Annotated in this window: 232 protein-coding genes, 1 tRNA gene and 3 pseudogenes (1 of these 236 cut by a window edge); 96 read left to right on the forward strand and 140 right to left on the reverse strand. The window is 55.7% G+C overall.

Annotated features, from left to right (window positions below; genetic code table 11):
- Positions 1-81 precede the first annotated feature (81 nt).
- The 6 genes from pta to Q1B21_RS07110 all read left to right on the forward strand — a co-directional run bounded on the left by pta (position 82) and on the right by Q1B21_RS07110 (position 7,086).
- Positions 82-1,104 carry a phosphate acetyltransferase gene (gene pta / locus Q1B21_RS07085; protein ID WP_299887603.1) on the forward strand — a complete coding sequence of 341 codons (1,023 nt, stop codon included), beginning with the start codon at positions 82-84 and terminating at the stop codon, positions 1,102-1,104.
- Between the two features lie 73 nt (positions 1,105-1,177).
- Positions 1,178-3,991, forward strand: a complete 2,814-nt coding sequence (locus Q1B21_RS07090; protein ID WP_299887605.1) for a molybdopterin oxidoreductase family protein — start codon at positions 1,178-1,180, stop codon at positions 3,989-3,991.
- Positions 3,988-4,752 (forward strand): 4Fe-4S dicluster domain-containing protein, encoded by a 765-nt coding sequence (locus Q1B21_RS07095; RefSeq protein ID WP_299082139.1) that lies wholly within the window; start codon positions 3,988-3,990, stop codon positions 4,750-4,752. Before Q1B21_RS07090 ends, Q1B21_RS07095 begins: the two co-directional genes overlap by 4 nt.
- The gene (locus tag Q1B21_RS07100; RefSeq protein ID WP_299887609.1) at positions 4,752-5,639 is read left to right on the forward strand and encodes a DmsC/YnfH family molybdoenzyme membrane anchor subunit; all 888 of its coding nucleotides are present in this window, start codon (positions 4,752-4,754) and stop codon (positions 5,637-5,639) included. The genes Q1B21_RS07095 and Q1B21_RS07100 overlap by 1 nt, the downstream gene beginning before the upstream one ends.
- 107 nt (positions 5,640-5,746) lie before the next feature.
- The gene (locus tag Q1B21_RS07105; RefSeq protein ID WP_299887611.1) at positions 5,747-6,208 is read left to right on the forward strand and encodes a carboxymuconolactone decarboxylase family protein; all 462 of its coding nucleotides are present in this window, start codon (positions 5,747-5,749) and stop codon (positions 6,206-6,208) included.
- On the forward strand, positions 6,205-7,086 hold the full coding sequence (locus Q1B21_RS07110; protein WP_299887613.1) for a sigma-70 family RNA polymerase sigma factor: 882 nt from the start codon (positions 6,205-6,207) through the stop codon (positions 7,084-7,086). The genes Q1B21_RS07105 and Q1B21_RS07110 overlap by 4 nt, the downstream gene beginning before the upstream one ends.
- Positions 7,087-7,123: 37 nt before the next feature.
- Here Q1B21_RS07110 and dapA read toward each other — a convergent pair whose 3' ends face one another.
- Positions 7,124-7,996 (reverse strand): 4-hydroxy-tetrahydrodipicolinate synthase, encoded by an 873-nt coding sequence (gene dapA / locus Q1B21_RS07115; RefSeq protein WP_299887616.1) that lies wholly within the window; start codon positions 7,994-7,996, stop codon positions 7,124-7,126.
- A gap of 133 nt (positions 7,997-8,129) precedes the next feature.
- Here dapA and Q1B21_RS07120 point away from each other — a divergent pair, with 133 nt between their 5' ends.
- Positions 8,130-10,103 (forward strand): lytic transglycosylase domain-containing protein, encoded by a 1,974-nt coding sequence (locus tag Q1B21_RS07120; RefSeq protein WP_299887619.1) that lies wholly within the window; start codon positions 8,130-8,132, stop codon positions 10,101-10,103.
- On the opposite strand, the gene Q1B21_RS07125 is transcribed toward Q1B21_RS07120, so the two are convergent.
- Positions 10,077-10,946: a DMT family transporter gene (locus Q1B21_RS07125; protein ID WP_298937298.1), complete on the reverse strand. Its 870-nt coding sequence runs from the start codon at positions 10,944-10,946 to the stop codon at positions 10,077-10,079. The genes Q1B21_RS07120 and Q1B21_RS07125 overlap by 27 nt on opposite strands.
- Positions 10,943-11,608 carry a tRNA (5-methylaminomethyl-2-thiouridine)(34)-methyltransferase MnmD gene (gene mnmD, locus Q1B21_RS07130; protein ID WP_299887621.1) on the reverse strand — a complete coding sequence of 222 codons (666 nt, stop codon included), beginning with the start codon at positions 11,606-11,608 and terminating at the stop codon, positions 10,943-10,945. Before mnmD ends, Q1B21_RS07125 begins: the two co-directional genes overlap by 4 nt.
- Positions 11,609-11,663: 55 nt before the next feature.
- Between mnmD and Q1B21_RS07135 the strand changes: the two genes are divergently transcribed.
- Positions 11,664-12,698 (forward strand): FAD-binding oxidoreductase, encoded by a 1,035-nt coding sequence (locus tag Q1B21_RS07135; protein WP_299888505.1) that lies wholly within the window; start codon positions 11,664-11,666, stop codon positions 12,696-12,698.
- A 20-nt stretch (positions 12,699-12,718) separates the two neighbouring features.
- On the opposite strand, the gene Q1B21_RS07140 is transcribed toward Q1B21_RS07135, so the two are convergent.
- The 4 genes from Q1B21_RS07140 to Q1B21_RS07155 all read right to left on the reverse strand — a co-directional run bounded on the left by Q1B21_RS07140 (position 12,719) and on the right by Q1B21_RS07155 (position 15,704).
- Entirely contained in the window at positions 12,719-13,519 is an 801-nt protein-coding gene (locus Q1B21_RS07140) for a MaoC family dehydratase N-terminal domain-containing protein (RefSeq protein WP_299887624.1), read from the reverse strand.
- A 15-nt stretch (positions 13,520-13,534) separates the two neighbouring features.
- Positions 13,535-14,077: an NADPH-dependent FMN reductase gene (locus tag Q1B21_RS07145; protein WP_299887626.1), complete on the reverse strand. Its 543-nt coding sequence runs from the start codon at positions 14,075-14,077 to the stop codon at positions 13,535-13,537.
- A 134-nt stretch (positions 14,078-14,211) separates the two neighbouring features.
- A complete protein-coding gene (locus Q1B21_RS07150; protein WP_298937303.1) occupies positions 14,212-14,883 on the reverse strand; it encodes an OmpA family protein in 672 nt (223 codons plus the stop codon).
- A 128-nt stretch (positions 14,884-15,011) separates the two neighbouring features.
- Positions 15,012-15,704, reverse strand: coding sequence for a YafY family protein (locus Q1B21_RS07155; RefSeq protein ID WP_299887629.1), 693 nt, complete (start codon positions 15,702-15,704; stop codon positions 15,012-15,014).
- A gap of 104 nt (positions 15,705-15,808) precedes the next feature.
- Between Q1B21_RS07155 and Q1B21_RS07160 the strand changes: the two genes are divergently transcribed.
- Positions 15,809-16,000, forward strand: coding sequence for a hypothetical protein (locus Q1B21_RS07160; protein ID WP_299887632.1), 192 nt, complete (start codon positions 15,809-15,811; stop codon positions 15,998-16,000).
- Between the two features lie 2 nt (positions 16,001-16,002).
- On the opposite strand, the gene Q1B21_RS07165 is transcribed toward Q1B21_RS07160, so the two are convergent.
- Positions 16,003-16,650, reverse strand: coding sequence for an RluA family pseudouridine synthase (locus tag Q1B21_RS07165; RefSeq protein ID WP_299887635.1), 648 nt, complete (start codon positions 16,648-16,650; stop codon positions 16,003-16,005).
- A gap of 97 nt (positions 16,651-16,747) precedes the next feature.
- On the opposite strand from Q1B21_RS07165, the gene Q1B21_RS07170 reads away from it, so the two are divergent.
- Positions 16,748-17,158: a nuclear transport factor 2 family protein gene (locus Q1B21_RS07170; RefSeq protein WP_299887638.1), complete on the forward strand. Its 411-nt coding sequence runs from the start codon at positions 16,748-16,750 to the stop codon at positions 17,156-17,158.
- Between the two features lie 2 nt (positions 17,159-17,160).
- On the forward strand, positions 17,161-17,871 hold the full coding sequence (locus Q1B21_RS07175) for an SGNH/GDSL hydrolase family protein (RefSeq protein ID WP_299887641.1): 711 nt from the start codon (positions 17,161-17,163) through the stop codon (positions 17,869-17,871).
- Here Q1B21_RS07175 and rarD read toward each other — a convergent pair.
- From rarD to Q1B21_RS07225, 10 genes are all read right to left on the reverse strand, one after another.
- The gene (rarD, locus tag Q1B21_RS07180; protein WP_298937309.1) at positions 17,862-18,767 is read right to left on the reverse strand and encodes an EamA family transporter RarD; all 906 of its coding nucleotides are present in this window, start codon (positions 18,765-18,767) and stop codon (positions 17,862-17,864) included. The genes Q1B21_RS07175 and rarD overlap by 10 nt on opposite strands.
- 169 nt (positions 18,768-18,936) lie before the next feature.
- Complete coding sequence (locus Q1B21_RS07185) at positions 18,937-21,390, reverse strand: FAD-dependent oxidoreductase (protein ID WP_299887644.1); 2,454 nt, start codon at positions 21,388-21,390, stop codon at positions 18,937-18,939.
- 89 nt (positions 21,391-21,479) lie between these two features.
- On the reverse strand, positions 21,480-22,463 hold the full coding sequence (locus tag Q1B21_RS07190) for a GlxA family transcriptional regulator (protein WP_299887646.1): 984 nt from the start codon (positions 22,461-22,463) through the stop codon (positions 21,480-21,482).
- Positions 22,464-22,472: 9 nt separating this feature from the next.
- Complete coding sequence (locus tag Q1B21_RS07195) at positions 22,473-23,366, reverse strand: homocysteine S-methyltransferase family protein (protein ID WP_299887648.1); 894 nt, start codon at positions 23,364-23,366, stop codon at positions 22,473-22,475.
- An 11-nt stretch (positions 23,367-23,377) separates the two neighbouring features.
- The gene (locus Q1B21_RS07200) at positions 23,378-24,430 is read right to left on the reverse strand and encodes an alcohol dehydrogenase family protein (RefSeq protein ID WP_299888509.1); all 1,053 of its coding nucleotides are present in this window, start codon (positions 24,428-24,430) and stop codon (positions 23,378-23,380) included.
- A gap of 3 nt (positions 24,431-24,433) precedes the next feature.
- Positions 24,434-24,910, reverse strand: coding sequence for a cupin domain-containing protein (locus Q1B21_RS07205; protein ID WP_299887651.1), 477 nt, complete (start codon positions 24,908-24,910; stop codon positions 24,434-24,436).
- 18 nt (positions 24,911-24,928) lie between these two features.
- On the reverse strand, positions 24,929-27,385 hold the full coding sequence (locus tag Q1B21_RS07210; RefSeq protein ID WP_299887654.1) for an FAD-dependent oxidoreductase: 2,457 nt from the start codon (positions 27,383-27,385) through the stop codon (positions 24,929-24,931).
- A gap of 15 nt (positions 27,386-27,400) precedes the next feature.
- Complete coding sequence (locus Q1B21_RS07215) at positions 27,401-27,781, reverse strand: GFA family protein (protein WP_299887656.1); 381 nt, start codon at positions 27,779-27,781, stop codon at positions 27,401-27,403.
- Between the two features lie 4 nt (positions 27,782-27,785).
- Positions 27,786-28,409: a LysE family transporter gene (locus tag Q1B21_RS07220; RefSeq protein ID WP_299887659.1), complete on the reverse strand. Its 624-nt coding sequence runs from the start codon at positions 28,407-28,409 to the stop codon at positions 27,786-27,788.
- Positions 28,409-28,978, reverse strand: coding sequence for a helix-turn-helix domain-containing protein (locus tag Q1B21_RS07225; protein WP_299082101.1), 570 nt, complete (start codon positions 28,976-28,978; stop codon positions 28,409-28,411). The genes Q1B21_RS07220 and Q1B21_RS07225 overlap by 1 nt, the downstream gene beginning before the upstream one ends.
- Positions 28,979-29,109: 131 nt before the next feature.
- Between Q1B21_RS07225 and Q1B21_RS07230 the strand changes: the two genes are divergently transcribed.
- Positions 29,110-29,376, forward strand: coding sequence for a DUF1294 domain-containing protein (locus Q1B21_RS07230; protein WP_299887662.1), 267 nt, complete (start codon positions 29,110-29,112; stop codon positions 29,374-29,376).
- A gap of 29 nt (positions 29,377-29,405) precedes the next feature.
- On the opposite strand, the gene Q1B21_RS07235 is transcribed toward Q1B21_RS07230, so the two are convergent.
- From Q1B21_RS07235 to Q1B21_RS07245, 3 genes are all read right to left on the reverse strand, one after another.
- Positions 29,406-29,870 carry an NUDIX domain-containing protein gene (locus Q1B21_RS07235; protein ID WP_299887665.1) on the reverse strand — a complete coding sequence of 155 codons (465 nt, stop codon included), beginning with the start codon at positions 29,868-29,870 and terminating at the stop codon, positions 29,406-29,408.
- A 29-nt stretch (positions 29,871-29,899) separates the two neighbouring features.
- Positions 29,900-30,355: a GAF domain-containing protein gene (locus Q1B21_RS07240; protein ID WP_299082097.1), complete on the reverse strand. Its 456-nt coding sequence runs from the start codon at positions 30,353-30,355 to the stop codon at positions 29,900-29,902.
- Positions 30,356-30,447: 92 nt separating this feature from the next.
- Positions 30,448-31,620, reverse strand: a complete 1,173-nt coding sequence (locus tag Q1B21_RS07245) for an acetyl-CoA C-acyltransferase (RefSeq protein WP_299887668.1) — start codon at positions 31,618-31,620, stop codon at positions 30,448-30,450.
- A gap of 100 nt (positions 31,621-31,720) precedes the next feature.
- Here Q1B21_RS07245 and Q1B21_RS07250 point away from each other — a divergent pair, with 100 nt between their 5' ends.
- From Q1B21_RS07250 to ggt, 3 genes are all read left to right on the forward strand, one after another.
- Positions 31,721-32,059: an STAS domain-containing protein gene (locus Q1B21_RS07250; protein ID WP_299887671.1), complete on the forward strand. Its 339-nt coding sequence runs from the start codon at positions 31,721-31,723 to the stop codon at positions 32,057-32,059.
- Positions 32,060-32,081: 22 nt separating this feature from the next.
- A complete protein-coding gene (locus tag Q1B21_RS07255) occupies positions 32,082-32,531 on the forward strand; it encodes an ATP-binding protein (protein ID WP_299887674.1) in 450 nt (149 codons plus the stop codon).
- Positions 32,532-32,745: 214 nt separating this feature from the next.
- A complete protein-coding gene (gene ggt, locus Q1B21_RS07260) occupies positions 32,746-34,323 on the forward strand; it encodes a gamma-glutamyltransferase (protein WP_299887676.1) in 1,578 nt (525 codons plus the stop codon).
- 35 nt (positions 34,324-34,358) lie between these two features.
- Here the strand turns inward: ggt and hspQ are convergent, their stop codons facing one another.
- The gene (hspQ, locus tag Q1B21_RS07265) at positions 34,359-34,685 is read right to left on the reverse strand and encodes a heat shock protein HspQ (protein ID WP_298937326.1); all 327 of its coding nucleotides are present in this window, start codon (positions 34,683-34,685) and stop codon (positions 34,359-34,361) included.
- Positions 34,686-35,013: 328 nt separating this feature from the next.
- Between hspQ and Q1B21_RS07270 the strand changes: the two genes are divergently transcribed.
- Positions 35,014-35,595: a lytic transglycosylase gene (locus Q1B21_RS07270; protein WP_298937327.1), complete on the forward strand. Its 582-nt coding sequence runs from the start codon at positions 35,014-35,016 to the stop codon at positions 35,593-35,595.
- Positions 35,596-35,610: 15 nt separating this feature from the next.
- Here the strand turns inward: Q1B21_RS07270 and Q1B21_RS07275 are convergent, their stop codons facing one another.
- From Q1B21_RS07275 to Q1B21_RS07290, 4 genes are all read right to left on the reverse strand, one after another.
- Entirely contained in the window at positions 35,611-36,207 is a 597-nt protein-coding gene (locus Q1B21_RS07275) for an outer membrane lipoprotein carrier protein LolA (RefSeq protein ID WP_299887680.1), read from the reverse strand.
- Between the two features lie 39 nt (positions 36,208-36,246).
- Positions 36,247-39,186, reverse strand: a complete 2,940-nt coding sequence (locus Q1B21_RS07280; RefSeq protein ID WP_299887683.1) for a DNA translocase FtsK — start codon at positions 39,184-39,186, stop codon at positions 36,247-36,249.
- Positions 39,187-39,200: 14 nt separating this feature from the next.
- A complete protein-coding gene (locus tag Q1B21_RS07285; protein WP_299887685.1) occupies positions 39,201-40,382 on the reverse strand; it encodes an aminotransferase class I/II-fold pyridoxal phosphate-dependent enzyme in 1,182 nt (393 codons plus the stop codon).
- 108 nt (positions 40,383-40,490) lie between these two features.
- Complete coding sequence (locus tag Q1B21_RS07290) at positions 40,491-41,819, reverse strand: amidase (RefSeq protein WP_299887688.1); 1,329 nt, start codon at positions 41,817-41,819, stop codon at positions 40,491-40,493.
- A gap of 50 nt (positions 41,820-41,869) precedes the next feature.
- Here Q1B21_RS07290 and Q1B21_RS07295 point away from each other — a divergent pair, with 50 nt between their 5' ends.
- Positions 41,870-43,132: an FAD-dependent monooxygenase gene (locus tag Q1B21_RS07295; RefSeq protein ID WP_299887691.1), complete on the forward strand. Its 1,263-nt coding sequence runs from the start codon at positions 41,870-41,872 to the stop codon at positions 43,130-43,132.
- Here Q1B21_RS07295 and Q1B21_RS07300 read toward each other — a convergent pair.
- The 6 genes from Q1B21_RS07300 to Q1B21_RS07325 form a co-directional block, all read right to left on the reverse strand.
- Positions 43,129-43,314: a Trm112 family protein gene (locus Q1B21_RS07300; RefSeq protein ID WP_298937333.1), complete on the reverse strand. Its 186-nt coding sequence runs from the start codon at positions 43,312-43,314 to the stop codon at positions 43,129-43,131. The genes Q1B21_RS07295 and Q1B21_RS07300 overlap by 4 nt on opposite strands.
- Positions 43,311-43,952 (reverse strand): LON peptidase substrate-binding domain-containing protein, encoded by a 642-nt coding sequence (locus Q1B21_RS07305; protein ID WP_299887694.1) that lies wholly within the window; start codon positions 43,950-43,952, stop codon positions 43,311-43,313. Before Q1B21_RS07305 ends, Q1B21_RS07300 begins: the two co-directional genes overlap by 4 nt.
- Positions 43,953-43,979: 27 nt before the next feature.
- The gene (gene trxA / locus Q1B21_RS07310; RefSeq protein ID WP_299887697.1) at positions 43,980-44,897 is read right to left on the reverse strand and encodes a thioredoxin; all 918 of its coding nucleotides are present in this window, start codon (positions 44,895-44,897) and stop codon (positions 43,980-43,982) included.
- Positions 44,898-44,983: 86 nt separating this feature from the next.
- Positions 44,984-45,772 (reverse strand): exodeoxyribonuclease III, encoded by a 789-nt coding sequence (locus tag Q1B21_RS07315; protein WP_299887700.1) that lies wholly within the window; start codon positions 45,770-45,772, stop codon positions 44,984-44,986.
- A gap of 72 nt (positions 45,773-45,844) precedes the next feature.
- Positions 45,845-46,252 carry a GFA family protein gene (locus Q1B21_RS07320; protein ID WP_366525396.1) on the reverse strand — a complete coding sequence of 136 codons (408 nt, stop codon included), beginning with the start codon at positions 46,250-46,252 and terminating at the stop codon, positions 45,845-45,847.
- Between the two features lie 224 nt (positions 46,253-46,476).
- The gene (locus Q1B21_RS07325) at positions 46,477-47,163 is read right to left on the reverse strand and encodes a response regulator transcription factor (RefSeq protein WP_120634046.1); all 687 of its coding nucleotides are present in this window, start codon (positions 47,161-47,163) and stop codon (positions 46,477-46,479) included.
- A gap of 162 nt (positions 47,164-47,325) precedes the next feature.
- Between Q1B21_RS07325 and ribA the strand changes: the two genes are divergently transcribed.
- Positions 47,326-48,420, forward strand: coding sequence for a GTP cyclohydrolase II (gene ribA, locus Q1B21_RS07330; RefSeq protein WP_299082071.1), 1,095 nt, complete (start codon positions 47,326-47,328; stop codon positions 48,418-48,420).
- The gene (locus Q1B21_RS07335; protein WP_299082069.1) at positions 48,417-48,917 is read left to right on the forward strand and encodes a L,D-transpeptidase family protein; all 501 of its coding nucleotides are present in this window, start codon (positions 48,417-48,419) and stop codon (positions 48,915-48,917) included. The genes ribA and Q1B21_RS07335 overlap by 4 nt, the downstream gene beginning before the upstream one ends.
- Here Q1B21_RS07335 and Q1B21_RS07340 read toward each other — a convergent pair.
- Positions 48,901-49,560, reverse strand: coding sequence for a YggS family pyridoxal phosphate-dependent enzyme (locus tag Q1B21_RS07340; protein WP_299082067.1), 660 nt, complete (start codon positions 49,558-49,560; stop codon positions 48,901-48,903). The two genes, Q1B21_RS07335 and Q1B21_RS07340, sit on opposite strands and share 17 nt — an antisense overlap.
- Before the next feature lie 102 nt (positions 49,561-49,662).
- Entirely contained in the window at positions 49,663-50,604 is a 942-nt protein-coding gene (locus tag Q1B21_RS07345; protein WP_298937341.1) for a porin, read from the reverse strand.
- Between the two features lie 284 nt (positions 50,605-50,888).
- On the opposite strand from Q1B21_RS07345, the gene Q1B21_RS07350 reads away from it, so the two are divergent.
- From Q1B21_RS07350 to Q1B21_RS07370, 5 genes are all read left to right on the forward strand, one after another.
- A complete protein-coding gene (locus tag Q1B21_RS07350) occupies positions 50,889-51,371 on the forward strand; it encodes a DUF3576 domain-containing protein (protein ID WP_299887709.1) in 483 nt (160 codons plus the stop codon).
- 72 nt (positions 51,372-51,443) lie between these two features.
- Positions 51,444-53,978, forward strand: a complete 2,535-nt coding sequence (leuS, locus tag Q1B21_RS07355; RefSeq protein WP_299887712.1) for a leucine--tRNA ligase — start codon at positions 51,444-51,446, stop codon at positions 53,976-53,978.
- Positions 53,965-54,456, forward strand: coding sequence for an LPS assembly lipoprotein LptE (lptE, locus tag Q1B21_RS07360; protein ID WP_298937344.1), 492 nt, complete (start codon positions 53,965-53,967; stop codon positions 54,454-54,456). Before leuS ends, lptE begins: the two co-directional genes overlap by 14 nt.
- Positions 54,453-55,481 (forward strand): DNA polymerase III subunit delta, encoded by a 1,029-nt coding sequence (holA, locus tag Q1B21_RS07365; RefSeq protein WP_299887716.1) that lies wholly within the window; start codon positions 54,453-54,455, stop codon positions 55,479-55,481. The genes lptE and holA overlap by 4 nt, the downstream gene beginning before the upstream one ends.
- A gap of 71 nt (positions 55,482-55,552) precedes the next feature.
- Entirely contained in the window at positions 55,553-56,149 is a 597-nt protein-coding gene (locus Q1B21_RS07370) for a glutathione S-transferase family protein (RefSeq protein ID WP_299887720.1), read from the forward strand.
- On the opposite strand, the gene Q1B21_RS07375 is transcribed toward Q1B21_RS07370, so the two are convergent.
- Positions 56,146-57,336, reverse strand: a complete 1,191-nt coding sequence (locus Q1B21_RS07375) for a TIGR03862 family flavoprotein (protein WP_299887723.1) — start codon at positions 57,334-57,336, stop codon at positions 56,146-56,148. The two genes, Q1B21_RS07370 and Q1B21_RS07375, sit on opposite strands and share 4 nt — an antisense overlap.
- A 48-nt stretch (positions 57,337-57,384) precedes the next feature.
- Between Q1B21_RS07375 and Q1B21_RS07380 the strand changes: the two genes are divergently transcribed.
- Positions 57,385-57,681: an HNH endonuclease gene (locus tag Q1B21_RS07380; RefSeq protein ID WP_299887726.1), complete on the forward strand. Its 297-nt coding sequence runs from the start codon at positions 57,385-57,387 to the stop codon at positions 57,679-57,681.
- On the opposite strand, the gene Q1B21_RS07385 is transcribed toward Q1B21_RS07380, so the two are convergent.
- The 3 genes from Q1B21_RS07385 to Q1B21_RS07395 are packed head-to-tail and all read right to left on the reverse strand — an operon-like array spanning position 57,682 to position 59,764.
- The gene (locus Q1B21_RS07385; protein WP_299887729.1) at positions 57,682-58,419 is read right to left on the reverse strand and encodes a VOC family protein; all 738 of its coding nucleotides are present in this window, start codon (positions 58,417-58,419) and stop codon (positions 57,682-57,684) included.
- Positions 58,416-59,024, reverse strand: a complete 609-nt coding sequence (locus Q1B21_RS07390; protein WP_299887732.1) for an enoyl-CoA hydratase/isomerase family protein — start codon at positions 59,022-59,024, stop codon at positions 58,416-58,418. Before Q1B21_RS07390 ends, Q1B21_RS07385 begins: the two co-directional genes overlap by 4 nt.
- Positions 59,021-59,764, reverse strand: coding sequence for an SDR family oxidoreductase (locus Q1B21_RS07395; protein WP_299887736.1), 744 nt, complete (start codon positions 59,762-59,764; stop codon positions 59,021-59,023). The genes Q1B21_RS07390 and Q1B21_RS07395 overlap by 4 nt, the downstream gene beginning before the upstream one ends.
- Positions 59,765-59,904: 140 nt before the next feature.
- Here Q1B21_RS07395 and Q1B21_RS07400 point away from each other — a divergent pair, with 140 nt between their 5' ends.
- The 5 genes from Q1B21_RS07400 (at position 59,905) to lpxK (ending at position 66,067) form a co-directional block, all read left to right on the forward strand.
- Positions 59,905-61,428, forward strand: coding sequence for a DUF2125 domain-containing protein (locus tag Q1B21_RS07400; RefSeq protein WP_299887739.1), 1,524 nt, complete (start codon positions 59,905-59,907; stop codon positions 61,426-61,428).
- Positions 61,429-61,716: 288 nt separating this feature from the next.
- Positions 61,717-63,063 carry a TldD/PmbA family protein gene (locus Q1B21_RS07405; protein ID WP_299887741.1) on the forward strand — a complete coding sequence of 449 codons (1,347 nt, stop codon included), beginning with the start codon at positions 61,717-61,719 and terminating at the stop codon, positions 63,061-63,063.
- A complete protein-coding gene (locus Q1B21_RS07410) occupies positions 63,050-63,850 on the forward strand; it encodes a 3'(2'),5'-bisphosphate nucleotidase CysQ (RefSeq protein WP_299887743.1) in 801 nt (266 codons plus the stop codon). The genes Q1B21_RS07405 and Q1B21_RS07410 overlap by 14 nt, the downstream gene beginning before the upstream one ends.
- Positions 63,847-65,082, forward strand: a complete 1,236-nt coding sequence (locus Q1B21_RS07415) for a glycosyltransferase N-terminal domain-containing protein (protein ID WP_299887746.1) — start codon at positions 63,847-63,849, stop codon at positions 65,080-65,082. The genes Q1B21_RS07410 and Q1B21_RS07415 overlap by 4 nt, the downstream gene beginning before the upstream one ends.
- Positions 65,069-66,067, forward strand: a complete 999-nt coding sequence (lpxK, locus tag Q1B21_RS07420) for a tetraacyldisaccharide 4'-kinase (RefSeq protein ID WP_299887749.1) — start codon at positions 65,069-65,071, stop codon at positions 66,065-66,067. The genes Q1B21_RS07415 and lpxK overlap by 14 nt, the downstream gene beginning before the upstream one ends.
- 39 nt (positions 66,068-66,106) lie before the next feature.
- Here lpxK and Q1B21_RS07425 read toward each other — a convergent pair whose 3' ends face one another.
- On the reverse strand, positions 66,107-66,769 hold the full coding sequence (locus Q1B21_RS07425; RefSeq protein ID WP_299887752.1) for a DsbA family protein: 663 nt from the start codon (positions 66,767-66,769) through the stop codon (positions 66,107-66,109).
- Positions 66,770-66,782: 13 nt separating this feature from the next.
- Positions 66,783-67,289, reverse strand: coding sequence for a DUF721 domain-containing protein (locus tag Q1B21_RS07430; RefSeq protein WP_299887755.1), 507 nt, complete (start codon positions 67,287-67,289; stop codon positions 66,783-66,785).
- An 81-nt stretch (positions 67,290-67,370) separates the two neighbouring features.
- On the opposite strand from Q1B21_RS07430, the gene mutY reads away from it, so the two are divergent.
- Both mutY and Q1B21_RS07440 read left to right on the forward strand, forming a co-directional pair.
- Positions 67,371-68,426 carry an A/G-specific adenine glycosylase gene (mutY, locus tag Q1B21_RS07435; RefSeq protein WP_299887758.1) on the forward strand — a complete coding sequence of 352 codons (1,056 nt, stop codon included), beginning with the start codon at positions 67,371-67,373 and terminating at the stop codon, positions 68,424-68,426.
- Positions 68,427-68,486: 60 nt separating this feature from the next.
- Complete coding sequence (locus Q1B21_RS07440) at positions 68,487-69,623, forward strand: alkane 1-monooxygenase (RefSeq protein ID WP_299887761.1); 1,137 nt, start codon at positions 68,487-68,489, stop codon at positions 69,621-69,623.
- An 86-nt stretch (positions 69,624-69,709) separates the two neighbouring features.
- Here Q1B21_RS07440 and Q1B21_RS07445 read toward each other — a convergent pair whose 3' ends face one another.
- The 4 genes from Q1B21_RS07445 to Q1B21_RS07460 form a co-directional block, all read right to left on the reverse strand.
- Positions 69,710-71,092: an adenylate/guanylate cyclase domain-containing protein gene (locus Q1B21_RS07445; protein WP_299887764.1), complete on the reverse strand. Its 1,383-nt coding sequence runs from the start codon at positions 71,090-71,092 to the stop codon at positions 69,710-69,712.
- A gap of 138 nt (positions 71,093-71,230) precedes the next feature.
- Entirely contained in the window at positions 71,231-72,334 is a 1,104-nt protein-coding gene (locus Q1B21_RS07450) for a site-specific DNA-methyltransferase (RefSeq protein ID WP_299887766.1), read from the reverse strand.
- 105 nt (positions 72,335-72,439) lie between these two features.
- Positions 72,440-73,057 (reverse strand): ribonuclease HII, encoded by a 618-nt coding sequence (locus tag Q1B21_RS07455; RefSeq protein WP_299887769.1) that lies wholly within the window; start codon positions 73,055-73,057, stop codon positions 72,440-72,442.
- Positions 73,058-73,165: 108 nt separating this feature from the next.
- Entirely contained in the window at positions 73,166-73,627 is a 462-nt protein-coding gene (locus Q1B21_RS07460) for a hypothetical protein (RefSeq protein WP_299887772.1), read from the reverse strand.
- A 175-nt stretch (positions 73,628-73,802) separates the two neighbouring features.
- On the opposite strand from Q1B21_RS07460, the gene Q1B21_RS07465 reads away from it, so the two are divergent.
- The 3 genes from Q1B21_RS07465 to Q1B21_RS07475 all read left to right on the forward strand — a co-directional run bounded on the left by Q1B21_RS07465 (position 73,803) and on the right by Q1B21_RS07475 (position 76,442).
- Positions 73,803-74,090: a hypothetical protein gene (locus Q1B21_RS07465; protein ID WP_298937365.1), complete on the forward strand. Its 288-nt coding sequence runs from the start codon at positions 73,803-73,805 to the stop codon at positions 74,088-74,090.
- Complete coding sequence (locus tag Q1B21_RS07470; RefSeq protein WP_299887776.1) at positions 74,062-74,763, forward strand: hypothetical protein; 702 nt, start codon at positions 74,062-74,064, stop codon at positions 74,761-74,763. The genes Q1B21_RS07465 and Q1B21_RS07470 overlap by 29 nt, the downstream gene beginning before the upstream one ends.
- A 104-nt stretch (positions 74,764-74,867) precedes the next feature.
- A complete protein-coding gene (locus tag Q1B21_RS07475) occupies positions 74,868-76,442 on the forward strand; it encodes a DUF427 domain-containing protein (RefSeq protein ID WP_299081999.1) in 1,575 nt (524 codons plus the stop codon).
- Positions 76,443-76,546: 104 nt separating this feature from the next.
- Here Q1B21_RS07475 and Q1B21_RS07480 read toward each other — a convergent pair whose 3' ends face one another.
- The 6 genes from Q1B21_RS07480 to Q1B21_RS07505 all read right to left on the reverse strand — a co-directional run bounded on the left by Q1B21_RS07480 (position 76,547) and on the right by Q1B21_RS07505 (position 80,274).
- Positions 76,547-77,344: a DUF1217 domain-containing protein gene (locus Q1B21_RS07480; RefSeq protein WP_299887780.1), complete on the reverse strand. Its 798-nt coding sequence runs from the start codon at positions 77,342-77,344 to the stop codon at positions 76,547-76,549.
- A complete protein-coding gene (gene flbT / locus Q1B21_RS07485; RefSeq protein ID WP_299887783.1) occupies positions 77,341-77,742 on the reverse strand; it encodes a flagellar biosynthesis repressor FlbT in 402 nt (133 codons plus the stop codon). The genes Q1B21_RS07480 and flbT overlap by 4 nt, the downstream gene beginning before the upstream one ends.
- The gene (gene flaF, locus Q1B21_RS07490) at positions 77,742-78,116 is read right to left on the reverse strand and encodes a flagellar biosynthesis regulator FlaF (RefSeq protein ID WP_299887786.1); all 375 of its coding nucleotides are present in this window, start codon (positions 78,114-78,116) and stop codon (positions 77,742-77,744) included. Before flaF ends, flbT begins: the two co-directional genes overlap by 1 nt.
- A gap of 77 nt (positions 78,117-78,193) precedes the next feature.
- Positions 78,194-79,441: a flagellin gene (locus Q1B21_RS07495; protein WP_298937371.1), complete on the reverse strand. Its 1,248-nt coding sequence runs from the start codon at positions 79,439-79,441 to the stop codon at positions 78,194-78,196.
- Between the two features lie 208 nt (positions 79,442-79,649).
- Positions 79,650-80,009, reverse strand: a complete 360-nt coding sequence (locus Q1B21_RS07500; protein ID WP_299887789.1) for a flagellar biosynthesis protein FlgN — start codon at positions 80,007-80,009, stop codon at positions 79,650-79,652.
- Positions 79,999-80,274 (reverse strand): rod-binding protein, encoded by a 276-nt coding sequence (locus Q1B21_RS07505; protein ID WP_299887792.1) that lies wholly within the window; start codon positions 80,272-80,274, stop codon positions 79,999-80,001. Before Q1B21_RS07505 ends, Q1B21_RS07500 begins: the two co-directional genes overlap by 11 nt.
- A gap of 111 nt (positions 80,275-80,385) precedes the next feature.
- Here Q1B21_RS07505 and Q1B21_RS07510 point away from each other — a divergent pair, with 111 nt between their 5' ends.
- Genes Q1B21_RS07510 through Q1B21_RS07520 form a run of 3 tightly spaced genes read left to right on the forward strand, consistent with a single transcriptional unit; the run spans position 80,386 to position 83,209 of the window.
- Positions 80,386-81,621 (forward strand): flagellar hook-length control protein FliK, encoded by a 1,236-nt coding sequence (locus Q1B21_RS07510; protein ID WP_299887795.1) that lies wholly within the window; start codon positions 80,386-80,388, stop codon positions 81,619-81,621.
- A 3-nt stretch (positions 81,622-81,624) separates the two neighbouring features.
- Positions 81,625-82,287 (forward strand): flagellar hook capping FlgD N-terminal domain-containing protein, encoded by a 663-nt coding sequence (locus tag Q1B21_RS07515; RefSeq protein WP_299887798.1) that lies wholly within the window; start codon positions 81,625-81,627, stop codon positions 82,285-82,287.
- Positions 82,288-82,345: 58 nt separating this feature from the next.
- The gene (locus tag Q1B21_RS07520; RefSeq protein ID WP_299887801.1) at positions 82,346-83,209 is read left to right on the forward strand and encodes a phosphotransferase family protein; all 864 of its coding nucleotides are present in this window, start codon (positions 82,346-82,348) and stop codon (positions 83,207-83,209) included.
- Positions 83,210-83,221: 12 nt separating this feature from the next.
- Here the strand turns inward: Q1B21_RS07520 and Q1B21_RS07525 are convergent, their stop codons facing one another.
- The 5 genes from Q1B21_RS07525 to Q1B21_RS07545 form a co-directional block, all read right to left on the reverse strand.
- Entirely contained in the window at positions 83,222-84,523 is a 1,302-nt protein-coding gene (locus tag Q1B21_RS07525; protein WP_299887804.1) for an FAD-binding oxidoreductase, read from the reverse strand.
- Complete coding sequence (locus Q1B21_RS07530; protein WP_298937378.1) at positions 84,520-85,338, reverse strand: ABC transporter permease; 819 nt, start codon at positions 85,336-85,338, stop codon at positions 84,520-84,522. Before Q1B21_RS07530 ends, Q1B21_RS07525 begins: the two co-directional genes overlap by 4 nt.
- The gene (locus tag Q1B21_RS07535; protein ID WP_298937379.1) at positions 85,335-86,225 is read right to left on the reverse strand and encodes an ABC transporter permease subunit; all 891 of its coding nucleotides are present in this window, start codon (positions 86,223-86,225) and stop codon (positions 85,335-85,337) included. The genes Q1B21_RS07530 and Q1B21_RS07535 overlap by 4 nt, the downstream gene beginning before the upstream one ends.
- Positions 86,225-87,352 (reverse strand): ABC transporter ATP-binding protein, encoded by a 1,128-nt coding sequence (locus tag Q1B21_RS07540; protein ID WP_299887810.1) that lies wholly within the window; start codon positions 87,350-87,352, stop codon positions 86,225-86,227. Before Q1B21_RS07540 ends, Q1B21_RS07535 begins: the two co-directional genes overlap by 1 nt.
- Before the next feature lie 75 nt (positions 87,353-87,427).
- The gene (locus Q1B21_RS07545) at positions 87,428-88,513 is read right to left on the reverse strand and encodes a polyamine ABC transporter substrate-binding protein (RefSeq protein WP_298937381.1); all 1,086 of its coding nucleotides are present in this window, start codon (positions 88,511-88,513) and stop codon (positions 87,428-87,430) included.
- A gap of 140 nt (positions 88,514-88,653) precedes the next feature.
- On the opposite strand from Q1B21_RS07545, the gene Q1B21_RS07550 reads away from it, so the two are divergent.
- Positions 88,654-89,337: a GntR family transcriptional regulator gene (locus Q1B21_RS07550; RefSeq protein ID WP_299887815.1), complete on the forward strand. Its 684-nt coding sequence runs from the start codon at positions 88,654-88,656 to the stop codon at positions 89,335-89,337.
- 75 nt (positions 89,338-89,412) lie between these two features.
- Complete coding sequence (locus Q1B21_RS07555) at positions 89,413-90,810, forward strand: aspartate aminotransferase family protein (RefSeq protein ID WP_299887818.1); 1,398 nt, start codon at positions 89,413-89,415, stop codon at positions 90,808-90,810.
- Positions 90,811-90,868: 58 nt separating this feature from the next.
- Here Q1B21_RS07555 and Q1B21_RS07560 read toward each other — a convergent pair whose 3' ends face one another.
- On the reverse strand, positions 90,869-92,185 hold the full coding sequence (locus Q1B21_RS07560) for a lytic murein transglycosylase (RefSeq protein ID WP_299887821.1): 1,317 nt from the start codon (positions 92,183-92,185) through the stop codon (positions 90,869-90,871).
- Between the two features lie 64 nt (positions 92,186-92,249).
- The gene (locus tag Q1B21_RS07565) at positions 92,250-92,963 is read right to left on the reverse strand and encodes a YafY family protein (RefSeq protein WP_299887823.1); all 714 of its coding nucleotides are present in this window, start codon (positions 92,961-92,963) and stop codon (positions 92,250-92,252) included.
- An 83-nt stretch (positions 92,964-93,046) separates the two neighbouring features.
- Here Q1B21_RS07565 and Q1B21_RS07570 point away from each other — a divergent pair, with 83 nt between their 5' ends.
- Entirely contained in the window at positions 93,047-93,745 is a 699-nt protein-coding gene (locus Q1B21_RS07570; protein ID WP_299887826.1) for a glutathione S-transferase family protein, read from the forward strand.
- Entirely contained in the window at positions 93,742-94,128 is a 387-nt protein-coding gene (locus tag Q1B21_RS07575) for a DUF1801 domain-containing protein (RefSeq protein ID WP_299887830.1), read from the forward strand. The genes Q1B21_RS07570 and Q1B21_RS07575 overlap by 4 nt, the downstream gene beginning before the upstream one ends.
- On the opposite strand, the gene rnr is transcribed toward Q1B21_RS07575, so the two are convergent.
- The 3 genes from rnr to dapE are packed head-to-tail and all read right to left on the reverse strand — an operon-like array spanning position 94,119 to position 98,153.
- Positions 94,119-96,377, reverse strand: coding sequence for a ribonuclease R (rnr, locus tag Q1B21_RS07580; RefSeq protein WP_299887833.1), 2,259 nt, complete (start codon positions 96,375-96,377; stop codon positions 94,119-94,121). The two genes, Q1B21_RS07575 and rnr, sit on opposite strands and share 10 nt — an antisense overlap.
- Before the next feature lie 57 nt (positions 96,378-96,434).
- Positions 96,435-97,010 carry a TIGR04282 family arsenosugar biosynthesis glycosyltransferase gene (locus tag Q1B21_RS07585; protein WP_299081945.1) on the reverse strand — a complete coding sequence of 192 codons (576 nt, stop codon included), beginning with the start codon at positions 97,008-97,010 and terminating at the stop codon, positions 96,435-96,437.
- Positions 97,011-97,013: 3 nt separating this feature from the next.
- A complete protein-coding gene (dapE, locus tag Q1B21_RS07590; RefSeq protein WP_299887837.1) occupies positions 97,014-98,153 on the reverse strand; it encodes a succinyl-diaminopimelate desuccinylase in 1,140 nt (379 codons plus the stop codon).
- A 208-nt stretch (positions 98,154-98,361) separates the two neighbouring features.
- Here dapE and Q1B21_RS07595 point away from each other — a divergent pair, with 208 nt between their 5' ends.
- Positions 98,362-99,420: a transporter substrate-binding domain-containing protein gene (locus Q1B21_RS07595; RefSeq protein WP_298937391.1), complete on the forward strand. Its 1,059-nt coding sequence runs from the start codon at positions 98,362-98,364 to the stop codon at positions 99,418-99,420.
- Here Q1B21_RS07595 and Q1B21_RS07600 read toward each other — a convergent pair.
- The gene (locus tag Q1B21_RS07600; protein WP_299887839.1) at positions 99,417-99,761 is read right to left on the reverse strand and encodes a hypothetical protein; all 345 of its coding nucleotides are present in this window, start codon (positions 99,759-99,761) and stop codon (positions 99,417-99,419) included. The genes Q1B21_RS07595 and Q1B21_RS07600 overlap by 4 nt on opposite strands.
- Before the next feature lie 499 nt (positions 99,762-100,260).
- Positions 100,261-100,383, reverse strand: coding sequence for a hypothetical protein (locus Q1B21_RS07605; RefSeq protein WP_299887842.1), 123 nt, complete (start codon positions 100,381-100,383; stop codon positions 100,261-100,263).
- Positions 100,384-100,464: 81 nt separating this feature from the next.
- On the opposite strand from Q1B21_RS07605, the gene Q1B21_RS07610 reads away from it, so the two are divergent.
- Complete coding sequence (locus tag Q1B21_RS07610) at positions 100,465-101,010, forward strand: Crp/Fnr family transcriptional regulator (RefSeq protein ID WP_299887845.1); 546 nt, start codon at positions 100,465-100,467, stop codon at positions 101,008-101,010.
- A gap of 379 nt (positions 101,011-101,389) precedes the next feature.
- On the opposite strand, the gene Q1B21_RS07615 is transcribed toward Q1B21_RS07610, so the two are convergent.
- Positions 101,390-102,412: a LacI family DNA-binding transcriptional regulator gene (locus tag Q1B21_RS07615; RefSeq protein ID WP_299887848.1), complete on the reverse strand. Its 1,023-nt coding sequence runs from the start codon at positions 102,410-102,412 to the stop codon at positions 101,390-101,392.
- A 98-nt stretch (positions 102,413-102,510) separates the two neighbouring features.
- Between Q1B21_RS07615 and Q1B21_RS07620 the strand changes: the two genes are divergently transcribed.
- Genes Q1B21_RS07620 through Q1B21_RS07645 form a run of 6 tightly spaced genes read left to right on the forward strand, consistent with a single transcriptional unit; the run spans position 102,511 to position 108,671 of the window.
- A complete protein-coding gene (locus Q1B21_RS07620; RefSeq protein WP_299887851.1) occupies positions 102,511-104,022 on the forward strand; it encodes a tripartite tricarboxylate transporter permease in 1,512 nt (503 codons plus the stop codon).
- Positions 104,019-104,489, forward strand: coding sequence for a tripartite tricarboxylate transporter TctB family protein (locus Q1B21_RS07625; RefSeq protein ID WP_299887854.1), 471 nt, complete (start codon positions 104,019-104,021; stop codon positions 104,487-104,489). The genes Q1B21_RS07620 and Q1B21_RS07625 overlap by 4 nt, the downstream gene beginning before the upstream one ends.
- Positions 104,490-104,539: 50 nt before the next feature.
- On the forward strand, positions 104,540-105,502 hold the full coding sequence (locus tag Q1B21_RS07630; protein WP_298938450.1) for a tripartite tricarboxylate transporter substrate binding protein: 963 nt from the start codon (positions 104,540-104,542) through the stop codon (positions 105,500-105,502).
- Positions 105,503-105,562: 60 nt separating this feature from the next.
- Positions 105,563-106,966: an aldehyde dehydrogenase family protein gene (locus Q1B21_RS07635; RefSeq protein ID WP_299887858.1), complete on the forward strand. Its 1,404-nt coding sequence runs from the start codon at positions 105,563-105,565 to the stop codon at positions 106,964-106,966.
- Positions 106,963-108,474, forward strand: a complete 1,512-nt coding sequence (locus Q1B21_RS07640) for an AMP-binding protein (RefSeq protein ID WP_299887869.1) — start codon at positions 106,963-106,965, stop codon at positions 108,472-108,474. Before Q1B21_RS07635 ends, Q1B21_RS07640 begins: the two co-directional genes overlap by 4 nt.
- A gap of 59 nt (positions 108,475-108,533) precedes the next feature.
- On the forward strand, positions 108,534-108,671 hold the full coding sequence (locus tag Q1B21_RS07645; protein WP_299887871.1) for a hypothetical protein: 138 nt from the start codon (positions 108,534-108,536) through the stop codon (positions 108,669-108,671).
- Between the two features lie 103 nt (positions 108,672-108,774).
- On the opposite strand, the gene Q1B21_RS07650 is transcribed toward Q1B21_RS07645, so the two are convergent.
- The 9 genes from Q1B21_RS07650 to Q1B21_RS07690 all read right to left on the reverse strand — a co-directional run bounded on the left by Q1B21_RS07650 (position 108,775) and on the right by Q1B21_RS07690 (position 116,691).
- Positions 108,775-110,088, reverse strand: a complete 1,314-nt coding sequence (locus tag Q1B21_RS07650) for a TRAP transporter large permease (RefSeq protein ID WP_299887873.1) — start codon at positions 110,086-110,088, stop codon at positions 108,775-108,777.
- Positions 110,085-110,594 (reverse strand): TRAP transporter small permease, encoded by a 510-nt coding sequence (locus Q1B21_RS07655; RefSeq protein WP_299887875.1) that lies wholly within the window; start codon positions 110,592-110,594, stop codon positions 110,085-110,087. The genes Q1B21_RS07650 and Q1B21_RS07655 overlap by 4 nt, the downstream gene beginning before the upstream one ends.
- Before the next feature lie 58 nt (positions 110,595-110,652).
- Complete coding sequence (locus Q1B21_RS07660; RefSeq protein WP_299887877.1) at positions 110,653-111,666, reverse strand: TRAP transporter substrate-binding protein; 1,014 nt, start codon at positions 111,664-111,666, stop codon at positions 110,653-110,655.
- Positions 111,667-111,721: 55 nt separating this feature from the next.
- Positions 111,722-112,528 carry a DNA-binding transcriptional regulator gene (locus Q1B21_RS07665; protein WP_299887879.1) on the reverse strand — a complete coding sequence of 269 codons (807 nt, stop codon included), beginning with the start codon at positions 112,526-112,528 and terminating at the stop codon, positions 111,722-111,724.
- A 32-nt stretch (positions 112,529-112,560) separates the two neighbouring features.
- A complete protein-coding gene (locus Q1B21_RS07670; RefSeq protein ID WP_299887881.1) occupies positions 112,561-113,541 on the reverse strand; it encodes a fumarylacetoacetate hydrolase family protein in 981 nt (326 codons plus the stop codon).
- Positions 113,522-115,009 (reverse strand): bifunctional 3-(3-hydroxy-phenyl)propionate/3-hydroxycinnamic acid hydroxylase, encoded by a 1,488-nt coding sequence (locus Q1B21_RS07675; RefSeq protein WP_299887883.1) that lies wholly within the window; start codon positions 115,007-115,009, stop codon positions 113,522-113,524. Before Q1B21_RS07675 ends, Q1B21_RS07670 begins: the two co-directional genes overlap by 20 nt.
- A gap of 3 nt (positions 115,010-115,012) precedes the next feature.
- A complete protein-coding gene (locus Q1B21_RS07680) occupies positions 115,013-115,981 on the reverse strand; it encodes a VOC family protein (RefSeq protein WP_299887885.1) in 969 nt (322 codons plus the stop codon).
- A 419-nt stretch (positions 115,982-116,400) separates the two neighbouring features.
- Positions 116,401-116,526, reverse strand: a complete 126-nt coding sequence (gene ykgO / locus Q1B21_RS07685; RefSeq protein ID WP_005648635.1) for a type B 50S ribosomal protein L36 — start codon at positions 116,524-116,526, stop codon at positions 116,401-116,403.
- A gap of 90 nt (positions 116,527-116,616) precedes the next feature.
- A tRNA-Val gene (locus Q1B21_RS07690) sits at positions 116,617-116,691 on the reverse strand.
- Between the two features lie 148 nt (positions 116,692-116,839).
- Between Q1B21_RS07690 and Q1B21_RS07695 the strand changes: the two genes are divergently transcribed.
- The gene (locus Q1B21_RS07695; protein WP_299887887.1) at positions 116,840-117,700 is read left to right on the forward strand and encodes an N-formylglutamate amidohydrolase; all 861 of its coding nucleotides are present in this window, start codon (positions 116,840-116,842) and stop codon (positions 117,698-117,700) included.
- Positions 117,701-117,702: 2 nt separating this feature from the next.
- Here Q1B21_RS07695 and Q1B21_RS07700 read toward each other — a convergent pair whose 3' ends face one another.
- On the reverse strand, positions 117,703-118,956 hold the full coding sequence (locus Q1B21_RS07700; RefSeq protein ID WP_299887889.1) for a DNA polymerase IV: 1,254 nt from the start codon (positions 118,954-118,956) through the stop codon (positions 117,703-117,705).
- 343 nt (positions 118,957-119,299) lie between these two features.
- Positions 119,300-120,004, reverse strand: coding sequence for an orotidine-5'-phosphate decarboxylase (gene pyrF / locus Q1B21_RS07705; RefSeq protein WP_299887892.1), 705 nt, complete (start codon positions 120,002-120,004; stop codon positions 119,300-119,302).
- Positions 120,005-120,145: 141 nt separating this feature from the next.
- On the opposite strand from pyrF, the gene Q1B21_RS07710 reads away from it, so the two are divergent.
- Both Q1B21_RS07710 and clpB read left to right on the forward strand, forming a co-directional pair.
- The gene (locus Q1B21_RS07710) at positions 120,146-120,463 is read left to right on the forward strand and encodes a hypothetical protein (protein WP_299887894.1); all 318 of its coding nucleotides are present in this window, start codon (positions 120,146-120,148) and stop codon (positions 120,461-120,463) included.
- 128 nt (positions 120,464-120,591) lie between these two features.
- The gene (gene clpB, locus Q1B21_RS07715) at positions 120,592-123,210 is read left to right on the forward strand and encodes an ATP-dependent chaperone ClpB (RefSeq protein WP_299887897.1); all 2,619 of its coding nucleotides are present in this window, start codon (positions 120,592-120,594) and stop codon (positions 123,208-123,210) included.
- Positions 123,211-123,417: 207 nt separating this feature from the next.
- Here clpB and Q1B21_RS07720 read toward each other — a convergent pair whose 3' ends face one another.
- The 8 genes from Q1B21_RS07720 to Q1B21_RS07755 are packed head-to-tail and all read right to left on the reverse strand — an operon-like array spanning position 123,418 to position 133,487.
- The gene (locus tag Q1B21_RS07720; RefSeq protein ID WP_299888511.1) at positions 123,418-124,713 is read right to left on the reverse strand and encodes an aminotransferase; all 1,296 of its coding nucleotides are present in this window, start codon (positions 124,711-124,713) and stop codon (positions 123,418-123,420) included.
- A 52-nt stretch (positions 124,714-124,765) separates the two neighbouring features.
- Positions 124,766-126,328 carry a trimethylamine methyltransferase family protein gene (locus Q1B21_RS07725; protein WP_298937977.1) on the reverse strand — a complete coding sequence of 521 codons (1,563 nt, stop codon included), beginning with the start codon at positions 126,326-126,328 and terminating at the stop codon, positions 124,766-124,768.
- Complete coding sequence (locus Q1B21_RS07730) at positions 126,321-127,553, reverse strand: aromatic ring-hydroxylating dioxygenase subunit alpha (protein ID WP_299887901.1); 1,233 nt, start codon at positions 127,551-127,553, stop codon at positions 126,321-126,323. Before Q1B21_RS07730 ends, Q1B21_RS07725 begins: the two co-directional genes overlap by 8 nt.
- Positions 127,553-129,613 (reverse strand): FAD-dependent oxidoreductase, encoded by a 2,061-nt coding sequence (locus tag Q1B21_RS07735; protein ID WP_299887904.1) that lies wholly within the window; start codon positions 129,611-129,613, stop codon positions 127,553-127,555. Before Q1B21_RS07735 ends, Q1B21_RS07730 begins: the two co-directional genes overlap by 1 nt.
- Positions 129,614-129,669: 56 nt before the next feature.
- Positions 129,670-130,731 carry an extracellular solute-binding protein gene (locus Q1B21_RS07740; protein ID WP_299887907.1) on the reverse strand — a complete coding sequence of 354 codons (1,062 nt, stop codon included), beginning with the start codon at positions 130,729-130,731 and terminating at the stop codon, positions 129,670-129,672.
- A 22-nt stretch (positions 130,732-130,753) separates the two neighbouring features.
- Positions 130,754-131,848, reverse strand: coding sequence for an ABC transporter ATP-binding protein (locus Q1B21_RS07745; protein ID WP_299887909.1), 1,095 nt, complete (start codon positions 131,846-131,848; stop codon positions 130,754-130,756).
- Positions 131,848-132,633 (reverse strand): ABC transporter permease, encoded by a 786-nt coding sequence (locus tag Q1B21_RS07750; protein ID WP_299081892.1) that lies wholly within the window; start codon positions 132,631-132,633, stop codon positions 131,848-131,850. Before Q1B21_RS07750 ends, Q1B21_RS07745 begins: the two co-directional genes overlap by 1 nt.
- The gene (locus Q1B21_RS07755) at positions 132,630-133,487 is read right to left on the reverse strand and encodes an ABC transporter permease (protein WP_299887911.1); all 858 of its coding nucleotides are present in this window, start codon (positions 133,485-133,487) and stop codon (positions 132,630-132,632) included. The genes Q1B21_RS07750 and Q1B21_RS07755 overlap by 4 nt, the downstream gene beginning before the upstream one ends.
- 122 nt (positions 133,488-133,609) lie before the next feature.
- Between Q1B21_RS07755 and Q1B21_RS07760 the strand changes: the two genes are divergently transcribed.
- Positions 133,610-134,263, forward strand: coding sequence for a TetR family transcriptional regulator C-terminal domain-containing protein (locus tag Q1B21_RS07760; protein ID WP_299887914.1), 654 nt, complete (start codon positions 133,610-133,612; stop codon positions 134,261-134,263).
- 651 nt (positions 134,264-134,914) lie between these two features.
- Here the strand turns inward: Q1B21_RS07760 and arcC are convergent.
- The 5 genes from arcC to Q1B21_RS07785 form a co-directional block, all read right to left on the reverse strand.
- The gene (arcC, locus tag Q1B21_RS07765; RefSeq protein WP_299887917.1) at positions 134,915-135,826 is read right to left on the reverse strand and encodes a carbamate kinase; all 912 of its coding nucleotides are present in this window, start codon (positions 135,824-135,826) and stop codon (positions 134,915-134,917) included.
- Between the two features lies 1 nt (position 135,827).
- Entirely contained in the window at positions 135,828-136,829 is a 1,002-nt protein-coding gene (gene argF / locus Q1B21_RS07770) for an ornithine carbamoyltransferase (protein WP_299887920.1), read from the reverse strand.
- A gap of 20 nt (positions 136,830-136,849) precedes the next feature.
- Entirely contained in the window at positions 136,850-138,079 is a 1,230-nt protein-coding gene (locus Q1B21_RS07775) for an arginine deiminase (RefSeq protein ID WP_299887923.1), read from the reverse strand.
- Positions 138,080-138,102: 23 nt separating this feature from the next.
- Positions 138,103-139,554: a YfcC family protein gene (locus Q1B21_RS07780; RefSeq protein ID WP_299887926.1), complete on the reverse strand. Its 1,452-nt coding sequence runs from the start codon at positions 139,552-139,554 to the stop codon at positions 138,103-138,105.
- A 424-nt stretch (positions 139,555-139,978) separates the two neighbouring features.
- A complete protein-coding gene (locus tag Q1B21_RS07785) occupies positions 139,979-142,711 on the reverse strand; it encodes a cation-transporting P-type ATPase (RefSeq protein ID WP_299887928.1) in 2,733 nt (910 codons plus the stop codon).
- 413 nt (positions 142,712-143,124) lie between these two features.
- Here Q1B21_RS07785 and Q1B21_RS07790 point away from each other — a divergent pair, with 413 nt between their 5' ends.
- The gene (locus Q1B21_RS07790) at positions 143,125-144,918 is read left to right on the forward strand and encodes an alpha/beta fold hydrolase (RefSeq protein WP_299887931.1); all 1,794 of its coding nucleotides are present in this window, start codon (positions 143,125-143,127) and stop codon (positions 144,916-144,918) included.
- Between the two features lie 30 nt (positions 144,919-144,948).
- Here Q1B21_RS07790 and Q1B21_RS07795 read toward each other — a convergent pair whose 3' ends face one another.
- The 10 genes from Q1B21_RS07795 to Q1B21_RS07840 all read right to left on the reverse strand — a co-directional run bounded on the left by Q1B21_RS07795 (position 144,949) and on the right by Q1B21_RS07840 (position 155,692).
- Positions 144,949-145,377 carry a phasin family protein gene (locus tag Q1B21_RS07795; protein WP_299887934.1) on the reverse strand — a complete coding sequence of 143 codons (429 nt, stop codon included), beginning with the start codon at positions 145,375-145,377 and terminating at the stop codon, positions 144,949-144,951.
- Between the two features lie 130 nt (positions 145,378-145,507).
- Positions 145,508-146,632 (reverse strand): ABC transporter permease, encoded by a 1,125-nt coding sequence (locus Q1B21_RS07800; RefSeq protein ID WP_299887937.1) that lies wholly within the window; start codon positions 146,630-146,632, stop codon positions 145,508-145,510.
- Complete coding sequence (gene rbbA, locus Q1B21_RS07805) at positions 146,633-149,326, reverse strand: ribosome-associated ATPase/putative transporter RbbA (RefSeq protein ID WP_299887940.1); 2,694 nt, start codon at positions 149,324-149,326, stop codon at positions 146,633-146,635.
- Positions 149,323-150,318, reverse strand: a complete 996-nt coding sequence (locus Q1B21_RS07810) for an HlyD family efflux transporter periplasmic adaptor subunit (RefSeq protein ID WP_299887943.1) — start codon at positions 150,316-150,318, stop codon at positions 149,323-149,325. Before Q1B21_RS07810 ends, rbbA begins: the two co-directional genes overlap by 4 nt.
- Before the next feature lie 578 nt (positions 150,319-150,896).
- Positions 150,897-151,703, reverse strand: coding sequence for an energy transducer TonB (locus Q1B21_RS07815; RefSeq protein WP_299887946.1), 807 nt, complete (start codon positions 151,701-151,703; stop codon positions 150,897-150,899).
- A 17-nt stretch (positions 151,704-151,720) separates the two neighbouring features.
- A complete protein-coding gene (locus Q1B21_RS07820) occupies positions 151,721-152,113 on the reverse strand; it encodes a biopolymer transporter ExbD (RefSeq protein WP_298937959.1) in 393 nt (130 codons plus the stop codon).
- Complete coding sequence (locus Q1B21_RS07825) at positions 152,113-152,484, reverse strand: biopolymer transporter ExbD (protein ID WP_299887950.1); 372 nt, start codon at positions 152,482-152,484, stop codon at positions 152,113-152,115. Before Q1B21_RS07825 ends, Q1B21_RS07820 begins: the two co-directional genes overlap by 1 nt.
- Positions 152,474-153,142, reverse strand: coding sequence for a MotA/TolQ/ExbB proton channel family protein (locus Q1B21_RS07830; protein ID WP_299887953.1), 669 nt, complete (start codon positions 153,140-153,142; stop codon positions 152,474-152,476). The genes Q1B21_RS07825 and Q1B21_RS07830 overlap by 11 nt, the downstream gene beginning before the upstream one ends.
- A gap of 4 nt (positions 153,143-153,146) precedes the next feature.
- The gene (locus tag Q1B21_RS07835) at positions 153,147-153,593 is read right to left on the reverse strand and encodes a hypothetical protein (RefSeq protein WP_299887956.1); all 447 of its coding nucleotides are present in this window, start codon (positions 153,591-153,593) and stop codon (positions 153,147-153,149) included.
- 20 nt (positions 153,594-153,613) lie between these two features.
- The gene (locus Q1B21_RS07840; protein ID WP_299887959.1) at positions 153,614-155,692 is read right to left on the reverse strand and encodes a TonB-dependent receptor; all 2,079 of its coding nucleotides are present in this window, start codon (positions 155,690-155,692) and stop codon (positions 153,614-153,616) included.
- 240 nt (positions 155,693-155,932) lie between these two features.
- Between Q1B21_RS07840 and Q1B21_RS07845 the strand changes: the two genes are divergently transcribed.
- The 5 genes from Q1B21_RS07845 to Q1B21_RS07865 all read left to right on the forward strand — a co-directional run bounded on the left by Q1B21_RS07845 (position 155,933) and on the right by Q1B21_RS07865 (position 160,561).
- Positions 155,933-156,988, forward strand: a complete 1,056-nt coding sequence (locus Q1B21_RS07845; protein WP_299887962.1) for a ChuX/HutX family heme-like substrate-binding protein — start codon at positions 155,933-155,935, stop codon at positions 156,986-156,988.
- The gene (locus tag Q1B21_RS07850; RefSeq protein WP_299887965.1) at positions 156,985-157,851 is read left to right on the forward strand and encodes a hemin ABC transporter substrate-binding protein; all 867 of its coding nucleotides are present in this window, start codon (positions 156,985-156,987) and stop codon (positions 157,849-157,851) included. Before Q1B21_RS07845 ends, Q1B21_RS07850 begins: the two co-directional genes overlap by 4 nt.
- Positions 157,848-158,924, forward strand: a complete 1,077-nt coding sequence (locus Q1B21_RS07855) for an iron ABC transporter permease (protein ID WP_299887968.1) — start codon at positions 157,848-157,850, stop codon at positions 158,922-158,924. The genes Q1B21_RS07850 and Q1B21_RS07855 overlap by 4 nt, the downstream gene beginning before the upstream one ends.
- A gap of 3 nt (positions 158,925-158,927) precedes the next feature.
- Positions 158,928-159,716 (forward strand): heme ABC transporter ATP-binding protein, encoded by a 789-nt coding sequence (locus tag Q1B21_RS07860; RefSeq protein WP_299887971.1) that lies wholly within the window; start codon positions 158,928-158,930, stop codon positions 159,714-159,716.
- Positions 159,717-159,811: 95 nt separating this feature from the next.
- On the forward strand, positions 159,812-160,561 hold the full coding sequence (locus Q1B21_RS07865; protein WP_299887974.1) for an exonuclease domain-containing protein: 750 nt from the start codon (positions 159,812-159,814) through the stop codon (positions 160,559-160,561).
- A gap of 178 nt (positions 160,562-160,739) precedes the next feature.
- Here the strand turns inward: Q1B21_RS07865 and Q1B21_RS07870 are convergent, their stop codons facing one another.
- The 5 genes from Q1B21_RS07870 to Q1B21_RS07890 all read right to left on the reverse strand — a co-directional run bounded on the left by Q1B21_RS07870 (position 160,740) and on the right by Q1B21_RS07890 (position 164,842).
- Positions 160,740-161,348 (reverse strand): dihydrofolate reductase family protein, encoded by a 609-nt coding sequence (locus tag Q1B21_RS07870; protein WP_299887977.1) that lies wholly within the window; start codon positions 161,346-161,348, stop codon positions 160,740-160,742.
- A gap of 12 nt (positions 161,349-161,360) precedes the next feature.
- The gene (locus Q1B21_RS07875) at positions 161,361-161,852 is read right to left on the reverse strand and encodes an SRPBCC domain-containing protein (protein ID WP_299887980.1); all 492 of its coding nucleotides are present in this window, start codon (positions 161,850-161,852) and stop codon (positions 161,361-161,363) included.
- Entirely contained in the window at positions 161,845-162,183 is a 339-nt protein-coding gene (locus Q1B21_RS07880; protein WP_298937948.1) for a helix-turn-helix transcriptional regulator, read from the reverse strand. Before Q1B21_RS07880 ends, Q1B21_RS07875 begins: the two co-directional genes overlap by 8 nt.
- A 477-nt stretch (positions 162,184-162,660) precedes the next feature.
- Complete coding sequence (locus Q1B21_RS07885) at positions 162,661-163,740, reverse strand: alpha/beta fold hydrolase (RefSeq protein ID WP_299887984.1); 1,080 nt, start codon at positions 163,738-163,740, stop codon at positions 162,661-162,663.
- Positions 163,741-164,014: 274 nt separating this feature from the next.
- Positions 164,015-164,842, reverse strand: a complete 828-nt coding sequence (locus tag Q1B21_RS07890; protein ID WP_299887987.1) for a LysR family transcriptional regulator — start codon at positions 164,840-164,842, stop codon at positions 164,015-164,017.
- Between the two features lie 66 nt (positions 164,843-164,908).
- On the opposite strand from Q1B21_RS07890, the gene Q1B21_RS07895 reads away from it, so the two are divergent.
- The 3 genes from Q1B21_RS07895 to Q1B21_RS07905 all read left to right on the forward strand — a co-directional run bounded on the left by Q1B21_RS07895 (position 164,909) and on the right by Q1B21_RS07905 (position 167,184).
- The gene (locus Q1B21_RS07895; RefSeq protein ID WP_299887990.1) at positions 164,909-166,105 is read left to right on the forward strand and encodes an MFS transporter; all 1,197 of its coding nucleotides are present in this window, start codon (positions 164,909-164,911) and stop codon (positions 166,103-166,105) included.
- Positions 166,087-166,470, forward strand: a complete 384-nt coding sequence (locus tag Q1B21_RS07900) for a RidA family protein (RefSeq protein ID WP_299887992.1) — start codon at positions 166,087-166,089, stop codon at positions 166,468-166,470. The genes Q1B21_RS07895 and Q1B21_RS07900 overlap by 19 nt, the downstream gene beginning before the upstream one ends.
- Positions 166,471-166,686: 216 nt before the next feature.
- Positions 166,687-167,184 carry a GNAT family N-acetyltransferase gene (locus Q1B21_RS07905; RefSeq protein ID WP_299887995.1) on the forward strand — a complete coding sequence of 166 codons (498 nt, stop codon included), beginning with the start codon at positions 166,687-166,689 and terminating at the stop codon, positions 167,182-167,184.
- Between the two features lie 287 nt (positions 167,185-167,471).
- Here Q1B21_RS07905 and Q1B21_RS07910 read toward each other — a convergent pair whose 3' ends face one another.
- Entirely contained in the window at positions 167,472-168,374 is a 903-nt protein-coding gene (locus Q1B21_RS07910) for a LysR family transcriptional regulator (protein ID WP_299887998.1), read from the reverse strand.
- Positions 168,375-168,473: 99 nt separating this feature from the next.
- On the opposite strand from Q1B21_RS07910, the gene Q1B21_RS07915 reads away from it, so the two are divergent.
- From Q1B21_RS07915 to Q1B21_RS07930, 4 genes are all read left to right on the forward strand, one after another.
- Positions 168,474-168,860 carry a DUF4440 domain-containing protein gene (locus Q1B21_RS07915; protein WP_299888001.1) on the forward strand — a complete coding sequence of 129 codons (387 nt, stop codon included), beginning with the start codon at positions 168,474-168,476 and terminating at the stop codon, positions 168,858-168,860.
- A gap of 64 nt (positions 168,861-168,924) precedes the next feature.
- On the forward strand, positions 168,925-169,083 hold the full coding sequence (locus Q1B21_RS07920) for a hypothetical protein (protein ID WP_299888003.1): 159 nt from the start codon (positions 168,925-168,927) through the stop codon (positions 169,081-169,083).
- Positions 169,053-169,259, forward strand: a complete 207-nt coding sequence (locus Q1B21_RS07925; RefSeq protein ID WP_299888007.1) for a hypothetical protein — start codon at positions 169,053-169,055, stop codon at positions 169,257-169,259. The genes Q1B21_RS07920 and Q1B21_RS07925 overlap by 31 nt, the downstream gene beginning before the upstream one ends.
- A complete protein-coding gene (locus tag Q1B21_RS07930; protein ID WP_299888010.1) occupies positions 169,256-169,678 on the forward strand; it encodes a nuclear transport factor 2 family protein in 423 nt (140 codons plus the stop codon). Before Q1B21_RS07925 ends, Q1B21_RS07930 begins: the two co-directional genes overlap by 4 nt.
- 423 nt (positions 169,679-170,101) lie before the next feature.
- Here Q1B21_RS07930 and Q1B21_RS22360 read toward each other — a convergent pair whose 3' ends face one another.
- Positions 170,102-170,398 (reverse strand): class I SAM-dependent methyltransferase, encoded by a 297-nt coding sequence (locus Q1B21_RS22360; RefSeq protein ID WP_366525397.1) that lies wholly within the window; start codon positions 170,396-170,398, stop codon positions 170,102-170,104.
- 257 nt (positions 170,399-170,655) lie between these two features.
- Positions 170,656-171,063: a RidA family protein gene (locus Q1B21_RS07935; protein ID WP_299888012.1), complete on the reverse strand. Its 408-nt coding sequence runs from the start codon at positions 171,061-171,063 to the stop codon at positions 170,656-170,658.
- Positions 171,064-171,179: 116 nt separating this feature from the next.
- Between Q1B21_RS07935 and Q1B21_RS07940 the strand changes: the two genes are divergently transcribed.
- Both Q1B21_RS07940 and Q1B21_RS07945 read left to right on the forward strand, forming a co-directional pair.
- Positions 171,180-172,073 carry a LysR family transcriptional regulator gene (locus Q1B21_RS07940; protein ID WP_299888014.1) on the forward strand — a complete coding sequence of 298 codons (894 nt, stop codon included), beginning with the start codon at positions 171,180-171,182 and terminating at the stop codon, positions 172,071-172,073.
- A 209-nt stretch (positions 172,074-172,282) separates the two neighbouring features.
- Positions 172,283-172,459: pseudogene (locus tag Q1B21_RS07945) on the forward strand (BCCT family transporter); the annotation flags it as partial.
- A gap of 60 nt (positions 172,460-172,519) precedes the next feature.
- Here the strand turns inward: Q1B21_RS07945 and Q1B21_RS07950 are convergent.
- Genes Q1B21_RS07950 through Q1B21_RS07960 form a run of 3 tightly spaced genes read right to left on the reverse strand, consistent with a single transcriptional unit; the run spans position 172,520 to position 175,310 of the window.
- Positions 172,520-173,197 (reverse strand): GntR family transcriptional regulator, encoded by a 678-nt coding sequence (locus Q1B21_RS07950; protein ID WP_299888017.1) that lies wholly within the window; start codon positions 173,195-173,197, stop codon positions 172,520-172,522.
- Positions 173,194-174,225, reverse strand: coding sequence for a Gfo/Idh/MocA family oxidoreductase (locus Q1B21_RS07955; RefSeq protein ID WP_299888022.1), 1,032 nt, complete (start codon positions 174,223-174,225; stop codon positions 173,194-173,196). The genes Q1B21_RS07950 and Q1B21_RS07955 overlap by 4 nt, the downstream gene beginning before the upstream one ends.
- A complete protein-coding gene (locus Q1B21_RS07960) occupies positions 174,222-175,310 on the reverse strand; it encodes an isocitrate/isopropylmalate family dehydrogenase (protein ID WP_299888025.1) in 1,089 nt (362 codons plus the stop codon). Before Q1B21_RS07960 ends, Q1B21_RS07955 begins: the two co-directional genes overlap by 4 nt.
- A gap of 136 nt (positions 175,311-175,446) precedes the next feature.
- Here Q1B21_RS07960 and Q1B21_RS07965 point away from each other — a divergent pair, with 136 nt between their 5' ends.
- Genes Q1B21_RS07965 through otnC form a run of 7 tightly spaced genes read left to right on the forward strand, consistent with a single transcriptional unit; the run spans position 175,447 to position 181,719 of the window.
- Complete coding sequence (locus Q1B21_RS07965) at positions 175,447-176,454, forward strand: tripartite tricarboxylate transporter substrate binding protein (RefSeq protein ID WP_299888028.1); 1,008 nt, start codon at positions 175,447-175,449, stop codon at positions 176,452-176,454.
- 57 nt (positions 176,455-176,511) lie between these two features.
- Positions 176,512-177,261: a hypothetical protein gene (locus Q1B21_RS07970; protein WP_299888031.1), complete on the forward strand. Its 750-nt coding sequence runs from the start codon at positions 176,512-176,514 to the stop codon at positions 177,259-177,261.
- Between the two features lie 4 nt (positions 177,262-177,265).
- A complete protein-coding gene (locus Q1B21_RS07975; protein ID WP_299888034.1) occupies positions 177,266-178,777 on the forward strand; it encodes a tripartite tricarboxylate transporter permease in 1,512 nt (503 codons plus the stop codon).
- Positions 178,777-179,064 (forward strand): putative quinol monooxygenase, encoded by a 288-nt coding sequence (locus tag Q1B21_RS07980; RefSeq protein ID WP_299888039.1) that lies wholly within the window; start codon positions 178,777-178,779, stop codon positions 179,062-179,064. Before Q1B21_RS07975 ends, Q1B21_RS07980 begins: the two co-directional genes overlap by 1 nt.
- Positions 179,061-179,858: an N-acyl homoserine lactonase family protein gene (locus Q1B21_RS07985; RefSeq protein ID WP_299888042.1), complete on the forward strand. Its 798-nt coding sequence runs from the start codon at positions 179,061-179,063 to the stop codon at positions 179,856-179,858. The genes Q1B21_RS07980 and Q1B21_RS07985 overlap by 4 nt, the downstream gene beginning before the upstream one ends.
- Positions 179,855-181,084: a 3-oxo-tetronate kinase gene (otnK, locus tag Q1B21_RS07990; protein WP_299888045.1), complete on the forward strand. Its 1,230-nt coding sequence runs from the start codon at positions 179,855-179,857 to the stop codon at positions 181,082-181,084. Before Q1B21_RS07985 ends, otnK begins: the two co-directional genes overlap by 4 nt.
- Positions 181,081-181,719, forward strand: coding sequence for a 3-oxo-tetronate 4-phosphate decarboxylase (gene otnC, locus Q1B21_RS07995; RefSeq protein WP_299888048.1), 639 nt, complete (start codon positions 181,081-181,083; stop codon positions 181,717-181,719). Before otnK ends, otnC begins: the two co-directional genes overlap by 4 nt.
- A 319-nt stretch (positions 181,720-182,038) precedes the next feature.
- Here otnC and Q1B21_RS08000 read toward each other — a convergent pair whose 3' ends face one another.
- The 3 genes from Q1B21_RS08000 to Q1B21_RS08010 all read right to left on the reverse strand — a co-directional run bounded on the left by Q1B21_RS08000 (position 182,039) and on the right by Q1B21_RS08010 (position 184,685).
- On the reverse strand, positions 182,039-182,551 hold the full coding sequence (locus Q1B21_RS08000) for a DUF6653 family protein (RefSeq protein WP_299888051.1): 513 nt from the start codon (positions 182,549-182,551) through the stop codon (positions 182,039-182,041).
- 72 nt (positions 182,552-182,623) lie between these two features.
- Positions 182,624-183,262, reverse strand: coding sequence for a bifunctional 2-polyprenyl-6-hydroxyphenol methylase/3-demethylubiquinol 3-O-methyltransferase UbiG (locus Q1B21_RS08005; protein WP_299888054.1), 639 nt, complete (start codon positions 183,260-183,262; stop codon positions 182,624-182,626).
- Entirely contained in the window at positions 183,249-184,685 is a 1,437-nt protein-coding gene (locus tag Q1B21_RS08010) for an MFS transporter (RefSeq protein WP_299888057.1), read from the reverse strand. The genes Q1B21_RS08005 and Q1B21_RS08010 overlap by 14 nt, the downstream gene beginning before the upstream one ends.
- Positions 184,686-184,820: 135 nt before the next feature.
- Between Q1B21_RS08010 and Q1B21_RS08015 the strand changes: the two genes are divergently transcribed.
- Positions 184,821-185,279 (forward strand): Rrf2 family transcriptional regulator, encoded by a 459-nt coding sequence (locus Q1B21_RS08015; RefSeq protein WP_299888060.1) that lies wholly within the window; start codon positions 184,821-184,823, stop codon positions 185,277-185,279.
- A gap of 12 nt (positions 185,280-185,291) precedes the next feature.
- On the opposite strand, the gene Q1B21_RS08020 is transcribed toward Q1B21_RS08015, so the two are convergent.
- Entirely contained in the window at positions 185,292-186,188 is an 897-nt protein-coding gene (locus Q1B21_RS08020; RefSeq protein WP_299888063.1) for a LysR family transcriptional regulator, read from the reverse strand.
- Positions 186,189-186,281: 93 nt separating this feature from the next.
- On the opposite strand from Q1B21_RS08020, the gene Q1B21_RS08025 reads away from it, so the two are divergent.
- Entirely contained in the window at positions 186,282-187,019 is a 738-nt protein-coding gene (locus Q1B21_RS08025) for an SDR family oxidoreductase (protein ID WP_299888066.1), read from the forward strand.
- A gap of 24 nt (positions 187,020-187,043) precedes the next feature.
- A complete protein-coding gene (locus Q1B21_RS08030; RefSeq protein WP_298936375.1) occupies positions 187,044-187,256 on the forward strand; it encodes a 4-oxalocrotonate tautomerase family protein in 213 nt (70 codons plus the stop codon).
- Positions 187,257-187,321: 65 nt separating this feature from the next.
- Here Q1B21_RS08030 and Q1B21_RS08035 read toward each other — a convergent pair whose 3' ends face one another.
- On the reverse strand, positions 187,322-188,227 hold the full coding sequence (locus tag Q1B21_RS08035; protein ID WP_299888069.1) for an AraC family transcriptional regulator: 906 nt from the start codon (positions 188,225-188,227) through the stop codon (positions 187,322-187,324).
- A 95-nt stretch (positions 188,228-188,322) separates the two neighbouring features.
- Between Q1B21_RS08035 and Q1B21_RS08040 the strand changes: the two genes are divergently transcribed.
- Positions 188,323-189,072 (forward strand): SDR family oxidoreductase, encoded by a 750-nt coding sequence (locus tag Q1B21_RS08040; protein WP_298936377.1) that lies wholly within the window; start codon positions 188,323-188,325, stop codon positions 189,070-189,072.
- Between the two features lie 62 nt (positions 189,073-189,134).
- On the opposite strand, the gene Q1B21_RS08045 is transcribed toward Q1B21_RS08040, so the two are convergent.
- A complete protein-coding gene (locus tag Q1B21_RS08045) occupies positions 189,135-189,524 on the reverse strand; it encodes a DUF983 domain-containing protein (RefSeq protein ID WP_299888073.1) in 390 nt (129 codons plus the stop codon).
- A 169-nt stretch (positions 189,525-189,693) separates the two neighbouring features.
- Between Q1B21_RS08045 and Q1B21_RS08050 the strand changes: the two genes are divergently transcribed.
- The 4 genes from Q1B21_RS08050 (at position 189,694) to Q1B21_RS08065 (ending at position 192,543) form a co-directional block, all read left to right on the forward strand.
- A complete protein-coding gene (locus tag Q1B21_RS08050; protein WP_299888077.1) occupies positions 189,694-191,064 on the forward strand; it encodes a PLP-dependent aminotransferase family protein in 1,371 nt (456 codons plus the stop codon).
- A gap of 83 nt (positions 191,065-191,147) precedes the next feature.
- Complete coding sequence (locus Q1B21_RS08055) at positions 191,148-191,354, forward strand: ParD-like family protein (RefSeq protein WP_299888080.1); 207 nt, start codon at positions 191,148-191,150, stop codon at positions 191,352-191,354.
- Position 191,355: 1 nt separating this feature from the next.
- Positions 191,356-192,135 carry a type I methionyl aminopeptidase gene (gene map / locus Q1B21_RS08060; RefSeq protein ID WP_299888083.1) on the forward strand — a complete coding sequence of 260 codons (780 nt, stop codon included), beginning with the start codon at positions 191,356-191,358 and terminating at the stop codon, positions 192,133-192,135.
- Between the two features lie 18 nt (positions 192,136-192,153).
- Positions 192,154-192,543 (forward strand): SgcJ/EcaC family oxidoreductase, encoded by a 390-nt coding sequence (locus tag Q1B21_RS08065; protein WP_299888085.1) that lies wholly within the window; start codon positions 192,154-192,156, stop codon positions 192,541-192,543.
- 16 nt (positions 192,544-192,559) lie between these two features.
- Here Q1B21_RS08065 and Q1B21_RS08070 read toward each other — a convergent pair whose 3' ends face one another.
- The gene (locus tag Q1B21_RS08070; protein WP_299888088.1) at positions 192,560-193,177 is read right to left on the reverse strand and encodes a TetR/AcrR family transcriptional regulator; all 618 of its coding nucleotides are present in this window, start codon (positions 193,175-193,177) and stop codon (positions 192,560-192,562) included.
- Between the two features lie 106 nt (positions 193,178-193,283).
- On the opposite strand from Q1B21_RS08070, the gene Q1B21_RS08075 reads away from it, so the two are divergent.
- From Q1B21_RS08075 to Q1B21_RS08090, 4 genes are all read left to right on the forward strand, one after another.
- Positions 193,284-193,745 (forward strand): DMT family transporter, encoded by a 462-nt coding sequence (locus Q1B21_RS08075; RefSeq protein ID WP_299888091.1) that lies wholly within the window; start codon positions 193,284-193,286, stop codon positions 193,743-193,745.
- 63 nt (positions 193,746-193,808) lie between these two features.
- Entirely contained in the window at positions 193,809-194,264 is a 456-nt protein-coding gene (locus tag Q1B21_RS08080; protein ID WP_299888094.1) for a nuclear transport factor 2 family protein, read from the forward strand.
- Complete coding sequence (locus tag Q1B21_RS08085) at positions 194,257-195,096, forward strand: ergot alkaloid biosynthesis protein (protein WP_299888097.1); 840 nt, start codon at positions 194,257-194,259, stop codon at positions 195,094-195,096. The genes Q1B21_RS08080 and Q1B21_RS08085 overlap by 8 nt, the downstream gene beginning before the upstream one ends.
- A gap of 93 nt (positions 195,097-195,189) precedes the next feature.
- Positions 195,190-195,492: a hypothetical protein gene (locus Q1B21_RS08090; protein ID WP_299888100.1), complete on the forward strand. Its 303-nt coding sequence runs from the start codon at positions 195,190-195,192 to the stop codon at positions 195,490-195,492.
- A 420-nt stretch (positions 195,493-195,912) separates the two neighbouring features.
- Here the strand turns inward: Q1B21_RS08090 and Q1B21_RS08095 are convergent, their stop codons facing one another.
- From Q1B21_RS08095 to Q1B21_RS08115, 5 genes are all read right to left on the reverse strand, one after another.
- On the reverse strand, positions 195,913-196,971 hold the full coding sequence (locus tag Q1B21_RS08095; RefSeq protein ID WP_299888103.1) for a ferredoxin--NADP reductase: 1,059 nt from the start codon (positions 196,969-196,971) through the stop codon (positions 195,913-195,915).
- 7 nt (positions 196,972-196,978) lie between these two features.
- Entirely contained in the window at positions 196,979-197,464 is a 486-nt protein-coding gene (locus tag Q1B21_RS08100; protein ID WP_299888106.1) for a hypothetical protein, read from the reverse strand.
- Between the two features lie 83 nt (positions 197,465-197,547).
- Complete coding sequence (locus tag Q1B21_RS08105) at positions 197,548-198,711, reverse strand: aromatic ring-hydroxylating dioxygenase subunit alpha (protein ID WP_299888109.1); 1,164 nt, start codon at positions 198,709-198,711, stop codon at positions 197,548-197,550.
- A gap of 9 nt (positions 198,712-198,720) precedes the next feature.
- Entirely contained in the window at positions 198,721-198,984 is a 264-nt protein-coding gene (locus Q1B21_RS08110; protein ID WP_299888112.1) for a hypothetical protein, read from the reverse strand.
- A complete protein-coding gene (locus Q1B21_RS08115) occupies positions 198,981-199,571 on the reverse strand; it encodes a TetR/AcrR family transcriptional regulator (RefSeq protein ID WP_299888115.1) in 591 nt (196 codons plus the stop codon). The genes Q1B21_RS08110 and Q1B21_RS08115 overlap by 4 nt, the downstream gene beginning before the upstream one ends.
- A gap of 55 nt (positions 199,572-199,626) precedes the next feature.
- Between Q1B21_RS08115 and Q1B21_RS08120 the strand changes: the two genes are divergently transcribed.
- The 3 genes from Q1B21_RS08120 to Q1B21_RS08130 all read left to right on the forward strand — a co-directional run bounded on the left by Q1B21_RS08120 (position 199,627) and on the right by Q1B21_RS08130 (position 202,133).
- On the forward strand, positions 199,627-199,959 hold the full coding sequence (locus Q1B21_RS08120) for a hypothetical protein (protein WP_299888118.1): 333 nt from the start codon (positions 199,627-199,629) through the stop codon (positions 199,957-199,959).
- 1,269 nt (positions 199,960-201,228) lie between these two features.
- Positions 201,229-201,450 (forward strand): MbcA/ParS/Xre antitoxin family protein, encoded by a 222-nt coding sequence (locus Q1B21_RS08125; protein ID WP_299888121.1) that lies wholly within the window; start codon positions 201,229-201,231, stop codon positions 201,448-201,450.
- 119 nt (positions 201,451-201,569) lie between these two features.
- On the forward strand, positions 201,570-202,133 hold the full coding sequence (locus Q1B21_RS08130) for an RES family NAD+ phosphorylase (RefSeq protein ID WP_299888124.1): 564 nt from the start codon (positions 201,570-201,572) through the stop codon (positions 202,131-202,133).
- A 159-nt stretch (positions 202,134-202,292) separates the two neighbouring features.
- On the opposite strand, the gene Q1B21_RS08135 is transcribed toward Q1B21_RS08130, so the two are convergent.
- A complete protein-coding gene (locus Q1B21_RS08135) occupies positions 202,293-203,006 on the reverse strand; it encodes a YafY family protein (RefSeq protein WP_299888127.1) in 714 nt (237 codons plus the stop codon).
- A gap of 87 nt (positions 203,007-203,093) precedes the next feature.
- Here Q1B21_RS08135 and Q1B21_RS08140 point away from each other — a divergent pair, with 87 nt between their 5' ends.
- Positions 203,094-203,489, forward strand: a complete 396-nt coding sequence (locus Q1B21_RS08140) for a RidA family protein (RefSeq protein WP_299888130.1) — start codon at positions 203,094-203,096, stop codon at positions 203,487-203,489.
- A gap of 206 nt (positions 203,490-203,695) precedes the next feature.
- On the opposite strand, the gene Q1B21_RS08145 is transcribed toward Q1B21_RS08140, so the two are convergent.
- The 8 genes from Q1B21_RS08145 to Q1B21_RS08180 form a co-directional block, all read right to left on the reverse strand.
- A complete protein-coding gene (locus tag Q1B21_RS08145; protein WP_299888133.1) occupies positions 203,696-204,028 on the reverse strand; it encodes an ectoine synthase in 333 nt (110 codons plus the stop codon).
- Between the two features lie 465 nt (positions 204,029-204,493).
- Positions 204,494-204,892, reverse strand: a complete 399-nt coding sequence (locus Q1B21_RS08150) for a RidA family protein (protein WP_299888136.1) — start codon at positions 204,890-204,892, stop codon at positions 204,494-204,496.
- A gap of 18 nt (positions 204,893-204,910) precedes the next feature.
- Positions 204,911-205,798, reverse strand: a complete 888-nt coding sequence (locus Q1B21_RS08155; RefSeq protein ID WP_299888139.1) for a sugar kinase — start codon at positions 205,796-205,798, stop codon at positions 204,911-204,913.
- Positions 205,799-205,854: 56 nt separating this feature from the next.
- Entirely contained in the window at positions 205,855-206,910 is a 1,056-nt protein-coding gene (locus Q1B21_RS08160) for a D-TA family PLP-dependent enzyme (protein ID WP_299888142.1), read from the reverse strand.
- The gene (locus tag Q1B21_RS08165) at positions 206,907-208,373 is read right to left on the reverse strand and encodes a M81 family metallopeptidase (RefSeq protein WP_299888145.1); all 1,467 of its coding nucleotides are present in this window, start codon (positions 208,371-208,373) and stop codon (positions 206,907-206,909) included. Before Q1B21_RS08165 ends, Q1B21_RS08160 begins: the two co-directional genes overlap by 4 nt.
- A gap of 88 nt (positions 208,374-208,461) precedes the next feature.
- Entirely contained in the window at positions 208,462-209,502 is a 1,041-nt protein-coding gene (locus Q1B21_RS08170; RefSeq protein WP_299888147.1) for a DctP family TRAP transporter solute-binding subunit, read from the reverse strand.
- A 36-nt stretch (positions 209,503-209,538) separates the two neighbouring features.
- Positions 209,539-210,822 carry a TRAP transporter large permease gene (locus Q1B21_RS08175; RefSeq protein WP_299888150.1) on the reverse strand — a complete coding sequence of 428 codons (1,284 nt, stop codon included), beginning with the start codon at positions 210,820-210,822 and terminating at the stop codon, positions 209,539-209,541.
- Positions 210,819-211,337: a TRAP transporter small permease gene (locus tag Q1B21_RS08180; protein WP_299888153.1), complete on the reverse strand. Its 519-nt coding sequence runs from the start codon at positions 211,335-211,337 to the stop codon at positions 210,819-210,821. The genes Q1B21_RS08175 and Q1B21_RS08180 overlap by 4 nt, the downstream gene beginning before the upstream one ends.
- A 263-nt stretch (positions 211,338-211,600) precedes the next feature.
- Here Q1B21_RS08180 and Q1B21_RS08185 point away from each other — a divergent pair, with 263 nt between their 5' ends.
- A complete protein-coding gene (locus tag Q1B21_RS08185; protein ID WP_299888156.1) occupies positions 211,601-212,464 on the forward strand; it encodes a MurR/RpiR family transcriptional regulator in 864 nt (287 codons plus the stop codon).
- Between the two features lie 30 nt (positions 212,465-212,494).
- Here the strand turns inward: Q1B21_RS08185 and Q1B21_RS08190 are convergent, their stop codons facing one another.
- Complete coding sequence (locus tag Q1B21_RS08190) at positions 212,495-212,854, reverse strand: CHAP domain-containing protein (protein WP_366525398.1); 360 nt, start codon at positions 212,852-212,854, stop codon at positions 212,495-212,497.
- A 452-nt stretch (positions 212,855-213,306) separates the two neighbouring features.
- On the opposite strand from Q1B21_RS08190, the gene Q1B21_RS08195 reads away from it, so the two are divergent.
- Entirely contained in the window at positions 213,307-214,407 is a 1,101-nt protein-coding gene (locus tag Q1B21_RS08195) for a twin-arginine translocation pathway signal protein (protein WP_299888162.1), read from the forward strand.
- Positions 214,397-214,846, forward strand: coding sequence for a MarR family transcriptional regulator (locus tag Q1B21_RS08200; RefSeq protein ID WP_299888165.1), 450 nt, complete (start codon positions 214,397-214,399; stop codon positions 214,844-214,846). Before Q1B21_RS08195 ends, Q1B21_RS08200 begins: the two co-directional genes overlap by 11 nt.
- Before the next feature lie 321 nt (positions 214,847-215,167).
- Here Q1B21_RS08200 and Q1B21_RS08205 read toward each other — a convergent pair whose 3' ends face one another.
- The 8 genes and pseudogenes from Q1B21_RS08205 to Q1B21_RS08245 all read right to left on the reverse strand — a co-directional run bounded on the left by Q1B21_RS08205 (position 215,168) and on the right by Q1B21_RS08245 (position 219,505).
- On the reverse strand, positions 215,168-215,338 hold the full coding sequence (locus Q1B21_RS08205; RefSeq protein ID WP_299888168.1) for a hypothetical protein: 171 nt from the start codon (positions 215,336-215,338) through the stop codon (positions 215,168-215,170).
- Between the two features lie 264 nt (positions 215,339-215,602).
- On the reverse strand, positions 215,603-216,103 hold the full coding sequence (locus Q1B21_RS08210) for a CIA30 family protein (RefSeq protein ID WP_299888171.1): 501 nt from the start codon (positions 216,101-216,103) through the stop codon (positions 215,603-215,605).
- A 65-nt stretch (positions 216,104-216,168) separates the two neighbouring features.
- Positions 216,169-216,621 (reverse strand): TspO/MBR family protein, encoded by a 453-nt coding sequence (locus tag Q1B21_RS08215; RefSeq protein ID WP_299888174.1) that lies wholly within the window; start codon positions 216,619-216,621, stop codon positions 216,169-216,171.
- 13 nt (positions 216,622-216,634) lie between these two features.
- The gene (locus Q1B21_RS08220; protein WP_299888177.1) at positions 216,635-217,138 is read right to left on the reverse strand and encodes an aggregation factor core; all 504 of its coding nucleotides are present in this window, start codon (positions 217,136-217,138) and stop codon (positions 216,635-216,637) included.
- Between the two features lie 136 nt (positions 217,139-217,274).
- Positions 217,275-217,658, reverse strand: coding sequence for a nuclear transport factor 2 family protein (locus Q1B21_RS08225; RefSeq protein WP_299888180.1), 384 nt, complete (start codon positions 217,656-217,658; stop codon positions 217,275-217,277).
- Positions 217,659-217,794: 136 nt separating this feature from the next.
- Positions 217,795-218,175: a VOC family protein gene (locus tag Q1B21_RS08230; protein ID WP_299888183.1), complete on the reverse strand. Its 381-nt coding sequence runs from the start codon at positions 218,173-218,175 to the stop codon at positions 217,795-217,797.
- Positions 218,176-219,188: pseudogene (locus Q1B21_RS08235) on the reverse strand (zinc-binding alcohol dehydrogenase family protein).
- A gap of 26 nt (positions 219,189-219,214) precedes the next feature.
- Positions 219,215-219,505 (reverse strand): putative quinol monooxygenase, encoded by a 291-nt coding sequence (locus tag Q1B21_RS08245; RefSeq protein WP_299888189.1) that lies wholly within the window; start codon positions 219,503-219,505, stop codon positions 219,215-219,217.
- Positions 219,506-219,609: 104 nt separating this feature from the next.
- On the opposite strand from Q1B21_RS08245, the gene Q1B21_RS08250 reads away from it, so the two are divergent.
- The gene (locus tag Q1B21_RS08250; RefSeq protein ID WP_299888192.1) at positions 219,610-220,497 is read left to right on the forward strand and encodes a LysR family transcriptional regulator; all 888 of its coding nucleotides are present in this window, start codon (positions 219,610-219,612) and stop codon (positions 220,495-220,497) included.
- A gap of 210 nt (positions 220,498-220,707) precedes the next feature.
- On the opposite strand, the gene Q1B21_RS08255 is transcribed toward Q1B21_RS08250, so the two are convergent.
- Both Q1B21_RS08255 and Q1B21_RS08260 read right to left on the reverse strand, forming a co-directional pair.
- Positions 220,708-221,613 carry a haloalkane dehalogenase gene (locus Q1B21_RS08255; RefSeq protein ID WP_299888195.1) on the reverse strand — a complete coding sequence of 302 codons (906 nt, stop codon included), beginning with the start codon at positions 221,611-221,613 and terminating at the stop codon, positions 220,708-220,710.
- 254 nt (positions 221,614-221,867) lie between these two features.
- Positions 221,868-222,883: pseudogene (locus tag Q1B21_RS08260) on the reverse strand (SLC13 family permease) (it continues 873 nt past the right edge of the window).

The raw sequence follows: 222,883 nt of genomic DNA on the forward strand, positions 1-222,883 counted from the left end.
GCCGCGACGCCATGAAAAAACCCGTCGCAGTCGCAGGCGTCAACGCAAACGACATGACACCTCAAATACAAGCGTAGGCGCGTGAAACCTCTGCGTACAATTCTCGGAACTGAAACCGGTTCCGACAAGATCATCGCCCTTGCTGAGGGCGATGATCCACGCGTTGTTGAAGGTGCTCTGAAGGCGCGCGCTGAAGACATTGCCCAGATTATCCTTGTTGGAGATCGGGCAAAGGTCATTGCTTTGCTAGAAGAACAGGGCGGGACGGATGTCGATGGAATAGACATTCATGATCCCAACGATTCTCCGCATTGGGGGGCATTTGCGGTGTCTCTTTATGAGTTGCGCAAACACAAAGGCATGACGCCTGAACAAGCGCAGCAACAAGTCCGCAATCGTCTGAACTATGCCGCGATGTTGGTGCATGAAGGTTTCGCAGACGGAACGGTTGGCGGAGCGGTTGAAACAACATCAGCCACTGTCCGGGCCGCGCTTCAAATCATTGGCAAAGCGCCTGACGCCGCGATGGTCTCCAGCTTTTTCCTGATGCTCTATTGCCGCGACCATCATACCGTTCGGGGCGCGCATATCTTTGCCGATTGCGGCCTCGTCGTGGATCCGAATGAACAGGAACTGGCAGAGATCGCGCAAGCATCAGCCAAGTCTTATCAGACCTTGACCCACGAAACGCCCAGGGTTGCGATGCTGTCGTTTTCGACCAGAGGCAGTGCAAATCACCCCAAGGCCTCAAAGGTCATCGAGGCAACACAGATTGCGAAATCTGCAAATCCCGACCTTTTGATTGATGGTGAATTGCAGTTCGACGCCGCCTTCGTTCCAGAAGTGGCGGCGAAAAAGGCAAAGGATTCTCCACTGCGCGGAGAAGCAAATGTCTTTATCTTCCCAAACCTCGATGCGGGCAATCTAGGCTACAAAATCGCCCAACGGATCGGTGGTGCCGAAGCAATCGGACCAATCCTGCAGGGTCTGGCAAAACCCGCAAACGACCTGTCGCGTGGATGCTCGGCCGAGGATGTATTGCATATGATTGCCGTGACTGCCGTGCAGGCACATCACTCAAAAGCACAGGACGCATCCGATTAAAGCCAGCTAGCAATAAAGGTTTTGTTCTGACCGAAATACTGGAAGGATCGAACCAACAGCCAAAGGGACGTACATGAACCAGCCAGTTATCGACACATCGCCGAAGGTTTCGGACGAGGTCCGAAAAACCACCTGTTACATGTGCGCCTGTCGATGCGGCATCAACGTACATATGAAAGACGGCAAGGTTGCCTATATCGAAGGCAACCGCGACCACCCGGTCAACAAGGGCGTCTTGTGTGCCAAGGGCAGCGCCGGGATCATGCAAGTCAACGCGCCTTCGCGCCTGCGCAAACCATTGCGCCGGGTCGGGCCACGCGGATCGGGTGAATTTCGCGAGATCGAATGGGACGAAGCGATCAGCACTGCGGTAGGCTGGTTGAACGAGCTGCACGAGACTGCACCGCAAAAACTGGCGTTTTTCACCGGGCGGGATCAGAGCCAAAGCTTCACTTCGTTCTGGGCGCAGAACTTCGGAACGCCAAACTACGCGGCGCATGGCGGGTTCTGTTCCGTCAACATGGCTGCCGGCGGCATCTACACGATGGGCGGCGCGTTCTGGGAGTTCGGTCAACCCGACTGGGACCATACAAAGCTGTTCATGCTGTTTGGCGTGGCAGAGGACCATGACAGCAATCCGATCAAAATGGGCATCGGCAAGATCAAGGCGCGTGGCGCGCGGGTGATCGGGGTCAACCCGATACGGTCCGGGTATAATGCTGTGGCCGATGACTGGGTCGGCATCACGCCCGGCACCGATGGCTTGTTCATCCTGTCCCTGATCCATGTGCTGATGAAGGCAGGCAAGATCGATCTGGACTATCTCGGCCGCTACACCAACGCGCCGATTCTTGTGAATGCTGCGGACGGCCCGGAAAAAGGTCTGTTTCTGCGCGATAACGACGGCAAGCCACTAGTGATTGACCGCAACACCGGCAAACCCACTGCATTTGACAAACCCGGTGTTCGCCCGGATTTGTCAGCTACTTACGAAAAAGATGGTGTTACCCATCGTCCCGTCTTTCACCTAATGGCGGACAAGTACCTCTCGGATGAACACGCGCCCGAGGCCGTGGCCGAACGGTGCGGTATCCCAGCCAAACGCATTCGCGCGATTGCCGCTGAAATCGCCCGTGTGGCCTTTGACGAGGCCATTGAGCTGGATCAGGAGTGGACTGATTTCCGCGGTGAAACCCACGCAAAAATGATCGGTCGCCCTGTCAGCTTTCATGCGATGCGCGGAATTTCAGCCCACGCCAATGGATTTCAGACCTGTCGCGCGCTGCATGTGCTTCAAATCTTGTTGGGAACGGTCGAGGTTCCGGGCGGCTTCCGCTTCAAACCGCCCTATCCCAAACCAGTTGAGGCGCACCCGACACCTCATGGTGATCGCCGCCCTGGGCGCCCGCTGAATGGCCCGCATCTGGGCTTCCCACGTGGCCCCGACGATCTGTTGCTGGATGATGACGGACAGCCGCTGCGCATCGACAAGGCCTTTACCTGGGAAAACCCGATGTCGGCCCATGGGTTGATGCACATGGTGATTTCCAACGCCGCGGCAGGCGATCCGTACAAGATCGATACGCTGTTCATGTACATGGCCAACATGTCCTGGAATTCCTCGATGAACACCAAGGGCGTGATGGAGATGCTGACCGCCCGCAACGAAGACGGCAGATACGTCATACCAAACATCATCTATTCAGATGCGTATTCGTCAGAAATGGTGGCCTATGCCGACCTGATCCTGCCTGACACGACGTATCTTGAACGACACGATTGTATTTCGCTACTGGATCGTCCGATCTGCGAGGCCGACGCAGCTGCCGACGCCATCCGTTGGCCGGTGATCGAACCCGATCGTGACGTGCGAGGATTCCAATCCGTGCTGATTGAACTGGCCAACCGCATGAGTCTGCCCGGCTTTACCAATGAGGACGGTAGTCCAAAATGGAAAGACTACGCAGACTATATCGTTAATCACGAACGTCGACCGGGTATCGGACCACTGGCCGGGTTCCGTGGCCCGGACGGTGACAAAGAAGGCCGTGGCGAAGTCAATGCCGACCAGTTGAACCGCTATATCGAGAATGGCGGTTTCTATGTCGCGCATATTCCGGAAGGGGCTGACTATTACAAACCCTGGAACACGGCCTATCAGGACTGGGCCGTGGGTATGGGCATCTATGACAGCCCGCAGCCCTACCTGTTTCAGCTTTATTCCGAACCCATGCGCAAGTTCCAGCTGGCCGCCGAGGGCCATGGCGACCGGCAACCGCCGGATCACCTGCGTCAGCGTATCCAAGACACGATGGATCCGCTACCTATCTGGTACGAAACAGACCAGCAGGGCAACGAAGGTTACAGTATCAACGCGCTGACCCAACGCCCCATGGCGATGTATCACAGTTGGGGCACACAGAATGCCTGGCTGCGGCAGTTGCACGGGCGCAACCCGCTTTACGTACCAACGAAACTCATGCGGGAACACGGGCTGCAGGATGGCGATTGGGCCAAAGTCAGCTCTCCGCACGGAGAGATCACTGTTCCGGTCATGGAAATGGCGGCGCTGAATGACAATACGGTCTGGACGTGGAACGCCATCGGTAAGCGCAAGGGTGCTTGGGCGCTGCAAGACGACGCGCCCGAGGCGACCAAAGGGTTCCTGCTGAACCATCTGATCCACGAGTTGATGCCGCCCAAAGGCGACGGGATGCGGTGGGCCAATTCGGATCCGATCACCGGTCAGGCCGCGTGGTTCGACCTAAAGGTCAAGATCGAGAAATCAGAACCCCCGGGCGATGCTGAAAGCCAACCAGAGTTTGATCCAATTAAATCACCGGTGGGAACCGGCCCCAAAGACCTTGCGTGGAAGGTAGGCAAATGACCCAACTCCCCCAATCCACGGACCGCAAGATGGGTTTGGTCATCGACCTTGATACCTGTGTGGGCTGCCATGCCTGCGTTATCTCATGCAAAGGCTGGAACACCGAAAACTATGGCGCGCCTTTGTCCGATCAGGACGCCTATGGCGCTGACCCCTCGGGTACCTTCCTGAACCGAGTGCATTCTTATGAAGTCCAGCCAGCCGAGGGCCACGCCCAATTGGTTCACTTCCCCAAATCCTGCCTGCATTGCGAAGATGCGCCCTGCGTTACTGTTTGCCCCACCGGGGCCAGTTATAAACGTGTCGAGGATGGCATCGTTCTGGTCAATGAAAGCGACTGCATCGGGTGTGGCCTGTGTGCCTGGTCCTGCCCCTACGGAGCCCGCGAACTGGATATGGCCGAGGGTGTGATGAAGAAATGCACGCTTTGCGTCGATCGCATCTACAACGAAAACCTGCCCGAAGTGGACCGGGTTCCATCCTGTGTTCGCACCTGCCCGGCAGGCGCACGCCATTTTGGCGATCTGGGCGATCCCGACAGCGATGTCAGCAAACTGGTCGCGGAACGTGAAGGCATGGATCTGATGCCAGAGATGGGCACGAAGCCGGTCAACAAATACCTGCCGCCGCGCCCCAAAGACACTGTTGAAGATCAGATCGATATTCTGGCACCACTGCTGGCCCCTGTTGCGGAAGAACCAAAGGGCTTCATGGGATGGCTCGACAAAGCCCTCGATAAAGTCCCCGGGGGAGCGAACTGATGCACCCGGCACCTTCTGTCATCATCTTCACCACCTTCTCTGGTCTGGGCTTCGGGCTACTGTATTTCCTTGGGTTCGGTGTCCCGGACGTCTCAGGCGTCACGGCATTTGTGTTCTTCGCGATCGCCTTTGGTCTGGCTGTCGGCGGCCTGCTGGCGTCGACCTTTCACCTCGGCCATCCCGAACGGGCGTGGAAAGCGTTCAGCCAATGGAAATCAAGCTGGCTAAGCCGCGAGGGTATCTGCGCCGTGGCCGCCCTGCTGGTCATGGGGCTCTATGCCATTGGCGTGATATTCCTAGGACAGCGCTGGGTTTTTCTCGGACTTCTCGGCTCGATCCTCAGCCTCGCAACGGTCTTTACGACCTCGATGATCTATGCCCAGCTCAAAACCATCCCGCGCTGGAACATGTGGGCGACACCCGCCATGTTCATCACCTTCAGCATCGCGGGCGGGTCCTTGCTGGCGGGTGCAGAAAGCCTTGCGCCCAAGCTGATGGCTGTGGCCGGGGTCGTGCAACTGATCTATTGGGCGATGGGGGACAAAGCGTTTCAGCGGGCGGGCACCGACCTGGGTTCGGCAACGGGTCTTGGTGATCGCGGCTCTGTCCGCGCCTTTGAACCGCCCCATACCGGCACAAACTACCTTCTGCGCGAATTCGTTCATATCGTCGGGCGCAAACACGCCCAAAAACTGCGCATCATATCGTTCGCTCTCGCCTTTGTTCTGCCCATCCTGCTGATCATCGCTCCGGTAGACGGCATCGTGATCAAACACCTTTTCGCACTGTTTGCCGTCCTCTCTCACATCGCTGGAGTCGTCGTCTCCAGGTGGCTTTTCTTTGCACAAGCCGAACATGTTGTCGGGCTGTATTACGGAAAACGGTGATAATTTTGAAAAGAGCCTCAAAACAGAGGCTCTTTTTTTTCAATTATGTCACAAATCTAGTCGCTGGCCCGTCCTGTTTCTGTTCAACTCATAAACAGGAGATTTCAATGTCCGCACGCATCAATCATTTTTCCGTTGCGCCAACCTTGATGCAGCCCATGCTCGACATGGAGGAGCGTCTCAGAGCATCGGGGTTGGAACACAGTTTGATCGAACTTGTGAAGCTTCGTGTGTCACAGATCAACGGCTGCGCCTATTGCATCCACATGCACACCCATGACGCCCGCGCAAATGGCGAGAGCGAGGACCGGCTGCACTTGCTGAACGCGTGGCACGAATCGTCGTTATATTCCGGACGCGAACGCGCCGCGCTATCTTGGGCTGAAAGCCTTACCAGGATTGAATCCAGCCGAGCTGCCGAAGCGACGTATCAGACAATGGCGGCACAGTTTTCCGAGGAGGATCAAGTGGCGCTGACATTGGTTATCACAACCATCAACGCCTGGAACCGCATCGCAATTGGCTTCGCGATACCACACCCCACGTCCAGCAAGGCATCAGCGGCGTGACCCGCAACGAAGAAGTCCCCGTCGATAAGGTTTTCGTCGTTCTGCAGCCGCGCTTGTTCGCGGTTGCATATCGCATGCTCGGAACTGTCAGCGATGCTGAGGATATCGTGCAGGATGCCTATCTGCGCTGGCGGCGTGTCGATCCCGAAACTGTGCGTGACACGACGGGGTACCTTATCCGTATCGTTACGCGGCTCTGTCTCGACCACTTGCGCGCGTCAAAGGCTGTTCGCGAAACTTATCCCGGTGAATGGCTGCCAGAACCTCTGGTAACCGAGGATCCAACAGAACGGCTGGATCGGGACGTGTCGATCGCACTGTTGATGGCGCTGGAAAGGCTGTCCCCGCTGGAACGCGCGGCTTTTCTTCTGCATGACGTCTTCGACCAATCCTATGACGAACTGGCCGAAACGCTAAAGCGCAGCCAAAGCTCATGCCGGCAATTGGTCAGCCGTGCAAGAAAACATGTCGACCAGGCCAAACCGCGAACCAAGATCGCACGCGAACATGGTGAAAACCTTGCCACCGCTTTCTTCAGAGCAGCCAAAAGCGGGGATACCAACGGTCTGGCAGAAGTGCTGGCGCAGGATGTCCAATTACATTCCGACGGTGGCGGCAAGGTTATCGCGACGCTGAATCCGATCTATGGACAAGATAAGGTCATTCGATTTTTTGCCGGGCTGGCGCGGAAGCCATCTGCTCAACAAAGGGTCGACTGGGTCACGTGTAGACTGAACGGGCAACCTTCGATCATTAGTCGCGACCCGAAAGGCTTCGTACAGGCGATTTCCCTCAACGTCGAAGCAGACCAGATCACAGCTATCTATATGGTGCGCAACCCCGACAAGACCCGGCACCTTGAAGCACTTCTGACCTAACAGGGCCTGCACGACGCACAGGCCCAGAGGTTTGACGTTAAAGTAACCCTGCGTGCGTCATCGCCGCGTCGATGGCGACCTTGGTGCTGTCTTCCAGCGTGGTCAGTGGCGAGCGCACCTCTTCGCTACAACGCCCAAGCTTGCTCAGCGCGTATTTTGCGCCCACAAGCCCGGGTTCGATAAAGATCGCCTCGTGCAGCGGCATCAGTCGGTCCTGATACTTCAATGCGGTCGCATAATCGCCGGCCAGTGTTGCCTGCTGGAACTCTGCGCAAAGTTTTGGTGCGACGTTTGCCGTGACCGAGATGCACCCAACCCCACCATGGGCATTGAAGCCAAGCGCCGTCGCGTCTTCGCCAGACAACTGACAAAAATTGGGACCACACGTCGCGCGTTGCTGGCTGACACGGGCCAGATCACCGGTCGCGTCTTTGACGCCGATGATGCGCGGCAGCTTAGCCAGCTCACCCATCGTCTCAGGCGACATATCGATGATAGAACGGCCGGGAATATTGTAGATGATAATCGGAATGTCCGCGCATTCGTGCAGGGTCGTGAAATGCGCCAACAACCCGCGCTGGGTCGGCTTGTTGTAATATGGCGTCACGACCAAAGCCGCAGCGGCACCAACAGTCTTGGCGAACTGGACAAACCTGGTGGCTTCGACCGTGTTGTTTGATCCTGCCCCGGCGATGACCGGAACGCGTCCAGCGGCGGCTTTGACAACCTCTTCGACCACCGTCTCATGCTCTTCATGGCTAAGCGTTGGGCTTTCCCCAGTGGTGCCGACAGGAACCAGCCCAGTGGAGCCTTCCTGGATTTGCCACTCAACCAAGTGTTTGAGCGTATCCAAGTCCAACTCGCCGTTGCGGAACGGGGTGACGAGAGCTGGCATCGAGCCTTTGAACATGAAACGCTCCTTCGGGTGCAGTTTGCAATTTTCGCACTCCGGTCCATCACGATTTTAGCTTTGTGAGTTGATCCCGGCGGCGCAAGGTTTATCCTCACAGGCTCTATCCTCGGTTGGTTGGGAAATGCAAGGGATGACACGCGTTATAGCCCTGTTGATAGCAGGGATTATGTTTTTGGCGCTGCAGCCGGTCTCGGCACTGGCGAATACGGCAGGAGACTTGCGGGCCGGTCTGCATGAAATGCGCAAAGGCGACTGGAACGAAGCGCTACGGGTTTCGGGGGCACGTGGATCTGTGTCGCGAGACATCATCGTTTGGCACTGGTTGCGCGAAGGATTCGGCAGCTCGGGCGATGTTCTCGTGTTTCTCGAGCGCCGCCCGGATTGGCCGGGCCTCGCCTGGCTGCGCCGCGAAAGCGAGCCATCATTTACAGGCGCAGATCCCAATCGGGCGCTTAAGTTCTATGCCGAGGTTCCGCCGCAAACTGCAGAAGGCGCGTTGAACTATGCCGTCGCGTTGATGGCCAAGGGTCGGCAAGGTGACGCCGAGGCAGATATCGTGACCGCATGGCGCACGATGCCCATGGGTTCTGGGCTGCAAAAAGACTATCTGGAGAATTTCGGCAAGCTGCTCAAGCCCCATCATGCGGCGCGGCTGGACCGACTGCTGTGGGACGGCCATCTTATCAGCGCCGACCGGATGCTACCCCTGGTCAGCGATGATGATCGCAAGCTGGCCGAGGCGCGTATCGCCCTGCAAAAACGCCAGCCGGGTGTGGATGGCAAGGTCGCGGCGGTTCCAAAATCTCTGACCGGGTCCGCAGGCCTTGCGTTTGACCGGTTTGTATGGCGCGACCGCAAAGAACTTGACGACAGCGCAATTGACCTGATGCTGGCCCGTTCCACTGACCCAGACGCATTGGGCGAGCCGGACAAATGGGCGGAAGGGCGGCGCAGGCTGGCCCGCCTTGAAATGCGCAACGGTGACCCGTCGCGCGCGTACAGAATTGCCGCAAACCACCACATGACCCCCGAGATGGGGTATGGCTATGCCGACCTTGAATGGCTGTCCGGATTTCTCGCACTGCGTAAGCTCAACGATCCTGCAACGGCCGCCCGGCATTTCCAGAATTTCACGGGCGCGGTGAAGTCACCTATCTCAAAAGGTCGTGGTGGGTACTGGCTGGGACGCGCCTATGCTGCGTCAGGGGATGCCGAGAAAGCGTATGACGCTTACGCCAAGGGCGCTGACTATCAGACCTCTTTCTATGGTTTACTGGCTGCCGAGCAAATAGGGCGACCCTTTGATGCCGAATTGGCCACACCCCGCCGTGCGCCACATTGGAAGCAAGCTGGTTTTGCCGATTCCAGCGTTCTGGAGGCCGGGTTGTTGCTGCTGAAAGCTGGCGAGGACAATTTGGCGGAACGCTTTCTGACTCATCTGGTTGAAGACCTGGACTCCGTAGAAGCTGCCCAATTGGGCGATTTGGTCATAGAACTAAAAGAGCCGCATCTTGCGGTCATGATTGCCAAGCGCGCCGCAACAACCGGAACTGTTTTGCCTGCCGCCTACTACCCCGTGCACCCGGTTGCTGACATGGGGCTACCAATGGCGAAGGAAATGACCTTGGCCATCGCCCGCCGTGAAAGCGAATTTGATCCGGTTGTGGTCAGTGGTGCGGGTGCGCGCGGTTTGATGCAGGTGATGCCCGCGACTGCGAAGCTGGTCGCGCGGGAACTCGGGATCCTCAGCGGACATCAGACCGGTCGGTTGACGTCGGACTGGCAATATAACGCAAAGCTAGGGGCCAACTACCTGTCCGGGCTGGCCGCTGATTTCAACGGCAATATCGTGATGATGTCCGCTGGCTATAATGCCGGACCCAGGCGACCAATATCCTGGATGGCCCGCTACGGAGACCCGCGCGCCGGCGACATAGACATGGTCGACTGGATTGAGACCATCCCGTTCAGCGAAACCCGCAACTATGTGATGCGCGTGGCGGAAAGCCTGCCGGTGTACCGCGCACGTCTGGGCCAGCCGGCGCTGCCAGTTCCCTTCTCGCAGGAATTGGTTGGCTCAACTCTGGCGGCGTTCGCGCCATAACGTGAACAGCCCTGCGGCAACGACAATCGATGCACCTGTGACAACCTCGGGGCGCAACGCTTCGCCAAAGATGGTGATTCCAAGAATTGCGCCCCAGACCAGGTGGAAATAGGCGAAAGGCTGCACGGCGCTGGCCTCGGCCATCTCATAGCATTTGATCAGTAGCCAGTGTCCCAACACGCCGCTGACGCAAAGCACCGCCATCCAGATCCAATCGCCTCTGGCCATGGGTTCCCAGAACCACATGCCGACCAATGTCATCGCCACTGCGCCCGCAACACCAGTCCAGAAGAAACTGGTGGCGGTGCTGTCCTGACGTGCCGCATATCGGGTCAAAAGCCCGTAGAGCGCAAACATCAGCGCTGAAATCAACGGGACAATGGCCCACGGGTTAAAGACGCCGACGCCAGGCTGCAAAATGATCAGAACACCCACGCATCCAACGCCGATGGCGGCCCAGCGCCGCCACCCAACTTTTTCGCCTAACACCGGGCCACTCAACGCAGCAATCAAAAGGGGGTAGCAGATAAAAACGGCCATGGAGTCGATCAGACCCAGGATCGTGAAACTGAACACGGCCACGCAGATCTCGGCCGCCAACAGAACGCCGCGAAACACCTGAAGACCCAGCTGGTTGGTTTGGGTTGCTGCCTTCAATCCACCGGGTGCCCGAGCCGCCAGCGCAATGACAAACGCCGCGAAGAACCAATAGCGGATCATCACGACCATATATGTGTTGTAGGTCCCGGCCAGATGGCGCGAGATGCCATCCTGCAAGGCAAACACAATCGTCGCAGCAATCATCAGCGCGATGCCTGCACGGGCATTGTTTTGCTGTGTCATAGTTTGACAGCCCGCGTCATATGCCGCTTGTGGCCAAAGCCGGATGTTCGCGTGACCTGAAAACCGGCCTCTTGCAAACCTCGCCGTACAAAACCTGCGGCGGTGTAGGTAGCCGCTGTACCTCCTGGTGCGGTGTGTTGGGCGACGTCCTGCATCAACTCTGCGCCCCACAACTCCGGGTTTTTCGCCGGGGAAAACCCGTCAAGAAACCACGCATCTGCCATCCCGGTCCAAGCGGGCAATGTCGCTCGCGCATCCCCTTGGATCACTTCAAGCTGCAGGGTTTCAAGCTGGCACTTGTGACCATCCCAATGCGTTAGGAACCGATCGCTCCATGGCTGCAATTCAGGGAACCCAGCCAAAGCGCGCCGCATGTCTGCGGACGCCATGGGAAAGGCTTCGAAACTGCTAAAGTACAGCGGGCTGGTTTGCCCCGATCTCTCCCACTCGGACCAAACGGTCAACATGTTCAGACCGGTGCCAAAACCAAGTTCTGCAATGTGAAACCCAGGGGCGAAACGCACGGGCAGATCATTGCCCGCCAGAAATACATGGCGGGTTTCTTCCAAGCCGTTGTGCAGTGAGTAGTACGGGTCATCAAAACGATCCGAGACCGGAATCTGATCATCCGTCCACGTCAGCTGGGCGCGCTGGTCTGCCATTCGGGAATCCTGTAGCTAAGCGGCGCGACACTGAACAAGGATAAGGGAATTGGCAATGGTCGATGTGACGGTGCGCGGCGCAGGGATTTTTGGCTTGTCCATCGCATGGACCTGCGCCCGACGTGGTGCGAAGGTTCAGGTTGTCGACCCCTTTGGCCCAGGCGCCGGGTCAAGCGGAGGTCTGGTCGGCGCCTTGGCCCCGCATGTGCCCGAAAACTGGAACGCCAAGAAGGCTTTTCAGTTCCAAAGCCTGATCATGGCCGAACCGTTCTGGACCCAGGTTGAATCAACTGGTGGAGTATCAGCTGGTTATGGTCGCCTGGGGCGCATCCAGCCCATCCCTGATCAACATACCCTGAACTTGGCCCGCCAACGCCAGATATCAGCTGAGGAGCTGTGGCAAGGTCGTGCAGAATGGCGCGTTATCGAAATAGCACAAGCCGGTTCATGGTGCCCACCCAGCCCAACAGGCTATGTTATCCACGATACTCTGACAGCGCGCATACATCCCCGCCGTGCCTGTGCAGCGCTGGTTGCCGCCTTGTCCGTGATGGGCGTGGGGATCCTGACCAAGGCCCCTGACCAAGGCCGCGTTGTGCATGCAACCGGGCTTGCCGGGCTACAAGAACTGAACGAGGCCTTTGGCAAGACCGTCGGCAACGGCGTCAAGGGCCAAGCGGCGCTGCTGCGGTTTGATGCAGGTGTAGCGCCGCAACTCTTTGCCGATACGGTCCACATGGTGCCGCATGCGGACGGAACACTGGCCATCGGATCCACGTCCGAGCGGGACTATGACGACCCAACCAGTACCGATAGCGCTTTGGACGACGTGATTGAGCGCGCCACGCGCGCCGTTCCTGTCCTGCACGGCGCCGAGGTGATTGAGCGTTGGGCCGGAGTTCGCCCCCGCAGCAAAAGCCGGGCACCGATGCTGGGGGCCCATCCCTTGCATCAGGGACAATTCATCGCCAACGGGGGGTTCAAGATCGGTTTTGGCATGGCCCCCAAAGTGGCCGATGTCATGGCTGATCTAATTCTTGAAGACCGCGACACCATTCCCAAAGATTTCCGGCCCGACGCGTCTTTGTGATAGCCAAAGACCGACCCCGCCTAGCCGGGGGCAGTCAAAGCAACCGCCTGCATACAGGACCGCCCGTCTGACCCACGCACCCAAAGATCCGGCCCATTGCGGCACAGCGTGGCAGTTTCGAAATGCATCAAGGGTGATGACGCACGGAAGGAAAACTTGGTCAGGTTACCCATCAGCTCTTCGGCAAACATCATTAACAGTTGCGCTAGTAAAGGGCCATGCACGACCAGCCCTGCATAGCCTTCAACATCCCTCGCATAGTCCAGATCATAATGGATGCGGTGACCGTTGAACGTCAAAGCCGAATACCGAAACAGCAGAGTTGAATCGAACCCAACCTCGCGTTGGTCCGTCTCATCTGTTCGGGCCGCAGGTGCCAGCGGCTCAACCGCTGTTGCCGAGGGGTCTTCGCGATACACGAGGTCCTGCCGTTCGGTCAGGCAATGCGTACCCTCTTGCCAAATCTCATGCCGCAAAGTCACAAAACCAAGCGGCCCGGACCGCCCGATCTTAGAAGTTTTCGAGTCTAGCACCGATCTGCGTTCTGCCTCGACACCTGCCCGTATGGGCGCATGAAACTCCAGACGCCCACCGGCCCACATCCGGCGCGGCAGTCCCATATCGGGAATCGGACCAAGACCGACCTTAGGGTGCCCATCGCGCCCCAGTTCGGCAGGTGAGCACGGCGTCCAGAAGTACATCTGGTGAAAAAACGGCGGCAGATACGATCCGTCAACAATTGTCGGCACCCGGCCCAGCGCCACCTGAAAAGCGGCGGCGCGGGCGGGATCCATTCTGTCAAACTGGATATCGTCGATCATGCTAACAGCGTTGACTTAAATGCCAATCTCGGCGCGTAGCTTCTGCATTAGCGTGTGCAGCATTTTCTCATACCGCTCGGATGTCAGTTTTCCCTGTTCGTCAAACTCGTTCGAGCTGTTGGCCAGATGAATTTCCGGCCCCTGAAGGATGCGCGGTTGGAACGGCACCATATACGCGCGAAGAATCATTTGCGCCCGTTCCCCACCAGCGCGACCTGCCGCAGCAGACATCACCGCAACCGGTTTGTTTGCCCACGGATTGCCTTGTGTTCGACTCACCCAATCCAGCGCATTTTTCAGAACGCCAGAAGGGCCCTTGTTATATTCAGGGGTCGAAACGATAATCGCATCCGCCTGCGCGATCTGGTCCGAAAGTGTTTGGACCCCGGTTGGTATGCCTTCGCCTTCCTCCAGGTCGCCATCGTAAAGGGGCAGGTTCAAATCTGCTTCGACAAAACTGGCAGGATCGAACAATCGGGCTGCTTCGCGCAGAAGTTTGCGGTTGGTGGCGCTTTGGCGCAGCGACCCGGAAAGGCCCAGAAGGATCGGTTCGGACATCAAGGAAAACTCCGTTTCGTTGTTTTCCAATAGTTAGACCGAGTTCACCCGGTTCCAAACCCCGTTTTGCGCACAATTGTTGCGCAACGCCAGGGCCGCCCTCAGGCGACCCTGTTTAGGACTTTTGTCAAGGATCAGGCGTTGCCGCTGGGAATGACGATGATCTCGACCCGACGGTTCTGTGCCTTGCCCTGAGGTGTCAGGTTCGACGCCACCGGATTGTTTTCGCCCTGTCCGATGGTGCGAATGCGATTGTAGCTGACACCGTTGGCTTGCAGGATATCGGCCACGGCATTCGCCCGACGCACTGACAGACCCTGATTATAGCTCGCATCCCCATCACTGTCGGTATGACCGATGATCTGCACGTTGGAATTCGGGTAATTTACGAGGTTCTGACCCACTTTCACCAGATCGGACCGCAGCGCCGGGCGCACGGTCGAGCTGTCGGTGTCAAAGGTGATGTCATTCGGCACAGTGACAATCAGACGGTCGCCTGCGTTCACGATAGTGATGCCGTCATTGGCCAGTTGCTGGCGCAGTTCCGCCGCCTGACGATCCAGCTGATTGCCGATCACGCCACCGCCCGCGGCACCAATGGCACCACCTGCGACCGCCCCCAGAAGCGGATCCGAGTCGTTTGCGATAGCGCCTACACCTGCACCGATCAAACCGCCAATCAGAGCACCCTGCTTGGCGTTCTGGTTCGGGTCGTTTTGGACATTCAACGTGCCTGGATCGGTACACGCACCTAGCGCAAGCGCTGAACACAGCCCTACGGACACAACAAACTTGGAAATCGTCATAGTTTCACCTTCTGCTCTGGCACCCACTGTAAGGGCTTGCCTCATTTGGTGCAGTATAGCACGGCGCGTATGCGCAGCCTCAAGCTACAAAACGGTGATATCGGCAAATACTCGCCAAATGCGCGTTTTCACACGGTTTCGGCAGTGCTGTCCCAAAGGTCCTGCTCCTGCCACAGATCCCGCAACGCTTCACCTTGTCCACAAAAACTCTCGTCAGCGCTTTCGCTGACCCAGATGCGGTCTGTACGGAAATGACGAAACCCATTGCGCAGCTCGCACCATCCAGCCAGCATTGTGCACTCGATGTGGTAGATCAGCGCGACCGGTCGAACGACACGGGTTGTGCGCTCGCCCTCCGCACTCACATAGGTAATCCGCAGTTTCTGTTCGGCCCGGATAGCCTCACGATAATTGGCAATCGGCACACAGCCTTTCGCGGGGTCATCGGTAGGTGTGCCCCACGGCGCGACTTGCAACCAGTCTCTGGGGGCGTGTAGCGCATCGATCTTCCTGCAAATGCGCCGGGCTGCCTGCTGCAGCTGGCTGTCGCCGGTACGCGCCAGCATGGACAGACCGACCCAAAGTGCCTCGACCTCTTCAGAGTCGAAATTCAGCGGTGGCAGATCATAGCCGCGCCGCATCAGATATCCGACACCCGCCTCGCCTTCGATAGGTGTCCGCTGGGCCTGTAATTCCGCGATGTCCCGATAGACCGTGCGTACCGAAACCTCTAGTTTTTCCGCCAACATTTCGGCCGTTACCGGTGCACCAGCCGCGCGAAGAATCTGGATGATTTCAAACAATCGGGTCGAGCGGCGCATGTCTTACTCCTTGCGATCTGCTGACACACTAGCACACCCCCCTGACAGGGATGTGTCAGGAGTGATGCGCGAGACTTTCTAAGAGCTGAAGAAAGGATCGAAAGATGTCTTACTACGACAACCACGTCATGATGAGCTTGAAACTTGGCCGCTGGTCTCAGGAGCATTCGCTGCGCGCGTATGAGATTGAACGCGAGTTTATGGCAGCCCGTCAGAAAAAATCGGTTAAGCCCAAAATACGCATTAAGCGGTTTTCATTGGGCAACCTGAAATCCCTTTGGGGCAGCACGGCCTGACCTCAGAACGCGGGCGCGGCCCTGAATTTCATAGACACCCCACCTTCCGGGTGTTTCAGGCGCAATTCCTCGGAATGCAGCATCAAGCGCGGGAAATCACGGGCCGCACCTTCGGCATAGAACGGGTCGCCCAGAATCGGGTGCCCCGATGCCAGCATATGAACCCGCAACTGATGCGACCTGCCCGTCTTGGGAAACAAACGGATGCGAGTGGTGTCGGCTTCGTGCTTAACAACGCGCCAATCCGTGACCGCCGGTTTTCCGGTTTCGTGACAAACCATCTGACGCGGACGGTTGGGCCAATCCACGATCAACGGCAGGTCCACCGTGCCGACCTTGGGCTCAACAATCCCCCAGACACGCGCGACATAGGTCTTCCGGGTCTGGCGCTTTTCAAACTGCAGGCCCAGATGCCGTTGCGCATGTGGCGTTTGGGCGAAAACCATCACGCCGGATGTATCCCGATCCAACCTGTGCACCAGCAATGCCTGGGGAAACGATGCCTGAACCCGTGCCAGCAGACAATCCGCCAGATGCTCTCCGCGCCCTGGCACTGACAACAAGCCCGGCGGTTTGTTCACTACGATCAACTGCGCATCTTCGTGCAACACGTCCAGCGGCGTTTGAGGGGGGCTATAGGTCTCGCTCATGGGCGCCTGCCTATCGCAGCCCGCCACCTCTCGCAACGTCGTCCTTGCCTGTCGGCTGACCTTCGGCAACTCTCGTTCCAGCGACAAAGGAGAGGCCATGCACCCGACCATCGAACGACTGCAAGAGGTTGTTGCCAAAGGCGACGAATCGCTGATTTCAGAGCTTCTGGCCGAAGATGTCCGGTTCATGCCGCCAACATATTACAGCACTTGGACAGGCCGCGCACCAGTCGCGGCCGTGTTGGGCCATGTTGGACAGGTCTTCTCGGACTTCAGCTATCGCCGTATTATGGGTCAGGGGAAAGACTGGGCACTGGAGTTTCAGTGCAAGGTCGGCGATCTGGATGCCGTTGGTGCAGACCTGATCACGTTGAACGACGACGGCCTTGTGCAGACCTTTGAGGTTGTCATGCGACCCTACAAAACCATCGGTGCATTGCGCGAAGCGATGATGGCGCGTGTGATGACCGATGTCCGGTTTCTGGAATTCAAAAACGCCCTGAGCTGATCATGCCCGCTCGAATTGATACCGATCAGATTCTGCGCTGGCCACTATTGCCCGTGCTTGCCGCGCAAGGCCTGTCCGTGCGGCGCAAGGCACAGTTGCTGCCAGAACCAAAAGGCCCAAGGGAAGGGCGCGCAGGTCGTGGACCTCGCCTGCGTTTGTTGATCGCAGGCGACAGTTCGGCAGCTGGGGTTGGCGCGGGGACGCAGGCGCAGGCCCTGTCGGGGCATTTGGTGGGAAAACTCGCCAAACACCATTCAGTCGAATGGCGCCTCGAGGCCACGACGGGCCATACGACCGAGGACGCGATCAACCGCCTGCAATCACTTCAGGGCCGGTTCGATGTCGTGGTGACTGCGCTTGGCGTGAACGATGTAACCCGCGCCGTGACACGCAAGCAGTTTGTCGAACGGCAAACCCGGCTTGTAGATGTCCTGACAGGTACCTTCGGCGCACGTCGGGTTGTCGTGACAGCCGTACCGCAGATGGGTCGGTTCCCCGCCTTACCGCAGCCGTTGGCTTGGGTTCTCGGGCGTCAGGCTGCGCGGTTGGATCACGGGCTGCGGCAGGTCGCCGACGCCTGCCCCCAAGTTCGGCACCTGACGCTGGACCTGCCGGATGACCCGGCACTGGCGGCTCCCGACGGGTATCACCCTAGTCCAAAAACGTATGCGCTCTGGGCTGAAGAGGCGGCGCGCCTACTGCTTCAGGTCTGAGCTCGGGCTTGCCGGATCATCGGGATTGAGTAGACCACGAGGGCCGACCAGATTAACGGGAATGCAATCATGCGACCCCGGTCAATTTGTTCGCCGAAAACAGCGACTGCTGTAACAAAAATCATGGTCGGGGCGATGTATTGAAGAATGCCCATTGTGGACAGGCGCACTAGCTTTGCCCCATTAGCATAAACCAACAACGGAACCGCGGTCACGATACCGGCACCTGCCAGTAGCATCGTGTCTGTCGCAACCGATCCGAAATGGCCAGTGCCTTGCGCGCCTAACCATGTCACATAAGCCAATGCCGGGATCAGAAGGATCAAAACTTCCAACAAAAAACCCTGATTGGGACCAATGGGAAGCGAGCGTTTGAAAAACGCATAGAACCCCCAGCTAAACATCAGACCAAGCGCGGCCCAGGGCAACCGCCCGGCCTCAAGCACCAGCACCAGAACGCCAAGCGCCGCTAAGCCAACTGCCACCAATTGTGTGCGATTTAGTGGCTCGCGCAGCAGGATCGCACCCAGCGCGATGCTGAACAGCGGGTTGATATAGTATCCTAGTGCTGCGTCCAGCGCGTGCCCTGACGTGATTGCCCAGACATAAATCGCCCAATTCACAGATATCAACATTGCCGTCAAAGCGGCCATGCCGAGCATGCCCGGGTTCCTGATAGCAGCTTTGATATCCCGTGTACGGCCAAGGGCGACCAACAGCAATCCTGCGATAGGAACCGACCAGATGATGCGATGGGCCACGACCTCAACCGGTCCGATATGTTCCATCGCTTTCATATAGATTGGCAGAAAACCCCACAGCACATAAGCGGTTACAGCCAAGACCAAGCCCTTTGGCGTGTCCTCGTTCTGAGGCTGTTTCGGCAAGTTGGCCATTGTGGGTCTCCGGTTGATACCAAAGACCTTTACGGCAGATCAGCGCCTGTTGGGAACTGTGAAATCCGTGAAGTCGGACATCAAGAAATGTGATGGGTCCTTGGCAGACTAGCGCATCCAGAGGAATCGAGGCGCATACACGCCTCGACCAGTTCGTCATTGCGTTTTGTTAGACCTTCACGCGTTCTGATTTCGGATCATACATCGGCTTCAGCGACGCTTCGGCTTTGACCTTTACGCCGCAGACATCGATCTCGTAGGTCGACGCCAACACATCAGCAGGTTTCTCACCTGCGCAAGGCACATAGCCAAGGCCAATCGCGCCACCCAGAGTATGGCCGTAGTTGCCCGAGCTGAGATAACCCACATATTCGCCATCCCGCACAATGGGTTCGTTATGGAACAACAGCGGCTCGGCGTCGGTCAGCTTGAACTGCACCAAACGGTTCTTGGGCCCGCTTTCCTTGCGCGCAATCACGGCCTCACGCCCGATGAAGTCACTGCCCTTATCGACTTTGACTGCAAAACCAAGCCCGGCATCGACCACGTGATCCTCGCACGTAATGTCATGGCCAAAATGGCGGAAGCCCTTTTCGATCCTGCAACTGTCCATCATATGCATCCCGCACAGCTTCAGCCCCAAGTCCTGGCCTGCCTCGTGAAGCGTTTCAAAAACATGACCTGCCATGTCGGAAGACACGTAGATTTCCCAACCAAGCTCGCCCACATAGGTAACGCGATGCACGCGGGCCAAACCCATGCCGATCTCGATCTCTTGTGCTGTGCCAAAGGGGTTTGTGATATTCGAGAAATCAGCGGGCGAGACTGTTTCCAATAACGCCCGCGCATTGGGGCCCATAACAGCCAGAACGCCTTCGCCTGCCGTTACGTCAGTGATAACGACGTTGAAGCCTCCGGCGTGGCGCATCATCCAAGTCTGGTCGGCCAATCGGGTCGCCGCTGGAGTGACGACTAAGTAACACGTTTCAGTCAGACGGGTCACGGTCACATCTGCCTCAATCCCTCCTAATCGATTGAGGAATTGGGTGTAGACGATCTTGCCGTTGGCCACCGAGTAATCGCCGCCGCCAATGTAGTTCATGAACGCCTCGGCATCCGGTCCTTCGACGCGAATTTTGCCGAACGAAGACATGTCATACATGCCCACGTTTTCACGCACCGCACGATGCTCTGCAGCCGAATTCTCGAACCAGTTCTGGCGCTTCCAGCTGTATTCATACGCGCGCTCCTGGCCCTCATTGGCGAACCAGTTTGCCCGTTCCCAACCCGCTAGCTCGCCCATTACGGCGCCCTGTTCCATCAACTGGTGATGGAATGGGGTCCGACGTACACCGCGCGCGGTGGCTTTTTGGCGATACGGATAGTGATCGGCATACAATAGACCCAGCGTTTCCTTCGAGCGTTCGAATAGATACTGCTTGTTGCCCTGGAACGGCTGCATTCGACTGACGTCTACATCGCCCAGATCGAAAGGCTTCTCACCGGAATCCATCCACTCAGCCAATGCCATTCCTGCGCCACCAGCAGATTGGATACCAATAGAATTGAAACCAGCTGCAACCCATACATTGTCCATCTCGGGTGCCAGCCCCAAATGATACGCATCGTCCGGCGTAAAGGATTCCGGCCCGTTGAAGAAGGTGTGAATACCCGCCTCGGCCAACATCGGCATCCGGTTACACGCCGCTTCGAGGATCGGCTCGAAGTGGTCAAAATCTTCGGGCAACTGATCGAACTCGAAACTGTCGGGAATGCCTTTCATCGCCCAGGGCTTGGCATTGGGTTCAAACGCACCCAGCAGGATTTTTCCCGCGTCTTCCTTGTAGTAAGCACATTCATCCGGCACGCGCAGCACCGGCAGCTGCGTCAGCCCATCGATCCCTTCGGTCACGATGTAAAAGTGCTCGCACGCATGGAGCGGCACGTTCACCCCGGCCATGCGACCCACTTCGTGGCCCCACATTCCGGCGCAGTTGACGACCATATCACATTCAATGTGGCCCGACGCGCTGCCATCATCCGCGACCCAATCTACACCCGTGACATTGCGACCATCTTTGACGATGTCGGTGACCTTCACACGTTCTTTGACAATCCCACCCCGCTGCCGCGCGCCCTTGGCCAAGGCCAGCGCGATATTGGCTGGATCCCCCTGCCCGTCGAGCGGCAGGTAAACCGCGCCTTTCACGTCTTCCAGATTCAAGTGCGGATACAACTCGCCAACACGCGCGTTGGAAATTTCTTCGACCTCGACACCAAAAGCCCGGGCCATCGCGGCCTGACGATAGATTTCTTCCTTGCGCTCTTCGGTCAGGGCAACGGTGATCGATCCGCACCGTTTGAACCCGGTGGCCACGCCCGTTTCTTCCTCTAGCGCGCCATAGAGTTCCTGACTGTATTTCGCCAGTTTGGTCATGTTCGCAGTCGCCCGCAGCTGGGCGATCAAACCTGCAGCGTGCCAGGTTGTGCCGCTGGTCAGCTGCTTGCGTTCCAGCAGCACAACATCGTTCCAACCTTTTTTGGTCAAGTGGTAGGCGACAGAGCATCCGATAACGCCGCCACCGATGATGACCACGCGGGCCTTGTTAGGAAGATCAACCATTCTGACGACTCCACTTTGTCAGGTTTCATCCTGAATGACATGAAAGATCGACAGGAAACCCACCAAAAACGTCAGCGCGTCGGCAAAAATCACCTTTGAGACGCTTGTCGTTTTTCCCGCCGCATCACAAACGGCGTGATGCCAAAAACGCTTTTGTAGACTGACGAGAACCCGTTGGTGAAACCGCAAGCCAACCCAATTTCCCGCACGCTCATCGTTGTGTTCAACAGTAGGTTATTGGCTTTGGCCAATCGCATTTCTCGGTAGAAGCTATTCGGGGTCGTGCCGAAGAAGGATTTGAATTTGCGTTCCAGCGATCGGTTCGACAGGTGCAAATCCTTAACGATCTGGTGAATTGGCATCGGATCTTCGATATTCGCCTGCATCAGCTTTATACACTGATCAAGCTTTGCATCCCCGGTAGCGGTTGTTTTTGCGCCAGAAAACGGCTGCATGGATGAGAAATCGCGGATGTTCTCATGCAGCATGATATCGGCTACCGTCATCTTCGCAGGTCCCGAGATATGCCGACCTATTACGGCCAAGGCGATGTCCGCCGTCGCGCCCATCCCTGCGCAGGTCACGACGCCACCCTGTTCAGTAGCAATCGAGAGCTTTGCCTCGAATCCTGCCCCACGTTCGCGAAGAAAAAAGGCATTTTCCCAATGGGTTGCCAGATCGGCAGTGCCTTGTTCGTCAATGTAACGGCTCGCGGCTTCGGCCAGCAAAAAAACCTGGGCACCACGATAGGTGTAGTCTGAAACGATCCGCCCCAGTGACAGATCTGGCTGATCGGGGTCCGAGTTGCCGATAACAAACAGATAATCAGCCTTTGGCTGCGATGGCACGCATTCAGTTGAAACCGTGGCATCGCTGCTGCTGGCCACCGAACCGCCCCGCAGGGACCGGTACGCGTATCTGAACGGGGGCGCAGCGCAGACCCGGTTTGCCAGACGCAATACATCCACCAGTGACGCCACTTCCAGCAACACAAAACCCGGTGCGACCAGAATGTCGAAGCTCCAGGTTTCCTGAGTTTGCTCGGAACCATTGGGGGATGTTTTGGCTGCCATGTGCCTTCCTCAGACGATCCGATGCCCGGCTAATCGAAGCTTTTTGGACAAAACCTCGATATGATCAGGACCAATCTCGCAACACCCGCCGACAATGGTCGCGCCTTGAGCGATCCATGCCATGACATGTTCTGCGTATGCGTCCGGGTCAAGGTCCTGTCGCTGATCCAAACTGTCGACAGTTGGCGCATCTTCCAGGAACCCTGAGGAGATATGCGTGAACCCATTGGCATAAGCACCAAACGGCAGTCCCATCCCCGCAAGGATCTGCAAGGCAGCCGGAACGGCCTCGGGCCGCGAGCAATTGATCAGCACAGCATCCGGCCGATATCGTTCAACAAGCGGCGCGATGTCGCCAAGCGACTCACCGGAACGCAAACGTGTGCCATCCTCATCCATGACCGACAGCGCCAACCAAACTGGTTTTGCGGACGTTGCAGTGCCTCGCATTGCACCTTCGGCTTCAAGCACTGAAGAAACTGTTTCAATTAGAAACAGATCGACGCCACCCTCCATCAACCCAACCAATTCGGCGAATTTTTCGGCGGCGTCCACGGGATCGGGATTCAAGTCTGGGCGATATGACGCCAGCAAAGGCCCAAGAGCACCGGCAATGCGGGCATGTGTATCCGGGCGGGCTGCCCGAGCCTGCGACACGGCGGTTTCGACCAACACTTCCAGCTGATCCTCCAGCCCTTCACGCACCAGTCTCGAGCGGTGGATCGCATAGGTATTGGCTGTCGCAATTGTTGCGCCACGACGGAAGTATTCGGCATGGACGGCCTGGACCAACTCGGGATGGTCCATCATGACTTTGGTCGACCACAAAGGCGTCGGGCTGTCGCCGCTGCACTTGACCAGTTCTTGCCCAACCGAGCCATCCAAAAGAGTAATATCTGCCATCTTACGACTCCTCAGGGGATTAGAACCATCTTTCCCGGCAACGTTTTGGATAGGAAATCCTCTTGCGCCTTGGCAATGTCCTTCAGGGGGTAGGTGCGTGAAATCAATGGCTTGATCCGCCCTTCGTTCATCAACTCAACCAAGCGACCAAAAACCTCAGGCGACTGATGAGTGCAGCCGTGAATGGTGATGTCGCGCAGATAGATATCGCGCAGATCGGCCTCGACGATCGGACCGCCAATGGCGCCGGAGACGGCATAATGACCGCCCGGCTTCAGTGCGAGGATCAGGCCGGACCAAGCGGCACCACCAACCACATCTATCACGGCATCGAACATGTCCTTTGGGATGGAAGCGTCGCGTTCGAAAGTCGAAACAGCACCTTGTGATTTGACCGCATCTGCTTTGGCCGCACCGGTCACACCGCAGACGGACGCACCGCGCAAAGCCGCCAGTTGTACCGCCGCCAAGCCAACACCTCCCGACGCGCCAGTGATCAAGACCTTGTGCCCGGCGGTGACGCCAGCCCGTGTCAACAGGTTCTCGGCCGTCCCGAATGCGCAGGGAATTGCAGCGATTTCCACGTCCGTCAGGGGCGACGCGGACACATCGTAAAGGTCATCTGCCTCAACCAGACAGTATTGCGCGAACGCCCCGTCGATTTCTGAACCCAGTGCGATAAATCCATGCGGGTTACCGGGCCTTGGGCGTGGCAGGTTGATTGGGCACGTCACGCGCTGCCCATGTTCGAATGAACTACCTGTTCCAACGGCCTCGACGATACCGCACAGATCACCGCCCTGAACACGCGGGAACTGCAGGGCCCCGCCCCAACCGCCTGCTTCGACCTCTTGATCGACCGCATCCGTGGCGCCAGTCACATCCGACGAATACCAGCCCACCCGCGTATTGATATCTGTATTGTTGACCCCGGCAGCAGCCACCCGGACAAGCACCTGACCCGGCCCGGGCTGGGGAATGGGTATGTCGTCACGCCATTCCAACGCCTCTGGACCACCATGGCGTGTGAGGTAGACACCGGACATCGTTGCAGGAGATGCCATCATTCAGCTCTCGTCATCGGGGTGAGGCGGGATTGGTCCCATTGGCACGATATCGTAACGGGCATTCAACTCAGCCATCTTTGCCTCATCGGCGAAATCGGTTTCGCTCATCTTTGCCAGTTCCGCTAGAAAACCGTCAAACCCCGATGGTTGAAAGATCATCAGCATCTTAGCAGGCGCATTCCCGATCACGCGGCAAGCATGGGCTACCCCCGGCGGGACATGCATCGTGGTTCCTTTGCCACATCGGTGCCAATCCCCGTTAACGTAGAAGTCCACTTCACCTTCAAGGAAATAGAATGTCTCGGCATGGGTGTCGTGGCGATGAAGGCCAAGCGCAAAGCTGGCCTTCAGATTGTCTTCCATAAGCGTATAGGCACCATCCGTGTCCTTCCCGGACACTTTGACAAAGGTATGATCGTTTTCCCAGTCATAGTTGGGGCCCTCACCGGGTCCCAAAATGGCGTATCGTTTGCTCATGGCGGCCTCCTTGAGAGTTTAAGCGCGCAACCGCTCATTCTCGGGATCCCAAAGCGGTTGATCCTGCTCTACCACGGCGCGGCATTTCTGACCGTAGATTTCGATCTCAAGCTCGGTGCCCGGATTTGCCAGATCAGCCTTGATCATGCCCAGCGCGATCGATTTGCCAACGCGGTACCCCCAAGCGCCCGAAGTCGTCTCGCCGACGATCTCTCCGTTTTGCCAAATGCAGGACATGTAAGGCGCATCGCTATCGCCTGCATCAACGGTCATCGTGACAAATGCCTTTTTCACGCCTTGCTGCTTTTCGTTCAGGATCGCGGCCTTGCCCGGGAAGTCCTGTGGCTTGTTCAGCTTGACGAACCGCTCCAGCCCACCTTCCAGCAATGTGTAGTCGGTTGACAAGTCGCCCTTCCAGGTGCGGTAGCCTTTTTCGATACGCAGGCTGTTCAGAGCATACATGCCAAAGGGTTTGGCACCGACGTCCAAAATCGCATCATAGATCGCAGGCATATCCGCATTTTCGGCATGAACCTCCCAGCCCAGCTCGCCAGCGTAGGACACGCGCAACAAGGCGACCCAACCGCCCTTGATTTCGCTTTCCTGAAAACTGAGCCAAGGCAACGACAGATCTGCATCACATACTTTGCTCAGAACGTCCCGAGATGCGGGTCCCGTGACGATGAGCGTGCTCATTCGGGTTGTCCAATCGTCAAGCGCAAAGGCAGCGTCGGCGGGTATGTGGCGCTCCAGCCACTCGCGGTCGTGCCACTGCGCCGTCGCCGCCGTGACCAATATAAAGAGGTCCTCTGCCTCCCGCGTGACAGACATTTCAGTCACGATCCGACCGCGTTCATCCGAGAAATACACCAGCCCAACGCGGCCAATCTTGGGTAGCGCCCCTGTGACCATGCCACGAAGCCACTCATCCGCCCCAGGTCCTTGAATTTTGAATCGCGAAAAGCCTGGCAGATCCAATACACCGCAATGGTCGCGCACAGCCTCGCATTCCTGTTTGATCCGCTGCTCCCACGGACCAGAACGACCCCAGGTATGGGTCGCCTCAAGCGAGGTGTCATCGCCGGGTTGCGCGAACCAATTGGCGCGTTCCCAGCCATTATAGGCGCCCATGACACCGCCTTGGTCTTTGACCTTGACATGTATCGGCGACAGCTTTTTGTCGCGGGCGGCAGGCCATTCATGGTGGGGGAAATGCATGGCGTATTCATTGCCGTAAACTTCCATGCCTTTCCGATTGCAATAGTCCTGATCGGTGTAGTCGGTATATCGGCGCGGATCGACGGCCCACATATCCCATTCGGTGCTGCCATCGACGATCCATTCGGCCAGCACTTTGCCAGCACCACCGCCCTGCGCAATCCCGAAGGTAAAGGTGTGTGCCTCGAACGCATTCTTGACGCCCGGCATTGGGCCGATCAGTGGCAGACCATCTGGCGCATAGGGGATCGGTCCATTGATCACGCGGCCAACACCCGAGGTTGCCATCAGCGGCACACGCTCCATCGCGTCCGTCATGATATCCTCGATCCGATCCAGATCGTCATTCCACAGTTGGAACGAGAAATCTTCGGGCATCGGGTCATCCTCGGTCATCCAATGGCCCTTACAGTTGGGTTCATAGGGGCCAAGATTGAAGCCGTTCTTTTCCTGCCGCAGGTAGTAAGAGATATCTACGTCACGCAGTAGCGGTAGTTTCTTGCCGCCGTTCTCTTTTGACCATGTTTCGACTTCAGGCACTTCGTCGGTCAAAAGATACTGGTGGCTCATCACCATGGCCGGAACGGTGCGACCACCAAAGGCTTTGAACCATTCACCCACACGCTGAGCATAGTAACCGGCGGCGTTCACAACATAATCGCAGTCGATGTCGCCCTTATCCGTATGGACGGTCCAGGTTCCATCACCACGCTGCGTCACGCCAGTTGCGGGTGTGAAGCGCAGGATCTTTTGCCCAAGATCACGCGCACCCTTAGCCAGAGCTTGGGTCAGCTGCGCAGGATCGATATCACCATCGGTTGGGTCATATAGGACGCCTTCAAGGTCATGCGTTTCAAGAAATGGATACCGTTCCTTCGCTTCTTCCGGGGTCCACATCTCCATCGGGATACCCTGGTACCGACCCATCGACATGGCATGTTCGAATTCCTGCATCCGCTCCTTGCTGTGCGCCAATCGGATCGACCCCGAAACGTGGTAGTTCATTGGGTAGTCGACCTCATCGGCAAGGCGCGAATACAGCTCGGTCGAGTAGCGCTGCATATTCATGATCGCCCATGAATTCGAGAAGGTCGGTACATTGCCTGCAGCGTGCCATGTCGAGCCAGCAGTCAGTTCGTTCTTTTCCAGTAGAACACAATCGGTCCAGCCTTTTTTTGCCAGATGGTAGAGCGAGGACGTCCCCACTACACCACCACCGATGATGACCACGCGGGCTTTCGTCGGAAAATCACTCATGCGTTTAGTTCCCTATCACTGTGCCTCTTGAGGCAGGTCGTCTTTGATGTCGTAGTAATCGCCCTTGTCGGCCACAAAGATATGCCGGGCGAGCTTCAGGTCGGTGGGCTCATCCAACGCGCCCATAGCAATTGAAATCGTGTCTTCGTCATTGTGCTGCCAGAACAGGAACGATCCGCAGGCCCTGCAGAATCCACGGCGCGCAATGTCCGAGGCACGGAACCAACTCAGCGTTTCATCCGACGAAAAGCTGAGATTGTCCTCATGGGTACTGGTCGAGGCCCAGACATGGCCTGATTGGTTGCGGCACTGGCTGCAATGACACGCGGATGGTGCAGAAAGCGCACCATCGATCACAAACGCAACCGAACCGCATAGGCATGAGCCTGAATGCATGTGACTATCCCTTCGCAATAGGCGCGGTGCTGGTTCCCAGCAACACACCGTAGATGATGAAGCAGCCCGCCATCACCCGACGAACCCAAGTATTGAAAACCGCTCCTAAAGCCGCTTTTCCCATCACGGCGCCCAATACGGTGAACCCTGTGTAGCTGAACATTGTGATCACCAGCGCGGTCGGCATGATCATCACCATCTGCTCCCAGATCGGCACGTCTGGCTGCACGAACTGGGAAAAGGCCGCCAGATATCCGGCAACGCTTTTGGGGTTGATCGTCGCTACCGCCAATGCGTGCAGATAGACCTGCCGCGCAGGGCGTTCCGAAGCAGGCGCAGGTTTTGTTGCATTCATCCAGCCTCGAAGACCGAGCCAGATAAGAAATCCGGCTCCGACAAGTTTTGCAATGAAGAATCCAGTTGGTGAGGCAGCGATAAGGGCTGTCACGCCCAGCGCCGAAAGGATCAAGAATGCACTGGCCTGTGTCAGGATCGCCAGTACACCCAGCATCGCTTTGGAAAGCGGCAAGCTCATTCCGTTTGATATACAGTTGACCGCATTCGGCCCCGGTGTGGTGACGAACACCAGCCAGAACAGCGCGAATATGGTCCAGGCATCAAAGCTCATCAGTACACCGGCGGAGCGATGACCCAGATGGCCACAGCAGGAGAGAAGAATGGGTTCGACCATTGGTAGGGTTCGTGTCGGATCCGAAAGCTGTCACCGGGCCCAACCGTGAATTTGCGATCCCCAATTTTCAGATCCAGATTGCCCGAGATCATGTATCCCACTTCTTGCGTGGGCCGATTTGCAGGGGTCTGCATGCGCGAGTTCGGCTCAAATGTGGAATACACCATCTCAAAGTCATCGGTCAGATCGGGTGAGAGCAATTCTTCGATCAAACCTTCCTCATTTGACCCCATTGGCCGACGTGAACCTGCCCGGACGATGTATCCTTGCTCATCTGCTGGCGCGGCCGAATGTGCAAACAGCATCGACATTGGCACACCCAGACATTCTGCGATCAACCTCAGGTCTGAGATCGAAGGTTCAGACATATCACGCTCAACCTGGCTGAGCCAACCGACAGACCGATCCAATCGTGCGGCAATTTCGATCAGGGTCAACCCACGCGCCTTGCGCAGGGCGCGTAAATCCGCTCCGAGTGTGGCGCTGGGTAAGGCCTGGCTGTTCACTAAATGCTCCGAATCTTGTGAAATTTTCTTTCCGTTTTTCACGATGAAGCAAAACTGTGAAATTTCAAAGTATTTTTTCATTTGCAGCGTGTCACCCAGATGTCTAATCGTCTGGCATGTGGATTTCGGTAATGTACCTTTGGATGATCAACGTCCTGACCTTGCTAACTTTTGGTTGGGACAAGGCACGCGCAAAACGACGCAGGCGCAGGGTTCCTGAGCGTAAATTGCTCTGGCTGGCTGCGCTTGGTGGCAGCCCCGCAGCCTTCCTCGGTCGCTGGATATTCCAGCACAAGACACGCAAGCGCGGATTCACGATGTGGTTGCTAGGGATCGTTCTGGCGCAGTCGGCGGCTGTTTACCTGGTGATTTCAGGAAACCTTTTCGGGCTGGATTGACACGTAGAAACTACCCCTTTGAAAGGCGGTTACCCAAATTCTATCCGCAAATGATGACTTGGCTTTCTCAGAACAAACTCATCCCGTATCCAACGAAGAACCCGCCTTTGACCGCCGAAGGCAACCATTTCAACAGCAACGTCAAAGCTGACCCAAACATAGTCACTGTGCTCAAAGTTCAGTTCCACGTCAGCTTCGTTGTCGATGTAAGCAACAAATACTGGGGACATCGTTATGGCATCGCGATGTGGCTCGTAAAACTGTTCGCAAATGTCAGCAGAGTACAGCGAAACCGCTTCTAAACCCGTTTCTTCCCGCAGTTCACGCAGCGCAGCCTGCCAAGCGGTTTCGTTTTCTTCAATCGAACCGGCGATCTGGCACCATTCTCCTTCAAGCGACTGGGTGCGCTTCAACAGCAAGACTTCGACATTGTCACGACCTTCACGAATGGCGACCAATGAGACAATGAATGCTCTGATAGGAACTTCGGGCACATCGATATCCGCTTGCTTGAGCTGCGTTGTCAGTATCGCGAGAATACACTGGTTAGGATTTCACCAAGTTTCTCTGCGTCTTTCTCATCAAACGCATCCGGCTGGTCACTATCGATATCAAACACCGCGATAACCTCGCCAGCCGCGTTCCGGACCGGTAGAACCAGTTCGGATCGGGTCGAGGATGCACAGGCAATGTGACCGGGAAAGGCATCGACGTCGGCGACAAGCTGCACTTCACCCGTACGCGCGGCAGCGCCGCACACACCCCGATCAAAAGGGATCACAAGGCAACCATGGCCGCCCTGATAAGGTCCAATTTTCAACAACCCAGGCGCGGTGACGCGATAAAACCCGGTCCAATCGAACCGTGCATCAGAATGGTGCACTTCACAGGCAACAGTTGCCATCAGGGCGATTTCGTCAGTTTCACCCTCGGTCAGGGCAGCAATGGTTTTGGCAAGCGCGCCATAGTCGATCATCATGTGTGTACCCGTTTCGCTGAGGGGTCAGGACGCCGCCCGGTTCCCGAACCGCTTGGTCAATTCCCCCGAATTATTGCGAAACAGGGAAAGGGTCAAACGCGTTCAATGGCGATGGCTGTACCTTCCCCACCACCAATACAAATCGCGGCGACGCCCCGCTTGAGGTTGCGTTTTTCCAGCGCATTCAAAAGCGTCACCATGATCCGGGCACCGGACGCACCGATAGGATGCCCCAATGCGCAGGCGCCACCGTTCACGTTGACCTTGTCGCGTGTCAGACCCACTTCATGCATGAAGGCCATGGGAACCACGGCAAAGGCCTCGTTGACTTCCCACAGATCGACATCCTCTTTCGCCCAACCGATGCGCTCCAACAGCTTTTGCGCCGCCGGAACCGGAGCGGTGGTGAACAGACCCGGGGCCTGCGCATGGCTTGCATGGCCTAGGATCCGGGCGCGAACGTTCAGACCCTGAGCCTCAGCTGCGTCAGCAGAGGCGAGGACGAGCGCCGCAGCCCCGTCAGAGATGGAAGAGGAATTGGCAGCTGTGACGGTTCCGTCTTTCCGGAAGGCCGGTTTAAGGGTCGGTATTTTCTCAGGCCGCGCGGATTTGGGCTGCTCATCAACATCCTGCGTTAGTTCACCTTTTCGAGTTCGCACGACAAAGGGCGTGATTTCACCCTCGAACGCACCACTGTCCTGTGCCGTCAACGCGTTTGACAGCGATTGCAGGGCGTACTCGTCCTGTGCTTCGCGCGTGAACTGATAGGCTTCTGCGCAGTCCTCGGCAAAAGTGCCCATCAGGCGACCCTTGTCGTAGGCATCCTCCAACCCGTCGAGAAACATGTGGTCAACCACCTGACCATGGCCAATACGTGCCCCGCCACGCATCTTCGGCAGCAGGTACGGCGCGTTTGTCATGCTCTCCATCCCGCCTGCGATCATCGTGTTCGCATGACCCAGCGCGATCTGATCAAAGGCAATCATCGCCGCCTTCATCCCTGACCCGCACATTTTGTTGAGCGTGGTGGCCGGGACCTCTTCGCCCAGACCTGCCGCAAATCCTGCTTGACGAGCGGGCGCCTGACCCTGCCCCGCCGGAAGGACGCACCCCATCAACATCTCATCAACTGTCCGGACACCTGCCTGCTGCAGGGCAGCAAGCGCAGCACTGCCGCCCAGCTCAGCCGCAGTGACACTATCAAAGACACCCTGAAACCCACCCATCGGTGTACGCGCGGCCCCTGCAATCACGACTTCTTTCATCCCGGTATTCCTTCTGTTGTCGGCCCTTGAATACCGAATGGTAAGAATTGCCGTCTAGCGTATTTATACGACGCAATTTCAGTTTGGAGGGCAGTCGATCATGGGGCTGACCAGCACAATCACTGGCGCAACACAAGTTATCACGGTTCATTCCGACCGGATCGACGCCGCAATGGCCATACAGTTCAAAGAAGATATGCGCCGCGAAACCGATTCGGGTACAGATCGAGTTGTTCTCGATCTTGCGGGTGTGGAATTTATCGATTCCAGTGGCCTCGGCGCGATTGTCGCATCGATGAAGCAGCTGGGAGGCAATCGAAAACTGGATTTGGCGGGACCTCAACCTGTCGTCGAAAAGGTGTTCAGATTGACGCGCATGGACACAGTTTTTCGGCTGTTCCCGACCTTGGACGACGCATTGTCAGCCACTGCTGACTAACCTCTAGCAGGAGTGGACCGGCGTGAATCCAATTTCTAACGAGACCTGTCTGGAGTTGAGCTTTCCCGCAACGGAAGCTGAGGCCAGTGCCGGGATTGAACAGCTTAGCATCGGTTTGTCCAATCAAGGCTTACCTGTGCAGAAAGCGGATGATGTGAAAATCGCACTGGCTGAAGCCATCAACAATGTCGTCGAACATGCTTATGCTGGCATCGCGCCGGCGAAAGTACAGGTCACTTGTCGACTGGATCAGAATCGACTGGATATTCTGATCTCGGACACGGGCAACCCTCTGCCAGGATTGCACCCCCCTGACGGAATACCAGCCTCGGTCGATACGACGCCGCAGGATCTGCCGGAAGGCGGGTTTGGGTGGTACCTCATATATGAATTAACGAGTGATATCAGCTACGAGCGTCGCAGGGGATGCAATCGACTATCCTTGCGGTTTGATTTTACGGGGCACAGTTAGTTTAGCGAGGATAGTCACAATAAGGCCATTTTCGAACCATTGTAGCGCCCCAAACAACGTTCATAACTCATCCTGTAGCTCAGATAGCTTCCCTCGGCGTCACGAATCACAGCCCCCACCCAGTGAACGGCGCCGAGGAACTTCTCCCTTGAAATAGCTGGACAAAACGAGACCGCGATATACCTTCGCCACGTCAATGCGAAGGGGATGCGCCATGCGTGATTTGCACAAACCAGGTCGGTCAGAGGTTTTGGCAACCGAAGGGATGTGCGCCACATCGCACCCGCTGGCTGCAAAGGTGGCGATCGATGTTCTCGCCCAAGGCGGCAATGCGATGGATGCTGCGATTGCCGGTGCCGTTCTGCTTGGAGTTTGTGAACCGCAAATGACAGGATTGGGCGGTGATTGCTTTGTTCTGTTCAATCGAGCGGGCGAAAACGAAATACGCGCCCTGAACGGTTCGGGCCGCGCGCCTAAGAGCGCTTTGGCGCAACACTTGCGGGACAAGGGTTTTGCCTCCGTTCCATTGAACAGTCCTGACGCCGTTACCATCCCCGGGGCCGTGGACGCGTTTTGTCACCTTGCCCAGACCGAGGGGCGCTTGGGTCTGGAAGCCCTTTTGCAACCGGCGATTCACTATGCGGAACGGGGCGTTCCAGTCGCACCCAGAGTGGCTTTTGATTGGCAGATCGGTGCAGCGACGCTGCAAGGCGCAGCCAGAGAACGCTATTTGATCAACGGAAAGGCACCAGAAACCGGTCAGGTTTTTCGAGCACCGGGTCAAGCAGAAGTTCTACGCCAGATCGCCCGCAATGGGCGCGACGCCTTCTATTCGGGCGAAATCGCTCAAGACATGATCGCAGCATTGGCTTCAATGGGCGGCGTTCATACCGACGAGGATTTTATGAATACCAGATGCACGGTCACGGACCCCATAAGCGGAGACTACGGTGGCATCGAACTTGTCGAGCATCCGCCCAACGGACAAGGCGCCACGGCCATTCTGTTGCTGAACATTCTCAAGCATTTCGATCTGCAAAACATGGATCCTTTTGGGGCAGAGCGGGTGCATGTCGAGGCGGAGGCCACGAAACTTGCGTATGACGCACGCAATCGTCTCATCGCCGATCCGGATCACACCGATATGTCGGAGCGGTTCTTGAACCGTGAGATAGCAGAGCAGCTTGCCGCCCTAATCGATCCAAAACGCGCGATGTCAGCACCGGCGCCGCTGACCGAGACGATCCATAAGGACACGGTTTATATTACTGTCGTAGACCGTGACCGAATGGCCGTGTCGTTGATCTATTCCATATTTCACAGTTTTGGTTCAGGCATTGCATCCGAAAAATACGGAATTCTTCTGCAGAACCGAGGGGCTGGATTTACCTTGCAGCCGGGTCATCCCAATGAATTTGGTGGCGGGAAACGTCCCATGCATACGATTATCCCGGGGATGCTTCGCCAAAACGGCCGGGTGATGATGCCATTTGGAGTTATGGGCGGAGCCTATCAACCAACCGGTCACGCGCGTTTCCTGTCCAACCTTACTGATTTCGGCCTTGGCCTGCAGGAGAGCATTGATGCCCCTCGCGCTTTTGCTGACGGATCCGTCCTAAAGCTGGAACGCGGTCATACAGATAAAATCTCGAAACAATTGTCTGAAATGGGGCACAATATTCAAGAACCAGAAACACCATTGGGTGGCGCACAGTCAATACGAATCCACGAGGATGGAGTTCTCGAAGGAGCAAGTGATCCGCGCAAAGACGGCTGCGCCATCGGGTATTGACGGAAACCGCATCGAGACGTGCGGGTCAGACTTACTCAGTTAAGGTGGAAGTGCAACGGATATCCACCGTCTTCAAAAGGCCCGAACATGTTGGGAATATCGGGATGCTCAACGGGCTCACCCGACTGGTCAGCGATCAAATTTTGTTCTGAAACATAAGCTACATAGAAGGATTGGTCGTTCTCGGCCAGCAGGTGGTAGAATGGCTGATCTTTGATCGGACGGCTGTCTTCCGGGATTGCCTCATACCATTCCTCAGTGTTTGAAAACTCAGGATCCACGTCAAAAACCACCCCTCGGAAGGGATGTTTTTTGTGGCGAACCACCTGACCCAGGCGGTACTTGGCTTGTGTCTTCAGCATTATTCTGCCCCCAAAGCAGTTACTACCCCGTTCCGGGTATAAAATCCAATCATTGATCTGCAATTCAGGGAAACAGTCTGTGAACCTCTGACTGACAGTGTGCAAGGACATGGGGTTCGTTTTTTCAACTGCAAGGACAGGTTTTACTACGGTGACGTTAGGTTTCGTCGTCGATTAGCTGGCTGTCGCCCGATTTGCGACGCAGGAAATGACGTGTGCTTGCATGTCCACGCCTGACGGATCGGCCGTTTTGGCCATCGCTTCATGACGAATGTGATTCCCTCAGACTACAATCTGCGCTAGAATAAAGAAAAAAGGCACGAGGCACATGAGCAGAATTCTTATCGTACTCTTCGGGGTGCTGCTTTTGGCATCCTGCGGGGGTGGTTCGCAACGACCGCCCAGCAAGCTGAACGATGCATGCAGCATTGCGCGCGAACGTCCGGATTTCATCAAGGCGTTCAAAAGCACCGAACGGAAATGGGGCGTGCCTGTTCACGTCCAGATGGCGACAATCTACCAGGAAAGCCGATACCGCCACGACGCGCGCACGCCGCATCGTTACGTATTAGGCGTGATCCCGATGGGTCGGCAAAGTAGCGCCTATGGCTTCAGTCAGGCTCTGGATGGAACTTGGGATGAATATCAGCGCGAAACCGGAAAGCGCCGCGCCAAGCGGGATCGCATCCGCGATGCATCTGACTTTATCGGTTGGTACATGAACAAATCATACGAGCGCAACGGCATTCACCCCGCCGACACACGCAATCAGTATCTAGCCTATCACGAAGGTCACACTGGTTTTGCGCGCGGAAGCTATAACAATAAGTCCTGGCTGCTGAACGTCGCCAGCGATGTGGATTCACGCGCACAGTTGTATCAGTCACAACTGGCCGGTTGCAGATACTAAGACTGGCTTGGCGGGTCAGCGATTGTCTGACCCGCGCCTTTCCTTGCTGGAAAACAAATCCTGATCCAGGCGACCGCCGTCCGCCAGACGTCCAAGCAATACCGTGGTCTGGCTGCCTGCGTTATCATGGATCACCCATTTGCGAAGCTCAACCGGATCACCTGTGAACATAAGTTCAATACGACCGGAATCTGGGTTTTTGGGATCCTGAGCTGTCACGACTGTGGCCGTACCATCGAAGCTATGGCCCACGACCATATTCGCCTGACTAAGGTTCACGTTCCGCGCCAAAACCAAGGATAGTGGGGTGCGCTTCAGGGGATACTGCTCGGGCGGTTGGTTCGACTTAGGATCGAATATCTTGACGCTGCCAGACCGGGCCACAACAACCGCACTGTTGGGCGGGTCGTATTCAAACCGCATTTTGCCCGGTCGCTCCAGCCACAGCTTCCCTGTGCTCAGCGACCCGTCATCATTGACCTGAGTGAATGTTGTATGAACCGTTTTCAAACCGTTCAGGTAAGTTGATATCTGCGACAGCGGAAGCTTATCCGCGGCCCAGGCCGCCGGGGCAGCCAGTGTTAAAGCAAGGGCAAAAGCAATCTGTTTCATGACACTCAGATATGCGCTTTGACCTTGTTATTAAATATCCTATTGCTCGGGGATCAGGATTTCGCGTTTACCGACATGATTTGCCGATGAAACAACGCCTTCGTCCTCCATTTGCTCAACAAGCCGCGCAGCTTTGTTGTAACCAATGGCAAGTTTCCGCTGAATGTATGAGGTTGAGCATTTGCGATCCTTGATCACAATCGCCACCGCCTGATCGTACAAAGCGTCCTCACCATTGGTATTACCGCCGGTGTTCAAGCCCAAAACAGCATCGATATTGTCGGCTTTGTCTTCGGCCGGACCATCCAAAACGGTGTTCACATAGTCCGGCGGGCCGTACTGTTTCAGGTGGTTGACGATTTCTTCGACCTCTTCGTCCGAGACAAATGGGCCGTGACAACGGGTGATTTTGGCACCGCCCGCCATATAGAGCATGTCGCCCTGACCCAGCAGTTGTTCAGCGCCCATTTCACCCAGAATGGTACGGCTGTCGACTTTCGATGTTACCTGGAACGAAATACGGGTCGGGAAATTTGCCTTGATCGTACCGGTAATCACGTCGACTGAAGGCCGCTGCGTGGCCATGATCAGGTGGATACCCGAGGCCCGTGCCATCTGTGCCAGACGCTGAATACAGGCCTCAATCTCTTTACCTGCAACCATCATCAGGTCGGCCATTTCATCGACAATGACAACGATATAGGGCATCGACTCTGGTGCGAATTCTTCCGTCTCGAACATCGGCTCGCCGGTTTCATCGTCAAACCCGGTCTGAACCGTACGGCTGAACATTTCGCCCTTGGCCAGCGCATCCTTCACCCGGCCATTGTAGCCGGCGATATTGCGGACACCCATTTTGGACATCTTGCGATAGCGATCTTCCATCTCGCCGACGACCCATTTCAGGGCGACAACTGCCTTTTTCGGGTCGGTTACAACGGGCGACAGCAAGTGCGGAATGCCATCATAAACCGACAATTCCAACATCTTGGGGTCGATCATGATCAGGCGGCACTCATCCGGAGTCAGCTTATACAGCAGCGACAGGATCATCGTGTTAATTGCCACCGACTTACCGGAACCGGTGGTTCCGGCAATCAGAAGGTGAGGCATCTTGGCCAGATTAGCTACAACAGACTCGCCGCCGATATCCTTCCCCAATGCCAGCGGCAGGGCCTGATTGCCGTCGCCAAAATCTCGGCTGGACAGAATTTCCCGCAACACCACCATCTCGCGGTTCTCGTTCGGCAATTCGATGCCAATGACCGAGCGACCCGGCAGGGTCGAAACCCGTGCCGATAGCGCTGACATCGACCGCGCGATATCGTCGGCCAGACCGATCACACGGCTGGCTTTCAAGCCTGGTGCGGGCTCCAATTCGTACATGGTAACAACCGGGCCGGGACGGACGCTGACGATCTCGCCTTTGACGCCATAGTCATCCAGCACGTTTTCAAGCATCCGTGCATTTTCCTCCAAGGCCTCATCGCTCAGATGATGGCGCTGAATGGCGGACGGGTTTGACAACAAGCCAAGCGGTGGCAATTCGAAATCCGAGTGCTTTTCTTCGAATGACAATGTCGGTTGCGCCTCGGCCTGCGCACGACGCGACGGTGAAGGTGCACGGCGAACCGGTTGTGCCACAACGGGCTTCCGCGGCTCTGCGACTGGAATTTTCATCGCAGGACGTGATTGCATCGCCTGATCGGCCGCATCTTCAAACACGGCTTCGTCCTCAATTTCTGGCTGGGGCTGATACTCATTCATGTAGTCGTCGGCATCAGCCAGGTGCGGTGCATATGCGTCGGCAACCGGGTCTTGCCAGTCGACTGCCCCGGCACCTGTCATCGGCGGTTCCGGCGGCAACCCCGTCGAAGTCAGTGGCGGCTCGGGTGGCAATCCATCGTTCTGCGAAGCATTCAAGATCAGAGGGTCGGGTCCGCGCCCCCTGCCCTTGGTGAGCGGCAGATTCGGATCGGGCTCTGGTGTTACTTCTCCGCTGGCGACTTTGCGATTGCGCACAGCCGCCGAGATTTTGGACTGAATGCGGTCCTCTCCGGGCATGTCATCATAGCCCATGACAGGATCCGGGTCGATCAACTCGAGTTCTGGCATTGGGTCCGGGCGGCGGATCAGTGATGGCATTCTGGCCAGTAGACCCGTCTTAGCAACGGGTTCCGGATCGAACAATTCCGGCTCATCAAAGATTGGATCGGCGTAGGCCAACTCGTCCTCGTAAACAGCCTCGGCCGCTTCCACGCGAGCCGCTTTGCGATGGTCCCACTGCGCGCGACGTTCGCGCGCTGCCCGTGCCGTCGCTGATGCCCCGCGACCCAACAGGGTCATCAACATGTCGTAGGCCATCACGAGACCCAACAGAAACGCGCGGAACCCCCGCTGCACATCGGTTCTGATGAAGCCCAGCACAAAGATACCCAATGCGATCATCCCAACGGCCATAACCAGGGACATCAGTTTGACCAGAAAATGAGAGGCGATCGGCAGCAGGGTCAGCAAGGCGCCCATTGCAGTATCGCCAAACAGGCCTCCTAACCCATAGCTATGGGTCGCGCGCCACTCGGCACCGGGTAGCAGCGTTGCGGCGTACACAGAGACAACGGCAATCCAGATCGGGGCAAAGATCAAGCGGGCTACGGCCCGCTCTTCACCGAAATGCCCGGCAAACCGCACACCCCAGCCAATCAGCACCAACGCAATGCCCCAGCTTCCCCAACCAACGATCATGAACAGCGGCGCTACGATCGAGGCGCCGATCCGCCCCATCCAGTTCTGCACTGGTGCGTCTGTTGATACCATCCAGTTCGGGTCGTCCGGCGTATAGGACCAGATCATTGCAGCGGCGGCAAAGCCCAAAAGGATCAGGGCTATCCCGATCAGCTCCTTGCTGCGCCGTTCAATGGCGGCTTGGGTCGTGCTGTCCAACAATGGATCGCGGTTGCGCGCGTTGTAAGATGCCATTATGCCCTCGTACCTCACAAATAGATGCAGTCGCGGAGCTGGGTCAGCCCGTGCTGCATCTCTGTTCTTGGGGCCACCATGGCGACCCTGATAAACTGCTCGCCCGGGTTCTGTCCCGGATCACCTTGAGAAAGATATGCGCCCGGCAAAACCCGAACTCCGGTTTCCTGCCAAACCTTAAGCGCTGTTTCCTCGCCATTCTCGACGGGCAACCACAGGAAAAACCCGGCTTCAGCGGGCATGTAGCCCTGAACGCCGGCGAAAACCGCATCCGCAATGGCGTATTTTTCCTGATAGAGCGCACGGTTTTCAGCAACATGGGCCTCGTCTGCCCAAACCCGGGCAGCGGCAGCTTGAAGCGGTGCGGGCAACGGGGCACCTGAGTAGGCGCGCAGCTGTTTGACGCGCTTGATCGTTTCTGGCCCGCCTGCAATCAGACCCGACCGCAAACCAGCTAAATTCGACCGTTTCGACAGTGAATTGAACAGCGTGACCCGCTCGGGATCAGCGCCAAGCTCTTGTGCAACAGTCAGAACGCCAACTGGTGCCTCGTCGCGGTAAATCTCGGAATAGCACTCATCGGCGAAGATGCGGAAATCGTATGCCTCGGCCAGCCGGATTAATTCGGCCCAATATTCGCGCGATGCGACCGCCCCCTGCGGGTTCGCGGGCGAGCAGATATAGGCCACGGCGGTGCGGTTCAGCACGTCCTCGGGCAAGCCTGCATAATCCGGCAGATGTCCCGTGGCTGCGGTGGCAGATACGAAATACGGCTCCGCTCCGACCGAGATCGAGGCGACCATGTAGACCTGATAAAATGGGTTCGGGCACAGGACGACCGGTTTTTGGCCCTTCTTTTGTTCGGGGCACAGGGCCATCGCGGCATTATATAACCCTTCGCGCGTGCCGTTCAGAGCCATCACATTGGTGTCCGGATCCATCGCCACGCCATAGCGCCGTTTGATCCAGTCAGTGATGGCAGCGCGCAGTTCGGGTGATCCTTCATTCGGCGGATATCCCTGGAATCCACCGGCGTTTTCCATGATCATATCCGTCACCCAGGCCGGAAAATCGTGCTTGGGCTCGCCGATGGTCATGTGAATTACGTCGCCACCCGGCTGATGGTGATCCAACAGGGCGCGCAGGCGCGGGAATGCATATGCCGGTAGGTTCGAGAACCGCTCGGGGAAATTCATAAGTACTGCCTCAATACCGGGATCATTTTCGCCCCGTTTTTTGTCAGATTACAGATCACGTACCCCTTCGTCCAGACAAAGAGGTGCCGAATCAGGGGATTGTGGCATTCAGGTCAGTGCGGATTCGACCGCTGAACCGACACGCAATAGGGCCTCTTCAGACCCTGGATAGCCCAACATCATAAGGCCGCATCCCGGTGTTTCAGTGGGCAAAGTCAGCGCGGCCAGGCCCATCAGATTGCCGATCCGGGTGTTCCGCAGGGCCAGGAGGTTCTCGGTCACGTAATACTCATGATCGCTCATCAAACGGTCCAGATTGGGCGGCAGTATTGGCGCAGTCGGGGCCAACACGGCGTCGAAACTGGCCGTTGCCGCATCCCATGCGGTGCGGCAAGCCTTTAATTTCGACCACGCGGACACATAATCCGGACCGGAATACGTCTTGCCCATACGGAACCGTTCTAGAATTTCGGGATACATCGCCTCAGGGTTCGCTTCGATCACGTCACGCCAAAGGCCATAGGCTTCGGTGGTGTAAAGAACACCGGACAGGCCCATCGCCTCGTTCAATTCCGGAACGTCCAAAGGAACGATTTCAGCACCCGCTTCCTGTAGTCTTTGCAGCGCATCACCATAAGCTTTGCGCGGCATATCACGCAGGTCATCCTTGGCTACATTCTGCAAGTCGGCAAACCGCCGCCCTTTCAGTGTCGCCCCGCGTAGATCCGCGGGCGTTCCGCCTTCCAGAAGCGCCAGCACATGTGCTGCATCTTCGACAGATCGCGCCAAGGGCCCTACGGTGTCGAAGCGCAGGCAGAGCGGTACTGTGCCTTCCAGACTGACCCGCCCAGCGGTGGTTTTCAAACCCACCAAATTGTTCCAGGCAGCCGGGATGCGCACGGACCCGCCCGTGTCCGACCCAATGCCACATGCCGCCAAACCCCAAGCAACAGACGCCGCTGCGCCAGAGGATGATCCACCTGAAACCGCGTCTTCATCGTCAATACAGGGCGGCGTGCCGGTGATCGGGTTCAAACCAAGACCCGAAAAGGCCAATTCGCTCATATGTGTCTTGCCCAGGCAAACGGTTCCCATGGCTGTGGCGTTGCGTAGAACCACTGCGTCTGCGTCGGGTACGCGGCCTTTCAGCAAGGCTGATCCTGCCTCGGTTGCTGTACCAGCGGTATCGAACAAATCCTTCCAACTGATCGGAACCCCATCCAACAGGCAACGTCGCAAGCTCAGACCCGCTCTCTCTTTGGCGGCGGCAGCCTCGGCCCGTGCTCTGTCATGGGTCACGCGTGCATAGATCCGGTCGCGGTGCGGATGGGCGTCAATGGCGGACAGGTAGGTTTCGGTCAACTCAACCGGATCAATTTGGCCCATGCCGATTCCACGACCCAGATCACACGCCGTCATGGTCAACCAATCCTGCATTTTATCCCTCCGATTTCTGGCTTTTAGGGACGGTAGCGACAGGACCGCACATGGACAATCCCGAAAGGGCGCGCATATTGCAGGGCATGACAAAGGCTTCGGATATCCTGATCGTCGGCGGTGGCCTGAATGGCCCGGCGCTGGCGCTGGCGTTGGCGCAAACCGGGCATTCGGTTACAGTTATAGACACGCTGCCAGAGACGCTGCGCATGAAGGCCACGTTTGATGGGCGCGCCTATGCCTTGGCGTTGGCGTCTCAGCGTCTTCTGGATGCGATCGAGGTTTGGGATCGGGTCGCGGAGCATGCGCAGCCAATGCTGGAAATCAAGGTGACGGACGGCCACGCAGGCGCTGGCCCGTCGCCGTTCTTTATGCATTTCGACCATGCCGAGATCGAAGAAGGTCCGATGGGATACATGGTCGAAGACCGCCACCTTCGCCGCGCCTTTTTGGACGCGATGACGCAAGAGCAGCGGATCACCCAACTCAGCGGCAAGACAGTTGTTTCACAAAAGACCGACATGGCAGGCGTAACACTGGCACTTGACGACGGATCCACCGTTTCGGGTCAGTTGGTCGTCGGATGTGATGGTCGCCGCAGCGGTACAGCGGCGCGTGCCGGTATTAAGCGCAGCGGTTGGGACTATGGCCAAACGGCCCTGGTTTGCGCCATCGAACATGATCTGCCGCATCATGGCGTCGCCCATCAGTTTTTTATGCCCCCAGGCCCGTTAGCGATCCTGCCTCTAACCGGCAACCGCAGCTCGATTGTCTGGAGCGAACATACGGAAACCGCGCAGCGCATCAACGCCATGTCTGAGACGGATTATCTTCAGGTCCTGCGCCCCCGTTTCGGAGATTTCCTCGGTGACATACGGCTAAAGGGCGACCGATTCACCTACCCGCTGAACCTGACCATCGCCAATTCCTTCATATCGGACCATTTGGCTTTGGTCGGGGACGCCGCCCACGGCATGCACCCGATTGCCGGGCAAGGCCTGAACGCAGGCCTGCGCGATGTAGGCGCATTGGCCGAGGTTCTGACTTTGGCTGGGCGTCGAGGGGAAGACATCGCATCGACACTGGTTTTGGAGCGGTATCAAGAGTGGCGCCGGTTTGACACCGCCGCTTTGGCCATGGCGACGGATGTGTTCAACAGGATGTTTTCAAACGACAACCCTATCCTGCGGATGGGCCGCGATATCGGCATGGGCCTGGTCGGCTCGCTGCCCGGGTTGCGCCGTAGCTTTGTGCGCGAGGCCGCCGGGCTGACCGGAGACTTGCCGAAACTGCTGCAGGGCCGCGCGATTTAGTCCAGTTCGCGGGCCTCGTCCACCAACATCACTGGTATTCCATTGCGGATCGGAAACGCCAAACCCGCAGCTTTCGACACCAGCTCCTGTCGGTCAGCGTCGTAATGCAGGGTCGTTTGGGTTTTTGGGCAAATCAGCGCCTCAAGCATGTGGCGGTCAAATGCGTGTTCGGATGCGTTCATTGCAGTGTTTCCTCATTTGAACCGCCACGAAGGGCGAACTCGATCAATGTCACCAGTGTTTCGCGCCGGGTGCGCAAACAGGGCGCCTCAAGCAAAGCCTGTTTTTCTTCGGGATCGAAATCCAGAAGCATCGAAAGCGAATTCACCAGTAACTCGTCATCGGCATCTTTCATGGAATCCCAATCAGTTGACAAATCCCGTGATGAGAAGAACCGCTCGAGTAAGGTTAAGAACCGTGTACGATTAAACTCGTCATCCTTTTCGGTTTTACCCAAGTCGCGATCAAACCCACCCCATGCGACAGCACACCGCCGATAAGGTGTGAATGCGTCCAGTTCCGAAGTGATCCGAAACCGCGAAACCCCGGTGAGCGTGATCAGATACCTACCATCCTCAGTCTCGGAAAACTGTGTCACTCGCCCGGCACATCCGATCTGATGCAATTTCTTTTCGTCACTCGGGGACGGGTTCGGCTGCACCATGCCAATCAGACGTTCCTTGGTCTTCAAAGCATCATCCAGCATTTGCAGGTAGCGCGGTTCAAATATGTGCAAAGGCAAGCGTGACCGGGGCAACAGCAACGCCCCGGGCAGTGGAAAAACGGATATCGTATCCGGCAGGTCGGCGGGATGCATCATGTATCCGAGTGTAGCTCTGAACCGGAATTAGGCAAATATCATCGAGCTGAGTTTGCGGCGTCCGTTCAGAACAATCGGATCATTTGGCTTCAACGCATCAAAGATCGTGAACAGCTGCGACTTGGCTGCACTTTCATTCCATTCGCGATCCCGGCGGAAAAGCTCCAGGAGTTGCGCCACGGCCTCTTCCACATCGCCGTTGGCATGCAGTGCCTGCGCCAGATCGAATCGCGCCTGATGATTGTCCGGTTCAGCGTCCACCAGCGCTGTCAGATCGGCCACCGGACCTGCGTCAGCGGCCTGTTTGGCCAGCTCAAGCTGCGCATGGGCTGCTTCGATTTCAGGCGACGTAGAGATCTCGGCGGGTGCGCCATTCAAGATCGCTTCTGCCTGCTCAAGATCACCAGATGCAATGTGAGAACGCACAAGACCACCATAAGCCGCGGCATGGTTGGGGTCTTCGCCCAGGATAGCGGCAAAAGTCTGAGCTGCATCAACAGCGGCACCTTCAGTCAGCATTTCCTCGGCTGCTGCCACCGCGTCTTCCAATTGTCCACCGGGGCTTTCCCCACCTGCGGCTTCGATAACACGATCCACAAATGCCTTGATTTCAGATCCCGGCACGGCACCCTGAAATCCATCAACAGGCTGACCCTTGAAAAAGGCATACACGGTTGGGACCGACTGGATGCGCAATTGCGACGCGATTGCCTGAGCTTCGTCGACATTGATCTTGACCATTTTCACCGCGCCTTTGGCAGCGGTTACGGCTTCTTCCAAAAGTGGGCCGAGCGTTTTGCAAGGGCCACACCAAGGCGCCCAGAAATCAACGATAACAGGAATGTCCTGTGAGGTTTCAACAACGTCGGCCATGAACGTGGCCTCGGTTCCATCTTTGATCAGATCACTGGTATCAGAGCCGGCTGCGGTGTTCAGAAGGTCCATGGCAATCACTCTTTCGTTCAAATTTGCGCCCTATATGCAACCACTGAGCGCGGAAACCAAGGGGGGAGTTTTCAGGCCGTATCCGATCAAATGTCAAAGGTCGCAAAAACCGGAGCGTGATCACTTGGCTTTTCCCAGCCACGCGCGTCGCGCAGAACCCTGCTGGAATGGCCCGCGTTCGAAATATCGGGTGTCGCCCAGACGTGATCCAGCCGCCGCCCCTTGTCGGCTGCATCCCAATCTCGCGCGCGGTAGGACCACCAGCTATACAGCTGCCCTTCGGGGATATCCTGACGGGTGATATCGATCCAACCGCCTGCGTCTTGGGTTTCAGCGAGTTGCTCGACCTCGATGGGTGTGTGCGACACGACCTTGAGCAGTTGCTTGTGGGACCAGACGTCATCCTCACGCGGGGCGATATTCAGATCCCCGACCAGAATTGATTTCTCTGGCTTGTCCACGTGAAACCAGTCCCGCATTTCAGTCAGATAGTCGAGTTTTTGACCGAATTTCTCATTCACCTCGCGATCGGGCACATCCCCACCTGCAGGAACATAGAAATTATGGATCGTCACTCCGTTCTCCAAACGACCGGCGATATGTCGGGCATGACCCAGACCAGCAAAGTCCTTGTCGCCAACATCCTCAATGGGTAAGCGAGACAGAATAGCGACGCCGTTATAGCCCTTTTGACCCCGCGCAATCATATGGTTGTAGCCAAGCGCCGAAAACGCCTCGGTTGGGATCTTTTCCACTGGCGATTTACATTCCTGCAGACACAGAACATCCGGTGCTTCTTCCTCTAAGAGCTTCAGCACGATCGGCTCACGCAGACGGACCGAGTTGATGTTCCAGGTGGCAAGGGTAAAGGGCATGGGGCAGGCTTCCTCTGTCGCGGTTGGCGCAACCTATCGCGGTGTAGGTGCAGGTGCTATCGGAAAAAACGTCTAGGACGGATACCCATCAGATTGCGGTGCATCATCGCAAATCTCATACCAATCAGGTTTCTCCGAGACAAACTCGTGAAACTGGACCTTTGAAGTCAACGTCGTGTCCAGCGCGTTCGCTGCGATTGGGAAACTGTCTTCATCCGACAGAATCTCGCCAAGAGATGTTCCGCAGTCTTTGCAGAAACATCTGCCGTATTTGTAAGGAGCATTTGGCCGGTACAACGCCACCTTGTCCCTACCCTGCAGCCATATCAGATCTTCCTTTTTCACAAACACAATCGTGCTGGCCCCGGCTTTACGGCATCGGGAACAATGACACGTGCCCATTACGGAGGGTTCGCGTTTCAGTTGAAACCTGACCGTTCCGCAACAACAACTACCCTGAATCACCAAGAATGCCTCCATCCAGAAAATTCTAACGGAACATTACAAGAACATCTGATGCGGAGCAATGTTGGAATTGCCCGCAATCCTGCTGATAACAAGCAATAACAGAACAAAAAAAGGCCGGGCCAAAGGCCCGGCAGTCCAACAGGGAGGTGCATGTCATTACCCGGACATACACGGGTCGGGAGTAATCTAATTATGACCACAGAGTATCACTTTGATCCAAATCAATCTACAGGCGATCAAGATACTAGGCGATATCCGCCCGATTCTGTGACCAAAAGGCGCGCATTTGACGGATCAGGCTCGATTTTCTGACGCAGCCGGTAGATGTGAGTTTCCAACGTGTGCGTAGTCACTCCAGCGTTGTAACCCCAGACCTCGTGCAGCAGCACGTCGCGGGCCACCACACCATCAGTTGAACGATAGAGGAACTTGAGAATATTGGTTTCTTTCTCGGTCAGACGAATTTTGCGGTCATCTTCAGTGATTAACATTTTCATCGCAGGCTTGAACGTATAGGGGCCAAGAACAAAAACAGCGTCTTCGGACTGTTCATGCTGCCGAAGCTGCGCGCGAATACGGGCCAGCAGAACCGGAAACTTGAATGGCTTCGAAACGTAGTCATTGGCACCGGCATCCAGACCCAGGATCGTATCGGCATCGCTGTCATGGCCCGTCAGCATCAGAATCGGACTTTTGACACCTTGTTTACGCATCAGGCGACACAGCTCGCGGCCGTCCGTGTCCGGCAGACCAACATCCAGAATCACCAGGTCGTAGATCGCTTCGCGCGCACGCTCCATTGCGGACTGACCGTCATGCGCTTCAAACACATCGAAATCCTCGGTCATCACCAGTTGTTCGCTGAGTGCTTCGCGCAGGTCTTCATCGTCATCCACCAGCAGGATTTTCTTGAGTTGAGCCATTTCCCGGTCCTCCAAAGCCTTTTCCATCACTTGCGCGTGGAATATGCAATCAACAAGCTTTGCTGCAACGGGCTCACGCCCTCGTGTCCAAGGCAGCGGAAATGTTTCACATTTTGCCCCGAAAGCGCTAGGACAAGGGCTGAACGTTACAGGGTAACATAGATGAGTCTGATCCCAGATATCACCGAACTGCTTGCACGAGCCCGCGCAGATCTGCGCATGGGCGTACCCGTAGTACTGACGGACGACAGCGGGTTCGGCGTGCTTGCTGCCTCGGCAGAAACACTCAGCCCGCAACGCCTGGCCGATCTTCGTAGGCTTGGCGGCGAACCGGTGGTCACAATCACTGGACGACGAGCGGAAACGCTCAAGGCACGGGCCTATGATGGTGATCTGGCGCGGGTTTTGATTCCAGAAGATGCAGATCTCGGCTGGGTTCAGGCCGTTTCCGATCCGTCGGACGATCTAAGTTCCCCTATGAAAGGACCGCTGATGACCAAGCGGCAGGGCAACGCACACTTGCACCGTATTGCTATTGCGTTGGCAAAGTCTGCGCGTCTTCTGCCCGCAGCGATCGTGGTTCAGGTCGAGGACGGCAAAACATTCGCCGCAGACCACGGTCTGACATGCATTGATCACACCCGCGCTGCCCCTCATCTGGCGGGCCGCAGCGCGCTGCACGAGGTTGTCGCCGCGCGCCTGCCGATGGAAGTATCAGAAGCCGGACGTTTGCATGTTTTCCGCCCCGAAGATGGGGGGGAAGAGCATTATGCAGTTGAGATCGGGCGTCCGGACCGGGACAAGCCTGTGTTGGCGCGATTGCACTCGGCCTGTTTTACCGGCGACCTCATGGGCAGCCTGAAATGTGATTGCGGCCCGCAGCTGCGAGGCGCGCTGGCCCAAATGGGATCAGAAGGCGCAGGCGTCCTGCTCTATCTGAATCAAGAGGGGCGAGGCATTGGTCTGGCAAACAAGATGCGCGCTTATTTTCTGCAAGATCAGGGGTTTGACACTGTCGAAGCCAACCACCGCTTAGGCTTTGAAGATGATGAACGGGACTTTCGCCTCGGCTCAGACATTCTGAAATCGTTGGGGTTCAACTCGGTCCGTTTGCTGACAAACAACCCCGCCAAGATTGCAATGATGGAGCGTACCGGCATCGCCGTGACCGAACGTGTTCCGTTGAAAGTCGGCGAAACCGCCCACAACCGTGCGTATCTGGCAACCAAGGCGGCGAAGTCCGGGCATCTGCTGTGACACCCGATGATCTGGTGCTGACACCGAATGGTGTTCGGTTTCGTGGTCAGCTTTTCCCCTGTTCAATCGGCAGGGGCGGATTGAGCAATTTCAAACGTGAGGGCGATGGGGCTACCCCAACAGGCGTCCACCGTGTCACGGGCATGTTGTATCGGGCCGACCGCATCGCAGCACCGAACTACTGGGCGCGCGCCATCGGACCTCGGGATCTTTGGTCTGACGATGTGTCCGACAAAGATTACAATCACTTAGTCTTGGCGCCATACGCGTACAGCCACGAAAAACTGCGCCGCGCGGACCCGCTTTATGATCTGGTGTTTATTACCGACTGGAACTGGCCAAACGCAGTGGCGGGTCGAGGTTCGGCAATCTTTGTGCACCAATGGCGCCGACCTGGCTTTCCTACCGAAGGATGCGTGGCTTTTCGACGTGAGCATCTGCACTGGATTGCCCGTCATATCGTACCGGGCACACGATTGATTATCCCTGCGGTTTGACCCGCTCGCCAAAGATGGCGGACCCCACACGCACATGGGTCGCCCCCAACGCGATGGCCTGTTCGAAATCGCTACTCATGCCCATGGACAGACCTTTCAGCCCGTTGCGTGCAGCGATCTTAGCCAATAATGCAAAATGCAGCGACGGTTCTTCATCAATCGGAGGGATGCACATCAATCCGCGAACCGGCAGGTCCAGTTCGTTGCATTCCGCTACAAACCCATCCGCATCTGCAGGAAGAATTCCCGCCTTTTGGTCTTCTTCTCCGGTGTTCACCTGAATGAACAAATCAGGACAGGATCCGATCTCCTGCGCCAGCCTTGCCAAAGTCTTTGCCAGCTTGGGACGATCGACGGAATGGATCGCGTTGCAAAGCTCCATCGCCTGACGCGCCTTGTTGGTTTGTAAGGGGCCGATCAGATGCAGATCAATATCGCTGTATTGCTCTTTGAACGCGGGCCATTTGCCAGCGGCTTCCTGAACCCGGTTTTCACCAAAACAGCGGTGCCCTTGTTCAAGAACGGCCTGGACCCGTTCATTTGGCTGCACCTTGGACACGGCGATCAACTTTACCGACCCATCAGACCGTCCGGAACTGGTTTCGGCCTTGGCAATGCGGGCGGTGATATCTTGCAATGACATGGCGTTCCTCAATCTGTCTTTGGCGCAGAGAAACACGATGTCGACGCAAAAGAAAAGGGCGGGTCAGAAGACCCGCCCTTAAACCTTGCGGTTCAGATCAACTTAGAAGTTGAACTGGGCACCGAAGTCGGCACGTGTCTGGCTTTCGCCGTCGCCACGCTTCGAGCGGCCAACACCACCGCGCAGCGATGCACCGCCGCCCAGGTCGTAGATGGCACCGATGCCGTACTGCTGGTTATCGTCGTCCGCCGAACCGTCACCGTAAGCGAAGGTCAGAGTGGTTGCAGCGCCAACATTGTAGGCTGCCGACAGACCGTATGCAGTGCCGTTACGTGTTGCGTCAGCAACATCGTCGTCCGCTACAAACAGAGTACCCGAGAAGTCACCGAATTCTGCACCCAAGGTCAGAACGGTCAGGGTCTGCTTCTCTGCACCACCAACGCCGTCAGTTTGACCATAGGCCAGAGCTGCGGTGATGTTGTTGAAGGTGTAGGTCGCGCTGATGTCCCACTTGTCTTCGCCGCCAGAGTCTTGGTCATACGACGCGCCGAAGGCGAAGTCGTTGATGGCGTACTGGAAGAACACAGCGTTTGCGCCAGCGCCGGTCGAAGAGTACGACAGGAAGCTGTAGTCAACGCCAGAGTACTGACCAATGAAGTTTTCCAGGCCAGGCTCGTTACCGTAGTAGTTTGCCAGGTTGTCAAACGAACCTGCTACGTTACCTGCGTCAACACGCAGACCACCGTAGATGACCGAGAAGCGCGCGCCGTTCAGGCCAGCTGCGTTGGCTTCACCAGTGTCGGCGTCTTCGTCAGCTTGCAGACGAACACGGCCTTCAAAGCGAACGCCACCGTCGGTTTCTGCGATGCCGTCGATGTTCAGACGGAAGCGAGAAACCAGAATGGTGTCGCTAATGTTAGGATCTGTCGAACGGTCTTCCAGGTATCCAATACCAAAACGACCGTAACCGCCGAATTTCACTTCAGCTGCTGCAACGCCTGCGGTCGCAATCAGCGCCGTCGTTGCGAAGAGAACTTTTTTCATCTTGTTTCCCTCGGTTTCAATTAAACAGTTTTCTACTCGACACATACCTCGGCATATGTCTCAGCACGGACACCGTTTCGCTCTTTTTGCCCCCCGGGTGCAAGCTTGGCCTAATTGCGGCGGCCTCATTCGGGTCAAATTGGTGCAAGGATGCCACAGTCACTTTTGCCTGCCTTTCCGCGCAGTAGGCCGATATTTCAAAAGAATAGGCTTGTTGCAGATGGGGTCCTTAGCTAGGAGTATCCACCAACAACGCACAATCAGTGAAACAGGACCTGCTTACAATGCGCCTGCCGACAGTTTTGGGTATGATCATGCTGACCGCCACCATTTCGGCATGCGGGCAGAATCGAAGCACAACCACGTACAATCCCAACCTCGTTGGGGGAAATTCCGACGAACGTGAATTGAACGATTCTGATCGAACGACAATCTGGGACATTTTTGATCGCGGCAACGCCGAGCAGACAACCAATGTAAACCGGTATCTGTGGGCGGCCTCACTGGATGTTCTCAGCTTTCTGCCTGTGCAAGAGGTTGATCCGTTTACTGGCGTGATCGTAACAGGTTACGGCAAACCTCCGGGCGGCGGTCGGTCTTATCGGGCCACGGTACATGTCAGCGATCCAGCTTTGGCTGCACGGTCTTTGTCGGTTGCTCTTCAGTCCAACGGAGGCGCACCAGTCAACGCTGCGACAACTCGCGCCATCGAAGACGCCATCCTTTCCCGGGCGCGCCAGCTACGCATTGCGGACAACAAGTTCTAGCAACCCGACGAAATTCACAATAAGACCACGCCGGGTTCCTGCCCGGCGTTTTCATTCACGAAGGACCGCAAGATGTCGCGTTACTCGGCCACCGAAATCGAAGCAAAATGGCAAGAGGCCTGGGATAAGGCTGGAATCTTTACGGCCAACCACAAGGCAGACAAGCCGAAATACTATGTGCTTGAGATGTTCCCCTACCCGTCCGGTCGAATCCATATGGGGCACGTACGCAACTACACGATGGGTGACGTGATCGCACGGCACAAGCTGGCAACCGGCCACAACGTGCTCCACCCTATGGGCTGGGATGCCTTTGGAATGCCTGCGGAAAACGCGGCCATGGCCATTGGTGGTCACCCCAAGGACTGGACCTACAGCAATATTGCGGACATGCGCGCGCAGATGAAGCCGCTGGGTTTGTCGATTGATTGGTCCCGCGAATTCGCTACTTGTGATCCCGAATACTACGGTCAACAGCAGGCTTTGTTTCTGGATATGCTTCAGGCCGGGTTGGTGTATCGCAAGAACGCTGTGGTGAACTGGGATCCGGTCGACATGACGGTTCTTGCCAACGAGCAGGTCGAAGCCGGGCGCGGCTGGCGTTCGGGCGCTTTGGTCGAACGGCGCGAACTGACGCAGTGGTTCTTCAAAATCTCGGATTATTCAGAAGAGCTGCTAGACGCACTCGACACGCTCGAAAACTGGCCCGCCAAAGTGCGCCTGATGCAGGAAAACTGGATCGGCAAATCGCGCGGCCTGCAATTCTCGTTTGATCGCACCGACGAAGGTGAGCCGATCACGGTCTACACAACTCGCCCGGACACTTTGCTGGGTGCGTCCTTTGTTGGTATCTCGCCCGATCACCCGATTGCCAAGCAACTTGAAGCCGAGAATGCGGAACTTGCTGAATTTGTTGCTGAATGCCGGAAAATGGGCACCACAGAAGAGGCCGTCGAGACAGCTGAAAAGCTGGGCTATGACACTGGCATCAGGGTCAAGCACCCGCTGGACCCAAATTGGGAACTGCCGGTCTGGATCGCGAACTTTATCCTGATGGACTATGGCACCGGCGCGATCTTTGCCTGTCCGGCGCATGACCAGCGCGATCTGGATTTCTGTCGCAAATACGACCTGCCAGTGATCGATACGTTCTTCGCCTTGGACAACGATACTCCGGTCGACAAAATCGCCTTTGTGCCTCCTAAGACTGAAAAAGTCCGTTGGGCGAACCATTTCGCTGGTTTGACTGAGGCGACGGGCGATGAAGCAATCAACGCCACCGTCGATTTCGCTGAGAAAGCGGGCTGGGGCGAAGGTGTCACAAAGTACCGTCTGCGTGACTGGGGCCTGTCGCGTCAGCGCTACTGGGGCTGTCCAATTCCCGTTGTGCATTGTGATTCCTGCGGCGTCGTGCCCGAAAAGCCCGAAAACCTGCCAATCCGCTTGCCCGATGATGTCACCTTCGACAAACCGGGCAACCCCCTGGATCGCCACCCAACTTGGCGGGATTGCAAGTGTCCTAATTGTGGTGCTGCGGCTAGGCGCGAAACCGACACGATGGACACGTTCGTCGATTCTTCTTGGTACTTCGCCCGTTTCACTGCGCCCAACGCCGAAACACCCACCGATCTGGCCGAGGCCGAATACTGGATGAATGTCGACCAGTACATCGGCGGCATCGAGCACGCGATTCTGCATCTGCTGTATTCGCGGTTCTTCGCGCGGGCGATGAATATCACCGGCCATTTGCCAAAAAAGGCAATCGAGCCATTTGATGCGTTGTTCACCCAAGGCATGGTGACGCACGAGATCTATCAGACCCGCGATGCCAACGGTCGCCCGGTCTATCACCTGCCGGAGGACGTGACCGACGGCAAACTGGCTGACGGCACTGAGGTCGAAATCATCCCCTCCGCCAAGATGTCGAAGTCGAAGAAAAACGTGGTTGACCCGGTCAGCATCATCTCGGCCTTCGGTGCCGACACCGCGCGCTGGTTCGTGTTGTCCGATTCTCCGCCGGAACGGGATGTAGAATGGACTGCAGCCGGTGCCGAGGCGGCGTTCAAACATCTAAGCCGGGTCCATCGCATCGCGTCCGAGATCGTCAGTTCGGACGATCCGGCCAACAATGAAGACGAAACCCTGCTGCGAGAGATGCACAAAGCCATCCATGATGTGTCGGGGGGTGTCGAATCCTTTGGGTTCAACGCCTCGATCGCCAAGCTTTATGCCTTCACCAATACTTTGGCGAAATCCAAGGCGGGTACAGGCGCCAAGCGCGAAGCGGCCAAAGCGCTGGCGCAGCTGATGTCGCCGATGACCCCGCACCTGTCAGAAGAGCTGTGGCAGATGCTGGGGGGCGAAGGACTGGTGGTCACTGCCCCATGGCCCGTCGCCAATGAGGGCATGTTGGTCGATGACACCATCACCCTACCGATCCAGATCAATGGGAAACGCCGCGCGGAAATCAGCATTCCCAAGGATTTGGGAAAGGATGAGGTTGAAAAAATCGCGCTCAGCACCGAAGCTGTACAAAGGGCACTGGATGGTGCCACGCCGAAGAAAGTGATCGTAGTCCCGGGCCGGATCGTAAATGTCGTCGTTTGATCGAAGAACCTTTCTGTTGATGCCGCTGGCGCTGGCCGCCTGCGGCTTTGAACCGGTGTATGCCCCGGGCGGATCGGGTTCAGAACTGTATGGAAAAGTTGCGGTTTCCGCCCCAAACACTGTTGAAAGCTATTTTCTGGTTCAAAATCTGGAACAGCAGCTGGGCCGCAGCGCAAGCTCTGGCTCGGAATACAAACTGGATGTGCAGGTTTCGACTGTGACCCGAGGCGCCGCCATCTCAACAACCAATGAAACCAACCGATATACCATTGACGGAAGCGCCCAATATTCGCTGCGTTCCAATGAGACTGGACAAATCGTTGCATCAGGTAACGTGACCGATTTCGTTGGCTATTCGGCTGCTGGGTCAACCGTGTCCACATTAGCGGATGAACGTGACGCGAAAGAACGGCTGATGGTGATTCTGTCGAGCCAGATCATGAACCGCCTCTACGCCACACCAGGTTTGTCCGCATGAAACTGAGCCCGCGCGAGGCTGAGGGATATTTCGCCAAGCCGGACGCCAACAAAACCGGGTTGTTGATCTACGGTGCAGACGCAATGCGAGTCGCGCTAAAACGCCAGCAGGTTCTGGCAGCGCTGCTTGGTCCGGGCGCTGAAGAAGAAATGCGCCTCACCCGAATGCCCGGCGGTGATCTGCGCGGTGATCCGGCTTTGCTACTGGATGCGGTCAAAGCTGTTGGTTTCTTTCCAGGCCCCCGCGCCGTCTTCGTCGAAGATGCCACCGATACGGCCGCGCCAGCGATCGTTGCGGCCCTGGAAGATTGGTCGCCGGGTGACGCCCAGATTATCGTGACCGCAGGGCAGCTCAAGCCAAGCTCAAAAATCCGAAAAGCGTTCGAGGCGCATCCGGCAACCTATGCGGTGGGGATCTATGATGATCCACCATCACGGGCCGAGGTCGAGCGGGTGCTGGCACAAGCCGGTGTGCAGAACATTCCAAACGACGCGATGTCGGCGATCACCGAATTGGCTGTCGGCCTCGGCCCCGGGGACTTTGCCCAAACCGTTGAGAAGCTGTCACTTTACAAGCGCGGCGACACTTCTGAGCTGACGATCGAAGATATTGACGCCTGTACACCGCGTTCGACCGAAGCGGTGGTGGATGACGTTTTGAACGTGGTCGCAGAAGGACGGGCCGGAGAGATCGGACCGATGATCCGGCGGCTTCAGGCCCAAGGAACCAACGGCGTCACGTTGTGCATCGGCGCCACGCGGCACTTTCGAACACTTTATGCCTGTGCTTCTGACCCTGGTGGTGCAGCCCAAGGGATCGGCAAGCTGCGTCCACCGGTCTATGGCAAGCGACGTGACCGGATTCTGCGGCAGGCGCAGGGTTGGGGTGCTCCCAAGCTGCAAACCGCATTAACGGTTCTAACCGATACGGATTTGTCGCTACGGTCGGCAGGTCAGACTGCACCCGCTATGGCGCTGGTCGAACGCGCGATGATCCGATTGGCGATGCTCGCCCGTTCGCGATGAACACGCGTTTCGCTTGACGCCTTCCCGATCTGCCCCACACTCGGCACAGTCCCACTCAGCAGGAGCCCCGCATGTACAAGGTCTATGGCAGCATCCCCAGCCGCGCCTCGCGCATTCTTTGGATGCTGGAAGAAATCGGTCAGCCCTATGAACACGTCAAGGCCGGTCCGCGTGATCCGCAAATCACTGCGTTGAACCTGTCGGGTAAAATCCCTGTGCTGGTCGATGGTGATGCGGTGATCAGCGACAGCTCGGCGATCATGACCTACCTGGCGGATAAGCATGGGGCGCTTACTTATCCTGCCGGAAGTCTCGAGCGCGCGGCACAGGATTCGGTTTTCTTTACCATGCTCGACGAGTTGGATGCGGTGCTGTGGATCGCAGCACGTCACACTTTTGTCTTGCCCGAGGACAAGCGCGCCCCTCAGGTTAGTGAAACGGCAATGTGGGAGTTTGATCGCAACCTTCAGCGCCTTGAAAAGCAGTTCAAAGGTCCGTTTCTGCTGGGCGAGAAGATGACCATAGCAGACATCCTGTTGGTTCACTGCATGAGCTGGGCCAGAGGCGCACGGTTTTCGCTGAATTCCGACGTGCTGAATGCCTATAGCAAAGAGATGAGGAACCGGCCCGGATACCTGAAATTGGCCGAACTTGCGCAAAAGTCCTAACGGATGCTCTGGGCCTTCAACCAGTCGACGGCGGACTGGCCAGCCCACCGGCCCGTCGCAAAACAGGCGGTCAACAGGTAGCCACCGGTTGGGGCCTCCCAATCCAACATCTCTCCGGCGCAGAACACACCCGGCACGGCCCTGAGCATCAGGCCGTCATCCAATTCGGCCCGAGGAACACCGCCAGCGGTCGAAATTGCCTCGTCCATAGGTCTTAGACCAGCATGTCGGACAGGCAGGGATTTGATCACTTGCGCCAATGCATCTGGCGTATCCGGAAACGGGCGACCGAATTCCATCAGCAAAGCTGTTCGGGTGGCGCCAAGTTTCAACACCTTGCGCAAGTGGTTAGACAGGCTGGATTTACCGCGGGGCTTGCTTAAGCGGGTCGCGATTTCGCCTTTTGTCAGGTCCGGCATCAGATCGATGGTCAGGGGTGCGCCCTCTCTCACCGCCTTGCAGATGGTATAGATACCGCCACCTTCTAACCCGTGTTGGGAAATCACCGCCTCGCCCCGCGTTTGCGCGGACCCTGCCCGTAAAGCAACGCCCTTAATTGGCGCGCCTAAATGTGGCGACATATGCTGTGACCACTCGACCAGCAGCCCTGCATTTGCCGGCGCAAACGGGGTCAAAGTAAGTCCCTTAGCCGCCAGAATTTCGGCCCAACTGCCATCGGAACCCAACCGCGACCAACTGGCCCCTCCCATGGTGAGGATCGCGACATCAGCGACGACAGACTGCGGCCCTTCCGGTGTGTCGAACGTCAACGCTTGGCCATCCCAACCGGTCCAGCGCCAGCGCACTCTGACATCGACACCCGCCTGTCCCAGTCGCGCAAGCCATGCGCGCAGCAATGGGGACGCCTTCATCACTTTGGGAAAAACCCTGCCGGTTGAGCCGGTGAACAACTCTTGCTCCAGATCGCGGGCCCAGTTCTGAACCCCCTGAGCATCAAATGCAGCGATCATCGGCTGCAACCAGTCCGCAGCTTCATCGTAAGACGCGATAAGGGTTTCAAGCGGCGCATCTTTGGTCAGGTTCAAACCCGATTTGCCAGCCATCAACAATTTGCGTGCAACTGACGGCTTGGTTTCGGCCACAACAACCGGATGGCCAGAATTGGCCAGTTGTTCTGCGGCCATCAAACCTGCTGGCCCTGCCCCGATCACCACTGCCTGCGCCATTGTCGCCCTCTTGCCTTAGCCGCCCATTGGCGTGATTTTGCGGTCACTATGACAAACAGTGATCCGATCTGCCCGCTTTGCGACCGTCCGATCCCCGGTGGGTCTGGCAGCCTGCATCATCTGATCCCAAAACTCAAAGGAGGCAAGGGCGGACCCACCGTTTTGCTGCACCAGATCTGCCACAAAGAGGTTCACGCAACACTGAGAGAAGCGGAATTGGCCCGTAGCTTCAACACAATCGACGCGTTGCGAGCCCATCCGAGGCTTGAGAAATTCTTGGCCTGGGTCCGCAAGCGCCCGCCTGGGTTTCGGTCGAAAGTGCCTGGCAAACGGCGCGGGCGGTGATCAGCGCGGCAAAACCGGGTCACCAAATGCGTCCTTGAGCGGTGTTGGCAGGCCTTCGATCTCGATCCCCAGATAGTCAGGCACTGGCGCAAACTCCGCACCCGCAACATGTTGAAATTCCAGCGTTGTGTACGGGCGTCGCCACAACCATTCGCGATTCTCAACCGCCCACAGATCAGGATTTGGCAAGGTGTCATCGGTAAAAGCGTAAAAGTGCAGGTCAAACCCATAGGGCGACACGTCCTGCACCGACAAAAGCGTCATCCCCTGATCACGGCACCACGTGTCTTCGGAAGCTATGTCGCCGGTTCGCAATGTGATCTGGCCGATCCGAGCCTGCGCAAACGGCGCGGCCGGATCAGCGCCCTGCTCGGGGCGGTTGCCTTCGAAATCGTGCTGCAACAGCTCTATAGCGAAGCCCTCGGGATCGCTTAGATGGCACATGTACCCGATATCGAGAAACTGTTGCGGAGCGCTGATCTCAACACCCTGCCCTTGCAGGAAAGCCGCCGCCATATCCACATCCGGCACGGTCACACCGATTTTCCAATAGCGTTGTCCGCGATCGGGCACATAGCCTCCACCACCGGACATCAAAAGCAAATCCGCGTCTTCGCCGTGATATCCGATGCGGCAATTCTGTCCTTCCTTGTGCACGGACATTCCGAACGCTTCGGAATAGAATTGCGCAAGGCGATCAGTGTCAGAGACCCGCAACCGCAAGGCAGAAAGTCTCATACACATAACTCCGCTATTCCACTTGCAATTTTGGGATCTGCGCCAACGCTGTCCGCCACCAGCTGTCGCGCTGTTGACAATAGATCTTCAGACTCCACGACGCGGTCAACCAGACCAAAAGCATATGCCTCTGGCGCGGTGATCTTCTGTCCAGCCATGAGGATCAGCTTGGTCCGGGCTGGCCCGATCAATGCAGACATACGTTTGGGGTCAGAAGGTTGGGGCAAAAATCCAAGCTTCATGACCGGATAGAAGAACTTGGCCGACGGGACGGCAATGCGAAGATCGCAGGCCAAAACCATCCCGTGGGCCCCGCCCGCCAATGTTCCGTTCAACGCCGCAACGGTCAGGCAAGGTAGCGCCGCAATCGCGCCGGACAGCCGCTCCCAAACATCCGAAGTCGCAAGCCCGGCGCGCGCCTCGTCCAGATCAGCACCTGCACTGAACACCTTACCCACCCCTGTCAGGATCAGCGCGCGCGCCTCAGTCGCGGCTTCGGCGATTTCGGCCAGTTCGGTCAACATCGCCCCGGTCAGAGCGTTCGCCTTTCCCGGGTTGTAGATCGTAACTGTCCAAAGGCCATCCTTCTGCGCAAGTTCGATCACGTTAACCCAATCCTCTTGCGGATTTCGTCCTGTCTGAGCGAAATTTCCGTGCCAAGATACGCCTCTGACTCCTTGGAACACATCCACAAAAGCGCGCGCGCTGGCCAGTCTGCCGGAATGTGATCCTCCCAATCCAACTGGCTGACCGGATTGATACCGCTGGCCTTGATGACCCGCTGCATATCCGTCGCAACCGTGCCCGGTGACAGGCCTATGGCACGAATCCCATGATGGCCTTCTTCCAGATGAAGACACTCTGTCAGCATCTTCGCCCCCGCCTTAGAGGCGCAGTAGTGACTCCAAGCCTCAACCGGGTTCGATGCTGCGCCAGATGACACGGTCAAAATGGTACCCCCCCCAGCGGCGCGCATAACCGGCAGGGCCGCACGCATGCCGTAGAAGACACCTTTAAGGTTGATATCAATTGCCTGGCTCCAAGCCTCGGTATCCGCGTTGGACAGATGAAAGATCGGCTCGATCACGCCAGCATTTCCAATCAGCACATCCAAACCGCCGAAACGGTCGACGCAATCTGCAACCACTTGTTCGACCTGCGCAAAATCGCTGACGTCGCAGGCTAGTGCAATGGTATTGTCACCCAGCCCGGCAGCCAGTGTTTCGATCTGATCTCGGCTACGAGCGACCAAGACAACATTGGCGCCAGCTGCGGCAAAAACGCGCCCTGCCTCGGCCCCGATCCCACGGCTGGCCCCTGTTATGAGCACCGTTTTTCCTTGCATTTGCTTCTCCTTATCGGTCGGTTCGGAAATCAACTACAGCCGTACCGCGTAAATGGGGAATTGGTCTACCCCTTGCCCCCTTGACGATACCCTCCACAAGCCCGACCATGCGCATCAAATTGATCAAGAAGGGTTACCTTATGTCTGTTTTCCTACGCCGTAGTTGCGGCGCAGCCTTGGCTTATGCCGTTGCAACCCAAGGCGCACTGGCCGACCTGACCGCAAACGATGTTTGGGCTGATTGGCAAACATATTTCACATCAATGGGTTACTCCATCGCCGGTGACGAAAGCGCATCAGGCAACGTTACCACCATTTCCAACATGACACTGTCTATGGAGTTTCCCGACGACGACGGGCAATTCCAGATGGCCATGCCGGAAATGACGCTGACCGAAAACGGCGATGGCACGGTCAGCATCGACTTGCCCGAAAGCTTTCCGATGACAGTTGCCGGACAGGCCGAGGGAGAAGAGTTTTCTGCCGATGTCGTCTATTCTCACAGCCAGTTGAATATGGTCGTTTCCGGGTCGCCAGAAGACATGACCTATGATTACACGGCGGCCAAACTGGCTATCGTTCTGGATTCGCTTGAGATGGACGGTGAAACCTTGCCGAACGACACTCTGGCCGTCAGCATGGAAGCGAACGATGTGGACGGAAGTTCGCGGATGCGTGTCGGCGAAAATCGCGACATCGCCCAGACCTTTAATGCGGCTGACATGTCGTACAATGTCCGGTTCAAAGATCCGGAAAACGACGAAACCGGTCTGATCGACGGTAAACTGAATGGGCTGGCCTTTGAAGGCGAGAACATCATCCCAAGCGACTTTGACCTGTCAAACCCTCAGGCCTTCTACGAGGCCGGCTTCGCCTTTTCGGGCAACTTCACGTACACGTCTGGAGCGACAGATGTCAGCGGCGTCAGCGAGGGCGAGGAGTTTTCGATGGGCAGCACGTCCGAAGGCGGACGTTTCGCAGCCAGCATAGATGCAGAACGCGTAGCCTATGACATTGAACAAAACAGCACGAAGCTGGCCGTTACCACGGCAGATCTGCCATTCCCGATCGAGTTGGCGATGGCTAAGGCCGGGTTGCAATTCGAGTTTCCGCTTCAGCAGTCAGAAGAGATCCAACCGTTTGGCTTTGGTATGAACCTGACGGATTTCACCATGTCAGACGTGCTGTGGGGCATATTTGATCCGGCGGGCACATTGCCACGCGATCCTGCAACTATTGCATTAGACACGGTTGGCACGGCCAAAGTTCTGATGAATATCTTCGATCCCGAGTCAGCCGCTGCATTGGAAGCAGATGATGCGACGCCCGGAGAGCTGCATTCATTGAAAATCAACGAGTTGCTGGTCTCGATGGTCGGAGCCAAGTTGACTGGCGACGGCGACTTTGCCTTCGATAACGCAAACGTTGAAGAATATGGCGGCCTGCCCGCGCCGTCCGGTGTCGCAAACCTGCAGCTTGTAGGGGCCAACACGTTGATCGACAAACTGATCGGCATGGGTCTGATGTCAGACAATGACGCGATGGGCGCGCGGATGATGATGGGCATGATGGCTGTGCCCGGCGAAGAGCCCGATACGCTGAATTCCAAGATCGAGTTCACTGAAGACGGCCAAATCCTGGCCAATGGTCAGCGCATCAAATAGCGACAACATAAGGAGGCTGCTTGGGTGCGGCCTCCTCATCTAGACGATTGCAATCTAGTGCGCGACAACTGTGTCAGCGCGTCTGATCTAACGCATTTCTCGTAGGCAAATATCCATCTCAGGCGTCGTTGCCTATTGGTGTTTCATGCACATAAGGCCAACCTTACCGATGTGGTAAGCTGGAAACTCAGACGTGATAATGCCATCGACTCTCTGCACAATTTGGTCACGGGTATTGCGAGACGGTCGGTCCAAGGCTAGGTCCAGTGCAATCAAACCGGAGGCCACATGACCCGCACACCAGAAGAAATCAGCCAGCAACTGCTGGATGCGGCCCGCACTGCAGGGGCCGAGGCCGCCGATGCCATCGTTATCGACGGATCTTCGGTTTCCGTCGAAGTGCGCGGCGGTGCGCTTGAGCATGCCGAGCGCTCTGAAGGCACGGATTTGGGTCTGAGGGTGTTTCTGGGAAAACGGCAGGCAATCGTTTCAAGCTCGGACAAGCGCCCCGAAACGCTGAAAGTTATGGCCGAACGCGCGGTTGCCATGGCCAGCGAAGCCCCCGAAGACCCGTTTACCGGGTTGGCTGAACGTGACCAGATTGCCCAGGACTGGAATATTCAGGCGCTTGAGCTGTTCGATCCGACCTCGGAACCCTCTGCCGAAGCCTTGATGCAGGATGCGCTTCGCGCCGAAGCAGCGGCGTTGGCCGTTTCCGGCGTATCACAAGTGTCGGACGCGGCGGCAAGCTACGGGACGCACCGGGTGCATCTGGCGATGACCAACGGGTTTTCCGGTGGGTACAAGCGCAGCAGCCGTTCAACGTCGTGTGTTGCCATTTCAGGCGAAGGCACCGGTATGGAGCGGGACTATGATGGCGACAGCCGAACTTTTCAGTCGGATTTACGCAGTCCCGACGAAATCGGACGCATAGCCGGCGAGCGCGCGGTGGAACAGGTTGGCGCCCGCAAACCCGCAACCGGCAGTTTTCCAATCCTGTTCGACGAACGTATTTCATCGTCACTGATCGGCCACCTGCTGGCCGCCAGCAATGGCGCGGCTGTTGCGCGCGGAGCATCATGGCTGGCAGATAGTCTGGGACAACAGGTTCTGCCCGAACATCTGTCCCTGATCGAAGACCCACACCGCCCGCGCATCTCAGGCTCGCGTCCTTTTGACGCCGAAGGGTTGCCCACGCGAAGTCGCGCCATTGTCAAAAACGGTATCTTGACCGGATGGACACTGGATCTGTCCAGCGCGCGTAAACTGGATATGGCCTCGACCGGAAATGCCACGCGCGGCGTCTCAGGGCCGCCATCGCCCAGCAACTGGAATCTGAGCCTGACACAAGGCGACCAGAGCCGTGCTGACCTGCTGCGAGACATGGGAACCGGGTTGCTGGTGACCTCGATGATCGGTTCTACGATCAACCCCAACACGGGCGATTATTCCCGGGGCGCTTCGGGTTTTTGGGTCGAAAATGGAGAGATCACGTATCCGGTGAATGAATGCACCATCGCAGGAAACCTGCGCGACATGTTGAAACGCATTCTGCCCGCCAATGACGCGCGCCCATACCTGTCGCGGGTCGTCCCCTCGTTGCTGATCGAAGGAATGACGCTTGCCGGCAACTGACTTACCTCTTCTGATCGAAGCCGCCCTAGAGGCTGGCAAGATCGCCACGCGATATTCTGGCACGCAGGCGCAACGTTGGGACAAGCCCGACGGCGCCGGGCCAGTGACCGAAGCAGATCTGGCAGTCAATGCAATGCTTGAAGAACGCCTGCCCGGCGCGCGTCCAGGCTATGGTTGGCTTAGCGAAGAGACCGAGGATACCCCTGACCGCCTGTCGCGGAACATCGCGTTCATCATTGATCCGATCGACGGCACCCGCAGTTTTGCTGAGGGCGCGCGTACTTGGGCACATTCCCTTGCCGTCGCGGACCATGGCGAGGTGACGGCGGCCGTTGTGTACCTGCCAAGGCGCGACCTGCTTTATGCTGCTGCAAAGGGCCAGGGTGCCACGTTGAATGGGCAAAAGATTCGGGCGTCCCAAGCTGCTGGATTGGACAAGGCCGAGATTTTGGCGGCCAAGCCCAACCTTGCAGCGCGTCATTGGCGTCTGGGAGAGGTCCCAGCCTTTGAACGAGCCTACCGCCCTTCTTTGGCCTATCGCATGGCTTTGGTTGCACAAGGACGGTTCGACGGCATGCTGACCCTTCGTCCCAGCTGGGAATGGGACATCGCCGCTGGTGATTTGATCATTCGCGAGGCAGGCGGACTCTGCTCGGACCGAACCGGTCTGCCTCTGCGATTTAACAACTCCCATCCCCGTTTAAACGGGGTCATTGCTGCCGGTGCGGATATTCATGGGCAATTGTCAGCGCAGCTGGACCCGGACGGGTCGGGCATTAGCGAATGAGCAAGCCGCGCTCTCTGAGTTTGGCGGCCTATCGGGTTCTGTCCTGGGGCGTGCCAAACGGGGTTGGTCAATCGGACATGCCCCGGCCAGAGGGCGAGTTGTTGTGGATTCACGTCGCGTCGCAGGATCGACTGCGGGTCGTCAACGACTTCTGTCGTCAGATGCAACAAGCACGCCTCGGGCTTTCAATTTTGCTGACAGCACCACCCAACGCCGATCTGGCACGTTGGACTGGTTGCACATTTCCTCTGGTCAAGCTTCCGATGGAACAAGCCGGGGCAGCACGCGGGTTTCTGGACCACTGGCGCCCGGATATGGGGATTTGGGTTGGCGGTGGCGTGATGCCAAACATCATCACCCGCGCCCACGAACGTGGGATTCCCCTGATCTTGATCGAGGCGAAACTGGACATCACGATTGCCCGCAGCGCGCGCTGGTTGCCTGATATTACCCGGTACACCTTCGATTGTTTCCGCCAGATCCTGACAACTACCCCTGAAACCGCGCGTCAAATTCGGCGGCTGGGCATCCCTTCCACAAAGGTGTCAGAGGCCCCGCCCTTGCAGATCAGCCCGAACCCAAGCCCCTGGCCCGAAGACGAGCTGATCGAAATCAACCAAACACTCGCGGGTCGACCCGTGTGGTTGGCCGCGTGGGTTCAGGACAAGGAATTCATCTCTGTTCTCAGCGCACATCGCCAGGCACTAAGGCTGTTACCGCGCCTGGCGCTGGTGCTACACGTCGCTGATATCAGCGAAGCCACACCGCTGCATCGTCGCCTCGAGTCTATGGATCTGCGATGCAGCAATTGGGATGAAGGTGGGTTGATCGAGGACACGACCCAAGTCATCCTGTCATCAGAACCCGAAGATCTGGGCCTATGGCAGCGCCTCTCGGCCGTTGCGTTCATTGGTAGCTCTCTTGAATTTGACGCAGGCGGACAGGATCCGCTGGACTCTGTCGCGCTGGGTTCGGCCATCATTCATGGCCCGTTTGTGAACCGGCATCAGGATCTGTACCATCGTCTTGAAAAGGCCGGGGCGGCGCGGATGGTCAAAACAGCAAACGAGCTGGCAGAGTCGGTTGTTCAGCTGCTGGCACCCGACAAGGCCGCGGCCATGGCTTTGGCGGGATGGCAAATGATTACCGAAGGCGCACCCCAAGCAGATCAGTTAATCGAGATGGTTCAAGAAACTCTGGACCGTCGGAGTACAGACGATGCGCGCACCTGAGTTTTGGAACACGGCCCCAGGCCAGCTTGATATTCGGGCACGGGTGCTGGCTCCTCTGGGCCGGATTTATGCGTCTGCTACTGCGCGCCGGGTCGCTTCGGGTTCCGGTGTAGATCCCGGCGTGCCAGTGATTTGCGTCGGCAACCTGAACGCGGGGGGCACCGGCAAAACACCAACCGTTATCTGGATTGTCGAACAGCTAAGCAACGCCTGGCACAAACCGCACATCGTGACCCGCGGACATGGTGGGTCGTTGGAAGGGCCTGTTCAGGTCGACCCGTCCAAACATACTGCCGCGCAGGTTGGGGACGAGCCGCTACTGCTGGCAATGTTCGCTGATGTCTGGGTCGCCAAAGATCGGGCGGCAGGTGCCCGGGCTGCTGCCGCCGAAGGGGCAAGTGTGATTGTCCTGGATGATGGGTTTCAAAACCCGTCAGTCGCCAAGGATTTCTCAATCATTGTGGTCGATGCACAGCGTGGATTCGGAAACGGCTTGTGCCTTCCCGCCGGACCATTACGGGAACCGGTGGAAGCAGGGCTTCAGCGTGCGGACGTGGTATTGTCGCTGGGGGATGCCCCTGCTCAGTCGCAGTTTATGGAACGCTGGGGCACGAAACTCACGGTGCCGCACACCACCGGAGCCGTTGTGCCCTTGCAAACAGGGATGGATTGGGCCGGTACGCGGGCTTTGGCCTTTGCGGGCATCGGACATCCGGAAAAGTTCTTTGAAACTCTGCGCCAACAGGGCGTTGAGCTTTTGCGGGCAGAAGCACTGGACGATCATCAACCGCTGACACAAGCCCTAATGACCCGGCTGGAAAACGAAGCGCGGGTGCTGGGTGCACAGATGGTGACCACCGAAAAGGACGCCGTGCGCCTACCCGCAGCCTTTCGAAGCAAAGTGATCACTTTGCCCGTTCGCCTTCAGATGTCGGAACCAGAAACGATCAGGGAGATGCTGCTGCGCGCCGCACCATCCCCGTAGACGATCCGGTCGGCACCCGACGCGCCAACCGGAAAAGCGTTAGCTGCCCAACTCGTCTTCGATCAGTGCTTTGAATTCTTCGTAAGACTGGTTTGAGACGTTCTTGCCATTCACAACAAACGAGGGCGTTGCCTCGATGCCGTCACGCTCAGCGTTTTCCTGATACCAGGCAACCAAAGTCTGCGCGCGGGTGCCGTCCTGCAGGCACGCTTCAAGCTGGTCATTGTCGATACCGGCGCGGCGACCGATTTTGCGCAGTTCATCGACGATCTCGGTCGGACCACCGGCGCGAGTCCACTCGGACTGCCCGTCATAGATCAGATCGGTAATGCCAAAGAATTTCTCGGGACCCGCGCAGCGCGCCACCATCGATGCCCAAAGACCGTAGCGGTCAAAGTAGACCTCGCGGTAGATGAACTTGACCTTACCGGTATCGATAAAGTCCTTCTTTAGCTGCTTGTAAGTGCCTTTGTGGAAATTCGCGCAATGAGGGCAAGTATAGGATGCATATTCGATGATCTCGACAGGCGCATCCTTGTCCCCTTGCACCATTTCAACAACGGTCGATGTGTCCAGATCCGCTTCTTGTGCCTCGGCACTACTGACCAGCGGATTGGGTGCGGTGGAGTTTGACAGCGTCAACCAATAGCCGCCAGCGGCGACGGCGACGGCCGTACAAATTACGGTTGCAATACGGCTCATTCTCAGCCCTTTCTCAGCGTTTCTGTTTGGATAGAACGTTACGACCAAGACGTTCAAGGGCCGCGCGCAAATCACCATCGTGAACCTCTCGCGACGCTTTGTCAGCCTCGGCTACAATTTCGGGTGCAATCGTAGGTTTCGGCTTTTTCGGTTTGTGATCGAAACTGGCCTGCCCCTCGGCAAATCCGGTCGGCGCGGTCTGGGTGATGCGAATACGGCTGATCGCATTGTAGCCATAGATCGCGTTGACCTTGTCGCGCAGTTGTTCCTTTTGCATTTCCAACATCGGTGCCTGCGGACCTGTCGTCAGAACGGTTAGGGTCGCACCAATCCCGCCTTTGCCATAGCCAACTTTCACAGGTCGCGAGATGGCGGCGGTATCCTGCCCCACAATCTCGGCCCAATGGGTCAACAGGCGCGACACAGCAAAGCCCCGGCTTTCACCGGCGCGCCGAATCTGGTCATTCAGCAAGGTTGCGGTACGTTTGAATCCGCGAGTCGACGAACGTCTGCGTTGCATCTGGTTTCCAACTCCTGCACCTCTATTGTAGAGGGCATGGGCATAGGCGCCAGAGAAACCCGACAGGGAGATAGATAAAACTTGCGTGACATCAGCGAATTCAGCGTAAGCGCCGCACTTTTGGACTGGTACGACCACAATGCTCGCCAAATGCCGTGGCGTGTTGGCCCGGCTGATCGTTCCGCCGGAGTGACACCAGATCCCTATCGCGTGTGGCTGTCTGAAGTCATGCTACAACAAACAACGGTTGCTGCTGTGCGCGACTACTTCATGCGTTTCACAACGCGGTGGCCTGATGTTGCTTCACTGGCAGCTGCCCCGGACGATCATGTCATGGGGGAATGGGCCGGATTGGGTTACTATGCCCGTGCACGCAACCTGCTGAAATGCGCACGCGTTGTGGCAGATGAATACGACGGGCAATTTCCGGATACCTTTGACGCGCTGCTCAAACTGCCGGGCATCGGCCCCTATACTGCAGCCGCAGTGGCAGCCATTGCATTTGACCGCCCTGAAACGGTTCTGGATGGCAATGTCGAGCGTGTCATGTCGCGTCTTTATGACATTCATGACCCTTTGCCCGGATCTAAACCAATCTTGATGAAAGAAGCCGCTGCTTTGACGCCGACCCAGCGGCCCGGCGACTACTCCCAGGCTGTTATGGACCTGGGGGCCACGATTTGTACACCCAAATCTCCGGCCTGTGGCATCTGTCCATTGCGCACACCTTGCGCGGCGCGGATTGCAGGAACACAAGCGGATTTACCCAAGAAAACAGCCAAAAAACCGAAGCCTACGCGGTTCGGGCATGTTTACATCGCACGTCGGCGGGACGGCGCCCTGCTGCTGGAACGTCGGCCCGATAAAGGGTTGCTGGGTGGCATGCTAGGCTGGCCCGGCTCGGAGTGGTCCGACACCCCGTCCCAGACTCCGCCGTTTGCAGCCGACTGGAGCGTCTTGTCAGACGAGGTGCGCCATACCTTCACTCATTTCCATCTGGTTTTGCGGATTTGGACCGCTGAACTGCCTGCGGAAACAACCACGGACGGCCTTACCATTCTGGGTAAACACGAGTTCAAGCCCAGCGATCTTCCGACCGTGATGCGCAAGGCACATGACCTTTGGCAGAGGCAATAAGCCTGCTGTGCAAGCGCGTTTGGCGCGGCTAGGCTGCGCATATCCTATCGGAGCATCAGGATGATCGCATCTGGCACATTATCGGGTTGGAGATCCGCCATACCCTTTTGGGTTTCGTTTCTTTTGATCCCATTGATCTGGGCAACTGCCGTTGTCGGTGGCTGGTGGCTTTTGTTGGTGCCCTTGTCGACATGGTGGGCCTTTGCGGTGCTTGACCGCCTCACCGGGCTGAATGAGGACAATGCCGATCCGAACACGCCGGACGATGTGCTCCAGTGGTATGTTTTGCTAACCAAGCTTTGGACACCCGTTCAGTTTCTGACACTCTACGGCCTGATCTGGTATGCCACCCGCACCGATCATCTGTCGGGGCTGGAAAAGTTTGGGTTGTTCTTCGGGATGGGCGTCATCTCGGGCACCATCGGTATCAACTACAGCCATGAATTGATGCACCAAAGCAGCCGTCTTGAACGCTGGTTTGGTGATGTGCTTTTGGCGATGGTCCTGTATTCCCATTTCCGGTCCGAGCACCTGCTGGTCCATCACCGTTATGTCGGCACGCCACGGGACCCTGTCACCGCCCGGTACAACGAGGGATTTCATCGGTTCTACCCGCGCGTGTTACTGCAATGCCTGGTTTCCGCATTCAAAGCCGAACGCGACAAGCTGGCCCGCAAGGGTCAACCGTGGACGGATCGCAAAAACCCGTTCTGGCGCTACTGGGCTTTGCAAGGCGGAATGATGCTACTTGCTTTAGTGATGGGCGGCTGGCTGGGTCTGGCGCTGTTCCTGCTTCAGGCCGGTGTTGCGATCTGGCAATTGGAACTGGTGAACTATGTCGAGCATTACGGGCTGACCAGAAAACACCTGGGCGACGGGACATACGAACATGTCTTGCCGCGTCACTCGTGGAACGCGTCGCAAAAGGCTTCGAACTGGTTGTTGATCAACCTGCAACGGCATTCGGACCATCACTACAAACCGAACCGACGCTTCCCGCTGCTTCAGCATCATACGCAGGACGCGGCGCCACAACTGCCCTATGGCTATCCGGTGATGACCATAGCCGCGATGATCCCACCTCTGTGGCGCCGGGTAATGAACCCCCGCGTCCGGGATTGGCGGCGTCAATACTACCCCGAGATTTCGGATTGGAAGCCCTACAACAAAGCAATGAACCCGCGACCAAACGCCTGACCGCAGCGCGCGTTTCGCGCGCTGCCCGGCCCAACGGCTGGGATTGCATCTTATGATGCAATTTAAAGTGGCGGGAGCGCTCCCCCTCACATCATCCAGATATCCATGGCAGTCTCGACTCCGCGCACGGCCTGTTGTGGGCACAGGACAAAACCCTCCGTCAAATCCTGGCCTGTGGGCGGCTCCTTTAGCGCCTGTTCCCGCACAGCCTCACTGATGACAACACGTGCCTTCAGGTCGCGCGTTTTCGCCTCCAACTTGGCAGCGACATTCACCGCATCCCCGATAACCGCAAATTCCAGTCGATTAGCGCCAATGTCCCCCAGCACAACCGAGCCGAAATGAACTCCGATCCCGACGTGAATCTCAGGGTCTCCGGCCCGACGGCGCTCAAGGTTCCAACGTTCCATGACATCCACCATCGAACGCGCGCAGGCCAATGCATTGGTCGCATCAAAGAGTGTCGGAACGGGTGTGCCGAACGTGGCCATCAGCCCGTCCCCCAGATACTTGTCCAGCGTGCCGTGGTGTCGGAAGACTTCGGTTTCCATTCGGGCATGAAACCCACGCAATACTTCGATGACGTCATAAGGATCGCGCCCAGCCGCAAATTTTGTGAACCCCACTATATCAATGAACAAAACGGCGATGTTCTCTTTCCGAACTTGCTTTAGCGGCTCGTCATTCTGGCTGAGTTCTTCAACCACATTGGGAGAAAAGTATCGGGACAGGTTTGCCCGTTCACGCTCAAGCCCTGCATTGGTCATCAGCAAGTGGTTCAGCCGACGCATTGAGATACCCAGAGTCACGGCCACCATGACAAACACGATGACCTGTTGCACTCGCTGCGGCACCATGAAGCTGTTTGGGTCCAGCAACTCAGCGACGTCCGGATACCCCTGCAACGCATCTGCCAACCGCTCACTGATGCCGGGTATCGGGGTTGCCAGCCACCATGCGATAATCCAACCGGCCGTCCACATCATTGCGGTCCATGTCCCGATTGCGACAACTGTCCGCCAAGAATACGCAAGCGTCCCCGCAGCCAAGATGATGAAGAAGTACTGAAAGTTGTCAAAGCGATACTGCATGGCCAGTGGCCTTACATCATCGCTAAACGGATTTGGTACAATCATGCCCAACGTCATGATCAACAAATCCAAAAAGATGAGCAGTAACTCCGTCCGGGACTGTCCCACGCGACCAGCGCGGCGGATCAACCAGCCATTTGCGCAAATCAGCAACAGGATGAAATGATACCACATGACATCCCAATGCGGATTCAGAAAGATCAGCAGCACTCCGGTCAGCGCCATCGCAATCCAACGAGCCCGAACTGCAAGCTCCAAACCCTCGCGCTTGTGCCGTGCCAATGCGGCCTCGGTGTATTTGTTATCCAGCTCGACGCTATCCGGTTGCGTCAGGAAAAACCTTTCGAAACGAGATTGGCTTGCTGTTGAATCAGTCATGGCCTCGGCCTTTTTCAGGGTCTGTCAGGGCTGTTGCATGCAACCATCTCTGGCACAAAAACAAAAGACCCCGCCGTATACGGCGGGGCAAGGCGTAGTGCCTTGTGTCAGGCCACAGGCACCGGCGGTATTTGGTTGTCAGCTGTGCAGTTCTGATCGGATCTGCTGGCGCAGCACGTCGATTGGTACGGTTTTGCCGTCGCGCTTAAAGCACCAATACGTCCAGCCATTGCAAGATGGCGCATTCTCAAGATGCGCACCGACCTGATGGATCGAGCCTTTGACGTTGTCGCCCACCAGCGTGCCATCGGCACGCACTTTGGCTTTGTGGCGCTGGTTCATGGAATATAGCTCTTCGCCAGGACGCAGCATGCCACGTTCGACCAACTGGCCGAAAGGCACACGCGGTTCGGCGCGTTTGCTGGCGCTGACTTCCAATGCCTCACGGTCAAACTTGCGGACCTTGGCGATGCGTTTTTCAGCCACCTTGCGATAGCTTTCCTCGCGCTCGATCCCGATGAATTCGCGGCCCAGCATCTTGGCGACAGCGCCAGTTGTGCCTGTGCCAAAGAACGGGTCCAGAATGACGTCACCTGGATTGGTTGATCCAACTAGCACCCGGTGCAGCAGCGACTCGGGCTTTTGCGTCGGGTGCGCCTTGTCGCCGTTTTCATCTTTCAGACGCTCATGCCCGGTACAGATCGGCAGCACCCAATCGCTGCGCATCTGTACGCCTTCATTCAGAGCTTTCAGCGCCTCGTAGTTGAAGGTGTATTTCGCACCTTCCTGTTTCGAGGCCCAGATCATCGTCTCATGCGCGTTGGTAAAACGCTTGCCGCGGAAATTCGGCATCGGGTTAGATTTGCGCCAGACCACGTCATTCAAAATCCAATAGCCTGCATCCTGCAAGGCCGTGCCAACACGGAAGATATTGTGGTACGATCCAATCACCCAGATCGCGCCATTCGGCTTCAACAGGCGATGGGCTGCTTTCAGCCACTCTCGCGTGAACTTATCGTAGACGCCAAAGCTGGAAAATTGGTCCCAATGATCGTCAACTGCGTCTACCTGAGAGTTGTCGGGGCGATGCAACTGGCCTTTCAGTTGCAAGTTATAGGGCGGGTCCGCAAAAATCAGGTCCACGGATGCCGCAGGAAGACTGTTCATCACATCGATGCAGTCCCCGGATAGAATCGTGTTTAACGGGAGCGCGGCTGCGCTCTTTGTCTTGATTGTGGTCATTTCACTGCCTCGGTTCCACGGCGCTTTTGCGCTCATTTGGTTGAGACAAGGATGAGTCATCCTGGATTCGCCGTCAATTTCTTTTTTGAATCAGCGACTTACGATTTACTCTTGATACAAGATATTGTGGACCGGCTTGAAGGAACGTCTATGGTGTGGGGTCACACCAAGATTTCGCAGCGCATCGCGGTGTTGTTTTGACGGATAGCCAGCATTTGTGTCCCATCCATAGCCGGGATGCTGTTGCGCTAAATCCACCATCACTTGATCACGCCAGTTTTTGGCAAGGATCGAAGCCGCCGCAATCGACACAGATCGCGCATCCCCTTTGACCACAGCCTGCGATGCGATTTTCAAGCCGCGCGGGATCAGGTTTCCATCAATCAACAAGTAATCCGGGGCCGGTTTCAACGCGGCCACGGCTCGCTCCATCGCCAAATGCGACGCGCGCAGAATATTGATTTCGTCGATCTCAGCGACTGACGCCTTGGCAATCGCGAATTCGGCGCTCTGCCGTAGCGCGGCATCCAGAACCGCGCGGCGCTTGGCTGTCAGCTTCTTAGAATCGTTCAGCCCTTGCGGGATGTCCTTTGGATTCAAAATGACCGCAGCTGCCACCACCGGACCAGCCAACGGACCGCGCCCAACCTCATCAACACCAGCGATGCGGACATAGCCATCTGCATGCAGGACTTGCTCTAAGTTGTAATTCGGTGCTGTCATATAATCGAAAAACCGTTTTTCGTCTTACGTCGCAAGCAAAAAGAGAGGGCAGTTTTCACCACCCTCTCCTACGCAGCGTTTCTGCGACGCCGCTCCTGCTCGAAAAAGTTACTGGTAAACGACTCGATATCCTTGCTGGCGCAGGCAAGCAGGCTCGAACGCGCGCTTGACCTTTTTGCCATTCCAGAAACCGACCTTGCACTGTTGCGGCAGGCTATTGGAATGTCTGTAGTGCTTCTTGAGGCAATTGGGGCCCAACAGAGGACGATCACCGTAGGCTTTGAAAGTCCTCAGGCAACGTTGCGGCAAATCATAACGTGCCACATGCTGCGGCAACGGTCGCACGGGCTGCGGCGTGATCACAGGCGCGGGTCGCGCAGGTTCGTAATGACGTGTCGCGCGGTTTTTGCGTTTGTCTTTGTTGTAATGGTGAACTGCTGCGCCGATGATCGCGATTGCAGCCAGCCCGCCCAGAATATCACGGGTGTCAGCCGCGCGGGCCTGAGACGCCGAAACCCCAGTGACTGCCACGGCAGTCGCAATGATTAGAGCGATGAATTTCCGGTGCATAGCGATGTCCTTTCGGGTGTTTTGGCGATCCAGCAAAGGACCGCAAATTCGATGCTAGGACACTGGAGTTGCCGCTGTCAGACAAGCAATAGCAGCGCTTTGTTATCGGATATCAACGGCTCCAAGCCCTTTAAGTTATTGAATATCAGATGCACCCGTGCGCAGGATGCAGCCTATGAAACCGATCCTCTCTTCTCTGGCCTGCGCGGCCCTGATATCGCTTTGCTCGGCTGCGTCAGCGGCTGACTGTTACGCAGATTACAAGGCAAAGCAGGACAATCCACTGCGCCTGCATTATGGCATCATGCAGGTCTCGGCCTGTGACAAAGGCCAGGCCCAGCAAGAGGTCGCCCAGCGCCTAGATGCGTCGGGTTGGACCTTACTTAACGTCCTGTCCGTGTTTGGACCGGAAGGGTTGGATCAAAGGAAAACCAATGCCGGAAAATTCTATCTCCGTTTCTGATGCGCGGCGATCCGGCGTTCGTCTGGTTGGTTTGGGTATCGCCGCGATTTTGGTGATTCTGATTACGGCCGCGGTATTCCTGTTTTGGACCTTGCCAGACGCCAATGCCTTTAATGCTCGCGTCGAAAGACTGTTTGTTGAAAGCGACTTGACTTCGCAAGCCGAGATCCGTCTGTTGGAAATCCTCGCCCAATCAGGCACCGCCTTCGCAGACACTTTGTCCAGCTATCGCATGGTGATTTATGTCTTGCTGGTGTTTGCCTGCGCGATGCTGGTGTCAGCACTTGTTTTTCTTGTGATGCTTGTTCTGTTGAACCGGCGCATGGCGCAAATTGAACGCACAGGCATTCAGGTTACATCTCTGCTGATCAGTCGCGAGGAAAACACTGTTTATCTCAACAACATGGATTTCAAGTTGACGCCCGCAGCCATGGAAACCCTTTCGGTTCTGGCTGAGTCCCGGCTGGATGACGAAGTCCTGTCCGGCGCACAGATTGAGGCGATGATTTCCGGCCGCAGCGCTGCAGATTGCGACGAAGCTGCGGGCGCTACTCGGATCAAGCGATTGCGCGATACGTTGGGGAACCAGATGGTCAGTGAGTTGCTGGTGAAAAACATCGCAAAGAAGGGCTACATGCTGTCCATCGAAAAAGATGTCATTCAAATGGTTTGATCGCCCGGCGACATTGCCTGCAATGGCGAAAACCCAACTCTCCCCCTTGGAAAATCGGCCACAAAGCCCCATTCTAACAAAGCCTATGGCAAGGGAGGTCGATCATGAACGTCCACGCCACACCGAAGATCAAAGGTTATGGTATCTCCGTTGAGCCGTTAAACGGCCGGGTCGCCATTTACCGTAACGATATCCTTTTGGCCGAAAGCCAGAACGCCAAGGTGATGTACGAAACACGCCTGTCGCCCACCATTTATTTTCCGCGTCAGGATGTGAACGTGGACCTCGGTGACGAAACCGATCTGCAGACGTTTTGCCCATTCAAGGGCACAGCGACTTATCACAATGTGAATCTGGCAGGTGAAAACCTGGCCAATTCTGTCTGGTCGTACGAAGATGCTTTGCCGGAAAGTGCGGCCATTCAAGGTCACATTGGTTTCATGCCCAGCGCCTACACGTCTATCGATCTGGGCGATAACCGTCTGCGCGAACCCGAAGATGGCAACATAAGCGGCCCGTTGATCGACTGGCTGATGCGTGGTGCGTCATTGGCCGACACCCCAGAAGCCTTTACCAAGGCTTTGGCCGAAAAAATGTTGCAACACGGCGTTGCGATCCAGCGCCTGAGCATTTTGGCATGGTCCTTGCACCCGCTGATTGTCGGGAAACATTACATTTGGGAAAAAGATCAGCCCGAGATTCTAACACGGGCCCCAACATATGAAATCTACGACCACCCGGCATTCCTCAACAGCCCGTTGCGCCACGTTTCCAATGGGATGGGCGGTGTTCGTCAAAGAATAAACGATGACAACCCCCATAACAGTTTCCCGATTATGGAAGAACTGCGTGAGAAAGGGGCGACAGACTATGTAGCAATGCCGCTGCCCTTTTCGGACGGGCGCACCAATGTGCTGACCTTGACCTGCGATCATCCAGATGGTTTCACGACAGAGAATCTGGGATTGGTCTTTGAATGTGCATCAGTGATTGCCCGCTTTTACGAAGTGTTTATGCAGCGCGAGAATGCCCAAGTGCTTCTCGAAACATACGTGGGCAAGCGCTCTGGCGCTCGTGTTCTTGGGGGTGAAATCAGGCGTGGTGACGGGGACGAGATTGATGCAGCCATCATGTTCTGCGACCTGCGCGATTCCACCAGCCTGGAAGAGCGATTGGGCAGAACGGCCTACATCAATCTGCTGAACGAGTTTTTTGAAACCGTTTCAGGCATCGTCCACGATAATGGCGGTGAGGTGTTGAAGTTCATTGGCGACGCTGTGCTGGCCGTTTTCCCTGCAACCGATGACAATCCCGCCGCCGCGCGCGCCAATGCGCAACGAACTTCGATTGAAATCGTTGAAAGGTTGGGGGAATTGCGGAAATCCGAAGCAGACATCCATTGCGATTGCTCAATTGGCGTGGCGTATGGACGTGTGACATATGGCAACGTGGGGTCGCGCGAACGCCTCGACTTCACAGTGATCGGGCAAGCCGCGAACATTGCCGCTCGCCTTGGGGAATTCGGCAAAGCGTCCGGTCACCGCATTGTTGTATCCGAGGATATCGTGCCCGCTTGCGCCAATGCGCTGCCATTGGGTAAGGTCAGTCTGCACAACGTGTCGAAGCCGGTACTATCTTTCGCGTTACGCACCTCAGCAGATGAGATTCTGAACAAATGACGCGACCCGAGGCTCTATCGAGAAACTCTGATTTATTGCGCGCAATCATGACCTGAAGCCCATCAGAGTAAGCAGTGTGTCCAACTTTCTTGCACCGCGCGGAACTACCCAACGGCCCCCAGCAGGATCAGCGCGGTTTGAGCTGGAGAAACCGAGGTTTGCAGTTGAGCAATCTGGCTGCGCGCCTGATAGGTGTCCGTGAGCTTCTCGACAGCCTCTTTACTGGTAAACTGAGCCAGATCATCCGATCCTGTTAGCTGACGTAAACGGTCCTTAAATTCGGACAACTGAGTGTCGATATCCAATTGCGCGAACGCAGACGGCAATCCAAGCGCTGTCTCCATCATGCTGCGAAGCGGTGGCAATCCCATCAGATCGAACCATTTCGTATCACCACTGGAACCGCTCTTCGCCAGATCGACCAACTGATGTTGGGCATACAGCGAAATACGCATCGTTTCATCAGATTCACCAACCAAAATCTCAAAACGATTGACCAAGTTTTTATGAGCGACTTTCTCCATATTTGTGACAAGCCCCGTTTTTCTGACCTCACCTGGGCCGAATCCAAAAGCATCAGAAAACTCGCGATATCTTTTGTCCGACAGACGGTTGGACAGCGCGTCTTGCGCGTTGGTCCCATCTTCCAAAACTTTTTGAATAAAGAACCGGTTGTTCAGATCGCCTTCCAATCCAAAGGCGCCCAGCGCGACCTGCAGCAACCGCCGATCAGATACCAGATCTTCTGCGGATTGAACCTTACCGATATTGTCCAGAAAATACTTGGTTTCTCTCTCATTTACGTTCGAAGACGTGAAGCTTTCAAGCTGGGCGTCATATGTGCGCTGAAGAAACCGCCAGCCGACCAGCCCACCTGTTGGTATGACAGGTTGGAATGTCATTGGTGATACGCCATCAACCGCTCTTCCCGCGGCAACAAAGACCGCAAGGATTTGAGGCATTTGTAGTAGTGCTCAGCAACCAGCGCGTCCGTTGCTTCAGCCAATACGCGACGACTGTCGGCGTCGGTAAAGACCTGGCTCAGTTCTTCGACGCGGCGCAACAAATGCTGACGGGCATGATCTGGCTCCATGTCTCCCGACAGCACAAGTTGGGCTGCGTAACACACGCGGCGCACCGGAGTATTCGCCTCATTCGGGTGAATCGCATCACGCAGCCGCAAAACGTTTGCCTCAGGTGTCACGATCGAAAACCGGCTACGGCGGTCCCCGTTTTCGATCACAACACCGTTGATCAGAACCCTCTCTTTCGGGGCAAGCTTCAAAACCAGCCCACCCATCAGGTCGCCCTCATCTGGCGCAACCCGCGCAAAACAGCTGTGTTGATTTCAAGAAGAGGTTCGACAGTAGCATTGTTGCCCAGGATCTGGCTGCTGTGATGTTCAGTGAATTCGGCCAGATAAAAGATCCGGGCTCTAAGATCGTTTGGCAAAGCGTTATCCGAATCTGAAACACCGGTCGCCAGAACCATCCACAATCGTCTGTTCTCGTGCAATGCTTGCACAAACGCAGAGAAATCCGTCGTTTTTTGGGCTGCGGCCGCTTTGAGCCGACGCGTGATTTTCGAAATTGCTTCGTATTCCGTGTCACGCGGCGTGCGTATCGGAGCGGCAGTCTGCGCATATGCATTTTTAGCAAGCGTTTGCGGTGTCACTTGAAGTCCTTCCAATGTGCCGTCTTTAGGCGATCAGGGTTGGGGCGCGAAAGCCGCGCCCCAGCCAGATTCTGAACTTAACGAAACAGCGATAGGATCGATTGCGGCGCCTGATTAGCAATCGACAACGACTGCGTCGCCAGCTGTTGCTGAACCTGCAGCGCCTGCAGACGGGCAGATGTCTCTTCCATATCCGCATCGACCAGAGAGCCGATCCCCGATCTGAACGAGTCGGTCAGGTTAGAGACGAAGTTCTGCTGAGTCTCAATCCGCCCTTGTGCCGAACCAAAGGCTGCGGCGGCGTCGATTGATGTGTTGATCAGTGTCTCAATCGTACCAAGTGCCGCGGCTGCTCCCGCGTCAGAAGACACATCAACCGAGCTTAGCGCACCAAGCCCACCGGACCCAGCATTGGTGAACTGGGCCGACACAGTAACGTCACGATCAGCATCTGCACCAGCTGTCGCTGTACCTGTTACGAAAGACAGCGTACCCGCCGCGCTGGAATCATAATCGATAGCAACGCCGGTGATACCAAGCGCGTCGATCTGATTCTTCAGTCCAACCGCAACAATGGCATCAGTATAGGCGGCATCATAAGTGCCAGACGGGTCGAGATCACCGGCCTGAACCGTGTAAGACGCCACTTTGTCACCAATGGTAATCGCGATCTTGTCACCGGCTGCAAAGTTGTCGGTCCCGCTGTTGATCACGATGTCACCGCTGCCACCAGATTTGTCCATGGTGAAACCGGCCGCATCGTTATCAGTTGTTGCGTTATCCGACCCTGCAAGAACGCCTTTGCTGGTGTAACCGCCGGTCGACAAATCCTGACTTGCAACCGAAATCGATGATGAGCTCACGTTGCCGGAACTGTCACGGTCCAGCGAGGACAGGATCGAAGCAGTCCCTGCCGAGCCGTCCACCAGATTCAGTCCGTTAAACTGCGCAGCTCCAACGACCGAGGCAATCTGATCCCGCAGCGCTCCGACATCGTCATTGATTTTATCTCGGTCAACGTTGTCTTCCTGAGCGGAAACGATCTTTTCCTTCATCTGGGTCAGAAGATCGGTCACTGTTTCAGATGCGTTTCGCGCAACCGCAACTGTCGATTCACCCAAGGCCAGACTGTCTTTGATTGCCTTGAATCCTTTGACGTCCGATTCCATGACCTTGGAAATTGCCCAAACAGCAGAGTTATCTTTTGCAGTGGCAACGTCCTTACCGGTCGAAATCGCGTTCTGGGTCATTTCCAGGTTTTTGTTGACCGACTTCAGGGTCTGCAGCGCAACCATTGCGCCATTATTTGTCAGAATGCTGGACATAGTTTTCATCCTTTTCCGTTCGAGCCTTTAAGCCCTTGTTCACCCCACAGAATCTGCGGGAATTGGTGTCTTTCTGACCTGTGCGATGCGCCGTGCGGCTGTTCGCGCCACCTGCTGTTTCAGGTGCAGGATCACTTTTGAGGCCGATCCCCTAACGGAGTGCTAAAACGCGCGAACCGGAAATTTCGGATTTGAATCAAACCTTCGTCTATGCCCGCTTTTCCATTTTTGCATGACCACGAACTGGAAAACCGCTGCGCTGCCCGTCTGCGCCATAAGTGCTGAACTCCTGCCGAATTCGTCTTATCTCGGCCATACGACCAGCGACTGCGCGAATTCCTTCCGCTGCGCTGTTCAGTAATGCCTGATTTCGCTCGACCTTGTTTTGTACCCGACTCAACTCGTTACTGTCGCGAACATGAAGATCATTGATCGAACCGATCAGTTTTTCCTTTTCTGGCGCCATATGCGTCAACAGATCCAAATCCCCTTCCACCAGCGCTGCGCGCTCCAGATCCAGAATTTCTTCGAGCGATTTGATGAGGGATGTATTGGGGTCAGGTGTCATTTGTTTTCTCCATCATTGATTGCAGAAGAATTTCGGACAATCCGACGCCACCAGATCGGGCCAGTTGCTGAGCTTGATGCTGTAAAAGAAACGAAGAAAACTGATCCTCGCCCGCGCCGCCCCCAAAGGATTGCCGTGTTTTGCCCAAGCCTGCGGATTTCAGCATTTCAGCCAGAAACGCCGCTTCGAGGTCTTCGGCCGCAGCCTGAAGCCTGTTCGCGGTTGACGGCTGGGTGGCCATCTGGGGCAGTGAGGAAACCTTCATTGCTTTCTCCGAAAATTGCTTCGAACTTTCTCGATCAAAGGTGAAAGCAGTTAAAATAAACGTAACTTCCTGCAGGCAAATTCCCGGTGAGACAAACGGAGCCGGAGCAAAATGCCCAACCCGCTTACACTGGCAACCTCGACGCCAACCACGCCCAACAAACCCGGCGCCGGCCAAAGGGAAAATCACGATTCCAAAGGATCGACAAGCTTCCTTGACGTCATGAAGGAAAAGGACATTCCCTCCGAACCGGAGGCCATGATTGCAGATGCTCAGGACACGGAAGCGGAGGTAGAGGCCAGGACCCCTGACGTTGAAGGAACCCCTCCCTTACCGCCCAAGCTGCTGGTCGAAAATCAAGTATCCCAGCCAACAAGGGTCGCTGAAAACATAACCACAGCTCAGCCGGTGAATGATAGCGCCTCCGAGGTTGCGCCAACACAAAATGAAACATCCATGGTCACCAATCCTGAGGCCAATCTCGTGGACGAAGTGCAGAGACCGGTTTTGAGACGAGATAACCAACCAATGCCCGCACCACCAAGCGCGACGCCTGTGCTGTCTGAGGGGAAAAATGCAGGAAACCCGGCCTCTGCAACACGGGGATCTGAGATCATTCGCTCGGACGGACCGGCGACCGCCCAAACAGCGCACTCCGTCGGACCAGTTTCCAAACTCGTGGTCAACCCGTCCGCAATGGGTTCGCGGCTGGCCGATGATCCGCAATCACCCCCTATCCCTGCGGGCACAAGCGCCCGGACGAATGCGCCAAAGCCTGCTCCGACCGTAGCGCAGATTCAATTGATCGCTGCGGCCAAGGCCGCCGACTTGGACGAGGTTCAGCAAAGCGAAAAAGCAGAAGGGCTACTTTCTTCAAGGGATGAGCCATCACTTCACACCACGCGCGAATCGGGGGCTCAACTGATTTCAACATCGGCGACAACGCGCGCCGAAATCGCTAGGGTGATTGCTGGCCAACTGGCCGCTGCCATCCAGTCAAGACCCGGTTCCGGGGCGATTAAAATCGCCCTGAACCCGGAAGAACTGGGGCGCGTTTCCATCGTGTTGAATGGTCGAGAAGACGGGTTGCACGTGACAATTGCGGCAGAGCGCCCCGAGACGCTGGACCTGATGCGACGGCACATGGCGACGCTGACGGCAGAGTTCCAGAAACTAGGATATGGCGAGATGTCTTTCGATCTGGGAACTTCGCCAGATCAACACCACGAGAACGCAGGTTCGCAGGCAGGATCGCTTTTCGAACCGACCGCCGACGAAAGTGAGATTCGAACTGACCCCGTTCCTCGGCGCACCGCCCCGGGCAGTGGTATTGATATGAGGCTTTGAAGCATGATCAATCCAACTCAAGCCACACAACACGCGGCGCAGAACCAGTCTACCACAGCATCAAAAACGTCCGCAGTGACTTCGGATTTTGAAACGTTTTTGCTGATGATGACTACGCAAGCGCAAAATCAGGATCCTTTGGAACCAATGGATTCGTCGGACTATGCGTCGCAGCTGGCGCAGTTTTCGATGGTAGAACAACAGGTGCAGACCAATGACCTGCTGGCCGCGTTGGCGACCGCGATGGGCAGCGTAAATCTAGATGAATTAGCGAGTTGGGTTGGCATGGACGTTCGGTCTGCATCGGCTTTTCACTTTGATGATGAACCGATCACCCTGTTTACTCAACCGGATCCTGCGGCAGACGAGACGACTTTGGTGATCCGCGATGAAGAGGGTAATGTCATCGATCGCATCACAGTGCCGGTAACCGAAACGGAGTTTGTATGGGCCGGTACGGATTCTGCTGGCAACCCGTTGGCATCGGGGACCTACTCAGCAACGCTGGAAAGTTATGAAAACAGGAAACTACTGTCCGAACAATTGGCGTCATCCTATCACCGTGTTGTCGAAGCGCAGGCCGGGGATGATGCGATTGTCTTGACGCTGGAAGGCGGTCTGGTGATATCAGCAACAGAGGTCACGGCGATCCGAACAGGCGCTTGATCTGACGGACTGGACGGGCCAAACCTTGGCAACTTCCGACTCGCCAGAAGAATTGGTAATGCCGCTGTCCGATCTGCCCTCACCACCTTCCGATCTAGTTCGGCAGCTCCAAGATCAGGGGTTGATCGGCTCGGATGCGCGATTTGAAACGCTGTATGGTGGGCGCACCAATCAAGTGTGGAAGGTTCTTGGGGGCTATGGCGACAAAGTTCTGAAACTGTACCAAACATCCCTTGGAAATCCGCTGTTCCGTAACGATGCAGAACTAGAGGCGCGTTGCCTAAAGGCCTTGGAGGCTTCTGGTTTCGTGCCTCGATTGCGGGCGACCGGCCAGCATCGGAACGATCATTGGGTTTTTTACGACCACGCGCCGGGATCACCTTGGCGGGAAAATCCTGAACCTGTCGCGGAATTGCTGCGCAAGTTGCATTCGCATCCGATCCTAGACGTCGCCCCGGAAGGGTGCAATGGCAGCGCTGACCTCACGGCGCACGGGCAAAAGATATTGGATGGGTGCGCATCAGAAACTCGCCGTAGGTTGATCGAATTGCGCCCAGCGCACACAGTACCTGCGACCACCAGAACATGCCTGATCCATGGCGACCCTGTTGCCGGGAATATTCTTGTGGCGAAAAGCGGGGTGACATTGATTGACTGGCAATGCCCGGCTGTGGGCGACCCTTGCGAAGACATCGCCTTGTTTCTGTCACCGGCCATGCAACGCCTTTATCGGGGCACACCCCTGACCGCCAAGGAAGTAGACCGATTCCTGTCAGCCTACAAACACCCAGAGATCATCGCCCGTTTCGAAGTTCTTCGTCCATGGTTTGCATGGCGTATGGCCGCATATTGCTTGTGGCGTGTCGAGAATGGCGCCACCGACTATGCTGAGGGGTTGCGGTTGGAAATGGAGACGCTCTGAGTTGATGAGATCTCAGAGATCGGCAAACGCCATAGCAGCGTAAGCGGGCGGCATGATCGCGCGACGCCAGCGGCCAAAAGGAAACCGCCGCGGAGTCTGTGTCATTGGCGTAGGCAGGTTACTGTCTTGCCCCAACGCCAGTCGCGCCAACGCCCTTCCACAATAAGTCCCCATGGCGACACCATTTCCGTGATAGGCAAAGCCGGCAAGCAGTCCCGCCTGCCCCTGCACAGGTCCAACAAACGGCAGCAATCCACGCGACATGCACACCATACCCGACCAGATATGAGTCGCTTCGACCCGTGACCATTCGGGAAACATGCGCTGAAAATCCTGTTGCACCTTTCGCCGAATTGCGGCCTCGCTGCGCGGGGAGGATCGCAACCCGCCCCGCATGCCGAACAGAAAACGCCCATCCGGCATCAGTCGAAAATAGTGCAGCAGGTTTCGGGTATCATAGCACATCTGATCCGACGTCCACCCCTGCGCCAACCGCTCTGCTTGGCTTAGGGGTCGGGTCACCATAACGGTGGATTGCGCAGGCATGTATCGGGCAGACATCCAGGCTGGTATATCCTCGCTGGAATATCCGTTGGTGCAGACAAGAACCTTTTTGGCGTTGACCCGACCGTTGGGTGTCTGCAGCACAAACCCTGATCCCACATTCTGTATGTTTAACACCGCGCTTTTTTGGAAGAATTCAACGCCAAGGGCCGCGGCGGCTTTTGCTATTCCGAAAAGATATTTCCGTGGGTTCAATCCAAATCCCACCGGCAGAGTGAGCCCTCCGTGGAACGACCCTCCGATACCTATCCCGGTCAATTCATGTTGCTCGTGCAAAGTTCCCGACGCATCCACCGTCCGGCGCAGCTTTTGCATCGCGCGAGGGGAGTGAGCCAGCTGGGTTTCGCCTTGCGAATGGGTATCAGCTTCGATTTCATGAACCGCCAGCAGATCCGATACCAACTGAACAGCGTCCAGTTCAGCCTGGCCATAAGCTTGTGCCGGCGACTGCCCAAACCGGCGTGCAATTTTTGCGTGATCAAGCTTTGACCCGCCCAGACAACAAAATCCGCCATTGCGACCTGATGCGCCCCATCCTGGCGTTTCAGCTTCGAACACGGCGACGGAAACTGCGCTTTCGACCAGATGCAATGCGGCAGAAACACCGGTGAAACCACCTCCGATGATCGCAACATCCACACTGGTTGCATCCTGATGCTCGGGCCAATCCGGGCCGTCGATTGTCTCATCCCACCAACACCCCTCGCGCGGTCCAGGGCCGTAGGTGTAGTCTGGGAAAATACGCCTCATTCCGCGCGTTCAGCCGCCATTTCGTCCTGCCGTTGACGCATCATCGCGCGTTTGGTGACCAGCGATGCGGTGACGACGCCAACAGTGACGACCGCAATCATGATTGTTGAAAGCGCGTTGATTTCGGGACTTACACCCAAGCGCACCGCCGAGAAAATTTTGATCGGCAAGGTCGTGGCTGACGGGCCCGAGGTAAAGGACGCGATCACCAGATCATCCAGCGACAACGTAAAGGCCAACAACCACCCCGAAATCACTGCCGGCGCAATGATTGGCAGGGTCACAAGGCGAAAGGCCTGAGCAGATGAACATCCCAAATCCAACGCCGCTTCTTCCAATGATTGATCAAAGGTCACAAGGCGCGACGATACTACAACGGAAACAAAGCACATCGAAAACGTCGTATGCGCCAAAACGATCGTCAGAATACCCCGATCAAGCCCGATGCCGATGAACAACAACAGCAGGGACAAACCTGTGATCACTTCGGGCATCACCAGCGGGGCGTAGATCATACCCGAGAACAGCGTACGGCCAAAGAAACGCCCGCCGCGCACCAGCACATACGCCGCCGCTGTGCCCAGAACAGTTGCCAGTGTCGAAGAGAACACCGCGACGCGTACAGTAACCCACGCAGCATCCAGAAATGCTTCGTTCTGAACCAGTTCACCGTACCATTTGGTCGAGAACCCGGCCCAGACAGTGACCAGTTTGCTTTCGTTAAAGCTGAAGATGATCAGGATGATCATCGGGATATAGAGGAACGCAAACCCCAGCGTCAGGGAAACCGTGTTGAACCAGCTTAACCTGTTCATTGCTCGGCCTCCGTCTGCTTTTGCTGGTTGCGTTGGAACAGTACGATCGGGATGATCAGGATCAGCAGGAGAACCACCGCCACGGCACTTGCCACTGGCCAGTCCCGGTTCGAGAAAAACTCTTCCCACAACACCTTGCCGATCATCAGCGTACCGGATCCACCCAGCAGGGACGGGATGACGAATTCACCTATCACCGGGATCATCACAAGGAAGCACCCGGCAATGATGCCCGGACGGGACAACGGGATTGTGACCAGCCAGAATGCCTGCACGCGCGAACAGCCCAAGTCTTCGGCAGCCTCGATCAGAGATCCATCCATCCGTTCAAGCGCCGAATAGATCGGGAGAATCATGAAAGGCAGATAGGTGTAGACGATGCCGATATAGACCGCGGTATTCGTGTTCAGAATGGTCAGCGGGGTCGAGATGATACCCGTCCACAGCAGCAACTGGTTCAGATACCCGCCCTCGCTGAGAATACCCATCCACGCGTACACACGGATCAGGAACGAGGTCCAGAATGGCAGGATGACCAGCATCATCAGGGTTGGGCGCCATTCTTCCGGCGCTCTGGCCATGCCGTATGCGATGGGGTAACCAACGATCAGTGTCAGCACGGTCGAGATCAGCGCGATCTTGACGCTGGACAGATAGGCTTTCCAATACAGGTCATCTTCTGTCAGCCAAACGAAATTCTCCAGATCTAATTGACTGAAAAACTCTTTGATACCGGCCCAACCCTGAGACAGATCCAGCGTCGGCGTGTAAGGCGGGATCGCAAGGGCCGTGTCCGACAGCGATATCTTCAGAACGATGAAGAATGGTACCATAAACAGGGCCAAAAGCCAGACATATGGAACGGCGATCAAAAAGGCGCGGCGCATCAGTTGGCCAGCAAAACCGCAGCCGTTGCTGTCCAGGACAGCCAGACCGGGTCTTCCCAAGTGAAGGATCGACGCGAGATTCGCCGGGTATTGGCCGATTGCGCCTTGATAACAGTGCCATTCGCCAGCTCGACATAGTAGGTGGATAAGTTGCCCAGATAGGCGATGTCATGCACTTTGCCCTGAATGGCGTTTACGGCGTCTTCTGGCCTCTCGGCGGAGATTGTCACCTTCTCGGGCCGGATCGCCAGATGGCACGATTGGCCGTTGGACAATGCAGTGGCTGAGGTCGCAGTCAGTGGTGTCTGCCCTTCGGCCCAATCAACTTGATAAGTCTTATCTCCGCCCGACGTTGCGCGACCCTCGATGATATTCACGTCGCCAATAAAATCCGCCACGTAAACCGAGTTCGGGTTTTCATAGATGCGATCGGGCGTCGCAACTTGTTTCAATTGCCCCTGATCCATCACCGCAACGCGGCTGGCAACGGTCATCGCCTCTTCCTGATCGTGGGTCACAATCACGAAAGTGGTGCCCGTCTTTTCCTGAATGTCCATCAGTTCGAATTGCGTGTCTTGCCGCAGCTTCTTGTCCAAAGCGCCCAACGGTTCATCCAGCAACAGTAGTTTGGGCGCTTTGGCGAGCGATCGCGCCAATGCCACGCGCTGACGTTGCCCGCCCGAGATCTGATGCGGTTTGCGGCGGGCGAATTGTTCCAGTCGAGTCAGGCGTAACATCTCTTCAACGCGTTCTTGCAGATCATGTTTGGGCATGTTGTCCCTGCGCAAACCAAAGGCAATGTTGTCCCAGATGCTCAGATGCGGAAACAGGGCATAAGACTGGAACATCATGTTTACGGCGCGTTTGTTGGGCGGGATCGGATCAATGTCCTGACCCCCAAGCAGAATGTGCCCTTCCGTCGGGGTTTCAAACCCAGCCAGCATCCGCATCATCGTGGTTTTCCCACAACCGGACGGTCCCAGCAAAGCAAAGAATTCACGCTCGAAAATGTCCAGAGACAGGTTGTCGATTGCCGTGAAGCTCCCGAAACGCTTGGTCACATTTTGGAACTGGATCAATGGTTTCGCCTGTGGGTCTTCCCACGGCGCAAAAACGTCAGAGTTCAAAGCGGCCCCCGCATGTCGGTCAGGACAGAAAATACGCTGGGCGGTGTCGACACCGCCCAGCGTCGAATAGTCGGATCAGGTACCAGACTTGACCTTGGTCCAAAGACGAGTCACGACCCGCTGCACCTTCGCGGGATAAGGTGTGGTGATGTAGAGATTCTGCATCGTAGCATCATCCGGATAGATTGCCGGATCACCGATCACGTCTTCCTCAAGAAATTCCTGAGACGCTTGGTTGCCGTTCGCGTAGTACACATAGTTCGACGCGGCGGCCATGTTGTTGGCGTCCAGAATGAAATCAAGGAACTTATGCGCGCCTTCCGGATTTGGTGCATCCGCCGGAATGGCCATCTGGTCGAACCACATCAGCGATCCTTCGGCGAAGGCATGATATTCGATCTCAACTCCGTTGTCCGCCTCGGCTGCGCGGTCCCGCGCCTGAAGGATGTCACCAGACCAGCCTACGGCAACACAGATATCGCCGTTTGCTAGCGCGTTGATGTATTCTGAGCTGTGGAATTTTTGAATATGCGGCCGGACGCTGGTCAGAACCTCTTCAGCTTTGCCAATCACGTCTTTGTCGTGACTGTCGGGATCCTCACCAATGTATTGCAGAACCATCGGGATGATTTCCGAGGGTGCATCCAGGAAATGCACCCCGCACGAGGCCAGCTTTTCCATATTCTCGGGCTTCAGGACCAGGTCCATGCTGTTCAAAGCAACATCATCGCCCAGCACTTCTTTGACTTTGCCGACATTAATGCCGAGGCCGGTCGTTCCCCACATGTAATTAATGGAATACGCGTTGTTCGGGTCGTAGCCTGCGGTGCGTTCCTGAATGACGTCCCACAGGTTGCCAGAGTTCGACAACTTCGACGAATCCAGCTCTTGGAAGGCACCTGCTTGAATCTGACGTTGCAAGAACGTCCCGGACGGCACCACCACGTCATAGCCGGAGCCACCGGCAAGCATTTTGGTCTCAAGGACCTCGTTGCTGTCAAATACGTCATAGATCAGGGTCAGGCCTGACTCTTCTTCGAATTTACTCAGCAGATCCTCGTCGATGTAGTCGGACCAGTTGTAAACACGCACCTCATCGGCAAAAGCCGCCGATGTCCCCAATGCGATGACCGCTGTCAGCGTCAGCGTTTTGATTATCATATTCTTCTCCCTGCGAATGTACGAATATCTTCCCGTTTTTTTGGATTTGATCAAGTTTTGCGTTTTCCCCCGATCCAGCGTATGGTTTCACGAGGTCCGCCACCTGACAAGTCAGGGGTAGTCGAAATAGGATGAACCAATTGGATTTGATCAAAAATAAGGCGTTGGCCACACCAACCGAGCGCGAGAAACGCCCCGCCCACGAGCAGGTATACCAAACTCTCAGATCTCAAATCCTGTTCGGCGAACTGGTCCCGGGTCAGCCCGTCACGATCCAGGGTTTGACTGATTCGCTGGGCGTCGGCATGACTCCGGTACGTGAAGCGATCCGCAGACTTATTTCGGACGGTGCATTGGTTTTTCAAGGCAATCGCCGGGTGAGTGTTCCATTGCTATCCACGGCTGACATCGAAGAGATGATATTCGCCAGAATATCAATAGAATCAGAGCTTTCTAGACGCGCAACGGCAAACCTGCAGGTCGAAGATATTGATCATCTGGAGCGCATTGATCGGCATTTGGACCGGACTATCGCCGACGGCGACGTCAGCGGGTATCTACGTTTAAACCAAGCTTTTCACGAGACGCTGTATTCCCACGCGAACGCTCCGATCCTCAGTGATCTTGCGGAAAGATTATGGCTTCGGTTTGGCCCATCTCTGCGGGTTGTTTGCGGTCGCTTCGGCACGCAAAGCCTGCCGGATCGACATAAAGATATTATTGCAGCTTTGCGCAAAGGGGACGCAGATCATGTGGCCAAGGCAACTGCTCAGGACATCGAGCAAGGGATGGAGCTGATGGCAGAAGCGCTTACAGCCGCCTAGTTCCATGCGATTCGATTGACAGCGCAGAATTTGATCATATTGTGATCTCCAATCGCTCTTGCAGGAGATTCTCCGATGTCCACCATCACCAATCATATGCCGACCGCCGAACTACAGGCACTGGATGCGGCGCATCACCTCCACCCGTTTTCCGCCAATGGCGCGTTGGGTCAGGAAGGCGCGCGCGTGATTACCCGCGCGGACGGCGTATATTTGACCGATAGCGAGGGCGAAGAAATTCTGGACGCCATGGCCGGTCTTTGGTGCGTCAATATCGGATACGGTCGTGACGAACTTGCGGACGTCGCCGCGCGTCAGATGCGAGAGCTTCCCTATTACAACACCTTCTTCAAAACGACTCATATTCCGGTTATCGCGCTGGCAGCCAAGATTGCTGAATTGGCGCCGGGTGATCTGAACCACGTTTTCTTCGCAGCCGGAGGGTCCGAGGCAAACGACACCAATATTCGCCTCGTGCGCACCTATTGGGCCGAGAAAGGTCAGCCTGACAAAAACATCATCATCAGCCGCAAGAATGCCTATCACGGATCGTCAGTGGGATCGGCTTCTTTGGGTGGAATGGCGGGTATGCACGCACAGGGCGGTATCCCGATTCCGAACATTCACCACATCAACCAACCTAACTGGTGGGCTGAAGGGGGTGAAATGTCGCCGGAAGATTTTGGCGTGGCCCGCGCGCGCGAGCTAGAAGACGCCATTCTGGAGTTGGGCGAAGACCGCGTCGCGGCGTTTATTGCTGAACCGGTGCAAGGCGCAGGCGGCGTCATCGTGGCGCCCGATACATATTGGCCCGAAATTCAGCGTATCTGCGACAAATACGAAATCCTGCTGATTGCCGACGAGGTGATCTGCGGGTTTGGTCGCACTGGCAATTGGTTCGGATCACAGACCGTTGGGATCAAGCCGCATATCATGACCATCGCCAAGGGCCTCAGCTCGGGCTATGCGCCGATTGGTGGATCGATCGTCAATGATGAGATCGCCAAAGTGATCGGGGGCACCGAATTCAACCACGGCTACACCTATTCCGGCCACCCTGTGGCCGCAGCCGTAGCGCTTGAGAACCTGCGCATTCTTGAGGAAGAAAAGATCGTCGATCACGTACGCGACGTGGCTGCCCCATATCTGAAGAAAAAGTGGGAAGCACTGGCAGATCATCCGCTGGTGGGTGAGGCCAAGATCGTCGGCATGATGGCATCCATTGCCCTGACTCCAGATAAAGCAAGCCGCGCCAAGTTTGCATCAGAGCCGGGCACCGTTGGTTACATCTGCAGGGATTGTTGCTTTGCCAACAACCTGATCATGCGTCATGTGGGTGACCGGATGATCATCTCGCCGCCGCTGATCCTGACCCCCGCTGACATCGACGAGATGTTCGAACGCATTCTCAAATCTCTGGACGAAGCGCATGCAGAGATCATCAAGCAAGGTCTGATGAAAGCTGCGTCCTGAGCTTTCTGGCCGAGGCATCGAAACACAAGGGGCGGTCAACAAGACCGCCCCTTATCTTTTACCGCAAACGCTCCAACAACTGAAGGGTGGCATAACCATCTGGTGGCAAACCCTGTGCCACTTGATAGGCGCGCAACGCGTCGATTGTGTTTGGCCCAATGCGCCCGTCAATTGATTGCGTATCAAATCCAGCTTGTGTCAGGCGTGTCTGCAACTCTTTACGCTCAGTGAAACTCAATACCCGATCACCGCGCGGCCAATCAGATCGAAACGCGCCGCGCCCGGCCAATCGGTCAGACAAATGGCCAATACCGATAACATAGGCATCCGCCCCATTGTATGCCTCGATCACCTTGAAATTTTCGAAAATCATCAATGCGACACCTTGCCCGCCTGCCGGAAGCAAAATTGCGGCCTGCCCATAGTCTGGCACCGGCGCGCCATCCGGTGCCACCACGCCCTGCGCGGCCCATTCGGACGGCATCAGAGTGAATTCGCGCTTGGCTGACGAAAAGTCGAACCCTTCCGGCAGGTTCACTTCGACACCCCATGGCTGGCCTTTGGTCCACCCGTGCCGCGCCAGATACGCCGCTGTTGAAGCCAGCGCATCCGTCGGATCATCGGACCAGATATCCCGCCGGCCGTCCCCATCGAAATCTACGGCATGATCTAGATACGAGGTCGGCATAAACTGCGTGTGCCCCATCGCTCCGGCCCAGCTGCCGACCATGTTTCCGGCGCTGACATCACCTGACTGGATGATCTGCAATGCCGCGATCAGCTGGGTTTCAAAGAACTGCGCCCGCCGTGCGTCAAATGCTAATGTCGCCAGAGAGCGGATGGTTTGGTTGTTTCCCCGGTATGATCCGAATGCAGTTTCCAGCCCCCAAATAGCTGTGACAACCTCTTTTTCGACCCCATATTGGGCTTCTATCTGTTCTAGTATCTGACGATACCGGTCCAGAGACTCACGTCCATTGGAAATCCGGGTGTCAGAGACTGCTGAATCCAGATATTCCCAGATCGGTTTTGAGAATTCGGCCTGATTGCGGTCGCGTTTTATGACGTCCTTGTCATAGGTTACGTTGGACAAAGCCCTGACCAGAGTTGTCTGCGAGACACCCTGCTGACTTGCCCGTTTTTGGAAAGACCCCAACCAGGCCTCAAACCGTGCATTGCCTTCTGTCGACACGCGCAACACCTCAGCTGTCGGTCGGGGTATCGGTCGCACCGAGACGGTAACGTCCGCAGATGCAAGTTGTATCGTTTTGTCCAAAGGCCCGGTTTCGGGCCCCAGACTATTGTCTGTGGTTTCCGCCTGTACGATGGATGCCCACAATGCCACGGTCATAACGCCGCCTACGCATTTACGCATTCCGGATTTTTCCTGTTTACTGCTCAACCTTAGGATAGCGCAAAATCGGAAAATCACAAAGCACTCAACCTTGCGAATCGTTTTCCGTCGCCGTGTGGTTTGCGCGGATACGCTCTAACGCATCGCGCAACATCGGCACCCGGTTTGGTCGAAAGCTTTGATCTGTAACCAACATCTCGTGCATACGGTCCAGACGAAAGACACGAAAATCCTGCCTGAGATGGCACCAGCTTAGCAATACGTTCGAACGATCCATGTAAACGATACTCAACGGGTTCACGCACCGACGCGTGTCGCTTCCTTTTGCGTCCGTATACGAGAACTCGATCGTGCGTTCATCCCAGGTCGCTTGGCGTAATGCAGCGACTTCAATCGTCGGGGCTGGCGGTCTATTGAATCGCGTAGCGGCCAACACCGCGTGGCTCAACCTATGGGACTGTCGCTGCGGAAGGCGACCCTGTAATTTGTGCAGCGCTGCACTGGCAGCTTCCGATAAGGCAGGATCACCGATCACCTGAACCTCGCGCAAGCCCAGGACCAATGCCTCCAGCTCATTATCTGTAAATCCCAATGGTGGCAGCGTGGCGTCTTCGATCAGGGTAAATCCAAACCCCGCTTCACCGTCAATGACAGCCCCCAAGCCACGCAGCGCATCGATATCCCGATGGATCGTGCGGGCAGAAACACCCAGATCCTGTGCCAGCTGAATCGACGTTTTTGGCGACGGACCAGAGCGCAGGGCTTGCATCAATTGGAACAGGCGAGCAGTGCGGGACATAACACATCCTAACCTAACTCTGATGACAGGAATTGTCATCAGTGCAAGATACCTATCAGCCATCCCAAAAGATGGAGCGAAACATGCTGACCCTTCTCACTTACCCCTCTGCCTTCGGCCTGTTCAGTGCCAGCCCATTTTGCGTCAAAAGCGCGTTCATGCTGCGGCAGTCAGGACAAGCCTGGCGGCGGTCTGACATGCTTGATCCGCGCAAGATGCCGCATCAGAAATTGCCGGTGCTGCGCACCCCAGAACGGCTGGTCCCTGACAGCGACATGATCCGTACATGGTTAGAACAACAGGGGGCGGACTTTGATAAAGGCCTCACGGACATTCAAAAGGCGCAATCCCGAACCTTGGTTCGCACGGCTGAAGAACACCTATATTTTCACATCGTGCTGGACCGCTGGGGCAATGACGAGGTGTGGCCAATCCTGCGTGAGACGTTTTTTACTGGAATTCCGGCGCTTATCCGCAAACCAGTATCCAGTTCGATCAGAAAAGCGGTACTGAAAGGGATTAATTCACAAGGGATCGGCCGGTTTTCACTGCCGGAGCGACTGGACCGGGTAGAGCGTGACCTTGAGGCGATCTCGGCCCATCTATGGCAATCGCCCTTCCTGATGGGCGACCAGCCGACCTCTGCAGACATGAGCGTTGGCCCAATGTTGGCTGCAATGCGAGCAACACCCGTCGATACCCCGCTGACGCAACGCATCAAACAGGATACGCTACTCAACAGCTACGTGGATCGGGTGGAAGAGGCATTGCCGCTGACATGAGACAGATAGAAGATCCAGCCGTTGCGGCAGCGTTTGACGCGCTGCCGCAGGATACGCGAACCGGTGTCCTGAAACTGCGGGAACTGATACTGGAAACAGCGGCATCTTTGCCCACCGCTCAGCCGCTGCAGGAGGCATTGCGGTGGGGGCAACCGGCGTATCTGGCGCCAAAAGGATCAACAATTCGGCTGGGTGGGCACAAATCGGCCCAGTTTGCACTGTTCGTGCACTGCCAAAGCCGATTGATGGGCGATTTCACAACGACCTTTCCCGGCGAAGATCGGATCGACGGCAACCGGGCGGTTCTGTTCGACTCACCCGATCAGATCGACGAAACACGCCACGGATGGTTGATCGCACGGGCTTTGACCTATCACCTCTGACGGCGCTTACGTTCGATCTTGCGTTTGATCTTGTCTTTCTTGCGTTTCGTGCTGACTGCTTTCCGGCGCGTGGGCTTTTTGCCCGTCCCGCGCCCACGTGGCAGGGCCTGATCGTCGATGGATAATAATTCCAATTCCAAGCCGCCTGTCACGGGTGTTGCCTCGGTCAAGCGGACGGTGACACGCTGCCCGATCGCAATGATCAAGCCAGTGTCTGAGCCCATCAACGTGCCCGCCTCTTGGTCGAAATGGAAAAACTCGTGCCCCAGCGATCGTACGGGAACCAGCCCATCCGCCCCGGTTTCATCCATCTTCACAAATGCCCCAAACCGGGCAATGCCGCTGATCCGTCCGGAGAACTCGTTGCCAACACGTTCGCTGAGATAGGCGGCAAGGTATCGATCTGTGGTGTCCCGTTCAGCCATCATAGAACGGCGTTCTGTGTCCGAGATATGGGTGGCGGTCTCTTCCAGTCGGTCAATCTCTTCCTCGGTCAGCCCGTCATTGCCCCAGTTATGGGCAGTAATCAGCGCGCGGTGAACGATCAGATCCGCGTAACGACGAATGGGCGAGGTAAAATGCGCATAGTTCCGCAGTGCCAAGCCAAAGTGGCCGAAGTTTTCAGGGTTGTAGTAGGCCTGGGCCATCGAGCGCAGCGTGCTCAGGTTGATCAACTCGGCATCCTCGGTGCCAGCTGCAGCATTCAGCAGTGCGTTCAGATGACGGGTTTGCAGCACCTGCCCCTTGGCTAGGTTTAGACCGGCGGCCTGCGCGGTTTCACGAAGGCTTTCCAGTTTTTCAGGCGCAGGTTCCTCGTGCACGCGGAACAGCAGTGGACGACGCTTGGCAATCAGGGTTTCCGCCGCCGAGACATTGGCCAGGATCATGAATTCTTCGATCAGCCGATGTGCGTCTAGCCGATCGCGAAAGGCAACGCTTTGCACCTCACCTTGTTCACTGAGGATGATCTTGCGTTCCGGCAGGTCGAGATCCAGCGGTTGACGTTCCGCCCGCGCCTTTTTTAGCGCTGCATAGGCGGCGTAGAGCGGCTTCAGAACCGGCTCTAACAACGGCCCTGTCTTGTCGTTCACCGAGCCATCGATGGCCTCTTGCACTTCGGCATAGTGCAAGGACGCCGCAGACCGCATTAGACCGCGCACAAAACGATGGCCGATCTTATTCCCGTCTGCATCGATTTGCATCCGCACCGCGATACAAGCCCTTGGTACGCCTTCGTGCAGTGAACACAGGTCCCCGGACAGCCGATCCGGCAGCATTGGCACAACTCGATCCGGGAAATAGCTGGAGTTTCCGCGTTTACGCGCCTCGCGGTCCAGCGCCGTGCCGGGCTGAACATAGGCGGCGACATCTGCAATCGCGACCCAGATCACATGCCCGCCTGGGTTTTTGGGGTCGTCATCTGCGTGTGCGTAGCACGCATCATCATGATCACGCGCATCAGACGGATCGATGGTCAGCAACGGCATGTCGCGCAGATCTTCGCGCCCTTTCAGTCCAACAGGTCTGGCCTTGTCGGCCTCTTCGATCACCTTGTCCGGGAAGTCATCAGGAATTCCGTGTTGATGAATTGCAATCAGCGAAACCGCCTTGGGTGCAGACGGGTCGCCCAGACGCTCGACAATGCGCGCGCGGGGCAGGCCCATACGGGTCTTCGGTCCGGCCTGCTCAGCCTCGACCAACTCTCCGTCTTTGGCACCGTGATCTGCGCCATCTTGCACCAGCCACTCGGTCTGGCCCGCCTTGTCGATGGGCACGATCCGGCCACCTTCGGCCCCTTTGCGGAAGATCCCCACAACGCGGCGCGGGTTGGATCCAATGCGGCGGATCAGGCGGGCTTCGTAATTATGGTCTTCCTCATGCACCACGGTTAGCCGGGCCAGAATGCGATCACCTTCGCCCAAAGCTGGATCGCTGGCCCGCGGGATGATCAGGACAATGGGTTCCACCCCTTCGCCATGCCATTCCAACGGCCGGGCAAACAGATCGCCGTCCGAATTGGGCGCTTTCACCTGTAAAACGCTGACAGGTGGCAACCGATCAGGATCGCGGTAGCTGCGATTGCGCTTTTCCAGATGCCCCTCGGCCTCCAGCTCGCGCAGGATACGCTTCAAATCGATCCGAGCCGCGCCTTTGATGCCAAAAGCCTTAGCGATATCGCGTTTTGAAGTCAGGGTGGGGTTTGCCGAGATCCAGTCCAGGACCTCCTGCTTGGTGGGGATGCGAGTCATATCTTCGGCCTAACACGGGCGTACGACCGCGTCATGACCAAAAAACGGCGATTTGGGTCAGCTTGGCAGATCGGCCACGGTATCAACGTCGCGCAGATTGTCCAACAGTGTAGTTCGGTATCCCGAAACGGAAGCCAGCGTGTCTGCTAGCGCATGCTTGGTCGACCACCTCACACCCTCGAACAGCGCCGGCGACAACGCGCCATATCGCTGCGCACCGACCAGCCAATATCCGCCATCCGGCGCGGGGCCAAACACCATCTGAGATCTGCCCAACACGTGAAAAGCCCGCGCCACGTGCCCGCGTGTGATACCTGGAATGTCCGCGCCAATCAGGCAAACCGGCCCTTTCGGCGTCGACCAAAGCAACCGTCCCATTCTGGCGCCAAGATCGCCGCGTCCCTGCGGCGTTCGTGTCAGGTCAGCTGGCCAGATCCGGCTGTTCAGCCCTTCCCGATCTGGTGATACGGCCAGCACAATCCGCCATCGAGGGTCACGCAAACGTCGGATCAACGATCGTGTCTGATGCCGAAACCACCACGCCGCACCAACCATGCCAATATCGCGCCCAAGCCGCGTTTTGACCCGGCCCGGACGGGGTTCTTTGATCATGATAATCAATGTACGTTGCATGATTCAGGCAAAATATTCTGTCAAAATCCGTGTATAGATGGCCTTTAACTGCTCGATCTGCGCGACCTCTACGCATTCATCGACTTGATGCATCGTGCGGCCAACCAAACCAAATTCCACCACCGGGCAGTGGTTCTTCACGAACCGAGCATCCGATGTTCCACCTGTTGTCGACAACTCGGGCTGTACACCAGTTTCCGCTTCTACAGATTTCGCGACCAGGTCCGACAATGGCCCCGGCGGGGTCAGAAAGCTTTCGCCCGAGATTTTGATTCTGGCCTCAACCTCGACACCGTAAGTGGCGGCCACCTGATCGGCCTCGTGCTGCAGCCAGTCACTGAGACTGGCACCGGAATGCATGTCGTTAAAGCGAATGTTAACCGTGCCAGTACACTGAGCCGGAATGACGTTGGTCGCGGTATTTCCAGTGTCAATCGTCACGACGGCAAGTGTCGATGCATCAAAATGCGCAGTTCCTTGATCCAACTCGTGGCTGGCCAGCCGATCCATAAGTCGCGCCATAGCAGGCAGCGGGTTTTTTGCGCGATGTGGATATGCCGAGTGCCCCTGCACCCCGGTGATCGTAAACCAGGCGGTCATCGAACCGCGCCGTCCGATTTTGATCATCTCTCCCATTTCATTCGGACATGTGGGCTCGCCCACAAGGCAAACAGACATGCGTTCCCCGGCATCGGCCATATAGTCCAACAGGGCCGTTGTTCCGTCCAACGCATCCGCTTCTTCGTCTCCGGTAATGGTCAGGATGATGGTGCCGTCCGGTGGTGTTTCGCTGACAAAATCCACGGCAGCCGCAACGAAGGCTGCGACCCCCGATTTCATGTCCGTGGCCCCGCGGCCATACATCACGCCATTTCGGATTTCGGCCCCGAACGGCGGCGTCGTCCATGCGGCCTTATCCCCCACCGGCACGACATCTGTGTGGCCATTGAACCCAAAGCTACGTGCATGGGCTTTTTGTCCCCAACGTGCGAACAGGTTGCAGATGCCACCACGATCCACGCGCGCGCATTCAAAGCCCGCATTGGTCAAAACCGACGCAAGCAAGACCAAAGCACCACCCTCTTCTGGTGTGACCGATGGGCAACGGATCAGGTCCGCCGTCAATTGAACTGGGTCGGTCATTTAGGTCCTCTCAAAGTTATCAGCGCTCGGGAACACACACAGATTCAACGAATTGGCCGATTTGCCAACCCCATTCACTAAATTTCACATCGCCATTCTTCTGGTGTCTCGCCCTGAGACGCCCAGAAAACATGAAACTTAACTTGGCGGCGACCTTGCCCGTCGCCACGTAATCGCGCTAGAGCGCCGCGAAACAGGTCATATGAATATGAAGCGCTCACTCTTCGGATTGATCTGCCTGACTTTCGCCGTTCTCGCACAGCAAAGCCTGGCTCAGTCCTTAACGGTTACAACTGTGTCCCGCCCCCCGTTTTCCTATGTTGAAGACGGGGCAGATACTGGTTTCTCAATTGATCTGCTGAGCGCGCTCGCCGAGTCCTTAAATTGGGACTACTCGGTCAATCGCGTGGGGTCCTTTGCCGAGATGCTGAACGCGGTTCAGGATGGATCCGCGGATATGGCGATTGCCAATATCTCGATTACGGCCAAACGTGAAACACAGATGGATTTCACTCAGCCGATTTTTGAGGCCGGGCTGCAGATCATGGTGCCATCGGATGCCGCGCGGCGTCCATCCTTGCTGCAGGCGCTGCTGTCTCGAGAGTTGTTCATCGCCATCGGCCTGGCCTTTGCGATCTTGTTGGGCGGCGGCATGATGATGTGGGGGTTCGAGCGCCGCGCCCAGCCCTATTTCGACCGCAATCTGAACGAAGCCTGGTTTCCATCTTTCTGGTGGGCGCTCAACCTGGTTGTGAATGGTGGTTTTGAAGAGCGGATGCCACGCACTCCCTTTGGCCGGCTGCTCGGCGTTGTACTGGTTGTATCGTCCCTGTTTATCGTATCGGTGTTTACGGCGCGCATCACCTCGGTCATGACGGTCGATGCGATCACAGGCAATGTGAACTCGGTAAATGATCTATATGGCAAGAATGTCGGTACAATTTCGGGATCAACTGCTGCCAGCTTCCTGAACCGTCGCGAAATAGAATTCTCTGGCTATCCCGGGCTCGATGAAATGTTGAACGCGTTCAAGGCCGAAGACCTGGACGCGGTGGTCTTTGATGCACCGATCCTGTCCTATTTTGCAGCCCATGAAGGCCGCCAGATGGCAACGATGACCGGCGGGGTTTTCCTGAGAGAGAATTACGGCATGGCCTTCCCAAGCGGCTCACCCCTGGTGGAAGATGTGAACCAGGCACTGCTCGCCTTGCGTGAGGACGGCACCTATGACGAGATTTACCGCAAGTGGTTCGGCAACCGGAACTAGGCCTTGGCCTCGTCTCCGAAAAACGGTGTCAACTGCGCGACGATAACTGAGTTTTCATCCAATGCGCGCTGCATTAGGCCGCGCTCATCCGGATCGATCTCATGCCCCTGCTCCTCACGCTCGGCCAGTGTTCCATAGCCGGTGACATCCAGCGGCGCAGTATCGGCCTGCTTCAGAATAGCCACAGTTTCGCGCACGGCCTCGGCCTCATCCACACCGCTGGCAAAACACATCAAAGCCGCCCCTGTCGCACCCTCGGGCAGGCCGTCGCCCTCTTTGCGGCCAATCTGAACCAACAGTGTGTAGACTTGCTGACGCGAGGGTTTCTTTTGTTTTTCCATAGCGCGGGCATTAGCCGCATGCATGATCGCGGTCAAGTTCAACCGCTGATACGTTGCCGATGTCTGCAAAGAGCCTAACGTATCGAATGCTGCACAATGCATGAGCGACGCTTAGCGTTGGTCTGGCGTACATCTCATTTCCTGCGCTCTGGCATTCTGTCCTCCTCTGCGCCGTTTGAATGCCATCCAGGATGGCCTCAACACAGCGTTCAGCGCGACAATTGTGCAGATAGAAGGCTCGGACTACATCAAGCTGGGCAAAAGGAGATGCGCGGGCGCGCATATCGAGGTGAAACTGATGTCGATTTCCCGCCGGATGATCTAATAACGGAAATCAACTTCTGTGAAACGGGGCGTGTTCTGCACCGCCGCATTATTGATTAGCACATCAATGGGCGGGCCAGCTTTCACGAGCGCCGCGGTGGCTCTTTCCACAGCGCCCGCATCTGCAAGATCGGCCTCATATATTGCCACATCGGTGAGGACGTCAGCAAGGCGATCAGGCTGCAGGACCGCCTCGCGATGACGAGATCTGGTTATCTGCCACCAGCTTGCGCAGCAATTCGAGCCCGAGGCCCGATGCGCCACCGGTGATGATGATATGCTTGTTTCGGATTCCCATGTCATAATCCCGTGTGTACTCGTGAATTGAGCACACACTAGGCGGACGACGGATTTCTGAAATAAGCGCGGGTTAAAATGTATGAATATCTCTGACTTTATCGCAACCAGAGGTCGGCCACTCAAGAAGGACGCAGGTGACCATCTGTTCCGTCAAGGTGATCAGGACTCGTCGCTGTACATAGTGAGAAGCGGTCTGTTGAAGGCCTACTACCTGTCGGAGGACGGCAAGGAGAACATCAAATCATTCATCATGCCTGGTGGAAAGATCGGCAGCCTTGCTGCGGGATATCAGAAGGAAAGCTGTACTTTCAGCCTGGTTTGCGTGGAGCAAAGCGAGCTTATCGCGCTGGAGTTTTCAGACCTTTATGAGGCCAGCTGCGCAGATATCGAACTATCTAAGGCGATGGTCGACTTCCTCTTAAGCTTTGGCATACGCAAGGAATTGCGCGAGTACGAATTGCTGTGCCTTTCAGCCGAGGAACGCTACAGGCGGCTGCTTACAAATACACCTGCGCTTCTCGACAAAGTGACGCAAAACGATATTGCACGGTATCTGGGAGTGACACCGGTCGGATTGAGCCGGATCAAGACACGGGTGAACGGGCGTCGTACTCTGAAAGAATAAACACAAACAGTTACAGCTTTTGAATGACATCCGGCACGCTTTGGACTGTGAACAATAGTTCCGCGGCCGTTCAAAACCCGAAGACAGACGTTCTGACCGCCGCAGCGAATTCACACTCTGTCTCGCAAAGCTGAAATTGCAGAACGTGGTTTTGAAGGTCTGATTTGGGCTGTGACTGTTCGCTGACGCGAAGGGCAGAGTACCTCAGATAGAGCCCCCCTTTCCGCATTGCTGCGAGGTGACGAAAGTCCGCTTTTCAGCAAGCCGTCCTTCGATGCGGATGCAAAGTTTCAATGTCATCTTGGTCAATGCGTACATTTGAAATTCGCCGTGAATGCAGCTATCGCTTGGAGTTAGATTGTCACAGCCATTGAACCTCTCAAAGTCGTGATGTGGAGTGTCGAGCCATAACACGAAGTTCAAGCTTCATCGCTGTGATATCAGCGTGCTGTCCTGCAATTGTATCTGAAATCAATTCCGCCGCCATAAGCCCGATCCGTTTAGCCGGTATCCTGATTGTAGACAGAGACGGCTCTACCTCAGCCGACCCCTTGAAGTCCCCGATGCCCATAATCGATAAGTCATCAGGCACTTTCAGGCTCAAATGGTTGCTGGCATAAAGGACACCCTGCGCGATAATGTCGTTGCCGCAGAGAATGGCAGTTGGTCTATGCCCCTGTTCAAGTAACAGAATGCTGGCGCGTTTTGCCTCCCGGACGCTATAGGGGGCCTCCAGCCGCCAGTTTTCGGGGATTTCGATACCTGCGGTTCGAAACTCAGACACAGCGCCGTTCAGTCGATCGTAGGCACGGTCATTTCCCGAGGGGTCTGGAAATACAAGACCAATCTTGCGGTGTCCAAGCGAAATCAGATGGCGCGCGGCCAGCCTGCCGGCCTCTGCGTTGTCCACGCCGATACAGGACAGGGCCGAGGACTTGTTGTAGTTCCAGATCGCGACCGTTGGGATATTCTGCTGTTCGATCAACTGATAGGTGGGATCCGAGTGTTCCAGCCCGATCACCGCCAGCCCATCCACACGATGTTCCAACAGCTTGCGCAGCATTTTATATTCACGATCCAGATCGAACCCGTGTGACGCAATCAGCATGGTGAACCCATGTTGGTCTAGTTTGTCGGAAAAAGACTGAATCAGTTCGGCAAAAATCGCGTTGTCGATTGTGGGCACGACAAGGCCGATCGTCCCACTTCGCCGACCATGCATGACCTGTGCCGCCCGGTTGCGGATATAGCCCAGTTTCTGCACCGCGCGCTCGATCTTTTTCCGAGTCGCAGGCTTGACCAGCTCGGGGTGATTGTAGCTGCGGGACACGGTTGAAATCGACACGCGCGCAATACGTGCAACATCTACAATATCCGGTTTATTTTGTTTTTTATCAGTCATTTACTCCATCAAATGTGCACAAAAATGAAAACATTTGCAAAACTATTTTCATCACCTAGGCTTTTATGTCAATCGGTTACGAGAGACGGGATATCGACTTGGAATTTCTGTATTACTTCGGAGACGTGTTCTCGCCTGTGTCGTTCGGGCTTTTGCTTTTGGGCACAATTGGGGGGTTGCTTCTTGGCGCCACGCCAGGGCTGTCACCGACCATGGCCGTTGCGCTGCTTATTCCGTTTACCTTCCATCTTCAGCCGGTGCAGGGCCTGATCCTTCTTGGCGCCGCCTATACGTCGACTGTCGCGGGCGGTGCAGTCAGCGCCATCCTACTCAAGATCCCGGGGGCACCGGCCAATATTGCGACGACGCTGGACGGGCACACGATGGCAAAGCAGGGCAAAGGCGCGCGGGCTTTGCAGCTTAGCTTTCTGGCTTCAGCCGTTGGCGGCGTCATCGGTGTGCTGTTACTCATTTTCCTGACACCGGTTCTGTCGCAATGGGCTTTGGCATTTGGTCCCAGCCACCTGTTCTGGCTCGCGATCCTGGGCGTGACCGTGATTGGGTCGCTGGACAGCGCTTCGGTGGTCAAGGGGCTACTGTCGGGGTGTATCGGGTTGTGGTTGGCCACGATCGGGTTCGACGACATCATGGGAGCGCAGCGGTTCATCTTTCACCCGGCCCTTGGTGGCGGCATCAATATTATCGCAGCACTAATCGGCTTGTTTGCCATCCCGCAGGTACTGACCATGTTTGCCAAGGGACGCACTTCGTCAGCGGCGGAGGTTATCGAAGTCGAGAAACATTCGATCAAGGACGCTATCCGCGAGCTGGTTCGCCGGCCACGCGCCCTGACGATCGGCACCGTTACCGGCTCGTTCATCGGTCTGATCCCAGGTGTGGGCGGACAGATTGCGGGTCTTGTCGCTTATGACCAGACCAAAAAGTTCAGCCCCGAGCGCGAGAAATTCGGCAAGGGCCATTCCGAAGGCGTTATCGCTGCGGAAGCCGCCAACAATGCCATGGTCGGTCCCAGTCTGGTTCCACTGCTGACTCTGTCGATCCCGGGCTCGCCAACGGCGGCGGTGCTTTTGGGCGGCCTTCTGATCCATGGAATTTTCCCGGGCACCGATCTGTTTGACAACCATCCAGACGTGGCCTGGACCTTCATCAATTCGATGCTGATCGGGCAGGTTCTGATGTGCATCTTCGGCCTCTATGTGGCGGGCTTGGCCGCGCGGATCGCTCAGGTACCCCAAAGCGTCATGGCCGCCGTTGTGCTGGGACTTGCGGTGTTCGGCAGCTATTCGGTCCAGTCATCGATGGGCGATGTCTATGTGATGGTGACGCTAGGGGTGATAATGTATTTTCTGGAACGGTTCGGGTTTTCCGCCGCACCGCTGGTGCTAGGGCTGATCCTTGGCCCCATTGCCGAGGCCAATTTCATTCAGGGCAGCATGATAGCCGGTGCCACTGACGGGCTTGGAGCCTACTTCCTGACCGGCACGCTGAATATTGTCCTTATCGCCGTGGTGATCGCCTCGATCCTCTACTCGGTATGGATGGAGTTGCGGACCCGCCGGTACATCTCAAAAGAGGAGATCATGGGATGAGCACCTCAAGCCTTCCGCGTCTGCAACATGTTTGTGCATCCGGGCTTGTCGCCGCCGTTGGGGTTTGGGTGGCGTGGATCAGCTATACGCAGCAACCGTCCGAGGCGTTTTTGTTCCCGCGGCTGATCTCGACCGTGTTTGTTGTTCTGGCGCTCTGGACTTTCTTCAAAGCACTACTCGGTTGGACCAAGGTGGGACACGGCTTGGGCACGCATGAGATGGCCAATCTACTGCCAGGTCTGGTGATTGCGCTGGTCTATGTGTTCTGGGCCGCCAAGGCGTTGGGGTTCTACACCGCAGGTGCCATTGCCTTTTTCATATTGCTATCGCTCTATGACCCGGCGCCCCATCGCGAGGTCAGGACATGGGTCCGGCGCGCGATCATCACAGCGATCTATCTGGCGGTGATGTATGGCCTCTTTGCCAAGCTTCTCAAGGTCTACACACCCCGCGAAATTCTATTCTGAACAAGGTGCGATCAACGCATCTGGCAACCGATCCTAGGGAGGACGATACAATGAAGAACCTACTTACAGCGGCCACGCTGGCGCTAACGACACTGGCCGGAGGCGCAGCGCTTGCCGAGGACTACCCCGAGCGCCCAGTGATGATGATGGTGAGCTACGGTGCTGGCGGGGCGACGGACTTTCAGGCGCGGATTGTGACCATGACCGCCGGCAATGAGGATGCGCTGGGGATGCCGGTCGCCATCATCAACAAGCCCGGTGCCGGTGGGCGCGTGGGCTGGAACTGGTTCGCCACCCAAGCTGACGCGGATGGGTATACGCTGGCCGCCTACAACGTTCCGCATTTCATCGCCCAGTCGATTAAGGGTGGCGTGGAGTATTCGACGGACAGCTTTGAACCCATCGCCAATTGGGGTGCGGACCCGGCGGTATTTGTCGTGGCGGCTGACAGCCCGATGAATTCGATGGACGACGTGGTAACCTTCGCCAAGGATAACCCCGGCAAGCTGACATTCTCAGGGGCCGGCCTGTTTGTCGGGCACCACATCGCCGCGCTGCAGCTGGAAAAGGCAGCAGGTGTGAAAATGGCATATATCCCCACAAAGGGTGGCGGGGCCGCTGCGATGAAAGCGGTGATCGCAGGCGATGTTATGGGCGGGGTGAACAATCTGTCCGATGCCTTCCGCGCACAAGAGGCAGGAAATGTCAAAATCCTTGGAGTCTTTGACCTAGAGCGTAATGACTTTCTGCCGGATGTACCGACCCTCAAGGAGCAGGGATATGACATCGACAATGCCAGCGTAAACTTCCGTGGCATCATGGTGCCCAAAGGCACCCCGCCCGAGGTCATCGAAACGCTGGCGGCAACAGTTCCCGAAATGTTCAATAATGACCGCGTGGCCAAGAAAATGGCGGCTGGCGGCTCGCCCATGCACATCATGGACCGCGAAGAAGTCCAGGCCATGTGGGCCGCGCGGGAAGAGACCCTCAAGGCCCTGCTGGCCGGACTCTGATATCAGCACCTTTGTGAACAGGGCGGCCCTCGCCCTGTTCACATTACAAGGATGACCAACATGAATGCACATGATGACATTGCTCAGGTCCACGCGATCATGGCTCGCGCGCGCAGCGCGCAAAAGGCCTATGAAACCGGCGCGGATCAACAGCGCTATGACCGGGCCGCCGAAGCCGCCGCCTGGGCCATCATGGAGCCATCCCGCAATACGGCGTTGGCCGAACTGGCCGTGAAAACAACCGGTCTGGGCAACGTGCCGGACAAGATCACAAAGAACCATCGCAAGACACTGGGCTTGATGCGCGACCTCAAAGGACTGAAGACGCAAGGGGTTATCGATGACGATGCCGAGACGGGCATCACGGAAATCGCGCGCCCGCTGGGTGTGGTTGGGGCTGTGGTCCCGTCAACCAACCCCGCGGCGACGCCGGCGAACAACATCATCAATGCGCTGAAATGCGGCAATTCCGTTGTGGTGGCACCGTCCCCGAAAGGCGTTGCAAGCTGCGAGTTGTTGCTGGAGTTCATTCATACCGAGTTCGACAGGCTGGGCCTGGATCATGATCTGGTGCAGATGATCCCGGCCCCAGGGTCCAAAGCCAAGACACAGGCCATGATGGAGCAGTCAGACCTTGTGGTCTGTACCGGCAGCCAGAACAACGTCCACCGCGCCCAGACCTGTGGAACCCCCGCCGTGGCCGTGGGCGCCGGAAACGTGACGGTGATCGTGGATGAAACAGCCGATCTGAAAGCTGCTGCGCAGAAGATCACCGCATCAAAGACCTTTGACAATGCCACGTCATGTTCGTCCGAAAACTCGATGATCGTGGTCGATGCAGTATACGATGGTTTTGTTGCGGCCCTCGCCGAGGAGGGCGGCGCACTGTCAAAAGACGAAGCCGCCATAGTGACCCGGCTTTGGCCTGATGGTCATCTCAACCGATCCGTAATCGCGCAGGATGCCGACCAGACGTTCGAGGCCTTGGGGCTGGCGGATCAGGTTCCTGCCGGGTCGAGGTTCCTTGTTGTCGAAACTGATGGCATCGGCCCGGACCATCCGCTGTCTGGCGAAAAACTCAGCCGCGTAGCCGCGCTTTACCGCGCGCGTGATTACGACGACGCACGTAAGATCGCCGCTCGCATTCTGGACTACCAGGGCGCAGGGCATTCGATCGGAATTCACACGTCAAGGGACAGCCGCGCTGTTGAACTGGGACAGTCTTTGCCGACCTGCCGGGTTATCGTAAACCAAGCCCACACCTTTGCGACCGGTGGCTCTTTCACCAACGGCATGCCGTTTTCGCTATCGATGGGGTGCGGCAGCTGGGGCGGAAACTCAATTGATGACAACCTGCATTGGCGGCACTTCCTGCAAACTACCAGAATCATCCGCGAAATTGCTCCGAATGAGCCGGCGGTTGAGGATATCTTTGCCGACTACTGGGCGGATGTGGGACAATGAAAGTAAGCCCAACCGCCGCCCCGCAGGGCACTGTCCGCGACTGGCTCGACCACCGCGCGGTCATGTCCGGCGAGCGCAGCGGCTATCTTTTCTTTGACGGGGGCGCGCCGCTCACTTGGAGCCAATTGCGGAACCGCGCGCGGAATCTGGCTGCTCGGCTTACCGCGCAGGGCCTTGAGAAAAGCGCCAGTGTCGCGATCATGCAACCAAACGGGCGCGAGGCGATCGAGTGTCTCTACGGTGTCTTGTACGGAGGGTTTCGGGCCACCGTGATCAACCTTGCAGCGGGTGATGATGCCATCCGCTATGCGCTGGATCATTGCGAGGCCCGCATCGCGCTGGTGGGTGCAGCCCAGCAAGATCTGTTTAACCGGGTTCGAACGGATGTGCTTCGACAACTACCCCAGGCAGACGGCACGAACCCCGTCGATCTGTATGATCTGTTACCGGATGATGATGCCCTGTTGATGTATACCTCTGGCACAACGGGGCAGCCCAAAGGCGTGGTACATAGCAATTCAAGCCTACTCGCCGGGGGCTGGACGCCCACGATTGCACATGACCTCACATCGAAAGACATCGGCCTGTGTGTTTTGCCGATCAACCACATTAACGGGCTGTGCGTTACCGTGCTGGGCACGCTCATTTGCGGGGGTGCGCTGGCTGTGGCCGAAAAATTCTCGGCCAGTAGGTTCTGGGACCAATGTGAAAGCGCACAGGCGACTTGGTTCTCGGTGGTTCCGACGATCATTTCGCATCTGTTGCATTCAGAGACCGGGCCCTCGCCAAACGTGCGAGAACGACTGCGGTTTGGGCGTTCAGCTTCGGCGGCCCTTGCGCCTGATGTTCAGAACAACTTCGAGAAACGTTTTGACGTACCAATTGTTGAGACGATGGGCCTAACCGAAACCGCCGCTCAAATTCTGTCGAATCCGTTACCGCCTGGGATTCGCAAGGTTGGTTCACCCGGCAAGGCTATTGGCAATGACGTTTGTATTTTGTCTGCCGCGTTGGAACCACGCGGGCCCAACACCCAGGGTGAGATTGCAGTGCGCGGGCCCAATGTGATGCGCGAGTATTTTAAGAACCCCGATGCAACGCAAGAAACGTTCACTTCAGATGGTTGGTTGCGTACGGGCGATTTGGGACATTTGGACAACGATGGCTACGTCTTTGTAACAGGGCGGCTCAAAGAACTGATCATTAAGGGCGGTGAAAACATCGCTCCGCGTGAGATAGATGAAGCCCTCTATTCGCACCCAGATGTCATCGAAGCTGCCGCATTCGCACGCCCCTGCAAAACCTATGGTGAACGGGTCGAGGCTGCCGTGAAGCTGAAGGACGATACGAGGGTGGCACCTGAACATCTAATAGCGATTTGCCGCGAAAAACTCGGCTCATTCAAAACACCCGATGTCATTCATGTGCTCGACGACTTACCCAAAGGCCCTTCCGGTAAGATACAAAGGATTAAACTGGTATCGTTAACTGGATCACCGACCAGTTGAATATGCTTGCCTGTCAGACCCTCTCTTAGTTCAGGCAGCCATCTGTTCGAAGATCTCTGATGACGGGCACTCCAACTTTGCTCGATGAAGAAGGCGTTTGGCAGATCCTTCTTGAGAACAGCGACGTATTTGAAGCTCAGGCCACAGCGGCGCGGCGCAAAACGTTTGATGACGTTTCCCGGGGGATACCTGTTTGAATTCAGCCGTTGATCCGGCGCGCAGATGGTTTCTGCCATGAGCCCCAAGCAGACAACTTGAAAAGGGAATATCACGCTTAAGAAGCAACCGCTGAGAGGAGGTCTACATCGAATTTGGTAGAAATAGTACAAGCCAGGGAAAAAAGACGATTATCAGAAGTCGAAGAATATCAACTGCCCAGAAAGGAGTGACACCTCGAAAAATCACTGATGTGGGGACATCCCTAACGACACCTTTTAGTACAAAGACATTCAAGCCAACCGGTGGGGTGATCAGGCTGATTTCAGTGACCACGACGACAACAATACCAAACCAAACCGGATCAAACCCTAGACTGGTCACAACCGGAAAGAAGATAGGCACCGTAAGCAACAGCATCGATAAGCTTTCAAAAACGCATCCGAGAAGAACGTAGACCAGTAGGATCAACACAATCACAAGTGTCGGCGACAGCCCTTGGGAAAGAACGAAGTTGCTTAGCGCCTCGGGCAGCCCCGCAAGATTGACAAAGTTTGAAAAGACCCACGCTCCGATCAAAACCGCAAACAGCGTGGCTGCCGTTTGCACAGTTTCGATCAAAACCTCCAAGGTTGATGAGAAACTCAAAGCCCGCCGAGACAGTGCGATCAGGAAAGCGCCAGCAGCCCCCATTCCTGCAGCCTCGGTCGGGGAAAATGTGATGTGGAACGGCCAGATATCCAACACGCCGTAGAGCCCGCCAATCACTAGGAAGAATAGCAACAGCACCGCCCAGATATCCTTGAGTGACAAAAGCCGCTCTCGCCAGGAAACCCGTTCACCCGCCGGCCCGGCATCCGGGTCTCGGGTCACCGAAAACCGGACGGCAACAAGATAGAGCAAAACGCCCAGCAATCCTGGTAGGACGCCGGCGATAAAGAGCTTTCCGATGCTTGTTTCCGTCAACAGGCCGTAAATGACCAGGATTACCGAAGGCGGAATCAGGATGCCCAAGGTGCCCCCTGCCGCGATGGAGGCCGTCGCCAGACTGTCTGAATACTTGTATTTTCGCATCTCTGGCATGGCGACCTTCGACATTGTCGCAGCTGTGGCAAGGGATGAACCACAGATCGCAGAGAAGCCAGCGCAGGCCACAATCGTCGCCATGGCCAATCCACCGCGCATATGGCCCAGAAATGCGTAGGACACGCGATAAAGCTCTTTCGAAAGACCACCCTTGTTCACGAAGAGACCCATCAGGATAAAGAGAGGCACCACCGACAACCCGTAATCCTGAGCCGTGTCGATTATCAATCGGCCGACCATCGAGATTGCGGCGCGAAACCCGCGTAACTCCATGAACCCCAGAAAGCCGACAAGCCCCATGGAGATGGCGATGGGCATGCGCAGGAAAACTAGAATTAAGACTGCTCCGAGCCCCAACAGCGACAGAGTCATTCGGCGTCCTCTGTTTTATGGATCAGGCGCACAACACTGCGCGCCAGGAAGGCAATTGCGGTGAGTGCGACAAAGATCGAGATGAACCACCCAACGTAAAACTGGGGCAGCTTCAGATATTCCGTAACGTCGCCATACCGACGCGACCGTTCCGCAAGCTCCCAAACCCGAACTGCGGGCCAGACTAGTACAATTCCGCAGACTGCATCAATCAAGCTATCGCGCATCAGGGCAAGTCGTTCGCTGAAGAAAGGGTCAAGCAGGTCTACGACGATATTCTCACCTTTCCACGACACCAGAGGTAAGGCGGAGAATACGATAATAGCCATAAATAGCCGGGTCAGTTCGGTAGCGCTTTCGATTGGGTTGTCGAAAGCGCTCCGCAAAACTACGTCCAGGAACGTCATGCACATCAGCACGAATAGTGTACTCGCCGCGATCCATGTGGGCAGGTGAAGAACAACGTACCACGGATCGCGCAGCCTCGGTTTCTGATTGTCAGCCATGCCTGCCTCGCAAAACAGCAGCCCTTTGCCAGGGCTCGCAGTGTTTCTTCGTTAGGGATCAATTGCCTGACATCTGCTCGGCAATGAAGGTTTGCACCGTCGCAGCGTCGATTCCCTTGTCGGACACCTCTGCAAGAACGTTTTCGATGATCGGACCCGTCATTTCGCCCCAGGTTGCGACGTCAGCTTCGCTGGCTTCAGTCCAGGAGTTGCCCTCGTTGGAATCAATGGTATCGATGCCGATCTGGTCAATCTCATCCCACATTCGCCCGGCCACCTGAGAAAGCACCTCGCCCGCTATGGCATCCAAAGCAGCGCGATCTTCATCTGACAGCCTGTCGTATTTGTCTTGGTTCATCACGATTGCAAACGAGCCGCGATAGAACCCGCCGGGCACAGAATAACTGTGCGGGGCAACTTCAAACAGCTTGAAGCCTGCTCGGGCCTCCATGGGCATCATGACGCCGTCTGCTGCCTTGGAGGCCAATGTTTCGTAGACCTTCGGTGCCGGCACCCGAATACCGGTGGCACCGAGCGCCGCGCCAACGTCTCCTGAAACCCCGCCACCAAGCCGTAGCTTCATGCCAGAGATATCATCCAGCGAGGTCACCTTGGTTTCAGAGTGCAGGATACCGGGGCCGTGGGTCATCATGGCAAGAACCTTCACTCCGTTGTGCTCGTTCGCTTCGGCGAGGTATTCTTCGTACGCTCGCCAATAGGCCACTGAAGCAGCCTCGGCATTGCCTTCGTAACCAGGCAACTCGATCATCTTGGATGCCACAAAGCGCCCTGGATTGTAGCCGTGAAAAATCCAGGTGACATCCGCTACCCCGTCCAGAATAAGGTCGAATTGAGCTGGAGGCGCCCCCAATCCGTACTTTACTTCTGCGCTGATGCGCCCATCGGAAGCGTCTTCCAGCATTTTCGTGAATTCAGGCCAGAGTTTCGCATTCATGCCGTGCGTTGGCGGCGCCCATGATGAGATTGTCAGAACAGTATCCGCGGCCAGAGCTGCGCCGGCCGTTAACGAAATTCCAAAGGTCAGCACCGTCGATCTGATGAGATGTTTCATATTTCCTCCCGGTTTTTCTTAAACCTATCGCTTCGTTAGAATACCTTACTGTGGTTTAGATCTTTTTGTCCGCTTGGTGGACAGATGCACCTTGTGCCATTTGCGTTGCTATTTGATTGGCCAAATCTGTCATCGGGCCTGTATAGCGGTTGATCGCTTCAGTCATTGAAAACGCGCTGGCGATCCAAATAACCGAAAGGCATCCAAGGACGCGATCCTCATGGATTATTGGGACCGCCAAACTCGATGTGTCGGGTCGAAAAGTGCGCGGACTGCGCGTCGCGTATCCTTGTTTACGGTATTGAACGAGGCGCGAGGCAATCCAGCTTTCCAGCAAAAACCTCTCGTCTTCGGGGTCGTTATTGTTGCGCAGCAGGTCAAGAATGATGCTTCTTTCCTTGTCTTCCAGGAAAGCCAGAAAGGCGCGCCCGGCCGAAGACCTGAGCATCGGCAAAGACAATCCAGCCATGTTCCGATCAATCGAGAACGGGCTGCGCCAGTGCGTGGTTTCTTCGATGACCATGTGCAGATCGCGGTAAACCGAAAGATCAAGCGGCCAAGAATGCACGTCAGTGAAATCCGCAAGGCCTGGGGCTGCGATACGGCATATGTGCGAGTGCGCAGCATAGTTATCGCCCAGACCAGAGGCGCGAGGCGATACCCTGACCCGGGTATCGGATGCCGACATCAGAATGTAACCTGCTTCCTCCAAGGTGTGGAGCAACCGATAAACCGTCGGCCTCGGTACACCAATCGCAACGGCGATTTCCGCAGGTTTTGCCGAACCCTGACTGTTTACGAACCGCAACAAGTCCAGTCCGCGTAGCAAGGCACGAATGCTGGGTTGGTTGTCTGCCGCCATACTCATCCTTCAGACCGTCCCGTCACACATTCTCAGGCCGCGACGACCTTTTGGTCAATAGCCCCGAAAATCGTCTGGCCGGATGGGTCGCGCATCTCGAAACGGATTGTATCCCCAGGCTCCATAAATCGGGTTTCTGCCTTACCTTGAGCAATGATTTCGATCATTCGCTTTTCTGCCAGGCAGGACGATCCGACAGTATCATGATCGGTATTCGACACTGTGCCTGATCCGATAATGGTACCTGAGCGCAATTCTCTGGTCTTTGCGGCATGCGCTATCAATTGGGCGAAGTCAAAGTTCAGGTCGGTGCCAGCTGGGACTTTGCCAAAGGTTTTGCCGTTGTAGACCGTTTCAAGCGGCAAGGTAACTCTCGCTCCGGTCCAGTGTTCACCCAGCTCATCCGGAGTTACACAAACCGGTGAGAACGCGCTTGCAGGTTTTGACTGATAAAAGCCAAACCCCTTGACCAGTTCAGGTTTCATAACATTGCGTAATGAGACATCATTACACAACATGATCAGTTTGATATGGTCAGCCGCCGCGTCAGTCGAACATCCGACAGGCACGTCATCGGTGATCACGGCAATCTCGCCCTCAAAATCCAATCCCCAGTCAACATCAATGCAGGGAATATCATCGGTCGGTGCTAGAAAATAGTCACCGCCCCCCTGATACATCAGGGGGTCCGTCTCAGCCCCGGGGGGCATATCAGCACCGCGGGCTTTGCGTACCAGCCGCATATGGCTGAGATATGCACTTCCATCTGCCCACTGATATGACCTCGGCAGCGGGCTGGCCAATTGGTCCACATCATAGGCCATGGTGTCGATCTCGCATTGCTCGACCTGCGCCGAGATCTTTTTCAGCTCGGTGGCCGAACTTTCCCAGGTTTCGATCGCTTGCTGCAACGTTTGTGCAACCGATACGGCAGAGGCCATTCTGGTCAGGTCTTTCGACACGACGACGAGAGATCCGTCACGACCACCGGTTTTAAGTGATGCCAGTTTCATATCCATCTTTCGTTGTTTTCGGTTCGAATAGGGAAAGGGTCGGTAATGGAAGATCCTGGTGATCTTCCGCGACAGCCGCGATGTATCGGTCGGGACGCACCCAAACGGCATTCGCTCCAAGATCGGTCAGCACGGCGTCCAGCTGGGGATGATCAAGCGCATTCAGTGCGACAGCATTGTCGCTGCATTCCGTCAATGAGGTACGGCTGATAAGTAAGTGGTTGTACCCGACTAGATCATCCAGCCATTGCCCATCTACATCAAGGCGCATCTGTGGAAAGGGATGACCTACAAACTGAGTATTTTCGCGCACATCCATCAGAGCGCTCTTTCCGAGTTTGGGCGCAATGGATCGCATGGCACCTGAATGCGAACCGTCTGCAAGTTGCAGGGCGCTGTTCCGATCAAGCGAGTTGATCAGGCCGCCCAAACGAACCGCAGTTTCAATATAACTGCGTGCGTGGGGCAGTCGTTCATCCTGATAGCTGCTTAAAAGCAACTCTTCATCGCCGCCATTGATTGCGTTGACGAGTTTCCACGCCAAATTCGCCGCATCTCGAATACCGGTGCACATTCCCTGCCCCATGAAGGGTGGCGTTAGATGAGCTGCATCTCCGGCGATCAGTACCGGTCCCTTCCGCCAGATTTTCGCGACCTGCGAGCGGAATGTATAGACCGCACTGCGCTCAATCTCGGCATTTTCAGGCGTAATCCACCGCGAAAGAAGATCCCAGAGACGTGCATGTTCCATAATCTCGACGTCTGTTTCACCGTCCAAAACCATGATTTCCCAGCGGCGACGAATGCCCGGCGCCCGGCAATAGGTCATCGGCCGGTCCGGGTTGCAGAATTGAATGGAATGATCGCCAAGCTCTGGCATTGGATGCTTGAGAAGAACATCGGCAACCAGCCAGCGTTCTTCAAAACCCAGATCCTCCATTTCGCTTCCCATCCAGCGACGCACGGACGAGTTGGCTCCGTCGCACCCGGTTACATAGCGGGCTGAAATGACGGTGTTTCGCTCGTTTTTCCTGTCCAGCGCTGTTAACTCCACACCATTCCCGGTGGGTACCAGATTTATGACGTTGTGAAATTCCAGGATGGTGGCCGACGGGCGGCGAGCCAGTTTGGCTCTCAACAGCGTTTCCAGATCAGGCTGGTGTAATCTGTAGCTTGCGTGCCACCCATGCTTTGTAACGTCTTGCGGTCTTGGCCAGTCCAGCAGCAACTCCCCATCTTCGTCGACGAATTTCATGCCCGGGTTGACGTGCACCCGCTTGAAAAGCGCATCAGCGATCCCGATGGTCTGAAAGACGCGCATCACTTCGTCATCAAAATGCACGGCGCGGGGCAGATGGTACATCTGGGCTTCCCGATCCAGAACCACAACCGACACACCGCTTTTTGCCAGGAGATTGGCAAGCGTCGCTCCGGTAGGGCCGAACCCGATAATCGCAACGTCATACATCGCTCAGACCTCGGGAACTTGCCCGTAGAGCCAGGGGCAATTCACAACGCTTGGCGCCCTGTGCCCCGCGGCTGCGGTTGCCAGTCGCTTCTCGCGAAAGGCGGCACGCTCCTGTTCCTTCAGGTAGAGCCGCTCGTGGCCCCAGAAGCTGGGACCGACATTTGTTTCGCACGGCTCCCACGTAGCCGGATCGATGATCCTCCCACCCCATCCGCTTTCTACGAAAAAGCCTGACGGCGTATGGGCATAGAAGCTTGTCATGTAATCGTTTGTGTGTCGCCCGAGTGTATAGGCGATTTCGGCAAGACCAGTCTGGGCCAGATCATACCCCTGGCCTACATCGTCCAAATTGTCGTATTCCACCATGAAATGATGAAACCCTGCCTGCCCCGAGCCTACGATGGCAAAGCTGTGATGACGGCCGTTGACATGAAAGAAATAGAGGGGAATGGGCTTCAAGCCATAGTCGCTCAAATGGAAGCCAAGAACGTCGCAATAAAATGGCACCAGTGCTTCGGCGTCCGACACATGCAAAACGGCGTGCCCCATGCCGTATGGGCCGGTCTTGAACCCTTCTATGGGTCGACCCGGGATAAAGGGATCGGTCGTTTTCTCCGGCCTCCAAATAAACTCAAGCCGGTTTCCAGCGGGATCGGCGCAAGTAATAATTTCAGTCACGTAACGGCGGTTCGCCAGACCACGATCCCCCAGGATAACATTGTGTCCGGCCGCCTCTAGTCTGGCGGCTAGCTTTTCCAGGTCGGACTTCTCACCGACCTCCCACCCGATATAGGCCAAGGTATCGCCAGGCTCATCTGATACGATTAGCCGCTGGCTCTGATCGTCCATCCGAAACGCAGTGTTGCGACCACCGTGATCCACGATCTGCATGCCCAGCACATTGCCAGCGAACTGCCGCCAATCATCTGACTTATTGGAACGAATACCTATGTAGCTAAGCGCGGTGATCATACGATTGTTCTCCCGAAGACATTGCTTCCGCAATTCTTGGCAATTCGCATGTCGCAAAACACATTTGTCCGGCAGGCGAACAGAAGTTCGCAAGATTGCTTTAGCTTGCCATCCTTCTTAACCTAGCTAATTCCTGCATATTTAGTCATACGCAACACGCAGTGGAGAGGCGTCCTGTACTTTGGCGTTTCGACTCCCTGCTGCTTTCGTCAAATAAATGTGCGTATGTAATGAAGACGTCTACGGCAATTCGCCTGCAGTAAAACTCCAGTGTGTCCGCACCGCATTCGTTCACGCGAAACAAATCTGTCGCGGTGCGGTTATCGGCTGCTTTCTCCTTAAAGCCAACATTGCCTAGTTGTTGCAAACAAAAAACCGCGCTCTGCAGCGCGGTTCTCTCGACTTGAAGTGTGCAGTTCTTAGCCCTGGCGAGCTTTGAACTTGCGCTGCGTCTTGTTGATCACGTAGACGCGGCCTTTGCGACGCACAACCCGGCAATCACGGTGCCGGTTTTTGAGCGAGCGGAGCGAGTTCTTGACCTTCATGGTCTGTCTCCAATCTGCGGCGCCTTCATCAAGGACGTGGCCAGCGCCTGGGTTAGTCGGGTGTCCCGGAAACCCGGAACAGTGAAATCATGGTGGGCGGTACAAGGATCGAACTTGTGACCCCTTCGATGTCAACGAAGTGCTCTACCGCTGAGCTAACCGCCCATGAACCCTTTGCGAACCTTGCCCCACAACGAAATGGGGCGCGGATACCCGCGCCGGTAGCGGGGTCTATAAAAGGAGTCGCAAATGGGTTCAAGGGGTTTGGTAGAACTATTTTCCGGTCTATGTTCAATGCGAACATGGAGGGATCATGCAGAACGCGGCCTTTGTATTGGATATGCCCGAAATCCGCAGCTCTTGTGCGGTTTTTTCTTCGCCACATAGCGGGCGGGACTATCCCGAAGCGCTTCTGAAGCGTTCTGTTTTGAATCGCAATGTGATTCGATCCTCAGAAGACGCGTTTATCGATTTGTTGTTCGCATCAGCCGCCGATCAAGGCGCGCCATTCATTCAAGCCGCCATGCCGCGGGCCTATCTTGACCTGAACCGCAGTGCAGATGAGCTCGACCCCGCTTTGATCAGCGGAGCCCGCAGACATGGGCATAACCCGCGTGTTGCATCGGGGCTGGGTGTGATCCCGCGTGTTGTGGCGAACGGACGTGCCATTTACCGTGGCAAGCTGACCATGGATGAGGCGCGGTTGCGGATCGACACGTACTGGCGACCTTACCATGCGCGTCTCAAATCTCTGCTAGCCGAATCGCACAGCAAGTTTGGTCAGGCCATTCTGGTCGATTGCCACTCGATGCCGCATGAGGCCGTCGCGATGGCCGGCACCGCGCGCAGCAAGCGACCCGATATTGTACTTGGTGATCGGTTTGGGGCCTCAGCCTCGGGCGAGATTGTCGACCGGGTCGAATCTGCCTTTGCCTCGGCGGGGCTTAACGTGGCACGCAATGCGCCATTTGCGGGTGCCTATGTTACGCAAACTTACGGCCGGCCCGCACGGCATCAACATGCGGTCCAGATCGAGATCGACAGGGCGCTATACATGGACGAGGAAAAAATCACACCGAACGCTAATTTCGAAGAGTTTTCGGACGTTCTTAGGCAAGTGATCGCTGAAATCGCCAGCATCGGCGCGCGACCGATGCGACTGGCAGCCGAGTAACTTCACCGCAGCGCGCGCCCTTTAACAATGGCATCTGTCCCAAACTTCTGACGGATTTCATCTGTGGCCCGTTCGGCCTGTGATCTGCGCACGGCATCAGGGTCAAGCAAATCACCTGAGATATCGGCTTGGTCGGCAGAGCACAAATCTGACAGGCCACATCCCAATAGACGGTAAGGCCCTTGATCACCGACCTGATCAAACAAGCCGCGTGCGGTTCGATAAATCCGGTCCGCTATCTGAGTTGGGTCCCGCAAAGACACGCGGCGCGTCAGAATTTTGTGATTGGCCTTCTTCAGTTTCAGCGTGACTACCCGGCCTGCCAACCCTTTGGCCTTGGCCCGGTCGGACACTTTCAAAGCCATGCGCCAGATGTGACCGTCCAGAATGTCCAGACTTGCTGTGTCCTCAAAGAATGTCGTCTCGTTGCTGATCGATTTCATCGGCTCATGCGCCGAAACGCGGCGTTTGTCTTGCCCACGCGCCAGATGCCACAGCCGATAGCCCATGGATCCGAAGCGGGCGGTCAGCGCCTCTTGATCCCAGCGCAGTAAATCAGAAAACGCCCGAATACCGGCGCGCTCAAGCGATTCCTGCGCCGCCGGGCCAATCCCCCAGATCAGCCGCACCGGCTTGTCATGCAAGAACTCCGCCGTTTCGGCTTTGCCGATCACCGAAAATCCGCGCGGCTTGTCGAGGTCGGACGCAACCTTGGCCAGAAACTTGTTGTGACTCAGCCCGATTGAGCCGGTAAGCCCCAACTCGTCCTTCATCCGCTTGACCAAACGCGCCAGCATAATCGCAGGCGGTGCGCCATGCAGACGTTTGGTGCCAGATAAATCCATGAAAGCCTCGTCCAGCGACAGCGGTTCCACATCCGGGGTCAGCTCATCCATCATCGCCCGGATATCGCGAGACACTTCGGCATAGACCGACATGCGCGGTTTGATCACCACGGCCTCGGGGCAAAGCTGCAAGGCCTTGAACATCGGCATGGCCGATCGCACGCCCCGAATCCGCGCCACGTAACAGGCCGTCGACACGACACCCCGTTTGCCGCCCCCGATGATGACCGGTTTATCCGCCAGTTCAGGGTTGTCGCGCTTTTCGACCGAGGCGTAGAAGGCATCGCAATCCATATGCGCGATAGACAGATCAAACAATTCGGCATGCAACGTTAAGCGGGGGCTACCGCAGGACGGGCAGCGCCGTTCGTCTGTCAGAGAGGTCAGGCAATCTCGGCAAAGAACGGGCATCTGCGTTCCCACACGTTCCGCGGATAGTTCGGGCAGCCCTTTATACCATCGACTTCCAGCGATCAAAGGTCCTGTAAATCTGCTTATAAAGAAACCCCCCGCAAGTGTGCGGGGGGAAAGTAACGAACCTCAGGAAGAAACGGTTCGTTGGGGAGTGTCTCAAACCCAGACTCCCGTAATTCTCTATATTTAGATAGGTTTAAGCTTTGTGACCCTAAAAGTTGGGTTTCTCATGTGTATTTTGGGGCACAGAGGAAATCCGGCGTGAATCCCCTGAGATTGACGTAAGGTCAAGATTTCGTGGATATTTCCCGGCTTACCGGCCTGCGATTCCCAAAGGCGCTCAGTGCCGTGTCAAAGAATTTAACTCATTAAGAACCGCCTGTGCCGCCGCCTTCGGGTCGTCCGCCTGATAGATTGGGCGTCCGACAACGATGTGGTCTGCCCCGTCGCTGATGGCACTGGCGGGGGTCGCCACACGCTTCTGATCGCCCAATGCAGCACCTGTCGGTCGCACGCCGGGGGTGACGATCAAGCGCCCTTCGGATTGTGGCAGGGCGCGGATCAGTGCAGCCTCTTGCGGGCTGGCAATGACGCCGTCCGCACCTGCCTCCAACGCTTTGGCGGCGCGCTCGACAACCAGGTCCTGCACGTCGCCTGATTTCAACAGGCTGGCATCCAGATCGTCGCGGTTCAGAGAAGTCAGGATCGTCACCGCTAGAATTTTCAAGTCTTTGCCTGAGGCCCCTTCTTTCGCCGCGCGCACCACATGCGGATCACCATGGACTGTCAGAAAATCCAGATCAAAGTGCGTCAACCCGCGCACCGCGTTTTCGACGGTGTTGCCAATGTCGAACAGTTTCATGTCCAGGAAGATGCGTTTGCCGTGGTCTTGTTTCAGTTCATTGGCCAGCGCCAAGCCACCACCGGTTAGCATGCCCAGCCCGATCTTGTAGAACGAGACGCTGTCACCCAACCGCTCGGCCATGGCCAGCCCCTGCAGCGCGTTGGGAACATCAAGGGCAACGATCAGACGGTCATCGGACATTGGGCAGGCTCCTTTTGGCAAACGTCTGCGTCCTAGCGGGTTCAGGCGCGTGTGTCCATGCAGGTTGGCTGCCGCAGCGGATTTGGATCTGTGCTATGGTGGCGCAAATTCAAAGTAAAAACTCACAAAAAGGGACAGGATATGAAAAAACTGGTTTTGCTGGGGACAGTACTTGCATTGGCCGCGTGCAACGAAACCCCGACCGATCCGTCGGACACAGGTGCTGCGCCTGCACCCACAAATGATGACCTGCGTCTTGTGGGGGGGTATCGGTCCGAAGATGATTGGTGTCAGCTCACGGGCGAAACTGCCTTTACAGGCAATTTTCTAGATCACACTGCAGACCTAGTATCTTGTCCTACAGGTAGCAACGCGGCGCAGACATTGGTGGACGAGCAGGGTGCGGTACAGGTGGCTGAAACCGGTGGTTACACGGTGTATACAATACAGCGCGAATAAGGTCTGATTCTGTGCCCTAGCCTCTTGAACCGGCAAAGATATCTCCCAGATTGAATGTGAGGCCCAGACAGGAGCGTGCTGCCAAGCGGGCGCTTTGCATTTAGGGCGCTTGGAAAAGGAGAATAGCAATGGACTTAAACAAGTTCACCGAGCGGGCACGGGGATTCGTGCAAGCAGCGCAGACAATTGCGCTGCGCGAGGGGCACCAGAGGCTGGAGCCCACACATATACTGAAAGCATTGATGGATGACGATCAGGGGCTGGCGAGCAACCTGATCACACGCGCCGGCGGCGCGCCCGGCCGTGTGGTTGAAGCACTGGATGCGGCGATGGGAAAAATCCCAAAGGTCAGTGGCGATGCAAGCCAGATCTACATGGACGGCCAGACCGCCAAAGTTCTGGACGAGGCCGCAAAGATAGCCACCAAGGCGGGCGACAGCTTTGTGCCGGTCGAGCGCGTGTTGATGGCGCTGTGCATGGTGAAATCCAAGGCCAAAGAGGCGTTGGAGGCCGGTGCGGTGTCCGCCCAGAAACTAAATGAGGCGATCAATGACATCCGCAAGGGTCGCACCGCTGACACCGCCTCGGCGGAAGAGGGCTATGATGCGCTCAAGAAATACGCGCGCGACCTGACCGAGGCGGCCGCTGAAGGCAAGATTGACCCGATCATCGGACGGGATGAGGAAATCCGCCGCTCGATGCAGGTTCTGTCGCGCCGCACCAAGAACAACCCGGTTCTGATCGGGGAGCCCGGCGTGGGTAAAACCGCGATTGCCGAGGGCATGGCCCTGCGCATCATCAACGGTGACGTGCCGGAGTCGTTGAAAGATAAAAAGCTGCTTGCGCTCGATATGGGTGCACTGATCGCCGGTGCGAAATATCGCGGTGAGTTCGAAGAACGCCTCAAGGCCGTTCTGACCGAGGTCACCGAGGCCGCCGGTGAAATTATCCTGTTCATCGACGAGATGCACACGCTGGTCGGTGCCGGGAAATCCGATGGCGCGATGGACGCCGCGAACCTGATCAAGCCCGCGCTTGCCCGGGGAGAGCTGCACTGTATCGGCGCGACCACGCTGGATGAGTATCGCAAGTACGTGGAAAAAGACGCAGCACTTGCACGACGATTCCAGCCCGTTGTGGTGCAAGAACCGACCGTCGAAGACACGATCAGCATCTTGCGCGGCATCAAGGAAAAGTACGAACTACACCACGGTGTGCGTATCTCAGACTCGGCTTTGGTGTCGGCAGCGACCCTGTCGCATCGCTACATCACTGATCGCTTCCTGCCCGACAAGGCCATCGACCTAGTCGATGAAGCGTCGGCTCGCTTGCGGATGGAAGTGGACAGCAAGCCCGAGGAACTCGATCAACTGGATCGCCAGATTCTGCAGATGCAGATTGAGGAACAAGCGCTGAAGCTCGAAGATGATGCGGCCTCCAAGGACCGACTGGAAACCTTGCAAAAGGATCTGGCCGATCTGCAGGAGAAATCCGCTGAGATGACTGCCCAGTGGCAGGCCGAACGCGATAAGCTGGCTGGTGCACGCGATCTGAAAGAGCAGCTCGACAAGGCACGCGCTGATCTCGAGATTGCCAAGCGTGAAGGCAACCTCGCCAAAGCGGGGGAGCTGTCTTACGGCGTCATCCCTGAGCTTGAGAAAAAGCTAACCGAGGCCGAAAATGCCGAAAGCAGCCAGATGATGGCTGAGGAAACGGTGCGTCCGGAACAGATCGCTTCGGTGGTTGAACGCTGGACCGGTATCCCGACCTCGAAGATGCTGGAAGGCGAGCGCGAGAAGCTGCTGCGGATGGAAGACGATCTGCATTCCCGCGTGATCGGTCAGGATGCAGCGGTCACTGCTGTGGCCAATGCTGTACGTCGTGCGCGTGCGGGCCTGAATGACGAAGGTCGCCCGCTGGGCTCGTTCCTGTTCCTCGGGCCCACGGGTGTAGGTAAGACCGAGCTGACCAAAGCTGTGGCGAACTTCCTGTTCGACGACGACAACGCGATGGTGCGTATCGATATGTCCGAGTTCATGGAGAAACACGCGGTTGCCCGTCTGATCGGCGCCCCTCCGGGCTATGTCGGCTACGACGAAGGCGGTGTGCTGACCGAAGCCGTGCGGCGCCGACCCTACCAGGTGGTGCTGTTTGACGAGGTTGAAAAGGCGCACCCGGATGTGTTCAACGTGCTGTTGCAGGTTCTGGACGATGGCGTGCTGACCGATGGCCAGGGTCGCACCGTGGACTTCAAACAGACGCTGATCATCCTGACGTCGAACCTTGGGTCTCAGGCGCTCAGCCAGCTGCCCGAAGGCGCAGACAGCGCGCAGGCGCGGCGGGATGTGATGGATGCGGTCCGGGCCCATTTCCGGCCCGAATTCCTGAATCGACTGGATGAGACGATCATCTTCGACCGGCTCAAGCGGGCCGACATGGATGGCATCGTCGATATCCAGATGGCGCGTTTGCAGAAACGCCTGGCCGCCCGCAAGATCGAGCTGGTCTTGGACGGCGGCGCCAAGGAATGGCTGGCCGACGAGGGCTATGACCCGGTCTTTGGGGCTCGCCCGCTGAAACGCGTGATCCAGCGCGCCCTGCAGAACCCGCTGGCCGAAGCACTGCTCGCTGGTGAGATCAAGGATGGCGAGACGGTGCCGGTCACAGCCGGACCCGAGGGTCTGATCATCGGTGATCGGTTGGGCACATCCGAACGACCGCGTCCTGATGATGCCGTCGTGCATTGATCGGGGCTTGAAAACTAAAAAACCCGCCTAGTAGGCGGGTTTTTTTGTGTTGACGACCATCTAGCATGACAGTTGACCTTACGAATGGTTTTGTCGCGAACTTTGGTGTGCTGAAAGCTACGGTTTTGACTGCGCGTCACTATACAGCGAGCTCTGCAAATTGACGGAATCCGCTTATCGAAGAAGCTCGGCCTGCTCAAAACCTTGCTACGGGTTCTTAGCCAGGCTCGTTGCTGCCTCGATCCCTTCTTTCAATATGTCAAACATCTGATGGATCTCGGCTTCCGTGATTATCAAAGGTGGCGAGAAAACACACATATTGATGATCGGACGAAGGATCAGGCCGCGCTTTTGACATTCTTGATCGATCAATGCGCCGATCTCATAGTCTCGCCCCAGGTCGCCGCGGGCCTTGCCTTTTTCCGAACATTGCACACATCCCATCAATCCCATTCCACGCACATCAGCAACGATGTCGATGTTGCGCAACTCCTGCAATCGACCTTGAAAAATGGGTGTTACGCGGCGCACATGTTCCAGAATTTCGTCATGTTCAATTATCTCTATGCTCTTCAAACCGGCGGCAGCGCTAACGGGGTGGCCTGAGTATGTGTAACCATTTGAAAAAGCAGCGTCCCTGCCCGCCACATCATCAATCAACCGATCTGAGATGATCGCGGCTCCCATAGGCGCATAGCCCGAGGTGAGGCCCTTGGCGCAGGTGATGATGTCCGGCTCAATGCCAAAGACGTCTTTAGAGGCGAACCAATGACCGAGACGGCCGAAAGCGGTGACCACTTCGTCAGAGATATAGAGAACATCGTGCTTGTGGCAGACCTCAAGGCAGCGTTTGTGATAGCCTTCGGGGGGCACGATAACGCCGCCTGAGGCGAGGATCGGTTCGGCGATAAAGGCTGCTACTTTGTCCGCGCCGAGTGATTGAATTGCTTCTTCCAAGTCCGCAATTTTTTCATCGAGAAATGCATCGATGCTTTGACCTTCGCCCCGGTGCAAGGGGTTCACATCGGGCAGAAAATGCGCCAGGTGATCGGCCTTATCCAGCCAAAGACGGTCCCGTTCTTTGCCGCTGACGCTGGCAGCCAGATACGTGCTGCCGTGATAGGCTTTTTGGCGTGAGATGATGATTTTCTTCTTTGGTTTGTTCAGCAGGTTGTTGCGGAAGTGGGTGAACCGAATGGCGGTATCCACCGCTGTTGATCCGCCGGTAGTGAAGAAGACGTTGTTCAGATCCCCCGGCGCGCGTTTGGCGATCTCACGGGCAAAGTGGCTGGCAGTAGAATTGGTGGCATTGAATGGCGAGAAATAAGCAAGTTTACGAGCTTGCTCGGCCATTGCTTCGGCCATCTCCTCACGCCCATAGCCGATCTGAGTACACCACATGCCGCCAGGCCCATCGATCAGCCGTTCACCCTTGTCGTTCACCACATGAATGCCGCTGGCCCCTTCCATAAACGTGCGATCGTTCTGACGAAGCGTTTGCATCCCCTCCCACGGGTGGAGGAAATGGTCATTGTCCCATTGTTTGGCGTCGGAGTTATCCACGGCGAGCCATATCCTCAGTGCTCATGACGATCGAAAACTCTTCACGCACCTGCGCATCGGCAGCACCGAAATAGTTGGGGAAATGAGTGTCGAGGATGGAATTGGCCTTATCTCGGGCGCGATCCAGCAGGTCAGTTTTACCTTCATTTTCCCAAGTATCTGTGCGTTCTCGATCCATCAGCTCGGGGTAGATGAATTCGCTCGTCATATAATTCAAAGTGTGGGGGTTCCCCAAAAAATGGCCCGGGTCGATGGCGCATTTGTGGATGATGTCAACCGCCATGGTTTCGTCGGTCACTTCGATGCCACGCAAGGAACGCAAAATCATTCCACCCGCCTCATCGTCGATCACCATGCTTTCAAAACTGCAGCCCATGAGTGAACCGATCATGCCGCCGAATTCACAAAGGCGATTGGCACCCGCATGGGCGGCCAGTGTAAAGGTCAACGCTTTTTCCAACCCGTATTGGGCGTCCGGAATTTTGGCGTCGGTCATACCCGCGCCCACAGAAGTAGGCAGGTTATAGAAATTGCCCATTTGAACGGCTGCCGCTGCGATCAAGGCCTGTTCGCCGCTGCCGCCGGTGAACGACCCGCTGCGCAGGTCGGTTATAAAGGGCCATGCAGCAAAGCAGATTGGACAGCCAGGTGTAATCAGGTTGACGATGGCCACGCAGGCGAGCGTTTCGGCGACGGTTTGCACCAGCGTCCCGGCAAGGGTTGCGGGCGCAGTAGCACCGGCCTGAGGTGGAACGGCCAGATCGACGGTCAAGCCCAGTTTAGCGGTGTCAATCATTATCTCCATGTTTTCCTTGCCGATCCTTAGCGGCGAGACCATGGGGCAGCCGCCAAAGATGACGCTGGGCTTTTTCATGAAGCTGCCTTCACCACCCTGGGCGAGATCAAACATACGGATGGCATGGGGGATATGGCTGCGGTCGCGAAAGGTCAGACAGGCGGGTTTCTGACTGCCGGCCAGTATCGCATAGATGGTGTTCATATCGTGCGAAAGGTCGTCAGTTACATCGGTCGCCAGCACCGTGTCACCCAGCATATGAATGTTTTCCAGGCGGTCCACCAGCCGGGTGAAATCATAAACATCACGCAATACAGAAGGGCGGTAGCTTTTGGTCTCAGAATCAAACGTGGTCACGGCTGTACCAGAGTTGGCGAAATAAACGCTTTCCGCCGTGCAATGCATGTCGTCTTTGCCTTCTCGCTCACCACGGGCATAAACATAGAACTCGGTGCCAGCTCCGGCGAGGATGTCTTCAATCAGGGCGCGCGGGAAACACAGGCGGTTATGTTCATTCATCACCGCGCCTTTGGGCAAGACCAGGTCGAGGAGTTCCGGGAAATGATCGGAGATACCGGTTCTCTCCAAAACTGTCAGTGCAGCATTGTGGATGTTTTCAATATCAACCTGCGACAAAGGCCGATAGCGCCCTCCGCTCAAGCCGCCACGAACGGCTTCGTTGCCGGTTGTCGCCTCTTGCACCTTGATGCGCGCCGCGCGCCCGCCGCCGCCCCGGCGTCGTGTTCTCACTTCAGCCATGGATCGCGATCCTCTGTTCTTGTTCCGGTCCGATCATGGCAAAATAGAAATCGTAAAAAGCCTGTAGCGAGGTTTCCATTTCGCCCAATGGCCCAGGTTGGAAGTGGTGAGAGTTTACGCCCGATTGGTTGTGGCGAATGATGCGTTCGTCGTCCAGCGATGTGACATGCCACAGCCAGGTCAGGTCATCCTTGTCATAGTCAGCGCCATCTTCAGCATCGCTGCGCACGAACCAAACCACCTGAATATCTGTTTCCTGCAGTTTGCGGGGAATGAAACGATAACCGACCATGTGATCGGAGTAGATGAGGAACCAGTTGAGCGGGCCGATGCCGAGATCGGTTGCGCCGCCGTCGAACGACATCAGCGATCCCAAAAGCGGTGCAAGGGCTTCACCCGTTTTGCTGCCGGTTTTGTAGCCTTCGTAAAGGGGATAGCGGCGGTAATAGGCACTGGTAAAGGGGGTTGTGGCCGCCGCCCCAATCAGCTCCAATTCATCTGTGGAAAGACCCGCGTCTTTCGCGCGTTCCCTCAATGGCCCGACCAAACCCTTCATTTCCTGCGGTGATTTCAGGCTGTGTGAGCGGGAGTATTCCTTGTGTGCCGGGCCGCAGTGATAACATTCAAGATAGTTTTCAACCGCTAGTTTCCAGTTGGCAGGCACAGGGAACGATGCTGTGTGAGCGATTTTAAGATCATTCAAACCATAAGGCGCCGTGAGCGGAGCAAGCTGCGCTAAGACAGTGTCTAGGGCTGGTGTTGCGGCGTCAGCAGAGGCAAAAATCAACCCTTGAAAAACGGAGATCTGTACCGGGAACAATCCGTATTTCGATGGATCGAAATCGGCTCCCATGTTCTGACCTGCACGCAGCTTTCCAGAAAGCTCAAACGTCCAGGCGTGATAGGGACAAACGAAAACGCGCGCGCGGCCCTCCGCTTTGGTGCAGACCCGTGATCCCCGATGTCGGCAGACGTTTTGATGGGCGCGGATTTCTCCATCAAGGTCGCGAACGACGATTATTGATTCTGGGCCATAGTCAAACAGGAAATAGTCGCCCGGATTGGGAATTTGGCTTTCATGCCCGACCCACAGCCAATTGCGATTCCAGACCTGAGCTATGTCATAGTCATAGATATCTTGCGACGTATAGAACCCACGGGGCATGGCATGGCCGAGCCTATGCGAGGCGATCAGATCATCCAAGTCAAGTGTACGGTTGGGCATTACGCCTCCTCCAGATCGATGATTTCACGACGGAACCAATCTTTTTCGGCCTCATTCTTCGGGCGTTCGAAATTCCTCGCCGCGCGGTGCCCTGAGAAAACGGCGTCGACGATTAGACCGGGTTGGGCGGCGTCGCCGATCAGTTCCAGAGTTTTGAGTTCCAGGGGTTTCAAAGCGTCGTATAGCGCAGTTTCGCGCGTACGCTCGGTGATCAAAACAACCGATGAGCAGACGATTTCAGTTTCGCGACCTGAAAACATGCAGGTAACCGTCGCCGTTTGACCAGAGAAAGCGCCCAAGGATTGATTGCATCGAATGTCCACACCCAATTCAATGAGCCGCGCTTGAATGCGGTGTTGCTCAAGCGTGTAAGTCGTAAAGCTGGAGATCAGGCTCTCAGGTGTGGCAAAAACAACTTCGTGGCCTGCCCTCGCCAGTTTTTCAGCGAGTACGTCAGCGATATAAATATGATCATCGTCATAGATCAGTACCGGACCATTGGGGGGAATTTTGCCGGACAATATGTCGTCTGGCGTCAGGATGTTGGCGCTACTGCCGATCTCTGGGGCATTGCGGATCGTGTTGCGTCCGACACCATCACGTCGCCACTTTGATCCCGTGGCCAAAAAGACATTCCGAATGCCCAACTCCACGACTTGCTCTGCGCCCAATGCACTCTCGGTGAACATCTCAACATTGCTACGTTGTGCTAGATCGTTCAGCCGGTAATCCATCACGCGGCCCCAGGCGGAAAGTCCGGGCAACTTACTTTCTGTCGCAACACGCCCGCCAAATTCGCCGGCGCCCTCTGCCAAGGTCACACCATAGCCGCGACGGGCTAGCTGCATGGCGCATTCAAGGCCTGCTGGACCACTACCAATGACCAAGGCTTGCTCCTCGGACCCTCGCTTCTGAATAATCTCCGGGTGCCAGCCGCGCCGCCATTCTTCACCCATCGTAGGGTTTTGGGTGCAGCGGATCGGGATGCCGATGTTGTCTGAGGCCACGCAAATATTGCAGCCGATGCATTCACGGATTTCGTCGATGCGACCTTCTTCGATTTTCTTCGGAATAAAAGGGTCGGCTATGGAAGGGCGGGCGGCTCCGATAAGATCGACAATGCCTTTCTTCACCATCGACAGCATCATATCGGGCGACGTCAGGCGGCCCACGCCAACCACCGGTTTTCCGGTGACTTGTTTGACGAAAGACAGATAGTCATTTTGATACCCGTCTTGGGGCTGAAAGCGTGTTGTGGCGCTGTCGTTTTCCCAACCTGAAACATTCACATCCCAAAGGTCTGGCAGATCTGACAACAACTCCACCACTGCTCGGCCTTCCTCTGCCGCCTGCATCCCATCTGGGCCTTGCATTTCGTCAATGGCAAACCGGAGGGCGACGGCGCAGGTATCTCCGACAGCCTCGCGCGTATCTTCCAACAATTCACGCGCCAAACGCACGCGGTTTTCCAGAGAACCGCCATATTCATCGGTCCGGCTATTCATGTGTGGCAGCATGAAATGCTGGGCAATGGACATTGAGTGACCAGCATAGACATAGATGATATCGGCTCCTGCAGCCTTCGCTCGCAGCGCGGCGTCCCGATGCCAGCGACGAAACACGCGAATGTCTTCTTTGTCCATGGCGCGGGCCTGTTTGGGCATGGCGGAATCGGAGCTCATTTCGGAGGGCGCGATCAGGGGCGCGCGGCTAAGATGATTGGGCGCATGATTGCCATTGTGCACCAATTGAATGGCTGCCAATGCACCGTGTTTATGCACGGCGTCGGTCATCAGGCGCAGGGCAGGAATATCGCGCTCGTCCCAAAGACGCCCTTCTGGAAATGGAGACAGGTCAGAACTGGGGTGAATTTCAGTTTCCTGGTTCGCAACCACCGCCCATCCGCCTTCCGCCTTCATTCCCCGAACCGCCGCATCTGCGCGCGGGCGCATGTGCCCTAAGCCGGTGCAATGGGGCACTTGGTAGAAGCGGTTCTTGGCCTTGACTGGACCGATCTGTACCGGTTCAAATAGCAAGGCGTATGGGTTCGCGTCCGACATTTCGCGCGTTTCCTGTGGTTTAAGGGCCCGGGCCGTAGCCCCGGCCGATTTGCTGTCTAGAAACCTGCTTTGATCCGCTCGAACTCGGCCAACATCTTGGCTTCCAGTTCAGGGTTCACAGCATCAAAGAACAAGCTGCCTTCAAAGAAGCTTTTTGGATCGGCAAAACCATAGGCCTCAATGCTGGCTTGATCGGCAATTTCAAACGCTCTTGCATTGGCATGGGGATAACCCCAATTCTCGATGATGTACTGACCAGAGCCTGGTTCGGACAGGGCGTTCAACAGGTCATAAATCTGCTCTTCATCTGTGGTCGAGGACTTCAGATGTACATACCCGCAAACCCACGTAGCAATGCCCTTGTCTACATCACGCATCATGGCAGCGGGCACTTCGTTCCAGATCAGGTTCAGTTCCGATTGGTTCCAGGCCCAGCCCATCTCAATCTCACCACTGGTCATTGCCTGGTCCAACTGACCTGCATCGGACCAGTAGAAGCGCATATTGGGGTGGATTGCACGCAGGAAGTCGGAGGCTTCCTTGAACTGTGCATCGGTCAGGTTGGTATAGTTGTCAGCGTTGCCGGTTGCGAGCGAGGCTAAAGCATAGGCGGATGAGGCCGCGTCTGGGATCGAGATTTTTCCTGCATAGGCCGGGTCCGACAAAAGCTGCAGCGAGATATCATCGCCTGAGATTTTATCGGTGCGATAGATCAATCCGGTGTTACCCCATTCAAAAGGCAACATGTACAGGTTGCCGTCTATGACAATGCCGTCGACCTCCTTGATTTCGGGCAACATGTCCGCCCAGTTGGTCAGCCTGCTTTCGTCCAAGGGCTGGATCAGGTCCGCTGCCACCCATTTGCGCACGGCGTCCGAGCAGGGGTGTGCCAGGTCTGCTGTGAAGCCGGACATCAGTTTGGTGAATGCCTCTTCCTGGCTGCCAAAGTAAGAATAGCTTGGCGCTTCATTCCCATGTTTCGCCATGTAGTTTGCGAAAAAACCCGGGTCTTCATAACCCGACCAGTCAAATACGCTTAGATCAGCGCCACCAGCGCTAACACTGCCAGCACTGGTGACGGTTGCAAACGCAAACGCCGCAATTCTTTGAAGTTTCATTTTTTCCTCCTGTTGGTTGTATTCATTTGCCGCGGCCAAGGTCGATTGCACTAGCAGCTTGCAAGCCCAGCCAAACCGTGTCGCCACGATTGAAATCGACGGTGTGAAAGTAGTTGGGAACAGAAACAGCGATTGGTTTGTCATGGCCATCGACCGTGACGTGATAGTGAATGTTCTCGCCATAGAAGGCGACGTTGATGACCTTGCCTTGTACCGTCGCGGGGTAATCCTCGGGCTTTTCGGATTTGATCTCCAGCTGCTCAGGTCGGATACCGATGATAATGCCTTTGCCCGGGTTCGTGACGTTGGGATTGCGGTCGATCTGCATGTTTCCAAATGCAGCAACATTGACTGAGAGAGCATTGTCTGATTCGCCGGCGACTGAAGCGGGAAGGATGTTCATTTCACCAATAAAACTCGCCACCTCTTCGTCACATGGGCGTGCATAAAGTGAAGCGGGGGTGTCGACCTGCGCCAAGCGCCCGTTGAACATGACACCAATGCGGTCGGACATTGTCATTGCTTCGTATTGGTCGTGAGTGACCATCACGAACGTGATCCCGAGCGACTGCTGTAAGTTGCGCATTTCAAACTGCATTTGTTCGCGCAGCTTTTTATCAAGCGCTGAAAGCGGTTCGTCGAGCAAGAGCACCTTGGGCCGCATGATGAGCGCGCGCGCAAGCGCTACGCGCTGGCGTTGCCCTCCGGAAAGCTCATTCGCGCCACGCAACTGCAGCCCGCCAAGTTCGACCATCTCCAGCGCTTCCGCCACTCGGTTTTCGATTTCGGCTTTCGGGGCGCGCCCGCGAAGACCATAGGCTACGTTGTTTCCAACATTCAGATGCGGGAAGATAGCGTAGCTTTGAAAGACCATGTTGGTGGGGCGGTTGTTTGCGGGGACCCCTTCCATGTTTCGTCCGTCGATTGTGACAGTGCCTTGGGTTGGGTCCTGAAATCCGGCGATCATGCGAAGTACAGTGGTCTTACCGCAGCCTGATGGCCCGAGGAGTGAGAAGAATTCACCTTCCTTCAGGTCCAGATTGATACCCGATGCTGCTGCAAAGCTGCCGTAGCGTTTCTCGACCCCGGAAAGTTCTATGATATTTTTTTCGATCATCAGGTTCCTTTCCCGGAGGAGCGGCGGCGGAAATATTCGGCCAAAACGAGAAGCAGTACCGATGTGAAGAGGAGAATCGAACCAAGCGCCAGAACGTTCGGGAGTTTGGCCGGGAAGCGGATTTGGCTCCAAATATAGACCGGCAGAGTTGGTTGGTTGCCGGATAGGAAGAAGGCCAGGACGAACTCATCAAAGCTGACAGTGAAGGTCACAAGAATGCTGGCGATAATCCCTGGGGCGACGACCGGAAGCGTCACGCGCCGAAAGGTTTCGAAAACGCCAACGCCTAGGTCGTATGAGGCTTCCTCCAGTGAGGCGTCGAAGTCGTCGAAGGCGGATTTTAGGATTGAGACAGCGAAAGGCAACGCCAGGAAAATGTGGCCAAGCGCCACTGTTACAAGAGACGGTTTGAGGCCCAGGAATAAGAACAGAACCAGCATTGAAGATGCGACGATGATGCCGGGAATGACGAGGGGCAGCATGACCAAGCCCTCCGCTGCGCGCTGGCCTTTGAAACGGTAGCGTACGAATGCGCGAGCGGCGAATAGGCCTATGGCGGTGGAGAGCAGCGCGGCAACAAAGCCGACGCCGATAGAATTCCACAGCGCTTGAATAAGCGTGTCCTGTTCACCCAGTTTTCGGTACCAGTCCAGCGTCCAACCCTTGATCGGGAATGCAACAATAGTACCAGAATTGAAGGAAAACAGCGGCAGGAAGAGAACGGGCAGATAGAGAAATGCCAGATAAAGGAGGGCATAACCAGTGAGGGTTGAAGGGCGTTTCATCTTATGCGCCTTCCCAAACGGTTTCCGGTGATGACGAAGACGATGGCGACAAAGCCTACGGAGAGCATGGCCATAAGCGAGAGCGTTGCTCCAAGTGGCCAGTTATTGGCCGCGCCAAACTGTACCTGAATGAGGTTTGCGATCATCTTGCCGTCACTACCGCCCACCAAAGCGGGGGTAACATAATCGCCAACAGTTGGGATGAAGATGATCAGGCAGGCGGCGATGATCCCGGGGATCGTCAGCGGCAAAGTCACCCGCATGAAGCGTTGAAAAGCGTTATTGCCTAGGTCAGTAGCAGCTTCCAAAAGGCTCGGGTCGATCTTTTGCAAGCTCACATAGATCGGCAAAATCGCGAAAGGCGCCCATGCATGAGCAAGAGTCAAGACCACTGCGAACTCGTTGTAGAGAAGGAAACTCAGGGGTTCATTGATTAGCCCGAGCCCCAGCAAGGCTGAGTTCATCACGCCATTGAAGCCAAGGATGAGCTTCCATGCAAAGACGCGCAGGAGATAGCTGGACCAGAAGGGAATGGTGATCAGCAAAAGCCAGATGGTCTTTTTGTGTGCCTTCATCGCGATGAAGTAAGCGATAGGATACGCGAGCGCGACGGTAACAATGGTGACGGCCCCAGCGATCCAGATCGAGCGCAGCATGAGGTGCTGAACCAGGGGGTCGGTCAAAGCTTCGCGGTAGTTCTTCAGTGTCAAGCTTTTGTCGAGCGTGACGTAGGTCTGCGTCCAGAAAGAATAGGCGATCAATATCGCCAAAGGTGCAGCCACCAGAAAGCCCACGTAAATCGTGGCGGGCGCGCTGAGGCTATAGCCTTTGGCAGCATCACTTCTCAAAATCACCGACCCTCCCTTTCCGGTCGCGCGATCATCACTAATGGACGATCGTCCATTAATTGTTGCACCGAAGGGGGCTTTTGTGTCAATCTTCCTCTTGAGTAATCGAGAACCGAAAATTTAAGTGCATGACAATAAAAGATAAGCTCCCCGAGGAACTTCGAGAAAAGCCCGCTTCAAAGCGAGATCCGGCGGCGAAAAAGCAGGCGTTGATTAAGGCAACACTGGATACAATCGCTGAAATTGGAATCACCGATACCTCGGTAAGTCGGATTATCGAGCGCGCGGGCCTGTCCCGCGGAATGATCCATTTGCACTTTGGCGGAAAGGACAATTTGCTGACAGTTGCGGCCCAGCAGTTCAGTGAGCAGTACTATGCGGAAATGGATCGAATGACCGATCTTGGTCCGAATGCGTCGCCCGAAGATCGGGTATTGGCTGTTATCGAGGCTGATTTATCTGAAAGCTTGCTCAACCCGCGAAGTACGAAAATTTGGCACGCCTTCCGGGGCATCTCAAGCTCACACCCTGGGATTGCCCGCTATAGTAGCACTCAAGACGAGAGATTGGTGTCCACACTGCGCCAGGCATTTGACGAGCTTGAAAAGGTAGGGTGCTATCCCCCAAATCACGCGGAAGATGCAACAAGCGGAACGTTGGCCCTTCTAGAGGGCATGTGGGTGAATTATCTGACTGATATGGCTGGATTTTCGCGTGAACGTTCTGTGGATTTGATATGCAGATTTTTGTCAGGCTTGTTTCCAGGTAGTTTTCTGAGATGAAAACCTATGGATTTGAGAACTGCCAACAGTATTAGATTGGTCAAGAGCATTGCTGAGGGTGTTGTCGCCAGTCAATTGTGTGTGCTCATCACTTCGATCCGCTAGTCATAGTCGCGATTGAGATTTGACGTTGCTAGCCAGATGCCCTTGATCCGAATGGCAACGATCCTCCCCCACTGAATTGGTCCGACCCCAAGGCTAGGAAGCAGAGGATGAAATATTGGGAAGCAAGCGACCTAAAACGCGGCGTCTTCCGAAATCGTACGGCCTAGCGTACGGAGAGGTAGCGATATCTGCGTGCCGAGAATATGTATTTGTCAGTCTTTCGAGCATGGAAATCGAAAGCGGTGTGGCTAGTGCCCAGAGTTACTCGTCAATGCGAACCTCGAATGATCTTTGTACAATAACCTAAGATATACCCTCAGAACATCACCCAAGAAGTCATCACGGGACGGTTTTACTAGCGGCTTCTTTTCAGGGGCCTTTCTGAAAACTAATGTCATTTACGATAAGCGAACAATCCTTCCAACATCACTACAATACTGCGGGCTCCGCCAGATCGAGTACACAATCCAACCTATCTGAGCGCAAAGCTTGCGACAGATATGCTTAGGATTGGTTTGGCAAATGAACGTCGCACCATTGCGACCGTCATCCCACACCCGAGATACAAGTGCCGGCCCGATTTTCGAGAATGGCAAATGCATCTGTCAATTTCCCGATGCCGGAAAAACCGCCTTTGGCGGCGAATGTCGCGGCCGCCGCGACCTTAGGACCCATAGACCCCGATGGCAGTTTCAGAGCCCCGGCCGAGTCCGGAGTCAAGTCTCTGATGACGCGGGCTTCGGGCGTACCGAACCCCTCATAAACCGCATCCACATCAGTCAAAAGCAGCAGTGCGTCGGCGCCTAGCTGTTGCGCAAGCATGGCACTGGCGGCATCTTTGTCGATCACCGCCTCGATCCCGATCAGGTTGCCATCATCACGTCGCATCACTGGGATACCGCCGCCGCCGGCACAGATCACAACTACTTTATGGTCCAGCAGCAATTGCAACACTCGCAGATCAGGGATTTCTTGAGGCTTGGGCGAGGGAACGACACGCCTCCAGTTGTCCCCATCGGGTGCGATGTTCCAACCTGCCGCCTTGGCGCGCTCTTCGGCCTCGGCGCGCTCATAAACCGGACCAACGAGTTTCGTCGGATTTTGGAATGCCGGATCACGCCCGTCGACCAGGATCTGCGTTAGCAACGTTGCAACAGATCGGTCGTGACCCAGCACGTTTTCCAGTTCCTGTTCGATCATGTAGCCAATCATGCCCTCGGTCTCGGCCCCGAGGACGTCAAGTGGACTGGCGGTCGCTGGATCATAGGCGGCGCCCTGCAGTGCCAACAGGCCAACCTGCGGCCCGTTGCCATGGGTGATGACAAGCTGATGGCCGGCATTCAGGATTTCCGCCAGAGCCGGCATTGCGGAACGTACGTTGTCGCGTTGAACCTCGGCGTTCAACGGCTCACCGCGTTTCAAAAGGGCATTGCCGCCCAAGGCCGCTACAACCAACATCTCAACCTCCCAAAGTGGCGACCAGAACCGCCTTAATTGTATGCATCCGGTTCTCGGCCTGATCGAAGACGATCGAGGTCGGACCTTCGAACACCTTTTCGGTCACTTCCATGGCGTCGATCCCAAACTCTTTGCTGATATCTGCTCCCACCGCGGTCTCGGTGTTGTGAAAGGCCGGCAGGCAATGCAAGAAACGCACCCGAGGATTGCCGGTTTTGGCGATCACGTCGGCATTGACCTGATAGGGCAGCATCTGATCAATGCGCTCGCGCCATTTTTCCTTGGGCTCACCCATCGACAGCCAAACATCGGTATAGACGAAATCAACACCCTTCACGGCCTCGTCCAAATCCTCGGTCAACGTGATCTGCGCGCCAGTGGTTTCGGCGATTGTCCGCGCCTCGGCCTCGACCACGCGGTGGGGCCAGCAGGCTTTGGGGCCGCACAACCGCACATCCATGCCCATCTTGGCCCCGCCCAGCATCAGGCTGTCGCCCATGTTGTTGCCAACATCCCCCAGAAAAGCGAAGGACACCTCGCGCAGCGGCTTTTCCACGTGCTCTTGCATGGTCAGGAAATCAGCCAGGATCTGAGTCGGGTGAAACTCATCCGTCAACCCGTTATAGACGGGTACACCCGCGTATTCGGCGAGTTCCTCGACGATGGTTTGGCCGAAGCCTCGATATTCGATCGCGTCATACACCCGACCCAGAACCCTGGCGGTATCCTTGACCGATTCCTTGTGACCGATATGCGTGCCGGTGGGACCCAGATAAGTCACTCGAGCGCCCTGATCATAAGCTGCGACCTCGAACCCCACGCGGGTGCGGGTGGAATCCTTTTCAAAGATCAGGGCGATGTCCTTGCCTTTGAGCATCGGCACCTCGGTACCCGCGTATTTTGCGGCCTTCAGATCGGCCGCCAGTTTTAGCAGAAAGGCGATCTCGTCAGGCGCGAAGTCACGCAGTGTCAGGAAGTGCCGGTAGCGCAGGTTATAGGCCATGTCAGTGTCCTTTCTAGGTCTCAAACCGCGTCGCGGATGGTGGGGCACGTCATGCAGTGACCGCCGCCACGACCGCGGCCCAACTCGGCGCCAGGCATTTCCAGCACCTCGATCCCGGCGGCTTTGAGCGCGGCATTGGTGTCGTCGTTGCGGTCATAGCCGGCCACCACGCCCGGGCGCAGGGCGATCACGTTATTGCCGTCGTTCCACTGCTCGCGCGCGCGTTCCTCCTCGGTCTCGCCGCCGGTGGGCACCAGTTGCAGCCGCTTGTAGCCCAGCACCTCGGCCACGATGTCGAAGATCGGGCGCGTGTCCCGGCGGAATTCCAGCGGGGCCTTGCTTTCACCGGGGCGGATGTCATAGCAGATCAGCGCCTCGGCCACCTCCTTGAACGTGGTCACCACATCGCCGCCGCACAGGGTAAAGACCGTGTCGAGATGCATCGCCGCGCGTGATTTCGGCATCTGGAACGCCAGCAACCGTTGCGCCGCGCCGGTGTCGAACAGCGCCTCGGCCAGCAGGCCGATGGCCTGCGGCGACGACCGCTCGCCCATGCCGACAAGAACAGTGCCATTGCCAATGGGCATGATGTCACCGCCCTCAAGCGTGGCAAGCCCGTGATCGCGGGTCGGATCGCCCCAATGGATCGTCGTCTGGCCAGCAAACCTGGGATGGAACTTGTAGATCGCCGTGTTCAGCAGAGTTTCGGGGCGCCGGGCAGGCCAGAACATCGGGTTTACGACGACCCCACCATAGATCCAGGCGCTATTGTCCCGGGTGAACAGTGCGTTGGGCAGGGGCGGCAGAACAAAACCGTTGTGGCCCAGATATCCGCCGAAGAGGCCGGTCGGCGTGAACGGTAGTTCGTTAACCGCCAGCCCGCCAATAAGCTGTCTCGCCAATACGTCTGCCGGGATCTCATTCATCCAGCCTCGCAGTTCGGGCAGCATGCCGACCCCGATCTGATGCGGGGTGATCCGGTGGTCCAGCACCCAGGCGCGCGCTTTCGTATCCTCCAGCGTCTCGGCCAGCAGATCGTTCACGTCCAACACTTCTACCCCTTCGCCACGCATCAGTTCGCAAAAGGCATCGTGGTCTTTCTGCGCCCGCTTGACCCAGAATACGTCGTCGAACAGCAAGTCCTGACAGTTGGCGGGAGTCAGACGGCGATGCGCCAAGCCAGGTCGGCAGACGATGACCTGTCGCAGGCGTCCGGTTTCCGAATGAACGCCAAGCTTCGTGTCGGCCATATCCAAAGCTCCTTTCCGACAGATCAAAGAACTGCGCCGATGCTGAGCACGGCCATGACAAACACCGTAAGCACGATCAGCAAAGGCCAGATGAAAGCGATCCAGCGGTCATAAGACACGCGCCCGATTGCCAACCCGCCAATCACCACTGCCGAGGTCGGGGTGATCAGGTTTACCAGCCCGCTGGCCGCCTGATAGGCAGTGACCACCAGATCGCGCGATACACCGGCGAAGTCCGAAAGCGGGGCGAGGATCGGCATCGACAACACTGCAAGCCCAGAAGTGGAAGGCACTAAAAAGCTCATCCCAAACTCGATCCACATCATCAGATTGATGAAGGCCAGTTTGTGCAGCCCGCCCAGACTCTGCTCGGCACTGTGCAGGATCGTGTCAGCGATCAGCCCCTGTTCCATAACGACCACGATGCCGCGCGCCAGCCCTATGATCAGCGCAACGCCCAGCAAGTCGCGCGCGCCGTCGACGAAATGGCCAGTCAAAGCCTTTTCGCCCATGCGGGCAACAATCCCGACCAGTATTGCAGATCCAAAAAACAGCGCGCCCATGCGAGCCATCCACCAGCCCTGAGACGACACGCCCCAGATCATGACCAGAAAAGACAGCGCGAAAATGAGCAGCACGATCTTTTGGTTGCCTGTCAGGACATCGGCCGCTTTACCGGTATCCGATCGATCTTGCAGGAAGATCCGGCGATGCTCGTCAAGTTGTTTTGCCACGATAGACGCGCCTGGGTCCGCCTTGACCCGCCGGGCGTAGCGCATGACATAAGCCGTACAAATCGCCAGCCCGCCCAGTAGCAAAACGAAGCGTAAAACGATCCCTTCGGTGAACGGAACTCCGGCGGCATTCGAGGCAATAACCGTGGCAAATGGGTTAATGGTCGAACCCAATACCCCTACTCCGGCACCGATAAGTATGATTGCCACGCCAGTAACCGCGTCATAGCCCGCGGCGATCACGACCGGGATCAGAATGGCATAGAACGCGAGTGTTTCTTCGGCCATGCCATAGGTGGTGCCGCCCGCAGCAAAAAGCGCCATCAGGATCGGGATCATCCAGATCTCACGCCCCTCCAGCTTGCGCATGGCTGCGCGAATGCCAGTATCGATGGCTCCGGTGGCGTTGACAACGCCCAGAAAACCACCCAGCAGCAAAACGAACAAAGCAACGTCGATAGCCCCAGCCTGATAACTGTCAGGATTGTAGAACCCGGCGATCGGCGCGAGCATGATATCGACAAAACCCTGAGGGTTTGGCTCAACCGTTCGGTAGGTCCCGGCGACCGCGATCTCGCGCCCGACTGTTTCACTCATGATGCGTTCATATTGTCCGGCAGGGATGACCCATGTCAGCGCCGCGACCAGAACGATGAGCAGGAACAGGATCGTATAGGCGCTTGGGAATTTTGAGGAAAAGCGCTGATCCGACGCTGTTTGGTGTTTGGTTTCGTCAGACATTTTATATGCCTCGCACGGGTTGTGAATGGTCGGAGTCAACCGCTTTGGACCTGCTTGAACGCAAAAGCTCGAAACGAGCCAAAGTGTAAGAAGTACGCCCAAACTAGCAGGCCGGCGACCTCTTGCCTTTGACACGGATCAACCGCCGTCATCTAAATCTGCGTGTTTCTGACCGCGCCATCTAAGAGGTTGAATCAGAGCAACAGCGGATGACCGACTTATGTCGCTTGCTGCTCATTTTGATCCTCCGTCGCCCAACTATTGGGCCAGATCACCATGTTTTTCAGGGCATTGATGTACGCCAGTTTGCTGAGAAGAAGTTCCCCTTGGCGAATGGGCTCGACAGAGTTGGTGAGGCGGGAATGCCTAAATAATATCGCCGAACAGGATCACCGACTCATCAAAAAGGCAAACTCGGCCCATGTTAGACCTCTGCTGAGCTCCGCGCCCCTAGTGTCAGTGCGAGTTGTTTTTCTAGCTCAAGCAGAACAAACAGCGCCATTCCCAAGACAATTATATAGACCCCATCTTTGAAACCGACAGCGGCGGTTCCGAGGATGTTCTGAAGGCCCGGCACATATGTTGCCGCGAGTTGTGCAGCAGAGACAGAAATCACGCAGAGCCAGACCATCGGTGTACCCCGGATCGCTTTCCAAGTCAGCGAGGTGCCATAAATGTTGCGCACAAAGAACAGATGAAAAATCTCCATCACCACCAATGTGTTCAAAGCGAGGGTTTGGGCCAGTTCCAGGGGATAACCCTGTTTTAAAGCGTAGGTGAAAATGCTGAACACACCGGCCAGAAACAGGCCTGAGACCAGCACAATATGCCAGACCAGTTCGCCCCCAAGGATTGGCGCATCACGCGGTCGGGGCGGGCGTTGCATGGTGCTTTCTTCGGTCGGCTCAAACGCGAGCGCAATGCCAAGGGTGATAGCAGTAATGAGATTGATCCAAAGTATCTGAATCGGCGACACCGGAAGCGTTAGTCCCAAAAGAAGCGCGACGATGACGACCAGCGCTTCTCCCCCGCTTGTGGGAAGGAGCCAGCTAATCACTTTTTTGATGTTGTCAAACACCGTGCGCCCTTCGCGCACCGCCGCCGCTATGGTGGCAAAGTTGTCATCAGCAAGAACGATATCGGCGGCTTCTTTTGCCGCTTCGGACCCTTTTCTGCCCATGGCGATGCCGACATCGGCACGTTTCAACGCCGGGGCATCGTTGACACCATCACCCGTCATGGCAACGGTCAGGTCACGGGCTTGCAGTGCATTCACAAGCCGCAACTTATGCTCGGGGTTGGTGCGCGCGAAGATATCCGTTTGCAGGACGGCGACCGACAACGCCGCATCATCCATCTGGTCGATCTGTACACCCGTAAGAACCCCGCTGGTATGGGCAAGCCCGATGTCACTGCCGATTGCTGCGGCTGTGCCGGCGTGATCCCCGGTGATCATTTTGACCGTTATGCCTGCATTCTGGCAGTCAGCTATTGCCAGTTTCACCTTCTCTCGCGGTGGATCCATGAGGCCGACAACACCAAGAAAAACCAGATCTCCCGATATCTCAGGCGGCGTCAGGTTCATCTCATCGTCGCGGGCCGGGCGGGAGGCGAAGGCCAGCACACGACATCCCTCTGAGGTAAAACGATCTTCGGCCAAACGCCACGTCTTCGGGTCGATTGGCATCGGGTTCCCATTTGCGTCAGACTGGGTTTTACACAGTGACAACAAAGTTTCAGGCGCACCTTTGACAAAGACCATACGAGCACCGGCCTCATTCTCGTCCAGCGTTGCCATAAAGCGGCGTTGCGAGTCGAATGGCAGAACAAATTGGCGGTTCCAACCCTCGGCTGCCGCGCCGAGTCTGCCAGCAACCTTTGCAGCGAAGCACAACAGTGCTCCTTCCATCGGGTCGCCGTTGACACCCCAAACCCCGGATTGTTCTTCAAGCGTCGCGTCATTGCAGCGCGCCGCAACCACCGCCAGTTCTTGCAGCGCAGGTGATGCCACTTCTTCCACATCATTGCCTTCGGCGACAACAGTCCCGACGGGATCATACCCCGTGCCCTCAACGCGGTAGTAACTTCCGCCAGCTGCAACATCGGTAACAACCATTTCGTTGCGGGTCAGCGTCCCTGTCTTGTCGGTGCATATGACCGAAACCGAACCGATGGTTTCGATCGCTGGAAGGCGCCGCACAATGGCATCTCGTCTCGCCATCGACTGAACACCGATTGCAAGCGTAATAGTCAGCACCGCAGGAAGCCCTTCGGGAATCGCTGCGACTGACAAACCAATGACCGCCATGAACAGATCGATGAAACTGTATTCGGCAACGAAGTAACCGAAAGCCAGAATAATTGCAGCCACAGCAAGAATTAGAAGTGTCAGCCAACGCGCAAAAGTATTCATTTGGCGCACCAGCGGCGTCGTCAGCTTCTCAACGTCGGAAAGCATCCGGCTGATACGCCCGATTTCTGTCCGTGTTCCGGTGGAAGTCACGACACCACGCCCCTGTCCAGCGGTGATCAGGGTGCCACCAAACAACATGCTGCGCCGGTCGCCCAGCGGTGCGTCTGCGGCTGAGGGCACGTCGTCCTTGTCTACCGCAACCGACTCGCCCGTCAGAATAGCCTCTTGCGCCTGCAGGCCATGTGCTTCGATCAGGCGTATGTCGGCAGGTGGCTTGTCGCCTGCTTCGAGCAGAACGATGTCGCCCGGGACAACCTCGGAACCGTCGATTGAGACCCGTCGCCCATCGCGCAAGACCGAGGCCTTTGGCGCTAGCATCTGGTGAATCGCTTCCATCGCCTTTTCGGCGCGACCCTCCTGCACAAACCCGATGCAGGCATTGGCCAGAACAACCGCCAAAATGACGACTGTATCCACCATATGCCCCAGGAGAAACGTCACCACAGAAGAGCCGATCAGCACGTAGATCAGAACATTGTTGAAATGTGCAAGAAACCTGAGGATCACATTTTGTCGACGGGGTGGCGGTGGTGCGTTGCGCCCATACTTCACAAGGCGGCGCGCCGCTTGATCAGACGTGAGCCCGTTTGCAGTTGTGTTGAGCGCAGCTAGGGTATCCGCACTGTCTTGCGTATGCGGTAGGTGTTCCAGCGCTTCGGTTGGAAATCCGGGATCATCCGGCATGTTACACTCCGTTTCAGGCAAGTCTGAGAGCGACGATCAATGTGCTGAAGCATCGGTTCGATGTACGTTTGAGTTTCTTAATCAACGCTGCACTGACTGTTTTCGATGTGACCGTCCCAGGCGCTGACCCTCTTACGATCGGGGGCCTAGCGACGCCATGTCTAAGCGCCCCTCTTTCGCCTGTATTTGATATGGGTCAGATCGCCGGCGTGTATTTGGTGACAAACTCCAGCCGTAAACCTTAGTCCAGTGCCGCTGGGATGCGCCTAAGACTACCAAAGATATCTCATCGCGAACGGAACAGGACGTTTTGTGAAGAGAGGGCAAAGCTCAAAGGGTTCGGCCCGAGATCACATCATCGGGCATGACGCATAAGCCACTAACCCGCGAGGGGCCCAGAACGGAGAAACCAAATGACGGAACTGTCTCCGGACAAACTAACGTCCGATGATCAAGCCTCTGCCTCGGAACCCCGGCAGAAAGCCCCCGGGCATCCATATGAGAAACTTGACCGCGCCATGCGTGCCGCACTGGCACGGGCCACGGCAGGGGTTTCGCCGCATTCGATCATGGCCACATGGTTGGATTGGGCCTTGCATCTCAGCCGCTCGCCCGGACGCCAGATTGAGCTGTCAGAACGTGCGGCGCGCGATGCTGTTAAGCTGTGGATCTATGCCAGCGAGCTGGCTGCGGGAACCGAGGCAATACCGCCCTTTGAAACCCGCGCTCAGGATCACCGTTTCAGCGCACCGGGTTGGCAAAAGGCCCCATTCTCGTTTTGGCAGCAAGCTTTTCTGAGCACGCAGGACTGGTGGCAGGCAGCTACCGACCAGATGCCGGGTATCGCGCCGCGCGATGCTGAACGCGCCCAGTTTCAGATCCGTCAGGCCCTTGATCTCATCTCTCCTTCGAATTTTCCATGGTCAAACCCCGAGATTATCAGCCGCACCATCCAGACAAGAGGTAAGAACCTAGTCGAAGGAAGCGCGCATTTTCTTGAGGATGTTGCCCGCACCGCAACACAGGGACGTGAGCCAGCTCCCGAAGGCTACCAAGTTGGCAAGGATCTGGCGGCAACGCCCGGTCGGGTTGTGTTTCGCAACACGCTGTTCGAATTGATACAATACACGCCCACCAGTAAAAAAGTACACGCAGAACCGATCCTTTTTGTGCCTGCCTGGATCATGAAGTACTATGTGCTGGATCTTTCACCGGAAAACTCCATGGTGCGCTATCTGGTTGACCAGGGGTTTACCGTTTTCATGGTCTCTTGGATCAATCCCACGGCGGATCAGGCCGATCTCAGCCTCGAGGATTATCGCCTCAAGGGCATCATGGCCGCGATCGATGCCGTTGAAAAAATTGTCCAGGGTCAGAAAATCCATGCCAATGGCTATTGTCTTGGTGGCACACTTCTGGCGATTGCCGCCGCAGTGATGCAGCGCGATGGTGACGACCGCTTGGCCAGCGTTACACTGATGGCCGCGCAGGTTGATTTTGCCGAGGCGGGCGAGCTGTTGCTTTTCATCGACGACAGTCAGGTGGCTTTTGTCGAGGATCTGATGTGGTTGCAGGGCTGTTTGGACCGACCGCAAATGACGCGCACCTTTACCACCATCCGCGCCGAAGATCTGATCTATGCGCGGGCGGTACGGCGTTACTTCCTGGGCGAAGACGACCTACCGACCGACCTGACCGTGTGGAATAACGACACAACACGCATGCCCGCGCGCATGCATTCCGAGTATCTGCGGGGCCTGTTCCTTGAAAACCGGCTGAGTGCTGGGCGGTTTGCAGTTGAGGGCCGTGTTGTTGCGCTGAAAGATATCCGAGTCCCGATGTTTGTAGTGGGAACCGAGTCCGATCACATCGCGCCATGGCGCTCGGTTTACAAGATCAGATTGTTTACTGATGGCGAACTGAGCTTCGTGCTCACCAATGGTGGCCATAACGGCGGCATCCTGAGCGAGCCAGGACATAAGCACCGCCACTACCGACAGGGTCACAGGGCTGCAGACGCGCTCTATACCCCTCCGGATGAATGGCTTGAAACCAGCGAAGTACAACAGGGATCATGGTGGCCAGCCATGGCGGATTGGCTAAGGGATCACTCAACAGACGAAACTGCGCCCCCGCCCATGGGCGGCAAGCGTAGAGGGGTCGATAAGCTGCCCAGAGCACCCGGCAGCTATGTTCATCAAACCTGAGTGAGACGGTCCAAAACGAATTGGGTTCCTTTATTTTTTGGACTTACCCGAGACTTTTGATGCAGCTTCCATGCTTTCACCAGTGGCTTCGGCTTCCGTTTCGATGATGTGCTTTGAGCAGCGCGATACCATTTCGAACCATTCACGGGCATCTTCGACCATGCGCTCGATTGAATGGCGCTGCCATTCAGCCATCTGACGCATCGCTTTGGTGGGCTCTATCTTGTCGCCGGACGTGGTTTCCCGCGCGGTTTCGATCGCCGTGCGTGCCGCCTCGTGTCGACGTTGGAACCAGAGACGGGAATACTCCTCGGCTTCATTCAGCAGACGGTCCTGCGCCCTCCAGAACTGTTCGACCTGTGGCATGATCGTCGGGTTCAAAGACATCATTCCCTGCATGGATTTCAGAACCTCAGTAAAGGTTTCCTGCGTTTCGGGTTTTGCGGAGCTATTGGGCATAACGGACTCTCCCTAAAAAGATGACGGTGAGACGATTCTACCATAGGTGCAGGCAATCACATTAACCGAGATCAATGCTGACTCCGACGATCTCACACGCGGCTCTCTGGGGGCTATATCGGAGGTCAGCTTAGCTCAATTGCGCCACAGACCGCCGGAAGAGAACCAGACTTGTCGCCAACAGGGCAGCGCCCAGCAAAGCCATCCAGGCGAATTCAGGCCAGACAGTTTCAAGCCCGGCCCCCTTGAACACAATCGCCTGGCTGGCCGCCATGTAGTGGCGGGACGGCAAAAGCAGCGTGCCAACCTGCAACCAGTCGGGCTGACCCTCAATCGGCGTCTCGCCTCCGGAGAGCATCAGCATGGGCAGGACAACCAGCATGACCAAAAGCGCAAACTGCGCCATTGAACGCGCGATTGTCGCCAGAAAAACCCCCAGTGCCGTCGCTGTGAACAGAAACAGAGCAGTACCAAGCAGAAACAACCCTTTTGACCCAGCGATTTCTATTTGTAGTGAGCCTTGCATGACAAAGGTCAGCGACAGGCTGGCGGCGACCAGCACAACCGCTGCATTGGCCCAGATTTTGGCCACTGCTATGTCAAAGGGGGTCAGCGGCATTGCCAGCAAATGCTCGATCGTCCCGTGTTCTCTCTCGCGGATCATCGCAGCGCCGGTCAGAATGGTCGTCAACCACATGATCTGGCCGATCAGCGCGACGATCCCAGCGAATCGCACGGTATCGCGGTTTGGATTGAAAGCGCTTCTAAGGATGACATCCACCGCCGGCGGCGCCACAAGATCGATCCCGATTGCAAAGCGGTGAATTTCGGCTCCCAGAATGTTGGTGATGTAATTGGCACCGATCCCGGCCTGTTCCATCGCCGTGGCATCAACCAGAACCTGTATTTCAGGTTTGCGCCTTGCTCTAAGGTCTTTCTCAAAGCCCGGCGGTACGGCCACTACAAATATGAACTCGCCCGCGTCCATCAGCGTAGGTCCACTTCCCGGCTCGATCTGCACCACTGGTTGGAACTCAGGCGGAAAAAAAGCCGTGGCAAGCGCCCGAGACAGCGGGGAGTTGTCTTCATCCGCAAACGCAATCGAGGCGTTGTTTACCGAGTTTGCTACACCCGTCGCCTCCATGACCGGCGACAGAGTGAATGACCAGACCAGCAATGCCATCATTACCCAGTCGCGGCGCAGGCTCATCACTTCTTTCAGACCCAGCCAGAATATGCTGTACAGTCGCTGCATTCACTTCTCCTGCGCGCGAAGACAAAGCGCGGCGATCAGGGTCAGCACTGGCCCGAAGCAGGCCAGCGCCAGAATGTCCGGCGCAAGGGCTTCCCACCCCAGCCCTTTGGTGAACGCACCAACATTGAGATGCAAAAAATAGGATGAAGGCCAGAGCGATCCGATCATCTGGGCGCCGGGCTCAAGCGTCGAAACGGGTTGCAACAGGCCTGAAAACTGGATCGTGGGAACCACGGAGGCGATGGCCGTTGCAAAGGTCGCGGCCACCTGACTGGACGTCATGGTCGCAATCAGCAACCCATAAGATGTTGTCGCCCAGACATAGAAAAACACGCCCAACGCCAAGGGAAGAGGATCCCCTTTGAGCGGCACATCGAAGACAAAGACAATCATCGCGGCCAGCAACAGGAAATTCAAGAATGCGATCACGATATAGGGAATTTGCTTGCCGATCAGGAACTCTAGACGCGTGGTCGGGGTCACGTAGAAATTGACCACCGACCCCAGCTCGCGCTCGCGTGCGACGCTGACTGCGGTCAATATGGCCGGCAGCATGATCAGCAGAATGGCAGGCATCGCCGGAGCCATTGCAGCTATACTTTCAAAACTCTGGTTGTAGCGAAAGCGTGGCTCGATGCGAGCGATCTCGATTTCGTGCTCACCGTTTTCACGGGCCTGTGCGTCAAGAAAAGTCTGGTGCAGCCCCGCGACGTAACCTTCGACCGTTTCACCCTTGAACGGAATAGCGCCGTCCACCGTGGCTAGCACTTCCGTTGGTTCAGCCGTCCTCAGTTTGCGGCCGAAGTCAGGCGGCAATTCGACTACCATCGAAACGTCGCCTGCCCGCAATCGGTTGCGACCTTCAGCAGCACTGTTCAGCGGTGGTGTCGGCCTGAAATAGGTTGATCCGCCAATTTCGTCTACATAGGCCCGGCTTTCCGGGCTCTGAGATAGGTCCAGAACCGCAAAATCCAGTTCATCAATGTCGAGCGTAATCCCAAAACAGAAGACCAGCATCAGAATGGCTGATCCAAGAAACGCAAAGGCCAGACGCACGGGATCGCGCGCCACCTCAATCGTTTCGCGCCGTGTATAGGTCAACGCGCGCCCAATACCGCCGCCGGTCGCTTTGGTTTTGGTACCAACATCAACTTTTGGCGCGACGACGGGTGCTGGTTGTTCTGCGGTTTCGAGAACCGAAATGAACGCATCCTCAAGGCTGTCGGCCTCCTCAGAAGCAATCAGTTCGGCTGGTGTCCCCTCGGCCAGAACGCGGCCCGCATGCATGAAGGACACCCTGTCACAACGCTCTGCTTCGGCCATGAAGTGGGTCGAAACGAAGATAGTCACCGATTCTTCGCGCGACAGCTCAACCAGCAAAGCCCAAAACGTATCGCGCGCTTCTGGGTCCACACCCGAGGTGGGTTCGTCAAGAATAAGAACTCTGGGGCGATGGATCACCGCCACAGCCAGGGACAATCGCTGCTTGATCCCAAGAGGCAGCGCGGCTGCCAGCGCCTCGTGATGTGCGTTCAATCCGAAGCGTTCCATCAATTCCGCGATGCGAGCCTCTCGATCAGGAATCGCAAAGACACGGGCATGAAGTTGAAGGTTCTGATAAACAGACAATTCGCCATACAGCGAGAAGGCCTGACTCATATACCCAATCTCGAGGCGCATTTTGCGATCACGAGCGTCAACCGGCTTTCCGAATAACAATGCCTCGCCCGAGCTAGAAGGGAGCAAGCCGGTCAGCATCTTCATCGTCGTGGATTTGCCGCACCCGTTTGACCCGAGGAAGCCAAATATCTCTCCGCGGTTGATCGAGAAGTCGACACTGTCAACCGCGGTGAAATCGCCAAAGCGCCGCGTCAGTCCCCGGGCAATGATCACCGGGTCAGGCTCGATCTGTCTAACCGATGCCTGACCCGGTGCTGGTCCGGGTGCATCACGCGTCCGCAATTGGCGATAGGCGGTCTCGAGGTCTCGGTACTGTCCCTTCAGTGCTGCGGGCTTGCCCTGAAAGATGACGCGACCCGCATCCATGGCAACTATCCAGTCGAAACTATCCGCCTCTTCCATGTAAGCTGTCGATACCAGAACCGAAAGCTTGGGATGCTCGCATCGAATCGCGTCGATCAATGCCCAAAACTGACGGCGCGACAATGGGTCGACCCCGGTTGTCGGCTCATCAAGAACTAGCAGTTTCGGATCATGTATCAACGCACAACACAGGCCGAGTTTTTGCTTCATCCCGCCCGAAAGCTTTCCCATCAGGCGGTCTTCAAACGGCGCCAGCCCCGTCGCTGACAACAATGCATCGATCCGGGTGTCACGCTCATCGTGCCTCTGCCCAAAAAGACCCGAGAAGAACTCGAGGTTCTCTCGCACCGACAATTCTGAATAAAGATTTCGACCCAGACCCTGAGGCATGAAGGCGATGGCGGGACAGATGCGACGTCTATGGGCCGGATGATCTATCGAGCCACCCAGGACGTTGATCGTGCCGGTCTGCAGTTTCTTTGCACCTGTGATCAGGCCAAGTAACGTTGATTTACCCACCCCATCCGGCCCGATGAAACCGACAAGCTGGCCGGATGGCAGGTCCAGCAGTACCGAATCCAGAGCAACATGTTTTCGATACAGGTGTGTGACACCCGCTACGTGAAACTCAGAGGCAGCTTCGGGGATCATTCGAACAGCTCGGGCGGGATGCCCTGCTTCAAAGCTTCTGGCCATGCGCTGTTGGGATCGATCTGGATTACGGCGATACCGCGAAGCCCCGTCTTTACATGCTCAATTCGGCTCTGAACCAAGTCCTCAGGGATGCGAACGCGGACGCGGAACACCAGCTGCTCGCGCTCTTCCAGTGTCTCAACCTGTTTAGGTGTGAACTGCGCTTCGGGAGAGACAAAGCTCACGTAGGCGGGAACTGAATAATCTGGTAACGCGTCGAGCACGATGCGGGCCTCGGCACCGATCGGCAAAAGCCCGGCTTCGCGCGCGGGGAGGAAAACCTCCATATACACATTCTCAAGACTCAGCAGGGTCAGGATCGGGTCACCCGCACCAACAACTTCGCCGGGTTCTGCCAGCCGGTAAAGCACCCGTCCGGGCATCGGAGCCAACAAAATGCTATCTTCGATCTGCGCTTCAATACGGCGCGCTTCAGCCTCGGCGGCGGCAATCCGACTTTCCGCTGTTGCTACCCGGGCTTTTGCAGCACCTAGTACTGCAACTGCGACCTGATGAATGGTTTCGCGTTCCTCGAACACCGTTTCAGAGATGTTCTGGCCGGTTAAGAGCGCTGTTGCGCGTTCAAGCTCCTGCCCGGCCCGGCGCAGTTCGCTCTGGCGTTGCACAACCAACGCTTCTGCCTCTGCCTTGGTCTGATGCGCCAGTGCCACTTCGGCGGTGGCACGATCCAGTGCCGCCGACAGCTCATCAATATCCATTGCGGCCAGGGTATCGCCGGCGGAGACCATACCTCCCTCAACGGCCATGACCCTGTCTACGCGACCGGCTAAGGTGGGCGCGATCTCGACCTGTTCCGCCTCAATCCGACCATTGCCCTGCACAAACCCGTCGGGCAATTGATCGCCATTTTTGGAGATCACTGAATACCCCAGAGCGCCCGCAATCACGAGCGCCACTAGAGCAAGAAATACACGCAAATTCTTCTTCATAGTCAGCCACCAGATGGTTCGCTTCGACTATGGAGTTTATCTTGCTGCCGAATCCTAAGCCTTGCTTTGGATCAAACCAATGACCCAAATCCTCGTGCCAGGGCGCGATGTATATTTATTGGTCCTTTATGCTCTCCCATGACTTCTTCCCACTCTTGTTTTCAGTTTCGAACAACTTTGACTCAGCCACTCCGACATCCTTCCAACTGGGTTTGCCACCGGCGCGGTGATTTCAGGTGTCTGATGCCAGAAAGCGCCTTGGCAGCTACTATGAGGGCGTAAGCCCTGCCCGGCGACATCGCGTTGCTAGCGCTGATCCACATATCGACCGAGCCGGTGACCGTAATAGTCTGTTGTATGCTGGCAGACAGCTAAACTGGTTGCTGGTTCTGATGGCGCGAACATCCCCTGAACTTTCGTCTGATAGGTCTTGGAGATGGAGGCCATCAAGGGGGTAGCAAAATGGCCGACTTGGGTCTTGTCGGCGTAGATCTGGCGAAGAGGCGTTGCCAGGCGAGCAAACCTTCCAGCCTGAGTTTGGACCCGGTAACCTCTACTTTTTGACTTGGACACAACAGCTATCGCTGTCCCATGATTTCGAAAGTATAGTCCCGTCTCACCGCTGCCGGCGGTGGTGGGAACGGGGCTGCAGCTTTTACTTGGGCAAGAGCGATCTGGTCCAGTCTTTTTGATCCCGAACTACGCACGATGCTGACTGTCTGCAACGTCCCGTTATCGGCTATTCGAAAAGCCACCAGGGCGGCACCTCGGATATTAGTGCTCTTTCTCCGGGCGCGGAATATTTTGCGTTTTATCCGTCCGGCGTAATTACTGGCCTCGGCGTTTCCGGATCCGGTGACGGCTTGTTTGGACGTCTTCGCCTTCGCCGCACCTTCGGGAGTTTTCCCGGTCGCCTCACCCTTTCTTTCGCTTTGCTTGGCGTTTCCTTTTGGTGTCGCAGTTTGATTGGTTGTCTGTTTCTCCGGCCGAGGCCGTTGGGCATCCATGATCGGCGGACTCGATGCAACATCAACTTGCGTTTTTGCAGTTTCAGTTTCTGCAGGCTTCCGTGGTGTTTGAACAGCTGTTCTCGTGAATGCGGCTGCAGTTCCGGCTGGGATCGGGTTGAGCGTCGGCGGCGTCGTCGCTCGCTGCTGCAAGGTAGGGCTGGCCTGGGGCTGAAACTGGTGCGGCACGGCTGATTTTTGGCGGGTTTTGGCGGGCGCAGGTGCATTGGTTCCCGCAACAAAGTCTTTGAATGTGGATCCCAGCGCAGCGGCTGTTACCACTCTGCCACCCTCGACTTCCGCTGTTTCTTCGGGCGAATAATCTATAAGCGCCAGGCTATGTGTCGCCGCAGCGATTGCGACGGCAATGGCAACCACGCCGCGGGACTTTGGTATCACCGTAAACCCCTTTCCGTCACTACATAGACCTTGCTTGCACCCAACCCCCGCAAGGCATCACTGACTTGTTTGAGCGCAACCGCAGGCAAGGACTGATCCGGCACGATTCGAACCGCATCAAGCGGCAGATCAATAGAAGCCCGTTCGACATAGGCCTCGGCATTGGTCAGTTTTGCCCCGCGATATTCAAGTGTGCCATCAGCGTGAATAACTAATGCATCAGGTGGTTCGCGCCCTTCCAGATCCCTCGTTTCAACAAGCTGAACCGATTTGCTGAGCGGCGGTGCAAGTGAGCCTGCTATCATGAAGAAAATGAGCATCAGGAACACGACATTGATCAGCGCGATTGTCGGTTCCCTGCTTGGTCTGGTTTCGGATTTAAGCTGCATCAGCCCAAAACCTGAGTGCGCAATTGTTCGACAGAGGCGAGCGCCGCGAGCAGATCGATCAATTGCTGAGAGGTGGCGTGCGGACTTAGGCTGATGAGCGCGGTCTGGGATTTGGCGGTGCCAAGCTTCTGCGCCACCTGCGCCAATGACACCGGCGAGCCATCGACCAGAATTCGGTCGGCATCCAGTTTGATAAAACGGATGACTTGATCTGTTTCAGCGCCACCAATGGCTGCCGTCGAAAACTCTATCTCGCCGAATTTCGAGAATGTGGATGTGAGCATGAAAAACAGCAGCAGCAAAAAGATGACATCTATGAGCGATGTCATCGACAGGCGTTTGCGCCGCTTTCTCTGAACGTCAAGCGCCATGGACGAGTGCGGTAATTGACGCCCCAACCGTTTGTGCCGTGTCATCAGCATGGCCCGGCGCAAAGACTGTTCTGAGCGCACGGTTGGCAAAGGTACGCTCGCGGTTCATGCGGGCCTCAAACCAGGTCAGGATCAGTGAGGTCGGCATCGCTACGGCAAGCCCCGCCGCTGTCGTCATCAGCGCCACCCAGATTCCCCCGGCGAGTAGCGACGGATCAACCGCGTTGCCAGCATCTTGCAGTGTCTGGAAGGCTTCGATCATGCCCAACACCGTGCCGAACAACCCAAGCAAGGGCGCAAGTTGAGAGACGATATCCAACACGTTGAGACCTTGTTCCAACCGCGCAAAACGCGCCTCGGCTTCGGCGTCGACCCTCTCGGACAACGCGCGCTCGCCACCCGAAAGCGCCATCACAATCACAGGCACCAGATAACTGCGGCTTTTGTTCAGATGGGTTCTGGCAGTCATGTGGTCTTGTCGGTCCCACGCATCGATGGCCTTAGACAACTCGATGTGACGCCCGACCCCCGCCGCCTTGTATTGCCAGAGCTTGTAGATGACCAAAGCAAGGGTAGCTATCGAAGCGGCGATCAGGATGGCAACAACCGGACCCCCCAATTGCAGTATCTCCATCAGTTTTTGCTGCATTTCGGACATGACCCTATCCAACTAAATCGGTTTCAAGACGGCTTTTGAGTTTGAGACCGGTCATGCAGGCGTCTTTGGTGTCGGTTGCAATTTCACATTCCTGCACGCCGTTGATCAGGATCCGGCTGAACTGATCACAGGCCAAGTCATTGAACTGAAACTGTCTGACCCTTGTGCGACCTGCGGGCAACTCTTCGAAATCCAGCAAGGTGAGCAGCGCCACCTCACCTGTGTTGCCGAACAAGACAGTTTCATAAACAACCCCGCTGATATCGGCGTCGTGTGTGTTTTCGACGACAAAACTCAGCAGACAGTTTTGCCCCTTTGCCTCTGCGGTACTTAGTTCGATGGACACACCACCTGGTTGGCTGGTTTCTTCTGCACTGACATCCCCTGCCCCCAAATTTAGGGACAGGGTCAGCAGGACCACGCTGGTATTTCTTGTTATCGATTTTCGCATGACTGGTCCTTTCGGTTGGATCAGAATGTTTTTGCCAAGGTCAGCTTGAAGTTCCGACCCGGCGAGTTGCGGGTAGAAAGGTTCGGCAGATAGTTCTTGTCAAAGATGTTCTCGACGCCTGCGCGGACCTCGAAACCCTGGAACGCACCCTCTTGTGGCTGGTAAGTCGCGCGCAAGGTATTCACGCCGTAGCCGGCAACCGGATCGCCGCTCGAGTCGATGCCGGACCTGGCGCCGAACAACTCCCAACTGACGTCCAGCGTTTCGCCGAAACGTTTACCAACTGTTACACGGGCCGAGTCTGTTGGTTCATTGCGCCAGGGCGAGTCCTCACCGGCAGCGTTCGTCTCGGTCCCTTTCACAATGTTTGCGTTGAAATCGACATAGTAGCCGGCCGCATTTGCATAGGACGCTTCGATTTCCACGCCGCGTGTTTCAACTTCGCTCAGGGGAAGAAACGGGCGACCCGATCCATAAGAAGTAATGTCCCAAAGATCTGTCTTGTAGAAGTTGACTTTTGCGCGAACCACATCACCCGCAGCAAAGATGTCACCTCGATTATACGAGAAGCCCGCTTCCCACGTGCGCGATTTCTCGGGTTGGGTCTGGAATGCCGGAGTACCCAGATCGTCGAGGATCGGAAGATTCTCGGTGTATGCGCCACTCCCAAAAACGGCGAAGCCGCTGGAGAACTCATAGCGCGCGGATAGACCGCCCATCAGTGCGTTGTTGTCGTAGCTCGCATTTTCCGGAGCCGAAGCATCGCTGTCGCCTTCAAGATCCTGCGTTTCATAGCGGATCGCTGGAGTCAGGGTCAGACCATCGCCAATCTGAATGTCATCAACCGCAAACAAGGCGATCCGTTTATCGGTGCCGCCCGGCGCGGCAAATGCATCCAATCGCTCACGATTGATGAACTCAATTCCGGCGCGCAGGTCATGCGTGGCAGCTCCGGTTTGGAAGTAAGAGGTGTTTTTGATCGTCAGCTTTGTCGTCTCGTAGCGATGATCGGCATCCTGAAGTGAGCTATCAAACGGTGTACCTGGCGGCACTGGGCGACCACGGAGACAAGATGGGGCATTCGATTGAAACCCGTTAATGTCGCAAGATGCACTGCCCGCAACATAGTTGCTGTCAATTTTTTGGTCCGAATAGCTGAGGTTGACATCCAGATCGATCAAATCATTGCCTGCAGGGCGATATTGATACCGCAGAACCGCGATCTTCGTTTCAATATCGCGATCTACATTGCCAAATGAATCCGTCGTCGTACCAAACGAGTCATATGGCACGTCACGCTCTTCAGACGTGGACTGGTTGTATGAGGCAGTGATCGAGTGCTCGAGGTCGTTGCCGAAGCTGTACTTCCCTTTGACCAGTAGCGACGGCAGCGTGAACGCGCTGTTGCCGATTGTGTCGCCGTTGCCGTCCTCTTGATCGCTCTGATCACGATAGGTGTAGTTGAACAGAAACTCGGTCTGACGATTAGGTTGCCACGCGAGGATCGATGACGACGCAAAGCCATTGCCATTTGAGTAACCCTCGAACGTCTGACGGAGACGGAAGCCTGGTTCACCACCGGTGAAATCCGAGGCGTCTTTGGTTTCCAGTTGCACCACGCCGCCAACGACACCGGAACCGTACTCAAAAGACCCAACCGTGCCACGGATTACCGAAACGCTCTTATAGAGTTGTGGATCTGTGAACAGCTGGTTGCCAATTCGGTATAGCTCTTCTGCGCCGGTTGTTGCCCCATCGACCAGGATCAACACCTTCTGGTCTGTCCCAAACGTGCTGTTGGCGCCAAAGCCGCGAATGTTGATGCCTGATCCTTGAGGGGTCGAGCCGTTCACCAGGCTTACGCCCGGAACCGAATCGATCAGTTCGGCGACCGTGTTGGCCTGCCGGTCATTGATCTCTTCCTGATCGATATTTGTGACGGGTACAGCGGTATCTGTCTGGATTTCCCGCTTGCTTTCCCCAAGAACAAGGGTGCCAAGGAAACCGTCATCCTGTTCCTGCGCCAAAGCGCTAGCTGCAACCATGCTGAGGCACGAAGCCGTTCCCAGCAATCCAATCTTTCGTATTTGCACACGCATTTCTGTCCCTTCGAAACAGTTAAGAGGACCGGAAATGCTTGCGCCGCGCTGGCTTTGGTCTGTCTGTTTTGTCGTTTTTTTGGAATCGCTTTTCGTTGCGACTTGTGCTCGTTAATAAAGGTTACTAAAACAGTCAACAATAAATGTTGGTCGTTTAGACAACATCCGCCAGCAGGTAGCCGAGCAATTTGGCGGCCCGGCCAGCACCTCAGAAAAATCAACTCGAAGATGGGAAACCCCATGACGGAACAGGTGCTTACAGCCCCGGATCAAATTCGTGCCGCCCATGCGCAAAACAGCGGTAAGCGTGACCGCGATCTGGCAGAATCGCTTGGCATTGCAGAAGGGCAGCTGGTCGCAGCCTTTGCCGGACACGACGTTACACGGCTGTCGGCAAACCTTGATGATCTCTTTCCAAGGCTCAACGCGCTGGGGGAGGTCATGGCTTTAACGCGCAATACATCCTGCGTGATCGAAAAGGTCGGACAGTACGACAATTACCATTCGGGAGGGCATGCCTCGATGGTGCTTACGGAGGATATCGATCTGCGCATGTTTCCCAGTCACTGGGTTCATGCCTTTGCCATCGAACGCAACACCGACAGCGGGGTCAAAAGATCCCTGCAGATTTTTGATGCCGCCGGTGACGCCGTGCACAAGATCTTTTTGCGTGAGGGGTCGGATCTGACCCAATGGACGCAGCTTGTCAGCGCCCTGGCATCGGATGATCAGTCGCAAACTCTCGACGTTGCGCCCCGCAAGCCGACCGAAGCGCCCAAGGCCAACGCTGACAAGGCCGACATTTTGCGCGCGGAGTGGGCCAAAATGACGGACACACACCAGTTCATGCGATTGACTTCAAAGCTCAAGATGAACCGTCTGGGGGCTTATCGCATCGCCGGTGAGCCGCTCGTCAAGGAACTGACGCCAGCCGCCATAACCGCGATGTTCGAACAGGCGCGCGATAAGGAAATCGAGGTCATGATCTTTGTTGGTAACCGCGGATGTATCGAAATTCACGGTGGTCGCATTAAATCGCTCAAGCAGATGGGACCCTGGTTCAACGTTCTTGATCCGCGTTTCAACCTGCATCTGCGCACCGAACATATCGCAGAGGTTTGGGCCGTCACCAAACCGACGCAGCGCGGCCCCGCCGTCTCGATCGAGGCGTTCGATGCCGAAGGTGGGCTGATCTTCCAGATATTTGGTCGCCGCTCCGGTGAAATTGACCATCGCCCGGTCTGGGATGAACTGGTCGCCGGGCTTGAACCCAAACCCGAGGCAGCTTTGACATGAACAAGATACGATTGATCTGGTCTGTTCTCGCCGCCCTGCTGAGCACGCAGGCCGTGTTGGCCGAAAACGACAATCCAAAGCGTATCATCGCGATCGGCAGTTCCATCACCGAAATCGTGTACGCGCTTGGTCAGCAAGACAGGCTTGTCGGCCGTGACCGGACATCGACCTACCCGACAGAGGTGTTAGAGTTGCCCGATATCGGGTATCGACGCTCGCTGTCGCCCGAGGGCGTTTTGTCGGTCGAACCGGACTTGATTCTGGCGCTTGAAGGCTCGGGCCCGCCAGACGCGATTGCGGTTCTGCAACAGGCCGGCGTGCAATATATCACGATCAAGGACGAGTTCTCTCTGGATGGCGTGATCGAAAAGATCCAAACAGTTGGTGCTGTGCTGGGTGTCGACGACGCTGCCGAAGATTTGGCAACGCAAACTAAGCGCCAGCTAAGTCAGGCTCAAACAGCGGCGCATAATGCGGCCGCGTCCGATCCGAAGCGGGTCTTGTTTATCCTGTCGACGCAGGACAATCGGATCACGGTTGGCGGCGTGGATACCCAAGCAGATAGCATCATTCGACTGGCAGGTGGGGTAAATGCCGCCGACAGCGTGTCGGGCTACAAGCCATTGACCCCCGAAGCGATGGCGTCGGCCGCGCCGGATGTCATCCTCATGATGGATCGGCAAGGCAATCACGACACTGAGGACCACGCATTGTTTTCGCTACCCTCCATTAAGCTGACCCCGGCGGGCCGGAACAAGAGGCTTATCCGCATGCAGGGTGCTTTCCTGCTCGGGTTTGGTCCTCGAACTGCCAGTGCCATTTCTGATCTGTCAGCGGCCCTTCAGGATGTCGGTGACTCATGACGCTGGCATTGGATCATTTAGGCGCAGAAGCACCCAAACGCGACCGGCGGGCAACAGCACGGCGGGTCACGCTGACCTTAGCGGTTCTGCTTGGCCTGACCAGCGGCGTCAGCGTCTCTGTAGGCGCGTCAGACGCGTCGCTAAACACCGCTATGATAGACCTGATCAATGGGCAGTCCATGTCAGACCTGAACCGGATTGTTCTTTGGGACATACGCTTGCCCCGGCTTGCTATGGGGATTCTGGTTGGCGCCGCGCTGGCTGTGTCTGGGGTTGTCATGCAGGGACTTTTCCGAAACCCTTTGGCGGATCCCGGGATTGTCGGCGTTAGCGCTGGCGCGGGACTGGGCGCAATCTCGGCCATTATACTTGGTACCTACCTGCCCGCGCAGGTATTGGTCTGGACTGGAAGCGGATTGGTGGCCATCGCGGCCTTTCTGGGTAGCTGGGTGTCTGTTCTGATCCTGTACCGTGTCTCGACGAGACTGGGACAGACATCCGTGGCGACCATGCTGTTGGCCGGCATAGCATTGGGTGCCTTGTCCGGCGCGGCATCGGGCCTTTTAGTCTATATGGCCGACGATCAGCAATTACGAGACCTGACATTCTGGGGAATGGGATCATTGGCGGGCGCAACCTGGGGGAAGATCGTCACGGCCGCGCCAATCATTATGATTGCACTGGCCAGCACTCAATTCCTTGCGCGAGCGCTCAACGGTCTGGCGATGGGAGAGGCGGTGGCCCACCACATGGGCATTCCGGTGCAGCGCAGCAAGAACATTGCCATTCTGGCGGTCGCCGGTGCCACCGGGGCCGCCGTCGCCGTGTCTGGTGGTATCGGGTTCATTGGAATTGTGGTTCCACACTTGTTACGTCTCGCGACGGGTCCGGACCACAATAGGCTTTTGATGAATTCCGCCTTGTTGGGTGCCAGTCTGCTGCTTTGCGCCGACATGATCAGCCGGGTCGTGGTGGCCCCGGCAGAGCTGCCAATCGGGATCGTCACGGCAATTCTCGGCGCGCCGGTCTTTCTTTGGATCTTGCTGCGCCGGCACGGCACAATGGGGATGTAGGTCATGCAAGGTAAGAGCATCTGCGTCAACCTCGGCCGAAAGGACATTCTGCACGACGTGAATTTCAAGGCGGAACCTGGACAGGTCACTGCAATCATCGGACCCAACGGATCGGGTAAGTCGACCTTGCTTAAAACATTGGCCGGAGAAATCGGCACCTCGGGAACCGTAACCCTGAACGGCCACGACATTTCAGCGTTGAAACCTTGGCAGTTGGCTACGATGCGGGGTGTACTGCCACAATCCACAACCGTGGCCTTTCCTTTCAAGGTGCACGAGATTGTCAGGCTGGGACTGGCAAATGGGCTGGCGGCAATCAATGACGAACTGACGGCCAAAGCCTTGGCGCATGTTGATCTTGCCGGGTTCGAAGATCGATCCTACCAGACCCTGTCCGGGGGCGAGCAACAGCGCGTTCAGCTTGCCCGCGTTCTGACTCAGGTATGGGAGAGCCAACACACTGATCAACCCAGGTGGCTATTGCTGGACGAACCTGTTGCCAGCCTCGACATAGCTCATCAACTTGCGGTTCTTCATATTGCCGGTGATTTCGCCGCCGTCGGAGGCGGTGTCGTGGTAGTGATGCACGATCTGAACCTTACTGCGCTATTTGCTGACTGTGTTTATGTTTTATCACAGGGCTACGTCTGGGGCTCTGGCACGCCATCCGAAGTGCTGAATATCGACCTGATGCAGCAAGTCTATGGCATCGACTTGCCAATCAGCAAAGTCCCGAAGGCCCCGATCCCTTTTGTTCTACCTCAGGTAATGCGCGAACGCTTGGGCGCCTGATGCAACGCTCTTGCCCAAACCTGCTTTGGGAAGGCTGCACTGCGGCGTCGGTGACAATGGCCAACGACCGGATCGGGTGGTGAGTGTAGTGTCGTATGAGCAAACAGCACTCCTCGAGAGCAAGAATAGCTTGCCAAGATCCATTCGACCCGCAAAAACTAGGATGCTCAGTTGTGGACCTGACAGCGAGGGCTGAGGAAAGCCGACAAATGCAGAGCGCCCAAACGGTGGATACGTTGAACAGATTTGGACATCTTAGTACGCCGCCTGCCGGGCCTTTTCGATTTATTGCGTTGGACGTCGAAACGGCGGGCAAAGCCATCAGTAGCATCTGCCAGATCGGACTTTGCTTTGTTAACGACGCAGGTTCTATGCAGACCTATTCTGTCCTGATTGACCCCGAGGGACCATTTGAGGTTTTTAATACCGAGCTTCACGGGATTTCCGCCGAAACCGTGATTGGGGCTGGAGCATTCCCAACGGTCTACGCGTCCTTGTTTGAAGTCCTGAACACGCACAGTCTTGTGCAACACAGTACGTTTGATGAAAAGGCGATAACAGCTGCTTGCGCCCGGTATGACCTGCCAATGATCTCGTCGCATTGGACGAATAGCGTGTCGGTTGCCCGTCAAGCATGGCCATCGTTGAAGGATGCCGGTGGGCATGGGCTGGCAAATCTTAAGAAATATCTTGGCCTTGAGTTTCATCACCATGATGCAGGTGAAGACGCTCGTGCTTCGGCTTCTGTGATCTTAAAAGCAGAGGACGCTTTAGGGACGCCGTTGTCTTATCTAAGGACAAACCGCCAGTTGAACTTCCAATTCGGAAATCCATCTGAGAGATAAGCGGTCAATGTGTGTAAGATCCGGCTGATCGACGAACTAACCGTCCGGTGTTAGGCAATGTACGGAGGTCAGCTCTGCGGAAGTAGCCATCCCAAATCCTGCTTTGCTCGAATGTCTGGAATGCGCTGCGAGCAACCCGTCGTTCCGAATAGATTCTATTCTGGCATGAAACTCAGGGTCACGGGTATTTCTCCCCGATAGAATGGTCGTGTTCGGGCCGATAGAATTGCATCGTTGCACCATTTCCACAGCGCTCAAATCTGGTCAGCTTCAGTTGGCGCGGCGAGCTGCCGTTCTCAAAAAGACGCTTGCCGCCGCCGACAACCACCGGAAAAAACCACAGGCGGAACTCGTCGATAAGATTGTGGGAAAGAAGGGTTTGTATCAGCCGGGCGCCGCCGTGCACCTGCAAAAGAGGCCCATCTTGTGCCTTCAAAGTCGAGATTCCGCCAGCAACGTCATCGTTGATCGGGCGCGAGTTTTCCCAACGCAAACCTTCAGGTTGCGAAGTTACTACGTATTTCCTGGCGCTATTCATTCGGTTTGACAGAGCGGACTTTGGTGCGTTCGGCCAGTGACCCGCGAAGATGTCGTAGGTCTTACGACCAAAAACCATGTCATATGGCTCGGACATGGCGTGACGCTCGACCTGATCCATCACGCCGTCCCAATATGGCGCGGCCCAGCCTCCATTTGCAAATCCATCAGACGGGTCTTCTTCTGGCATACTCGGGGATTGCATCACGCCATCGAGCGTCACGAATGTCAGAATGGCAAGCTGTCGCATGTGTCCGACCTGTCAGCTAACTTCTCTTGCAAAAAGGTACTCAGCGAGCTTGTCAAAGGCCTGATTCCAGCCACCGGCACCTGCCGTGCCCGCCTCAACACCGATGTGGACCATGGTCATCAAAGTTTTGCCATTCACTTCAGAGAGTTCAACAATGATCTCGGTGATGTCAGGAAAGTCATCAGGCATGCCCATCGCCTGAGGTGTGATCAGGTTGCCATCCTCATCACACATACTCTCCGTATAGACGAGGCGGCGTGGTCGGGTGACTTCCTTATACACTCCGGTGAACCACATTTTCATGGGTCGCTCGGGTGAAGTCATTTCCATACAAACCTTACGCGTGCCGCCAACAACCACGTCCATTTCTGCTACCGGCACAGACATACCACGGGGTCCGTACCACGCACTAAACAAGGCCGGGTCAGTCCACATGTCCCAGATGGTGCCAATCGGGGCATCAAATTCTCGTTCGATCTTTACCCACTTCTTCTCTTCATTCATCTGGCGTTTCCTTCATTCCATTCAAAATTCTGTCCATGGCGTCGAACCGAGCTTCCCAGATGAAACGGTATTGGTCGGTCCAGCTTGCAACGGCCTCCAACGGTTTTGTGTCTAGTGCACAAGGGCGGAACTGGGCGTCCCTGCCACGGGAGACCAAGCCAGCGGCCTCTAGCACCCGGATATGTTTGGAAATCGCTGGCAAGGTCGCGTCGAAGGGCTCTGCAAGCTCATTCACCGTCGCCGTGCCTTTGGCCAATCGGGCCAGAATTGCGCGCCTCGTTGGGTGGGCCAGTGCGGAAAAAGCTGCGTCAAGTTGTTGATCACCTGTCATAGCACAATATTATACCAGTTAGTTAATTAATCAACTAGTATAATGAAGCTCAGCGATTGCATGATTGCATTCGTCGCTTCTGCGCGGACTACTCGAACCGAAATACGCTACTCAGTCGGTAGACCAGCATCGGTTTCGGGATGTTCCCCGACGAATGCTGATTTCAACCTGTACTGTGAACTCGTTCGATCCACATGATTATGCGTCCGACATTTCCAAAGGCTGTTATCCTTAGCTTGCATGTCTCGATGGTCCAACATAACGCGCCCGAGGTTTTCGAAGGGATAGAGAATGCAAACCCCGATGCACCAGAAGTCACATAACGGTCCCTTGGTTTGGCATTCGAACTGAGTTCAATTGTGGAGGGCGCCGGCTTACAACGTGCCATTGACATGGCTATCTCTGATGAAAGCTTGCAGGCTAGTGTCCAACCAGAGCAAAAAGACGCCGGCTACCAATCCATGGTTTCACCCACCATTACTCGCCGAAGTCCAATCTTCTAACCACCCAGGGAATGACAGTCTCTTCCAATCGCTCACCAACGCGTTGCCGATGATCGCCTGCGTAAACATCCAGGCTGTGAGGAATACGTTCATCGCCGAGCTGCTGAGACAGTGCAAGTGTGCCCGCTGGAATATGAAGGAATTGGTCACCAAGCCCTACACCCATCCCGAGGCCTTTCAATTCACGCAGATTCTCGCGAGAAGCGCGCACCTGCCTGATCGGAAACGCGTCCGAATAGCTATCGAATGCTTGGTCATCGAGAACGACCTCCCCTTTCACGATCTCGAATGGGAAATCTCCATAGATCGGCTCATTGTCCGGATCAGGATTGAATGCGGCAATGATGCCGAGAATGGCAATCGGATAAAAGTCTCGGCTCTCTAAAAGAGCATCGACATCGTCGAAATCTTCGATTTGCGAGGCACGCTTCCAAGCGTCATTTCCGAAACCCAGATCTTCCGTCGGCGCTAGGCAGCACGGGCTGATGGCCCAAACAACCGAGAACACTCCGGGATGGTGCATGGCTAGGTGAAGTGCGCCATAGCCCCCCATGGAATGGCCAATCACAGCGCGGCTCTCTGGATTCGGCAGGGTGCTGTAGTTGGCATCTACGTAGCTGACAAGGTCATTGGTGATGTAGTCTGCCCAGTTTCCGCTTACGGGAGAATTCCGATAGTATCCCCCGCCATATCGATTACCAGCGTTTGGCATTACGGCGATGACTTCCGGTATAGCGTCGTCCTGGATCATTCGATCCAAGATCGAAGGAACGTTGTAGTTTTCGATCCACACCCCGTAATCATCGAAAATACCATGCAGCAGATATAAAACGGGGAAGCGGCGGTTCGGATGTTGTTCGTAGTCGGGTGGCAGGTAAATCGCGACATCTTGAATACCAGATGTTCCTAGTAGATTTTCCTCAAGTGATGGCGCCGGAACCCGCAATTCGACAACTTGTCCAGAACTTGTTTGGTCCGACTGCGCGGTGACGCTTGTGGCGCAAACGAAAAGGCTGATAGCGAATACGGCTCTCCAACTTGACATATCGAGCATCAGAAAGATCCCCTATGTAAATATCTTTAACATGTTTCATTAAGGCTTGCTCGAGAGGAAATTCAAGGCGGTAGTGGTTTCAAGGCACGCAGAATCCAAATCAAACTATGGAAGTTTGCCTGTTGTAAGGGATAACGGGGCATCAAAAAGGCCGTACAGGGCTGCAACTGGTCACTTATGCGATTGGCGTTGAACAGCTGCTCAGTACCCAACCTAAGCCTTCGTCAAGCTGCGACAGACGTCTGGTTTCGTAGTTAGGCGCGTTGGCACCAATTCATGATCGGAGTTTGGTTATGCGGTTGATAACCCGGCGTATTTCCGGCAGATGTCTGTCATCGTCATGCGCAACCAGCCAGGCGTCGTGCGACAATTCAGGGATTGCGTCGGAGCGCCGTTCGAGTCTCGCATCCCTGTCGCCTATGAATGTGGGTAGGACGATCTGCCCGGCGCCTTCCAACGCAAGATCAAGAGCCAGTCTTGGATGGCTGACTTCCAGACTGACATTCTGACCAGCACGCGCCCTAGCCCAATGGGAGGACGGCGTATCGACATCGTGGATGATCCAGCTTTCCCGGGCGTCGCGCGCCGAAAAGACTGCAAATTCATTGCGGGCCAGCTTGCGCCCTGCGAGCCCATGCTCAGTCGGGCGACTGTTACGTATCGCAATCGACGCTTCGCGCCGTGCAATGCTGAGGACTGCCTCGGAAGTCATGAAGCGCAGCCTGACATCGGCGGGATCGCCAGTGATGTCGCGCCACTGTCGCGTCAGCGCAAGCGATGTCCACGTCCCCGCTGACACCTTGATCAACGGTAGCTGGCCATCGTTAGCCTTTGTTGTCACCCGCGAGATGTTTAAGGCCACGTCTTCCAACTCACGCATCAATTCAATGCCCGCGTCCGTCAGGTCATAGCCATGGCTGCGACGGACGAACAATTCACGACCCATGGCACGCTCTAGCTCTCGCATCCGCCTGCCTAGGGTTGGGGCGCTGGATGTTACATCCTTGGCAGCGGCAGCAAGACCGCCGGCGCGCGCAACCGCCAAGAACGCCGCAAGGTCGTCCCAGCGGATGTGGTCACGAGGTTTCGGATATTCGTTCATGTATGAAATGATGGCTTCAAATCGAGTTGTTTTGCAACTGAATGATGCTGGCTAGCCTTAGAGCGCATGACCAAATCCATTCCCGTCGCATTTCTGTCTCTCCTGTTTGTCGGAACCGTCTGCAATTCAATGGCGGTCTCGTTCATGGGCTTCTACATCGTCGAGAGCCTTCAACGAGCACCTTGGAACATAAGCGTCTACACAGGTGTCTTCGCACTCGTTGCCATCCTCTCCAATCGCATTTTCGCCAAACAGATGGACCGGGGAGCCAACCCGTTCCCGATGATAGGCTTGGCTGCGCTTGGCTATTGCATGGCCGCATTTGCACTGTCCATGTCGCCCAGCTCTCTGACTGTCGCGACCGCAGGTGTGATCGGCTTCGGCCTCGGCTCCAGTGCCATGTCGACCATGTTCTCGCTTGGCGGTGACATTGCCGAACGCAACAGCATAAAGCGCAGCACGTATAACGCATATATGCGCGCGACCACGTCAACATCATGGATGAATGGACCGGCGTTAAGCTTCATTGTAGCCGACCAATTCGGCCCTGAAGTCGTCTTTCAGGCTGCTTTCGCGATTGGCCTTATCTGGCTTGCTTTGTGGTGGCGAACGGCTCCGCGTGATGCGGCCAGAATACCAGTCTCCGCCGCTCAGGAAAAACTAATGAAGGGGGAAAGACATCCAGAGCTTTGGGCGGCTATCCTGTTCGTATTTTGCCTCGCGCTTGCTCATTCTTTGACGTTTTCGGCCCTTCCGATCTTTTTTGTTCGGGAAGTCGGGCTGCCAGCTTATGCGCCGGGCCTGGCATTCAGCATAAAGACGTTCGCCGAGCTTTTCGCGATTTTCACCACACCATATCTGATTGCCCGTTTTGGGCTACGCACAGCGTTGATGGGCACAGCGCAACTCGCCATCGTCGCAATTCTGGTTCTCGCGACGGTTCGCTCCTTCCCACACATGTTTTTTGGTGCTGCCGCGGAAGGGGTCTACTTCGGCCTGTTCTCAACACTCGCGATCAGCTTTGTGCAGTCTCTGTCAAAGAACCGGCCAGCCCAAGCAACAGCGATGTACTGGAATACAATGATGATTGCCCTCGTCATCGCCGGGCCCGCAGCAGGCCTAATTGCGCAGGTATCGGACTTCCAATCCGTCATATTCACAGGATCGGCGTTCGCTGTTGCGTCCGCCGCCATACTTGGATGGTCCTCTTATCAACGTTCAGAAAGCCAGAAGAGAGACAAAACATGCCAATCAGACAAATAAATGCGGAAGATGGACCTGGAGCCGTCGGCGCCTATGCACAAGCAGTTGAGGTAACAGGCACAACACGACGTCTGTACGTGAGTGGTCAGGCACCGATTACGGCAGACGGCACTTTGCCAGAGACCTTTGAAGAACAGGCAAAGACTGTGTGGACAAACATCCTGGCACAACTACATGCCGCAGATATGACCGCCCAGAACATCGTGAAGGCGACTACTTTTCTGGTTGATCGCAGACACCGCGAAGCAAACAGGGACATTCGTATGGCAATGTTGGGCGGTCATACTTTTGCGCTTACCGTCGTATTGGCCGGGATGTTTGAAGACGGTTGGCTTTTGGAAGTCGATGCCATTGCCGAAAAGTAACTGCGTTGTTTCCGGCCTTCCTATACGGCGTTAGTGCGAATGGCATCAAAGCCCTGCATCTCGGATATCGCAAGCTTGGCAATTATGGCCTGCTAAAGACTGCCTGCTTTCATCGCCCCAATCCCTGCAATTCGATGCGATGCCGATCCAAGCGGTGCAACTCTGCAAGGCGGCTTCAAGCCATACCGCCCGGCGCTGATGTGCTACAGTGATGGTATGACAACCAACAACAATTATACATTTCGAAAGGCGACGATAGCTGATCTCGATCTGTTAGCGGGATGGCGATCGAGACCACATGTCCGTGAATGGTGGGATTCAGATGAACCCCATGATGCGGGGAAATTCGAAGACCTTCGTGTGGCCCGTTGGATTGTTTCGACGGCCGGGCGCCCCTTCGCATACATGCAAGACTACACTGTTCATGGCTGGGATGGGCACCATTTCTATCAACTTCCGAAAGGCTCTCGGGGCATCGACCAATTCATCGGGGAACCGGACATGATCGGGCGGGGACACGGTTCAGCATTCATCACACAGCGGCTGAGTGCGTTGTTCGACGAAGGAGTCCCCGTCGTTGCGACGGACCCGCACCCGGAAAACGCACGCGCCATCGCTGCATACAAAAAATCGGGTTTCAAAGAGTTCAGCGCACCTATGGATACCCGGTGGGGCCTGATACTGCCGATGAAGGTCTGTCGTCAGGAGGCTTAAGCAGAACGCTTGTCTGGACCCGCGAACCAACTGATGGGCGGACAAAACTAGAGTGACCAGTTGAAGCTGCGACCGTCCAATCCACTGAGCCGCATTGCGTCGCGACGCAGACGTACAAAACGAATTGCCACTTTGGCCGCTCATCAGTTTTGTGTGCTTACGTCAGTTGTTACGAAGGAAGTGGAACGGTTCGCTTGCTTTGAAACGCTCTGATGTTTCTCCGGCGAGGATCGGTTTTTCGCCAGTTTCTAGTCTGAGCGTTGATACGCCTTCAGACCGATCAAGGTTCACTGCAAACGGTTTTGGGTCTTTGCCAGATCGATGAACGCGCGCAAGCGGCGGGTCATATGCCTCTTGCTTTGATAGTTGATCGAGTAGCGCGGCATCGGCGCGAGATGTCTTTCCAACACTTCAACCAGATCATGGTTCGCGACATATGGCGCGGCAATCTCACGGTAAACATAGGCTAGGCCCAAGCCATGAGAGGCGTAGTATAAAAGCGAGCGCATATCGTTTGCCACCAGCCTTGGCTTGGGCTGGATTACGAACGACCCATCAGGCCCATCGAACCCCCAGGGCGCCAGCCGGCCACCTCGGCCAAACGCGTAGCAAATTGTGTCAAGTTCCAACACATCGCGAGGATGCTTGGGCGCGCGCCGTTCCTCGAGATAGCTGCGCGCGGCAACGATTGCCATTTTCAGTTCGGGACCGACGGGAACAGCGTGTGTATCTGGGGCCATCATGGTTTGTGACCGGATCGCAGCATCAATACCTGTGGTCAGCAAGTCGACCTTCTTATCATCATATATCACTTCAACCTGAACGCTTGGGAAGGCGGCGGCAAAACTGGCCAGAAGATCATCAAGAAAGAAAGGGCCCGCGCTATAGGGCGCAGACAGGCGCAGCGTGCCGCTCACCTGATCTTTCTCTTCGCCCAAAGCGCTGAGCGCGCCTTCGAGATCCGTGACGGCCGGAAGGCTCCGCGCATAAAGCTGTTCGCCAATTGGAGTCAGGGCAACAGATCGGGTTGAGCGTTCGAATAGCCTGACACCCAGCCGGTCCTCAAAACGCTGTATGGCTTCGCTGACAGATGCCGGTGCCTGGTGCAAATATTCTGCCGCCGCGCGGAACCCGCCGCGGCGCGCGACTTCGACAAAGACGCGGATTTCTCCAAAGTTGTTCTGACTCATTGTTCGATTATCCGATCAAACTGTCAGGATGAAAGCGGGTTATCCTTACGGTAGCGGGTCCCTAGATTTGGTGCAAGCCAGATAAAACGGAGTAACTTTATGAGCGTACGTGCAGAAATCGAAGCCGTCATCAATAGGTGGAACGGCGGCCTGGACGGCGGCGACATCGAACAGATGGTCAGCACCTGTCACCCCGATACCGTCACGGTGAACGAACGTCAGCCTGTCACGGTCGGCACACAAGCCATTCGCGACAAGTACAACCCACGCATTGCAGCCGCTGACATCACATCTGGGTTCGACATCGAGACCCTGGCTGAGTTCGGCGATACCGTTGTCGTGGTAGGGCGGTTCTGCGGAACAATGAAGATGCGGAATACCGGCGATATCCGCAGCCCCGAAGGCCGTCTGACACTGGTCTATCAACGCGATGATGACGGCGCATGGAAGATGATCCTCGATATGGACAATAACGGTCCCGAATAAGCCACACCGGCCGCGCCAGAGCCCGCGCGACCGCGTTCTTTTCGGCACTCAGCAGGAGTTTGGCATGATCACCCCGAAAACTGTCACCAAGGAAATCGAAGATCTGCATGATTTCTTCGTCAAATGGTACAACGGCAGCATAGGCGCGATCAGCTCGGACCAAGGTTTTTGCCGCACCTGGATGCCAGTGCCGTGTTCATCCCACCGGAAGGTCACATCCTGACAGGTGAGATTCTGAAAGCTGGCTTTGACCGCGGCTATGGCTCGAACGCCGATTTCCGTGTCCAGATCCGGGATGTCACTATCCGGCAGGAACTTGGAGACCTGGTTGCCCGACAGCGTGCGCGACGCCGCCTCCTTCGACTTCTGATCCGACTGTCAAACAAAGGTTTACCATGACCCAACGTATTGCAAAGCGCCCCCGCGACATCGCGGATTGCGTCAGCGCCTATCTCCAGGAAGGCGACCTTGACGGCATCACCACCTTGTTCCACCCCGATTGCCAGATCTTCTTTCCGCCTGATCAGCCACCACTCGCGGGGCTTGAAGGAGCACGGAAGGCATTCGAAGGCTTCATGGATCTGAAACCGGAAATCAAAAGCAATGTTTTCTGCGAGGTGATCAACGGCGATGTGGCCATGTTGCGCGCCAATTGGAGTGTAGTCGGACCTGACGGCATAGTGATTGCGGAAGGTCAATCCATGGAAGTCGCCAAAAAGCTGGAAAACGGCGGTTGGGGCTATCTCATCGATTGCCCCAACGGCCCGCCGACCGTTTCCCGATCGCAGTGTTTATGGTGCAACAAGCCGCCGGGGTGATGTGCCATGCTAAACCACCAGACGCAACGACGTGCCCTACCGAGTATGATAGATCTTGCCTGAAAGGTTCAGCTTTTGATTGGCTATTTATATCTGAAATACGCATTTAAGCAGAAGGTCCCCGGAACTACGCGGCGGAAATCCAAAAGCTACACAAACTGTTGTGTGTTCTCATAAAACCGCATTCGCAACACGTATTTCATTCAGAAAATTCAGGTTTGTTTGCCCATCAGGTTGCGCGGCATTTGCGCATAACTCTGCACGATTTGTCCACTGGTTTGCGCGAATTGGGAAAATCTCCAATTGACGTTGGTTGTCGCACGATTCCGTCAACTTTGGGTCGTTTCTGTTCAACCAAAAGTGCATTCTGATTGGCGAATTCCAACCCTTATCTAATGTACGCAGCACATTCACGAGGTTTTGTTAGGTCCCCTTCTGCCGGAAACCGTCATTAAAACTTCTTGAGCTGCCAGACGTGCTCGACCGGGTAGCCCCATATTCCGATATCGCGAAGTCGAACGAGGCATCCGGTAGGCCTGTCGCTTCGGCGTTGCCCTCGACGAAGGTGATGTCTGCACGTTGCTCTGCGGTCAACTCACGTGCGGTGGCCAATTGTACGATGGAAACGACAATCGCCGTGACCCTCGACCCACACCGAGATATCCAGCCCGAAACGTATCCTGTTCCGCAACCTGGTTCGATCCCATTCATGCCTGACATGTAGTGGGGCAGCAGGCTCAGGCCCTCGTCGGAATTTTCCCAGTTGCCTCAGTCCGGAGTGTCGAGGCTCCAAAGACGTTTGCCCGCGATAACCCAGTTGGCAGGATCGGCATTCCGAAAGGTGTTCAAAAGGCTCACCGGTATGACGCCAAACGCGTACCGGCTGCGTTTTGGTGTTACAGCTTAGCATTGGGAGGATAGGGAGAGCCGCCACTAGCTGAATGGCATCATTGCAACTGATCTCGTCAGCAAGCCTGTTAGCCTGAGATCTTAACGACCATCTCTACTTCGATCTGTAGATCGGGCGCTGCAAGGGTGGCCACACCGATCCCGGTCAGACTTGGCTGTGCCCCATCAAGAAATTTCAGGATCTCGCTCATGGCGATGCCCTGCGTCTCATCCGTAAGCTCCGTCATGTAAATGCGCATCTGGACAATATCGTCGGTTGTCGCGAGGATTGCATCCAACGCGCCTTGCAGATTGTCGACCACGATAGCCGTTTGATCCGCCAACGAGGCCGGTGTGGCTGCCCCATCCGGGCGCCATGCCACCTGACCCGACACGAATGCCAAAGGGCCTGGCGGAGCGATGGAAATCTGCGAGTATCCGATCTTGCCAGCATCCGGCAAAGCCGATGGATTGATCCGATCAATAGCAGCGGACATGTGTGTCTCCTTTGTTATACTTTCATGTCGAGAGACTTAATGCTTGAGTGAGGCGAATAGAGATCGCTTCATTCGCGATCATAGTGCTACAATCTCGATCTATGATCGGATCAAAAGTGAACGACATCCTCGTATTCTTGTCGGTTGTGGAAACCGGAAGTTTTGTCGCCGCCGGCAAATCATTCGGGTTGTCGAGATCAACCGCGGGAAAGGCTGTGGCGAGATTGGAGGAGGCTTACGGCGCTCGCCTTTTGAATCGCACCACCCGTGCACTGGACCTGACCGATGAAGGTCGCAGCCTTTACGAACATGGTCTGGCTATCAGGGCTGCAATTGAGGCGGCTGATAACAGCATCGAAAGCGATCAGGGTGTGCCGCGCGGGACACTTCGGGTCACCGCACCTGACGCCTTGGGGCGCAGATTGCTTCTGCCAACCGTTCAAAAATACCTTGAGACCTGGCCCGAAACTCAGATCGAGCTGTCGCTGTCAGATCGGGTGGATAACATCGTTGAAAAAGGCTTTGATCTCGCCATACGGATCGGAGTGAACTCGCCTGACCAAAGCTTTGTCACAAGAACACTCCTGCGCGACGAGACCATGCTGTGCGCTGCTCCTTCCTACTTTGAGACGCACGATACGCCCCTGAATATCGAACAGCTTAGCCGTCACGACCTCCTCCAATTCGCAACTCGCAGCGCAAGGCAGGGTTGGCATTTGCAAGATGAAGATGGCACCTGGGTTCGTGCTCAGGGGCGCGTCCGCCTGCGGCTCGACAGCGCGGAAGCGCTACGTGAGGCGGCCATTCAAGGGCTTGGGATCGCCCTTTTGCCGCGACTACTGATCGGCACAGACTTCTCGGAAAGGCGGCTACAACAGGTGTTACCTCACGTTTCTTCTGCTCGCATTCCCATCGTTGCACTTTACCCGCACAAACGTCTTCTAGAGCCAAGGGTTCGCCGCTTCATTGATATGCTCAGCAGTGATCTGAGGAGGCTACCTGACCAGTAGTAAAACTTGCAAACAACTGGCCCGGGCCAACCTCTCTAGAATTAGGATTCACAACCACTAGATGACGGTTGCTGCGCGCGCGACGGTTGTGTGGAACCACTCGGCATTAAGAACTTCCCCGCGCAATGCGCCATTGAAGCGCTCGTTGCACCCACTCTCGCAGGGCGACCTAAGATAGATTTGGATCACTTTAACGGGCTAAGACAGGCGTCGTTTTGCTTGTGACCTTCCTGTTAACGTCAGCTGACTCGGCCGTTTTGATCGTCGACACGATCAACGCTGCAGGCGACGAAGGTCCCAAGGCGCGTCCGCACATCATGTTGTGGGGCGCTGCGCTGGCTTTGGTTGTCGGTGGGTTGCTGATTTCTGGCGGCATTGGTGGCATTTAAACCGCAATGGTGATCGGGGCGTTGCAGGCCTACGTCACGGCCGAGCCAAGCGAGAACTCACAGACTGTTCAGCCTGTGTTTTTCAAGTATTCCACACAGCACTTCTTTGGCCTGAAGCCGGTGTTGTCTATGGCGTTCGCGTGCTTCATTTGCCTTTCCTTCTTGGATCGCCCGCAGAACAGCCCGGTGGTCTTCGTTGGATTGCACTGGCAGAGGGCGGATGAACAGCGTGGTGGCCCGCGCCCTGCGTACCTGATCGCTCATCATTGCGACGATGGCTTCAATCCGATGGTTCCTGCCAAGACGTACAAGCTCCTGGTGAAACAACTCGTCCGCCTCAGCCCACGCTTCCAGGTTTTCTGTTTCGATGGCCTGGTCCATCTGCGCAATCGACCGCTCCAGTACTTTGAGATCCTGTTCCGAATAGCCTGCTTCTGCAGCACGCTGGGCTGCGAGGCTTTCCAACTCGGTCAGGATGTCATAAATCTCACGCATGTCTTCGGATGAGACGGGCAGGATCCGAACCCCTTTCCGAGGGCGCATTTCCAGCAGACCACGGCTTTCCAGCATGAGTGCAGCTTCGCGGACCGGGGTTCGTGACATGCCCAATGTCTGGGCAAGCTCTGATTCCAGATGGTCAGTTCCGGCGGCCAGTTCTCCGGAAACTATCATCCGCCGCAGCTCTCTTACGGCGCGCTGCGTGCTGGAAAGGGTTTTGCTGCTTTGGTCCTTCACGGCGTCTCCAGGGTGATCTTTCTTCCTTCCGCGGCTGAGCGGTAGATGGTCTCTTCGATGCGGATCACGTCCAGATAGTCCGGGGCAGTGTTTTCCAGCGGCGTGCCATTTAGAAGGCCCGAAATGACATGACTTTGCAAGGCATGGACGCAATCACCACCAAATCCATCATGCGTGCTTGGTGGTAGAATTTGCTGCCTTTCCTGTTTTCCAAAGCCGCGCCGTTCGACCGACCCATCACCGTAAAGGGTCAAGACCCCCTCGGTCCCCTCGATCAGCGCCTCGCCCATGGTTTGGCGCAGATTTTCTGCGCTGTGGTCCAGGCATCTGTTGCCATCGAACATGGCTTTAACCCCATTGGGATGGTCCAGCAGAATGTAGCCGGCGTCTTCACCTGCAAGCACAGGATTAACCTTGCGCAGATCGGAATAGACCGCGCTTGGTGAGCCGAACAAAAACCGGAAAGTGTCGACAAAATGAACGGCGGTTTCGTGCACCAGAAAGCGCGGCAACTCCTGAAAATAGGGTTGCCGGTCCAGATAGGCCCGCGGTCCCTGCCCGTCACCAGGCCGTAGCCGGAATGTGGCCTGCAATGGGGTGCCGATTTGGCCTTGCGCCATGGCGGTCTTGATGGCGCGGTACCAGGGTTGAAAGCGAAAGTTCTCATGAATGACGATGGTTGCGTTAGCAGCATCAGCCTGAGCGATGACGTCTTCTGCCTCATCGAGAGACCGGCAAAAAGGTTTTTGGCATATAATCCATTTGAGGCCACAGCGCAGCGCTGTACGGATCGCGTCGGCCTGGGCTATCGGCGGCAAGATAATGTCCAGCAAATCCGGTCTCTCGGTCTTCAGCATCCGGGCAAGATTCTGATAGGCAGGCAGGCCGGTGGCCTTGGCTTTTTTGATGTCGCGGTTGCATGAGGCGACGGGAACCGCACGGGGCATGCGCGACCAGCTTTCATAGTGGAATTGGCTGAAATAACCGGCGCCGACGCAGGCAACCTTTATGTCTTGTTTGCTACTCATGTCGACAGCGTGTCCATGACAGCTTTGGCGGCCTCCTGCGTTCCCGCGGTGCCGCCAAGGTCCCGGGTCAGGTTGTGGCCATCCGCAGTTACCGTCTCAACCGCTTCGCGCAGGCGTTCACCATCGCTGGACAGCGCTGGATTGTCGTGGGTCATACCCAGCCACTCCAGCATCATTGCGGCGGATAGAATCATCGCAAAAGGGTTGGCTGTGCCTTGCCCGGCGATGTCCGGAGCGGACCCGTGGCAAGGTTGGAACACAGCGTGATCCAGACCGATATCTGCAGACGGTGCCAGCCCTAATCCGCCCATGAGACCCGCGCCCAGATCAGACAGGATATCGCCAAACATATTCTCGGTCACCAGAACATCGAACTCCCAAGGCTTTTGCACCATCCAAAGAGCGGTCGCATCAACATAAGAGTGGTCCGCGGTAAGGTGGGGGTGGTGCGCCGCCTCGGCGTCAAAGATCGACCGAAAGAAGGCGAAGGCGCGAAAGACATTAGCTTTGTCGACACAGGTGACCCGACCGGGACCACGGCCGGACGCCTTTCGGCTCTGGGCCAGTTGAAACGCAAAGCGGAACAGCTTTTCTGACACGTCGCGGGTGATCAGCAACGTCTCGCGAGCCTCGTTTTCGCAAACCTCGCCGGTGCCTTGCGAATAGAACAGGCCTTCGGTGCTCTCGCGGATCAGAACAAAGTCGATCTCTCTTTTGTCTGGCAAGGCCAAGGGCGTGGCTTGTCCGGGGCTAACTTTCACCGGGCGCACTCCCGCAAACAGACCTAGCCGTTTTCTCAGATCAATTTGGGGCGAAATCTCGGTTCCGTCGGGATAGCGCACATCTGGCAATCCCATTGCCGACAGCAGAATCGCATCGGCGCCGCGTGCAATGTCCAGCGATGTTGTCGGGAAGGAGTCGCCGGTGGCCGCATAATGGGCAGCCCCGGCGGGCGCATCGGTGAAAGTCAGGCTGTAACCGGCATTTCGCTCTGAAAGCGAGCGCAGGATTTCAAGCGTGGGTGCCATGATTTCCGGGCCAATTCCATCTCCGTGGAAAACCGCAACTTCGTAACCTTTGTTCATCTGAACCCGTTTCCTTCATGTTTCGCATTCATAGCGCGATCGCAGCGTTTACCACAGTCCGTTGACAATGCATTCTTTAACGTATACGCAAATAAATGCAATAACAAACGCACAGTTGTTTTGGGAGGACTTGGAAATGAGATTGAGACTTGGGCGGCTTGCGGCCGCAGCCGTGATGGCGACGGGCATTGCAGCGACTGCCAGCGCGCAGGACTATCCCTATCGTGACATCACTACAGCGGTGGTCTGGGGGGCCGGTGGTGGCACCGACACGATAAACCGCATGATCATGGCAGAGATGGAAAAGCATCTGCCGGTCTCGATCAACGTGATCAACCAAACCGGCGGTGTCGCAGGATCGAATGGGATGGTCTATGTGATGAACCAGCCGGATGACGGTTATACTCTGGTCGGCCTGTCAGAATCCAACGTTACAGCGGCAGTGCAAGGTGGTTGGGACAAGAAATTCGACTTCTGGTACCCGTTCATCGTTGGCGGATCACCCGATCTGATCTCGGTGCCCGCAGACAGCCCCTACAATTCGCTTGAGGAACTTGTTGATGCCGCAAAAGCCGCGCCCGGCACCATTCCCGCAGCCGCGTCTGGGGCCGGATCCATTCACCACCTGAACTTGCTGGCGATAGAAAAAGGCTCGGGCGCTGAATTCAAATTCGTACCTTACAAGGGGTCTGCCCCCGGGCAGGAAGCTGCCATCGCGGGCGAGGTCGCGCTGGTCGTGACATCCCTTGCAGAACAAGCGCCCCTGATTGAGGGTGGGCAGCTAAAACCACTGGCAATGTTGACACCTGAAGATGCGCAGATCGGTGGAGCAACCGTACCGTCGGCATTTGGTGTCTATGACGGTCTGGACCAGTATCTGCCGCTGAAACAGGCGATCGGATTTGCTGTACACAGCTCGGCCGGGGATGATGTGAAGGCCGCTTTGGGTGAGGCGTTCGAACAGGCGATTGCCTCGGACACCGTTGCGGAATGGGCGGCTGCAAACAACTATGATGTTGGCGGTCAGCACGGGGCCGAAGCGCAAGAGTTGTTCGCCAATCTTGAGGCCACGTTTGCCTATACCCTGCAGGATCTGGGGGCTGCCACCGTCGATCCCGCCTCTCTGGGTATTCAAAAGCCCTAAGACAGCACTTTTGGAAAGGGCGCGCGCGATCGCGCCCTTTTCTTCAGGAGGCCGGACATGGACAAAATCGACGAAACACAGGTCATGCGGGCGCGCGATTTCTGGGCATCGGTTGTGATGATAGCGGTGTCGCTATTCTTTTTGTGGAAAACCTCAGAAATTCCCCTTTGGGGTGGAAACCGCGCAGGGGTCACCGGCACGGATTGGTACAACTCAGCCGCGATTGTTCCGCTGTTCATTTTTGGCGGATTGCTGGTTTTGTCGCTGGTGCTGCTGGTCATTTCGATCCGATCCGGCGGTGCGCAAAATGCACTCAGCGGAGTCGGGATCGGCTGGGACAGGGCCGAGGTGTTTCGCAGCTCGACAATAGGGCTTATGCTATTGGCTTATGTAGTTGGGCTGGTGCCCAGAGTGGATTTCATCCTGTGCTCGGGCCTGGTGATCACCGCGCTGACCTTTGGATTCTATGGCGGGTACACTCAGCGTGCCTTGATCGCCTGCCTCGCGGTCACATTCGCCGGGTTATTCGCATTTGTCAGCTTTCCAGCTCAGGCAGACTGGAATGCGCATGGCGACGATTGGGTCACTTTGATTTTGTGGATTTTCCTGACTTTGTTGGTTCTCAGCAAGGCCGGGCCCGAACGTGTTTTACGGTATGTTCCGTTTATCGCGATTCTGGCGCCGCTTATCCTTGTGTGTGCTATGGCGTTTGGATTTCGCCAGAACGTTCCCGCTCGGGGTGGTCTGATCTTCAAGCAAATCGAATACCACTATTACGTGACACTTCGTCCGTTATGGAAAGATTGACTGAATGGATTTCATCTTTTCGCAGCTGGCTGGATTTGGGTCCGCTCTTGTGAGTTTGACCGCAGACCCGCTGACCTATCTATATCTGATTGCGTCAGTGTTTCTAGGCATAACTTTCGGGGCGCTGCCAGGATTGACAGCAACGCTGGCCGTCACGATCCTGACTGGGTTTTTCGGCAACAAAATCCCGTTGGACTATTCGCTGATCGCCTTGCTTGGGGCTTATGTTGGGGCAATCTATGGCGGGTCATACCCATCCATTCTACTGAACATCCCTGGTACTGCGGCCAGCGCAGCCACCGCCATGGATGGCTACCCATTGGCCAAGGCAGGGCGCGGCGGCGAAGCACTGGGGCTTACGACAACCGCCAGCTTTATTGGCACAGTGATCGGTACGCTGACACTGCTGATATTTGTCTGGGCGTTGCTATTGGTGTCAAAAAACATCGCTAGTCCGGAAAAAGCGCTGTTGGCGCTGTTCGGTATCCTGTTGTCGGGCACGCTGATGAGCGAGGATCTGGTGATCAAGGGCTGGATCGCCGGGTTGATTGGACTTGCCATGTCCATGGTTGGGCTCGATCCGCTGTTGTCAGAACCCCGCTACACATTTGGTTGGTCTTACCTGCTGAGCGGATTTCAGGTTGTTCCTGTGTTGATGGGCGCCTTTGCGATTCCGCAGATCATCGACGGGTTGCGCCATGTCGAGGCAGGAAAGATTCTGGCCCTGAAGGGGCGTATCCTGCCAAACCTTCGATCCATCCGGCGCTATCTGCCCACGATTGGCCGATCTGGTGTGATCGGAACCGGCGTTGGCGCGCTTCCAGGAGTGGGCGAGGATGTCGCCGGCTGGGTCAGCTATGGCGTAGGAAAAACCGTCTCGGCCGAAGGTGATAAATTCGGCCGTGGATCTTTGGAAGGTCTGCTATGTTCCGAGACGGCAAACAACGCCTGTATCGGCGGCGCGTTGATCCCGCTTTTGGTTCTGGGCATTCCAGGCTCGCCGCCCGCCGCCGCCTTGATGGGGGCGTTCAAGATCAACAACGTTATCCCGGGCCCGACCATTGACCCCGAGATCATTCTGCGGGTGGTTGCAATCCTTGTGATGGCCTCGCTAACGATGTTCCTGATGGGGCTGTTCACAGCGCGGGTCTTCATCAAGATTCTGGCCATACCGCAAACCGTCTTTCTGCCGGTCGTAATGGTTTTGACGACGATTGGATCTTTTAGTGTCGGGGGAGGCATAAATGACCTGTACCTGATGCTGGGTGTCGGGGCCGTGGCCTATTTCATGAACCTGATGAAATACCCCATCGCGCCGCTGGTGATCGGCGTCATTCTGGGGGGGCTGTTTGATGAAACTTTCCGCCGCTCACTGTTCCTGTCGGACGGGGATTTGTCCGTCTTCTTTTCACGCCCCGGAGCTGCCATTCTGCTGGTGCTGAACCTTGGCCTGATCCTCAGCCAGCTGCCTGCCGCCAAGCGCGTTTTTCTACGTTTGAAAGGACGGTCTGCGTGATGTTTGCCGTTACGGTCACGTTCACTTTGAAGCCCGGTTTGCGAGGCACCTTCTTACCCTTGATCGTGGAAAACGCGGCATTGTCCCTGCACGACGAGCCGGGGTGTCATCAATTCGATGTCTGCCTTGGGCAAGACCCGGATACGGTTTTCTTGTATGAGATTTATGATGACAGCGCGGCATTCGATGCGCACCTTGAAAGTACGCATTTCAAATCCTTCGATACGGCCGTGGCGGGGATGATCGCTGCCAAGGTTGTTCATCAATACGCCGAGGTCATCCGATGAACGATTGGGAAATCCACGCGGTCAAATACGCCGATCGCAATGCCCGAACCCGCGCGGACAGCTTCATCATCGACGACAACCACAACGCCCCCCATGCGATGGACTATTACATCTGGGTGCTGAGGCGCGGGGATCAGGTGCTGTTGGTCGACACGGGCTATGACGCGGATGAAGGTACTGCGCGCGGCCGCCCCATTGCACTGGATCCGCGCGAAGCGCTGCGCCCCTTGGGCATCACGCCCGAGGCGGTCAGCCAGGTGATCGTTACACATCTTCACTATGATCATGCCGGGGGGCTGCATCTGTTCCCGAATGCCACGCTGCATATGCAAGCGGCCGAGATGACCTTTGCCACTGGGCCCTGTATGTGTGACGACCACCTGCGCGCGCCATTTACGGCCAATCATGTCTGTGAAGCCGTGCAGCGGCTTTATTCTGGCAAGGTGGTTTTCCACGAAGGGGACGCAGAGATCGCCGACGGTGTGACGGTGCATTGCATTGGCGGCCACTCGCGTGGGCTTCAATGTGTTCGGGTGCGCACCGGTGTTGGATGGATGGTTTTGGCCTCGGATGCTTCACACTATTACGAGAACTTCATGGCGCGCAAAGCCTTTCCCATCGTGGTCGATATGCAGGACATGCTGGACGGTTTCGAAACGCTGGAGCGTCTCGCATCTCATCCCAAACTCATTATCCCCGGTCACGACCCCCTTGTACGAGAGGTGTTTCCGCTTGGTGCGGCCCCACATATCCACCGGCTGGACCCGGGCCCGCTAAAAGAGGTCGAGATATGAAAATTGGTGTCATTGCCGATGATTTTACTGGGGCCTCCGACATCGCCCTGACCTTGGCCGAGGCCGGGATGTGTGTGTGCCAGTTCATCGGCGTCCCCGAAAACGCCGCAGCCAAAGAGCTGGACGCCGGAGTCGTGGCGCTGAAGTCTCGTACTGCACCGACGGATGAGGCCATTCGCGACAGTCTTACAGCGTGTGACTGGCTACTGGCGCAAGGGGTTGAGCAGATCGTGTTCAAGGTCTGCTCAACCTTCGACAGCACACCCAAGGGCAATATCGGTCCGGTACTGGATGCCTTGTCCGATCGGCTTGGTGCCAAGGGCGTGATTGTCTGCCCGGCTTTCCCTGAAAACGGACGCAGTGTCTATCAAGGGCATTTGTTCGTGCAAGACAAGCTGTTGAACGAAAGTGGTATGCAGAACCACCCGTTGACCCCGATGCGAGACGCGGATTTGAAGCGTGTTCTGGCCGCACAATCCAGCAAAACTGTCAATCACATCGACGCTTTGACAGTCATGCGCGGTGCCTCGGCCATTCGCGCCACTCTGCCGACGGATGGGTACGTCATCGCAGATGCGATCCGCGATGAAGATCTGTTTGAGATCGGCGAGGCAGCCAAAGGCGCGCGTTTGCTGTGTGGTGGATCGGGTATCGCTTTGGGATTACCAGCAAACTTCGATATCGCCCCGGCCAAACCCTCCTGGAGCGCGATAAAAGGCCCGGGAGTTGTTCTATCCGGTTCGTGCAGCCAAGCCACGCGGCAACAGGTTGAGGTCTACAAAGAACAGGCGCCACATCGCGAAATCACCGCGTCAGAAGTCGTGAACGGCACCATCAACGCGCAGGAGCTTGCTGCGTGGGCAATGGCGCAGCCCGTTCCCCCCTTGATCTATTCTTCTGCCGAACCGGGCGTGGTGAAGGCAGCCCAAGACACTTTCGGGGCGGATCGCACGGCGCTGGCGATTGAAAAACTCTTTGCAGATCTTTCTTCCGAACTGGTCGCGATGGGCGCGCGCAGAATTGTTGTGGCAGGAGGGGAAACATCGGGCACTGTGGTCAAAGGGCTCGCGGCACAGACACTGGAGGTTGGACCGCGCCTTACCGCCGGGGTGCCTGTGCTGCGCCTGATACAGGCCCGACCGATTGCGCTCGCGTTGAAGTCCGGCAACTTTGGCCATCAGAACTTCTTTGCTGACGCGTTGGACAAAATGGAACAACCCACATGAGCGAAGAAGCCAAACTGCGCGAAGAGATTTGTATTCTGGCGAAATCCATGTTTGACCGAGGGCTTACCTGCGGCACCTCCGGCAATATCTCAGCCAGGCTGTCCGATGGCACATTGCTGATAACACCAACAGGCAGTTCAATAGGGTTTCTGGACCCTGCTCGCATCAGCCATCTGGATGCAAACCTTCAATTGTTGGGCGGTGATCGACCGACCAAAGAAATCCCCTTACACACAGCATTTTATGACACCCGCAACGGGACCGGCGCGGTTGTACACCTACACTCAACCCATTCGGTCGCGCTGTCGATGCTGCCTGAAACCGATCCAGACAACGTGCTGCCACCACTCACGCCGTATTCAGTCATGAGATTAGGCAAGGTTAAGTTACTGCCATTCTTTTTGCCCGGAGATGCTGCGATGGGTGACGCGGTAAGAAGCCTAGCAGGTCAACGCACGGCAGTGTTGTTGGCCAACCACGGACCGGTTGTTGCTGGAAAAGATATCTGGGCCGCGGCGTTCGCAATGGAAGAACTAGAGGAAACGGCAAAACTAACTCTGCTTACGCGGGGATTAAAGCCTGGTGCCCTCACAACAGAGGAAGTGCGCGCCGTAGAAAAACTGAGTCAGCCCTAGTCCACAAACACCGGTCAATAGCCCAGCGAATCCCTGGTTCGATGAGCCGCGCCGCAGCACTAAGGATAGGTATCAGACGTCCGTTATAGGCCGGTCTCAGCTGGCCGCACTTTTAATGCAACCTCAGTGAGCCCACCCTGAGCAAGGCACCTTTAGGCGACTTCCTCCCGCCACCCAAGCCGCTACAAATGATGTTTCCGCCCAGTCGAGCCCAACCTCGCCGAGTGGCAGCGCTCGCACAATATCTCCACCGGAAAATGGGTGCGGGCTGATCCAATCGGGAACAGGTAGCTGTGACTTGTTCCAAGGGGGCAATTCTTCAGTTCTCAGTTTCAAGATCACTCAACGACCCGCCGCCCCGTTGGAAGTCGCGCCAGACCCATACCATTCGATCCACAAACCACATTTTGCCGCCTGAGATCATAACGATGCCAAGGCATGTGAACCCGATGTCGAATTTCCACAGCCCATATGCGAAGGGTACGAGACCCAAACCGCTTCCTACTGCCAGTGCCTTGGCGACTCTCCTGTGATGCGCTGCGACCTTGTTGAGGTGCCGCAGACACACGCGCTCACCCAACACGCCTTGCGCTGACCAGCTTTCGAAGCTTTTGGGTTGCGGAAACACGCGTGGATTCAACCAGATCCAAACAATAACGATAGCTATGGCCACCCACGCCCAGCCGCCTACCCAAGCGCGGCTCCAGATTGCCACAGCCAAAAGCGGAAGTGGCGTCAACACACGGGTCCAGACTGACCATGGATTGGCATGTCGAAGCCAGACCTCATCTTTCATCCCCATGAAACGCTCGGAAAACCGAACTACATCCATGCGCTCAACTCCGAAAACCAACACGCGTGTCGGTGTGTTCATATACGCGAAACTTATCTCGAACTATTCTCGCTACGCCAGTTTCTTAAGAGCGATAACGGCATCTTTGACCTGGGCGGTTTGACCCTCTGGCCCTCGCGCTTCCCGCTCAACGGATCCCACAAAGACTTCGCGCCAGTTTTTATCATCAAGGTCTAGTTCAGTAAGTCTTGCGGGGCCATCCGGCCGCTCAACGCTGGGATCGCCCCATGCCCAAGGTGCGAGGATCTGATGGGTTGCGATCAGCAGGAGCCCGGATAGGCGCACAGCTTTTGCGGCGCGATGGAAAAGCTCCGCTCTTGGGAGCTGCAAGGGCGTTTCCAGGAACATCGCTGAGATCAGATCGAACTGCCCATCCGGGAACGTCTCGGCTAGGTCGTGTTGCTCAAAACGAACTTGATTGGAAACACCGTGTCTCTCAGCGTTTTCAGCCGCGATACGCAAGACCGAAGGCGGCACATCAACGCCAACGACAGTCCATCCGTTTTTCGCAAGCCAGACAGCGTCGTCACCCTTGGCGCATCCAAGATCAAGCGCGTTTCCTGGCTCCCTTTCTGCGGCGAACTTCTCTAGAATGACCGATGGAATGCCGGACGTCTTTGAGCTCGCGTTGTGGTAGATGCCTTCCCAGAATTCAGTTGCGGTTTGTGAGCCTGGATCAAGGTCTCGCATACGATTTCTCCTTGTGGTGAAGTGCGCCGATGACAACGCTCAAGGCGGCGTAGATTGCGACTGGAAGCCAGAGTGCCGCCCTCAGTGCTTCGATGAATTCTGCGGGAGTGGGATCGTCGCCAAGCACGGTGAAGAACACCTGAGACACAAGCGCAATCCCAAGCGCGATCCCGATCTGCTGGAAGGCTTGCAACGCACCGGAACCCGCGCCCGCATCTGTCACTGGCACCTCGTTGAGAACGAGTTGATACATGGCCACGGCCGCGGACCCCATACCTGCGCCGACGAATACAAGTGGTAACCATACGACATGAACAGGTACGTCATCATTCATGAGAAGCTTTAGACCAAGCATTCCAATCAGCAGTGAGACCATGCCCAGCGATGCCCGCAGTGCGACGTGCCTGCCCCCCACCCGGCTGGTCAGGATAGAAGCCAACATGATGCTCAACGGATGCGCCGCCAGTGCGATCCCTGCTTGTGCGGGTGACAGTCCAAGCCCGGATTGCAGAACCATGGCCAATACAACAATCGGGCCAGCGATCCCGGCAAACATGAGTGTCACCAAACCAATGCGGGACAAGAAACGCGCATTCTCAAGCAGACTCAGAGGCAGCAGCTGAGGCCTTCCCTTTTTGGCGAGGCGTTGCTGATGATGCCAGAACTTGGCCATCAAAAGAAAAGAAAGAAGGAAGACCGCTGCTAGCCAGCTTGGCCATCCCAATGCATGACCCTCAATCATCGGGTAAAGAAGTGCAACTGACGCGCCAGCAAATAGGAACGCTCCCGACCAATCGACGGTCTGAGTTTTGGCTGCACGAGCACCCGGCAAGAAGGCCGCCGCCCCCGCAAGAGCAGCGACACCAATGGGAATGTTAATCAGAAAGATCATGCGCCATGCAAGGTCGAAAAGGTTTGCCGAAATCAGGAAGCCTCCCACTAGCGGTCCAGCCATTGCCCCAAGCGCCGTGATCATCCCGAAGAGACCAATCGCCTTCGCCTTCTCGTTTTCGGGGAAGCTTTCGTGAAGAATGGCCAAGACTTGGGGCATCATCATCGAGGCGGCCAGACCCTGGGCCATCCTGGATACAACGAGTGCCTCGATTGTTGGCGCCACACCGCATGCAATCGACGCGAGCGTGAACCCGCCCAAGCCAACAAGAAACAAATGCCGTCTGCCAAGTGCATCACCGAAGCGGCCAAATGGTAGCAGCCCCGCTGCGAATGTGAGCGCATAGATCACCAGCACCCATTGCAACGCACTGTGTGAGGCGGACAGATCATCCTGGATCGACGGAAGGGCCAGGTTCACAATGGTGGTATCCAGCATGTTGATGAACGCGGCCGTGAATAGGAATGCAGCGCCAAGCCAATGCTTCTTACCGGGCAAAGCTTGCGACGGTTGGGTCTGCGCAATTGACATGAAAGTCTCCACATCCGGTACCGAGTCAACGTAACGGTACTTAATAAGTAACATGACTTTCGTTGTCAATATCACGTTACTTGTAATGTCACAATATTTGCTTTAGTGTTTCAATTCATAGAGTTGGAGAGCAAGATGCGGACTGACAACAGGCTATCAAGGATACTGCACGTCCTGATGCACCTTGGAGAAAGTGATGAGCCGATCACGTCTGACATGATCGGCCAAATGCTCGGAACCAATCCGTCTCTCGTTCGGCGCACAATGGGAGGATTGCGCGAAGCGGGAATTGTCGGATCGACCAAAGGGCATCGCGGGGGCTGGCTTCTGGAAAAGCCGCTTACAGAGGTTTCTTTGACGGAGGTCTACGCGGCTCTTGGGGAGCCTAAACTCTTCGCAATGGGAACCTCTGATGACACGCCCACCTGCTTGCTGGAACAAGCTGCAAACGCCGCTACTCAAAACGCGCTTGAAGCGGCACGAATGACTTTTCTAAAATCGCTCTCCAGCCAGAAAGTCTCCGACCTGATTGACGAAAAACGTGAGGAAATCGCTGCCTTTCAAAAGAGGCGAGAGAAAGCTCAATCCGACTAGCAGAACTGGCGCTCAGAGCGCCGCTTTCTCGAATATTCCGACCACCCAATCCAGAAAGACTCGTACACGAGGTGAAAGCTGTCTGTTCTGAGGATAATATGCGGCCAGAGCAATTGGCGGTGGCGGCGCCTTTGGCAAGACTTCGACAAGTTGCCCAGCATCAAGGTCTGTGAGAAATCGGTACTTGGGCGCCTGGGCGATACCAAACCCTTCTCTGGCCAAGTGGTGTACAGTGTCGGCGTCATTGGCTGTCACGATTGTCGGCAATGTGACCTCTTCCAATTTTTCGCCAACTCTAAATTCCAATGGCATCGCCGCTCCGGTACGCGAGGACAGAAATCCTATCATCCGATGGTCATGCAGATCTTGAACGGATTTTGGAGTTCCGAAACTGGCAAGATAACTGGGGCTGGCACAGGTGATTTCTGGGATATCGGCGAGGTGCCGCGTGATCATGCTGCTGTCGTCAGGGGCGCCGGCCCGGACGACGCAGTCGACACCTTCACTTACGAGATCTACCAGTCGCTCTGTTTGTCCAAGTTGCAGTGTGATCTTGGGGTATTTGCTCAAAAACGCAGAGAGGTGCGGTAGTATATATGTTCGCGTTAAGGTGCCGGGCGCATCAATACGCAAAAGGCCCGAAGGCTCGCGCCCACGTAAAGCACCCTCTGCTTCTTCCAGATCAGCCAGGATTGACACGCATCTATGATAGTAGGCCTGTCCATCGGGTGTGGGCGCAATATGGCGCGTTGTGCGTTCCAGCAACCGGCTGCCCAAATCGCGCTCCAGCCTTTGAATGGCTTCGCTCGCGGTTGATCGGGGAATGCTCAGATCGGCCGCGGCCTTTGTAAAGCTGCCGCGTTCGAAAACACGAACAAACAAGCGCATCGTTTCAAGTCGGTCAATCATTGTTCGTATTTATCGAATTAATACTCCAACTTCTACAGCATTATCTGGCGAAAACTCCCGTCTATCTTTTGTGGCAACACAAAGGAGATCAACATGACTGAACCTCAGAAAGCCGCAATTGTTACAGGCGCCAGCAAAGGAATTGGCGCTGCTATCGCTCTTCGCCTCGCTCACGACGGGCATGCAGTCCTTGCCAACTACGCGAGCGATGAAGCTGGCGCAAATCAGGTCATCAACACGATCAGAAGTACCGGCGGTCACGCCATCGCAGTCAAGGGCGACATTGCAGAACCGTCCTCTATGGCACGACTGTTCGACGTCGCAGAGGAAGAATTCGGCCGGATCGATACTCTCGTGAACAATGCTGGTGTCATGCATTGCACATCCGTCAGCGAGGCGACCGATGAAGACTTCGAAACCGAATGCGCCGTCAATATTGGCGGTGTCTTTCGTGCTATGCGCGAGGCAGCAAACCGACTGACCGAGGGCGGCGCAGTTATCAGTATGTCTTCCAGCGTCGTCGGCCTCTATCAGCCAACCTACGGAATTTACGCTGCGACCAAAGCCGCGGTGGAAGCAATGACCCACGTTCTGGCCAAGGAGCTCGGCCCGCGAGGGATCACCGTAAATTCTGTCGCACCGGGACCAGTTGGAACTGACCTGTTCATGGTCGGCAAGCCAGACGCGATGATCGAAAGCATCACAAAGGCCAACCCATTTGGGCGCCTTGGAACACCGGAAGACATTGCCGCCGCTGTATCCTTCCTGGCCGGACCCGATGGTCGTTGGATCAGCGGCCAAACCCTTCGCGCCAATGGCGGTGTGATCTGACCCCCCATTGAAAGGAAAACAACAATGCCATTCGCAAACTACAAACTTCCGCAGGGCTCACTGACTACGGCACAGAAGGAGGATCTGGTTCATAAAACGACCGACCTGATGGTTGGCTTCTTTGGAGAAGTCGTCCGCCCGACGACAATGGTTCTTATCGATGAGGTCAAGGATGGTGGATACGGACGCGCAGACGAGGTGTTTGTGATATCAGAAGAGTATCGCGCCAAGGAATAGGCTATTTTGGATCGTGGGCGGTGGCATATACCACCGCCCATTCACGTTGCCGATATAGGCGAGTGTCATTCTGCCGCCAGTGTTTGCGTGTAACGCGCCGGCGGCGTCCCAACAAAGCGGGCAAATGCGGTGCTGAATGCGCTGGAGGACCCATAGCCGATCTTGTCAGAGATTTCTGTGATGCTGTGTTGGCCAGAGCGGAGCATGTGTTTTGCAAGCGTCATGCGCCAGTTCATCAAATACGCCATTGGGGCTATTCCTACGATCCGGTTGAACCGGGAAAAGAATGCAGATCGCGATAGCCCGGCCTCGCTAGCCAGGCGCACAACTGTCCATGAATGATCGGGCGCCGCGTGCATTGCCCGCAATGTTGGAGCAATACGTGGATCTGCCAATCCGCGCAAAAGCCCGGCTGAGGCGCCTGGAGCCGCAGCAGACCGAAACGCTTCAATAAGAAGAACCTGCAACAAGTGCTCCACCACTACGTCCCGTGCCGGACGATCCGAACGCGTCTCATCCCGCAAAAGACCGCTCAGGGCAGCCAACCTTCCTTCGCCGCGAACCACAACGAGGTCCGGCAAGAGCGAAACCAAAAGCTCCGTGTCCGGGCTCTCAAATGTGCAATGACCGACTAGTTGCTGGACCTCTGCTTCCCACTCTGGAGACCCCAACCTGAAGACGCCGTCTTCTCCCTCAACCGGTTGACTTAACATCCCCTTTGGTGGGTCAGGATTTAAACTGGAAAACGTGAATGAGTTGACCACCGGAATTAGGACGAAATCCCCGGCTTCCAGCTCCAGCATCTCCTTCCCCTCAACCTCGAGGCAGGCGCGCCCCTTAAGGAGTGAGCAATAGAATGCCTCGTTCAGACCTTCCCGGCGCACGCGAAACGGCCCGAAGGCGTGCACGAGCTTTGAATAGGACGCACAAGGCTTCAGCAGAGAGATGATTTCTGAGTAAGGGTCGCTCATTTCAGGACTTCTGATAAAACAATATAGACTTCGAATTATATATAGTCCCTTCTCTCCTGTCTATCTTTGGAACATGACAATAAGGAGAACTTAATATGAAAACCGCTATGATCACTGGATGTTCCTCTGGCTTTGGGCTGGAGACAGCGCGACACTTCCTGGACAAGGGATGGTCTGTCATTGCGACAATGCGCAATCCGGACGAAACCTTGCTCCATGCATCGGAGCACCTGCGCGTCTTGCCGCTGGATATCTCTGACCGCAACAGTATCGTCACTGCGGTTGAAGCAGCTGGCCCAATCGATGCTCTGGTTAACAATGCAGGTATAGGCTGGCTCTCGCCCTTCGAAGGCACGACCACAGAGAATTTGCGCAGGATTTTCGAGACCAATACGTTCGGCACATTCGAGATGACTCGTGCCGTGTTGCCGCAAATGCGCTCTGAGGGTGAAGGCGTGATCGTGAACGTGTCTTCCAGCGTCACGCTCAAGCCGCTACCACTAGCATCTGTTTACACCGCCAGCAAAGCCGCCGTGAATGCGTTTACCGAATGCCTTGCCCTTGAGTTGGCGCCCTTGGGAATCCGCACTCACATTGTCTTGCCGGGTCAGGCGCCGACGACGAGTTTCGGCAAGAACGCAATGGCGCTGATGTCGAAGGCGAACGACACGCCCGAGGATTATCATGCCTTCGTCGACGAGGTCATGAGTGCATTCCGAGACCCAGCAGGCCGAGAATTCACTGAAACCCAAGATGTCGTTGAAGCGATCTGGAGGGCTGTAACGGACACCAGCTGCCCACTACACCTTCCGGCAGGCAATGACTCAGTTGCGCTGGCTGCCTGAAACAGAATGGCCGACCATTCATGGTCGGCCAAACAAACCCATCGGTCGGAGCAAACAGACCTCTAGAAACCATGCATGCGTTTCGCCCATTGATAAGCGACAATCAGGCCTTTCATGCGAGGAAGAAGGAGCAAAGCACTTACAGCAGCGATCAGGGACATGCTTGTAGCAAGCACCCATGGTTCAGGCCGCCACGTGACCCAAGCGATATGCAGGGCAAATCCCATGATGTGCCCGACGATCAGGATGGTCAGATATGCGGGTCCATCATCTGCGCGCTGGTGGCTCAGATCCAAGCCACAACTCGCACATTCATCGTTTACCTTCAGGAAGCTGTGCAAAAGCTTACCTTTGCCGCATTTGGGACATTTCAAACGCAATCCATTCAGGATCGCAGGCTTGATGGCGCGCGGCGCGGCATCTTCGGAGGTAAAGAAACTTGCATCTGACATCTGTGAGCTCCTTCTGTTGAGTCGCAGATAGCTCAATTGCAGTCAAATTGCAATCTAAATGCAATCAATCTACAATCAATTTATGAATCACCCTGTAGCCACCTTGAAAAGTTCCCTTTTTGTTGGATAGATGCCTGCGACAATCTCACATCAATGATTGGGTCAAATTGTGAAGCCCTGGAAGCCAACCCTGAGTGACAGCGGGAAGCCGCTCTATGTCGAAATCGCGGAGGCGATCAAACGCGATATCGAGTCCGGGGTTCTTTCCGCAGGAGACCGCCTTCCGCCTCAACGCAGCGTTGCCAAGGATATCGGTCTGGACTTCACCACCATATCGCGGGGCTATTCCGAAGCCGTCAAGCAAGGGTATATTGAAACCTTCGTTGGACGGGGTTCCTTTGTTCGGTTGCGGGAAAAGGCTGCAGAAAAAGCCGATCCTCGGCGTGCGCTTGAAGAAGATCCAAAAATGAACATGCCGCCAGAGCCGGACGACCCGGATCTTGTTGCGCGCATGGAAGAAGGCCTTAAGCATGTCGCAGCAAACCTGGTGCCGTTGCTGCGCTATCAATCCGTCATTGGCAGCGCGCAAGACCGCGAAGTCGCTGCGGGTTGGATGCGTGCCAATGGCATCAACGTATCCGCTGGTCGACTTGCTATCACACCCGGCGCACATGCCAGCCTGCTGTCTATCCTGACTTTGCTTTGCAAGCCCGGCGCGACCCTGCTTTGCGAAAGTGTGACTTATCCCGGGGTTCGCGCAATCGCCTCGCAGCTTGGGTTAGAGCTAATCGGAGTGATCTCTGACGACAGTGGAATTCTGCCTGATGCGTTGGAGGCAGCGATCCGGCAGCATGAGCCTTCTGCCGTTTATCTAAATCCAACGCTGCAAAACCCCACGACACTGACACTTCCCAAGAGCCGGAGGGAGGAGATTGCCGCGGTCCTGTCGAAGCATGCGACACCTTTGGTCGAGGACGATGCGTGTCGCTTTGTCTCGTCGGACGCGCCGCAGCCGATTTCGCATCTCATACCGGATTTGGGATGGTACATCGCCGGTCTTTCGAAATGTCTGGGTGCCGGTTTGAGGCTAGCGCTGACAGTGGTTCCGGCAGGATTGGCCAAAAACCACTTCACACGGGTGCTGCACGCGTCAAATGTCATGGCATCGCCTGTTACGACAGCATTGATGAGCTGCTGGATCGAGGATGGAACAGCCACAGTGATCCAGTCTTTCGTCCGCAAGGAAGCGGCACGTCGGCAGGCTTTGGCAGTAGAAACACTGCGAGATCAGGATTTCCGGGCCAGCGCTGAAGCCTTCAACATATGGTTAACTTTGCCTGAAGGAAGCAGTCAAGCAGACGTAATGGGGCAAATGGCCAACCGCCAAATTGGGATCATGCCGAGCAATGCCTTTACCGTGAATGGCCCGCCGTCCGAAACGGTAAGGGTCTGCCTTGGCGGGCCTATTTCCTTCAGCCAATTGGGCGAAGATCTCGAAGCGCTCAATTACGCAATTACCCAACAGGATTGGGTTTCCTGAGACAGCAACGCCTCTGGCTTTCCAATATTGAACCTATATGCGAATCGTTTATGGTTCATATAAGGATCAACCAAAGGGCGACTATGGGTATCGTAAAGATCGGCGAAGAACTGCACGAAGACATTCGCAAGGCAAGCAGCGTGATGTGCAGATCTATAAATGCGCAGGCGGAGTTTTGGATGAAAGTCGGAATGCTAGCCGAAGCCAATCCCACCTTGTCATTCAACGAGATCATCAAGATGGAACTTGAGGCCGCTGATGTGAACATCCCGACCTCGACGGCCGCCTGACATGGTAAAAACTCCTGACGAGCTAAAGCTGATGCGGATATCTGGCAGATTGCTAGCGTCCGTTTTTGAGATGCTGGATGAGCAAGACTTTCTTGGTATGTCAACCTTGCAGGTGAATGATCTGGTCGAGAGGTTCATCACGACCGATCTCGAGTCTAGGCCAGCGAGCAAGGGTCAATACGGGTTTGAATATGTCTTGAATTCCTCAATCAATGAAGTCGTATGTCACGGGGTGCCTTCAGCTGACGATGTTATTCGAGATGGTGATATCGTGAACTTTGACATTACGCTGGAAAAGAACGGGTTCATTGCCGATTCAAGCAAGACATATCTGGTTGGAAATGCTGCCCGCGCAACCAAGCGGCTTGTGCAGATTGCCCAACAGGCCATGTGGCAGGGTATCAAGGAAGTAAAATCTGGGGCCTATATCGGCGACATTGGGTTCGCCATCGAAAAATACGCGAAAAAGAACCGGTGCTCAGTTGTGCGTGAATACTGCGGGCATGGCATTGGGCGAAAGATGCACGAGGAGCCCCAGGTCACGAACTACGGAAAGCCAGGAACCGGCATGAGGCTACGAGAAGGAATGGTCTTCACGATTGAGCCCATGATCAATAGGGGCACTGGCAAGACGGTGACCAAAGATGATGGCTGGACGGTTGTCACAAAGGACAGAAAGCTATCCGCCCAGTTCGAGCATACAGTCGCCGTGACGAAGTCGGGTGTCGAAGTGCTAACTCTGCGCGGGGACGAGAGCGCAGCCGCGAGAGTCATCGAGTAGATGTGTTAGCATGCAGTCATGAGCGATCAAGACGTCCTTAATCTGATCAAGCAAGCTGATAAGGCCATAAGTGCTGAAGACTTTGAAGCTCTGATGGAGTTTTACGCTGATGATGCCGTCCTCGTCGTCAAGCCTGGCCAAATCGCAAAAGGGAAGCCTCAGATCAGGAAAGCCTTTGAAGCAATCGCGAAACACTTCAAGAACGCGCTGACTGTCTCGCAAGGGGAAGCCCAGGTGATTGAGAGCGCTGACACGACACTGGTTATCATGGAAACGCACCTTCACATTGGTGACGAGATCAAGCCAGTCACTCGTCGTGCAACCTATGTTTTCAGAAGAGATCCGATTTACGGATGGCTTTGCACAGTCGACAATTCCTATGGCACCGACTTGCTCGATGACAGGTAGCGATATGCTGCCGCTGTCAATTCGATACGCTTAGCACCAGCTTCGTAAATCTTCTGATGTCGGCTGACCGGACTGTCCTGTGTTGAACGACGACATGCCAGTAGAGCGGTGCGATAAACATATCCAGCACCATGCTTCGATCAGTATCTTCTGACAGCTCACCACGCTCAATAGCTCTGTCCAACATGACCATTGCCTGGGACCGGCGATCCTTTGTCACACTCTCCAGCAATTCCGCCAGCTCATTTGAACGGGCGTGCTCGGCATGCAGATCAGGCAAGATACGTCGCACAAGCGGATGACGCAGAGTTGCAGCCATTCTCCACATAAGCCTGGCAACGTCCTTCTCAAACGATCCTGTGTCCGGAATAGGGGTGATATTTGTGGCCGTTGATTTCACCGCTTCGGTCACAAGTTCGAATTTGGATTTACTCCGTCGATAGAGCGCCGCCTTCCCGACACCAGCCCGCGCCGCAATGCGCTCCATGCGCAGTGCAGAATACCCTGTTTCCGCCCATTCTTCGAACAAGGCACGTTGGATTGCATCCGTCACCGTGTCTTGCAAAACGGCTGCTCCAGCAGGCTTCCGACGTCGTCGAACTATATTTTTTTCGTCGGAACTATTGCGTTCCATCGTGATTCTCCCTTATGTAGGACGAGACGGTATCGTTCCGCTGTAATTTGAAGCAAACAGGTCGATACTGCAACCCGTTTGCTGCATTTGTTGAGAGGATGTAAAGATGGACTCAAAAATCGCTCTTCTGTGGTTTGCTCCTCTTCTTTGCGGCGCCTTGATACCCATCCATGCCGGAATGAACGCAGAGCTCAGCCGTGCGGCCGGCCACCCCCTTTGGGCAACCCTGTTGTCGTTTGGAATATCCTTCGTTTGCCTGGTTGTCGGGATTGCATGGCTTCGCCCGACACTACCGAATCTATCGTCTTTACATGCGGCGCCTCCCTGGGCGTGGGTAGGAGGTGTGGTCGGCGTCATTTACGTGATGGCGACCATGGTTCTGATCCCACGCTTTGGGGCTGCCGCCTTTATTGCCGCTGTTGTTGCCGGGCAAATGACGATGGCGCTTATCCTGGACCAAAATGGCCTTCTGGGGAACGTCCCTCGACCAGCAGACATCTTCCGCATCACTGGCGCCATGCTGTCGATTGCAGGCGTTCTCATCATGCAATTTGGGAAAGCATCATGACCGAAGGCACCACTTATATCGAAACCCTCCCAATAAGGGATCAACAAGAGGTTAGGAGAGATCATGTCTGACACAAACACGATACCAAGCTTTGGCGCGATGCTGCGCGGTGCCCTCGGCGATGCGATCATCGCAGATGCAGGCAAAAACTTCCTGGATATGTGTGACGAGGACATTGTGTTCGAGTTTCCATTTACACCGGAAGGTTCCGTAAGAGAATTACGCGGTCGCACCGCGATGGAAGCGTATCTGCCGAAAGTTGGGGCGCTAATCAGATTCGAAGCCATGAGCCCCGCGATCACCCACATGGCCAAGGACGGCGAGACCTTTGTTTTAGAATTCTCCTGCAAAGGAAAAGGCGAAGCCGGGCGCTATGACCAAAACTACATCTCAGTCATTCAAGTTAGGAACGGACGCATCATACGATACCGCGACTACTGGAACCCCCTGATTCTGCTGAATGCCGTCGGCGGGATTGAGGTTCTGACATCGAAGCTGGGAGACTTTATCGATGACTAATACCATTCTTGTCACTGGCGGCACCGGGAAAACCGGCAGCCGCGTCGTCGAACAGCTGAAACGAAAGGGGGTCTCTCCGCGCGTCGGCACACGTAACCCAAAGGGGGAGAACGAAGCACGCTTCGACTGGAAAGACCCATCGACATTCGCGGGTTCCTTCGAGGGCGTCGCGGCTGTTTATCTCGTAGCACCCACAGACACCGTGGATTCACTGGGAGCAATGCAGCCCGGCCTTGAGGCAGCACTTGCTTCGGGCGTCACGCGCTTTGTGTTACTGAGTGCTTCGTCTCTCGAAGAGGGAGGCCCCATGATGGGCGCAGTGCACGCATGGCTTCGCGCCAACGCACCAGAATGGGTCGTGCTGCGGCCAACCTGGTTCATGCAGAACTTTTCGGAGCAACAGCATCGTGATCCTATCCGTGATGAATCTGCGATCTACACAGCGACAGATGACGGTCGTATCGGCTTTATCGATGCAAATGACATCGCCGCCAGCGCAACAGCGATACTGACTGCGCCATCGGTCGACAATACGGACTATATCCTCACAGGTCCCGAGGCGGCTTCCTATGATGTGGTTGCCGAGACGCTGAGTAATCAATTGGGACGGCAGGTTATTCACCATCGCATGACCGTGGATGAACTGGCAGAGCGTCATCAAAAACTCGGGCTGCCGCAAGAATATGCAAAGACACTGGCCGCTATGGACAGTGCGATTGCAGGCGGTTCCGAAGATCGGGTCACAGATCATGTACTTCACTTGACTGGACGGGCTCCGACTTCCCTCACGGAATTTGTTCGGCAAAACCTTGGGGCATGGTCGAATGGCTAGAGCGAAGTGAGCAGCCCTTGCCCCGGCATTGAGCCTCTCAATAGCATCCAGCATTGATCATTGCGAAAAATATCGCATTGAAATCAACGGAAAATGAAAGCCATGCTCATTCTGGACATTCGGGCAACCTATTGCGAATGGCAGGGCATATCTTCCGTCGTCGCTGTGCGTTTCACGCCCGTTGAGCGGTGGAGTGGAGAGTCAAACAAACCGCAGATCGGCGTCTGTGGCTTGCGCCACGTGCCGGTCATGTTGATCCAGTACTTAGAGGGTGAATGGCGCAACGGAGTGCCAGGCTTCCTCACCGGATGCTCTGATCTGTCCCTTGCCTTCGATACCGTAGCGCGCCTACAACAAGCTGTAGGTGTGCTTATAATGCTGCATTCCTATCATTGATTTTATTCAGAAAATGCGATTGTCTTCGCCCATAATCTTGCGCAATATTTGCACATAACTCTGCGCGATTTAAGAAACTTACTCAATTGATGGTAGTTGTCGTGCGTTTCCGTCAACTTTGAAGCACTGTTGCTCAATCAAAAGTGCATTCCGGTTGGCAAAATTCAACCCTTATCTGAAGGAAGCAACTCATGCGCGCGCGTGCAGTAAACCACAGAGTTGGAATCTGACGGAAGCAGTTTAAGTTCTTTCGAGAGCCTTGCGATGCAATATGTTGCTCAGCCGTAGGGAACGGAAGCGGTCACCTGCTTCGGATTGAACCTATCGCCGCAATGCAGACGAAGTAGCCATTTAGACTTATTGCTTTCAAGCTAAGTGTCTGTCGAGATTGGTAGCCAGCTTAACACCATTGCCGCGTCTCTAATTGTCAAAGCTAATGCTAAGTTCATCTGAGGTAGCGACACTCTGGCAGGATAGTATATCTCCTCGGGTGACATCGCTGTCTTCTAGAGCCATTCGAGCATGCATGTAGACCTGACCCTTTGTTAGACGCGCTTTGCAGGCGCCGCACACACCGGATTGGCAACTGAAGGGTGGTCTCAAGCCAGCCGACAATATCGCGTTCAGGAGGGTTTGATCGGCAGCAACGGGAACCTCGTATGTCGCCCCGCCCAGTTCAACTTGTGCATTGGCGGCGATCCCCGTCACAGTGGAAGCAGTGACTGTTGCCCCGCCGAAGCTTTCCATATGAATTCTGTTTGCAGGTACATCCAGTGCCATCAACGCGTTGCTCACGTCCGTATTCATAGCTCCGGGTCCGCAAATCCAGTATTGGACATCTTGCGCCAAAGGTGGGGTTTCCGTCACGACGACCTTTGTGGCTCCGGCATCCACGCGCCCTTTTCGCCAGGAGCTGGTCCAACTCCACAGCGAGGGTGCCGACAGGACATGGCGCAATGTGAACCGGGTGGCGTGATCACTTGCCAGTTTGTGCAGTTCTTCGGCAAAGATGATGCTTTCGCCATCAGCGTTTCCATAGATCAGATGCGCCACTGAATGAGGTTCTTCTTTGAGGACAGCGTTGATCATTGCGAAAAGCGGCGTGATGCCACTGCCTGCGCCAAAGAAATAGTGGGTGCGGCGTTTCAGCGGATCTGGCGTCAGGGAAAATTGACCGAATGGCGGCATGACATCAACCGTATCGCCGGACTTTAGGTGGTCTCCGATATGATTGGACACCAGCCCACCGGCCACCCGTTTTACGGTGATGCGCAAAGGTGCACCCGGCGAGTTGGAAATGGTGTAGCTGCGGCGTTGCTCTGTGTTGTTGAGGTGAAAGCGCAGAGTGACATGCTGCCCTGCCTGCCAGCAAAATGTCTCGGCCAGATCAACGGGCAGATCAAAGATCACGCTTGTGGCTTTGCCTTTGATCTCGGGCCGGATTTCAGCAACGTTCAGGGAAAAGAAGTTGGGGGTCATGGCATCCTCAACGATAATCAAACGTGGTGTCGAGAGATCGGATTGCCAGCCGACCAGCTTGGGAGATGATGAAAAACCTATCCGTCTGAACCATCGTTCCCGTTGCGTCACCCCAGATGTAGCCAACACGGGTTGTGGCTGTGACACGCGTGCCGCCCTCGGTGATTTCCGAGGTAATCGTGGGCGCATCGCGCTGTGTTTCCTTGTATCCCTGCATCGCGTCGGCCAATTCCGGGTCTTGGCTCCAATCAGAAAGCATTTCCCAATCGGCCACCGGGTATGAGAACTGCTCATCCGGGTACCCGAGCCCGAATTTGATTGTGACAGAGTGCACGGCCTTCGGGTGCCAGTCCTTCCAGGTCGCGGCGATTGCTGCCTCATCTGATGCACCAAGATAGCGCGCCACAAGGTCCTTGGGTTCGTCTGACGGGCTGGCCAGGACCAGACCAGTTGCCAGAATCGTTCCGATCAGGGTTGCAAAAATACGTTTCATTTTCTTTCCAAATTCAGCGGAGTGGCGGGAGTTTTCCGAACAGGCAATTGAGGGAATGGCCCATTTTGCCCGAAGGCACCTGGCTAAGTCCCGGCCTGTTGTGTCGCAAAGAAATCCAGGATCGCTTGTTGGTGTCTGACAACCGGGCTCTCTCCGTTGGCGGCAGGGCCGACCTCAAAATACGGGCTGGTCAAAGACTTTTGCTGTTGCTCGCAGGCGTAAATATCTTCGGCCGTGAAATCACCTGACGCCATTGGATCATCTTCGCCGGTTGCATCGCCGTCGGGATATTTCGGTCCACCGAAATCCTTCCAGAAGCTCCAACTGCTCCACTCCTGTTTCTGAAACTCCCACCCTGAGGCATTCGCCAACTTGGTGCGGTTTTCCACGCGCGTCAGTTCAGGCCCCAAAGGCGTGAGAATGAAGATGTTCCAACTGTCCTCACCGGCGCCAAGCCCGATTCCGGGAAACAGCATGGGCACCCAGGCCCCAATATGCGGCTCTGGTATCACCCGCGGTGTCGGCAGGTTTTTCTCCAATTCCGTTGCATAATCGGACGCCGGCGGTTCCCAGAAGTGATAATGCGGGCCCTGCCAGCCGTATTCTGCCCGCGCATGGTCATACATGTGCAGCGTATTCGAGTGCAGGTGGCTCAGATGGTAGACGTCGATGTAATTCTCGACGACGATCTTCCAGTTGGCCTTGATTTCATAGCTTCGCCGCGCATCGGGATATTCCACCAGCTCTTCCGGTTTATGTGGCCCCAGCAGCGGATCAATATCGCCGAACCACGCGACCAGGCTGGGTGGGTTTGGGTCGGGATGAACAAACAGCATGCCGCGCCAGATATCGACGCTGGCGGGTTTGAGGCCGAGGCAGGATTTGTCGATTCCATCGGGATATTCCTTTGCCTCATCCGGAACCGAAATCAGGTTGCCCTCCAGATCGTATGTCCAGTCATGGTAGGGGCATGTCAGCGCCTTTTGCGTTTTCCCGACGGCCCGGATCAACTGGGTGCCACGGTGACGGCAGATGTTATGAAACGCGCGCAATCGGTGATCGCGCCCCATAACGATAAAGATGTTGTTCAGCCCGGCCTGAACCGAGATGAAATGACCGGGCTCTGGCACGTCTTCGGCCAACCCGGCATAGCGCCAAGTGCGCGAGAAGATCTGCCTTTGCTCGCGGTCGAACCAGTCTTGCGAAGTATAGGCATCAACGGGAAGGCGGTGGTACATGCGGGTCATGGCAACCTCTTAGACAAGCCAGATGGCATAGGCGGGAAACAGGCTGGCGGCGATCATCATCAGGCCGAACACCGCCCAAAGGATCGCGACGGCCCAGAACAGGATCGGATCGTGTTCCCGCGAGATATCAAAGACAAGGGCGGTCTGGCCCGTCATAATTGACGGCACCAACCACCACAGAAACAGCAAGCCCCAAACCCAATAGAGCCCCAGCAAAGCCGCAACCAAAAGAACGGGCAAGGCCATGTGATTGACAAGGCGTCGGGTGCTCATACGGTCACCTCAAGGCTGGCGGCAAGGATCGTTGCGGCCTGTTTCAGCTCTGCACGCCAGGCTTCGGGCGGATTTAGCGGGGCCAGGGAATCCAGGTTCACATATGTCGCCGAAATCCCCTGCGAAACCGCGCGGATCTGGGCAGTAGGCGCGTTCGGGGAAGCCCGTTTCAACACGACCTCGATTACCTCAAAGAACTGTTCCAAGCTGTCAACAAGGGGCTGTCGCATTGACGGGTGATAGACGACGGATGTGACAAGCGACTGGTAGGCCAGCATTACGCGCGGATCATTGGGGGCAGATTTATCAAACAGCAGATCGATCAGATCAGCTGTTGTGCCCGTTGGCTCCAACGCGTCCCGAAAGGCGGTTGTCGCCTGCGCAAACCTTTCTACAACATGACTAATAAGGGCCCCGGTCATCTGGTCCTTGTTGCCCAAGTAGTGACGCAGGATGGGTCGTTTGACCCCGGCCTCAGTAGCGATGCGCTCTTGGGTTGCCCCCTCCAATCCGAAACGGGACACACAGGTGAGATATGCATCAAGGATCTGTTCTGATCGCTGGTCTTTAAGGCTGGGGCGGGGCATCGTTTCTCTCGTTTATTGTCGCATCTGACAAATAACTATTCTAAGTATATTGTCAATGATGACAATTAATAAATCTGATGTGAATGCCGCACATTTGAGTTGGATCCTGTCGACAAACGATCTGGGGTGCATTCCTGCTCCATTGCGCAGCCGCTGCATCATCTATGAGGTTCCGGTGCCGACGCCGGAGCAACTGCCGGCTATTATCAAAAGCATGGTGGGCGAGTACGCTGTCGAGCGCGGCCTTCGGCGTGAGTTCTTTACGCTTGATATGAGCGATGCGGAAGCTCTGGTCGAGACTTTCAAACAGCATAAATCGGTGCGGGTTTTACACCGGTTTGTACGCGGGCTACTGCACCAGAAATTAAAATGTTGGAAGCGGAATTGAACCGAACAATGCGGCCTCCATGAGAGAGCCTTGGCGATTGGGCTAAGGGCCCAAGACCTACGAACACAGACAACTGAGAGAGGGCCAAGATGCTTAGAATTGTAGTTTATGCAAATCAAACGCCAATCGCGGAAGCCAAGGCAGGCAACATGTCCATGCTGGCCGACGTCAGCGATTATTAAGTGCATGCGGTTGAGCACGCCGCGCCTAAACTCGACATCCCAGCCGCTGATGTAACGGGTTGGGTGAGAGATCATCCACGGCGGACGAGTGTCTGGCACCTAGTCCGCAGAATTGCGGAGATGGCTGTTGGTGATAGTGAAGAAGCTCAGTAGCGCAAGGAGATACACCATCGACTACGGCCAACAGTTCTGATTAAGGCTAGCCGGTGACCGCTTCATTCCGCATCAGATCACGAGAGATCGTGTTATCGATCATCTAATCAGGCGACAAAGACACTATGTGGTATAGTAAACCATGAGCACTTAAACACTGATCAGCCTAGCCATATCACTTGTGATTTGCTGCCTATGCCTTTGGCTGGTTCGCCATGTTGTGAAACATAGCGGTCAAGACAGGATAGTGGGCCCAGAGGCCGTGCAAGAGTTAATGGGAACCATCGACTGGTCGCAGCTCGATAGCGTCATGGATCGGCCCGGCGTCAGGCATCCCGATACCGGCTAATCGTAACGTTGACTCGCAGAGATCCACAACGTACCCAACAACCTAAAACTCGCGTCAAGGCGGGTGGATTTATTGAATTCAATGTCTTTCGCATTGAACTACCGTGAGTTTCCTACCGTCCCCTTTGGAGACGGCTGTGAGTTCAGCCTTGAGTGCCTGATGGAGAGATACTCATCTCGTTTGTTTGACTTTGGCGTCTGAGCCCCATGACTGAGCTAAAGGTCAGCCAAAGTCTTGACGTGAGCATGCTATGTCTATATATAGACACAGCATCTACATCAGGACATATAGTCAGATATGCAGATCGCACGGCCAACTGAGCCTGGAGCCCACGCACCAGTCTTTCACCAGATTAGACTTGAGGATCGTTCTCGCTTGAGCGGTCCTGGGCTGCGGACTTTTCGCAATATTGCGGAGAGGTGGGGTCTGAGTGAGGCTGATCGCATTGCCGCACTCGGTTACCCTGGTCGCTCGACATATCATTCATGGATGAAGAAGGCTGTCGAAGGCGAGAAAATTTCGCTCCCGTTTGACACTCTTATTCGCATCTCAGCAATCCTAGGGATTCACAAGGGTCTCTCAATCTTGTTCCATGAAGACGCACAAGCACTTCAATGGCTGTCATCTTCGCATCTTGGAACCGATTTTGCAGGTCGGTCGCCACTCAGCCTGATCATTGAGAACGGTCAGGACGGCATGATGCTTGTGCGTCGATATATTGATGCCTGGAGAGGTGGTTGCATGGGTCATGGCGCACCTGAAGGGTCATTTGAACCTGTTACCGAGGAAGACGTCGTTTTCGTATGAATTGGAAGTTAGAAAGCTATGCGAAATGCCGGCCGCCGTCGACATGTCGCATTATCCCGTCAAGATTTCCTCCGGTCGCAGCATTTGAGACGGTTTCTAGCCCCGAAGATCTGGAGGCCGTGTTCGAGCTTGAAGGCTGGACAAATGATAGAATGGTTGCAGCTCGAATTGCCCGACTGGATCAAGGCTTGTGGGTCTACGGATCTCCGAACGCGAGCATTGTCATGTCGTCTTTCCTGCATGGATCCCCACAAGGCATGCGCTTTACAGGCCCTGAACTGGGTGCCTGGTATGCATCGACGGAGCTGATGACTGCGGTGCTTGAGGCTGCCAACGGCATTCGAAAAGAGCTCTCCCTTTCCGGATTGCCAGGAAAGCGTGAAACTTATCGCGAATACATCGCAAACATGGATGGGGAGTTCGTAGACATCTTCGATATCCATCCGGAATTCCACGATCCAGATGATAGCACTTATCCAGAACCGCAAAAGTTCGGCTCTTATGTTCGAACGAATGGCATCGGTAACGGAGTGATTGGCATTCGTTACCAAAGCGTCACGCGCCCTGGTCACGACAATTGGGTGTGCTGTGTGCCGCAAGCGATCTTAGATGTAACTCAGGCGCGTTACATTGACATTGATGCGAGACCCACCGGGAAGGTGGTTATTCACAGTCTGACATAGGCCAGCCCCATGATAGGGGTCCATTGCGTGACGGGGCGAAATGTCGCTGTAAGAGTTTTCGACAAAGCCGCCGTTCGCGCGTGGTGCGGCGGATTCAACGAATGAGCCCGGTTCGACTGTTGCTGCGATGTGCATCAATGGCCGCTTCACCGATCACTTTTACAATTCGCTATACGGGCAGACGTCATCTTCAAATGGGACATGCCTGCGCCGAAAACTGCTATCGGGAACGGCTTCCGGCCTGTTGATCCTATCCATTCGGAAGTGTCGGAAATCGTCGCGCTTCGGGTCCCAGCCGACGAGATACCAAAGCGGCGGAAGGATCAGCATTGCCTGCGGTTCCACTTCGCGCGTTGTATTGCGACCTTGTGCGTCGCGATAGTCAAAGCGGATGAGGTTTCGGCCCAGAAACGCATCTTCGAAAGCGAGCAACAATTTAGGGTCCATTTTGCCCATGTCAGTCAGATCCTGTAGCGGCGACAACTGGCCAATATGAAGGCAGTCGAGGAAAGCGCGCAGATCGCGCATCTTATCTCCAGGCAGGGCTTTTTCGATCTTGGCAAGCCCCGCATCGGCCAATTCCGAGAATGGCAGGTTTCCCGCAGCGCGCATCGCCGCAACGCTAATAAGCAGCGCGAACACCTCAGGCACCGATAGCTTGGCCGTTGCCTGTAACGATTGGGGGTCGAGTTGCACTCCGCCTCCGCGCCCGACATCGGAATGGATGACATAACCCTCATCCCGCAACGCTTTAATGTCGCGCAGCACGGTCCTACGCGATGCGCCAACCTCATCAGCAAGGGTATCAATGGTCGACGTGCCATTACGGCGAAGGCTGCGCACAATGGTGTCATGTCTGAGTCGAATGTTCATTTCGGCACCTTATCATAAATAGTGTCAGGATTTGGCACTATTTTGGCCTACACCGATCCCAGCAACGCAAAACAAGGAGAATGCGAGATGGAACGGATAGCAGTGAACCCGTGGGAGTGGTCGATCAAGCTGGGCTACAATCAGGCAGAGGCGATAGACAGCGCGACCCGTCAGGTGATTTGCGCAGGTCAAACCGCTGTTGACGAAAACGGTGCCCCCCAGCATCCCGGCGATATGCGCGCGCAGATCAATATGGCCTTGGACAATCTGGAAGCTGTCCTCACAGAGGCGAGCATGAATCTGAGCAATGTCGTCAAGCTCGGCATCTATACCACCGATGTGGATGAGGCTCTCAAAAATTTCGACCTGATGGGGATGCGCTTTGGTCCGCATCAAGTGGCTCCGCCTATGACCTTGCTGGGCGTAACGCGTCTCGCGATCCCGGGATTGCTGTTCGAAATCGAAGCAACAGCAATGGCATGACTTTTGGTCAACAGCGGCCATTTGGGTTTTGAAACCAAAAGGCCGTTTCGTCCGCACCACGGATTCTGCAAAGTCTAGTTGTGAATGTCCGGTTTGGGACTCCACCGGCCAATCGAACAGAGCGCAGAGAACCGCGTCCAGAGCCCACATCGACCGATGCTGCGCGGTGCATGAATGACCGGTTTACGTAAACATCATCACGCTCATCAGGACCCAATTGGGGCATAGCTTCCGTCTTGGCGGTGAACTTCGCGCCCACTGAGCGGCGGATTGAATACGCAGACAAGTCGCAGATCAGCGACTGCAGATCGTACCACATGCCGATCATGTCGATCCAATGCATAAAGAGTAAATGGTTCAAGGGCATGCCAGATATCATCGTCAGACGCCCTGGTCTGACCCTTATCCTCGATACAATAACACGCCTCCAAATGATGGGTGTATTTCAGCTCAAGCACTGCGCCTTTCTCGATGATCGTATCTGAAAGCGAGAACTCCACATGTCTAAACAAGCTGTAGGTGTGCTCGTAGCGCTGCATTGTCCTCATTGATTTCATTCAGAAAATTCGGTCGCCTTCGCCCGTAATATTGCGCGGTTTGCCTATTAGATTGCGCGATTCAGATTACGTACTCAATTTGTGGTAATTTCTGCGCCACTTTGTCAATTTTGAGGCTTTATTTCTCAATCGAAAGTTCATTCTAGGTGAAAAAATTCAACCCCCATCTGTAGGACGGAGCTCATTTGCGAGGTTGTGGCGGGCCCCCTCAACATATTGCGGCGCGGCTCGCTACTCCTACCGCTCGCCGCGAACCAGACATTCACCAGCGAGTTTTGCAAATCTCGAGAGCGCAACAAACCGGCCACTATCTTCCCAACTCTTAACGTACCCATTGCCCTAGAACGTCACAGAAAAGTCCCGCTAGAATGTCGCTCTATTCAATTTTAAGAAACTAGGCTGGCGAAGAACGCCAGCTCAATGCAATTGGTGCGGGGATCGTGAGGATTAGCCAAGCGGTTTGTATACGACCGCATCAATCTCGACCTTGGCGTCTACCATGATTTGTGAACGGACTGTGGAGCGTGCCGGGCCTCCGTTGGGAAAATAGCTCGCATAGACCCGGTTGAACGACCAAAAGTCGCGGGGATCATCCAGCCAGACACCAACTTTCGCGATGTCATCCAGGGTGCAGTCAGCCAGTGCAAGAGTTGCTATCAGGTTTTCCATCGTTTTCCGGGTTTGCGCCTCAATACCGCCCGCTTCGATTTCGCCGTTTTCTTTCATCGCAACCTGTCCGGAAATGAACACGAAATCTCCGGCTCTGACCGCAGGTGCAAAAGGAAGCGGTTGCCCGCCTGCTCCGGTTCTGTCATCGCCCAAACGCGCGATCTTTTTCTCTGTCATTGAAGTGATTTCCTTCTGTTAGGTTTTTCCGTAAGGAATTGGATCCACGGCGCCATAGCCTGTGGTTGATCGGGCTGCTCCCTGGTTCGCAAGCTCAGCTGATTTCAGGACATCTTTGCTTTTCAGGTAGGCAGACAGAAATATTCCGTTGAAACAATCTCCGGCACCGGTGGCATCAACCGCTTTAACCATCACGCCGGGGATAGTGTGTATGCCTTGCCCTTCAGACACGGATACGCCGTCCGCGCCCAGTGAAAGTGCCACAATATCTGCGCCCAGATTGTGGTAGAAGCTGATGATTTCCCCAGGGCTGTGAAGGCCCGTCAACTGGCGGGCATCATCGAGCCCTGGTAACGCAATATTGCACCTCTTCATTACATCGTGGGTAACCTGTCGTGCCTTGTCCAATGGCCAAAGGGTTGTGCGTAAATTGGGATCGAAGGCAAATGGTGTGCCGGACCTATACGCTGTTTGGAGTGAATGTAGAGTTGTTGACCGTAGCTCAGGACTTACTCCAAGGCTGATGCCGGAAGTATAGAACATTCTTGCGCCGGAAATTGCATCATCCGGAGCCTGATTTGGGAGCATCCGGCTCGCAGCGGAGCCTTTCCTGCGATAGACAAAATGGTGACCGTCATCATTATGAAAAACAAAATACAGCCCAGTATCTTCGCCAGAGGCCGTTTCCACATGTTCGTGGTTTACACCTTCCCTGGACCACAGGCTCCTGAGCTTTTTACCAAATTGATCGCCACCGATGCGGGTGATCAAAGCAACTTTCGTCCCTTGTCTCGCGGCCGCGACGGCGACGTTGGAAACGTCACCACCGAACCCGCCTTTAAACGAACCATCCGGGTAAGCGGTTAACTCGAACAGGGGTTCCCCTAAACATATGAGGTCAGTCATATCGCACCTTGTTGATACCCGTCGCCGTCATCAGTCATTGGCGAAGTTTAAGCTGTTTACTGAATCTTGCCCCGTGCTGCGACGGGCACGGACCCCAGCGCGCTGTCTCCGCGAGTGGTTTCGATCTGATCCACCATATTGGTGACTACACAGGCATGGTTTGGAATGATCTGGATACGATCTCCGACCCTCAGATCGATTTTGGCAGCCTTCAGCACACCGTGTTCTTCTGATAGGCCCTGGACCAAAATGTCCGGTCTACCTAACACGTGTCCGTGGCCTTCCAATCCCAACAAGTCTGAAGTCAGCACTTTTGATCCCGCATCTATTACGGCACGATTGTCGGCAGGGACTGAGATCACCGTAGCAAGAACACTCAACGCACAATCCTCCCAGGTACAGATACCCCGTGCCTGTAATGAACGGTCGTTATAGATGTAGGTACCAATCCGGTATTCTGTCGCAATCGGAACATCTTGGGCCTTCCACATGCCCGGTGAACCACCATGGGATACGACGTGTACTGGCAGCCCGATCTCTTCAATTTCATGTTTGGCCTGGGTGAGCCATTCTTGAACCTTCACCTCCTGTCCTACAGGCGGGTAGGTCATGAGACCAAGAAACGAGACGCCCGGCTGCGCATCGATGTAGCGCGCGAGGTCCCTTGCCTGCTCAGGTGTGGTTACGCCACATCGTTCCGCGCCCGTGTCACATTCAACCAACACTCCGAGCGGGTTAGATGCATCCGCAAAAAACCGTGCTAAGCCGTCAACAATATCGGTGTTGTCCGCGACAACAGACAATCTCACCTTTTCCGAGAGGGCACGCAAACGAGCCAGCTTGGCCTTACCGAAGATGTTAAAGGTGATCAGCACATCATCAATGCCACCTTCAGCAATCATTGCCTCGGCCTCACTAATTTTCTGGCAGGTAATGCCAATGGCACCAGCCTCTAACTGCCGTCGCGCCAGCATGGGCAGTTTGTGTGTTTTGATGTGCGGTCGAACGCTAAGTCCGTGTTTCGCACAATACCCCTGAAAACGGTCGATGTTCGCCTCGGCGATATCCAGATCGACCAGGACAGCCGGTGTGTCGATATCGGGAAAAATCATTCCACAACCTCCTTGTGAGGGTTATTGACGATGGGCCAAATTGGACGTGTCAGGTTTTTGTAGGGTGTTTTGGTGGGATCATTCGGATAGGGGCCTTCGACGGCGGCATAGATAATTTTGGAAGCAACGTCGGAGAACGCGCCGTGGAAGTGGTTTGTGGACTTTACGACCAATATCTTTTTGTCGGTGATGTCGATGCCAAGGTTCGTGAACAGGTCTGGCGAAAATGCCTGACTGCGGTTTGAATTCAGAACAACCTCGATCCCACCCAAACGTATGACAGAGCAGTCCCCCATCGGAACAACGGATGCACCAAAACTCTGAACCGCATTGCGCTGGTTTCGAACTACCGTAACCGTAGCGTCAATTGGCTTCCCCGCCAGAGCTGATGTTTTACCGCCAAAGCGAAGGTCGAACACTGCGCCTTCACCGGCTGCATGGCAAAGGCGAACCGCCATAGGATCCCAAATCGTGCCGAATGCTACGGATGTGAGCTTCTGAGCAATAGCTTCCTCAATAATGAGCGTTGAATCCCCCGCCACGCCTCCACCGGGATTGTCCCAAACGTCCGCTACGACCACTGGCCCATGTATTGCTTTGTTTGCCTCTCTCAGTGCTTTATTGGGCGACAGGTAGTTTGGCTTTGTCTGCCCGCGGAAGGAAAACAGTTCAGCCCCCAGTTTCTGAGCCAAGCAATCCGCCTTGGGCTGGTCATCGTCGGTCAGAACGACAACCTTAGCGCCAAGGTCCGGAGAATCTCCGGCCATGAATCCATGAATGACGGAAGCAGAGAGAACCTCACCATTTGCCTCCATCTGCTTAAGTTGATCGACAAACCCGCGCATAGGTTCCTGACTGGTCGGCAGAATATCCAACATGCGCACGTCAAAAACCGAAGTGACGGGCCGGATTTCGCCCTTGATGGTTCGCAACGTCAGGTCGACACAGGCCTCTCCTGCTTCAACAAAGTCAGTATGTGGAAACTCTTTGAACACAGTGATCACGTCAGCATTGGTTACTCGTCTGTCGCTGAGGTGGCTGTGAGGATCGAAGCTCGCTCCGATAACAGATTCCGGCCCGACAATTGCTCGAATTGCTTCGATCAAATCGCCTTCGCAATCCAGACAATCCTCGGAGATCATCGCCCCATGCAGACCTAGAACAACGCCATCCAGAGGCATTGCAGCTGTCACCTGGTCCAGCACCTCTTGTTTCAAGCGTGCCCATGTCTCGCGATTCAACAATCCGCCTGGCTCTGCCCATGTGGCGGTTCCCTCAATCAACTCCAGCTCATTCGACTGCGCCCTTTTCCTCAATGCAGGAAATACGGCACTGCAAAGCGTTGGGGTTTCGGGGTGCTTGCCGGGAGGTGCATAAAAGCTCTGCTCAAAATCGGAAAAGTCCGTGCGCAGGGGAGAAAAAGTGTTCGTTTCGGTCGCGAGGGACGCACAGAAGACCCGCATGTTCAATCCAATTTGTTGCTGGGGTCGGAGACCAAAAGTTGGCCTCCGACGAGTTGTGCTGCCAGTTGGTTCTAGCAATCAGGGAGGATCAATCGAGGTAGGACGCGTTGTTGGCGTTCTCCACCGCAGCTTTGAAGCTTGTCAGTAACTCTGCCGCCTTTTCATCCAGGTTCTCCTGAACATGTGCTTCAAATGCGGGCTGCGTTGCAGCTGCCATGGAGCTTCTCTGTTCGTCAGTTAGAGCAGTGACCTCAATCTGATCCATCAAACCCGCAAGGCCGCGATCTGACGCCTCAATGATACGCGACAAGCCACGGCTGGCCGTCACGCAGTTTTCGGCGGCTGTGCGGATCGTCGCTTGCTCTGCCTCTGACAGGCTTTCATAGAAGGCACGATTTATCATGAAGGTGTAGGGTGAGAACAAGTGATTGGTCAGCGTCATGTATTGCTGAACCTCTGCAAAATTAGCGAATGAAATGATCGGTACAGGATTCATCTGACCGTCAATTACTCCGGTTTGCAGCCCGGAATACACTTCACCCCAAGACAGTGGATAGGCTTCCGCACCCAACGCCTGAATAATCTTCTGATGTGACGGCAAGGTCATAGTGCGAATGCGAATGCCATCAAAATCCTTCAGGTCCGCGATGGGGCGTTGCGAGTTGGTTACCGCAAAGAAACCACCGGTGTCCGGGAAGCCCAGAACCACAACATCGCCCATCTCTGCCTCGATATCAGCGGCCAGCGCCTCACCGAATTCGCCATCAAAGACCTCGTAAGTTGATGCGTTGCCGTTAAAGGCAAAGGGCAGATTTAGCACGTCGATACGCGGGTAGTAGCTGGCCAACGCACCAGTTGAGGTCAAGGTTGCTTGAATGATCCCGTCCCGCATCTGTTGAACGTGTTCTGCTGCGGAACCCAATTGGTTGGACCCGAAGACCTCAACCGAAACACTGCCATTGGTGCCTGAGTTAACAAGATTTGCAAATACTGCCGTGCAGGCATGAGCTGGGTTTTCAAACGGGTCAGTTTTGTTGTCGTGGCCAAATTTTATCACCCCACCTTCGGCCAATGCGCTGCCAGCAAGCATGGTCGCGGTCAGCGCCGCACCTGTCAGAATTTTTTTCATAATACTTCTCCTGTTGGTTTGGTTTTTGTGGCGAATCTACTGGGCAAAGCCCAACATCCGGGGAAGCCAAAGCGCTGCGTTCTCCCAGAAAGCAAAGACGAAAAGGATCGCAATTTCTGCTATTAGAAACGGGAACAGTTTGATTGAAATCCGTTCCAGCTTTTCGCCGGTCACGGAGGACAGAACAAACAGGCAAGCACCCACAGGCGGCGTCATCAGTGAGATGTTCAGAGCCAGCACAAATATGATGCCGGCGTGGATCGGCTCCAGTCCGACTTGCTCTGTCAGCGGCACTAGGACAGGTGCAAGGATGATCAGAATGGCTGTGATGTCCATCACCATGCCGACAATCAGAAGCAAACCAATGATGATCGCGATTACGGCATACCGGTTGTCAGAAAGCCCCAGAACGGTTTCGGCAATCAGTTGCGGAATGCGTTCAAAGCTCATCCACCAACCAAGGATTCCGGCAAAGGCGATTATTACGAAGATTACTCCGGTGATACGCGCGGTACGCACCAGCATCGCGTAGAAACTTTTGAAGGTCAGGGAACGATAGACGAAAACCCCGATGAACATGGCATAGGCCACGGCAATCGATGCTGCCTCCGTCGGGGTGACGATACCGCCCAGGATGCCACCCAGAATGATCACAGGCATCGCCAGGGCGGTCAGAGAGGAAACGAACGTTTCCCAGATCTCGCGCGGGGTCGCTCCGCGCAACGCTTTGGGTAGGTTTTCCCGTTTGCCGCCAATTGCGATCACCGCCATGCAGACCATGCAGATCACCAGGCCTGGCAGAACTCCGGCCGCGAAAAGGCCTGCAATGGAAACGCCCATTAGAGACCCGTAGACAACCATTAGCCCCGATGGCGGAATGGTCGGGCCGATGATGGACCCCGCGGCCGTGACCGCGCAGGCATAGTCGCGCTTGTAGCCCTCTTTCACCATTGCTGGCACAAGCGTCCGACCAAAGGCCGCCGCGTCCGCTGTCGCCGAGCCTGTTAATCCGGCAAAGAACACTGACGCCAACATGTTAGTATGGGCCAGCCCACCCCGAAACCGTCCGACCAAAACCTGCGCAAGTTTCACCAAACGACTGGTGATCCCGATATCATTCATGATCTCACCGGCCAGAATGAAGAACGGCATGGCTAGGAAGGGAAAGATGTTGAGGCCGTTGAATATCTTACTGGGACCAATCGCAAGAAACTGCGTTCCTCCCATTTCGATCAACCCAACAACGCCAGCAAGGCCAATAGCAAAACCAATAGGCATTCCAAACAGAATGAGTGCAACAAATACGATTGCGACAATCACAGTGTTTCCTCCGCCTTTACAGCAAAGGGCGGTTCGTCAATGTGCGTACCCAAGTCACGAAACAGGACAAGTATCAGCTGCACAGATGACAAGGCCGCTGCGACGGGAATGGCTGCGTAGAACGGAGCAAGGCTTGCCCCAAATATCATTGCCTGCCTTGGCGCTCCGCTTTCCACGAAACTGATACCAAAGAACGCAACATATAAGAATAAAGCCAACGCCAATACATCCATCGCGATAAGAAGAGTTCGCCGCAAGCGAATTGGGAGCATCATGACGAATGCCGTGAGACCGATGTGATCTCTGCGCGCAATACCAGATGAGACCGCGAGCAACGCGGCCCAGATCATCAGATAGCGGGCCAACACTTCTGGCCACGGGAGTTGCCAGTGAAAATAATAACGGTCAATTACGCCAAGCCAGACATCCAGAACCAGAGACAGCATCAAAGCTGCGACAATGCCTTCAACGACTGAATTTATCCTTGAACTTGCGCTGGCGAACCAGTCCGACATTCGTATTCCTCCCCAGGATCCGAATCTGTAACTTGGTTACACAATGCGTGATGCTTGGTGAGATATCAATGAAAAAACGTAACTTAGTTTCGTTACATGCCGCAGAAAGGGGATCTCACGACGAATTTCTTGCCCATTCACGTCAATGTATGTAACTAAGTTTCATGACCAGTCATAAGGAAACTACCGGCTTGCCGAACGAATCTCGCCCCGTATCAGAGAGTAGTGCCCCTCCGCTTAAAGGCAGGATTGGAGCAGTCGATTTGATTCCGGCACTGCACAACTCAGAAACTAAACTGGCAGTTCAGGAGCAGAAGGTCGCCGATTATGTAAAGGACCACCTCAACGAAATCAGCGCCATGACCATCGGGGATCTCGCGCAACGCTGCTCGGTCAGCAAGCCAACCGTGGTTCGGTTCTGCCGCAGCCTCGGCTGCGAAGGATTTCGAGATTTCAAACTCCGCCTGGCCCAGAACGTCGCTGTCAGCGCGCAGTATCTGTATAGAAACGCCGATGACGAAAGCCCTGACGCAGATACCGCGATTGACCAAGTTCTTGGGGCTTTGTTTGCGACTCTGGATGTTATGCGCGGTCAAATCGATACGGCGAAACTCGAAGAAGCGAAGAACGCCTGCCTGGGTCGACGACAAATCCTGTTCTCCGGAATAGGTGGGGGCTCGTCGCTCGTCGCCCGGGAAGCTTCTAACCGCTTTTTTAGACTTGGGATTCCATCATTCTTCGTGAATGACAGCTATGTGCTACAGATGCGTGCTGCCGCGCTCGGAACCGAAGACGTACTCTTCCTTGTTTCGGCGAGCGGTGAAGCCGACGCAATCGTTAGTGCGACCGAAGTCGCCAATGGTTACGGCGCCACTACAATCTGCATCACAAAGCCCAATACAAGGCTGTCCGACATATCCAAAATTGCTCTTGTCACGGAATTGCCCGAGGACAGTGACATCTACAAGCCTACAGCTTCCCGATATGCCCACCTCGCCATTGTTGATGCATTAGCCATGACCGTGGCACAGGAGATGACCGGTGAAACAAAAGAGAACCTCCGACGAATTCGAGCATCGTTGACGGCTTACCACGGCAGAACTGGCCCACAGCCTTTGGGCGACTAATCCACAAACGAATGTTCGAGAAACTTGTAGCTACTCGCCAACTTTTGGATATATGAACCCGTTCACCGGGTAGAAGCTGCCATACCGACCCGGTTGGCTTTCGACCCGAACCAGTGTCCAATCATTGTGTTTGGATACGTCTCTGACGCCCATTTTCAATGATACCTTATTGCGATGCCAGTTAGCATGATTCACGATCACTTCACGGTCGGTGACAATATCGGAGACGACAGCCACATGGCCCAAGGGCATACCACCGGTTGCTCGAAATGACATTACCGCACCGACAACCGGTTCATTGCCCCGGCCAAATGCATTGCGCGCCTTGCCCCACCAGTCCTTGGCGTTGCCGCGAATTTCGATGCCGCTGAGGTTTCGTGCGTAGGGCACGCACCATACTCTTTGCCCCCGGGCCTGCTTTCGCGAGACCTCTTGCAGCGCCATTGATTGACGTTCTGGATCGAGATCCGCGTCGTTTGGATTATTGGCACAGGCAGAGACAAGAGAAATAAGCCCCATCGCAATCACTGCGCGGGCGGTGCCGGTCAGGCGCGGCCAAATGGTATTCGTGTGGTTTTTTAGCAAAAAACTTCATTGCCGATTTGAGTGGTCCCGGAGTTCTACAGCGATTTTGAGGGTTTTGAAAAGAGACCAACCAATTCTCCGGCAGGAACATGCCGGTTGACGGCATATACGGAAATCTCATTCAGCAAAGCCCAAATGGCGGCCTACCGTCCCAATTTGCACTGAGCTAGGCCCCAAAACTACTCAAGAAGCTATTGGGGTTGATTTAGTACGAACTCGTATTATTTAGTACGATATCGGACTAAAGGAGTTTCTAGATGCCAAATAGAAGACGCTTTCTCAAGATCCTAGGCGGCGGCACAATTCTGGCAGCAACAGGTGTCACTGGTTTCCTCACCACGCGAACACCCCATGCGGCACTGGCTCCGTGGATGCCAAAATCATATGACGACCCCCGGAAAACTGCATTGTCTTACGCAGTTCTCTCCCCCAATCCACACAATCTCCAACCATGGCTGATTGAGTTGGTCGGTCAAGATAGGGTTCGCATCCACCGTGACAACAATCGCGAGCTTCCTGAAACCGATCCATTCCATCGTCAGCTCTTTATTGGGCTTGGCGCGTTTGTCGAGACGATGGTCTTGGCAGCAGGTGCTCAAGGATCTCATGCCCAAGTCACGCTCTTACCCGATGGGAATGAAGGACCTATCGCAGAAGCAGTGTTTGTACCTGGAGGGGCATCTGATCCACTCTCAGATCAAATCCTCAAACGACACTCCAACAAAGAACCGTACACTGAAATGCGCCTCTCTGCCGACCAAGTGTCTACGCTTGGCAACTATGCAACTTTGATTACCGATGCAGATTTGGTGGCCCGTACTCAAGACCTTACGAAACGCGCTTTCGAAATCGAAATGCGAACACCGCAGACGCTGAAAGAATCCGTCGACCTGATGCGGATCGGGAAAGCAGAAATCAACGCCAACCCAGACGGGATTGAATTACGCGATCCCATGTTGGAAACACTGCGACTTACCGGTCTATTGGACAATGAGACCCTGATGAATGTTGATCACCCAGGCACTCAGTCACACATGCGAGGCTACTTCGCCATGCTAGACGCGACGCCGCAATACGCAGTCCTCACGACAGCCACAAATACGCGAAGCGACCAACTCGATGCCGGACGTCAATTGATGCGTTTCTACCTAAAGACAACCGAAATGGGACTAGGCGTTCATCCGGTCAGCCAGGCCCTTCAGGAATATCCTGAGATGGCCAACGAATACGCTTTGGCTCATGAGCTTCTTGCGTCACCGGGCCACACGGTGCAAATGTTGCTGCGTTTGGGGTATGGACCCGAGCCAATTGCCACGCCCCGCTGGCCGCTGGAGACACGAATTCTGAATGAAGCCTGAAGATGAGACCAACGAAGTCTACCGGTTCTTCACCGAGGTCGGGATTATCAATCAGTTGATCTCGACCAAGCTGGAAGCGTTCCTGCCCGGAAGAATGACAGCGACACAATTTGGAATATTGGGCCATCTGGTTCGGCGCCCCGAGGGAGAGACGCCACTGCAACTATCGAACGCGTTTCAAGTGCCCAAAACTTCGATGACGCACATGCTCTCCAGTCTTGAAAATCATGCCCTGATTACCCTTGAGCCCAATCCCAATGACAAGCGTTCGAAAATTGCTCGGTCTACGCCGCAAGGCGCGGAGTTTTTGAAAGCTTGTATGGAGCGGATGTCGGAATCCCTGGCTCCAGTTTTGTCCGAACTCGGGTCCGATCCATTTCACAATTCGCTGCCGAATCTGACGCTCATACGCGAAGCTTTGGACAGCGAACGGGGCTAGGCAAAAACCGGTGTTAGCCAGATTACGAAGCCAAATTCTTAGAACATCATGCAATCTCCGCCCGGGGGGAACGCCAAGGATCGGCGCAAGGTTGCGTGAGTTTGAAATTTCCAGCGCTTCAAAGCAAGGTGAAGAACTGGAGCAGTTTCTTGAATCACAGCGAGACCCGAGGGAGGTCCCGTATCGCGCAACAACTATAGAAGAGTCTGTCGCGTCACCATTCTCGGCGCTGAGTGTTCCTTGGCTTTGGTGTTACCAATTGCAGAGTTCGATCTGATTTGCCCTAATTCACAGAAAGTTTGGTGTTGTGCCCCAAAACGCTCAAGCTTCAGCGATCATTGTGCCCCAGCTGGAAAAGCCACTCTCTGTCTCACAGATGATCGTCTCCATCCCGGTTACCGCATCGTTCCCAAAGTGGCACTCCGCAAACGCACCAGTGCCAACAAATGATAGGGTCAAGGCAACAAGGCCCAAAGCTGCAATCCTCTTCATGATACTCACTCCTTTAGATAAGCGTCATGTGGGAGTTGTTTTTTGCCAAAAGTACTTTGCTTTGATTAAGTATTCTTAATTTGAGACTGCCAGACGAGTTGTCTCTTCAGAAAGCAGCACACTCTGAATGTTCGCTTAGAAAAGACAGGTTCAGCATCTAAAATGAAGAAACAGTACATCCGCATTCAGGCATTGGCACACTTCGACCCCACACGATTCCAAACCGGCCTAACTGAAGATTGCAGCCTTTCGCTCGGGCGGCCATCAATAGAAACCAATCTCGCTGACATCTACGCGGGCCTCGTGATCGCGACCGTACGCCACGACCCCAACTGAGGTGACTTCGTCAGCAATGGGAATAGCGCGCAACATGGCACCTGAAGCCTTGAAGCCTGACAGAGGTAAAGAGACTTCGGTCCATTTGTCAGAAGTTGCGAACTCGGCCTGATAGTATTGCCACGGAAGCACAGTGCCACGTGTCCTGAGGTGAACGAAGTATTGCTCGCCATTCCCCCGTACCAACAGCCTGACGCCCGATACACTCGCATCTGGCCGATCAGGCAACTTGCGCCGAAACTGGATGAAACCGCCGTTGTTTTCCGTACTGACGGTTCCGGTCAACCGCGCGAATGCAACATCACCATCCGAACGAAACTGCACCTGCCCTGAAGAAACTCCGCCCATGACAGTGTCGGCAACGTAGTCCCAATGCGTCTCCGGAGAGTTGGAAAAGTCTTCAACAAGATTTTCATCAGCCTGTGCCATTGTAGATCCGATGATATAAAGACTTGAAACAAGCCCAACAAATTTGGCACGCATATTGTTTCTTCTCAGTTCAGTATTGCAATGGAAAGGTTCAGTGCCGCGGCAAATGCGACCCATGCAAAGTAAGGCAAGAAGGCCAGTTCGGAGACCCTATCCGAGTGCCTGACCTGAGCGATGAACATGACGACGACAATCAGCAACCCGACAATGACCACAAACGCAAACCACGGCAGTTGCAGTACGAAAAAGGTTGGGGACCACAAAAAATTCAGAGCCATCTGTGCCCACCACAGCTTCATGGCAGCCGAGCTTCGGTCTGTTTCGAACTGGCGCCAACCCGCCATGGCGATCAACACATAAAGCACCGTCCAAACCGGCCCAAAAATCCAATTTGGAGGGTTGAAAGCCGGTTTAGATAGCTGCGCATACCAACCGCCAGGTGCGGTCAGTGTCCCGATTAGGATGCCGCCTCCCAACATGAGCGCAAGGAATGCTATGCGGATCAACCAATTTGACATTGTGGTGCAGCTTTCAGCAGCCCTTAGTCGTGACGTTGACAAACGCTTCGGAAGAGAAGGTCGTAGTACTGGTCTCGCCCTCATCAGTATAAGACACCGTAGCGCCTTCGATCTCCGACCCTGTTACGGTGATTTCGCGTTGCCCGATGGTGTCATCTACATCGATGGTAAAGGCCAGTTTGTCCCCGGCTGCAAGGGAGGCGATCTCAATCTCAATTGTGTTTTGCCCGTCCACGACTACTGGAATTTGCCGCAGAGCATCCACACCCTCAACGAATTCGAGAGGTTGAAAGACCTCTACGCCCGCACCTTTTTCGGCAACGTCGAAAATCAATCGTCCGGTAGATTGCGACAAATCAATTTTGAGGGTCGAAGCTTCAACTTCGCACGTTCCGACATTTGTCAGAACAAACCGGTCCTTGGGTGCGCCTTCTATGAAGCGAATTTGTACTCCGGCTTGAAGAGAAGTAGCTACGAAAAGTCCAATGGTCGCCGCAAAAATGCTGGTCGGGAGCATATTTATCTCCTTGCTAAAGGGTTCTTGATAGATACGCTTCGGCGGGTTTCTTGGATCAGACTTATGACTTTTGACTATCGTGGTTCAGCCGACAGTTACTTTTGCAGTTCCATGCAACGCATTCAGATCGGACAAGTCAAAACATGCCATTGTCATTCTCGCTGTTTGCTGGAACTTCCTGAAGAACGTCCCAATGTTCGACAACCTTACCATCAGCATCCAGGCGAAAAATATCGATCCCTGCGTACTCGAGATCATCCGGCCATATTTGGTGGCAATGCAGAATAACGTGGCTGTCTTCAGCAAAGGCACGTTTTATGTCCACACGCTTTCCCGGGTATTCAGCAGCCATGCGCTCGAAATACTCGACAAAAGCTTGCTTGCCGTCGCCAACATGCGGGTTGTGCTGCGTATAGGTTTCACCAACAAAGGTCGCTATCGCCTCGGAAGGTCGACACTCGTTGAACATCATTTCGTAGAAAGCGATGACGTTTTTCTTGTTTGTTTCGAGGTCCGGCATGCTGATCTCCGAATCGACGTTTGTACCGCCCAAAAATGTTGGTCCGAGTAATTCTTGGAAGCAACCCGGCAAGGATCTCGACCACTAATCGGCAAGAGCTTGATTTTGCGTTCCAACTATTTCGAGGGCTAGCCACTTACTCGGTTTCGTCGAAGTCTATATGAATATGATTTCCATCAGGATCGGCCACATGGATTTGGACCATTCGAGCCCCTGGGACGTCAGTTTTGCGGTACTGGATTTGACTCGAGATCAGTTTTTCTTCGAATGCGCTCAGCCCCGTGGCTGAGAGCGCAAAATGCTCGAGCTTGAGCTTCACTTCGGAGCCGAAATTTGGCGTGCCTTCGTGACCCACAAGGTGAACCACTGCGTGATCACCCGCATACAACCAAGCTCCGGGAAACGAAAAATCAGGGCGGGCCCCGAGTTTCAAACCCAAGACCTCTTCATACCAAGTAGCCATTTCAGACAACTTAGTTGTTACGATATTCACATGATCTAGCCGCTCAATTCTCATCTAAAAACCCTCAAGCACGAGCTTTCCTTTGGCCTTGCCACTTTCGAGGATAGCATGTGCTTTCATTAAATTTGCAGCATTGATTGAACCAAGCGTTTCGGTTGCCTTAGATCTGATCTTTCCATCGTCTATCAACCCGGCAACCTGATTCAGTATTTCGCTTTGACGGTTCATATCTCCAGTCCCAAAAAGCGACCGAGTGTACATGAACTCCCAATGCAATGAGATCGATTTGGGTTTGAATGGCGCGATGTCAAAGGTCTCAGGATCATCGATCAACCCAAAGCGACCTTGAGCTGTCATCACCTCTCCAGCTTGAGACGCATAAAGCTGGGAATGGTTTGTTGAATAGATGAAATCCACGCTTTCGATACCGAGAGCCTCGAGTTGTGTGCCAAAAGGTTCCGCATGGTTGATGACATGATGTACGCCTAGCTCTCGAACCCAGTCTTGTGTCTCGGGTCGGGACGCCGTCGCTATCACTGTCAACTCAGTGAGAGCCCGTGCCAATTGAATGGTGATTGACCCGACACCGCCTGCGCCACCAATAACCAGCAACGTATTGGTCCCGCCGGAAACGGCATCTTGAACTCGCAGGCGGTCGAACAGCATCTCAAAGGCAGTAAGCGTCGTTAGCGGCATCGCCGCAGCTGCTTTTGCAGGTATGGAATTTGGCGCTGACCCGACAATACGTTCATCCACCAGATGAAACTCGGCATTGGTTCCCGGTCGGTTGATCGCCCCGGCGTACCAACTGTATCTCCCGGACTGAAAGTCTCAACCGTTTCGCCAACTGCTTCGACGATCCCTACTGCGTCCCACCCCAGAATATCAGGTGCTGGACCTACAGGAGCACGTTTTTGACGAATTTTCGTATCGACTGGGTTCACTGACACGGCCTGCACCTTCACCAACAAGTCGTGCCCTTTCGGCGTCGGTTTGTCGGCCTCGAAGTCGATTAAGGCGTCCGCCCGATCAGTCGACCCTGTCTCACGGTATCCCACGGCTTTCATAACGTGCTCCTTTGTCCGGTTCTCTATCAACCGATGACTGTCATCTCATTCAACGTGAATTCTGCAACGGAGCCGTCTGTTGCTTCCAGGTAATCCCGAAGGTGCTGAGCACCCATGTGGGTTTGCCAAAGCTCTCGGCTTTCCCAATTTTCGTAGAACACCAAGTGAGCCGGGTTGTCGTTGTCCTGGTGCAGGTCATAGTTAATGCAACCCTCTTCGGCACGGGTTGTGTCGATGAGCTTGATAAGCTCGGCCTTTACGAGGTCAATCTTGTCGGGGTTGGCTTTGATGTTGGCGACGATTGTCAGCTTGGCCATTGGAATAGGTCCCTTGTTTTCATAAGCGATGCCTCTGATTTACGCCTCGGTCATTTCGGGATAAACAGGGCGAGGTCGAACATATAATCCGGAAAATCCGTATAATGCTTCTAGACAATCTTCGCTTGTTTCTGACCATAACCGAGAAAGGCAGTCTTGTGGCTGCGGCGCGCGAGACAGGGATGTCGAGCACTACAGTGTCCGAGCGGCTCGCGGCTCTGGAGGCACATTACGGAGTGGTTTTGTTCAACCGCACCACCCGTTCCATTAGCCTGACCGAAGAAGGCCGGACACTAGCTGACGGAGCAAAAAGCGTACTCAGTGAAGTTGCGGACTTGGACACACTTGTTCGGCACGGCGCCGAAACTCTGTCTGGTCCAATTCGCATAAGCGCACCCATCGACTTGGGACGAAGCTTTGTCTCCGAAGTCATTGCCGAATTCACAGAAGAGAACCCTGCCGTCTCAATCGAACTGTCCCTCTCAGACGGCTACGTCGACCTTGTAGGCCTGGGTTTTGACCTCGCCGTTCGCTTCGGCAACATCACAGACAGCTCGCTCAGACTGCGAAATCTAGGAAGCTACCAACGGTTCGTATGTGCGTCCCCAGATTACCTGGCCTCATTCGGAACGCCCGAAAAACCAGAAGACTTATTAAACCACAACTGCTTGGTCATGAGGTTTGGAGACATGATCGACAATGTTTGGGAGTTTGGAACAGGACCAAAAGCCCAACGCGTATCGGTAAATGGAAATCGAATAGTCAATGATGGTTCACTCATCCGCGATTGGGCAATTGCAGGCCATGGGGTCGTATTGAAGTCGGAGCTGGATGTGGGCGACGATGTTCGTTCTGGCAGACTTGTTTCTGTCTTGCGCGAGTTCCTCCCACCGCCGAAACCTTTGCAAATGATGTTTCCACCTAGCCGAGCCCAACCACGTCGCATAACGGCCTTGGCTGAGCATTTGCGTCGCAAATTTGGTGTGTGTTGAGGCCACGGGCAAAGACACTAAATCGCTTCTTCAATTGGCTGCGCTATACAAGACTGTCCTGGCTATTGGTGGAGCAATAGAATTGATGAGGGTCATCTAAGCTGTAGGGCAGAAGAAACTTTAGTAACCGCCTTATGGGCCGGGGACTGTTGCACAGTCGAACATCTTTTCAGGGCGAACATTCCAACGGGTTGCACCAACTAATAGCCGCTAAGTTTGCTCGATGAATTTCAAAGTCGCGTGTGCCAGCTCTGTACCAGCATCTTCTTGGATGAAATGCCCGGCTTTTGGCAGTACGGTATGATTTCGACCGGCGGCTCCTGGGATCGACTTTTGGAACACTTTGTCTATTCCCGCCATGACCCTGTCATCTTCTCCAAAAACAGTCAGAAACGGAGTTTTGAGGGTCTTGAGGTTTTCCCATGCGGCTCGGTTAGCTTCTGAAGCTGGATTGTCAGGCGAGTCGGGCACCAACATTGGAAACTCTCGAGCGCCTGCCAGATAACGCGCATCCGGGAACGGCGCGTTGTATGCTGCGACCTCTTCATCGGAAATCTTGGATGTCGTGCCGCCGAATACGATGCGTCCCGAATTAAATTCAGGCACGGATTGCGAGTATTCCCGCCATGAAAGAAATGCCTCGCCCAAGGGCGTGTCACCGGTGGGCAAGGCCGTGTTCGCCACAACTACCCGAGAGAACCGCTCGGGCATACTCGCAACCAGCCGCAACCCAATGAGACCGCCCCAGTCCTGACAAACCAACGTGATGTCTGTTAGGTCAACTTTCCGCAACCACTCGGACATCCAGTCTACATGGCGTTGGTAAGTGTAGTCGGATCGCTTAGTGGGCTTATCCGACCGTCCAAATCCAATCAAATCAGGAGCCAGAACTCGATGGCCCGCATCTTTGAATAACGGCATCATGTGCCGATACAGGAAGCACCAGGCGGGCTCTCCGTGCGTCAACAATACTGGCGGTGCCTGCGTCGGTCCCTCGTCCAAATAGTGCAGTCGGAGAAGACCGCCCTCGGTATCATCCACATCAAGATAGTTCGGGCCAAATTCGAAATCTGGCAACCCGTCAAACCGGTGGTCCGGTGTACGAAGGAACTTCATCGTGAACTCTCCAAAATTGCCGACGGTCTTGGTCCGACAACAGTGATCGATAAAACTAAAACGGTCCAGTTCCAGCTTATACCGACTTCAGGTTTGTATGAGTTGGACGCAATACTTCGCTCCCTCGCGGAAGAGGCTCTTTTTGCAAACGTTTTCAATCTGCGGCTCCAAAAAAGTTTGGTCTCAAAAACCTTATCTTATGAGTACCTCTGAGCTGAAGCAGAGTTCATTTGTGCAGATCGTCGAGAAGCGGTCTAGAAGAAAAGCGCAAGCCCGGTCATTGAAACAACCAAGAAAAGCAGAGTCATAATTCCAACCGAGCGAACAAAATCGACCACCCGGTAGCCTGCCGGGCCCATGATCAACGCGTTCACCTGGTGTGTTGGGATCAAAAATGAGTTGGACGTTGAAATTGCCACGGTGAGAGCAAATACAGCCGGATTACCGCCCGCCGATACGGCAATAGAAACGGCTAGGGGCACTAGCAGAACAGTTGCACCTACGTTGGACATGACCAGCGTGAATGCCGTTGCCAAAACGGCTATACCTGCTTGCAACGACCAGATCGGCCAACCCTTCAGGAGGGCCAGCACATGCGCGGCAATCCAATCCGCAGTGCCGGTGTTCTGGACTGCCTGGCCCAACGGGATCAGTGAAGCGAGTAGAAAAACTGTACTCCAACTAATCGACTCGTAGGCTTCGTCAATCGAGAGCACCCGGCTCAACACCATCCCAATAGCGCCGATCAACAGGCACAACGACAAGCGCAGATCAGAGAACAGAATTAAGCTCAGCGCTATTAGGAAGAAGGCGAGTGCCCAACCGACCTTGTGTGGCCGCAACTCTTCCTGGGGAAAGTCCGAGGTTACTACCACAAAATCCCTGTCTGACTTCAGTCGGGTCAGACGGTCCCACTGCACGTGCACGACACAGGTATCGCCGACTTGCAAAGGGACTTGCCCGATATGCGTGGCAACATGATCTTCGGTTTCCACATGACTCAGTGTTTCTTCGCCACGCTGAATAGCCAACAATGACAACCCGTGTGTCTGACGGAGACGCAAATCAATCGGAGTCTGACCAACGACCGATGAACCGGGCGGAATAACAACCTCTGCAACCCCCGATTGGGTCGCGGCGAAGTCATCTGCAAAGACATCCAGTTGGAGTAGGATCTCCAAGCCGTAAGGCTCAGCAAACTGATGCTCAACAACACGGCGCAGGCCAAGCACTGCAAGCCGCGCTGGCGCTTCGATCTTTGTATCAGCCA

Origin of the sequence: uncultured Ruegeria sp., from assembly GCF_947504215.1 — a bacterium.
Classification (GTDB): domain Bacteria; phylum Pseudomonadota; class Alphaproteobacteria; order Rhodobacterales; family Rhodobacteraceae; genus Ruegeria.

Excerpts from the sequence above, each read along its gene's own strand:
- Q1B21_RS07795 (WP_299887934.1), bottom strand. The coding sequence starts at position 145,377 with ATGCCCAATAGCTCCGCAAAACCCGAAACGCAGGAAACCTTTACTGAG.
- Q1B21_RS07150 (WP_298937303.1), bottom strand. The coding sequence starts at position 14,883 with ATGACGATTTCCAAGTTTGTTGTGTCCGTAGGGCTGTGTTCAGCGCTT.
- Q1B21_RS07300 (WP_298937333.1), bottom strand. The coding sequence starts at position 43,314 with ATGAACGCATCCGAACACGCATTTGACCGCCACATGCTTGAGGCGCTG.
- Q1B21_RS07405 (WP_299887741.1), top strand. The coding sequence starts at position 61,717 with ATGACCCGCACACCAGAAGAAATCAGCCAGCAACTGCTGGATGCGGCC.
- Q1B21_RS07760 (WP_299887914.1), top strand. The coding sequence starts at position 133,610 with ATGACAATAAAAGATAAGCTCCCCGAGGAACTTCGAGAAAAGCCCGCT.
- Q1B21_RS08140 (WP_299888130.1), top strand. The coding sequence starts at position 203,094 with ATGGAACGGATAGCAGTGAACCCGTGGGAGTGGTCGATCAAGCTGGGC.
- Q1B21_RS08095 (WP_299888103.1), bottom strand. The coding sequence starts at position 196,971 with ATGACCCCCAACTTCTTTTCCCTGAACGTTGCTGAAATCCGGCCCGAG.
- Q1B21_RS07320 (WP_366525396.1), bottom strand. The coding sequence starts at position 46,252 with ATGGAGGCATTCTTGGTGATTCAGGGTAGTTGTTGTTGCGGAACGGTC.
- Q1B21_RS08015 (WP_299888060.1), top strand. The coding sequence starts at position 184,821 with ATGCGGACTGACAACAGGCTATCAAGGATACTGCACGTCCTGATGCAC.
- Q1B21_RS08145 (WP_299888133.1), bottom strand. The coding sequence starts at position 204,028 with ATGCAGCGCTACGAGCACACCTACAGCTTGTTTAGACATGTGGAGTTC.
- Q1B21_RS08010 (WP_299888057.1), bottom strand. The coding sequence starts at position 184,685 with ATGTCAATTGCGCAGACCCAACCGTCGCAAGCTTTGCCCGGTAAGAAG.
- Q1B21_RS07090 (WP_299887605.1), top strand. The coding sequence starts at position 1,178 with ATGAACCAGCCAGTTATCGACACATCGCCGAAGGTTTCGGACGAGGTC.
- Q1B21_RS08225 (WP_299888180.1), bottom strand. The coding sequence starts at position 217,658 with ATGCCGGACCTCGAAACAAACAAGAAAAACGTCATCGCTTTCTACGAA.
- Q1B21_RS07975 (WP_299888034.1), top strand. The coding sequence starts at position 177,266 with ATGGATTTCATCTTTTCGCAGCTGGCTGGATTTGGGTCCGCTCTTGTG.
- Q1B21_RS08150 (WP_299888136.1), bottom strand. The coding sequence starts at position 204,892 with ATGACAGAGAAAAAGATCGCGCGTTTGGGCGATGACAGAACCGGAGCA.
- Q1B21_RS07625 (WP_299887854.1), top strand. The coding sequence starts at position 104,019 with ATGAGCACCTCAAGCCTTCCGCGTCTGCAACATGTTTGTGCATCCGGG.
- Q1B21_RS08205 (WP_299888168.1), bottom strand. The coding sequence starts at position 215,338 with ATGAAGAGGATTGCAGCTTTGGGCCTTGTTGCCTTGACCCTATCATTT.
- map (WP_299888083.1), top strand. The coding sequence starts at position 191,356 with ATGGTAAAAACTCCTGACGAGCTAAAGCTGATGCGGATATCTGGCAGA.
- clpB (WP_299887897.1), top strand. The coding sequence starts at position 120,592 with ATGGACTTAAACAAGTTCACCGAGCGGGCACGGGGATTCGTGCAAGCA.
- Q1B21_RS07165 (WP_299887635.1), bottom strand. The coding sequence starts at position 16,650 with ATGAGCGAGACCTATAGCCCCCCTCAAACGCCGCTGGACGTGTTGCAC.
- Q1B21_RS07100 (WP_299887609.1), top strand. The coding sequence starts at position 4,752 with ATGCACCCGGCACCTTCTGTCATCATCTTCACCACCTTCTCTGGTCTG.
- Q1B21_RS07385 (WP_299887729.1), bottom strand. The coding sequence starts at position 58,419 with ATGAGACTTTCTGCCTTGCGGTTGCGGGTCTCTGACACTGATCGCCTT.
- Q1B21_RS07415 (WP_299887746.1), top strand. The coding sequence starts at position 63,847 with ATGAGCAAGCCGCGCTCTCTGAGTTTGGCGGCCTATCGGGTTCTGTCC.
- leuS (WP_299887712.1), top strand. The coding sequence starts at position 51,444 with ATGTCGCGTTACTCGGCCACCGAAATCGAAGCAAAATGGCAAGAGGCC.
- ribA (WP_299082071.1), top strand. The coding sequence starts at position 47,326 with ATGAGTCTGATCCCAGATATCACCGAACTGCTTGCACGAGCCCGCGCA.
- Q1B21_RS07845 (WP_299887962.1), top strand. The coding sequence starts at position 155,933 with ATGACGGAACAGGTGCTTACAGCCCCGGATCAAATTCGTGCCGCCCAT.
- Q1B21_RS07500 (WP_299887789.1), bottom strand. The coding sequence starts at position 80,009 with ATGACACCTGACCCCAATACATCCCTCATCAAATCGCTCGAAGAAATT.
- lpxK (WP_299887749.1), top strand. The coding sequence starts at position 65,069 with ATGCGCGCACCTGAGTTTTGGAACACGGCCCCAGGCCAGCTTGATATT.
- argF (WP_299887920.1), bottom strand. The coding sequence starts at position 136,829 with ATGGCCTATAACCTGCGCTACCGGCACTTCCTGACACTGCGTGACTTC.
- lptE (WP_298937344.1), top strand. The coding sequence starts at position 53,965 with ATGTCGTCGTTTGATCGAAGAACCTTTCTGTTGATGCCGCTGGCGCTG.
- Q1B21_RS07185 (WP_299887644.1), bottom strand. The coding sequence starts at position 21,390 with ATGGTTGATCTTCCTAACAAGGCCCGCGTGGTCATCATCGGTGGCGGC.
- holA (WP_299887716.1), top strand. The coding sequence starts at position 54,453 with ATGAAACTGAGCCCGCGCGAGGCTGAGGGATATTTCGCCAAGCCGGAC.
- Q1B21_RS07215 (WP_299887656.1), bottom strand. The coding sequence starts at position 27,781 with ATGCATTCAGGCTCATGCCTATGCGGTTCGGTTGCGTTTGTGATCGAT.
- Q1B21_RS07375 (WP_299887723.1), bottom strand. The coding sequence starts at position 57,336 with ATGGCGCAGGCAGTGGTGATCGGGGCAGGGCCAGCAGGTTTGATGGCC.
- Q1B21_RS08065 (WP_299888085.1), top strand. The coding sequence starts at position 192,154 with ATGAGCGATCAAGACGTCCTTAATCTGATCAAGCAAGCTGATAAGGCC.
- Q1B21_RS07960 (WP_299888025.1), bottom strand. The coding sequence starts at position 175,310 with ATGAACAAAGGTTACGAAGTTGCGGTTTTCCACGGAGATGGAATTGGC.
- Q1B21_RS07105 (WP_299887611.1), top strand. The coding sequence starts at position 5,747 with ATGTCCGCACGCATCAATCATTTTTCCGTTGCGCCAACCTTGATGCAG.
- Q1B21_RS07430 (WP_299887755.1), bottom strand. The coding sequence starts at position 67,289 with ATGCAACGCAGACGTTCGTCGACTCGCGGATTCAAACGTACCGCAACC.
- Q1B21_RS07270 (WP_298937327.1), top strand. The coding sequence starts at position 35,014 with ATGAGCAGAATTCTTATCGTACTCTTCGGGGTGCTGCTTTTGGCATCC.
- Q1B21_RS07125 (WP_298937298.1), bottom strand. The coding sequence starts at position 10,946 with ATGACACAGCAAAACAATGCCCGTGCAGGCATCGCGCTGATGATTGCT.
- Q1B21_RS07610 (WP_299887845.1), top strand. The coding sequence starts at position 100,465 with ATGAATATCTCTGACTTTATCGCAACCAGAGGTCGGCCACTCAAGAAG.
- Q1B21_RS07135 (WP_299888505.1), top strand. The coding sequence starts at position 11,664 with ATGGTCGATGTGACGGTGCGCGGCGCAGGGATTTTTGGCTTGTCCATC.
- Q1B21_RS08195 (WP_299888162.1), top strand. The coding sequence starts at position 213,307 with ATGCCAAATAGAAGACGCTTTCTCAAGATCCTAGGCGGCGGCACAATT.
- dapA (WP_299887616.1), bottom strand. The coding sequence starts at position 7,996 with ATGTTCAAAGGCTCGATGCCAGCTCTCGTCACCCCGTTCCGCAACGGC.
- Q1B21_RS07570 (WP_299887826.1), top strand. The coding sequence starts at position 93,047 with ATGCTGACCCTTCTCACTTACCCCTCTGCCTTCGGCCTGTTCAGTGCC.
- Q1B21_RS07160 (WP_299887632.1), top strand. The coding sequence starts at position 15,809 with ATGTCTTACTACGACAACCACGTCATGATGAGCTTGAAACTTGGCCGC.
- dapE (WP_299887837.1), bottom strand. The coding sequence starts at position 98,153 with ATGACCGACCCAGTTCAATTGACGGCGGACCTGATCCGTTGCCCATCG.
- Q1B21_RS07980 (WP_299888039.1), top strand. The coding sequence starts at position 178,777 with ATGTTTGCCGTTACGGTCACGTTCACTTTGAAGCCCGGTTTGCGAGGC.
- Q1B21_RS07635 (WP_299887858.1), top strand. The coding sequence starts at position 105,563 with ATGAATGCACATGATGACATTGCTCAGGTCCACGCGATCATGGCTCGC.
- Q1B21_RS07205 (WP_299887651.1), bottom strand. The coding sequence starts at position 24,910 with ATGAGCAAACGATACGCCATTTTGGGACCCGGTGAGGGCCCCAACTAT.
- Q1B21_RS08110 (WP_299888112.1), bottom strand. The coding sequence starts at position 198,984 with ATGAGCACCCGACGCCTTGTCAATCACATGGCCTTGCCCGTTCTTTTG.
- Q1B21_RS07145 (WP_299887626.1), bottom strand. The coding sequence starts at position 14,077 with ATGTCCGAACCGATCCTTCTGGGCCTTTCCGGGTCGCTGCGCCAAAGC.
- Q1B21_RS07615 (WP_299887848.1), bottom strand. The coding sequence starts at position 102,412 with ATGACTGATAAAAAACAAAATAAACCGGATATTGTAGATGTTGCACGT.
- Q1B21_RS07870 (WP_299887977.1), bottom strand. The coding sequence starts at position 161,348 with ATGCGACAGCTTGCCATTCTGACATTCGTGACGCTCGATGGCGTGATG.
- Q1B21_RS07230 (WP_299887662.1), top strand. The coding sequence starts at position 29,110 with ATGTACCTTTGGATGATCAACGTCCTGACCTTGCTAACTTTTGGTTGG.
- Q1B21_RS07885 (WP_299887984.1), bottom strand. The coding sequence starts at position 163,740 with ATGCTCGATATGTCAAGTTGGAGAGCCGTATTCGCTATCAGCCTTTTC.
- Q1B21_RS07785 (WP_299887928.1), bottom strand. The coding sequence starts at position 142,711 with ATGCCGGATGATCCCGGATTTCCAACCGAAGCGCTGGAACACCTACCG.
- Q1B21_RS07290 (WP_299887688.1), bottom strand. The coding sequence starts at position 41,819 with ATGCAGGATTGGTTGACCATGACGGCGTGTGATCTGGGTCGTGGAATC.
- Q1B21_RS07495 (WP_298937371.1), bottom strand. The coding sequence starts at position 79,441 with ATGTCCAGCATTCTGACAAATAATGGCGCAATGGTTGCGCTGCAGACC.
- Q1B21_RS07250 (WP_299887671.1), top strand. The coding sequence starts at position 31,721 with ATGGGGCTGACCAGCACAATCACTGGCGCAACACAAGTTATCACGGTT.
- Q1B21_RS08040 (WP_298936377.1), top strand. The coding sequence starts at position 188,323 with ATGAAAACCGCTATGATCACTGGATGTTCCTCTGGCTTTGGGCTGGAG.
- Q1B21_RS07295 (WP_299887691.1), top strand. The coding sequence starts at position 41,870 with ATGGACAATCCCGAAAGGGCGCGCATATTGCAGGGCATGACAAAGGCT.
- Q1B21_RS08005 (WP_299888054.1), bottom strand. The coding sequence starts at position 183,262 with ATGCGAGACCTTGATCCAGGCTCACAAACCGCAACTGAATTCTGGGAA.
- Q1B21_RS07935 (WP_299888012.1), bottom strand. The coding sequence starts at position 171,063 with ATGTCCGCTGCTATTGATCGGATCAATCCATCGGCTTTGCCGGATGCT.
- Q1B21_RS08070 (WP_299888088.1), bottom strand. The coding sequence starts at position 193,177 with ATGGAACGCAATAGTTCCGACGAAAAAAATATAGTTCGACGACGTCGG.
- Q1B21_RS07630 (WP_298938450.1), top strand. The coding sequence starts at position 104,540 with ATGAAGAACCTACTTACAGCGGCCACGCTGGCGCTAACGACACTGGCC.
- Q1B21_RS07325 (WP_120634046.1), bottom strand. The coding sequence starts at position 47,163 with ATGGCTCAACTCAAGAAAATCCTGCTGGTGGATGACGATGAAGACCTG.
- Q1B21_RS07450 (WP_299887766.1), bottom strand. The coding sequence starts at position 72,334 with ATGACCACAATCAAGACAAAGAGCGCAGCCGCGCTCCCGTTAAACACG.
- Q1B21_RS07575 (WP_299887830.1), top strand. The coding sequence starts at position 93,742 with ATGAGACAGATAGAAGATCCAGCCGTTGCGGCAGCGTTTGACGCGCTG.
- hspQ (WP_298937326.1), bottom strand. The coding sequence starts at position 34,685 with ATGCTGAAGACACAAGCCAAGTACCGCCTGGGTCAGGTGGTTCGCCAC.
- Q1B21_RS07350 (WP_299887709.1), top strand. The coding sequence starts at position 50,889 with ATGCGCCTGCCGACAGTTTTGGGTATGATCATGCTGACCGCCACCATT.
- ykgO (WP_005648635.1), bottom strand. The coding sequence starts at position 116,526 with ATGAAGGTCAAGAACTCGCTCCGCTCGCTCAAAAACCGGCACCGTGAT.
- Q1B21_RS07120 (WP_299887619.1), top strand. The coding sequence starts at position 8,130 with ATGACACGCGTTATAGCCCTGTTGATAGCAGGGATTATGTTTTTGGCG.
- Q1B21_RS07675 (WP_299887883.1), bottom strand. The coding sequence starts at position 115,009 with ATGTATGACGTTGCGATTATCGGGTTCGGCCCTACCGGAGCGACGCTT.
- Q1B21_RS07175 (WP_299887641.1), top strand. The coding sequence starts at position 17,161 with ATGCCCGCTCGAATTGATACCGATCAGATTCTGCGCTGGCCACTATTG.
- Q1B21_RS08090 (WP_299888100.1), top strand. The coding sequence starts at position 195,190 with ATGAAAGCCATGCTCATTCTGGACATTCGGGCAACCTATTGCGAATGG.
- Q1B21_RS07920 (WP_299888003.1), top strand. The coding sequence starts at position 168,925 with ATGATCACCCCGAAAACTGTCACCAAGGAAATCGAAGATCTGCATGAT.
- rarD (WP_298937309.1), bottom strand. The coding sequence starts at position 18,767 with ATGGCCAACTTGCCGAAACAGCCTCAGAACGAGGACACGCCAAAGGGC.
- Q1B21_RS07835 (WP_299887956.1), bottom strand. The coding sequence starts at position 153,593 with ATGCGAAAATCGATAACAAGAAATACCAGCGTGGTCCTGCTGACCCTG.
- Q1B21_RS07850 (WP_299887965.1), top strand. The coding sequence starts at position 156,985 with ATGAACAAGATACGATTGATCTGGTCTGTTCTCGCCGCCCTGCTGAGC.
- Q1B21_RS08100 (WP_299888106.1), bottom strand. The coding sequence starts at position 197,464 with ATGAAACGTATTTTTGCAACCCTGATCGGAACGATTCTGGCAACTGGT.
- Q1B21_RS07585 (WP_299081945.1), bottom strand. The coding sequence starts at position 97,010 with ATGCAACGTACATTGATTATCATGATCAAAGAACCCCGTCCGGGCCGG.
- Q1B21_RS07750 (WP_299081892.1), bottom strand. The coding sequence starts at position 132,633 with ATGAAACGCCCTTCAACCCTCACTGGTTATGCCCTCCTTTATCTGGCA.
- Q1B21_RS07275 (WP_299887680.1), bottom strand. The coding sequence starts at position 36,207 with ATGAAACAGATTGCTTTTGCCCTTGCTTTAACACTGGCTGCCCCGGCG.
- Q1B21_RS08075 (WP_299888091.1), top strand. The coding sequence starts at position 193,284 with ATGGACTCAAAAATCGCTCTTCTGTGGTTTGCTCCTCTTCTTTGCGGC.
- Q1B21_RS08230 (WP_299888183.1), bottom strand. The coding sequence starts at position 218,175 with ATGAGAATTGAGCGGCTAGATCATGTGAATATCGTAACAACTAAGTTG.
- Q1B21_RS07985 (WP_299888042.1), top strand. The coding sequence starts at position 179,061 with ATGAACGATTGGGAAATCCACGCGGTCAAATACGCCGATCGCAATGCC.
- Q1B21_RS08035 (WP_299888069.1), bottom strand. The coding sequence starts at position 188,227 with ATGAGCGACCCTTACTCAGAAATCATCTCTCTGCTGAAGCCTTGTGCG.
- Q1B21_RS08085 (WP_299888097.1), top strand. The coding sequence starts at position 194,257 with ATGACTAATACCATTCTTGTCACTGGCGGCACCGGGAAAACCGGCAGC.
- Q1B21_RS07605 (WP_299887842.1), bottom strand. The coding sequence starts at position 100,383 with ATGGGAATCCGAAACAAGCATATCATCATCACCGGTGGCGCATCGGGC.
- Q1B21_RS08245 (WP_299888189.1), bottom strand. The coding sequence starts at position 219,505 with ATGGCCAAGCTGACAATCGTCGCCAACATCAAAGCCAACCCCGACAAG.
- Q1B21_RS07510 (WP_299887795.1), top strand. The coding sequence starts at position 80,386 with ATGCCCAACCCGCTTACACTGGCAACCTCGACGCCAACCACGCCCAAC.
- Q1B21_RS07475 (WP_299081999.1), top strand. The coding sequence starts at position 74,868 with ATGAACGTCCACGCCACACCGAAGATCAAAGGTTATGGTATCTCCGTT.
- Q1B21_RS07395 (WP_299887736.1), bottom strand. The coding sequence starts at position 59,764 with ATGCAAGGAAAAACGGTGCTCATAACAGGGGCCAGCCGTGGGATCGGG.
- Q1B21_RS07905 (WP_299887995.1), top strand. The coding sequence starts at position 166,687 with ATGACAACCAACAACAATTATACATTTCGAAAGGCGACGATAGCTGAT.
- flbT (WP_299887783.1), bottom strand. The coding sequence starts at position 77,742 with ATGGGTGGGCTGGTTTTGAAGCTTGCCCCGAAAGAGAGGGTTCTGATC.
- Q1B21_RS07425 (WP_299887752.1), bottom strand. The coding sequence starts at position 66,769 with ATGAGCCGTATTGCAACCGTAATTTGTACGGCCGTCGCCGTCGCCGCT.
- Q1B21_RS07480 (WP_299887780.1), bottom strand. The coding sequence starts at position 77,344 with ATGACATTCCAACCTGTCATACCAACAGGTGGGCTGGTCGGCTGGCGG.
- Q1B21_RS07555 (WP_299887818.1), top strand. The coding sequence starts at position 89,413 with ATGTCCACCATCACCAATCATATGCCGACCGCCGAACTACAGGCACTG.
- Q1B21_RS08215 (WP_299888174.1), bottom strand. The coding sequence starts at position 216,621 with ATGTCAAATTGGTTGATCCGCATAGCATTCCTTGCGCTCATGTTGGGA.
- Q1B21_RS07855 (WP_299887968.1), top strand. The coding sequence starts at position 157,848 with ATGACGCTGGCATTGGATCATTTAGGCGCAGAAGCACCCAAACGCGAC.
- Q1B21_RS07470 (WP_299887776.1), top strand. The coding sequence starts at position 74,062 with ATGCCGGAAAATTCTATCTCCGTTTCTGATGCGCGGCGATCCGGCGTT.
- Q1B21_RS07890 (WP_299887987.1), bottom strand. The coding sequence starts at position 164,842 with ATGAACGAATATCCGAAACCTCGTGACCACATCCGCTGGGACGACCTT.
- Q1B21_RS08255 (WP_299888195.1), bottom strand. The coding sequence starts at position 221,613 with ATGAAGTTCCTTCGTACACCGGACCACCGGTTTGACGGGTTGCCAGAT.
- Q1B21_RS07720 (WP_299888511.1), bottom strand. The coding sequence starts at position 124,713 with ATGCAAACGCTTCGTCAGAACGATCGCACGTTTATGGAAGGGGCCAGC.
- Q1B21_RS08155 (WP_299888139.1), bottom strand. The coding sequence starts at position 205,798 with ATGACTGACCTCATATGTTTAGGGGAACCCCTGTTCGAGTTAACCGCT.
- rbbA (WP_299887940.1), bottom strand. The coding sequence starts at position 149,326 with ATGATCCCCGAAGCTGCCTCTGAGTTTCACGTAGCGGGTGTCACACAC.
- Q1B21_RS07955 (WP_299888022.1), bottom strand. The coding sequence starts at position 174,225 with ATGAGTAGCAAACAAGACATAAAGGTTGCCTGCGTCGGCGCCGGTTAT.
- Q1B21_RS07865 (WP_299887974.1), top strand. The coding sequence starts at position 159,812 with ATGAGCAAACAGCACTCCTCGAGAGCAAGAATAGCTTGCCAAGATCCA.
- Q1B21_RS08180 (WP_299888153.1), bottom strand. The coding sequence starts at position 211,337 with ATGTCGGACTGGTTCGCCAGCGCAAGTTCAAGGATAAATTCAGTCGTT.
- Q1B21_RS07660 (WP_299887877.1), bottom strand. The coding sequence starts at position 111,666 with ATGAAACATCTCATCAGATCGACGGTGCTGACCTTTGGAATTTCGTTA.
- Q1B21_RS07800 (WP_299887937.1), bottom strand. The coding sequence starts at position 146,632 with ATGCAGCGACTGTACAGCATATTCTGGCTGGGTCTGAAAGAAGTGATG.
- Q1B21_RS07440 (WP_299887761.1), top strand. The coding sequence starts at position 68,487 with ATGATCGCATCTGGCACATTATCGGGTTGGAGATCCGCCATACCCTTT.
- Q1B21_RS08045 (WP_299888073.1), bottom strand. The coding sequence starts at position 189,524 with ATGTCAGATGCAAGTTTCTTTACCTCCGAAGATGCCGCGCCGCGCGCC.
- Q1B21_RS08220 (WP_299888177.1), bottom strand. The coding sequence starts at position 217,138 with ATGCTCCCGACCAGCATTTTTGCGGCGACCATTGGACTTTTCGTAGCT.
- Q1B21_RS07525 (WP_299887804.1), bottom strand. The coding sequence starts at position 84,523 with ATGAGGCGTATTTTCCCAGACTACACCTACGGCCCTGGACCGCGCGAG.
- Q1B21_RS07560 (WP_299887821.1), bottom strand. The coding sequence starts at position 92,185 with ATGCGTAAATGCGTAGGCGGCGTTATGACCGTGGCATTGTGGGCATCC.
- Q1B21_RS07460 (WP_299887772.1), bottom strand. The coding sequence starts at position 73,627 with ATGCACCGGAAATTCATCGCTCTAATCATTGCGACTGCCGTGGCAGTC.
- Q1B21_RS08210 (WP_299888171.1), bottom strand. The coding sequence starts at position 216,103 with ATGGCACAGGCTGATGAAAATCTTGTTGAAGACTTTTCCAACTCTCCG.
- Q1B21_RS07730 (WP_299887901.1), bottom strand. The coding sequence starts at position 127,553 with ATGCCCAACCGTACACTTGACTTGGATGATCTGATCGCCTCGCATAGG.
- Q1B21_RS07170 (WP_299887638.1), top strand. The coding sequence starts at position 16,748 with ATGCACCCGACCATCGAACGACTGCAAGAGGTTGTTGCCAAAGGCGAC.
- Q1B21_RS07455 (WP_299887769.1), bottom strand. The coding sequence starts at position 73,057 with ATGACAGCACCGAATTACAACTTAGAGCAAGTCCTGCATGCAGATGGC.
- Q1B21_RS07880 (WP_298937948.1), bottom strand. The coding sequence starts at position 162,183 with ATGACAGGTGATCAACAACTTGACGCAGCTTTTTCCGCACTGGCCCAC.
- Q1B21_RS07245 (WP_299887668.1), bottom strand. The coding sequence starts at position 31,620 with ATGAAAGAAGTCGTGATTGCAGGGGCCGCGCGTACACCGATGGGTGGG.
- Q1B21_RS07155 (WP_299887629.1), bottom strand. The coding sequence starts at position 15,704 with ATGCGCCGCTCGACCCGATTGTTTGAAATCATCCAGATTCTTCGCGCG.
- Q1B21_RS07240 (WP_299082097.1), bottom strand. The coding sequence starts at position 30,355 with ATGATGATCGACTATGGCGCGCTTGCCAAAACCATTGCTGCCCTGACC.
- Q1B21_RS07210 (WP_299887654.1), bottom strand. The coding sequence starts at position 27,385 with ATGAGTGATTTTCCGACGAAAGCCCGCGTGGTCATCATCGGTGGTGGT.
- Q1B21_RS07695 (WP_299887887.1), top strand. The coding sequence starts at position 116,840 with ATGCAGAACGCGGCCTTTGTATTGGATATGCCCGAAATCCGCAGCTCT.
- Q1B21_RS07190 (WP_299887646.1), bottom strand. The coding sequence starts at position 22,463 with ATGGCAGCCAAAACATCCCCCAATGGTTCCGAGCAAACTCAGGAAACC.
- Q1B21_RS07505 (WP_299887792.1), bottom strand. The coding sequence starts at position 80,274 with ATGAAGGTTTCCTCACTGCCCCAGATGGCCACCCAGCCGTCAACCGCG.
- Q1B21_RS07545 (WP_298937381.1), bottom strand. The coding sequence starts at position 88,513 with ATGATAATCAAAACGCTGACGCTGACAGCGGTCATCGCATTGGGGACA.
- Q1B21_RS07220 (WP_299887659.1), bottom strand. The coding sequence starts at position 28,409 with ATGAGCTTTGATGCCTGGACCATATTCGCGCTGTTCTGGCTGGTGTTC.
- Q1B21_RS07140 (WP_299887624.1), bottom strand. The coding sequence starts at position 13,519 with ATGATCGACGATATCCAGTTTGACAGAATGGATCCCGCCCGCGCCGCC.
- Q1B21_RS07825 (WP_299887950.1), bottom strand. The coding sequence starts at position 152,484 with ATGGCGCTTGACGTTCAGAGAAAGCGGCGCAAACGCCTGTCGATGACA.
- Q1B21_RS07380 (WP_299887726.1), top strand. The coding sequence starts at position 57,385 with ATGACAAACAGTGATCCGATCTGCCCGCTTTGCGACCGTCCGATCCCC.
- Q1B21_RS07965 (WP_299888028.1), top strand. The coding sequence starts at position 175,447 with ATGAGATTGAGACTTGGGCGGCTTGCGGCCGCAGCCGTGATGGCGACG.
- Q1B21_RS08080 (WP_299888094.1), top strand. The coding sequence starts at position 193,809 with ATGTCTGACACAAACACGATACCAAGCTTTGGCGCGATGCTGCGCGGT.
- Q1B21_RS08135 (WP_299888127.1), bottom strand. The coding sequence starts at position 203,006 with ATGAACATTCGACTCAGACATGACACCATTGTGCGCAGCCTTCGCCGT.
- Q1B21_RS07285 (WP_299887685.1), bottom strand. The coding sequence starts at position 40,382 with ATGAATTTCCCCGAGCGGTTCTCGAACCTACCGGCATATGCATTCCCG.
- Q1B21_RS07465 (WP_298937365.1), top strand. The coding sequence starts at position 73,803 with ATGAAACCGATCCTCTCTTCTCTGGCCTGCGCGGCCCTGATATCGCTT.
- Q1B21_RS07780 (WP_299887926.1), bottom strand. The coding sequence starts at position 139,554 with ATGTCTGACGAAACCAAACACCAAACAGCGTCGGATCAGCGCTTTTCC.
- Q1B21_RS07910 (WP_299887998.1), bottom strand. The coding sequence starts at position 168,374 with ATGAGTCAGAACAACTTTGGAGAAATCCGCGTCTTTGTCGAAGTCGCG.
- Q1B21_RS07775 (WP_299887923.1), bottom strand. The coding sequence starts at position 138,079 with ATGGCCGACACGAAGCTTGGCGTTCATTCGGAAACCGGACGCCTGCGA.
- Q1B21_RS07740 (WP_299887907.1), bottom strand. The coding sequence starts at position 130,731 with ATGAAACTTCAAAGAATTGCGGCGTTTGCGTTTGCAACCGTCACCAGT.
- Q1B21_RS07640 (WP_299887869.1), top strand. The coding sequence starts at position 106,963 with ATGAAAGTAAGCCCAACCGCCGCCCCGCAGGGCACTGTCCGCGACTGG.
- Q1B21_RS07535 (WP_298937379.1), bottom strand. The coding sequence starts at position 86,225 with ATGCGCCGCGCCTTTTTGATCGCCGTTCCATATGTCTGGCTTTTGGCC.
- Q1B21_RS07900 (WP_299887992.1), top strand. The coding sequence starts at position 166,087 with ATGCCAATCAGACAAATAAATGCGGAAGATGGACCTGGAGCCGTCGGC.
- Q1B21_RS08120 (WP_299888118.1), top strand. The coding sequence starts at position 199,627 with ATGATGACAATTAATAAATCTGATGTGAATGCCGCACATTTGAGTTGG.
- Q1B21_RS07595 (WP_298937391.1), top strand. The coding sequence starts at position 98,362 with ATGAAGCGCTCACTCTTCGGATTGATCTGCCTGACTTTCGCCGTTCTC.
- Q1B21_RS07710 (WP_299887894.1), top strand. The coding sequence starts at position 120,146 with ATGAAAAAACTGGTTTTGCTGGGGACAGTACTTGCATTGGCCGCGTGC.
- otnC (WP_299888048.1), top strand. The coding sequence starts at position 181,081 with ATGAGCGAAGAAGCCAAACTGCGCGAAGAGATTTGTATTCTGGCGAAA.
- Q1B21_RS07735 (WP_299887904.1), bottom strand. The coding sequence starts at position 129,613 with ATGTCGGACGCGAACCCATACGCCTTGCTATTTGAACCGGTACAGATC.
- Q1B21_RS07745 (WP_299887909.1), bottom strand. The coding sequence starts at position 131,848 with ATGATCGAAAAAAATATCATAGAACTTTCCGGGGTCGAGAAACGCTAC.
- Q1B21_RS07530 (WP_298937378.1), bottom strand. The coding sequence starts at position 85,338 with ATGAACAGGTTAAGCTGGTTCAACACGGTTTCCCTGACGCTGGGGTTT.
- Q1B21_RS07650 (WP_299887873.1), bottom strand. The coding sequence starts at position 110,088 with ATGACTCTGTCGCTGTTGGGGCTCGGAGCAGTCTTAATTCTAGTTTTC.
- Q1B21_RS08160 (WP_299888142.1), bottom strand. The coding sequence starts at position 206,910 with ATGATTTTTCCCGATATCGACACACCGGCTGTCCTGGTCGATCTGGAT.
- otnK (WP_299888045.1), top strand. The coding sequence starts at position 179,855 with ATGAAAATTGGTGTCATTGCCGATGATTTTACTGGGGCCTCCGACATC.
- Q1B21_RS07665 (WP_299887879.1), bottom strand. The coding sequence starts at position 112,528 with ATGGCGGCAGACAACCAACCCAGCATTCGTGCCTTGCTACGCGGACTG.
- Q1B21_RS07305 (WP_299887694.1), bottom strand. The coding sequence starts at position 43,952 with ATGATGCATCCCGCCGACCTGCCGGATACGATATCCGTTTTTCCACTG.
- Q1B21_RS07875 (WP_299887980.1), bottom strand. The coding sequence starts at position 161,852 with ATGAATGAAGAGAAGAAGTGGGTAAAGATCGAACGAGAATTTGATGCC.
- Q1B21_RS07930 (WP_299888010.1), top strand. The coding sequence starts at position 169,256 with ATGACCCAACGTATTGCAAAGCGCCCCCGCGACATCGCGGATTGCGTC.
- Q1B21_RS08020 (WP_299888063.1), bottom strand. The coding sequence starts at position 186,188 with ATGATTGACCGACTTGAAACGATGCGCTTGTTTGTTCGTGTTTTCGAA.
- Q1B21_RS08055 (WP_299888080.1), top strand. The coding sequence starts at position 191,148 with ATGGGTATCGTAAAGATCGGCGAAGAACTGCACGAAGACATTCGCAAG.
- Q1B21_RS08105 (WP_299888109.1), bottom strand. The coding sequence starts at position 198,711 with ATGACCCGCATGTACCACCGCCTTCCCGTTGATGCCTATACTTCGCAA.
- Q1B21_RS07895 (WP_299887990.1), top strand. The coding sequence starts at position 164,909 with ATGACCAAATCCATTCCCGTCGCATTTCTGTCTCTCCTGTTTGTCGGA.
- Q1B21_RS08200 (WP_299888165.1), top strand. The coding sequence starts at position 214,397 with ATGAAGCCTGAAGATGAGACCAACGAAGTCTACCGGTTCTTCACCGAG.
- Q1B21_RS07095 (WP_299082139.1), top strand. The coding sequence starts at position 3,988 with ATGACCCAACTCCCCCAATCCACGGACCGCAAGATGGGTTTGGTCATC.
- Q1B21_RS08030 (WP_298936375.1), top strand. The coding sequence starts at position 187,044 with ATGCCATTCGCAAACTACAAACTTCCGCAGGGCTCACTGACTACGGCA.
- Q1B21_RS07345 (WP_298937341.1), bottom strand. The coding sequence starts at position 50,604 with ATGAAAAAAGTTCTCTTCGCAACGACGGCGCTGATTGCGACCGCAGGC.
- Q1B21_RS08000 (WP_299888051.1), bottom strand. The coding sequence starts at position 182,551 with ATGGATGTAGTTCGGTTTTCCGAGCGTTTCATGGGGATGAAAGATGAG.
- Q1B21_RS07400 (WP_299887739.1), top strand. The coding sequence starts at position 59,905 with ATGTCTGTTTTCCTACGCCGTAGTTGCGGCGCAGCCTTGGCTTATGCC.
- Q1B21_RS07725 (WP_298937977.1), bottom strand. The coding sequence starts at position 126,328 with ATGGCTGAAGTGAGAACACGACGCCGGGGCGGCGGCGGGCGCGCGGCG.
- Q1B21_RS07810 (WP_299887943.1), bottom strand. The coding sequence starts at position 150,318 with ATGAAGAAGAATTTGCGTGTATTTCTTGCTCTAGTGGCGCTCGTGATT.
- Q1B21_RS07915 (WP_299888001.1), top strand. The coding sequence starts at position 168,474 with ATGAGCGTACGTGCAGAAATCGAAGCCGTCATCAATAGGTGGAACGGC.
- Q1B21_RS07370 (WP_299887720.1), top strand. The coding sequence starts at position 55,553 with ATGTACAAGGTCTATGGCAGCATCCCCAGCCGCGCCTCGCGCATTCTT.
- Q1B21_RS07200 (WP_299888509.1), bottom strand. The coding sequence starts at position 24,430 with ATGGCATCTCCTGCAACGATGTCCGGTGTCTACCTCACACGCCATGGT.
- Q1B21_RS07670 (WP_299887881.1), bottom strand. The coding sequence starts at position 113,541 with ATGAAACTGGCATCACTTAAAACCGGTGGTCGTGACGGATCTCTCGTC.
- Q1B21_RS07315 (WP_299887700.1), bottom strand. The coding sequence starts at position 45,772 with ATGCCCTTTACCCTTGCCACCTGGAACATCAACTCGGTCCGTCTGCGT.
- Q1B21_RS07520 (WP_299887801.1), top strand. The coding sequence starts at position 82,346 with ATGCCGCTGTCCGATCTGCCCTCACCACCTTCCGATCTAGTTCGGCAG.
- Q1B21_RS07830 (WP_299887953.1), bottom strand. The coding sequence starts at position 153,142 with ATGTCCGAAATGCAGCAAAAACTGATGGAGATACTGCAATTGGGGGGT.
- trxA (WP_299887697.1), bottom strand. The coding sequence starts at position 44,897 with ATGGACCTTCTGAACACCGCAGCCGGCTCTGATACCAGTGATCTGATC.
- Q1B21_RS08170 (WP_299888147.1), bottom strand. The coding sequence starts at position 209,502 with ATGAAAAAAATTCTGACAGGTGCGGCGCTGACCGCGACCATGCTTGCT.
- Q1B21_RS08250 (WP_299888192.1), top strand. The coding sequence starts at position 219,610 with ATGCTTCTAGACAATCTTCGCTTGTTTCTGACCATAACCGAGAAAGGC.
- pyrF (WP_299887892.1), bottom strand. The coding sequence starts at position 120,004 with ATGTCCGATGACCGTCTGATCGTTGCCCTTGATGTTCCCAACGCGCTG.
- rnr (WP_299887833.1), bottom strand. The coding sequence starts at position 96,377 with ATGACTCGCATCCCCACCAAGCAGGAGGTCCTGGACTGGATCTCGGCA.
- Q1B21_RS07970 (WP_299888031.1), top strand. The coding sequence starts at position 176,512 with ATGGACAAAATCGACGAAACACAGGTCATGCGGGCGCGCGATTTCTGG.
- Q1B21_RS07195 (WP_299887648.1), bottom strand. The coding sequence starts at position 23,366 with ATGGCAGATATTACTCTTTTGGATGGCTCGGTTGGGCAAGAACTGGTC.
- Q1B21_RS08025 (WP_299888066.1), top strand. The coding sequence starts at position 186,282 with ATGACTGAACCTCAGAAAGCCGCAATTGTTACAGGCGCCAGCAAAGGA.
- Q1B21_RS07820 (WP_298937959.1), bottom strand. The coding sequence starts at position 152,113 with ATGCAGCTTAAATCCGAAACCAGACCAAGCAGGGAACCGACAATCGCG.
- Q1B21_RS07600 (WP_299887839.1), bottom strand. The coding sequence starts at position 99,761 with ATGGAAAAACAAAAGAAACCCTCGCGTCAGCAAGTCTACACACTGTTG.
- Q1B21_RS07840 (WP_299887959.1), bottom strand. The coding sequence starts at position 155,692 with ATGCGTGTGCAAATACGAAAGATTGGATTGCTGGGAACGGCTTCGTGC.
- Q1B21_RS07655 (WP_299887875.1), bottom strand. The coding sequence starts at position 110,594 with ATGGCTGACAATCAGAAACCGAGGCTGCGCGATCCGTGGTACGTTGTT.
- Q1B21_RS07515 (WP_299887798.1), top strand. The coding sequence starts at position 81,625 with ATGATCAATCCAACTCAAGCCACACAACACGCGGCGCAGAACCAGTCT.
- arcC (WP_299887917.1), bottom strand. The coding sequence starts at position 135,826 with ATGTTGGTTGTAGCGGCCTTGGGCGGCAATGCCCTTTTGAAACGCGGT.
- Q1B21_RS07565 (WP_299887823.1), bottom strand. The coding sequence starts at position 92,963 with ATGTCCCGCACTGCTCGCCTGTTCCAATTGATGCAAGCCCTGCGCTCT.
- Q1B21_RS07645 (WP_299887871.1), top strand. The coding sequence starts at position 108,534 with ATGACGGGCACTCCAACTTTGCTCGATGAAGAAGGCGTTTGGCAGATC.
- Q1B21_RS07445 (WP_299887764.1), bottom strand. The coding sequence starts at position 71,092 with ATGACTGATTCAACAGCAAGCCAATCTCGTTTCGAAAGGTTTTTCCTG.
- Q1B21_RS07860 (WP_299887971.1), top strand. The coding sequence starts at position 158,928 with ATGCAAGGTAAGAGCATCTGCGTCAACCTCGGCCGAAAGGACATTCTG.
- Q1B21_RS07280 (WP_299887683.1), bottom strand. The coding sequence starts at position 39,186 with ATGGCATCTTACAACGCGCGCAACCGCGATCCATTGTTGGACAGCACG.
- Q1B21_RS22360 (WP_366525397.1), bottom strand. The coding sequence starts at position 170,398 with ATGTCAGGCATGAATGGGATCGAACCAGGTTGCGGAACAGGATACGTT.
- Q1B21_RS07700 (WP_299887889.1), bottom strand. The coding sequence starts at position 118,956 with ATGCCCGTTCTTTGCCGAGATTGCCTGACCTCTCTGACAGACGAACGG.
- mnmD (WP_299887621.1), bottom strand. The coding sequence starts at position 11,608 with ATGGCAGACCAGCGCGCCCAGCTGACGTGGACGGATGATCAGATTCCG.
- Q1B21_RS07680 (WP_299887885.1), bottom strand. The coding sequence starts at position 115,981 with ATGATCACCGCGCTTAGCTACATAGGTATTCGTTCCAATAAGTCAGAT.
- Q1B21_RS07790 (WP_299887931.1), top strand. The coding sequence starts at position 143,125 with ATGACGGAACTGTCTCCGGACAAACTAACGTCCGATGATCAAGCCTCT.
- ggt (WP_299887676.1), top strand. The coding sequence starts at position 32,746 with ATGCGTGATTTGCACAAACCAGGTCGGTCAGAGGTTTTGGCAACCGAA.
- Q1B21_RS08165 (WP_299888145.1), bottom strand. The coding sequence starts at position 208,373 with ATGCGGGTCTTCTGTGCGTCCCTCGCGACCGAAACGAACACTTTTTCT.
- Q1B21_RS07340 (WP_299082067.1), bottom strand. The coding sequence starts at position 49,560 with ATGTCATTGCAAGATATCACCGCCCGCATTGCCAAGGCCGAAACCAGT.
- Q1B21_RS08115 (WP_299888115.1), bottom strand. The coding sequence starts at position 199,571 with ATGCCCCGCCCCAGCCTTAAAGACCAGCGATCAGAACAGATCCTTGAT.